Here is a 230,686-nt window from a genome sequence, read left to right as displayed (position 1 = left end):
ATACTGTATAGGAAATCGTGGCGTGCCTATATTGTAAATATCTTCCGTATCCAATTGCTCAAAATGTTCCAATAAAGTTTGTCCTTTATACCACGGTGTGTGTTTTGATTTATGAACAACATTGTCACCTTTTAGCGCACTCACCGGAATGAAGGTGATATTTTGCTCTTGATAATCGCGTTTATCCATTAACTTTTTAAAATCGGCTTTGATTTTGTTATAAATTTCCTCTGAAAAGTCAACGAGATCCATCTTATTAATGGCCACAATCACATCCTTGACACGCAATAGATTGTTGATGAAAAAATGCCGATTAGTTTGTTCAATCACCCCTTTTCTAGCATCAATCAAGATAATGGCTGCTTGTGACGTGGAGGCACCGGTTACCATATTTCTAGTATATTCCACATGGCCAGGTGTATCCGCGATGATGTAACTTTTGGTTTGTGTTGAAAAATAAATATGCGCCACATCAATGGTGATACCTTGTTCTCTTTCGGCAACCAAGCCATCTGTCGCCAACGAAAAATCGAGATAATCGTAACCTTTCTGTTTGCTGGTTTTTTTTATGGCGTCAAGCTTATCACTCGTTAATGATTTTGTATCGTATAGAATTCTACCAATTAACGTGCTTTTTCCGTCATCGACACTTCCTGCTGTTGCTATTTTTAAAACTTCCATTCCTTTCCCCAACCCTCTCCAGAGGAGAGGGGGTTATTTACGGGTTTATTTTAAACTATTAATATTTATTTTTATAATACTTACGAGGTTTTTAAAACCTTTAAAGATGTTAATGCTTACTATGCGCAAACTTGCTAATTCCCCCTTCGGGGGCAGGGGGACTTCTAAAAGTACCCTTGTTGCTTTCGTTTTTCCATAGCCGCTTCTGAGCGTTTGTCATCAATACGTGCCCCCCGTTCTGAAATCGTGGAATCTCGGATTTCCTGCACTACAGAGGCAATATCTGCAGCTTCAGAAAGCACAGCGGCAGTACAGCTCATATCACCAACGGTTCTAAACCGGACAACCCGATTTTCAACTACTTCATCTTCATCTCTAAACACCACGTCATCATCAGAAGACCAAATTAATCCGTCTCTTAAAAACGTTGCTCTGGTATGCGCAAAATAAATGGATGGGATTTCAATATTCTCCCTTTCGATATACGACCAAACATCTAATTCTGTCCAATTAGAAATTGGGAACACTCGCACATTTTGTCCCAATTGGATTTGCCCATTGAGCATATCAAATAATTCGGGACGCTGATTTTTCTCATCCCATTGACCAAAATCATCTCTTACTGAAAAAATGCGTTCCTTGGCTCTTGCTTTTTCCTCATCTCTTCTGGCACCTCCAATACAGGCATCAAACTTAAATTCTTCAATGGCATCCAATAGCGTCGTGGTTTGTAGACTGTTTCTACTGGCATATCTACCAGATTCCTCTTTCACTTTCCCTTGATTGATGGAATCCTGTACATTACGCACAATTAATTCCAAACCTAGTTCTTTGACCAATTGATCTCGAAATGCAATGGTTTCAGGAAAGTTATGGCCAGTGTCGATATGCATTAACGGAAACGGAATTTTTGCGGGGTAAAATGCTTTTTGCGCCAATCTTACCAAAGTGATGGAGTCCTTTCCTCCAGAGAACAAAAGCACAGGTTTTTCAAATTGTGCTGCGACTTCCCTAATAATGTAGATGGCTTCGTTTTCCAAAGGATTGATTTTTGAAGTGTCTAATAGAGGCCCTTTAGCCCTCGAAGAGGACACTTCTACTGGGTTGGATTTTGTTGATATTTTCATTTTTTTCTTTATTCTGTTGACTAAGACTATTCCTAATTACTGCCGACTCCTACTGAAAACTGCAACAGAGAACTCTGACTGTAAATTCATTTTAAGCGTGTAAGCCACATTCCCTGTTCTCTAATTGTTTTGTTGGATCGAAATATTTGAATTCATTTGGCAAATTATTATCAATGAGATATTTATCCAGCGCTTCATCGGGCCAATAATAAAATGGACTCACTTTAATGATGCCATCAGCACCTTGAGATACAATGTCAATGCTGTCCCTAAATGCAGTTTGTCCTTTACGTAAATTTGTAAACCACAAATCGGGTTGGTGTTCAAACATCGCTCTTTTAAAAGGCTCCAATTTTACTTGTTCAGTAAATATCTTGTGATTGGGATCATCTACGTGAGGAATTCCTAAAACAACATCCCGATGTGCTGCCGTTTGTTTTGGAACATATAAATGAATATTCAAATTAAGATTCGCTGTTAAATCTTGGGCGTGCTTGTAGGTTTGTGGCGTGTTATAGCCGGTATCACACCAGATCACTTTGATATCCGGTTTCATCTTTGCAACCGCATGTAAAATGGCCGCTTCATAAGGCCGGAAATTAGTGGTCACTACTGGATTATCTGAAACGGTTATGGCCCACAAAACAACTTCCAATGGTGTCTTTTTGCGTAGCTTTCTATTGATTTCTTTTAAATCTAAATTCATTATTTCCCCCATTTTATGTTATTCCAAGCGCGTTCATGAAAAAAATACAACACCATTTTGGAAACTAACTCTATGCCTCCAATAGAGAAAGCCAAGGCTAATGTGCCAGTGATTATATAGGAAATCACTACCGTGGCAATTGTGCCTACCACACGCCAACTGATGGTTTTCAGAAGTGTTCGTTTCATGTTTTCTTTAGATACTGAGTCAGTACTTACAGAAGTTCTATTTTGACCCTGTGTTATATTTGATTCTAAAACTGTTTCCATTAATAAACTATTTATTCTTTATCTTTAACCCTATAGACTTAGTAGGGTAATATGCAAACCTAAGAAATAATATTAAAACGATACTCACCGAAATCAATAAAAATAATAGGTTTTTTTTGCGAATTCAATAATTGATTAAATCTGCTAGAGAGGTTTCGCCATAAATCTTCAAGTTGCTATCTCGCACCTGAATCATCAAATGGTGCACGGCACACTCTGCTTCATTAGGACAATCATCGCACTTTTCATAATAATTTAAACTTACACATGGCACCATGGCTATTGGGCCTTCTAAAACTCTCATAACTGTGGTCATTCTAATGTCGTCAGGATTTTTGAGCAGGTAATAACCGCCACCTTTTCCCTTTTTTGATCCTAGAAGTCCACTTTTTCGGAGGGTCAATAGGATACTCTCCAAAAATTTGAGTGAAATATTTTCCATTTCAGAAATGGTTGAAATCGGTACAGGAACACCATGCTGTTGTTTCGCCAAGTAGGTGAGCGCCTTGATTCCGTATTTCGTCTTTTTTGAAAGCATCCCGCAAAGATACTTTATTTTACACGTATTTTAAAGCTTGCTTTAAATCGTCAATAATATCATCCACATGTTCCAATCCAACTGAAATTCGCACCAATCCATCAGCAATACCAGTTTCCAATCGGTCTGCTTCACTCAATTTGCTGTGGGTGGTGCTTGCAGGATGTGTAGCGATAGAACGCGTATCTCCCAAATTGGCGGAAAGCGACAGCATTTTTAAGTGGTTTAAAAACTGACGCCCAGCTTCTATCCCGCCATTAACTTCAAAGGCAACAACGTTTCCGCCCAGTTTCATTTGTTTTTTAGCCAAGTCATACTGGGGATGGGATTTTAAAAAAGGATATTTGACTAAAGCAACCTTGTCATGGACTTCCAAAAACTCCGCAACTTTAAGCGCATTTTCACAATGACGGTCTACCCTCACTCCCAACGTCTCTAAACTTTTAGAAAGTATCCAAGCATTAAATGGTGACAAGGCTGGCCCCGTATTTCTTGAAAATAAATAAATTTCCCTGATTAAATCAGCTCTTCCTACGGTGACTCCTCCTAAAACACGACCTTGACCATCAATCAGTTTTGTAGCCGAGTGGATTACCAAATCAGCACCAAATTTTATTGGGTTCTGTAAATAGGAGGTTGCAAAACAATTGTCAATTATATAAATGAGATTGTGCTTTTTTGCAATTTTCCCCAAAAGCTCGAGATCCAAGATATCTACTGCCGGGTTCGTCGGACTTTCCAAATACAAAATCTTGGTGTTTGGCTGAATCAAACTTTCTATTTGGTCCACTTCATCCACTTTGAAATAACTTGTTTCTATATGCCACTTAGGTAGAAACTTTGTAAATAAGGTATGGGTAGAGCCAAAGACACTTCGGGCAGACACAATATGATCTCCAGCATTCAACAAGGCAGCAAAGGTTGAAAACACGGCAGCCATTCCCGTAGCGAAGGCATAGCCATTCTCGGCGCCTTCAAGTTTGCACATTTTGTCCACAAACTCTGAGGTATTCGGATTTGTGAATCGGCTGTAGATATTCCGTTGTTTTTCTTCTGCGAAAGACGCCCGCATATCCTCAGCATCTTCAAAAATAAAACTTGATGTTAAATGCAATGGTGTGGAATGTTCCAAAAATTCCGAACGCTCCATTTGTGTTCTGATTGCGTTGGTTTCAAATTTGTTGTTGCTCATATTTTGAATTTTTTGCCACGTAATTCACGACTATATGTCGTTAGGTGTGGCCTTCAAGACCTTTCATGTTTTAAAAACCTGAAAGGTCTGAAAACGTTCTTTTCTAGTTAATATGTTTTGATAATCTCAAGATATCCCCAAAAACGCCTCTTGCGGTTACCTCAGCACCTGCTCCCGCACCTTGTATGACGATAGGTTGCTCGCCATAAGATTCAGTGAAAATCTCGAAAATAGCGTCAGAACCTTTAATATGCCCTAAAGTGCTATCCAATGGGATAGATACTAATTTGACTTCCAAATTTCCTTTGTCCTTGGAGAGATCACCAGATAAATCACCAACGTAGCGTAGCACATGGCCCTCCTTTTGTTGGTCTTTTATGGTTTGGAATTTTTCGTCCAAGACCTCGAGTTGCTCTAAAAACTGAGCAGTCGAAATTTCTTGGTAGGCTTCTGGAATCAAATTTTCTACGGAGATATCAGCAAACTCATTCTGCAAATCGAGTTCTCTGGCCAATATCAACAGTTTTCTGGCCACATCGTTTCCTGAAAAATCCTCACGAGGATCAGGTTCTGTAAAGCCTTTATCAATGGTTTCCTGAATAATTGTACTAAAAGGCTTATCCTGAACTGAAAAATTATTGAATAAATAACTTAAGGTTCCTGAGAACACACCTCTGATTCTTGTGATGTTTTCACCAGATTCATGCAGCAATTTAATGGTGTCAATCAACGGTAAACCAGCACCCACAGTAGTTTCATAGAGATATTCCTTCTTATTATGATCTAAATTTTCTCTGAGCTCAGTATAGAAATCATGAGAAATAGTGTTTGCTATTTTATTGGAAGACACCAAATCAAATCCTGCTTCTACCAATGGGATGTAATTATTATAAAAATCAGAACTCGCCGTATTGTCCACTGCAATTAGATTTTCTAAATGATGTGTTTTCGCAAATTCAATAATATCCTCAACAGTATAACCTTTTGGAGAATGTTCTATAGCATTCTTCCAGGTATCATCTGCGCCATATTTATTGAGAAGTACTCTTTTAGAATTGGCAATCGCAAAAACATTCAAGCTGATGCCTTTACGCTTTTCGATATCATTTCTTGATTTTAAAATTTGATTGATCAAAGCACCACCCACACCGCCGTGGCCGAAGATGGCTATATTTATCTTTTTTGAAATCCCGAAAACCTCGCCATGAATAACATTTACAGCTTTATGGAGTTGCTTCTTTCTAACCACTAAGCTCACATTTCGACCAGTTATCGTATTGTTGAACAATAATGGTGTGATTTGATTTTTAATTAGGGCATTAAAAGGTTTATGAAACGATCCCAACTCAATTCCGATAATTGAAATCACCGACACATCGTCAATGACCCCAATTTTGCTCACATCCTGAGAATAAAAATCGTTTTCAAACTCACGCTCCAAAGCAATAACCGCCTGAGTGGCTTTTTCTGCATCAATTACCAATCCAATCCCACGCTCAGAAGAACCTTGAGATATAATACTCACGCTAATATTTTGCTGACTTAAAGCTTTAAAGATTCTGGCGTCAACGCCTACTTTCCCTAATAATCCACGGCCTTCAAAATTTATTAAAGCCACATTGTCCAATACCGATAAAGAGGTGACTTCTTTAGTATTGGCTTTTGCTGAAATTAAAGTGCCTTCATCTTCTGGATTAAACGTATTCAAAATCCGGAGTTTGATATTTTTTTCCAACAATGGGATAATGGTTTTAGCATGCAGAACCGTCGTTCCAAAATTGGCAAGTTCATTGGCTTCTGCAAATGACAGTTCCCTTATTTTTTGGGCATCCTCAACCAACTCAGGGTTTGCCGTATAAATACCGTTGACGTGTGTATAGTTTTGGAGTTCTTCGGCATCTAAATAATTTGCCAATAAAGAGGCTGAATAATTACTACCGTTTCTTCCCAACAAAGTGGTTTCATTTTTAGCATTGGAACCAATGAAGCCCGTGACAATATTGACGACTTTACCATTGAATTGTTTAAAATGAGCTAAAACATTTTCACGGGATAATTTTTGGGTAGGTTGTGAATTGAGAAAATCCCCTTCCGTTTTAATAAGTTTTGTAGCATTTGTAGCATTCGCATCAACACCCTCTTCCTTTAACAGAGCGGTAATCATTTTGGAAGAAATAACTTCGCCGGAAGCCAGAACCTCTGCTTTTATTTTGTCGCTATAATCTCCTAAAAGTTTGACCCCTTGAAATATGTTTTCCAAAGCCGAGAATTCCTGAGTAAAGTCAACTAGCGGTGACGGTTCAGATTGGTAGGTCTTGAATGCTTCAAAATCTGCCTGGTAATCTTCCCGACGCGATGCTTTAGTCAACATAGACTCCAAATCATCTGTAGCTTTACCACGAGCAGAAACGACAACTGCAATTTTCTCATGGTCTTCTACTTTTTTCTTTATGATCGCTATGGTCCGTTTTAAACCTTCGCCATTGGCCAAGGATTTACCCCCAAATTTTAATATTTTCATTTTTTTATGTGCTGTATGAGGTCTGAAAATTGGCTCTATAATTTTCTCCAATTGTTCAAATTCTATTAAAAATGCATCGTGGCCATGATCAGAATTGATTTCACTGTAGGTCACATTCGGGTGGGTCAAGGCCAAGTGTTTTTGAGTTTCCCGATTTTCTTCAGCGGTAAAAAACAAATCTGAATCGACCCCAACAATGGTGATATTTGAATTGATGGCATTTAGAATATCAGCATTATCTCCGTTATTTTTGGTCACATCAATTGTTTTCAGCAACTGGTTCATCAATTTATAAGCTGATAATTGAAAGCGTTCCTGTAATTTATTACCGTGGTGCAGTAGCCAACTTTCAACATTGAAAATTTCAGAATCGTCGTTTTTACTTCGATGAAACCGCTCCTTAAAAGATTTTGGCGTGCGATAACATAACATGGCATGCATTCTCGCATCGTGAACCGGATTGTTTGAATTGACCAAAAACTGCTCTTGGATTTGGCAATTGGCAATCAGCCAGTCCGTAGATTTCCAATCAGTTGCCACAGGAATGAGATGCTCTGCCAATTCTGGTGCTAAAAATGCCATTTCCCAAGCAATGCCCCCACCTAATGAGCCGCCTATCAAAGCAAAAAGTTTGGTGATTTTTAAATCCTTCAGCCCTTGCAAAAATAACTTGGCAATATCTCGCGCAACGAAATCCTTATAATTTTCGATTACAAAACCATCATAACCATTCCCGGGAATATTGAAGGATAGAATTGTATAGACATTGGTATCGATCACCTTATCAGGACCAATTAAATCCAACCACCAACCTCCTTTTCCGGCAACATTACTATTTCCTGTCAAGGCATGATTGACCAGGACAATTGGCGCACTACCTAAGGATTGACCAAAAAGTTGGTAAGACAATGTTAATGCAATTGCCTTACCACCTTCTAATTGGAAATCTTTAACTTGAATAAAATTTAATTGTGACATTTATTGAACAGCATATTGTTTTTCCACACTCACATTTACAGGAGTGCTATTGAGTAAGTTATCTTTAACAGGACAACGGTCTTGAACTATTCTTAACCATTGGGCCAAAACTTCTATCGAAGCGTCTGTTTCTGGAATTAACTTTAAATCTATTTTCTTGAATCCTGCCCTTTCATCGGTGGATATTCCAAACAATCGGTCGGCGTTGATGTTACCAGTAACTTCAATGGTCAATTTTTTTAAGGAAAATCCTAATTCTTTTGCCACCAAATGCCCCACGACATTTAGACACCCTGCCAAACCTGCGAGAATATATTCCACTGGATTCGCGTTTTCATCCGTTCCACCCAAATTTTCAGGCTCATCGACTACCAATGTGAAATTTCTGGTTTTGGCTACAAACTTCGCCGCAGAGGCACTCTCGCCCTGCACACTAAATACTAAATCGCTCATAGTTATGAAATTTAAGAGTTAGCTGAACTTTGTGAAACGGTTTCCTTCACAATATTAAATGCCTGTTTTAAATCGGCTTTTAAATCATCAATATGTTCCAGACCAACTGATAATCGGATGAGATCCTTAGTTGTTCCTGTTGTTTCCTGAGCTTCATCAGACAATTGCTGGTGTGTGGTACTTGCGGGATGGATAATGAGGGATTTGGTGTCGCCAATATTGGCCAACAATGAGAATAATTTGGTTTTGTCCGCAATGGTTTTTGCCGATTCATAACCTCCAATGACACCAAAGGTCACCAAACCGCTTTTTCCTTCAGGAAGATATTGATCTGCTAACTTTTTATAAGGGCTGCTGTCCAAGCCAGGGTAGTTTACCCAAGTGACTTCCTCTTGTTCCTGAAGCCATATGGCCAATTCCAAAGCATTTTTACTGTGCTGTTTGATTCGTAATTCCAAGGTTTCCAAACCTTGAATGATTTGAAATGCATTAAAAGGGCTCAATGCCGAACCATAATCGCGAAGGCCTTCAATACGTACTTTTGCTATAAACGACGCATTCTTTAAAACATCGGTATAAACTAAGCCATGATACCCAGGAGATGGCTCTGTAAACTCAGGGAATTTACCGTTGGCCCAATCAAATTTTCCTGCATCAACAATGGCTCCACCAATGGCTGTTCCATTACCGTTCACATATTTTGTCAAGGAATGGATCACGATATCGGCCCCATGCTCAATAGGCTTTACAAAATAGGAAGTTGCAACGGTGTTGTCAACAAATAAAGGCAGTTTATTTGCTTTCGCTACTTTGGAAATGGCTTTGATATCCAACACATCCAATTTCGGATTTCCTAAGGATTCAATAAAAATCACTCTGGTGTTTTCCTTTACTGCTTTGTTAAAGTTTTCCGGATCTGATGGATCCACAAATGTGGTAGTGATTCCATGTCTTGGTAACGTAACGTTCAGCAAATTATAAGTGCCGCCATACAAACTGCTAGACGCTACAATATGATCTCCCGCTCTTAAAAGCGTCAGCAAGCTTGTGGCAATTGCAGCCATTCCTGAGGCCGTCACCACTGCTGCAATCCCGCCATCCAGTGCAGCTAAACGCTGCTCTAAAATATCATTTGTTGGATTGTTAATTCGGGTGTAGATGTTTCCTGGTTCTGCCAGCGCAAATAAGTTTGCAGCGTGATCAGAATCTTTGAAAACAAAAGCCGTAGATTGATAAATAGGCACTGCTCTAGTGCCTCCATTGGATTGAACATCGTGTCCTGCGTGCAACGCTTGGGTTGCGAATTTTTGTGTACTCATTTTTCTAATTTTTTGAGTTAATAAATGAATTAAAACAAAAGCCAATTGCGTCATCACTGACGAACCTAATAGAAAAATGCTAAAAAGAAAATAATAATTACAGATGAGTAATTACGTTTAGTTATCTATCCAATTACCTGATAAATGAATCAGCAATTAAGTAGAATTTAGCACCTTCTTTATGAATAAAGGGTTGCTAAGGCTTCACCGGGTCTAATCCCTCTGCCTTTCTTGATAACACTTCAATAAGTTTTTGAACTTTGTGAACACAAATATTGCAACACAAATCTTACAATTCCAAATTATTAACGATTTTTATTTAAAATAACCTAAATATCCTACGTAACTACCAGGTGTTTGTCCCATATAAACAAAGGCTTTATGGAGTGAAAAAATAAATGTAAAATATTTTCAAACGTTAATTTCAAATGAAAAAAAATTAAAACGATTTGCCATCCATTTAATTTTTTTACTTTTGTCAGATAATAATTGAGAGGACAGATTTGACTGATTGCAACCTCTTCAGAATCGGAAATTCCGAGGATGAGTTCTACAACATTGTGGAATAAAAATGCTAAAGGCAGTGGAAACTACCTTCGACGCGAAACGTCAAATCTTCCGTAACCTTAAGACAATTAAGAGTATATGGCATATTTATTCACTTCAGAGAGCGTTTCTGAAGGACACCCAGACAAAGTAGCAGATCAAATTAGTGATGCTCTAATAGACAATTTTTTAGCCTTTGACAAAGACTCCAAAGTCGCTTGTGAAACCTTGGTAACAACAGGACAAGTAGTTCTGGCAGGAGAGGTAAAGTCACAAACCTATTTGGATGTTCAAAAAATAGCGCGAGATACCATCAACAAGATTGGTTACACCAAAAGTGCGTATATGTTTGACGGCAATTCTTGTGGTGTATTTTCTGCAATTCACGAGCAATCAGACGACATTAACAGAGGTGTTGATAGAGAAAGCAAGGATGAACAAGGGGCCGGAGACCAAGGCATGATGTTTGGTTATGCTACCAATGAAACTGAAAACTACATGCCTTTGGCATTGGATCTCTCCCATCGCCTGATGATTGAATTGGCTGCTTTACGCCGAGAAAATAAGGACATTACTTATTTGCGTCCGGATTCTAAAAGCCAGGTCACCATTGAATACAGTGATGATAATGTACCGCAACGTATTGTTGCTATCGTTGTTTCTACGCAACATGATGACTTTTTAAAACCAAAATCAGATTCAAAAGCGGATATCAATGCGGCCGACACTGAAATGTTGGAAAAAATTAGAAAAGATATTGTTGATATATTAATTCCTAGAGTTGTGGCAGGACTTCCTGAGCACATCCAAGTTTTATTCAATGATGATATTACTTACCATATCAATCCTACAGGAAAATTTGTAATTGGTGGACCACACGGTGACACTGGACTTACAGGTCGAAAAATAATAGTGGATACTTATGGCGGAAAAGGCGCCCATGGTGGTGGTGCATTTAGTGGAAAAGACCCAAGTAAAGTGGATAGAAGTGCAGCTTATGCGACACGCCATATCGCCAAGAACTTAGTAGCAGCAGGCGTTTGTGACGAAATATTGGTGCAGGTCAGTTATGCTATTGGCGTGGTGAAACCTACTTCCATTTATGTAAATACTTATGGCACATGTCCGTTTAACTTAACCGATGGAGAAATTGCCGATAAAATTTTCGAGATTTTTGACATGCGTCCGGCGGCGATTGAAGAGCGCTTAAAACTTCGTCAACCGATGTACAGTGAAACTGCGGCTTATGGACATATGGGCAGAATTAATGAAACAGTTACTAAAACCTTTGAACAATTCAATGGTAAAAAAATAACACTTGACGTAGAGTTGTTTACTTGGGAGAAGTTGGATTATGTGGAGAAGGTGAAAGCAGCTTTTGAAATAAATTAATAAACGTTCTAATTCCAATAAAAAACCTTCAACATTGCTGTTGAAGGTTTTTTACTTTTATATAGGATTGTTAATTAATCCAAGCCACCTTTACGTTCTGGAGAACGTTGTGTGGGCCATTCCATTTGCTTACCAGTACGCTCGTTTACCGGTAATATTATTTTTTCGCTAGACACTTTTACGTCATCTTCACTCGCCTTGTAGGCTAAAATTGCGGTCAGGATGGCGCTATTTCTTACATCATCAAAAACAATTTTATCATAGGTATCAAGGTTAGTGTGCCATGTATAATTCCAATAAGACCAGTTTAAAGCACTTAAGTTAAACGATGGAGCGCCTGCCGCCACAAACGACGCGTTATCAGAACCACCACCGCTTGGAGATCCTGGGAATTCGGTTTTGATATGTGTGGTAATATCTTTTGGAACCGCACTTAACCAACGTGTCAAATAATCATAAGCATGTAGATATCCTGCGCCCGATAAATTAATCACACGTCCTGTACCATTGTCCTGATTAAATACTGCTTGAATGTTTTTTATCATCTCCGGATGGTCTTCCACAAAACTACGAGAGCCATTCAGACCTTGTTCTTCACTCCCCCAATGACCTACCAAAATGGTACGCTTCGGGTTAGGGTAAAACTTCTTCAATAAACGCATGGCCTCCATCATCACTAAAGTTCCAGTCCCGTTATCCGTTGCTCCAGTACCTCCATCCCAAGAATCAAAATGTGCGGAAAGAATTACATATTCCTCTGGCTTTTCGCTCCCTTTTATTTGAGCAATCGTATTAAACGTAGGCGCTACTCCTAAATCTTTAGACTCTGCAACAATTTTAATGGTAGGTTTATTTCCTGATTCAACTAAGCGGTAAAGCATACCATAATCTTCCAATTGGATATCGACAGTCGGAATTTTTTTAGTTCTGGAAGCAAATATTTTATTGGCACCAAAACCTTTTGACCAATATGAGGTCACAATTCCTACGGCACCGGCACTTTCCAAGGCTTCATGAATATTACGAGTCGTGTATCCTGTGCGTCGCATATTGGCATGAAACTCTTTTGACAAAGAATCACGCTCACTCTTCATGTTCTCAAAAGATTCCGGCGTAGCAAATTCTTCCCAATTATAGTCTGGTCTTCCTGTAATTTGGGGTTCAGAAATCATGACAAATTTCCCTTTGACATTTTTAAGCCAATTTTTGAATGCCATGGAATCTTTAACCGTTGGAATGGTAACCAATTCAGCAGTGACGCCTTTTGGACCTGTACTTGCGCTCCAAGCCAATTGTGTTCCTGCTAAAGATTGAACACGAGGTGAAACCATATCTATATGGGTTATGCCACGCTCCCAAGCTTTCCACTCGCCATATTGTTCGTTTTCTGCCGGAATCCCCCATTCTTTATAGGTTGCTACAGCCCAATCATGTGCGTGTTTCATTTGTGGTGTACCCACTAATCGAGGCCCAATCACATCCATTAATTGATGCCCTAAAATTTCCAATTGGGAATTCTCATTGGCTTCCTTAATGATGTTTTCAATAACAACATCTTTCTCTTGAGCTGTTACCACTAGCATTGAGCACATTAGGAATGCCCCTAATAAAATTCTTTTCATTTTTAGTTTGTTTTATATTGTATATTTAAGTTTATGAAAATACGACTATTATTTAAGATTCAAAACCAAACCGAAACAACTTTCTCAACCAAGATTTGTAGAAAATCATTCCTCATGAGCCAGAGAGAAACCCTTAAAAATCCCAAATTGGATATCTTATGAAATCATTATATTTTTAAGGATTTTAAAGTGAATAAATAACCCTGAACGTGATATAGCGCGGTTGGATAAAATACTCTGTAGCACTCACTGAAATGTTACTAGTATTACTTTGGCTCTGAGATTTTGTATTCAGCAAGTTGGTAGCTTTTACCACGTATTCCATTTTGGCATCGTTGTTTTTTCTGTAAGCTAAGGAGGCGTTCCAAAAATCATAATCGTTTATGGTACCATCTTCGTCACTAAAATTATTATAAGAAAAATCGGTTCTGAAGGTGAAGGTTTTTAAGATCAAGGCATCTATTTCAATAGATGGCGTATTGGTATAGAACTTACTTCTTGTTGAACCTTGGTCACTATCCTGAACAGAATAACTATAATTCAATTGAACGTTGGGCGCTTGCTTAAAATTAGTTCTTAACTCCGCACCATACCGCTGGGTATAATTTTCATTAATTGAACGAATCCCCTGGATAAATTGATTGAATTTTGCATAGCTAAAATTAGCATTGACAGACGCCTGCAACTTTCCGAAACGTCTTTGAAAACGACCGTTTGCACTAACGGTTTCATCGGCTAAACCTGAGTTGAATGGCGAATTGGTTCTGATCACACTTTCAAAATTGGTGAGGTTACGAATTTGGTCAATCTTTTTGCTATAGCTAATATTCCCAAAAACATTGGTATAATTAAACATATTAAAGCTGAAATAACGCAAATTCACATTATGGGAAATCGCATTGTCCAAACTTTCATTTCCCGAGAAAATAGAGTTGTAATTGTTAAGTACAATCCCCTTTGCCAAATTGGTCACATCAGTAAACTGCGTATTCATATTATAAGTTAGAGATATATTCTCGCTCTTTTTAAGTTGAATGCGCATATCGAAATCAGGAAGGATCTTGAAGAAATTATTTTTGTAAGCTTCACCAAACTGTACATTGTTGGAACTGTAGGCATGGGCAGACAGTCCAGGAGTAATCGTAAAAATACCGGTTTTAAATTGGTAGTGGGCACCAAGATAGAAATCACTAAAATTGTAATGCGTGTTGTTGGTATCCAAACCATCGTTAAATGTTGGTGTCGGATCAAAAACAGTATCATCATCCAAATATTGAAAGATGTCAGAATCAAAGCTCTGTTTGCTCAAAATGGTTCCTAAAGTGAAATTGATATTGCTTTTTGCGGTCAAAATATTCCAATAATCCAATTTCGCATCGAGTTGATTGGATTTTACCCGTTTTTCTTGAGCCACGTCATAATCCAGTTGGTTGGGATCCAATCCTAAATTATTTGCCGTAGTTTCGTAATTGGCTTTTTCCTCAATGATGGCATTGTAGAACGGGTCTTCATCCTGTAGCAAATGCTGTGCTTCAAAAGCAAAAATATTCTTATCATCCAAAGTGTAATAGTAGCTCAAATTTTGATTAACACTAAACGGCTTCGTGTTTTCAAACTGATCAATCTTACCGATCACGGAGGATAGAAATTTTTGATCTTGAGATTCTTTTGAAAAACGTCCCATAATATCATAATCCAGTTGATTATTGGCGTTTGGTTTATACTTTGAACTGAGTTTTAACATCCCTAAATCACTGCGTTGTCTTGTGCTAATTTGAGTTTCCTCGTCGGGAATCCCTAAATCGGAATTGGTATATTGAACGGAGTTGTTTTCCTGCAAATCAATGCGACTGCTCGACAAAATAGCGAATCCGCTTAAATCCAATTTTTTATTGGGCGAATAGCTAAGATTTGCCGCTCCAAACTTGGTATTGATGTCTTTGGCCCGATTGTTTTGAAGTGCTAAAAACCCTAAATTGTTACTTCCCAAATTGATGGACGTGCCACTTTTACTACTAGGTGCTCTAAAACCACCAGAAAAATTAAAATAATCGCGACGAGTAAAAGCAACTTCTCCAATATTATTTAAATCTCCAATAAGATTCACACTGTATTTTGGACTGTAATAAAACAATTTTGGTTGCGCCAAGTACAGCGCTTTATCTTGTGATACACCGCCGCCAGCCGTAATATCACCAAACCAAAAATTAGTTTTACCTTCCTTTAATTTAATGTTGATAGCAATATTGTCCATATTATTGGTCACACCGCTCAATTGATCAACTTCGGCGTAATTTTTTAGTACTTGTACCTTGTCTACCGCGCTTGCAGGAATATTTTTTGTGGCCAATTTAGAATCGCCATCAAAAAAATCCTTGCCATCTATCATGACCTTGCCAACTTTCTTACCTTCAATCTCAATTTCACCATCGGCATTGACCTCAACTCCAGGCAGGTTTTTTAAAACATCACCCAACTTGCGCTCTGTTCCTTTGTTGAAAGAATCTGCATTATAAGTTAAGGTGTCTCCTTTAATGGTGACGGGCATTTCATAGGTGATTTGGATCTCATCTAAGGTATTATCCTCTTGTAAAGTGAAGGTTTTGGTGAGATCAGCTTCTTTAATAATTAAAATTTCTTCAAAAGTCTTCATCCCAATATAACTCACTTGAACTGTGTAAGTCATATTTTTTGTCAATGATAATTTATAGCGGCCTTGATCATTGGTAATTCCATAAGATTCGAGGGCCTTTGTTTGCTGGTTGATTGCAATAACGTTGGCCAGTTCCAGTGGATTGCCAATACTGTCCTTAATGACGCCTTCAACTTTAATTTGCGCAAAAGAATGTCCTGCTACACAAAGTAGCAAAAGCAGTATAAAATTTCTCATGGTGATGTGCTGGTTTGATTAGTTTAAGGTATAGCGTCGGCCTTTAATTGCGTGAGCCTCGACCTCTGCCACCGTACATTTCTTGCATTTCTGCCATTTTCTCTTTAACGATGTTATTGTATTCTCCTTTCGTAACTACTTTGCCTTTTGAAGGTGCTTTAATCTCGGCCTTATCTGTAGGATTGATCTCTATTTTTGAACACAGAATAGTGGTTCGTCCAGAATTGATCTCCAAAATCAAACCAGGAAGCCCCCAATATTCTCCGGGCCCTTGATTGACAGGAATTTGTGGTGTGTACCATGCGGTAACCAGGATTTCTTTTGGCACTTCTATGTCGTCCATGGAAGTATTTGTCCTAGTGCTATCTTTAGATTTTTCTTCCTCTTTTTTCTCATCATTTCTATTGCGACGTCTCATATTGGCAAAATCCGTGTCATTTCCCTTTTTTACGGCAGTAGCTTTAAAGCACAAATATTGTCCAATTTGTTTTGATTCACTCTCCATTTTCCATTCTAATTTTGGGATGGAATCTTTGATTAAAAATTGCTTTCCAAAAAACTCTTGATCTTGAATCAACTGCTGATCTTTCACATTCTTATATTGGGCTCCAGCCGTAAAACTGCCCATCATGCCACCCCATCTACCGCCACCACCGCCACCCGGGGCTGCTAACTTTTCCTCTTCTTTATAGAGGGATTCGGTTCGGTTGAAACTCAAAATGAAATTCTTTTCGAGCATGCTCTTCATGCGTTCGGCTATCATCTTCTTCTGCTGTCCGCTCATTTGGTTCCCACCAAAATTATCCATGTCCATGGTAGTTTTAGACTGGTAGTAAGCCCTCCCTTGAAAGTCTTGCGCCGTTAGAACGCCAGAAAACAAAAGGATCACACCGCTAATCAAAGTAATTGAGAATGATTTCATTTTAGTTAATTTATTGATTTGATTTTATACCAATCACGCTGTTTGACTTATAAAACATACATAAGTCAAATGAGTAAATGTTAAATTCTTTAAAAAGGTTGCAAAATTACGGTTTCAGTACCCTGATTAGATTCAAATTAGAACACCTCTAAATTTGTAACCGAGACCATGTGTCAATTGTGGTTTGGTTTTTGTAAATTTCAATCCGTTATGAAAAGATTTCTATACCTCTCCCTTTTATTTTCAATAGCACTCTTTTCTCAAGAAAGAATCACTGTTGAAACTATTGGCGCAATCCCCTTAAAGGTGGATCAACTCACCCAAATAGATAATTTTGGAACCATTTTTTATACCTTTGGAAACACTTTCCATAAAAAAGAACCATCTGAAGATTTTAATTATAGCAATGTCCAATTGGGGTTGATCACCTCAGCTCATGCGTTTAATCCTCTTAAAATCAATCTTTTTTATAAAAATTTTAATAGCGTGGTCATTTTAGACAATCGGCTATCTGAAATCGTCAAAATAGATTTTAATGGCATCCAACCTTATAAAAACGTCTCGCATATTTCTACCGGATATGATAATACCGTTTGGATTTTCAATCAGGACACACAGCAATTAGAACTCTTTGATTATAAAACCAATAATGTAAGAGCTACGACAATGCCGGTAGAATCAATAGTACTGGATCTTAAGAGCAATTATAACTACAGTTGGCTGCTCACTGAAAAGTTCTTGTACACCTATAATTATTTTGGAAGTACCATAGCAAAAATAAAAAACAATCAGTTCCGCCATATTGCAGAGGACAACGGCAACGTAATTATCCAAACAAATGAAGGTCTCTTGTTTTTAGGCAAGGACACAAACCAACTTATACCCATTGAACTCCCTGAATTGTTAATAAAACAGTTTTTAGTAACCAATGAATCGCTGTATATTTACACCGATGATACACTTCATCACTTCCAACTAAAAATCAAATAATATGCATGTTGCAATCGCCGGGAACATTGGTGCAGGAAAAACCACGCTTACAAAATTATTAGCCAAACATTACAGATGGGAACCTCAATTAGAAGATGTTGTCGACAATCCATATTTAGATGATTTTTATAATCAAATGGAACGCTGGAGTTTTAATTTGCAAGTCTATTTCTTGAACAGTCGCTTCCGTCAAGTCCTGCAAATCCGTGAAAGCGGAAAGGACATTATTCAGGACCGAACTATCTATGAAGATTCCCATATTTTCGCTCCCAACTTACATGCCATGGGATTGATGACCAATAGAGACTTTGAGAATTACAGATCGCTTTTTGAGTTGATGGAATCATTTGTTCAAGGCCCTGATCTTTTAATCTATCTCCGTAGCTCCATTCCAAATTTAGTCAAGCAGATCCACAGTCGTGGACGAGACTATGAAAATTCCATCAGTATTGATTATCTAAGCCGATTGAATGAGCGTTATGAAGCTTGGATTCATGGATATAACAAAGGCAAACTATTGATTATTGATGTTGATAATTTAGATTTTGTTTCAAATCCTGAAGATTTAGGAAGTATTATCACTACGATTGATGCTGAAATTAATGGTTTGTTTTAAGACCTTATCATTTTTCTAACATTTTTTTGCGTTTAAAAGTGTACTTTTCCATTCCTAAAATTTGTTGAAATAAATTTTAGTGACTCCGGAAGAGGAGATAGACTATTGATTTTTTTTATGGCACAACCACTATATAATACCAAATATTATCACCGAGACCTTTCTTGGCTTCGCTTTAACCACCGTGTTTTACAAGAAGTTGCGGACAAAAGAAACCCCCTCTATGAGCGGATTAAGTTCATGGCGATTTTTTCATCTAATTTAGACGAATTCTTTAGGGTTAGGGTTTCAGATATTAGACAGGTTAAGGATTTAGACAAATCCATTCGTAAAAAACTGGTCACGAAACCAAATCGTGTTCTAGCGGAAATTAAGGTACAAGTAGATTTGCTTCAAGAGGAATTTGGAAATCTCTTTCAGAACGAAATTATTCCGGACCTAAAGAAAGAAGGCATCCATTTGATAAAATACCGTGAGTTTTCAGAGGCACAGAAAAAAGTAGCTGAAGCCTATTTTGAATCTACATTAAAAAACAAAATTGATTTTGAGAATTCCATATTTTCTACAAACGATTCGGTATTTGTGGAGAATGAAAGCTCCTACATTACGGCCTTTATTTCGAAAGATCAGTTTCAAGTGGTGCAGATCCCAACAGACGAACCCCGCTTTTTTGTTTTTCCGAGCCATGCCTCTGCTGACAAAGACACCCACTATATTGCCGTAATCGATGATATCATAAAATATAATCTCTATAGAATACAACCAAAACTTAACCTCTCCTACTACGCCATGAAAATTTCCAGGGATGCCGAACTCTATATTGAAGATGAGTTTTCTGGCAACCTTATGGAAAAGATCAAAGAGTCACTTCCCATGCGCGAAACAGGTCAGGCCACCAGGGTTTTGATTGACAAACGCATTCCTGACAATTTTCAGAAGGTCTTAAAAAAGGCATTGGACATCTCTAATATTGATATTGTGTTAGGAGGCACCTATCATAATTTTAAGGATTTTTTCAGCTTCCCAAATCCAACGGACAAAGATCTTTATTTTGAAAAATTGCCTCCGATAGATCATCCGGTGACTTCAAAGTATGATTCCATGTTTGAAGCAATTGATACCAAAGACCAGCTCATGCATTATCCGTATCAGTCCTTTGAACCGATCATTAAGCTTTTGGAAGAGGCCGCTGACGATCCGCAAGTGACCACTATAAAGATGTCATTATACCGAGTTGCAAAAGAATCGCGTCTTAATAATGCCATTGCTAGAGCGGCCAAAAACGGAAAAAAGGTCGTTATTTTTATTGAAGTCAAAGCCCGTTTTGACGAACATAACAATTTAAAATGGGGCGAAATATTTAAAGAAAACGGCGCTCAAGTGCTTTACAGCTACCCTGGCATTAAAGTCCATTCTAAAATCATATATATCGAACGTCAAATTGACGACGTATTAAAGCCTTACTGCTATATAGGCACAGGAAATTTTAACGAAAACACGGCAACGCTGTATACCGACTTCGGTTTAATGACCAACCACAAAAAGATTACGGAAGATCTCAACAAGCTGTTTTTGGTACTTGAAGGTATTTTTATCGTTCCAAAAGCGAAAAAACTTCTAATCTCACCATTTACAATGCGTAACAAATTTGTAAGTATGGTTGAGAAAGAAATTCATTTGGCACAAGCGGGCAAAGAAGCGTATATCATTTTGAAGATGAATAGTCTTGAAGATAAAAAAATGATCAAACTACTTTATGAAGCGAGCAATAAAGGCGTGAAAATCCGACTCCTTGTACGCGGCATGTGCAGTTTGGTTCCCGGAATCAAAGGCCAGAGCAAAAACATAAAGGTCACCAGTATTTTAGATCGGTTTTTAGAACATGGGCGTATCTATATTTTTGGTAACGGTGGCGAAGAAAAAATGTATATCGGTTCTGCCGATTGGATGACCCGGAATTTGACCCATCGGATCGAGGTGGTCACTCCTATTCTGGACCCTGACAACTTTAAGATCATTAGAGACGTGATTGACATTGAATTGACTGATAACGTTAAAGCGCGTATTATTGATGCTGAACAGAAGAATGACTACGTGAAAAATGGTAAAAAGTCAGAAATACGTTCGCAATATGAGATCTATGAGTATTTCAAGAAGTTGAAGTAGTAATTTACTTTATAATCGAGATCTGACAAGTTTAAAAACCTATTAGATCTTTTTAAATTTTAAAATCTCACCAAAAAAATAGAATTACTTCAACTATTTGATCTGAATGCCCTCTTTACATCTTTTCAACTCAAAGTTTCACTAATAAACCCATTCTCCCGTGCATGTTCCATGGCTTGTTTACTGCTATCCACCAAAAGCACAGGCGTTGTTTTATAATTTTTGTATAAACTCTTTACCCGCAACATTTTCTTTTTGTGTTTGACACTTCTTAGATAAATAGCCAAAATGCGATCAGGATGGACTTCTGCAATTTCAAGATAGATATCCGCATCATGCTCACCGCTATCGCCAATTAAAATAAGTTTCAACTCCGGATAGGTTTTGAGAATGTTTAGTATTTCGTGCTGTTTTTGAGGTTTTTCTTTGTTTTTCTTCCGATTGAGAAAATTACCAAAATCGCGTAGTAAAATTGGCCCCTTTGGGAAGTCGTTCCTCTTAAGAAAGAATTCTAGGTACCGGTACATATTCCAAGGACTATGACTAACGTAAAAGATTGGATTTGCTTCCTTTCCAGTTTTCCCTCGGTGCAGCAGATGGTAAAATTCTGCAGCGCCCTCTAAAGGTGATCGTTTTGAAGCACGTTTCAAAAAGGTATTGTAAATAACCCGCCACTTAAGGGTAGACACTAGCCCTGTGTGTAAAATAGTGTCATCAATATCACTCGCAACCCCAAACGAAACAGTTTTTGCAGCGGGACCTTTAGACAGGGACGGAATTAACATTTCTCCAGGAAATCGATTTTCCAATTGGATGATGCGTTGGTTTGTAAAATCCTTGTAAGCCACTTCAAATGAAAGCCAACCTTCTTCGTTAGCCAAGGCATCCAATCCTTCTACTTTTTCATCCAACAGAAAATAACCTTCGTCATCGGTTATGGTCTCAAAAATCTTCCCATTGGGCAATTTTAGCAACAAGGTCGCATGCCTGATCTCATCGGTTTCAAATCGCTTATAGGCATTGATCAATAACTTGATGGGATGTTTTCCTTCCAAATCAATCGATTCGTCCTCAAGTGCGCGACCCCTAACATACAAATGTGATGCGGTTCCATAACTTTGAAAAACAATAATCTGTAAAGGGTCTTTTTTGAATAATGCCATATTAAAAATGCCAAGTTTCGGGCCAAAGCCAAATTATTAATAATCCGCCAATAATGGTAGCTCCAAAAAAGAAGGTCACCCATTTTGTTAACTGTCTTGTCCCCAAAATGGCACAGAGCACAATTTTAAATAAAAAATTAGACAAGGAGGCTACCACAATTAAGCGCCAACCAGAGTTGGTATCCAGACCACCACCAATACTTTGCGATAGTGATAAGGTTATGGCATCCTTATTTGCCAATCCCCCAACAAATGCGGCAATATACAAGCCATTATCTCCTAATTTCTGTTCGGTAAACGCAACGGCCAAAAGAATAATGGCGTAAATGGCACCAAACATTAATGCACTTTTTATTTGCGCCGGGTTTTCTGGTTTTGGCATTTCATCTGATGTACTTTTTTTATTGATAAGATAAAAAAGAACAACAGACAAGCCAATCATCAACAGGAATAAGGCAATGATTGGCAACACTACTTGAGAAATCTGACTTGGAATAACTGCTCCAATCTCGATCATCACACGGACCAAAGATACCGTTGCGGCGGCAAAAATTACAAATGCAGCAGCTTTATGGATATTTTCAGTTTTTTTAGTAAAACGGGCATAGCTAACGGTGGTTGCCGTACTACTAATAAGGCCTCCCAAAATACCATTGGATAAAATGCCATATTTCTTACCTATAAATTTATAAATGAAATAGCCAACAACGCTGATACCAACAATTAAGGTGACCATCAGCCAAATATTCCTCAGGTTGAGCACATCAAATGGTCCGAAGGTTCTATCTGGTAAAACGGGCAATATAATCAAGCTGATTCCGGCAAGAATCATAATTGCGGAGACATCCTTTTCTTCTAAATCTTCGATAAACTTGTGAAGGTGATCTTTAATATATAATAAAATAGCAATGGCGGCCCCCATAATAACGCCCACTACCCGATCTCCAACCACCAAATACGCACCAATGGCAAACATCAATAGCGCAGCCATTTCAGTTGTTTGACCTAATGTTGGATCATCCTGTTTTTTTAGTTTCATGAAATTGGCCGTTATGAGCATTGCTGCCATGGCGAGCCCCAATAAGGGAAGCACAAAAGGATTATCGTACAGTTTGGTCAAAAAGCCAGCAACAACCCCTAATACAGAAATAAGCGTAAAGGTTCTTACCCCAGCTATTTGATCTTTATTATGTTTCTCACGCTGCATGCCAACCAAAAGGCCAAGACCAAAGGCAATTCCTAATGTTGTGAGATCTTCATAATTCATAAGACCAAGTTAGTAAAAAAAGCTAATAAGGATGAGTTCCTGTTAAAAAATAGAGGCGATTTCAAAATAAAATTCTGAGCATATCCTCCTCTACAAAATCACCATGTTATCAAACAAAGTTGTCTAAAATAGAAAAGGCTATATCCTGAAGACATAGCCTTAATTTTACTCTTTTTAATTAAAAATCATTTTTTGCTCTGGGCTTGCAGTTCTGCAATAGCGGCTTTGACTTCTTTCATCGTACCTTCCAGTACGCTCTCCTCTTTCATTACCTTACCATTATCTGTATATATTTTAGTAACAATTGCTTTGGCGTTATCCGCATCTACAGAAACCATTTCTATCTCTAAAGCATCGGTCACCCCATTAGTCGTTTCAACAAACTCTGTGCTTGTAACTGTGGCAGCAATTGTGTGACCTCCTAAAATTGGCGCGATGACCAAACCTATTAAACAGGTTAATTTTATTAAAATATTCATTGAAGGTCCAGAAGTATCCTTAAAAGGATCTCCAACCGTATCTCCGGTTACAGCCGCTTTATGCGCTTCAGACCCTTTATAGGTCATCTCACCGTTGATCAACACACCGGCCTCAAATGATTTTTTAGCGTTGTCCCAAGCACCACCTGCGTTATTTTGGAAAATTGCCCAAAGTACGCCACTTACGGTAACTCCTGCCATATAACCACCCAACATTTCAGCAATGGCTAAATTATTCATTCCGAAAATCATCGGCACAAAAGCGATCACCAATGGGAATCCAATAGTCAACAATCCAGGCAATATCATTTCTTTTAAAGATGCCTCCGTTGAAATAGCCACACATTTATCATATTGAGGTTTTCCTGTACCTTCCATTATCCCTGGAATTTCTCTAAACTGACGACGTACTTCTTCCACCATTTGCATGGCTGCTTTACCAACAGCATTCATTGCCAAAGCAGAAAACACTACGGGCACCATCCCACCAACAAATAACATGGCCAAAACAGGTGCCTTAAAAATATTAATACCCTCAATTCCCGTAAACGTCACATAAGCCGCAAATAAAGCTAAAGATGTCAATGCTGCAGAAGCAATGGCAAATCCTTTACCTGTTGCTGCTGTGGTGTTTCCAACTGCATCCAAGATATCAGTACGCTCTCTTACAATAGGGTCTTGCTCACTCATTTCAGCAATCCCACCGGCGTTATCCGCAATAGGTCCAAAGGCATCAATGGCCAATTGCATTGCTGTGGTAGCCATCATGGCTGAAGCTGCCAATGCTACACCGTAGAACCCTGCAAATGCATAAGAGGTCCAAATAGCCGCAGCAAATAAAAGCACTGAAGGGAATGTTGAAATCATCCCTGTGGCCAAACCAGCAATAATATTGGTTCCTGCACCAGTACTTGATTGTTGTACAATTTTTAAGATTGGTTTTTTTCCCAAACCAGTATAAAATTCGGTGATTGATGATATAACGGCACCAACAACCAGTCCAACTAAAGTAGCATAAAACACACGCAGAGAAGAAATCTCTTGAAGACCTTCGCCAAAGAAGTCCATTGTCATAGTTTCTGGTAGCATCCATATGACCAAGCCATAGCAAGATGCCGCCACCAAGGCAATAGATACCCAGTTCCCACGGTTTAAAGCGCCCATTACTTGAGCCTCTTTGGCGTCATTACTTTGTATCTTCACCATTAATGTTCCTATGATTGAAATGATAATTCCAACGCCTGCAATGGCCATTGGCAATAAGATAGGACCAATCCCTCCAAAGCCATCTGTAATAGTGCCTCCCATATCTTTGATGACATAATTTCCCAATACCATTGCTGCCAAAACAGTGGCCACATAGGAACCAAACAAATCGGCTCCCATACCAGCAACGTCACCTACGTTATCACCAACGTTATCGGCAATGGTAGCAGGGTTACGCGGATCATCTTCAGGAATACCAGCTTCAACTTTACCTACTAAATCCGCACCCACATCGGCTGCTTTGGTATAAATTCCACCACCAACACGTGCAAATAGGGCGATAGATTCCGCACCAAGAGAAAACCCTGCCAGGGTTTCCAAAACAATGGTCATATCCATAGTGTTGGTCCAAACACCTCCCATAAAAACGTGGAAGAAAACAATGAAGAAAACGGTCAAGCCCAAAACGGCCAATCCAGCTACTCCAAGACCCATAACGGTACCGCCACCAAAAGAAACTTTTAGTGCATTTGGCAAACTTGTACGTGCGGCTTGTGTGGTTCTGACGTTGGTCTTGGTGGCAATTTTCATCCCTATATTTCCTGCAAATGCAGAAAATACTGCTCCAAAAATAAAAGCAACTACAATTAACCAGTGTGTTGTTGGCACTACAAATGAAACGATAGCTAGTAATACACTTACTATCACCACAAAAATGGCCAACAATCTATATTCTGCATTTAAAAACGCTAGGGCACCTTCGTAGATGTGGTCTGAAATTTCTTTCATTTTTCCATCTCCAGCATCTTGTTTCATGACCCATGATTTCTTTATGAGCATGTAAATTAACCCTAAGGCTGCCATTGCAATAGGCATATAAATCATCATTGATTCCATAAATATAATTAGATTGATTAGTTTTAAATGGTTGCTAAAGTAGTAAAATCAAAGAGAAATAAAAAACCCCTTATGCTTAATAAGGGGTTCTCGGTTTTTATAAGTAAGTAATTAAATTAAATGGTAAAATTTCCGTTGGTTTTGTGCTCACTGTTTTCGTAGCGATCAATACATTTATCAAGTATTTCATAAGCTTTTTCAGCAGTACCCCAACCACCAACATCAACTTTTTTCTTCTCTAAATCTTTATAAACTTGAAAGAAATGCTCTATTTCCTTTATTTGGTGGGCGTTTACATCAGATAAATCATTGAGCGTATTCCAAATAGGATCAGATACTGGAACGCAAATTATTTTTTCGTCATTTCCTTTTTCATCCGCCATATGGAAAACACCAATAGGCTTTACTTCCATAACACACATTGGAAAGGTAGGCTCTGTTCCCAACACCAAAACGTCCAAAGGATCCCCATCCAAGGCTAAGGTTTCTGGAATGAAGCCATAATCGGCAGGATACATCATAGAAGAAAACAACAAACGGTCAAAGCGGATTTTCTTTAATTCAAAATCATATTCAAATTTGTTACGGCTTCCTTTTGGGATTTCAATCAGTACATCAAATGTTTTTTTTCCTTTTGGACTCATGATATTATTTATTTTAAAAGCCTTTTTGTTAGCGGCTTATATTAAATGTTCTTCTGTTTTTTAGGCGTGCAAAGATACGGAAGTCTTTGTTATGTACCACTGAATATGAGTCAAATTTTTATGTCGCCTCCGCTTCCAACTTCTTACGCATATCATTTCTTTTGAAACCAACAATAAACGACAAGGTTTTATCTAAATTAAAACCCCACTGAACCAAAAAATAGGACGCCTTTCAACCTTGGTCATTAAGTGAAATTAAATATTTTCAACCTTCGCCAAAACCATAAAAACCGTTCGTTTTTTTTGCTACATTTGACTAACAAATCCTCTTTATATTAACCTAAGGACAAAGCCTCAATCTCATGAATAATAAAATAATATTTGTGTCGCTTTTAATGGTTTCATTGATCATCTCCGGGTGCTCATCAAAAGATGATGAGTGTACAAAAATGATGGCCATTCCTCACTATTACGTGGTCAACAACCAATTTCAAAGTTATGATGTGATGGAGGAAGTGCCTTGCGATTTTCCTGAGCCAGGAGAAATTGGGACACCACCGGAGCTCAAAAACTTCTCTTATGAAGTTATATTCTTTACCTACATTCCGGATACTGGAAATAACACCTCGCAGCTCAAATTTCAGATTAAACAGAATAATCCCAATGCTTATGCTGCAGAAGGCCTTCCCTTTCTTACCATCAAATCTGAAGAAATAGAGTTTACCAGAACCTATGGCAACGAAGCATCCATACCGTGCGGTGTAATTCCTGCCAAAGCTAGTTGTACACTAACGTTTGACAAAGAATATCCGATAGATCCAGACCTAGGTGTCCCAGGGATTATGGAATTAGTTTCTGTAAAATATTATGTAGCGAATTAAAAATAAGGCAACAATAGTTTTATTTTAATGGAAACTACACCCAAGAATGGCGTATTTTTTAATGCAGGATATTCATTTTAAGTCAATACAGCGGAGAAGCAACCTAAGCACCAATATTAATAAATATATTCTTGGGTTAAGCATGATTTGATTACTACACACTCAAATTGATAACGCAATTTTTCTCTAATTAATTAGGAGCAGAATTAAAATTTGGCTTCTTTCATAGAATGGACTTTTGAAAAAAAGACCATAAATGAGAACTTATTCTTAATTTTGCTGTCGAAGCAATACTATTAATGTTTAATAGCAACTCAGTACAGATAAAATAAGTTTCGGATGTGTATTGGACTTTAACATTATTCCTCTCCTAAAAGGTCCGTTTTGATAAACCTGCAATAGGACAAAATAAAATGATTATGATGACACAAGACATGTTCATAGGGATTCTAGGTGCAACATTCATTTGGATCATTGTACTGTTGATATTCTTTACCAATCAAAAACATAAAAGAACAATTGCTATAAAAGCGAAAGAGATGGAATTTGAGAAAGAAAAAAATCAAATTTTAGAACGAATACGGACTGAAAAACAATCTGAATTTGAAAAGGGATACATTTCTGGCACTGAAAAATCAGATTTCATCATTCATGTGGAACCATATAAGAATATTGATGGCAAAAAAAGCTATTTCCAAAACAGTCAAATGGTAGAGATTGGATATGTCTACAGATTGTTTGTTAAAGGCGTACCAAGTTTAGATCCTCACATTCAAATTGTTGAGCGCATCAAACTGAGTGAGTTAAATGAGAAAAATGTAGATTCTGCCATAGGCAAATTAGAATTGATTCTCGATAAAATCCCAAGCCCACATCTCAGACTGGCCAGTAATTTAAAGGAATTTGGGAAAGGGCTGTTGAAAAACACAAAAGCCAAACGTATAAATTCTTGAGTTCAATATTTTAAAAATTAAATCCAAAACTCCCCGTTACCCCAAAATCACGAGCCTGTGGATTGTCGAGATAGTTACCTCTAAAGTTAAAATCGATACGAAACACTTTAAAAATATTTCCAATGCCCACACTGTATTCATAATATATTTGATCTGTAGGCGCCATATACGTCAAGCCTGAAGCATTTAAATCTTTATTAGCTTGAGAAATATCACCCCAAACCCCTCTAATGCCCACGATTTCACGAAGATTGTATTTTCTTAAAAACGGAATTCTTGAAAAGAAGCGCCCGTTGAAGTTATGTTCTATATGTAAAGATGTGTAAGTATCAGTTACAAACTCATAATAATCCAATTGTGAAAACGTATTATAGATTGAAAAATACGCCTGATTTCCTGGTACAACGCTCAAAAGCCCTAATGGAACCTCACCAAATGTTTTCCCCGCTTCAATGGTGGTAGTCAACCGTCCATAAGCACCCACATGCCAAGGTTGAATATATGAAAACTGAACCTTGGTATAATCAAAATCACTATTAAAAATCGCTTTATCCCCTCGGGTCACCTGGGCAAATAAACTAGGATAGTTGTCATTAGCGACATGTCGCTCTACTCCAAATCCCGTCATTTTGCGACCTGGATAATAAGAGACCGAGAAAGCATTTTCATATTGCATGATCTCTGACTCCGTTGTGGTTTGAGTCGCATCCGTATAATAATCCAGACTAAACGTTTCTGAAGCTGAGCTTAAGGTTTGATAAGTACCGCTTAGTCGAAACACCAAATTCCGCACCGGTTCCAAATCCATAGCGACGGTGGTTATATTGACGTTACTTAACTTATCATTCGTACTTTTTGTAATCAGCGTTGATGAGGCTAAACTTCGCCCAAGAATATCTGTAGAAGCGGTTAAATTGACACCAATTTGTTCCACATCACGCCTATTTCCTGCTGAAATAATGAACCGATTCTTTTTATCAATCAGCCACTTTCCTGAAATGCCATATTTAAATTTGTTATCTCGAAATCCGTAAGCTAGAAAACCTTCCACACGCCACAAATCATTAGGTCCAAAATACGTTCGACCACCCGTTCTTACACGGATGCCTTCCACTTCATTAAAACCAAATGTGGAAAAAATTGGGCCGTAATCAAAATTGATATCAGAAAACTCCACATATCCTGAGCCAAGTATACTTCCAATATTATATAACTGCTTAAACTTTTTTACAGTTTTAAGGGTGTCCAACATTTTGTAAACGCCCTTTTCATCCTGACTCAGGGATTCCATTCGATTCTGTTCCCAAAAATCATCATCCCTATTATAAACATCTTGATTATAACTGTACACTTCTTTCGTGTAAAACTTATCATCTTTAGGAATATCAAACTTATAATTATCATATAGCGTGGTACGTTTCCCGTAAACTCCTCGCGATTTCTCCTTTTTGTTAAAGGCGAAGTCTGACATAAAATAGTCGCGTTCAATCAAAAATATGGAATCGTTCAAAACTTCAAACTCTTGCTCAATATAAATTTCCTTTACCCAATTGATATTAGCACTTTTTGAAGCCTGCAAATTGATTTCCTTAATCGCAAAAGTGGTGTCGTTGACCCAAAAATCGCCTTTGAAGGTCAGTTCATTTTTTCGCCGAGGATAGTAGATGATATTATAGCACCATTTATCTCCAATAAAAGTACTGTCAGAAAGCACATAATTGTAAGTGTTGATGCCAGTTTTTGAAATCGGACTCACAAAGCTTTTATCAAAAAATCTGAGATAGTTATCGTAAATATCAAAATCAGAATAGAGATCGTCAATAAAGTCAATAATAATCTGGTTATTACTAAATCCAGAATTCTTGTTACCTTTTAGATCCTCCTTTTCCCTTGACTTCAAATTATCACCATATACCTTGCTACTGGCTTCATTGATAAAAATAGGCAGATAGGTTTTTCCGGTGACCTTACTGGTATCTACCTGATCAAAGACAAACTCCATCCCCTTAAAAAGCTTACTTTTTATTAACGAACTGTCTATGGTATTAATATCAAACTCTACTTTCTCGTATTTGTCATACTGGTACTGTTTAAATTGCCGCAGTCCGTTTTGACGCTTACGATCCCAGATTTTCTTTAAGATAGCGATGGCAGGGTTTTCACTCTCCTTTTTTGATTGTTTTCCTGTGACAATATAAACTTCATCCAATTGTCCAGCATCTTCCTTTAAGACAAATTTCAACTCATAATTGACTTTTTTTGTCAACGGAATTTCAAGAGTTTCATAACCGATAAAAGAGACGATAAGAGCATCGTAAGTATTACTTGACTCTAAATAGAAACGGCCCTCTTCGTTGGTTATGGTTCCTTCAGTTGATCCTTTAAAAAGCACATTGGCATAGGCCACTGAAACATTGTTTTCATCATACACATAGCCGCTAACTTTGGTTTGGGCGTAGGTGGAAAAAATTCCGAAGAAAAAAACTAGGGTACGTAGGTTTAGGTTCATAAGAAAAAAAACTCCATCAACACAAGTGCCGATGAAGTTATGATAACGCAAAAAATTGCGATTTATTTATACATTACTTTTTTTACTGCTTTCACGACTTCATTACTATCTGGCAACCATTCTTTAAAAAGCTCTGGTGAGTAAGGTGCCGGGGTATCTGCAGTATTAATTTTTACAACCGGTGCATCTAAATAATCAAAAGCTTCCGATTGTACAATATAGGTTATTTCTGTAGAAACGTTTCCAAAAGGCCAGGCCTCTTCCAAAACGACTAATCTATTAGTTTTCTTTACTGATTTTAAGATGGCTTCCTTATCTAAAGGACGTACGGTTCTTAAGTCAATGATTTCGCATGAAATTCCTTCTTTTTCCAATTCGTCAGCCGCTTTATAGGCTTCTTTTATAATTTTTCCAAAAGAAACGATGGTAACATCTGTACCTTCACGCTTAATTTCTGCCACACCTATTGGAATGGTATATTCACCTTCTGGCACTTCACCTTTATCACCATACATTTGTTCACTTTCCATAAAAATAACAGGATCGTCATCACGAATGGCCGATTTTAAAAGTCCCTTGGCATCATAAGGCGTTGATGGCACTACAACTTTCAGGCCTGGTGTATTGGCAAACCAGTTTTCAAAAGCTTGAGAGTGCGTTGCTCCCAACTGTCCTGCAGAAGCTGTTGGACCTCTAAAGACAATTGGACAAGGAAATTGCCCACCAGACATTTGTCTGATTTTTGCTGCATTGTTTATAATTTGGTCGATCCCAACCAAAGAGAAGTTAAAAGTCATATATTCCACAATCGGACGGCATCCGGTCATGGTTGATCCAATGGCAACACCCGCAAAACCAAGTTCCGCAATAGGCGTATCGATCACACGTTTGGCACCAAATTCGTCCAACATCCCTTTAGATGCTTTATAGGCACCATTATATTCTGCGACCTCTTCGCCCATTAAATAAACGCGTTCGTCACGGCGCATCTCTTCGCTCATGGCTTCACAAATAGCTTCTCTAAATTGAATTGTCTTCATTCCCATCTTCCGTCTTCCCAAGCAGGAAGAACTTTTTTAGTTAATGTTTAAATCGATTAGCAAAAGTAACAATTATTGAGAATAAAATAACAAGATTTTTAAGCGAATAAAGTCAAGTTTATCAAAGTTCTTTTTATATCCGGAAGTCACCCCGCTATTCTTGAACAAAAACCTATTGATTTCTGCTTTTAGCACACTTATTGTCATTCCAAGTGATTGAGAATGATGCCAGCAAATTAATCATTGTAGAATATTCTACCTAAAATCAGTAAATGCCTAAAGCATTAACCACTTAATGCAAAAAGAAACATCATTTATCAAAATTTATTATGCACGCATAGTAAATATGTCATCTAAAATAATTAACTTCGTATCCTATTCAAATGAATATTAGTTTTCATTTGCAGGATGGGGTTTTTATTTTGAAATGAACCAGCATTCTTCCAAATAAATAATAACATTATAAATTATAAAAAATGAAAATACTTGTATGTATTAGTCACGTGCCTGATACGACCTCAAAAATTAATTTTACGGATGATAACACGAAATTTGACACCAATGGGGTTCAATTTGTAATCAATCCGAATGACGAATTTGGTCTAACTCGTGCCATGTGGTTTAAAGAAAAACAAGGCGCCACTGTTGACGTAGTGAACGTTGGCGGTCCTGAAACTGAACCAACGTTGCGTAAAGCATTAGCGATAGGTGCTGATAGCGCCATTCGAGTCAATACCCCAGCAACCGATGGTTTTGCAGTAGCCAAACAATTGGCCAATGTAGTTAAAGATGGCGGCTATGATTTGGTCATTGCAGGTCGTGAATCTATTGATTATAATGGCGGGATGGTACCTGGCATGTTGGCCGAATTGATTGACGCCAACTTTGTAACCAATTGCATCAGTCTTGAAGTCGATGGCACCAATGCTAAAGCAGTAAGAGAGATTGATGGAGGAAAAGAAACTGTTTCGACGTCGTTACCACTAGTTATTGGTGGTCAAAAAGGATTGGTTGAAGAGAGCGATTTACGCATTCCAAACATGAGAGGAATTATGCAAGCACGCCAGAAACCTTTAAAGGTTCTAGGACCTGTTGATGCTACGAAAGAAACAACGACCGTTAAATTTGAGAAACCAGAACCAAAAGGTGCCGTTACCATGGTATCTCCTGATAATCTGGATGAATTGGTGAGCTTGCTTCATAATGAGGCGAAGGTTATATAAAAATCCAATAATCAAGCACCAAATTCCAAGTGTTGGAATTTAGAATTTCTAATTTGAAAATTTAAATAATTATGTCAGTTTTAGTATATACAGAATCAGAAGAAGGAAAATTCAAGAAAGTTGCTTTTGAAGTGGCTTCTTACGCAAAAGCCGTTGCGGACCAAATGGGAACCACGGTAACTGCCATTACAATTAACGCCAATGATGTTTCAGAATTGGGCACTTATGGCGTCGACAAAGTATTGAAGGTCAACGATTCAAAATTAGATGCCTTTAATGCCAAAACCTATGCAAACATCCTCAAACAAGCTGCTGAGAAAGAAGGCACAAAAGTGGTTGTGGTCAGCGCCAGTGCAGACAGCAAATACCTAGCGCCCTTATTAGCTGTTGGGTTAGATGCCGGTTATGCTTCAAATGTGGTTGAGACGCCAACAAGCGCATCGCCGTTTACAGTAAAGCGCTCTGCATTTACCAATAAAGCGTTTATCTTTTCAACTATTGAAACCGATGTCAAAATTGTCGGTGTTTCGAAAAATGCTTTCGGATTAAAAGAAAACGCCGCCAGTGCAACTGCCGAAGATTTTTCCCCATCCATTCCTGAAAATGGCGTTCATGTGGATTCGGTTGACAAGGCCACCAATACCGTAACCATTGCGGATGCTGAAATTGTCGTATCTGCCGGACGCGGACTAAAAGGTCCTGAAAACTGGGGAATGATTGAAGATTTAGCAAAGGTTTTAGGAGCGGCCACAGCCTGTTCTAAACCTGTTTCTGACTTAGGTTGGAGACCACACGGTGAACACGTTGGGCAAACTGGAAAACCTGTAGCCGCCAATTTATATATTGCCATTGGTATTTCTGGAGCTATCCAACACCTGGCGGGAATCAATGCTTCCAAAGTAAAAGTAGTAATTAACACAGATCCCGAAGCCCCATTTTTTAAAGCCGCAGACTACGGGATAGTGGGTGATGCCTTTGACGTGGTTCCTAGACTTACAGAAAAATTAAAAGAATTTAAAGCCCAAAACGCTTAAATTTCATAACTTGTAGCTGCAAAGCGACTGGTAGATCCCATAGTTGCCATAAATACATGATTTAAAATCCAAAAATAGGATTCATGTATTTGTGGCATAATTTTTCAAAAATCTTTTTTTGCCAGGGAACTTCCCGAAAAAATATATGGATCACAGTTGGTAAAGTCCTAATTTAAACAGTTATTTGTTTTTTATTTTATATGAGTTTAGTCAGATTAAACATAAAGGGAATTTCTTATAGCCAAACGCAAAATGGTGCGTATGCCTTAATTTTGAATGAGGTTGATGGCGACCGTAAACTCCCCATTGTCATTGGCGCATTTGAAGCCCAATCCATTGCCATTGCTCTTGAAAAAGAAATCCGACCGCCACGTCCCTTAACCCATGACCTTTTTAAAAATTTTGCCGACCGTTTTGAAATTATTGTAAAACAGGTCATTATCCACAAACTTGTGGATGGCGTATTTTACTCCAGCCTCATTTGCGAGCGCGACAAAATCGAAGAAATAATAGATGCACGTACGAGTGACGCTATTGCTTTAGCATTGCGTTTTCAAGCCCCCATTTTTACTTATAAGAATATTTTAGACAAGGCTGGCATCTATCTCAAAGTCAATCCACAAAAAGACGAAGAACAGCAGGACAGCATTCTTCTAGATGATTTGGTAGCCGAAGAAATTGAATCCACAATTCAGGATAATTACAAAAATAAAAGTCTTGAAGAATTACATTCTTTATTGGAACAAGCCGTTTTGAGCGAAGATTACGAAGTGGCAGCACAAATAAGAGATGAAATTTCCAAACGTTAAATATTAAGATCAGATGAAATATTTCTTTTTAGCTGCTTCAGCTATTTTTTTTGGAATAACCACCACATTAGCACAAAGCATCGAAAAGAAATGGCAGTTTGAAGCTGTACAAAGTGATCAAGGCGTCAATCTCTACAACATCAATCCTGAAACCGATGTCCTCAATCTTATGGAGGGCGATTTTAGTTTCTATTTACAAGCCAAAGACAGCAGTCAAACCAAGGGTAATTACATTACCCAGAACAAATTACTGGTATTATATTACGACACGCCTTCTGAAGACATTAGACGATTTAAGGTTGAAACCTTGACCGATTCTACAATGGTACTTCATGAAAAGAATATCAACTATATTTTCTCAACGCCAAAAGAATCTGTTTCAGTAGTTACGGAGGCCGCCACAAGTGGAATAATACCAAGCCAAGGCTTTACCATGAATAGTTTATTGCGTGGGGCTTTAGGCATGTTTGCCTTACTGTTATTGTCATTTATTTTAAGCCAAAACAGAAAAGCCATCAATTGGAAAACCATCAGCTTTGGACTGGCAGCTCAATTATTATTGGCCATTGGGGTTTTAAAAGTTCCATTTGTTCAAAAAGCTTTTGAAGTTGTTGGAAAGATGTTCGTTAAAGTCTTGGAATTTACCCAGGCTGGAAGTGAGTTTCTCCTTGGAGGGATGATGGATGTCAGCAGCTTCGGATTCATCTTTTTATTTCAGGTGCTACCAACGATTATTTTTTTCTCAGCATTAACTTCCGTTCTCTTCTATTTAGGGATCATTCAGAAAGTTGTGGCGGGAATGGCTTGGGTATTAACTAAGCTTCTAAAGATTTCTGGCGCTGAAAGTTTAAGTGTTGCCGGGAATATATTTTTGGGACAAACGGAAGCACCTTTAATGATCAAGGCTTATCTGGAAAAAATGACCAAATCGGAAATCCTCTTGGTAATGATTGGTGGTATGGCCACAGTGGCCGGTGGTGTATTGGCTGCATATATTGGATTTTTGGGTGGTGAAGACGAAGCTCTTAAACTCTTTTACGCCAAACATTTATTGACCGCCTCTGTTATGGCAGCTCCTGGTGCTATTGTCATCTCTAAAATGTTATACCCACAACAGAAGCCTATCAATACTGAAGTAGAGGTTTCACAAGAAAATATTGGTTCCAATATATTGGACGCTATTGCTAATGGCACTACAGAAGGATTAAAATTGGCCGCCAATGTAGGGGCCATGCTTTTAGTTTTTATTGCTTTTATTGCGATGATCAATTATGGTTTTGGCAAATTGGGAGGCGTAACCGGTTTAAACAGCCTCATTGCCAATAATACACCCTACGCAGCACTGTCCTTAGAATTCCTTTTAGGATATACCTTCTCGCCGCTCATGTGGCTGATTGGCGTAGCCAAAGAAGATATGGCTTTAATGGGACAACTCTTAGGTATTAAACTCGCGGCGAGCGAATTTGTGGGCTATATCCAGTTGGCGGAATTAAAAAATGTAGCCAACGCAACCCATTTGAAATTTGAAAAATCAATTATCATGGCCACTTATATGCTCTGTGGCTTTGCAAACTTCGCATCTATTGGCATCCAGATTGGTGGGATAGGATCTTTAGCCCCAGGACAACGCAAGACCCTGTCTGAATTTGGAATGAAAGCCCTTATTGGTGGAACAATTGCTTCATTATTGTCTGCTACCATTGCTGGAATGATTATTGGGTAAACAAATCCTATAAAGGCGTTACCTTAATATGATACATCGGTCTCTTTAGTTAAAATTTTCAACGCCTGACAACTTCTGCTCTTAAAACTTTAATCCGCATATCACTTCGAAAAGTTCTTAACTTTCTTTAATTTTGGCTTTTAAGAAAAGTTAAAGTTTAATTAATAAGATTCCCACTTTCGTGGGAAGTTATCATGAAACAATATCACGATCTCGTAACCCATGTATTAGAAAACGGAAACCAAAAAGGCGACCGTACAGGAACAGGAACAAAAAGTGTCTTTGGGTACCAAATGCGTTTTGATCTTAGTGAAGGCTTCCCTATGGTCACCACTAAAAAACTCCATTTAAAATCCATTATTTATGAATTGCTCTGGTTTTTAAAAGGGGATACCAATATTAATTACCTAAACGACAATGGCGTTAGAATCTGGAACGAGTGGGCGGACGCCAATGGCGATTTAGGCCCTGTATACGGGCATCAATGGCGCAATTGGAACAATGATGAGATTGATCAGATAAAAGACATCGTAGAGACGCTGAAAACGAATCCAAACAGCAGACGCATGTTGGTTTCAGCATGGAATCCATCGGTGTTGCCTGATACGTCAAAATCTTTTTCGGAAAATGTTGCTAACGGGAAAGCAGCACTGCCGCCCTGCCATGCTTTTTTCCAATTTTATGTAGCTGAAGGTAAATTGTCTTGTCAATTATACCAACGTAGTGCTGATATTTTCTTAGGCGTTCCTTTTAATATTGGATCCTACGCCCTCTTCACGATGATGATGGCTCAAGTATGTGGTTACGAAGCTGGTGATTTCATCCATACTTTTGGAGACGCCCATATTTACAACAATCATATGGAGCAATTGCAGCTCCAATTATCAAGAGACATTAGACCGCTTCCTAAAATGAAATTAAATCCTGAAGTCAAAGATATTTTTGACTTTAAATTTGAAGATTTTACTTTGGAAGATTATAATCCGCATCCACATATTAAAGGGATTGTTGCAATTTAGAAGAGGCACGTTAATGTCTTCAAGGTAACTTCTGCAATCAACCGCAATCTGATTTCTTTTTCTTTATAAGGCAAAAAAAAGCGTTTCCAAATGGAGAACGCTTTTCTATTATATTTTAGTGTCGTATTTTATTACAGCGTCAAAACTGCATTTTCACCACCAAATTCATTGGTTTTGTGAGAATCAGCTTCTTCTTCGTTCACAAAAGTACCGTCTACAAGATATTTAAACTCATAGGATTTGTCCTTTTCTAAATCAACAGTGCCTTTAAAAACTCCGTTTTTTAATTTCTTAAGCTCAACAGCTTTCTTCTCATTCCATTCGTTAAAAGTTCCTAGAACAGAAACCTTTTGAGCTCCTTCAGCAGCAACCGAAAAAGTCACTTTGCATATTGGTTTACTTTTTAAGTATTGTTTTGTAATTGCCATAATCCAAATTAATTTGATTTTGGCGCAAATGTAATAAAGTATTTGATAGATTGAACCATTTAACCTCCCCAATATCAAAGATTTATCATTTTCATAAAAAAATCTTTCATAATATTTCAACTTCCAAATGAAATCGCTTTAATATTATAGGATTGGCAAGTTTTAATCCTTTCTTCCTTACTGATTATCAATGCCTTTACGTCTAAAACGTTTTCGCAAATGACTTATTTCAAAGATCAGATGTTTCCGCCAACGATTTCATCAAAAAAAACTAACTTTACACAAAATTTCAATATCATGTTCGGAAAAAAGAAACCGGTCGACAAAATTGACAGAGAGCAATTGGAGCTCATTGAGAATTCACAAAAGAGAATCAAGCAGAAAAAACGCCTATATTATCATTTTGTGATTTTTTTAATAGGCGCCATTTTTTTAATTGTTTTAAACACGGTTCTTGGTGTAGGTGAACACACTAAGATTTGGGGACTGGATTGGTTTGTATTTGCTATTTTAGCATGGTTATTTCTTTTTATTTTCCATCTTTTTAACGTTTTTGTTACCCATAAATTTATGGGTAAATCCTGGGAAGAGGCCCAACTGAACAAATTGGTAGCCAAACAAAAAAAGCGTATTGCAGAACTTCAGACAGACCTTGAAAAAACCCATCCTATTGAAACTGCTATAATTCCAGCTCAAACTACCCTAGCACCTGAAAAAAAAACGAAAGTTCATAAAAATCTAACTCTAATTGCTGCGGCTGGAGAAAATGACGCCATTGGCAAAGACAATAAGTTAGTGTGGCATTTGAGTGATGATCTCAAACGTTTTAAAAGTTTAACCTTGGACCATTGCATTATCATGGGCAGAAAAACTTTTGAAAGTTTTACGAAACCTCTTCCAAACAGAACACACATTATAATCACTCGTCAACATGATTATTCAGTTCCCAACGGTGTCATTGTAGTCCACAATATTGAAGATGCTCTGGATGCCGCAAAAAATGACACACAACCATTTATTGTAGGTGGAGGCGAAATCTACAAAGAAGCGATGCCTTACGCTGATAAAATAGAATTGACAAGAGTTCATGAACGGTTTGATGCCGATACCTATTTTCCAAAGATTGATTCTACAGAATGGAAAGAAACGGAGAACAAACTTCACCAAACGGACGCGAATCATAAGTATCCATTCTCATTTATTACTTACCAAAGACGATAAACCTTAACCCGTGAAACTTAAAAGAAGACGGAAGCTAGTCACCTACCTCAACCTTTTAGATCAACCCATACAGTTCAATCCGTTTTTATTCAGTCGGAAATTTATACTCTGGGCAGTTCTCGGTCTTTTTGGTGGCGTTATTGCTGGTTTATACTGGATCGTTTTAGAGTTTTTCACACATCAATTGGCATATTTTAATGGTTGGTTAGTGATTCCAACGATGGCCATTTGTGGGTTATTGGCAGGACTGGTTATTCATTTTATCGGTGACCCCGGAGAAATCCATCTAATTGTCAATAACATTCGTTTTAATAAAGGCAAATTGGATCCTAAGAACAATCCTTCCATGATTTTGTCCTCTTTACTTTGTATAGCTTCTGGTGGTAGTTTGGGCCCAGAGGCACCATTGGTTCAAGTTATAGGATCTTCGGGAACCTGGCTTGGAAAAACATTCCGCCTAAAAGGTGAAGATTTACGTTCTATGAGTATTGCTGGAATGGCCTCAGGCTTTACAGCAATGTTTGGCGCTCCTTTAGGCGGTAGCTTATTCGCTCTTGAGATTTTGCACCATAAACATGCCGTTGAATATTATAAAGCCATTATGCCTGCTTTTGTAGCGAGTTGCTTTAGTTATTTGGTATTTGCATTGATTACACAATTGAGCATTGGTGCACTGTGGAATCTGCCAACCTATGAAATGCTGAGCAAATTTGATTTTTTATACGCCGTGATTTTTGCAATTATTGCCACCTGTTTTGGCTGGTTTTTTATTTTCTGCACCAAAATGTTTAAACAGCTTTTTCAAAAAATACAGGTTCCCATTTATATAAAAACATTTATTGGAGGCTTGTCTCTAGGAGTCATTGCTTACTACTTACCACTTACGAGATACTTTAGCCACTATGAATTGAACACCTTGCTCATCAGTGACTTTTCATTAAAAATGCTCATCGCAATTCTGATTTTTAAAATTATAGCCATTGCCATCACGGTGACCTCAGGATGGCGCGGTGGTTTCATTATTCCGTTATTCTTTTGTGGTGCCACCTTAGGATTGATCATTCATCAATTTGTCCCTTCCATTAGCTTGGCTTTAACCATCGTCAGCTGTATGGCGGCTATAAATGTATGTGTGACCAGGACGCCAATGAGCACAACCATTTTATTGGCCACCCTCACCGGTTTCACCTATTTCATTCCGATATTGTTTGCAAGTTTAACAGGTTATTTCTTAGCCCCGCGCATCCCGTTTATTTCCTCCCAAATGGAGAATCAAAATGAATAAAGAATAAAGACGTCTAAAAGAAAGAAGCTAAGCCTTCAATTACCCCCACTTCAAAGAACCCTCCAACAAAAAAAGCAACAAAATGTTTGTTTTCAACTTTACACTGTTCGACTTAACAGAAAATTTTGAAGCAGTTGAATTTGAATATTTCAATAACATAAAAGAAGATTGGATCGGCTTAAATGTGATGAAACATTTTGGAACTCATTTATTTTGGACGCCCATCTAAAATCCAAGAAATAAACATTTTTACAAGTAATATTCATGCAGTACATTAGAAATTTCAGTCATAGTATTTGGTAGCTTTCTCGAACTTCAAAATAATGTCCTACAAAATTGAACACATCACAATTACTTTGTACTCATAGACTAAGAAGTTTTTCTTAATTTCGCGATATGATAAAAGACATTCAGCTTCGTGTGACGCTCCAAGAGGAGAAAAACCCTGATATTTTAACGCGGAAATCAGCTGAATTCCTGAGTATTTCAGAAAGGGATATTTCAGGCGTCAAAGTGCTTCGTAAGTCTATTGATGCGCGAAAAAAACAAATTATTTTCAATTATAAAGTTTCGGTTTACATCAATGAACCCGTACCTGAAACGTCCGACTATCATTTTGATTACAAAGATGTGTCCGCAGCCAAACCCATCCATATCATTGGTTTTGGACCAGCAGGAATGTATGCGGCCCTCAGATGTATTGAATTGGGATTTAAACCTATTGTGCTGGAACGCGGAAAAAACGTCCAAGACAGACGTCGTGATTTAAAAGCCATCAATCAGGACCATTTTGTCAATGAAGATTCCAACTATTGTTTTGGGGAAGGTGGCGCTGGAACTTACAGCGACGGTAAATTATATACCCGAAGTTTAAAACGTGGTGACGTAAGACGTATTTTTGAAAACCTGGTTTTTCATGGCGCAACCGATCAGATTTTAGTAGATGCCCATCCGCATATTGGCACCAATAAATTACCTAAAGTTGTCCAGAATGTTCGTGAAACCATCATCAACTATGGTGGTGAAGTTCACTTTGAAACCCGTGTTGCCAACTTTACAATGATGAATAAGACCATCAAAACTCTAGTACTTCAAAATGGTGAGGAGATAGACGTAGAGCGTGTCATCCTAGCAACTGGACATTCAGCGCGTGATATTTTCTATTTGCTACACGATAAAAATATCGCCCTAGAAACAAAGTCGTTTGCTATGGGTGTGCGGGTTGAACATCCGCAACACATTATCGATTCCATTCAATACAGTTGTAGTGGTGAACGCGATGCCTTATTGCCTGCTGCATCTTATGGTTGGGTAGAACAGGTGAATGAACGCGGTGTTTATTCCTTTTGCATGTGTCCTGGCGGATTTATTGTTCCTGCGGCAACATCTAATGGAGAAGTGGTGGTAAATGGCATGTCACCTTCCAAACGCAACAATCCGTTTGCCAATTCAGGGATTGTTGTTGAAATCAATGCGGACAAAGATTTATATAAATACGAACATTTTGGAGTTTTAAAAGCACTGGAATACCAAAAAGATTTAGAGCGCTTAGCTTTTACCGCTGGTGGACGAAGCCAAGTAGCACCCGCACAACGTTTGACCGATTTTGTGGAAGGCAGACTCTCAACTCAGCTCAACCCATCTTCCTATCAACCAGGATTAAAATCGGCACCCTTGCATTCGTTACTACCAAAACAGATTGGCGGACGTTTGCGCAACGGATTCAAAGCTTTTGGCGAAAAAATGAAAGGCTATTATACCCAAGAAGCCAATATTGTAGGTGTGGAATCTCGTACCTCATCTCCTATCAGCATACCTAGAAATGAGCGCTTAGAGCATCCGCAAATCTCAAATTTATTCCCATGTGGCGAAGGAGGTGGGTATGCAGGAGGCATAGTTTCCGCAGCAATGGACGGTGAACGCTGTGCGGAAGCGGCAATTGCAGGACTATAAATCATAAAAACCAGTTATTTTATTAAAAAAGATAGAGCAATGAAATCAGAGAAGGAAAAAATGATTGCTGGGGAATTGTATTATCCAACAGATCCAGAATTAGTTGAAGGCCGACGACAAGCGCGCATTATATTCGGTAAGTACAACACTACCTCTCCTGACGAGACAGAAAAAAGAAAAAAATTGCTTGATGACCTCTTTCAGCAGCACCCAATAAACCTCTACATTGAACCTCCTTTTTATTGCGACTACGGCCCAAATATTCAGTTGGGAGAAAACATTTACATGAACTATAATTGTTGCATTTTAGATGTGAGCACCGTCAAAATTGGCAATAATGTGATGTTTGCTCCCAACGTCCAAATTTATACCGCAACGCACCCCTTAGAACATAAAGCGCGAAATAGCGGACTTGAATATGCCAAATCAATTACCATTGGAGATAATGTATGGATTGGGGGCAATTCCGTTATTTGTGCAGGGGTGACGCTTGGAAATAATGTCGTCGTTGGTGCGGGCTCTGTAGTCACTAAAAGTTTCCCAAAGGATGTGGTGATTGCAGGTAATCCTGCCAAAATCATTAAAACGATCGATAACGGCTAACTGTTTCTTTATATCACAATTTTAATTTTTGATCTTTGTTTTATCATAAGCATTGCACAATCTACTCTTGGTTCTTTATACTTAATACTTGTTTCTTACCTCTCAAACAACGCAGCTAACACTTTCCCAAATCCCTGCTAAGCTCTCAAAAAAATAATTCCTATTTTTGCAAATCTAAAATCAACAAATAATGAACGCATATATTTTTCCAGGCCAAGGGGCACAGTTTACAGGAATGGGATTGGATCTTTACGAAAAATCCGCCATAGCTCAGGAATTTTTTGAAAAAGCCAATAGCATTCTTGGCTTTTCAATAACCGATATCATGTTTGAAGGTACTGCTGAGTCTCTTAAAGAAACCAAGGTCACACAACCAGCCATTTTTTTGCACTCTGTAATATTAGCAAAAACCTTAGGAGACAATTTTAAGCCGGATATGGTTGCAGGTCATTCCTTAGGTGAATTCTCTGCTTTAGTGGCCAATGGCACTTTATCTTTTGAAGATGGCTTAAAGCTAGTCTCAAAACGTGCTCTGGCAATGCAAAAAGCCTGCGAACTTACCCCGAGCGCAATGGCCGCTGTTTTAGGTTTGGAAGATGGTATTGTTGAAGACGTATGCTCTAAAATTGAAGGCACTGTGGTGGCTGCAAATTATAATTGCCCAGGACAGTTAGTGATTTCTGGGGATGTGGATGCCATCACCCGTGCTTGTGAAGCTCTGAAAGCAGCTGGCGCCAAACGTGCTTTAGTGCTCCCTGTTGGTGGCGCATTCCATTCACCATTAATGGAACCGGCTCGTGAAGAATTGGCTGCAGCTATTGAAAACACTCCATTTAGCAAACCTAATTGTCCAATTTACCAAAACGTTACTGCCAGTGCGGTGATCCATGAAAACGACATTAAAACGAATCTGATCTCTCAATTAACCGCACCTGTACGTTGGACACAGTCTGTACAACAGATGGTAAAAGATGGTGCTCTACAATTTACGGAAGTAGGTCCCGGAAATGTACTTCAAGGCTTAGTTAAAAAAATCAATAGAGAGGCACAAACCGCAGCAGCAACCTTTACACCTAATCTATAATCGATGAAATTATCAAGAACCTTGAGCATCATCGTATTGATTATTGCCAATATTGCCATAGATCAAATTTCGAAGATTATTGTGAGAGCTAAAATAGCGCAGTACGAAATTATCGAGCTTATTGGCGACTTTTTTATTATGACCAAAGTAGAAAATGAGGGCGCCTTTTTAGGGATGGGAAGTGATTTGAGTCCAACTTTAAAGTGGGTTTTCTTACTAATTCTGCCTGTGATTGTTTTGGGAGGTGTTGTCTATTATATACTCACCAATAAAAGCCTTGACCGACTGAGCTTAATTGCCTTTTGCTGCATTGTGGGCGGTGGTATTGCCAATGTATTCGATCGGTTTATGTATGGATCAGTTACTGACTTTTTTCATATCGATTTAGGTGGCATATTTAGAACTGGTATCTTTAATGTTGCCGATATGTCGGTCTCTTTTGGGATGATATTATTGGTTATCTCCAGTTTCAAGCAGCGGAAGCAAGAAAAATTAAATTCATAAAAAAATCCTCAATAATTTGAGGCATTTTTTTATAGTATTATTAGTAGTCTATCTTGCTAAATTACAATCTTCACAATCTTTAACCTCACCATAATAGGTTTCTCTGTATTTATGAAGGGTTCTGTAAGGAATGCTTAAAAATAACTTCTTAATATACGTTACGTTGGTTACGAAAGCTCCCATTTTTGGGGTAAATCGTCCTTCTGCTTTGGTTTCTCTTTTAATACTTATCAGTTTCATTATTCCTTTTCTTTTTGTTTTAACATCTGAATCTCATCAATATCTGAATCCTAAAATTAACTGTAAATCCAAGGATACAATTCAGCGTTTATGGGTTATTACTAATAACAAAGAAACAAATTGAATGGTTAAAATCCAAATTAATAACACTAAAGCTATGTTAATCAGTAGATTAATTGTGACACTTATACCAAATACATGTCATTTTTGTCATATCCCTACGTGTAAGGCCATATAATTATGAAATGTTGAAGGGTAAAATTTCCTAGTTCTTATAGATATGACCATCTTTCATGACAAAAACAACCGCATTCATGGTATTAATATTGGCTGTTGGATCATCATTTGTTGCTACAATATCTGCTAAGAATCCTGCTTTTAGTTGCCCAATCTGATCTTGCATTTTTAACAACATCGCATTTGTAATCGTGGCGCTTTGTATGGCTTCAATTGCCGGCATTCCAGCTTCTACCATATAACCAAATTCCTTAGCATTCTCTCCATGGGCGAAAACAGCGGCATCGGTCCCAAATGCAATGCCCACTCCTTTTTTATAGGCCCTGCCAAACATCTCTTGGATTTTAGGCCCAATATCCAAGGCTTTTCCCACAATTACTTCAGGGTAATAGTTTGGAATTTTAGCCTTTTCAGAAACCGATTTTCCCGCGGTAATAGTCGGCACTAAATACACACCATGCTTTTTCATGAGTTCCATGGTCTCTGCACTCATCATCGTACCGTGTTCAATAGTTCGCACACCGCCAATAATGGCTCGCTGCATTCCCTCATCACCATGTGCATGAGCGGCGACTTCTAATCCGTAATCTTTTGCCGTTTCACAAATAGCCTTTATTTCTTCTACAGTAAACTGCGGATTTTGACCGCTTTTGGCAACACTCAACACGCCTCCAGTTGCTGTTATCTTAATCCAGTCAGCTCCGTTTTTATAGCGTTGCCTCACAGCCTTTCTGGCATCTTCCATACTATTGACCACACCTTCCTTGGGGCCTGGATCACCCATCAACTCTTTTTTGGCGCCATTTGACGGATCAGCGTGTCCGCCCGTGGTCGCCAATGATTTTTCTGCTGTAAAAATTCGGGGGCCATCAACTTTTCCCGCGTTTATAGCATTCCTTAATGCCACATTAACCCCTGAACCTCCCAAATCCCTAACCGTAGTAAAACCAGATCTCAGGGTGACCTGTGCGAAATGTTGTGCATTAAATGCAATATCAGCATCATTTAAAGTGTATTTTTCTAAATACGCTCTCGGATTGGTTTCGCCTTCAATATGCACATGCAAATCAATAAGTCCGGGCATGACCGTTTTTGACTTCAGGTCAACCACAACATCTTCAGGAGATGAAGGTGTTGAAAATCCATCATCAACAGACATAATCTTATTGCCGGAAACAACAATAGTTTTATTGGTCAAAACCTTGCCTCCTTTGGTGTCAATTAATTTTCCACAATGTAAATAGGTGTTTTGGCCAAAGACCAAAACAGTCATTAAAAGGCAGGAAAGAAGGGTTAATTTTTTCATAAGTTTATTTTAGATATTTCTTATATGTTTTTCCCAGTTCCATGCAGACAAGAGCGCTTCGTCTAGACTACTAGCAGCTTTCCAACCTAAATCAGTATTGGCTTTGGTTGTATCCGCATAGGCTTGCATAATATCACCCTCACGTCTTGGCGCAAACTTATAATTCAATTTTTGTCCTGAAACTTTTTCAAAAGACTGAATCACTTCTAACACTGTACTTCCAGTGCCAGTTCCCAAATTAAAGGTTTCATAGTTGGCCGCATTATTTTGGTCAACTAAACGCTCTAAAGCCACGACATGGGCCTTTGCCAAGTCGACTACGTGAATATAATCTCTCACACAAGTACCGTCAGAGGTAGGGTAATCATTTCCAAAAACCGAAAGTTCCTGACGCAAGCCTGCCGCAGTTTGCGTAATAAAAGGCACTAAATTCTGTGGCACCCCAATTGGTAATTCGCCAATTTTAGTACTGCTATGAGCTCCTATCGGATTAAAATAACGCAATGCAATGGCGCTAAGGTTTGGGTTCACCTTACACGTGTCGTGAATAATTTCCTCTCCAATTTGCTTCGTATTTCCATAAGGCGATTCTGCAAATTTTATCGGTGCCGCTTCTGTAATCGGCATTTCATCCGCCTGGCCATAAACCGTGCATGACGAACTAAAAATGAAATTTTGAGTTGGAAGCTGCAATATGGATTTCAAGACATACACCAAGGTATTGATATTGTTTTCATAATATAACAATGGTTTTTCAACACTCTCACCTACTGCTTTACTTGCTGCAAAATGAATCACGCCCACAATATCCTGATATTTTTCAAAAAAGGACTCCACTTTTGATTTATCCTTTAAATCCAATTTTTCAAAAATTGGAGCTTTCCCTGTAATTGCCGTAATTCCCGCTAATACATCAATGGAAGAATTTGAAAGATCATCAATAATGACCACTTCAAAACCTTTCTCCTGTAACTCTACAACGGTATGCGACCCAATAAATCCTAAACCTCCAGTGACTAAAACTTGCTTCATTTATTTATGATCATTTATAAAATTAATAATTGTACTTGTAATAAATTCAATTTGATCGTCCTCCAATTCCGTATGCATAGGTAATGAAATAACCTCTTTTACCAATTGAGTAGTTACTGGAAAATCTTCTTCTTTATATCTTGAATCTTTATAAGCCTTTTGTAAATGCAAAGGAATTGGGTAGTATACGCCACAAGGAATTTCTTTTTCGTTTAAATGTTTAACCAAAGCGTCCCTATTGGTGCCCTTCACCTTTAAGGTATATTGATGGAACACATGGTTATCCTCACTTCCCTCTCTAAAAGGTGTAACAATATCCTTATGGTCCTTAAAAGCTTTGTCGTACGCATCTGCTGCCTTAAGGCGGGCGGCATTATAACGATCCAAATGTTCTAACTTTGTATCTAAAACTGCGGCTTGAATAGAATCCAGCCGTGAGTTAACGCCAACTACATCATGATGGTAGCGCTCATACATGCCATGATTTACAATACCCCTAAGCTGATGGGCCAAATCATCATCATTGGTAAAAATAGCTCCGCCATCACCATAGCATCCCAAGTTTTTGGAAGGAAAAAATGATGTAGAAGCCACGTGCCCTATTGTTCCTGCTTTAGCCTTTCTACCATCACTGAACGTATACGTTGCACCAATTGCTTGGGCATTATCTTCAATAACAAATAAATTGTGTGCTTTGGCAATTTCCATGATTGCCTCCATATTGGCACATTGACCAAATAGATGTACCGGAACAATCGCTTTTGTTTTTGGGGTGATTGCTTTTTTAATCGCTTCAATATCGATATTGAAGGTTTTGGGATCAACATCAACCAAAACTGGTGTTAAATGTAATAAGGCAATAACCTCAACAGTAGCAGCAAACGTAAAATCGGCAGTAATCACTTCATCACCCGGTTTCAAGTCCAAGCCCATCATCGCTATTTGTAAGGCATCTGTTCCATTGGCACATGGAATGACATGCTTTATCCCAAGGTAATTTTCTAAATTTTTCTGAAACTGATGTACTTTAGGTCCGTTAATATATGCCGTAGTGTCAAGAACCTCCTGAATAGAAGCGTCAACTACGTTCTTAATTTTCTGATATTGACCCTTAAGATCAACCATTTGTATTTTTTTCATCTAGTTGTATGTAGAATTAATAGTTAAAACGGCAATGCTTTAATTTAGAACAAAATTACGAAATTGAGTTTCTTATACCAATCATTCCTAAAGGTTTAATTTCCTTTTGGACCGATCAATTCTTTTATGGTCTCACATACGCGCTGAAAAAATCTGAAGTGATTTTAAAGCTAGATTATAGAAAGAAATGTATTTTAGCATAAACCAATTTTCTTGAATTTACTTTACAACATAGGCATCCAGATTGCACAGATTTTACTTAAAATCATCGCCCTATTCAACGATAAAATTAAATTAGGTGTAGAAGGCCGTAGTAAGACCTTTCAGATCTTAAAAAAACACCTGAGCCACAATGACAAAACCTTTTGGTTCCATTGTGCCTCTTTGGGAGAGTATGAACAAGGTCTTCCTATTTTTAAAAAACTAAGAGCGGAACATCCCAATCACAAAATTGTGCTCAGCTTTTTTTCACCATCAGGATATGAAATAAGAAAACAAACAGACGTTGCCAATGTGGTCATCTATCTTCCATTGGACACAAAAGCCAACGCAAAACATTTTGTAACCCTAGTAAAACCTGAATTGACCATTTTTGTGAAATATGATATCTGGCCAAATTATTTAAGTGAATTAAAAAAACGAGATCTAAAAGCTCTATTAATTTCGGCTGCGTTCAGAAAAGAACAATCCTATTTTAGGTTCTATGGCGGGATGATGCGTCAGGCTTTAGGTACATTTGAGCATATTTTTGTTCAAAATGAAAGCTCTAAAAGCTTACTAAACACTATTGGTTACACTGATGCTTCCGTAGTTGGAGATACGCGCTATGACCGTGTTTCTGATCAATTAAATCAGGATAACACCTTGCCATTTATTGAGCAATTTAGAGATGGAAAATTATGTGTGGTCATTGGAAGTTCATGGCCAGAAGACGAAGCGCTGTTTGTAGAATATATCAACGCCATGACCTCAAAAGATGTCAAATTTATTATTGCACCCCACAATATCAAAAGCAATCAAATTGATTCCTTTGTGAGTCGAATTCAGAAGCCATGCGTTTTATTTTCTGAAAAAGACGGCAAAAACCTTTCAGGATTTGATGTTTTTATAGTGGATACCATTGGTATTCTAAGCAAGATATACAAGTATGCGGATATCGCCTATGTTGGAGGTGCCATGGGCCAGACAGGCCTACATAATATTTTGGAACCTGCTGTTTTTGGTGTCCCGGTAGTTATTGGAAAAAACCATAAGAAATTTCCAGAAGCTTTTCAAATGATTGCTCATGGTGGTGTAATCTCTATTAAGAACAGTCAAGAACTTGAGAAAACAATGGATGAATTGATTTCAAATTCAACAAAAAGAGAAGCGCTCGGCGAGTTAAATACAGGATTCATTAAGAAAAACAAGGATGCTGTCGTCCAAATTATGAAGCATATTCGTAAATAACATGAAGAAGTGATGTCACCATCTTAAAAAAAACGTTAAATTAGTTTAAGGGAGGCGCCATAAGTTTCTTAATTTCGCATGCAAAATAAACACTAAAATATTTAAAATGAAAAAATTACTATTAAGTTCTGCTTTGGTTGTTGCTCTAGGTTTCTCGTTTACGTCATGTAGAGACACAGAGAAAAAAGCAGACGATGTTTCTGACAAAACAGAAGGTGCCTTGGAAAAAGCAGGAAGAGCAATTGACAATGCCGCCAATGAAGTGAAAGAGGCTGGAAAAGCAATTGATAGCGCGGCTACTGAAGTTGTGGGTGACGATAATTAACACAACTTATTGAAACTTATTGTAGAAACCCAACACCAAGTTAGGTCTTTTTTTACCAAAAAATTAAAACAAAAAAAACCCTGACAATCATATGATTATCAGGGTTTTGTACTCAAGGCGGGACTTGAACCCGCACGTCCTAATGGACACAGGATTTTAAGTCCGGCGTGTCTACCAATTCCACCACTTGAGCATTTGCACAAAGTACGCATTGCTTTAAACAATGTTCCGCAGCAACGGAATTAATACTTTTGCTTTTGGTATGGAGCGAAAAACGGGATTCGAACCCGCGACCTCCACCTTGGCAAGGTGGCGCTCTACCAACTGAGCTATTTTCGCGTTATTACAATTAAAAATAAGAACATTACTACGATACCTATCGGTATTGCGAGGGCAAATTTAATACAATTCTTAGAATTGCAAAGCCTTTTTTGTAAAAAAAGACAAAATATTTATGCCCGTTTCTTTTTCAACAACATACGCTTAATTTCATTCAGTTTCATCAGCGCTTCTACAGGTGTCAATACGTCAATATCAATATTGAGAATTTCATCCTTAATCTGCTCTAACAACGGATCATCCAAATTGAAAAAGCTCAGTTGCATATCATCTTCAAGCGTTTTTACTTTATTGGTCAACTCTTCACTGCTATGGGATTTCTCTAGCTGCTTCAAGATTTTGTTCGCACGATGGATGACTTGAGGGGGCATTCCGGCCATTTTAGCCACATGAATTCCAAAACTATGCTGGCTGCCTCCTTCCACCAGTTTTCTTAAAAAAAGCACGTTGTTTTTCAACTCCTTCACTGAAACATTGAAGTTTTTGATGCGGGAAAAGGTTTCGGACATTTCATTCAACTCATGGTAATGTGTGGCAAAAAGGGTTTTAGCTTTACTAGGATGCTCATGCAAGTATTCACTAATGGCCCAGGCAATGGAAATGCCATCATAGGTACTGGTCCCACGGCCAATTTCATCCAACAAGACCAAACTTCGATCCGAAATATTATTCAAAATGGAAGCCGTCTCATTCATTTCCACCATAAAGGTAGACTCCCCCATCGAAATATTATCGCTGGCGCCTACTCTTGTAAAAATCTTATCAGTCAGTCCTATTTTAACCTTCTCAGCAGGCACAAAACTCCCCATTTGAGCCAATAATACAATCAACGCTGTTTGACGTAAAATGGCCGATTTACCAGACATATTCGGCCCAGTGATCATGATAATTTGCTGTTTGTCTCTGTCTAAGTAAACATCATTCGCAATATAGGGCTCACTATGGGGCAACTGTTTTTCAATAACGGGATGCCTTCCATTTTTAATATCGAGAGTATAACTTTCGTTAATTTCTGGACGCGTGTACTTATGATCGTGGGCCAATTGCGCAAAGCCACATAAACAATCCAATTGCCCAATTAAGGCCGAATTTTTTTGTACAGGTGCAATAAATTGTGCAATCCATGACACTAATTCAGAAAACAATTGCTGTTCTATCGCTAATATTCGCTCTTCTGCACCAAGAATTTTTGTTTCGTATTCCTTTAATTCTTCAGTGATATAACGCTCGGCATTTACTAAGGTTTGCTTTCTGATCCAATTATCAGGCACTTTGTTTCTATGGCTGTGGCGCACTTCTATATAGTAACCATAGACGTTATTTGAGGCTATTTTGAGCGAAGTGATACCGGTAATGTCACTCTCACGCTGCAACATGGCATCCAAGTAGTCTTTCCCTGAAGTTGATAACGCTCTAAGCTCTTTCAATTCTGCAGAAAAATCAGAAGATATGGTTTCGCCCTTTAAAATATTAACCGGAGCTTCTTCATTTAAAGTCGCTTTGATGCGCTGGCGCAACTCCTCACAGGCCTCCAAACGCTCTCCGATATGTTGCAGGGCTTTATTTTTCGTGTTTTGGGTAAGCATTTTAATAGGGACAATAGCTTCCAAGGCATTTTTAAGCTGCACCACTTCCCTTGGAGAAATTTTGACCGTTGCTACTTTTGATATCAATCGCTCTATATCTCCTATTTGTTTGATCTGATTTTGAATTTTCTTCAAAAGGATGGCATCCTCCAATAGATATTGGACAACCTCATGGCGCTGATTAATTTTATCGATATCAATAAGCGGCAAGGCTAACCAACGTTTCAACAAACGCCCTCCCATAGGCGAAATGGTCCGATCAATCACATCAATCAGTGTCACTGCATTTTGATTGTAGGATTGATAAAGTTCGAGATTTTTTATGGTGAAACGATCCATCCATACATGATCATTTTTGGTAATACGTTGAATGGAGGTAATATGTTGTAATTTATGATGCTGTGTTTCGCTCAAATAATGCAAAATTGCACCTGATGCGATAATGCCTTGAAACAAATCGTCCACACCAAAACCCTTTAAAGATTTGGTTTGAAAATGCTTGAGCAAGGTTTCATTGGCATAATCATCCTGAAAGACCCAATCTTCCATATAGAACGTATGGAAATCTGATCCAAATATATTTTTAAACTCATTCCGCTTCGGTTTGGAAACCAGAATTTCGCTAGGCCGAAAATTTTGAAGCAACTTATCTACGTATTCGGAATTACCTTGAGACACCAGAAACTCTCCAGTGGAAACATCCATAAAAGAAACACCTATCAAGTCTTTATGGAAACATACAGCTGCCAAAAAATTATTGGTTTTGGAATGTAAAATATCATCGTTTAATGCTACTCCAGGCGTTACTAATTCCGTCACCCCTCGCTTTACTATGGTTTTTGTCTGTTTAGGATCTTCCAGCTGATCACAAATTGCAACACGACATCCGACCTTGACCAATTTGGGTAAATAGGTGTTTAACGAATGGTGTGGAAACCCCGCCAATTGTGTTTCGCTATCACTGCCGGCACCTCTTTTAGTCAATATAATGTCTAATATTTTAGAGGCTTTAACCGCATCTTCGCCAAAGGTCTCATAAAAATCGCCCACCCGAAAAAGCAATAAAGCGTCAGGATACTTTGCCTTGATAGCATTGTATTGTTTCATTAACGGGGTCTCCTTTTTTACTTGTTTGGCCAATGTTTTTGGGTTTTAAGTGGTATTTTTGTCCTAAATATTAGGACCGCTAAGGTACTTATTATTTGAAGGTTTGGAAAACGGAGCGCTCATAAGTTATTTACAATTAGTGAACCAAAAAACAGCCTCGGATACAGAAAGATACTCCTGCCAATCTACGGAATGAGGAGTAATGAAAAACAGAGATGTTCCATGAGAAAATTAAAAAATAGCGAACTCGACCGATTAAGCGTTGACGAATTTAAAACGACTGCAAAATCGCCTTTAATCATTGTTTTGGACAATATTAGAAGTTTGAACAATATAGGTTCCGTATTTAGGACCAGTGATGCGTTTTTGGTTGAAAAAATATACCTCTGTGGAATAACGGCAACACCACCCCATAAAGACATTCACAAAACTGCCTTGGGCAGCACGGACACCGTAGCTTGGGAATATGTTGAAAACACCATCGACTTAATTAAAAAATTAAAATCCGAAAACGTCGTTATTGCTTCCATTGAACAGGCAGAACATGCGGTCATGTTGAACGCCTTTAAGCCTGAGCTAAAGACTACATATGCATTGGTCTTTGGAAACGAAGTGAAAGGCGTAGCTCAAAACGTGGTAAGTGCGAGTGATGTTATTTTGGAAATTCCGCAGTTTGGCACAAAACATTCCTTAAATATATCTGTAAGTTGCGGGGTGGTAGTTTGGGATGTCTTCAGTAAGCTGGGAGCTAAAAGTGAGAATTTACTAAAAACCGGGGAATAAGCCCCTAATTCCAAACACGTGTTTTATTATTGTCGTAGAGGCGCAAAGCCGAACCTCTGTTTTATTGTAAAAACAGCTTTGAGTCTCCTTTATTCTTCGTGCCTCGTGCTCCAACTTCAACCTTCCTGCTTCTCACAAATCTGCTCTAAAATCCATAAATAATCTGCTCTATTCTCGATAAAATCCCGGTTAGAGATATCAATTATTTTCACATTCAGTTCCGTCTGATTTTTCAGAAACTCCAGATAACCCGTATTGATTTTTTCAAGATAGTCATCTTGAATGTTCTGCTCATAGTCACGCCCGCGCTTTTTGATATTTTCTTGCAGCCGTTCTGTGTTTTGATATAAATAGACGTATAGGTCTGGCTTGGCTATATCTTTATACATCAGATAGAAAAGCTTCCTATACAGCCTAAATTCATCTTCCGGCAAGGTAATCTTAGAGAAAATCAACGATTTATAAATATCATAATCACTTACCATAAAATCCTTGAACAAATCCAACTGCGATAAATCATCACTAATTTGCTGATATCGATCGGCCAGAAACGACATCTCCAAAGTGAAGGCATAACGCTGTGGCTCTTCGTAAAATTTTGGCAAAAATGGATTGTCCGCAAAGCGTTCTAAAATGAGTTTGGCATTGAAATCATTAGAGATCTGATGCGTCAAACTTGTTTTTCCCGCACCAATATTTCCTTCGATGGCGATATAATTATAATTGCCAAACTTATACTGCTTCATCGGATTTTTCAACCAAATATTGATTGGCTCAATGGCACTAACATCTTCACAGCACTCTAAAAGCTCCAAAACTGATTGTTTAAGCACGGGGTGCACCACCTTAGAGGCAATATCATTTAAAGGCTGTAGTACAAATTTACGCCTGTGCAGCTGTGGATGCGGCGTAGTGATCAATTTTGACGAGATAATAGCGTCATCATAAAAAAGCACATCAAGATCAATAGTTCGAGATTCGTAACCGTTTCCAAGTAATCTTGTGCGTCCTAGTTTGGTTTCAATATCGAGAAGTTTCTGCATCACCTCATCAGCAGTGTAATGGGTTTCTATAAAAATACAGGTATTCAAAAAATCATCAACAGACGCACCTGCCTCAAAACCCAACGCTGGTGTATTATAAACCCTTGAAATGATATTGATCTTTCCAAGATTTTTAAATACCAGATCTATGGCATCTTGCAGATGTTTCAATCTGTCGCCTTTGTTACTGCCAAGTGCAATATAAACTTTGTGGGGTAGGGTCATAATGGATGCCAAAATAATGAAAACAAAACCATTTTGCAGTAAGTTTTCTTTGAAAAAAAATTTACAAGTAGTCGTTAGCCAAATCTCTAAATAAAATTTAAAACTATTTTTAACCAAGTCTACTTCAAGTATATTTGCAGCTCAGCTATAATATTGCTTGGCGCAGATTTAGAAAACGCATGACCATCAATAGCCTTTTTATTTATTGTCACTAATGCTTATAGCATCACGTTTTCAAACTTTAAGCCCAAGTAGATGAGGCAAAATGAAAATTGCTAAAGTTTTATTAAACTTTGGCACGTCACCGTCTTTTAAAATACACTTTACGTATATATTTACTAAACTATCAGCTTTTCATCCTAATGAAAGCAAAACTAAATTTTTAAATGAAGAAATTTCTCAAAATCACCGGAATTACCCTACTCGTCCTGATTATCTTATTAATTGCCTTGCCTTTTGTTTTTCAATCGCAAATTAAAGGAATGGTCAAAAATTATATCAATCAAAATCTCAATGCCAATGTTGAGTTTAGCGATGTGAGCCTGAGTTTGTTCAGAAGTTTTCCGCAGGCACATGTAGAAGTGAGCGATTTGGTAATCACAAATTTCGAACCTTTTAAAGACGAGACCTTTGTCACTGCAAAAAACATCAACTTCACAATGTCCATCAAAGAACTTCTAAAATCTGATGACGAATCGATTATTATAAACTCCATAAATGTTGATGAAGCGCTATTGACCTTAAAAACGGATGCCTTTGGGAACGTTAATTACGATATCGTAAAAGAAAGCGATGCTCCTCAAGACACGATAACGTCTTCTAATTTTTCTTTTGACATTCAAGATTACAGCATTAAAAACAGTGCGCTGACCTATATTGATGTTCCTGGAGACATGCAATTTTACGTGACTGAACTAAATCATACTGGAAAAGGTACATTTTCAGGAGAAGTTTCTGAATTGGATACAAAATCTGAAGCCAACGTTAGTTTGATAATGGATAGCACCAATTATTTGAACAATAACCATATCAAGTTGGATGCCTTAATAGATCTCGATCTAAATGCGCAAAAATATACTTTCAAAGAAAATAAAGCCCTCATTAATCAATTGCCGATTGAATTTAACGGTTTTGTTCAGCTGATAGAGGAAGGCCAACTCATTGATCTATCATTTAAAAACACAGGCTCTTCGTTTAAGGACTTTTTGGCCGTTATTCCTGAAACCTATTCCAAAAACTTAGACAATGTTGAAACTACCGGCAACTTCAACATTAACGGCATTATCAAGGGGAAAGTTACTGAAACCACCATTCCTACGTTAGATATCAGCATTAAGTCTGAGAATGCGTCCTTCAAATATCCAGATTTGCCGAAGCGTGTTGAAAATATTGTGATTGACACCGAAATTAAAAATGACACTGGAAATGCTGACGATACTTATGTAGCCATCAACACTCTGAATTTCAAAATTGATAGCGATGTCTTTAAAGCCTCTGCCCTTGTTAAAAACCTAACCGGGAACATGCTCGTCAATGCTGATGTTGATGGCACTTTAAATTTGGCAAACCTTACCAAAGCTTATCCTTTGGAACTGGAAAATGAATTGAGCGGGATTCTTAGAGCAAAATTGAATACAGCGTTTGACATGAATGCGATTGAGACCAGTGCCTATGACAGAATTAAAGCGTCTGGAAATGCACATATTAGCAATTTAGTTTTTAGCTCAGATGCCATGAACCAGCCGTTGCATATTTCAGAAGCAGACATGACTTTTAATCCTTCAACCGTGTCCTTAAATAAATTTAATGCAAAAACGGGACAAAGCGATTTCTCAGCAAAAGGAACCATACATAATTTGATTGGTTTTATGCTCAGCAAGAAAGTTAATTTAAAAGGAAATTTCAACCTCAATTCAAACACCTTAGCGCTGAATGATTTTATGAGCGAGGATACAGAAGTTGCCGCTAAAGGGGATACGCAAAAATCAGTCACCACCACAGAAGGGTTGAAAATTCCGCAATTCCTGGAATGCACTATAACGGCCAATGCGAATACGGTGATTTATGACAACCTAAATTTAAAGAATGTCACTGGTGTTTTAACCATTAAAGATCAACAGGCCACAATTAACAAGTTAAGCTCCAGCATATTTGATGGTGTTTTATTGGTTTCTGGAAATGTGAGCACCAAGGCAGATACACCTTCTTTCAATCTAACTTTGGATGCTAGCAGTTTTGACATTTCAAAATCTTTTAATGATCTTGAAATGTTGCAAAGCTTGGTACCTATTGCCAAAGCTCTTAAGGGAAAATTAAATACAAATATTAATATTTCAGGAACTCTGGATAACGAGTTCTCTCCCAATTTGAATACCATTTCTGGAACAGCACGTGCCGAATTACTGACTACAGATATTGACAAAAATGCTAGTCCTGTATTATCTCAATTAGGAGGCGCTCTTAATTTTATCGACTTTGGCAAACTTGACCTCAATAATTTAAAGGCCAATCTAGAATTCGCTAACGGAAAAGTAAAGGTTCAGCCTTTTAACTTGGCGTATAAAGATATTGGCATTGTGGTTTCTGGAGCGCACGGCTTTGACAACACGATGTCTTATGATGCGGTTTTTAACGTTCCCGCCAAATACTTAGGAAGCGACATCAACCGATTGATTGGAAAGATCAATGATTATGAAGTCAATAAAATTACCATTCCAATATCGGCAAATATTACAGGATCGTTTACAAGTCCAAAAGTATCTACAGATTTAACCAGTGGCGTCACAAATTTAACAAAACAACTCATTGAAATTGAAAAGCAGAAGTTAATTGGTAAAGGTACTAATCATATAAAAGATCTTATTGGTGGTGCGCTTGGTGGAACTACAAAAAAAGATCCAACAACGACAACCCCAAAAGATTCTACCCAAACGACGACTCCGGTCCCACCAGTTAAAAAAGATAGTACTAAAACCACTGAGGATGTCATTAAGAATACCCTGAAAGACATTTTCAATTCTAAAAAGAAGAAGAAAGATTCGGTGAATTAGACTTATCAAGATTAGTCAATTTCCTAAAAAAAACGAAAGTTTTCATCAAAACAGCTCAAAACAACCTGCAATTTAAAAAAAATTAATCAATTATGTTAAAGTAATGTGAGAATGTTTGCTTTTGTGGATTAAATAGTTATAATGTATGGTTACAGTTAACGTATATAAAAACAAGAGACTACATGAGGCAATTAAAAATTACGAAGCAGGTTACCAATAGAGAATCCAAATCCCTTGATAAATATCTCCAGGACATTAGCAAACTCCCATTGATTACAGCAGATGAAGAGGTGGAATTGGCACAACGCATCCGAGAAGGCGATCAGGAAGCTTTAGATAAACTCACCATATCCAACCTCCGCTTTGTTGTATCTGTCGCAAAACAATATCAGAATCAGGGCTTAACCCTACCCGATTTAATTAATGAAGGTAACGCTGGATTGGTAAAAGCAGCGAAACGTTTTGATGAAACTAGAGGTTTCAAATTTATTTCTTATGCTGTTTGGTGGATTCGTCAAGCAATTCTTCAAGCTTTAGCAGAACAATCTCGAATAGTTAGATTACCTTTGAACAAAATTGGCTCGATCAATAAGATCAACAAAGCCTATTCGTTTTTGGAGCAGGCGCATCAACGTCCGCCCAGTGCTGAAGAAATTGCCAAAGAATTGGATTTGACATTGAAGGATGTAAAACAGTCTATGAAGAACTCAGGACGACACATTTCAATGGATGCACCATTAAAGGAAGGTGAAACCTCAAGTTTATATGATGTGGTTTCTTCTGGCGATTCTCCTAATCCTGATCAGAGTTTAATGAAAGAATCATTAAGCTTGGAAATTGATAGAGCGCTCAACACACTTTCTCAAAAAGAAAGTGACGTTATTAGATTGAATTTCGGACTGAGTGACCAACCACCAATGACCTTGGATGAGATTGGTAAAACGTTTGATTTAACTAGAGAGCGCGTGCGTCAAATTAGAGAAAAAGGGATCAGAAGATTGAAGCACACTTCAAAAAGCAAAATTTTAAAAACGTATTTGGGATAGTCTTAAATACATTATATACTCTAAAAATTATCTATGTTAAGAATCGAAATCAAAGAAGGCGAAAACATTGAACGCGCCATTAAACGTTACAAACGTAAACACAGAAATGTGAAAGTGATGCAGAATTTGAGAGAAAATCAGTATTTCACTAAACCTTCAGTTAAAAAGAGAAGACAGTTACAAAAGGCTGCTTATATACAGAACTTGAGAGATCAAGAGAACATGTAATCTTTTTGAAACAAAAAATAAAAAAATCACGTTGTTATGACGTGATTTTTTGTTTTCCAATAGGATGATCTTCATAAAAATCTTCAAAAGTCTTATCAGTGGTGTATGTATCCCTTAGCACTTTATAAACCATCACGACTACTAATACCTCTCCCAAACAAGTGAGATAAAATACCCAGCTAAAAGGCATCTCCATAGCTACCATAATTGTCAAGGTAACCAAAAGCAAGGTAGTAGTTGCCACGTAAAACATTACCGGAATTTTCATGATTTTTTAATTTTTAGGTCTATCTTATCGGCTTTTCAAAATCATAACCAATATGATAACTTGAAATTACGAAAAAATGAAGCGTTTAGAAAGTTTAGACTTGTAAATTAATGTTAATTGGGAGGCTTACGCTATAGATAGCGCAACTACATAACCTTCACTTCCTCTTATATTGAAGACTGTTTGATCTTCAAAAAGGAGATACTGTCCTTTAATACCTTTCAACACCCCTTCATAAGTTGGTGTTTTTTCCAAATTAAGACTTTTTGGTTTCTCAGGATATTGCAAAACGGGAAACTCAATGTTAGTCTCCGTATTGTTGGCAATAAAATAATCTATAGCTTCTTCAGGAATGTATGGTTTTAAGCGCTCTCGCCATTCTATCAGATTTTCATCTACCACATCATTTTTTAGCATGGTGCGCCAGTTGGTCTTATCACCCACATAGTCTTTTAGTGCGACTTCTGTGATGCCTGCCAAATAACGGTTTGGCACTTCAACAATCTCAATAGCTTCATGTGCACCTTGGTCAATCCATCGGGTAGGTACCTGAGATTTTCTGGTCACTCCCACTTTAACGTTACTTGAATTGGCCAAATACACAATATGTGGTTTCAACTGCACATTTTTCTCATAATCGAGATCGCGGTCTTCAATATCTAAATGAGCCGTACTCAATTCTGGTTTCATGATCCAATCGGCTGCTTGCGGGATATCAAAAAAACAGCTTTTACAAAAACCTTGTCTGTAAATTGGCTTATTCAGTGAACAGCTGAGACATTGGTAGCCAACAAATTGAATGGTGACCTTTTTATCCAACAACTGATTCATATTGATAAAGTCATTTTCAAAAACAAGATAGTATTGTATAGGATGTGAAAACTCGGTTGCCATTTTGGTCAAGACCCCTTGGTACGTCATTTATTTAAAATTTAATTTAGAAGAATTTATTTAAAAAAAGTGTTATTTTTAGTCTTTAAAGATACTACAAATATGCCAATTCCATTAGTAAATTCTATTGCTTCCTGGTTCTTGAAAAAGCGATTTCATCAAATCGATTTGTTTTTAAAATATCCGAATGAAGTACAGAATGAATTACTCCTAGACTTGCTTACAACAGCAAAAGACACGGAGATTGGCAGACACTATGACTTTGCCAGCATTACCAATTACCGCACGTTTGCGGAACGACTTCCGATTACTACATATGAAGAAAACCAAGCCAAAATAGAAAGATCCCGAATGGGTGAAAACAACATTTTTTGGCCCACACCTATTAAATGGTTTGCCAAATCGAGTGGCACTACAAATGCCAAAAGCAAATTTATTCCCGTGAGCTATGAATCTCTTGAAGAGTGCCATTATGCCGCAAGTAAGGATTTGTTATGCATGTATCTTAACAATAATGAAAACTCGCAATTGTTTACCGGTAAGAGTTTACGACTTGGTGGCAGTAAAGAACTTTATAATGATAACGGTACCGTTTACGGCGATTTATCGGCGATTTTAATTGATAACATGCCGTTTTGGGCAGAATTTAGCAGTACCCCAAGTAGTAAGGTCTCATTAATGAACGATTGGGAACATAAAATGCAAGCGATTGTCAACGAAACCATTAATGAAAATGTGACCAGTCTTGCAGGTGTTCCCTCCTGGATGTTGGTGCTATTAAACACTGTTCTGGAAACCACCAACAAGCAGAGTGTTTTTGAGATCTGGCCCAACTTGGAAGTTTACTTTCACGGTGGCGTGAGTTTCCTGCCGTATGTAGATCAATATAAAGAAATTTTACCGAGAAAGAATTTCAGGTACTATGAAATCTATAATGCATCTGAAGGGTTTTTCGCCATTCAGGACCAAAATAGTTCCAGTGAGTTATTATTAATGCTAGATTACGGTATTTTTTATGAATTTATTCCTATGGATGCCTACGGTACTGCAGAACAACGGATCATTCCATTATCTGAAGTAGAACTCAATAAAAACTATGCCGTGGTCATTACTACCAATGCCGGACTTTGGCGTTATAAAATTGGTGATACGATACGTTTTACCTCGTTAAACCCATACCGCATTAAAGTTAGCGGACGCACCAAACATCATATCAATGTGTTTGGGGAAGAATTGATCATTGAAAATGCCGAGGATGCTTTAAAGAAAGTATGTAAAAAAACAAACGCACAGATTGTAGATTATACGGCAGCGCCCATATTCATGAGCGGCCGAGACAAAGGTGCACACGAATGGCTCATCGAATTTAAAACACCTCCAGAAGATATTAATTATTTTAACGAACTGTTAGACAATGCTCTCAAATCATTAAATTCAGATTACGAAGCAAAGCGCTACAACAATATCACACTTAACAGTCCTAAAATACATATGGCCAGACCTCAATTATTTTATGATTGGCTAAAACAGCAAGATAAGTTAGGCGGACAGCATAAAGTCCCACGATTATCGAACACACGTCATTATATTGACGGGTTATTAAAGTTAAATGTATAATGCCGTTTGGCGTAAGAAATAGCACATCGTATTTTTTAATCGAATATAAAGTAAGCTTGGTCTAAAAATAATGCCAGGCGTTTTTATCTATCAAATATGCGACTATATTTACAGTGTAGTAATCAAAATAAAACAATCACATGTTTTACTGTTGATGAATCAAGAAAAGCAAAAAACAATAGGTTTCTATTGTAGACATACTTAAAGCATTGTTTTTGCAATATTAGTTCTTAATCCAAAAAAAGAAATAAAAACCACCCTGAAAAGAGTGGTTTTGTTTTTTAAAATAAGGTTGCAACACCTATGAGACCGCTTTCAAACGTTTCAAAGTAGTTTTATCCAACTTGTCCTCAGCGTATTCTTTAGTAACATGTAGTTTTTTTATAGTACCACTAGGCAATTCAAACATGGCATCAGTTAAAATCTCTTCGCAAAGTGACCTTAAACCTCTAGCACCCAACTTATATTCAATGGCCTTATCAACAATAAAATCCAAAGCACCATCCGTAATACTGAATTTGATATCATCCATTTCAAACAATTTTTGATATTGTTTGATGATCGCGTTCTTTGGCTGCGTTAAGATGGCTCTTAATGTTTTAGCATCCAAAGGATCCATATAACTCAAAACTGGTAAACGCCCGATAATTTCGGGAATTAATCCGAAATCCTTCAAATCTTTTGGAATGATATATTGCAGTAAGTTTTCTGAATCAATGACATCATCATGAGAGGCGGCTTTATATCCAATAGCGGCCATATTAAGACGTTTAGAAATGATGCGCTCAATACCATCAAATGCACCACCAGCAATAAAGAGAATATGCTCGGTGTTGACTTCAATAAACTTTTGATCAGGGTGCTTACGACCTCCTTTTGGAGGAACGTTGACCGTAGTTCCTTCCAACAGTTTCAATAGAGCCTGTTGCACACCTTCTCCAGATACATCTCTTGTAATGGATGGATTATCACTTTTCCGAGCAATTTTATCGATTTCATCAATAAAAACAATGCCTTTTTCAGCTTTTTCAAGATTGTAATCTGCGGCTTGCAATAAACGTGTCAAAATACTTTCCACGTCCTCACCAACATAACCAGCCTCAGTCAATACTGTTGCGTCCACAATGGCCAAAGGCACATTAAGCATTTTTGCAATGGTTTTTGCCATAAGGGTTTTTCCTGTTCCGGTTTGCCCCACCATGACGATATTACTCTTTTGAATTTCAATATCATCATTGGTTGCCGGTTGCAACAAGCGCTTATAATGGTTATAAACGGCGACCGACATGACTTTTTTGGTGTATTCTTGACCAATTATATATTCATCAAGAAACCCCTTGATTTGCATTGGTTTTTTAAGCATCAATTCTGACGACAGTTCAGCATTGCCACTTTGTTTTGACTCTTCCAAAACAATCCCGTGGGCCTGCTCAATACATCTATCGCATATATGTGCATCCAGTCCTGCGATCAACAAACTGGTTTCTGGCTTTTTCCTACCACAAAACGAACATTCTAATTCTTCCTTTGCCATAATTCTTCTAATTCATCTTTATTTCAAATTCCATCTCTAGAGATAACTTTTGAAATGTTTATTTCTTTGCTCCAGATAAAACCTCATCAATCATGCCGTACTCTTTGGCTCTATCGGCTTTCATCCAGTAATCTCTATCACTATCATTATAAACTTTTTCATAGTCTTGACCTGAATGTTTAGCTATAATTTTGTAGAGCTCCTCTTTTAAGGTGACAATTTCTCTTGCTGTAATTTCAATATCACTAGCCTGACCTTGAGCACCTCCCAATGGTTGATGGATCATAACGCGGGAATGCGTCAATCCACTACGTTTTCCTTTTTCTCCTGCACATAATAAAACAGCTCCCATTGATGCCGCCATTCCTGTACATATGGTCGCTACATCTGGTTTAATAAGCTGCATGGTATCATAAATCCCGAGACCTGCATAAACACTGCCTCCTGGAGAGTTGATATATATTTGTATGTCCTTAGAAGCATCCGTACTTTCCAAAAACAGTAGTTGTGCTTGAATAATATTAGCAACCTGATCATTGATGCCTGTACCCATAAAAATGATACGATCCATCATCAGTCTAGAGAACACATCCATTGAAACTGCATTCATTTGACGCTCTTCAATAATGTTTGGCGTCAAACCAACAGGATACATGCTGCTCAAAATTTGATTATAATAAGTACTGCTGATACCTTGATCTTTTATCGCAAATTTTTCAAATTCTTTTCCGTAATCCATAAATATAATTTAGTTCTTAAATTCGTAAAACCCCAGAATTACTGGGATAGTTAGATGACTGCCAAAGCGTCAAAAAAAGCGTAAAACATGACAGTTTTACGCTCTAAAGATAACGATTTAATTATAATTACTAGCTGTAAAACTCTTTTACAAAATCATCGTAAGTGATTTCTTTAGCTTTAAGATTGGCCTCCTTTTTATAAAGCTCCAACAGCTTTTGGCTCATCAATTGCTCTGACAAACGTCTCACCTCGTCTTTATTAGACAAAATACGTGCCGCAATATCTTCTAATTCTTTATCTTGAGGATCCATTTGACCAAATTGTGCCATTTGCACTTTGATCATTTCTTTAGAAAAATCCTTCAAATCATCAAAAGTAACTTGCAAATTATACTTTTCAATGAGCTTGCCTTCGATTAATTGGTAGCGCATGCTTTTTTCAGAATTTTCATATTCCTCCTTAGCCTGATCTGCATTCAATTCATCTTCACCTGCCGTTTGCATCCATTTCTGTAAAAACGACGCTGGAAGATCGAATTTTGTGTTTTCAACCAAATATTCAGTAACATCATTTAGGAATTTTTGATCGCCCTGTTGTCCGAATTGCTTTTCAGAGTCTTCCTTGATTTTGGCTTTTAATTCAGTAACTGAAGTCACGACATCTTTACCAAATAATTTGTCAAACAATTCTTGATCTAAATCTGCCAATTCTCTGGTGTTGATTTCTTCAACCGTAAAATTGACGTCAACATCCAATCCATGCACATCGTCATGAGATACTTTTAAGAAATTCATCAGATCATGATCGTCATTCACCAAGCCTTTCGTACTTAAAGTGATCACATCTCCAACTTTAGCACCTAGCAATGATTTTTCAGCACTTTTACTTTTGATCTTATCTAAAGTAAATGTTGCCTTATTGTTGATTTCTTTCTCTTCATTTACAAAGACACCAACAATTTCTGAATCCTTGGTAACGGCATCCTGAGAAATCAATTTACCGTATTGCTTACGAATGTGGTCCACTTGATTGTCAATCATTTTGTCATCAGCCACAATGGTGTAATGTTTGATTGGATCTTTACCTTTCAGCTCTACTTCAAATTCTGGCGCTAGGCCCAATTCAAACTCAAATGAAAAAGAATCTGCATCCCAGTCTAAATCATCTTGGGCTTTTGGCAAAGGACTGCCTAAGACATCCAATTTCTCTTCTGTCATATACTTTTTAAGCGCATCTTGTAAAAGCTTATTCACCTCATCCACCAAAACAGCTTTCCCGTATTGCTTTTTCACCATGGTCATTGGTACATGTCCTTTTCTAAACCCAGGGATATTAGCTGATTTTCGGTAATCTGAAAGAATCTTTTCTACTTTATCACTATAATCTTCTTTAGCGATATCTACTTTTACAACAGCATTTAATGCGTCAATGTTTTCTCTTGTAATATTCATATTTTAATTAATAATGCCAATTGGCGTATTATATTTCGTGATTTTATAGTTGTCAAAAATCTATTAAAGCATTCAGATAAATTCAATCTACCTCTATATTCCATCTTAAAATTAGACCCTTAAATCGGTCTAATTTTGGGATGCAAAAGTACGAATTTTTTAAATCTGAACAAAGTTTTTAAACACTTGATTTATAGGTTATCCTTTGTCTTTGTCTAGCAATGAATAAAGTACGGATTCCAAAAACGATAATAGCAAGCTAAATAAAAGTGCAATCCAAAATCCGCTGACCGCAAATCCTCCCATAAACTCATCTGCCAACAGGATAATACAGGCATTAATGACCAAGAGAAACAAACCTAATGTTAGGATTGTAATAGGCAAGGTCATAATGACCAAAATTGGTTTTAAAATAGCATTGAGCAGCCCCAGGACAATGGCCAAAATAATCGCGGAAGTAAATCCGGCAACTTCCACTCCCGGAAGAAATTTAGCCAATACCACAACGGTAACGGCAGTCAACAATAATCTGATAATTAAATTCATGGTTGTTTTATTTTTTAAGACACAAAAAATGTTGGTTTAGGTGTTCAGGAAATCATTGACCTCTGCATAAAAATCGGTGGGGTTTTCAGCATGCAACCAGTGACCCGCATTCGAGATGGTTACAATTTTCGATTTTGGAAAATGCGAATGGATCAAAGTTTCGTCTTGTGTGGAAATATACTCTGAGCGGTCACCTCGCAAAAACAAAGTGTCTTTTTCAAATTTAGAATGCATTGGCAACGGCTCCCCAACTTCATTGACTTGCTCTTTTAAAACCTCAAGGTTGATCCGTAATGCCAAGGTCCCCTTTTTTTTCCAATATAAATTTTTAAGTAAAAATTGCCGAGTTCCAACATCGGAAATATAATTTTGTAATTCTTCGTCTGCCTCTCCTCTGCTCTTTAGCGCTTGAAAATCTAAGGCTGACAAGCCCTTAAGAATAGTGTCATGATGGGTTGGATAGTAGCGCGGAGAAATATCTGCAATGATCAATCTAGACACCACTTCTGGATACTCGACAGCAAACAACATCGCCGTTTTTCCTCCCATAGAATGCCCTAAAAGCACTATGTCCTTTAATTGATGTTCGTCACAATAACGTTTTAAGTCTTCCACCATAACCTCATAGTTGAACGTATCACTATGAAAACTACGCCCATGATTCCGTTGGTCGATAAGATGCACTTCGTAACCGACTTCACTGAATTTTGTACCTAGCGTTTTCCAATTGTCACTCATCCCCAGAAATCCGTGGAGAAAAATAAAAGCCTGGCCTTCGCCTAAAATTGTGGAATGTAGATGCATAGTTATTTATGATTGTAAATTTATAATTTAGGAGAGTTGAGTTGGAGGATAACCGATGACTGCCATCTGCGGACAGCCAACTGAAAACTACTTCAATTGTCTCAAGTACATATTAATTACATTTTCAATGCCTAAATACAGACTTTCTGAAATTAGGGCGTGACCGATAGAGACCTCCAATAAATCAGGAATATTCTGTTTAAAAAATTTAATGTTTTCCAGGGACAAGTCGTGTCCAGCATTAATACCCAAACCTAATGCGTTGGCCAAAACCGCACAATCCACGTATGGCTTAATCCCCATTTCATTACCTAGGCCGTAATCATTAGCAAAGGCTTCGGTATAAAGTTCAACCCGATCGGTGCCAGTCGCTTTTGCGCCTTCCACCTGTTTTAATACAGGGTCTACAAAAATAGAGGTACGGATACCGTTTTGTTTAAACTCCTTGACAACGTCTACCAAAAAATCTTTATGTTTAATGGTGTCCCATCCTGAATTGGAGGTGATGGCATCTTCTGCATCAGGCACCAAAGTAACTTGCGCAGGTTTTACTTCTAGGACCATATCTATAAATTGTTGGATAGGATTCCCTTCAATATTGAATTCTGTATACACCTCAGGCTTTAAATCATAAACATCCTGATAACGAATATGTCTTTCATCTGGTCTTGGGTGAATGGTGACCCCTTGGGCACCAAACTTTTGAACATCTTTTGCAAATTGCAGTACATTTGGAACATCACCGCCTCTTGAATTCCTTAGAGTAGCAATCTTATTGATATTAACGCTCAACTTTGTCATAGCTTTTGTTTTAAAGAACAAAAATACAAAGTAGATGATGCTTAATGTAGTTATTTTTAATTATTTTGCAGGAACAAATCTAATACCATGCCTTTAAGAGCGTACATAATCAATGACATTAAACCCTTAAACATTAATGATAAGGTGAGTGACCTTAAAATGATGTTTAATGAGTTGACTTATTCTCATATTCCCATAGAAAATAATAAGGTCTATTTAGGATGTATTTCAGAAACAGACGTCCATTGCTTTGACGGCAAGGAAATAATTTTGGATTGCAACCATACCTTAGAAGGTTTTTTTGTGCGATCCAATACCAATTGGTTAGATGTCCTTGAAGCCTTCGCACAAAACTCTTGTAATATTATGCCTGTTTTAGATGAAAACAATAATTATTTGGGGTATTATGAACTCAATGATATTATTGGACGCTTCAATGAAACACCTTTTTTCTCTGAGCCTGGCGGCACTTTAATTATTGAAAAAGGAATCCAAGACTACTCTTTTAGTGAAATCAGTCAGATTGTAGAATCCAATAATGCCAAACTCTTAGGAGCGTTTATCTCTAAAATGGAAGGTGATGTGGTTCAAATTACGCTTAAAATTGGAGATTCAGGACTGAACGATGTCATGCAAACATTCAGGAGATATAGTTATAACACCATTTCTGGTCATGAAGAAGACACGTATATTGAAAACTTGAAGGAACGCTCAGAATACCTGAAGAAATACCTTAATATATAGTACTATGAAAATTGCTATCTATAGTCAATACTATAAAGGTAACGAAGCATCCTTTGGCGTACTGTTAAATTATCTGTTACAGAAAGACTCAGAAGTTTTTATTGAGGATCATATCTACCAAATTATTGACAAGCATTTAGACCTTAAAAACAAATTCAACACGTTTGAAAAATTTCAAACCTTAGACGAGTCTTTTGATCTACTCATTAGTATAGGAGGTGATGGTACAATTTTAAGAGCCATCACTTATGTAAGCGACTTATTCATTCCTATTATTGGAATCAATACGGGCCGATTGGGATTTCTGGCCACCATACAGAATAATCAAATTGAAAATGCACTGGATAGTATTTTTGAAGGTGACTATAAAATTTCAGAACGCAGCTTATTGTGCATTGAAACCCAACCAAACAATAAGGATCTTACACAACTCAATTTCGCCCTTAATGAAATAGCAATCAGCAGAAAGAACACGACTTCCATGATTACGGTACAAACCCATCTTAATGGTGAGTACCTCACTTCCTATTGGGCCGATGGCTTAATTGTTTCCACACCTACAGGTTCTACAGGATATTCTTTGAGTTGTGGTGGCCCCGTAATTTCTCCAGACGCCAAAAGTTTCGTCATTACACCTATTGCACCACATAATTTGAGTGCGCGGCCTTTAGTTATTCCTGATGACACAGAAATTAAATTAAAAGTTGATGGTCGAGAAGATTTCTACCTCATTTCATTAGATTCAAGGATTGCTACATTGCACAATAGCACTATTGTCACTCTCAAAAAAGCAGACTTCAAAATTAAGATGATTGAACTTCCTAGCGAAAGCTTTATTGACACTTTACGCAAAAAACTACTTTGGGGAGAAGATAAACGCAATAAAACCTCATAAATACTGTTTATCTGTAATACAAATTAGCTCAAATTGTTATAGGCTAATCTTATTTATTATATTTGCAAACTTTTAAAATTTTATGAGGTATATCATTTTAATAATTTTCAGTATGTGTTTCATCCCGAACAGCCAAGCTCAACTCTATGAGGCCGGTGTTTTTTTGGGAGGGAGTAATTTTATTGGCGATATTGGTAGTACCACATATATTTCACCACAAAAACCGGCCCTCGGTCTCATGTTAAAGTGGAACAGAAGTAAGAGACACTCGTTTAGAGGTTCGATTATTTTTACGGATCTTGTGGGCTTTGATGAGGATTCAAGCGATCCGCGACGCATCGAGCGTGATTACGACTTCAAGAATTCAATTGTGGAGTTCTCTGCAGGAATGGAGTTTACATTTTTAGATTTCGATCTTGACAGTACTGATCCTCAAATGACACCATATTTATATACAGGAATTTCCACTGCAAAACACAATAACTCTTTTTTTAGAAATGGCATTCAAATTTCTGAAAACACAAGCAGCTGGGCCATTGGTATCCCTATGGTGGCGGGTTTTAAAACAACAATCTCTGACGTTTTTATATTAGCGGCTGAGATTGGGGTAAGATATACGTTTTCTGATGAAATTGACGGCAGCGTCCCCGGAAAATTCACACCTAGCGGAGTTCCTGGAGAACCTTCATCCATAGTTCCTTTTGGCAATTTAAACAGTAATGACTGGTATGTGTTTTCAGGAATTACCTTAACTTACACCTTTGGGCAAAAACCTTGTTGTTATTAAGTGGATTTAAAAGAACAGATACATATTGACAAATTACCCAACCATCTTGCCATAATAATGGATGGCAATGGCAGATGGGCTAAACAAAAAGGGTTCTTGAGAGTTATTGGCCATGAAAATGGCACTAAATCAGTGAGAGATGTTGTTGAGGCTAGCGCTGAAATAGGGATCAAACATCTCACTCTTTATGCATTTTCAACTGAAAACTGGAACCGACCAAAGATTGAAGTTCAAACTTTAATGAAACTCTTGGTCAAATCTTTAAAAAAGGAAATCAAAACTTTACAGGACAATAACATTCAGCTCAACGCCATTGGCTGTCTTGATGACTTGCCTACAAAGGCAAAAGAAGAGCTTAAGGAAGTTATAGAAAAAACTAAAAATAACAGCCGCATGGTTCTTACTCTAGCCTTAAGTTATGGCTCTCGCGAGGAACTCATAAATATGGTTAAAAAAATATCTGATAAAGTTAAAAATAATATAATTTCAAGTGATTCTATTGACGAATCCATTATTAATAAGCATCTTTACACGCAAAATTTGCCAGATGTAGACTTGCTTATCCGCACCAGTGGAGAACAAAGAATCAGTAATTTCTTGTTATGGCAAATTGCGTATGCAGAATTATATTTCACCAGTATTTTATGGCCGGATTTTAAAAAGCATGATTTATACACCGCTTTGATAGACTATCAAAATAGAGAACGACGATTTGGAAAAACAAGTGAACAACTTAGCTAATAACACGCTTTTGAAAACAATTTTTAATACCTTTTTCATTGCCTTTTTACTTTTAACTTCCTTTGCACTAACAGCACAGGAAAGCCCATATAATTCAGGACAAAAATATACGATAGCAGAAATTGTTGTTTCTGGGGACACAAATTTCAGTGAAGCCACAATTATTACGTTTTCGGGTTTAAGAAAAGGTGAGGTTATAGCCATCCCAGGAGAGCGTATTAGTGAAGCTCTTAAAAAACTTTGGGGTTCCAATCTTTTTAGCAATATTGATATTTACCTAACCAAAACAGTAGGTGATACGGCATATTTGGAGATTAGTCTTCAAGATTTGCCTGAGTTGAACAATTTAGAGATTAGAGGCGTCAAGAAAGGAAAAAAGGACGCCATCATAAAGGACAACAAACTTAATAAAGGCGTTAAAGTCACTGAAAACCTCATTACTACAACAAAAAACTACCTGACTGACAAGTATAGAAAAGAAGGTTTCTATAATACCAAAGTATCGGTGACCACCTCTTTTTTAAATGATTCCATTGAAAAGAGCAGAGTCAATATGTTGGTTGACATTCAAAAAAATGACAAGGTAAAAATTAAGGATATTGACTTTATTGGCAATGAGAAACTTAGCGATAAACAGCTGAGAAAAGCCATGAAAGACACGAAACAAAAGAATTTTTTACGTTTCTTAAAGCGATCAAAATACGTTAAGGCCACCTATAAGGAAGATTTAGTTAAAGTAGTGGACAAATACAAAGAGAACGGCTATAGAGATGCTCGGGTTATTTCTGACTCTATTTACAATAATCCTGACGGCACCATTTCCATTGCCATTAAAGTAGAAGAAGGCGAAAAATATACTTTCGGAAAAATTGCCTTTGTTGGAAACACTATATTTAATGATCAACTCTTGGCCGGCCTTTTAGGTATTCAGCCTGGAGACACTTATAATGGTGTGGAACTAAAAAAGAGAATTGCAGACGATTCTAGACCAGATGCCCAAGATATAACCACTTTATATCAAGATAGTGGTTATTTATTTTCAACTATCAATCCGGTGGAGATAAGTGCTGATGGAAATGTTATCGATATGGAAATCCGTATTTCTGAAGGTAAACCTGCTTACTTTAATAATGTATCCGTAGTCGGGAATGATAAAACCAATGACCGCGTTATCTATAGAGAATTAAGAACACGTCCAGGGCAGCTGTACAGCAAAACTGCTGTGGTAAGAACAGTAAGGGAACTTGGTCAATTAGGTTTCTTTGATGCGCAACAATTGAGCCCAAATTTCAAAAACGCGAATCCTAATGAGGGCACTTTAGATATGGAATACTCCGTCGTCGAAAAAGGTTCCAGCCAAATTGAACTTCAAGGTGGTTATGGTGGCGGTGGCTTTATTGGAACTTTAGGTTTATCGTTCAATAACTTTGCAATTAAAGACATTTTCAAACGCGAAGCGTATAAGCCAGTACCTACAGGAGATGGACAAAGCTTAGCATTGCGATTGCAGGCCAGTCGTTTTTACCAAACCTATAGTTTCTCCTTTACAGAGCCTTGGTTAGGAGGTAAGCGCCCGGTCCAATTTTCAACCTCATTGTCACACACTAAGCAGTTTTTATACGATCCGAGAACGAGAGATGCCGATAAGAGTAAACGTTTTAACATCACAGGTCTTACTGTTGGCCTCGCCAAACGCTTGACACGTCCTGACGATTATTTCACTCTTTCGCAGGCAGTAAGTTTTCAGCATTATGATTTACAGAATTACAACACTGGCCTCTTTACCTTTGGTGATGGATATTCTCAAAACTTATCATATACAATTGGCTTGAGCAGAGATAATACCCATACAGATCCAATTTATCCAACTGGAGGATCTCGTTTTTCTGTAACGGCTAAATTCTCTCCTCCATATTCAATGTTTAATAATGTGGATTATACCGCCTTAAAAGACGAAAGAGCGGCATTGGACCCTGCCAATCCTGATGACTATGCACGGATGGGAGAAATTGATCAAGAGCGGTACAAATGGTTGGAGTTCTATAAAGTTAAATTCAAAGGCGATTGGTACACTAAGGTTGTAGACAAACTAGTGATCAAAACAGGATTGGAATTTGGTTTTCTTGGCGCCTATAATCAAGATAGAGGTGTGATTCCTTTTGAACGCTTTTTCGTTGGTGGAGATGGTTTAGGAAACTATTCATTGGATGGTAGAGAATCTATCGCCTTAAGAGGGTATCCAAACCAATCCTTATCCTCACAAGATGGAGGAACGATTTACAATAAATTTTCATTAGAAGTTCGTTATCCAATCACTTTGGGTGCACAAGCCAAAATTTATGCGCTTAGTTTTGTGGAAGGTGGTAACTCTTTTGATAATTTCAAGGATTATAACCCCTTTGAACTTAAACGTTCAGCTGGTGTAGGATTACGTATTTTCATGCCTGCATTTGGTTTGTTAGGTATTGACTTTGGGTATGGATTTGATTCTTTACCTGGGCAAAACTCACCTAACGGATGGGAAACCCACTTTATTATTGGTCAGCAGTTTTAAGTTTGGCACGGTATTTTCTAAGGATACTTTGACGATTTAGTTGAAGTGTTAAAATTTTTTAGAATATATTTCGTTTATTTGAAAAATATTACGCTGATCAGACAGAGTTGTTTAGTTAATCTGTCGTTTTAGAATTTATAGCGTGATCAATAAATGATAAAATATAAACAGATGAAACATAAAGTTCTTTTTTTAATGGCAGTCATAAGTCTATTGAGCTTTACTTCAAACGCACAACGTGGCGTAAGAATAGGTTATATTGACACTGAATATATTTTGCAGAATGTTCCAGAATACCAAGAAGCAACCGCGCAGTTGGACACTAAGGTTTTACAGTGGAAATCTGACGTAGAGCAGCGTATGGCAGAAATGGCTCAAAAAAAATTACAACTCAACAATGAGCGTGTCCTCTTAACCCAAGAACTTTATGAAGAACGTTTTGAAGACATTACTTTTGAGGAAAAGGAAATTTTAGATTATCAGCAAAAACGTTTTGGTCCAAACGGCGATTTAATGATCCAAAAACAACAGCTGATCCAACCCATCCAAGATCAGATATTTGCCGCAGTACAAGAAATTGCAAGCAGCAACGAGTATGATTTTATTTTTGATAAATCTGCAGATGTAGTGATGTTGTATTCCGCAGAACGTTTTGACATAAGTGAAAGGGTTTTAAGAACGATCACCAGATCTTCTAAGCGGACGCAAGCTCAAACTAAATCAGAGCGGCGAGCTGCTGCAGATGAAGACGTTGTGCCAATTGTCAACGAAGAGCTCGATGCGCGCGAAGAAGCTATAGAGGAGAAAAAGGCACTGCGTTTAAGTGCTGCCGAAGCGAGAAGAGCGGAACAGCAAGCTACAAGAGATTCGATAAAAGCTGATGTTGATGCCAGACGTCAAAAAATACTGGACGACAGAGCGAAAGCGAAGGCTGAAAGAGAAAACAAAAATAATCCGACGGACAGTACTTCAGTAAAATCTGAAGAAAAAGCCAAAACCGCTGGAGATAGTACAAAAAAGACCCCAGCACAAATTGCTGAAGAAAAAAAACAGCAACAAATAAGCGATCGTGAGGCTAGACAAAAAGAACTTGACGAACGCAGGAAGAAAATATTAGAAGAACGACAGAAAGCTAAAGAAGAACGGGAAGCTCAAAAAAAGGCTAAAGATTCCGTTCCAGAAAAATAATAACCAAAAACAATTATTAATTATAACACGTAATACTATTTTGAAAATGAAACATTTTAAGACCCTTTTATTTGCAGGACTACTTTTTATTGGAGCAACAAGCATCTCTAATGCCCAAAGTAAAATCGCTCATATCAACACGCAAGAACTTATTAAAGCAATGCCAGCAATGAAAAGTGCACAGGCAGAATTAGAAAAATTGCAAAAAACATACGAGACTGAAATTCAAACTATGGCGACTGAACTTCAAAATAAAATGAAGCAGTACCAAGCTGAAGTTGAAAGCAAAACTGACGAAGAGAATGCTAAAAGATCTCAAGAAGTACAAGGTATGCAACAAAGTATCCGTGAGTACCAAACTACAGCACAACAAGATCTTCAAAAGAAAGAATTTGATTTGTTGAAACCAATTACAGATAAAGCTGAAGCTTCCATTAAAAAAGTTTCAAAAGCACAAGGTTTTAACTATGTTCTAGATTCTTCACCAGGTTCTGGTGTGATTTTAGCTGAAGGGAAAGACCTAATGGCTGACGTTAAAAAAGATTTAGGATTCTAGGAATTCATATCACATCACTAAAATTTTGTAAGGAAAGCTGCTTTTAATAAGCGGCTTTCCTATTTTTGTACTATGAGCATACAACCTATTGGGATATTTGATTCGGGCGTTGGTGGCACTTCTGTTTTTAAGGAGATCAAGGCCTTGCTTCCGCACGAACACACCATCTATTTGGCCGATAGTTTTAATGCACCCTATGGAGGCAAATCCAAGAAGGAGATTATCGATTTAAGCGTTAAAAACACGGAGTTGCTCATTCAAAAAGGTTGCAAGCTTATTGTTGTAGCGTGCAATACCGCTACAACCAACGCCATATCTGTTTTAAGAGACGCTTTTGACATTCGCTTTATTGGTATTGAACCTGCCATTAAACCTGCCGCCTTGAGCACGCAAACAAAAGCAATAGGCATTTTGGCCACCAAGGGAACCTTGAGCAGTGAATTATTTCATAAAACCACTGATCTATATAGCCACGGAATCAAAGTAATTGAACAGGTTGGCGAAGGGATTGTCTCTCTTATTGAGGAAGGAAAAACGGACAGCGAAGACATGACAGTATTGTTGCAAACCTATCTCAAACCCATGATTGCAGCCGATATTGATTATTTGGTTTTAGGCTGTACACACTACCCTTACCTCATCCCCCTGTTATTGGAAATGTTACCAAATCACGTCAAAATCATCGATTCTGGGCAAGCGGTTGCACGACAGACCAAAGCGGTTTTGGAACAGCATCATCTTTTAAATACGCAAACCTTAATTGGCAATAGCCAATTCTATACCAATGGCAACGTTGATGTTATGAAGGATATTTTAGACGGACACTATGATGTTGAACATTTGATGTTTTAGACCATTTTTTGATTTACACACTTAATGAAACAGCGCCTATTTCTTATTCGTCTTTAAACCAACTGGAATACTTTATATAATTATCCGCAATTCGATTAATTTCTCCTGAAATCAAATCGGCACTAATATCCTTCACTTTTTTAGCTGGTACTCCTGCATAAATACTACCTGATTCAATTCTTGTGTTTTTGGTCACTACAGCTCCAGCAGCAATAATGCTATTGCTTTCTATAATACAATCATCCATTACTATGCTGCCCATACCAATCAGGACATTATCGTGAACAGTACAGCCGTGTACAATGGCATTATGGCCAATGGAAACGTTGTTGCCAATAGTGGTTGGCGATTTTAGATACGTGGCATGGATGACCGCTCCATCTTGGATATTCACCTTATTGCCTATTTTAATATAATGCACATCCCCTCTAATGACGGCATTGAACCACACACTGCATTGGGTTCCTATGGTGACTTCACCGACGATCGTGGCATTTTCTGCGATATAGCAGTCGTCTGCTATTTGTGGATGTTTTCCGTTTACTGTTTTTATAATTGGCATGTTGCTGGTTTCAGATTTAGACTTTCAGGTTCAATTTAAGGTGAAGTTATCTAAAATAAGATAATAATTCTGATTTTTTGGAAGCAGACACCATTATCTGTTTGCCATTGCTCAGCTCAACACTACCACCCTTTCCCTTTATATATTTTACAACTTCACTTACATTCACCAAATACGATTTATGAACTCTAGCGAAACCGGAATCCAATAAGGCATCCTCAAAATATTTTAAGGTTTTGCTGACCAATTTTTTCTTATTGGTATTCAGATAAATCTCAGTGTAATTATCATCGGCTTTACAATACAAAATATCCTCAGTATTCAAAACTTCAAATCCATCTAGGGTAGGAATGGATATTTTGCCCTCCACACTCTTTGTTCTTGAAACCAAAACGCGATTTTGTAATGCCTCTTCCTTGGCTCTGATTTCCGTAACATAATCCACGGCCTTAATCAACTCATCAATTGAAATAGGTTTCATCAAATAATAAGAAGCATGCGCATTTAAAGCATCTATTGCATAATGATTGTAGGCGGTCACAAAAACAGTTTCAAAATTGATATCGCCCACCTTATCCAACAAATCGAAAGCATTGCCATAGGGCATTTCTACATCAAGAAATACCAAATCCAAATCGTGGTTTCGAATTAGCACTAAGGCTTCATCAACATTTGCTGCTTGTCCAAGTACCTCCACATTCGGACAGTATTTTTTAAGGTAATTTTTTAAAATTTCCCTACTGGTTGGTTCGTCTTCTACAATGATTGATCTTAATTTCATAAGCATGTGGTTAGAAGTTGGAAGCACGAAGTTAGGAGATAAAATCTCTTTTAACTTTAATACGTCAACTTTGTTATTTCTTCATTTTCATTGAAATATGCTGTAAACACTAATTTAGACGGAAAGCACCATGCAAATCCTCACTCTTTTTTATTTCATGCATCGATATCACATTAAAAGCTTCATTCTTCGTGCTCCCATTTTCTCACTCCGAGCTTCATGCTTCCGTCTTTTAGTCCTTTTTTAACGTCACCACCACTTTAGTCCCCACATCTTCCGCTTCCTGAAAATCATCTACAAATACATCAACTTTATCTTTATACATGTCATTCAAAATCGCAACACGTTTCTTAATATTGCCCATTCCTTTGGAGTTTTGCTTCTTTTGGTGTTCCGTTTTTAAAGCTTTGGAGCGTATTCTTCCAATCCCATCATCAGCGATAGTAATGGTGATTTCGTTGTCATTTTTTTTAGTTATACTAATATCTAAATGGCCCTTTCCTAATTTATAGCGCAAGCCATGCCACACGGCATTTTCAATATACGGCTGTAAAAGCATTGGCGGAATTTGGTATTCATCAATCTTTATGGATTCCTCTATCGTGATCTCGTAATCAAACTTATCCTGAAATCTGAAGTGCTCCAGCTTAGTGTAAAGTTCCAAGAGCTCAATCTCCTTTTTTAAAGAGATAAAATCTTCATCGCTATTTTCTAGCACAGCCCGCATCAACTGTGAAAAATCAGATAGGTATTTATTGGCGGTACGTTCATCATTGGACGCAATAAAGCTGTTCACTGAGTTCAATGCATTAAAGATAAAATGTGGATTCATTTGGCTCCTTAATGATTTTAAGGCCAGTAAATTATTGGCCAAACGTTGCTGCTTAATGTATTTGTACATAAAATAGGCGGTCACCAGCAAAAGCAAAACACCGCCAATAAGCGAGTAAATAATCAGTTCTTGGCGTTTGTTACGTTCTGTGGTGAGTTGGAAGAGGCTTTCAGAGAGCTTTTTATCACTCTCTAAGGTGGTGATGCGGTTTTGAGTTTCTGTAATATTTTTACTGAAACGTGCTGCTTGCGATAGTTCTTGCTCCTTTTTAATGTAAAGCTCATCTACCACTTCGGTATACGCCTTATAGGTATCTAAAGCCATTTTATAATCGCCAGAATCATAATAAACATCAGACAATTTGCGCGTGGCATCCTTTTTAACGATGAGATCTTCTTTTTTGCTGGCTTCTTTGATGCTTTTCTCTAAATACGGAATGGCATTGCCATAATCTTTTTGGGCAAAGTAGGCACTCCCTATTTTATAGTTTTGTTTTTGCGAGGTCAGCGCACTTTCATTATCAATCTCCGCTTCCATTTCAATAGCTTCGATATCCTTCAGAGCTTCCTTGCGCATTTCAATTTCATCGTCATACAATCTATTGGTGCTTTGAAAATCGGCCACCGTGATTTTCTCCTTAACGGATCGTGTTTTATTTTCTTTATTGGCGAGACTCAACGCATTATCAAAATAATCTTGTGCTTGATTGGTCTTTCCTGAAACATTATAAGTTTGTGCGATCTTTGAGTTGAGATCGGTAATTTTTGGTTTGAGCAAATGTTTTTGAGCTACTGCCAATCCTTTTTTATAATTGTCAATAGCATTTGCATAGTCCTTTATCGCGGAATATGTATCACCCAAACCCTCGTATAGACCAGTTAATTGCCAATTGGAAAGCGTTGCCGTATCCAGTGCTCTGTAAACGGAAATACTTTCTTGGTAACTTTTATTGTTTCTATAAGCTTCCGCCAATTTTAGGTTAACGTCGTTTGAAGCCAAATTCTGAATGCTAATTTGGTAATTGGATACTGCAAGGTCATACTGCTTCCAATGCTTGTAAACATCCCCCAAAACCTCATAGGCATCGGCATTTTCTTTAGAAGAACTACTTTGCAGTAAGGCTTCGGTAAGAAACTCAATACTTTTTTCAGCATCCTTCTTTTGATAAGCGACTGCTGAATCAATAAGAGCATTAAAATTTTGAATGTTTCTTTTATATTTTGACCTAGAGACACGCTCTTTAAACGCAGGCTTCACATCCACCAATATCCGTTCATCATTTTGAATGGTATAATACACAGTTTCAAAATCTTTATGACGGATGACCAATTCATCACCTTTTTTTACTTGGATACGGAATTCTCCATCACTTCCAGTTACAGTATATGCGCCGCCATTAACTTCGACATTAACTTTTGAAATAGGTTTGTAAGTATCACTTTCTCGCACTGAACCTCTGACAGTAAATCTGGGTGCTTCCTTTTGGATATCATTTTTCTGTGCCTGTATATTTTGGGTTAAAATACACAAAATGATGATCGCACCATATTTAATTATTGCTCGCATATTCTTTTATCACGGAATAAACTTACTCGTTTTAATCGAGTTATTAAAATGAAGAATTTAAAACTCAAAGCGATTTCTAGTGAAAAAGGATCGATCACTAATCTAGAACGCCGGTTCACTTATCCGAAGTGGCATCACCCTCATTCTTCCTTTTTATACCAGAAAGTTACAAATAGCTTTACATCATCAATTAAAAAAAAAACACTATGAAAACAATTCTAAAAACAATGGTATTGGGGTTATTCCTTTTTGTATTATTAACCTGTAATGCCAACTCAAAAAAGTCTACATCTTCTGACTTGGCGATGGTTGAAAATACAATCGAACATGATAACGAACAATTCATCAAAGTAGCTTTGCTCTTGGATACTTCCAACAGTATGGACGGACTTATCGATCAGGCCAAAGCCCAACTTTGGGAAATAGTGAACGAGCTTTCTTATGCCAAATGCAACGACACCAAACCCAATCTACAAATTGCACTTTATGAATATGGTAATGACGGCCTCAACGGCAAGGAAGGATTTTTACGTCAAGTATTGGCTTTTAGCAGCGACTTGGACGAGATCTCCAAACAATTGTTTTCATTATCCACGAACGGGGGTAATGAATATTGCGGACAGGTCATTCTGACTTCACTGAAACAATTGCATTGGGGAAACAATCCAAACGATCTGAAACTCATTTTTATTGCAGGAAACGAGCCCTTTACTCAAGGAAAAGTGAGTTATAAAGAGGCCACTAAATTGGCCGTTGATAAAAATGTCACTGTGAACACCATTTTTTGTGGAGATTATAACCAAGGTATTTCTAGCTATTGGAAAGATGGTGCTGATTTAGGAAAGGGCAATTATATGGCCATCAATCACAATCATCACACCACTTATGTAGCCTCTCCTTTTGATGATCAAATATTGCAATTGAACCAAAAGCTCAATCAAACTTATGTGGCTTATGGAAGTGCAGGGCGTCAAAAAATGAGTTTACAATCAGAACAGGACGCTAATGCTCAAGAATACAATAGCGCGAACGCGGTGAGTAGAACGGTAAGCAAAAGTTCACATCTCTATAAAAATGATTCATGGGATTTAGTGGATGCTCACAACAGCAATTCCTTCAAATACGAAGATCTAAAGGATAGTGACTTACCATCTGAACTAAAAGAAAAATCCACGGAAGAAATTAAAGCCTATGTGACGCAGAAGAGTGAGGAGCGCAGTGTGATCCAGAAGAATATTCAAAATTTAAACGAAAAACGAAGAACCTATATTCTCCAACAACAAAAAGAAGAAAACAACGGCTTAGAAAACGCCATGATCAATGCGATCAAGACACAGGCACAACTGAAACATTATTCATGGGAATAAATAGCGATGATGGATTGGTATTAAGTATTTAGAATGAAGACATAAAAAACAAGATATAAAGAAGCTTAAAATTTCACAAACAAATTGATCCAAATGAAAACTGAGAACTTAATTAATAGCGGGACATGCGCAGTCATATTTCTTTTTTCGACAATTAAAATTGTAGCCCAAAGTTAATTGATGAAAGCCACCATTATTGAAAACTACAGAGTTTGCTTGATAGGAATATGTGTAGGCAAAAACAAAGTTTTTATAATCAACACCCAAAAAAGGAGTGAAATATTGTAGATTCTGACTGCTTACACCTGCTCCATTTTCAAATTCAGCGCCGTCCAAACTTCTTTTGTAAGAAATACCTCCCCATAGTTTTCCAAAATCCATGTCTTTGTATACCTTGGCATTAATATCAATTGACGATTCTTTAGTGGCATCTCTATATAAAAATAAAATGGAAGGCTCATAGCTCCACTCGCTTCCTAATTTTCTAAAGACATTTCCGGCACTAAACAATAAGGTTCTTAAATTATCATATTTAAAAATACCATTGGCGTTAGAATTGATGCCATCATTGTTCAGGACGTTTTTAACAGTGGCATGGGCATAAAAGTTGATAAAATGGTAAGAGAAGCCAAAATCGATATTTAAATTGGTTGCACTTTGCGCTATTCCAGAAATGAGAGGGTCAAAGCCCTCATCCAAGAATGTGGTTTCATCCAATTTATATTGAATCGCTCCTGCACTTATTCCAAAGGATAGCATATTTAAATCAATCTCATTTCGGGAAAATAATAAGTGATGGGCGTAAGTAAGATAGGCACCTGTTTGGGAATGGTATCCATTTTTATCATTATAGACAATGGCTCCAACCGCCGATTGGGATTCCCCAATACGACTGTTAATGCTAAAAGTTTGCAATGCTGGCGCATTATCCTGACCAAACCATTGTTTACGCGCCGTTAATCTAATCTTGGCACAATTTGCTACGCCTGCCATTGATGGGTGGATCAAATAATAATTATCGGTCAGATAATCAGAATATATTGGTAATCCTTCTTGAGCTTGACTAAGCTTTACGGTAATTAATACAAATGCGATTAAACAAAACGTCCTAAATTTCATATTTCTTATCTTTTCTCAGAAAAGTGAGCTTAGTTTCTCTATGACCTACTGATCTTTTAGGAATACTTTGTAGGTGGAAAGTACGGGGCCAACATCTTCAAAATAAAGCACTACTCACAATAAAGCTATCTGAGGTCTATATGTTTGAGCAGACTTTTATATCTGTCAAATATATAAATTTTTGTGCTTTGTAGCTCATCTCGGCCAACAATCTTACTTGTGTCTCGTTTATACTTACTTCGAAAGCGCCCATGAGCTCATTTTATGCTAAATGTCGCCACTATTTAGTGAATGTAATCAACACCTCTATCCTCTGGTCCATAAAACTGAATGTAAGAATACTCAACGCAAACCGATACGAAAAGCAATATAACCAAACCCTAAAGATCACATCACTGAAAATAATTTAAATAGAAAGTAAAAAATACAGCTTGAAAAAGATTATAGCAATCTTACATGAATTTCAAAAAGAGCAACTTTACCCCTTTAGTTTTGCTATTTTTGCATAAAGAAAAGAACCCATGGAAAAGACCACAATCTCAATACAAAAAACGAGTAATCCGACCATACTAAAATTTGAAGCCGACAAGTTTTTAACCAATCATGAAAGTTTTGAATTTAGGAATATTGATGAAGCCAAAAACTCGCCATTGGCACAACAGCTTTTTTATCTTCCATTTATAAAAAAGGTATATATTTCTGGAAATTTTATTGCCCTAGAACGCTATGATATTGTGGAATGGGAAGATGTACAACAGGAAGTTTCTGAACAAATAGAAGACTATATTAATGCTGGCAAACCAGTTGTAACTGAAGAGAAACTAACAAAGAAAATCCCAATTACCATTTATGCGGAAAGCACTCCAAACCCTTCAGTTTTAAAGTTCATGGCCAATAAGAGATTAGTAGCAACTTCCTACGAGTTTGTTTCTTTAGAAGATACCAAGTATTCACCATTAGCTACAGAATTATTCCATTTACCTTTTGTTAAAAGTGTGTTTTTTGATGAGAATTTTATTTCTATCACCAAATATGATGTTGCAGATTGGAGCGAGATTACAATGGAATTAAGAGATTTCCTCAGACAATACATAGAAAGTGAAAAGGACATTGTTTTGGAAAATGCTCCGAAATCAGTTAGCAAACCAGAACAGAAAAAGGAGAAGACTTATGAAAATCAGGATGATATTTCAAAGGAAATCATAACCATCCTTGATGAATATGTGAAGCCAGCTGTAGCTAGTGATGGAGGAAATATTGAATTCCGTTCTTATAATCCTGAGACCAAAAAAGTAATGGTCGTTTTGCAAGGCGCCTGCAGTGGTTGTCCATCTTCAACCTACACGTTGAAAAACGGCATAGAGAATATGCTTAAGGAAATGCTTAAGGACGCGGAACTGACTGTAGAGGCCATTAATGGTTAGTTTTAAATTATTTTTCATACCTTTAAAGGAATAGGTAAATAATTAATTTAAAAACAGAAATATGTCAGTATTAAAAGTTGTAGAAATATTAGCTAACTCAGATAAAAGTTGGGAAGACGCCGCAAGAAATGGTGTTCAACACGCTTCCAAGACAATCAAGAATATTAAGTCTGTATATTTAAAAGATCAAAGTATCACCGTTAAAGACAATGAATTATCACAATTTAGGGTCACCCTAAAAATCACATTTCAAGTCGATTAAATTTAAAAAATAGCGCCTTAAAAAGCGCTATTCTTTTATCTATAGGTAGCTTGCCTATAGTTCTCATTATTCCATTCGCTGTGGAGCATTTCTATTTCCTTATTTTAGAAATGTTCCCATAAACAAATCCAAGAGATATTCAAATTTTAGAACTTGAGCAGAAGGTATCCATAAGTAAAAAAAAAAATCGAGCCCCTATCAAAGTTTCTTATCACCAATTTTTAGCTCATGGGTTGGTATACATTGGTGCTGAACAGGCCAAAATTTTATTCTTTTGTTCTTGATTGTTTTTACTGATATCGAAAGCGCTTTTTAAATTGAAAAAAATGTAATTTTTTTATATCCAATCTTCCATTACCTAATGCCTTTCAATTGCTCATCTTATAAGAAAGCAGACATGTAATTTTTTATTTCTTTTGATAATTGATAACTTTACATCTTAACGTTATTAAAAGTAAAATTTATGGAAGTACAAGAATGGATTGACAAAGGTTATGAATTGATCATAGACTTTGGACCAAGAGTATTATTGGCCATCTTAATATGGTTTATCGGGTCTTGGGTAATTAAAATTCTCTTGAAAGGAGTCACAAAAGCCATGGATCGAGGCAATTATGACATCAGTCTTAAAAAATTCCTTTTAAACCTTTTAAATTGGGCCTTTAAGATCATTCTTATTGTTGTAGTCCTTGGAACTGTTGGTATTGAGACAACTTCCTTTGCCGCCATATTAGCCGCCGCAGGTTTGGCCCTTGGTTTAGCATTACAAGGCTCCTTGGCAAATTTTGCTGGTGGCGTTTTGATTTTGATCATCAAGCCTTTTAAAATTGGTGATTTTATTGGTGCCCAGGGTGTAGAGGGAACAGTTAAGGAGATTTCAATATTTAACACCCAATTATTGACCTTCGGCAATCAGCTTGCCATACTACCTAATGGTAAATTATCCAATGATAATATTATTAATTACTCATCTGAAGGCATACGTAAGGATGCCATTACCTTTGGCATCAGTTATGATAGTGACATAAAACTTACCCGTGACATTATTTTGAAATTGGTCAATGAGCAACCAGAAGTAATGCAGGACGAAGGCAAGCAGCCAATGATGGTTGTGACAGAATTGGCCGATAGCTCTGTGAACCTTTCGTTACGTTTTTGGGCTAAAAATGAAGACTTCTGGGCTTTACATTGGAAATTCCTAGAGGAAGGTAAGATACGATTGGAAGCTGCGGGTATAGTTATACCATACCCACAACACGACGTACATATAATCAAGGAATCTTAATGTTTGGTTCCCATAAAGTCCTTTAAATAAAAAGGTTCAAAATAGGCGACATTTTCAATGTCGCTTTTTTTGTATTTATCATCTGCCAATGGGCCCATTTCTTTGGCGGAAGGAAGTTTGTTTTCAATAAAAATGGCGTTGGGATGTACAATGATTTGCTTTGTTTTTTCCACACCACTCCCAATAAAATAAACGTTACCTGCCTCTAGATAGTCTTCAAAGCTGTGTTCATCTAAAATTTGAGCCTCAATCGCTCTCATCGGTTTGTGTTCGTGATCATACACGGCAGCATAAACTTCCATCCTGCGGGCGTCGATCATTGGTACAATACACCCAGAGTCTATCTGTACCTGATGTGACAAGGCCTTTAACGTGTCTATAGACACCAATGGCTTATCTAAAGCGAAACACAAACCCTTTGCTGCAGAAACTCCAATACGCAATCCTGTGTAAGAGCCAGGACCTTTACTAACGGCAACAGCGTCGATATCATGTGGTTCCAACTTTGCTTCTTTTAGTACCGCTTCGATGAATAGATGTAGAGATTCTGCATGGGAATAATTAGAGTTATAATCTTCCTTTAAAACCAAAATCTCTCCTTCCTTAGAAAGAGAGACTGAACAATTGGTTGTTGCTGTTTCAATATTGAGTATGTACGACACCGTTACTATTTTTAAAATCTAATTCTTTCCAGTTTCCTCTTTACCCTTGACTTCGATCTTATCTCCCGGATTTAATGTTTTAGAAACTACATTATATGGTCCAGTAATGATCACATCACCAGCCTTCAATCCTGACAAGATCTCAATATTACTATCGTCTTGAATCCCTGTCTTTACAACTCTCAATTTAGCCTCATCACCATGCTTTACAAAAACACATTCAAATTTTTGATCGTTGTCAACTCTTAAAGGCGCTTCAGCCTTGTCTTCTGGTCTCTTTGCAGCCGCGCTTCTAATGGAGGAAGTGTCTGTTTTAATTACAATCGCACTGATTGGAACACTTACAATATCCTTTCGCGTCTTGGTAATAATATCCACAGTAGCGGTCATCCCTGGACGAAAGGGTGAATAATTTTCTCCTTTACCTTCCATTAGGTCTTGATAGGACTCTTCAAGAATGCTCACTTTTACCCTAAAATTAGTAACCTGATCCGCCGTTAAAGTTCCAGCCGCAGAATTCGCAATTGCGGTAACAACCCCTCTAAATTCTTTTTTAAGATAGGCATCAACCTCAACAATTGTGGAATCGCCTATTTGTACCTTAACAATATCATTTTCATTGACGTCAATTTCAACTTCCATATTGTTCAAATTGGCCACCCTTAAAATTTCAGTACCAGCCATTTGTTGGGTTCCAACAACACGCTCTCCAAGTTCTACCTCTAATTTTGAAATCGTTCCGCTCATAGGCGCGTAAATTGTGGTCCTGCTCAAATTATCACGGGCTTCACTTACTGATGCACTCGCACTTTGTACATTATAATATGCAGATTGTTGGCTGGCCTGTGCTATTTCATAGCCAGACACGGCTTTATCCCATTCCGATTTTGAAATAATTCCTTTGTCAAAAAGTTGCTTGTTACGGTCATAACTTAATTTGGCCTCTCTCAAGGAAGCTTCGGCTTGCTCCAAACCTGCTTTTATGTTTTGGTAAGTGGCTTGACTTCTATTTACTGCTGATTGAATGAGGTCTGGATTGACCCTTACCAACAAGTCGCCTTTATTGACCTGTTGCCCCTCTTTAAAAGGCAAGTCTATAATTTCACCGGAGACTTCACTAGAGATTTTAACCTCAACTTCTGGCTGAATCTTACCAGTAGCCGAAACTTTTTCAACGATATCCATAAGCATCACCTTTTGGGTCTCAACCTCCTTAAAGTTACCTGCTTTACCGAACCACCCCGCTTTTTTCCCTACAATCAATAGCAAGATCAGCACTACTATGGTGGATATTACGATTATCACTGTTTTTCTGCTCATAATGGTTAGTTTATAGTGGTGGTATTATAAATAATAAGCGATCATTAATTATTAGAATTTTAACTCAAGCGCAGGAATTCCAAAATAAAGTTCAAGAACCTTCAATTTGAAAATATAATCATATTTGGCACGGTTGAGTTCTATTTGGGCGTTATCATATTTCACTTTTGACTGGCTAAATTCAAAAGCATTCGTCAAACCAACGTCATAACGTTCTTTAGCATAATTATAGGCCAATTCTTGAGATTCCACAGCAGATTCCGCAGCTTCATAAGATTTCAACGCGCCTTTGGCATCAACATAAGCCTGATACACAGTAGATTCTAAATCCAGTTGGGCTTGTTCCAATTCATTTTTGCTTCTTTCTAAATTGATTTGGTTTCTTTTTACGTTGCTCTTCACAGAGAACCCATTGAGAATTGGTATGTTTAAAGAAAAGCCATAGGCAATACCGTCATTTTGTGACAATTGATCCAAAAACGGATCTGCCCCAACTCTTCTCGTAATCGTATTTGGAAATTCACCAATAACTGATTGTCCTGTCTCTTCAACAACCCCAATTTCTTGAATAATTATTGGATTGTCCGGATCAACATCTTGTATAAAAGAAGCTGAACTAGAGAATCTGGTATCATATCCAAAAAAAGCAGATAATGTTGGATAATACGCGCTTTTTGCTATTTGAACATCCTTTTCAGCAAGTTCCACATTTGTTTCAGCAATTTTAATCTCCGCTCTATTCTCTTTTGCTTGTTCTACGACTTCAACCACACTCTTATTTGAAATCCCTTCATCTACGATGTCATAACCTTCATCTTCAATATCAAAATTCTGATAATCCTTAATCAATAACAGTTGTGCTAAACTTATAAGCGATACTTGCACTGCATTTTCTGCATTAACAATGGCCTGTCTTTCGTTCGCATCATTGGCTCTAATTTCTAAAATATCACCTTCTGGTAAAACACCAGCATCCACCAAATCTTGGGTTCTTTTTAATTGATCTTTAGTAATGGTATTTTGTGAGGTCAACACCTTAAGATTGGCTTTATTAAGGATCACCTGTAAGTAGTTATTGGCTACAAATAGAGAAATGTCGTCCTCCATTTTGGTCAGTCTAAATTGGGCGGCCATTTTGGAAATTTTAGAGCGCTGCATCTCTTTAAAATTCCGTAATCCATTGAACAAGGTATATCCTACGCTTACTCGTCCTGACGCAGATAAAAATGTGGTTGTTTGGGCATTATTGGTCAACGGGTTGAAACTTAAACCTGTATTTTCGGATAGGTTAGAACCCATACTGATTTCCGGTAAAAAATTACCGACCGCCTGTAAGTTTTCAATATCCGCCAGCTCCAAATCCAATTGACTTTGTTTGACTGAGATATTGTTTTCTAAAGCATAGGCCACACATTCTTTGAGTGTCCATTTTTTTTCTTGTGCCTGAGAAGTTAACGCTACTAAGACAAGAACTATAAGGAATGATTTTTTCATAATTATATTATAAGTCTATGAATAAATTAAAGTGTTACACTTAAAATGAATTATTTGTTTTGAGCATAGTCCGGAATTCCTTGAACCTGATTCCAAACTTTTATTTTATCCGTTTTACTAATCCCATTTTTGACCTGAACAAAAATACCATCACTAATCCCCAATTCAAGATCTCTACGTTCAAACTTCTGCTCACCCACCATGACCTCAACAAAGGGCTTTTGAGTTTTAGAATCAAACTGCACCAAAGCTTCCTTAATCGCCAAAACGTTCTCTGCTTTCTCTAAAATAATTGAAGCATTTGCACTTAGGCCTGCTCTAATAAATGTAGAATCAATAGACTTCAAAGTCCCTTTAATTTCGAACTGTATGGCACCATTCTCCGCAACACCCTTTGGAGCGATATAATCTAATATCGCATCAAACTTTTTATCTTCAATGGCACCAACCGTAATTTCTAAAGGCAAACCTTCCTTGATTTTTCCGACTTCACTTTCATCTACCTTACCCTCAAAAATCATCTTTTTAACATCTGCCAAAGAAGCAATTGAGGTGCCTTCATTAAAATTGTTGGCCTCAATAACCTGATTTCCTTCTTTCACCGGAACATCCAAAACCATTCCCGAAACTGTTGCTCTAACTTGGGTTTGTGCAATATTCCCCAAACCACTTGTAGTACCTGTTTTAACGATATCATAATTTTGCCGTGCAGAACTTAAATTGATTTCTGCTTGCTCAACACTTTGTTTGGTTTGCAAATAGGTGTTTTTAATGCTTTCAAATTCGTTAGAAGAAATAACTCCTTTATCAAACAATGCTTTTTGACGGTCATAGCTGGTTTGTTGGGTCTGCAAATTGATTTTGGCAGTTTGCAACGCGGTTTCACTTGACGAAATACTATTTTTAGCGCTCGTCAATGAGGACACGTTAGGAATGACTCGAATTTGTGCAATCAAATCACCTGATTTAACATACTCCCCTGCTTCAATAAAAACCTCCTCAATCACCCCGGAAATATTGGATTTTATAAGCACCTCGTCTTTAGGAACGATATTCCCTGTAGCCACTGTTTTTACAACAATGGTCTGTTCAACTGGAGTGTCTGTAGTGTAAGTAATGGGATCCTCTTGATTTTTTTGCCACAAATAGATTAAGGCTATTGCAAAGACTGCAACGATAAGTCCTAGAATAATGACGGTTTTTGTTCTTTTCATTTGTTAGTTATTATTGTTTTTTTATTGGTCAAATGGCACACGTTTAGAATAATTTGGCATTAACAGTCTACACTAAAGAAGTGGTTCATTTGATGGATTTTAATGGAATTATTCTATTCTTAATGCGTCAACGGGTTTCATTTTTGTGGCACTATTGGCCGGAATCAGCCCCGCTAACAATCCCGAGACCACGAGAATGAAAAGGGCTATAAACACCACCGACATACTGACACTTGGGTTTGCAAAATTCTCTACGGGACCACCAGCATCCAAGGCATAATTTAACCCCCAGATCACGGCAGCGGCAAACGAAATCCCCACCATACCTGATAATATAGTAAGGATCAAACTTTCTTGTAAAATCTGGGATTTTATAGTCCAGGGGGAAGCCCCTAAAGCACGTCTCACCCCAATTTCCTTGGTACGTTCTTTTACAACGATGAGCATAATGTTACTGATCCCGATTATTCCAGACATGAGCACCAGCGCTCCCACAAAGTAACCAACGAATCCTAAAATCGAAAATAAGCCATTCACGCGACCAAAAGCTTCCGAAAGATCAAAATTACCAATTGCGCGTTCATCTTCAGGATGCACCTTACGCCTACTTTTTAATGTTTCTAAGATTTGTGGTTTAATGGAGGTAATGTTTATGCCATCTTGAGCAGTCACAGCCAGCCATCCCACGTTATCTGCATAATTGAACGCCAGACCAAACGCTGTAAACGGTACAAATATGGAATTGGCATCCTCTTCTTTATCACCTTGGCTGTTGCTTACTTTAAAAGTACCAATGACCATAAAATTAACGCCATTGATCTTTATATAAGTGCCTAATGCGTCTTCTCCTCTATCATATAGTCCTTTAACCACGCCTGTTCCTATCACACATACCTTTCTCTTGGCATTAATATCAGAATAGCTAATAAAGCGACCTTGGAGAATATCCATAGGTTGTTGATTAATAAATTCCGGATAGTCACCATTGACCTGAAATGCTCCAGTTTTGGTGCCTCTCACCACATTATTGGCACCGCTATAACCTCCCAATTGATTCCGAGGTGAGACGTATTTAAGTTGTGGAAAATCATTTTTTAAGGCAGCCACATCATCCAACTTAAAGTTGAAGCGTCTGCCTTTGGGCAGTCCTTTATAGGGCTTTGAAGTTTGTTGCGTCCATATAAACATGGAATTGGTTGCAAAATTACCAAAACCAGAAGTCACCCCATTTTTGAGCCCGTTAGTCAACGCCAACAGAAGCACTAAAATAGTGATCCCCCAAAACACACCGAATGCGGTCAATAAAGTTCTAAACTTATTGGCATTTAAGGCTTCTAATATTTCATCCCAACGGTCTCTGCTAAACATATTATTCGTCTCTTAATGCATCAATAGGTTTAATTTTGGCGGCACGGTACGCTGGAATAAATCCTGCAATCGCGCCTGCAAAGACCAAAACAAATACAGTAGCCAATGCCGTATTAAAATCAACTTGGGGATATTTTATAAAATCACTTTCGATAAGTGGACCAACAACTTCCAACAATCCTAAACCCGCAATAAGACCAAAAAGACCGGAAAACATAGTCACAAAAACAGATTCCTGCAAAATCATTCCCACAATAGACATGGGCTCTGCTCCCAAAGCCTTACGAACACCAATTTCTTTAGTACGTTCTTTCACGATAATAAGCATGATATTTCCTACGCCAACCACTCCGGCAATAATGGTTCCTATTCCTACAAACCAAAATACAGCCTTAATGGTATCTACTAACGAATAGATTTTTCGCGCTTCCTCCAATGTATTGTTGACCCTAACTGCACTGATATCATCAGGAGAAATAATATGTTTTTCCTTAATATCACTTTCAATGCCTAGTGATATTTGCTCCGAAAGCTTAACCGCGTCATTAAAATTATCGGACATTTTAACGGTATAGGTCATGTTTCTGATATCATTTCCACCGTTAAACGCTTTTTGGGCGGTAGTAATGGGCATCATCACTTTACTTTCATCACGCTCTCCTCCTGGATCATAAAATACACCAATCACTTTAAAATTGATACCATAAATAGAAATACTCTGATTGATGGGATCCTGTCCTTTAAAAAGGTCTTGGCTTACTTTATTTCCAATAACCGCCACCTTTTTCGCTCCCATAACATCAGAATGGTTTAAAAACCGACCTTGACTGATATCTGCATTTTCAATGAATTGATTGTCTGGCAAGACACCTTGAATTCTATAATTACCCGATTCATTCTTATAATTGACCAATCCGCCCCAAATGGTATAAAATGGCGATTTGTATTCGAGATGATCATCGTACTTGTTGACAATGGCATTAAAGTCGTCATTTTTAAGCTGGATATATCGCCCAGGATTGAGGCCTTTGTACTCTTTAGTAGTGACTCCTGCCCAAACAGAAATACTATTGGCAGCATCCTTTTCAAACTGAGAGGTCACACCGTTTTGGATGCCTGAACTAAAACCAAGCAAAATGACCAAAATAAATATACCCGAAGCCACGGAAAGACCCGTTAAAAACGTTCGGAGTTTATTTTTCCGTAAGGTTTCAAAAATTTCTTGCCAACGTTCAATATCAAACATATTGGGAAGCTCTTACTTGTTCTACAACACTATCATCAATAATCAACCCGTCTTTTAAATTGACAATACGTCTTGTCATTTGGGCAATATCATGTTCATGTGTCACGATTAAAATCGTTTTCCCTTCGTCATTGATGCCTTGAATAAGGTCCATTACTTCATAAGAGGTCTTGGTGTCCAAGGCTCCTGTAGGCTCATCCGCAAGTAAAACTTTAGGATCACTTGCCAAAGCTCTCGCAATGGCCACACGCTGTTTTTGTCCACCAGATAGTTCATTAGGCAAATGGTGAGACCATGGTGCCAAACCTACTTTGTCTAAATAGTGCATGGCTCTTTCAACGCGTTCTTTACGGTGCACACCTTGGTAATACAAGGGCAGAGCTACATTATCTAACGCTGATTTATAATTGATAAGATTAAAAGATTGAAAAATAAAGCCAAGAAATTTATTTCTATAGTTGGCGGCAATTTTCTCATTGAGGTTTTTAATTGGAACACCGTCTAGGGTATATGAGCCTTCATCAGCCTCATCCAACATCCCCAAAATATTTAAAAGTGTTGATTTACCAGAACCAGAAGATCCCATTATAGATACAAGTTCACCTTCTTTTACATCAAAATTAATTCCTTTTAACACATGAAGTGAGTTGTTCCCCATGTGATAGGATTTATGTAAATCTTTAATTTGTATCATATTATGCGATTGATTTTACAATGTTACACAAATCAAGGCACGAATTATATTAACAAAGTGTTAAGACTTGATCTGAATAGACTGTTTAATCTTAGACTGATAAAAACGTAAGATGTTACAATAAAAAGAAAATTTATATTTTTTGCCTTTTACTAAACTTCATATAAATTAGAATTCCAAGGCCTCCAATAAGAACATAAGGGATGATCATAAGGTAAACAATACCATCATTAACACCCTTTGCTGTAGATTGTCCTTCTTCACTCTCCAAAACAGCACGACACATGGCACACTGCGCATTTGTTGTAAAAAATGTGAATAAAGAAAAAAGAACAAAGAGGACTTTATGTTTCATTTTATACATAATAAGGGGATATCATAAGATAAACAACTACGCCGGAAACTGCAACATACAACCAAATTGGAAATGTAATTCTTGCAATCCTTTTATGACGCTCAAAATTATTTGTAATAGCTCTCACATAGGTGATCAGCACAAAGGGGATGATTAAGATTGATAAAAGAATATGGGTTATCAAAACGAAAAAATAGACAGTTCTTAGGATTCCCTCCCCTCCGTATGATGTGGAATGACTGGTCATGTGATAAGCCACATACATCATTAAAAAAACGACAGAACACCCAATGGCTGTCGTCATTAAAGCTTTATGGAGTGCGATATTTTTGTTCTTTATGGCCCAAAACCCAACTATTAAAAGCAGGGCCGTCAAACCGTTGATTGTGGCGTATATGGGCGGTAAAAAAGTGAGCGGTTGCACATCATAACCTAAATCTCTTAAATTCACACCAAAGAGCCCTCCTACAATTAAAGGGATGATAATGGAAAGAACGACAATCCATTTATTATATTTCTTTTCTTCCGCTCTATTACCTGTGTCCATTATTCTTTCAATAGCTTTGCAATGTCTTCTTTCAACATCGTAATTTGTTGCTCCATTCCTTCATCATCAGTCTTTTCAGCTTCCGAAATGATCCCATTGTAATAAATTATTGGGCTCCCTTGGCTATCAGATCGTGATCGGATAAATCCATTTTTATCAATCAGTGCAAAATTGCCTGAATGTTCAAATCCGCCGTCTGCACTTTCGTCTTTAGCGGTATAAAGGTAGAATCCTTCATTTGCCAATTTATAGATTTCGTTTCTGTCACCTGTCAGAAAATGCCAATTAGGATGCGTTGCTCCATTCTTCTCAGCATATGCCTTCAACACTTCTGGAGTATCGGTTTGCGGGGTTATAGAAAAAGATGCGATGCCAAAATTCTTTTCATTTGGAAACCTATTTTGAATTTCGACCATATTAGCATTCATTCTCGGACAAATGGTTGGACAGGCAGTGAAAAAGAACTCAATTACGTATACTTTACCCTCGTAATCCTTATTGCTCACAGTTTCTCCATTCTGATCTGTAAAACTAAACTCAGGCACCTTTTTTCGGTTTCCATTGATTTCAATAAAATGTAAATCAGAAAGGCTACCAGGCTTCTTCTTTGGATTGAGATTAATATCCTCGCTTCTGCTTTCATCTCTTGCAACATCTTCATTACTGACTCTATCAATAATTTTTGGAACGAAATAAATTCCAAATAGAAGTACGATGAATGATACTCCTACGTACGAATAATTAGTTTTCTTGCTCATTGCTACTTCCTTTTAAATCGTTGGCACGTCGTGTTGAAGAATCAAAATTGCCTTTGCGCTTTTCTCTATATTCTGTAAACAACACCCGCACATCTTCACTCATTTTATTTTTAAGTATGGCTACTTCAATACAATCATAAGAAGTTAAATCATACAATTCATGATTCCCCTCCGTTTCTCTTTCAGTTCTATCATCTAAACGTCCGCGTTGGTTCAAATCGCCATCAACAATAAAAACCCTTGTGCTCGCAAGATTAGTATCTAATGCGACATCCGTTTCTAAACTATCGTAGATTTCTCTGGTTTTGTCTTCATCCAAAAACACAAAATGCCAATATTTTAAATCTTCATGTGATTCAATTTCTTTTTTCAATGCATCAAGTTCGGATTTCGCTTCTGGAGATAGAATAAAGACAATCTGGAATTTTTTAAAACCTTTAAACTTGTCATAGATTAATTCCTTTAAATTTGATGCTCCTATTGCTTTCTCTAAAGGTTTTTTACCGAAAAATGCCAACGCCGTGATATGATCCTTTAGTTCAAACTCGCTGACTGTATTAATTTCCTTTACATTTTCTTTAATGATATCAAGTGCAATATAATTATGTTTTGCAGGATAAAGCATCAATAAGAAAGCTACGGGGAGAAAAAACAATATGCCTAGGACTGAATATCGTTTTATAAGTTTTTTATTCATTTAAGATGATTTGCCTAATTAATACCCTTTAAGAATTCAATAATTATCAACAAATATGCGCTGAAATACGGCAGTGCAAAAATAAAAAAGACGGTTCAAATAACCGCCTTTTTATCTATGTTTAACACTTAAAACCTAATGTTCTGAGAGAAGGATCATTTAAAAATCAGTCTTCACAAATCCAGTTGCAAATACATGTTCAATATAACCTCCTTCTTGCAATAAAATGAATACCAAATAGGCTATTAAGAATACCGCGGTCCAAACCACCATACGCCTTAAGCTTGGCAATTCATCTCTCATATGCATAAAATCCCAGGTAATATAGTAAGCTTTCACGATAGTTAAAATAATAAAGATCCAGTTCAGTGCTTTCATGCCCAATACCTGTCCCATTAATACTTCTGGTTTATATATACCTAGAATAACTTCAATAGCAGTAACTATCGATAAAAAGATCAATACCCCCCAAATTTTTTGTTTGTTAGATTTAAACTTAAGTGTTCCTCTGAATATTGCTAATTTATGTGCGTCTGCTGCCATGTTTAAAATAAGTTATCTAAAATTATACTAAGTAGAAGAATGTAAATACAAACACCCAAACTAAATCGACGAAATGCCAGTATAAACCAACTTTCTCTACCATTTCATAACTACCTCTTCGCTCGTAGGTACCACCAAGAACGTTGAAGAAAATGATGATGTTCAACAACACACCTATTGAAACGTGAAATCCGTGAAATCCAGTAATAAAGAAGAAATAGTTAGCAAATAATGGTGCACCGTATTCGTTTTGGATCAAGTTTGCGCCTTCCACAACGTTCTTACCTTTAGTATCTAACTCTTTAATAGATTCGCTACGGGATAAAATAGTTTTATGACCGTCTTCACCAGTATAGGTTGTTCTGATCAAAATATTAGGATTTGCTTTAAATCCGGCAACCACTTCATCATATGTAAAACTTGTTAAGGCTTTCTCGCTCGTAAACCAAAGTCCATTCTTATTCATATGTTGGGTCCGCTCAGAAGGCTCGCCAATGGCAAAATCTTTTAAAGCCACGCGATTTCCACCAGCGTCCACAAAATGCAAAATATTTCCACCATGTGTACCTACAGCACCATAATCACCTTTAATAAATGTAGACCACTCCCAGGCCTGAGAACTTAAGAAGACAAATCCACCTAACACCGTCAAAAACATGTATAAGGATACCTTAGCCTTGTTCATATGATGTCCTGCATCTACCGCCAATACCATCGTTACTGACGACATGATCAAGATAAAAGTCATGAATGCCACGAAGATCATCGGGTAATTTCCATGAATAAAAGGAACGTGGGTAAATACGTCATCCGCGATTGGCCAAGAATCGGCAAATTTGAATCTTGAAAAGCCATAGGCGGCTAAGAATCCTGAAAAGGTCAATGAATCTGATGCGAGGAAAAACCACATCATCATTTTACCATAACTCGCTTTCAACGGTTCAGTACCTCCACCCCAACGCTTGTTTTCGGCACTAGTGTTCGCGACAGTCGTATCCATATGTAGTGATTAGTTTTTTAGTTTTTAAAAGTTGTACAAAAATAATCATTTTATTCATCTAACGAAATATCCTTATTGAATTTTGAAGACCTAGAATTAATGTTCATTGTGGTTCGTGTAAAATAGACACAAAAAACCATTAGCATTTATCCTACAAAATATAAAAATAAAAATAGATATAACCACAGTATATCAATAAAATGCCAAAATGTTGCCGCCAGTTCAAACCCTAGCATATTAGTGGCAGTATACTTTTGTTTAAAATGATTATAAATTACGACTAAAATGCAAACAAGGCCTACTATAACGTGAACAATGTGCACCATAGCAATCAAATAGATATAGGACATGGTAATATTACTGGTTGGACCCGTAAAATTATAACCCATTTCGATGATCTGTCTGAATCCCAAAAACTGGTTGGTGATAAAGCCTATGCCTAAAACCAAGGTCACACTGAGCCAAACGGTGGTCATTTGTCTTTGGTTGCTTTTGAGTGCCTTTTGCGCCATCAAAAAGGTTATACTACTAAGCACTACAACAATGGTGCTAATGATAAATGCATTTGGCAATTGAAAATCACTTAACCAATCTTCTCTAGTGCTACTCACAACAAAAGCACTGGTCCATCCTGCAAAAGACATAATTAGCGAAATAATTCCAAACCAGAGCATCATCTTTTTTGCCCTACTGTTTTTTTCTTCAAAAGTTCCTTGTGTAAAGTCCATTTTATCTTATAAATTTATCTGCAACGTAAATAATCTGTAATAGGGTAATATAGATCACACTAGCTAACATCAAGTGTCTTGCGGCTAGCACCGTTCTCTTTTGAAATAATTGTAAAGCATAATATATCATGACCAAGCCAATCGCAAAAACGATCACAGCCGCTACAATTGATAATTTTAAATCGCCCGTAAATCCAAACACAGGAATGACAGACACTAAAACTGTCCAAATGGTGTACACAATGATTTGCGTTGCCGTACCTTTATCTCTTTTTCCTGTTGGAAGCATGAAAAAGCCTCCTTTTTTATAATCGTCATATAAAAACCAGCCAATGGCCCAAAAATGAGGAAACTGCCAGAAAAACTGAATGGCAAACAAAGTTCCAGGCTCAATCCCGAAAGCATCGCGTGCCGCCACCCAACCCAACATAAAAGGAATGGCACCTGGTATCGCTCCTGCAAAAACAGATAGTGGGGTTTTCGTTTTTAAAGGGGTATAAATGCTGGTGTATAAAAATATTGAAATGGCGCCGTACATTGCTGTACGAGGATTTATAACGTAAAGTGAAGCAATACCCAATATTGTAAAAAGAACAGCAATGGCAAATGCGGTATTGACGGAGATGCGTCCGGCCGGGATGGGTCTGTTTTTGGTGCGATCCATAAGTGCATCCAAATCGCGCTCAATAATTTGATTATAAACATTAGAGGCACCTACCATAAAATAACCTCCAAACGCTAGCAGGATCAAGGTACTGACTTCAATGGTTGTTGCCCCCAGTAAATACCCAGCAATTGCTGAAAACACAACACTTAAAGATAATCTCATTTTTGTTATTTCCTTAAAATCGGAAATAATAGAAACCTTAGAAATAGAAGTTTGCATGGTTGCCAATTGCTCTTGTATTTGTCGCTTTTGAATGCGAGTGCAAAGATACTTTGAAAATTGGTTTTGAGCAATTCAATTGCTGAATAAAAACATATTCATTAGGTTTTGGTATTTCTTGACTTCTGAGTGGAAGGTCTGAAGACAAAAGGGGCAGTAAACAGAAGCTCACAATGGACTGAAAAACGGTTAATAATCAAAATACCAATTAAACAAATCCGTTTTAACGCCAACGCTTAACCAAACCGTGCTATTATTAAAGGTAGTTTCCGTGTTGGCTTCTGGATTGAAATTTCTAAAACTAAGATTGGTAAACACTTTTAAATGGCTCACCGGATTGATGATGTAGCCGCCTTGCAATTCGGCATTAAAGGTTTTGGTTTTATTACCTTGACCAATCTTTACGCCAGTGTCAAATGGACGATCATTGTAATTTCTATAAATATCGCCACCATAACTATAATTATCAGTCCCATCGTTAAAATCAAGACCAAGGGTCCCGAAGATAAATTTGCCATCAGCATACCATCTTTTGTAATTATAATGCCCTATAATTATAAATTCCCTAAAATTGGCACCCCATAAATGCGCCATGGACTGATTGCTATGCCCGTAATTATTCACAATGGTATTATGCGAATACGTATAAGGACGCACTTGGTTATACTCCAATTGCAACATTAAATTATCGACTTTAAAAGCATCAAAATATTTGACGCCCAATTGCAATCCAAATTTATTTTTCCAACTTTTTTCACCTGCCTTCACATCGCTCAATGAAAATTCATCCAATATAAATTGGCCATACAGATTGACTTTATTATTCCACTTATATTTTGCTGAAGCCCCTAAAACCGCATTTCCAGAACCTTGTCCAGCTTCAAATTCAATGGCTCTGAAAAAGATGATTGGATTAAGATAATTGATATCAAAGCCTCTTCCGTTGGTATCGGTCCACATGACAGACTCAAAAAGACCAATATTGAGGCGTTTGGACACATTCCAGCTCAAATAATGATTGGCCATATACTTGGTCAAGAAGGCTTTGTCTTCAATCACTTCATCACGCACATCCCTGAGCCACATCCAATTACTCGTGTATTTAATTTTCCAAAATTTGGTATTCAACTTTAAGAACGTCTGCGGACTTGCCACATCACTTTGGAATAAAGAGCGATACCCGTCACCAATAAAATTCTTTCCATGACCAAATTGTATATTGATAAATGTTGCAGGCGCATAGGACAAATAGGCCTCTGCCACCGGATAATCATAGGCATCTTCCTTAAAACGCTTGCCAATTCCCCTACCAGGAACAATGGCAGGGTCAGGTCCAAAAGCCTTTAAACTTTCAGCATATTGGTTGTAATATTGCGCAAACCGGCCTTGACTTTCATAAACAGAAGTTGAAAAACTGAATTTTTTACCCAAGCCTCCTTGTACTTGTAACCCACGCGTATTGTTGAAAGTGGAATTAAAATCAGCATCAAAATCTTTCCCTACTTGTAAATCGAAAAACGGATCAATGGTAAACCAATAATCTTCCCCTTGAATTTCTACTAAATGTTCATCCCATAACTTTCTGCTCCACCATCCATCAGAACCTTTTAAAAGAGCCTCTTTTTCTGCTTCAAAATCATAATACCGCGCCACATCCTCATAAACATAGGGTTTCGCAGCAGTATGACTATTCGTTCCCAAGGCGTTCATATGGGCATCAAAACGCGAATAATAACCATGTGTGAATGGAACATTCAATTGACTGCTATATTCTAAATCTTGATATTTTCGGACATTTTTGTTAATGCTATCAAACTCATTGGAAACAATTTCATTTAGATCGACAACCTTATTGATGGTGTTTGACTCCTCTGACATGGCATTGGAGATTGTTTTTGGATTGACCAATGGAATTTTAACAGCTAAAGAATACTGATAGTAAGTGGGCTTTCCATTGTAGGTACCTGCTTGGATCTTTGGTAAAGTTTCAAACACACGTCGGGTTTCATCTTTGAGAGCGTCATATATTGCATCAACATAAACAACACTAATACCACCGTCCTCATTGACCTCAAAAAGTATTTTTACATCACCACGATAATTATCATTGACAACCTCTTGCGGCACTCTAAAGTTTTCAAAAATATAGTGATTGATTTTATTGTTGAAGCAGGTTTTTAGGTTGTCAATTGACTGGGATTCACAACCTGTAAAAACAGGAGGCTTTTCATAAATTGCAATATTTTGGGATAAACTATTGAGTTGAAAACTCATAAAAATAATTAAGAAGACATTCTTCATAGATGATGACAACCTTTTAGACTGGCGAAAGATACTATTTTTTTCAAAACGGGCGAATCAAATTTAAAACTTGAAAATGAGCATTCCGAAAAGCATGTAAAGGCCAAAAAGTTATTAAAGGTACTTCTTGATCAGAAATGCAATTTAATAACTCTTTGCTAGCGGGTACGTTTATGCGTCTTACTGCACGTCAAATAGGATTGGTAAAGAATACATTACAGCCACTGGTCTATGTCGTTGTTTCCCTGGCACCATTTGTGGCACTTTGGAAAGCACACGCGCTGCCTCATCTTCCAACTGTTGGGATGGCGCCCGCGATAGAATCTCAATCACGTTTCCTGATTTATCGATCTTAAATTGAACATAAATCTTTTGCAGCCCAAAAAGACCAAGATCTTGAGCGATACCGGTGTTAAATTTTTTCTTAATAAGTGAGCTTAACTTATCAGACATGCAAGCCCTACGTTCTTCATTGTTATTTGCCGATTCACAGCCAGGATAGATAGGCACCTGCTCAACACCCAAAACATCAAAAATTTCCGGTTCAACATCCTTATCAGGATCACGAGCTACCACTACTTTATCCACATCAATAGGATCATTTGTAGGTTCAGGATCGGTGAGTATATCCAACTTCGGTTCTACAAAATCGTTTTCCCTAATTATCGGATCTTTGGTTAAAACAACGCTCTTCTTATTGAAATCTTCAGGTTTTTTGACAAGTTTCTGTTCAACAAGAAAGACTTCGGGTTCATATTCCACATCGTTATCAGGATAGTCCACCTTAGCCAAATTATAATTCGTGCCTTCAAACTTCATTTCAAAAAGTCCGTAACTAATCAATAGACAGAGAATCAATCCGACTTGAAAATAAAGTGCGGAGTTTTTTTGTAAATTCGCATCATGCTTGTGCGGTTTTACATTGCGTGTGATGCTCTGACCAGCAACATCGCTTGAGTTTTTAAATTTCTTCATAATATTATGGTTTTCAAATGTTAATATTATGATAAAATCACAACAAGCATACCATAACGAAAATCCCGTCTATTTATTTAGACGGGATTTTTAACATTTTATTTAAAGGCAATCCTGAGCACTTCTCAGAAGGGTACAACTTGGATAAAAAGAAACCCCGAAGCTTTCGCAACGAGGTTTTATAAAACTATAACATAGATTTTTAATCTTGAACTTGGAAAAGGATAGGTAAAGAATACGGTACAGTTACCGCTTTACCACGTTGCTTACCTGGTTTCATTTTAGGAAGTAAACCAATAACACGTTGGGCTTCTTTTTCTAAACCGGGATGTGGTGCTCTTGCTTGAATGTTGGTAATAGCACCAGTTTTGTCAATTTTAAAGATCACACTAATACGTTGTTTCCCTGAAAGTCCTAATTCAGAAGCTAAGTCAACATTAAATTTTTTGTTAACAAACTGACTGATTTTATCAGACATACACTGCTTTTTTGCATTATTACCAGCCTCATTCTCACAACCTGGAAATACAGGAACATTCTCAATAACTGCAAATGGCACCTCAAGATCCTCTTCAGGAGCTTCTTCTACCACAACGTCTTCAACTTCTGCAATCTCCTCCTCCTGACTTGTTTCAGAAGATTCGATAACCGTTTCCTCAACTTCCTCTTCATCTTTAACAACCTCAATCTCTTCAGGTGCTACTGGTGGCGGTGGCGGTGGTGGCGGTGGCGTTTGCAACTGCTCAGTAATTGGAATTTCTTCTTCCAATTCATCATCCATATTAATCATGCCAATATCAATATCCGACTTGTCGTACGTCTTGTAATTGATGGCCAGATTGGTCAACAATAACATTAAAGCGAGACCCACGGAAAAATAGATAGAACTATTTCTACCAACGTCTGACTTTACATTTTTTTTCGGTTCCATATGCTTCGAGTGTTTAAGGAATGCTAAAATAACCAATAATTTGTTAAAAAAGCAAGTGAATAATTTATTTTAACTTTAACTTTCTATAGACTGTGATAAAAACTACTGCAATAACTGCACCAAAAGCATTAGCAAGAGCATCATATAAATCAAACTCTCTTCCTGTAGTTAGCAATTTCTGAAGTAATTCCATTAAGAACCCATAGATGGTAGCAATGGCAAATGCGTATACCAAAGGACTTTTAACTTTTAATGAAATACAGTAATTAAAAATTAACAAGGTAAAAATAGAATACGCTCCAAAATGCCCTATTTTATCATCAAACGATGTTCCCAATGAGGGAATTCCCCGAAGAGACATTAAGCTTAACACCAACAGGATGATTGCGTAAAGGACAAATAAAGCAAAAGCCCATCTTTTACGCACTGATCAATTCCTTATAAGCATCAGCTGAAAGTAAACTGTCAACTTGTGAGGCATCCGAGATTTTTACCTTAATCATCCACCCATCACCATAAGGATCAGAATTTACTTTTTCAGGTTCGTCTTCCAAAATCGCATTGAATTCAATGATCTCTCCTGAAAGCGGTAAAATCAAATCGGAAACTGTTTTCACGGCTTCTACAGTTCCAAAAATTTCATCCATTTCTAATGTTTCATCCAAGGTTTCAACCTCAACGTAGACGATATCACCCAATTCGCCCTGTGCAAAATCTGTAATTCCTACAGTTGCAACATCGCCATCAATGCTAATCCATTCATGGTCTTTTGTGTACTTTAATTGTGCTGGTATATTCATTTTTTATTAAAATTTAATCGTCTAACAAATGTACTTTTTTAAAACCCCTTAATCAAAATTAATTGCCGAAATTATAGCGTAAGGTAATCCCCGATCTAATAGTTGTTTGTGGGAATGCAGTTGAGATAGCATATTCAGAAAATGTATAATCAAAATAGAAGATTCCTGTGAGGTTTTTACTGAAGGCATAATCTGCAGAATATTTAACACCCCAAATGGTCTGACCAGAAGTAACCTGATTATCCTCTAAATCAAGATATCTAATGATGGTTTTATTATCGCGTAAGGAGATATCTGCCTTCATGTTTAAATCTGCTTTAATAATTTGTGTTGGCCCCGCCATTTTAGAACGAATCCTTACGTCCTTGATTCGATAACCCAGTCCTACAATATATTCATTACCTTTTATTTCGGTCAACAGATTATTGTCAAAACTCAAAGAAAGAATTCTGTCTTTTTTAATTTCGGCCAAAATCTTCACTGAACTTTTCATTTCAAAATCCAATTTTACCAACGGACTAAATTGCTCTTCAAGATTGATATTGCTAAAGAGTGTTTCGTTTTTGAAATTACCTCCCTGATCCATTGCTTCTGGATTGTTTGCATCATAATCTAAATTGGTACGGAACTGATTGATGGTATAGCCTGAACGGTACCCATGGGTCACAGAGAATCTTTTAAACTTATCCTTAAACCATTTTAGGCGCATCAATCCGGTATATTTAAGGGTCCAGTTAGGAATAGGAATATCCCTAAACGCACTTAAAGTCACTTTATCTGGATTAGAACCTTGATAAGCCGATAAAAAAGCTGGCAAGAGCACCGCCTGATTGCTTTTACCAAAGCCTACGGGATATCCATCGCCATCTGTTGGATAGGCATCATTCCCATAAAAATCACGGGCCAAGCGTCGTGCAACAACCAACCGGTTGGACCTGAAGTCTGCAAAAGCGGCAGATTGCAATTCATCACTCGGGCTAAAGGCCGTTTTAATCAGCGAGGTTGAGATATTGAAATTTCCAAAAGAATTTGTGATCAGTGAATTGTAGACATCACTCAATCCATCACCATTAGTATCAAAAGCATTAAAATTTTCGTTGGAATTTTCAGAATACATTCTGCTCCCAATCAAATCAATTTTCAAATCTTTGATAACTTCTATATTTGCCGAAACATCCAAAATGCGGTTGGTAACTTCAGTGTATTGTTGGTTAAAATCAGGATATACCGTCAACCATCCGTTTCTCGCTACCATATCCCTGATATCGCTTTGACTTCCAAAAGTATAACCAAACGTAGGTTTGAGCGTACCGATAAAACCCGGCGTTCTCAAGTATCCTGGCAAAAACGATCCATTATTTTCGCTATAATTAATCTGCACGCGTTTGACCATAGTGGTAATATCCACAAAAGTATTGAACACTTTTGTACCTACTGATGGTTCATCAGTTTCAAGCTTAGTACCATTGCCTGTATCGCCTTTACGTTCAAGTCCAGCCGGGGCAACGCTTCTTCCTTGCGTTTTATTTCTTTTGCTATCCTTTCTTACCAATCCAACATATTTGTACAGCGTTTCCATGTTGAACGTGGAATTAATATTATGGGTGTTGGCGTTTTGGATAGAATTACCAAGATTGTAATTTCGGATCTGGCCAGTTGTATCATCAATTAGCGGTAGATTATTATTTAAATCAGAGCCTTTTTGCCATTGGAAATCCCCGGTATAGGAATAGGTTGCTTTTAAGAAACTAAAAGTTGGAATCTTATATAATGGGATTTCATAATTGAGCTGTAATTGTTGGTTCTGGATATTTGGATCGCCCAGATCAAAAAAGCCATCCCACACGTCAAGCGTAGGATCTTGTCTGCCGTTGATGACATCGTCAACAAAATAATTTCTGACGATATTGGTGTTATTTGCGGAGAAATTCAAGCTTAAGGACTTTGAAAGCTTATAATTAATGGCATACTGAAAATCAAACCTATAATTTCTTCGATATAATTCTTCCAATCCAATATTGGCACCTCCCAGTTCTACTTCCCTAAATTTCTGCTTGTTGAACTGACGTAAAATATCTGTATTTACCGTAAAGCTGTTTGGAAGTAAATTGAAGTTAAAGTCTTTAAGAATTTTGGCGTATCTACTTTTAAAAATAGAATCATTCTTCGCAAATGGTTCAATAACGATAGGATTGAAATTATGGGCATAATTGACCCCTGTCCTCAAATTCTGATCCAGAGCGTTTTCTATTTCAAAATCCCGATGCTCTATCTTATTATAAGAATAATTAAACGTGAGATTCTCCACATCATAAAAACGTGGCTTCTCATCTCCCGTTCGCTGTTTCCTGACGCCAATGAAATTGATACTCTTACGCTTGGTATAATCTTCAGATTGTTCTAAAATCTGATCCTTTTCTGTCGAAGAACTTGCGGCATCCAGTCTTGAATCTAAAGTCAGGTCATTATAAAACTGATCATATTTAGGCGTGATTGTTTCTTCACTTAATGCATAGTTGAACGGTAATTGTATGCCCCAATTTTTAGGCAATAACTGGCCCAGGTTCATATTGGTCACCACATCATATTGCTGTACATCTTCACGACTGCGTTCATTGGGACGCTGTTCAATCCCTCCAAAACCAACGGTGCTCTGTCTTCCTGTGGCACTGATATCTGCAAAATCAGCAATATTGGAGTCCATACTTAATATCGCGGCCCAACCTCCTTCATTATCCAAATCAGACAGTCGAAGCTCATTAAACCACACTTTACCGCATAAATTGGTAGCCGTAGTATTATTTTTTACCCCAACCATGAGTACCCTAATGTCTCCAAAATTAGGATTTCCCTTTATGGCGACACGGGTTTCTCCAACTTCAAACGTGTCTCCGGGATTTAGAATTTCTGGTCCTCCGGAGGTCACATTATACACTGTTGGATCTTGATTGGCCAAAGAGCCATCACTAATCCCCAAAGCTTTAATTTTCTGTAAAACCTCCAAACTAATGTCTATTTCATTCTCAGAAGGCCAAACCTCATCTCTGGCGATGCCTGAAACAACGTTTAAAGTTACTTGAATTTCATAGAAGTTTTGGGTAAAATCATTTCCCATTCTGATAAAACCGATCATTTCTCCAGGATTCAGGGTGCGTCCTTCCAAAGCTTCAGCATGCATAAACATTTTCAGATTTTTATACTGACGCATGTCAATGCTAATGTTTTTATAGACACCTCTAGAATCATCAGCTTCAAGTTCGCACACTTCAACCACCAAGGATTGTTCGTTCTGTCTGATAATATTATTGTTGTTATTAAGTTTCTCCAACTCTACTCCGGGAGGAAGGACATAATTTCCTTCGTTTTCCTGCAAGCCTACAACCCCAACACTAAATGAGGCGTCAGAACTGTTATTACTCGGATTGTTGTCTAAATCTAAAGTATAGCGTCTCCAATCACTTCGTACTAAATCCAAAGTGGCAAAACGCATAACTGTCGTTTCCGAGAAACCTTTCATATACATTCTAGCAAAACGTATGGATCTAATATCCGATATTCCACCAATGGCTCTCGTAGCGTCATCAATTGGAATTCTGAATTGGTACCATCTCACTTCTCTGGTATCGCCATTTGGCAAGGTAATATTTCTGGTTTTGACATCATTGATCAAGGTGTTGTTTGGGTTGTCCAAACTTGTGCGCGTGATATCAATTTCATATTCATAATAACTATCAATAGTATTCATTGTATTATCCCTGTTGATATCCTCTACGTCAGGTTGCGTAGTAGAACCTCTGTTGGTGTTAGAAAATGTATCTGGAGAATTTCCTTCCGTACCGTTATACATTTTATAGCGATCAAAAATATCGCCTTCAGCTTGAAGAAAATATTGATAATTGTCATTGGAAGGATCCGGACCGAACTGTGAACCAAATTTCGCAATTTCGTCGGCATCATCATACCCATCATAGCCCACATCCTGATTGGCCCGCTCGTCTCCTAAACTTGAAAAAGCATAAATCAAGGATTGATTGCGTGGCACCACCGTTCCAAACTCCGTAGGATTTAAAGTACTGATGTCTCCATTATCAGGAAGTCCGTTTTCATATTGTTTCTTACCATCCTTTATAATGTCTTCAGAAATATTTCCAAGGTTTAAAAGTAGTTTTCCACCCTGGTTGCCGGTATTATCCAAAAAAGGATCCTGCACCCAAAATTCAATATATTCAACATTGGCCTGTTCGAAATCGGTACTGGTAATGGGGCGCGTAATTCCCGCCCAGCTCTCTTGTGGTCGGGTTAACGTATTTGGCAAATCAATATTTTGGGTCTGAAAATTGTAAGGTCCTCTTTCTGCTGGATAAAACGTCAGGTCTAAAGTTGGGATGTAAGTGTTCTGCCCTTGTACCAAATCTCTTTGTGGAAAAACTTCATCAATAAATACACGTCTGGTGTAAAGATCAGACACATCATTATCTGTAATGCCACTTGGTCTTTGATTGCTATAAAATATAGGGTCTATCGTATACCAGTTTAGGAGTGCTCTATTGAAACCGTTTTGTATTCCGATATCATCTTCATTCGCAGCTATCCCCAATCCTTTGGGGCGGCTTGATAAAAACCAGGATTGTGGTGATAAAAGATCGATACTTCCTTGAGACCCCTCAAAATCATCCACATAAGCAGTAACTTCCCCGTCAAAATCAGCACCTTTGGGAGCTCCAGGAAGCAAGTAGGCAAATTCTCCCCTCACTGATAAATTGGAGGGAACATCCGTGTCAATATTTGGTAGTTTGTTTGCGAGTCGTGTTAAGAATGGCACTTCCGTAGAATAATTTCCATTAAAGCCGAAAATACTGTTATTTATGGACTCAGTGTTGTAATTCGCTTTTTGGGTGATTGGCCGCTCATTAAGATTTAAGAAGGTACCGCCCAAGACAAAGTTTTCATTGAATTGGTGCTCCACATTTAAACCTGTAAAACGTTTTGTTTGTTGGCCAAAAACCGCATTATTTTCAACGGAAACATTGATGGGCGTATTTGAGGCCTTTAAAGCCTGATCTAAAATTTCAACACGGCCCAATTGATAGTTCACGGTATAATCAACACCTTCTACCAAAACACGTCCACCCGCCGTCACCTTTACGGAACCTCTTGGGATGTTAAAGGCGCCAATGGCAATACCTTCACCACCAGCCGATTTATAACGGCCTTTTAATTGGAATTTATTCTTTTCTGATTCCTCTAATGCGGCTGTTTTCGTGCCTTTGTACAGGATATCATATACATATTTTTCCTGATTGGGATTGGTATAAGTTGGATCATCATAATCTGAAGGATATGCAGGATCTGCCAATACATCAAATAAGTATTTTCCAAAAGGTTCCACTTTGGTGAAAATGATCTTTCCATTTTGGGCCAAAACGGTTACCCCATCAACAAAGTCAAAAAATCCATCACCATTTTGCTGTGGATCATTATTATAGTTTAATCGGTCCAAGTGGAAAAGCCGGATTAACGGCGTCTCTGTAATTTGAGTATCATCTGCAGGATCTGGTGTGTTATTATCATAGAGCGGAAAGGTAGTGCCTTCAACCGGCTTGATATAATTTAAAGGAGATGCTTCGGTATAAAAAATGTTCAATTTAAAATCTTCTTGACTGAGTTGATAAGCGCCCGAATCATAAATGTTCTTCATCATCAAATCCCAAATTGGTTGATTCACATTAGTGATTGCACTTTTCAGCATCTTTAAGACAAGATTGTTATTGTTGATAATAGCATTACCAGATACAGGATCCGTAGCCCCACCCGTGGCCTCAACGCCGTCATTGGCAAACTCGCCCACCTGATAAACAGTATTTCCAACCGTGTATTGGAACGCCACTGCTAACACTTCATCATTCTGCAAACGTTGATTCAATGAAATATAACCCAACTGTGTTTGAAGGGTATAATCATAACCTTCAATTAGTTTTCTGGCATTTTCCAGCTTGCCATAGTCAAAACCTTCATTAACCGGAATGTTAATTCCTTGCTCCACTCTTGTAATATCCCTGACCGCAGGAGTCAGATTGGAACCAGAACCCCCAATATTGGTTGGGTCAAACCCATTGTTTTTATTATCAGGAAGTGGGCCTGGCCTTAAAATATTAACATCAGAACCTACACGTTGTGACTCTCCCAAATCTTGGAACGCTGCTATATTACGAACATTATCCGTTTGATTACTTTTATTGGTCACCCAAACCTCAATACGTGTAATTTGCGTAGTACTATTGATGTATGGATATCGCTGAAGGGCCACATCGTAACGTTCCCTAAAATATTGTGCAAGAAAAAAGTGGCGATTTTCATCATAATCACGTGCATAAAATGAAAACTCTTCGAGCGTGCCACCACCTTGCGCCACAACGGAGCGCGACTGGGATTTTTGTTCAGAAAACACCGCAGTCACTCTTGTTTTCCCAAATTGCAATTCGGTTTTAACACCAAATAAACTTTGTGCACCAGTAATTAACGAGCTGTTAAGTGGCATGCTGACGTTACCTACCTCTATTTTTCTAACAATATCATCTTCCGTTGGCGTGTATTCCAACTTAATTAAATTTTGAAAATCGAAAGTTGACTCGGTGTCATAATTGGCCGTTACTTGAAGTCGTGTCCCCACTTTCCCAAGTAAGCTCAAGCTGATCCGTTGATCAAAATCAAAAGTAAAATTGCTTCGGTTACGTGGTGAGAAAGATGGATTATCCTGTTTGGTAAACAAGACACCCAAATCCATTTCTACGGAACCTTGTGGGATGACTTCAATGCTGTTACCTCCAAAAATGGTTTCAAAAAATCCGGAATTGACATAAAACTCAGGTAAAAGATTTTTCTGTTGATCTTCAGTACCATCCTTTTTACCTTCAGCGGCATCAACTTTTTGTTTATAATAATTTTTAAGATTTTCTTCCAGCACCAATTTCTGATATTCCTCAGGCGTTAGAATAAGGGGATAGTTAATATTGAATTTACCAACGGTTTGTGTAAAAATATAGCGATCAGTATTGGGATCATAGGTGTATTTTGAAACAATGCTATTAGGATTTGGCATTTTAATAGTACCCAATGCATGCCCCGTTTTTATAGAATCCTGGGCCGGTATTATTTGCTGAGAAAATGCAAAATGCCCTACAAATACTGTCAGGCCTATGATCCATAAACGTTTGAATGATAAAAATGATAAGCTGGGGTTGGTTGTACTCAAAATCAATTATAGATTTTTTAATGCTTGCTTTATAATGACCTCTACGTTGGCATCAGGTTGATTATTGACTATTTTCTCAACAACACGTTCAGCTTGTTTACGTGCAAATCCGAGAACTTCTAATGCTGATAACGCTTCATCTTTATGAGTATTGTTTTTAACGGTAGAAACATCATCAATATCATAAACTTTTAGCACTTTATCCTTTAAATCCAAAATAACGCGTGCTGCGGTTTTGGCCCCAATGCCCTTAATGGACTGAATCAATGCAGCATCACCATGCGCTATCCCTTCTCTAACCTGTTTTGGAGTCAATGAAGACAACATTGTGCGCGCGGTACTAGAACCCACGCCGCTAACAGAAATTAACAACTTAAAAATTTCACGTTCAGCAATTGAAGAAAAACCATATAAAGTATGAGAATCTTCCTTAATTTGTAAGTAGGTATATAATTTAAGGAAGTCCCCATCTGGAATTTGAGAATAGGTATGCAGGGAGATATTTATATGATAGCCCACGCCACTGCAATCAATTACAACATCAGTTAAATTTTTTTCAACAAGTTTTCCTTGAATATGTGTAATCATGTATGGCTTTAGTTAAGTCTCAAATGTAATAAATTTATTTTCATTACAAAGCTGATTCTTTTTCTGAAGCCGCATGAGCCTCTTGCTCTCTTTTTTCTTTTTGTTGTGCATCAATCACAGCAATTGCAGTCATGTTGACAATTTCATCAACACTCGCATCCAATTGCAGAATGTGTACCGGTTTGCGCATCCCCATCATGATTGGTCCAATGGATTCTGCGTTATTCAGTTCCTTCAGTAATTTATAGGTGATGTTCGCTGCATCTAAGTTTGGAAAAATAAGGGTATTGACCTTTCTTCCGGCCAATCTTGAAAATGGAAAATTCTCTTGAAGCATTTCTTGATTGAGGGCAAAATCTGTCTGCAATTCGCCATCAACCAATAAGTCAGGATTAGACTCGTGTAAAATTTTCACGGCATCTCTCACTTTGGTGGCCTTCGGACTAGGGGATGAACCAAAGTTTGCAAATGATATCATGGCCATAACCGGTTCCATTCCAAATAAACGAACCGTTCTAGCGGTCATTTGGGCAATGGTGGCCAAATCTTCGGCTGGCGGATCAATGTTGATGGAGGTGTCACTCAAAAACATTGGTCCACGTTTGGTCATCATGAGATTGGTTGTAGCAATACGGGTAGCTCCTTTTGCCAAACCAATGAGTTCCAACATTGGTTTTACAACTGAGGGATAACTTCTTGAGAAACCAGAAATCAAGGCATCTGCATCGCCTTCATTGACCATCATTGCGGCAAAATAATTGCGTTCTCTCATCAGCTTTTTAGCGGAGTAAAGTGTAACGCCCTTACGTTTTCGCTGTGACCAATAGACTTCAGCATATCTATTGCGACGTGTTTCTTCATCATCGGTTTTAGGATCGATGATTTCAACATTGGAATCAAATTCAATTTCTGCCATCAAGCTGAGAATGGTTTCCCGTCTTCCCAATAAAATTGGAATGGCAATGCCTTCATCATAGGCAATTTGAGCGGCTTTCAACACGTCTAAATGATCTGCTTCAGCATAAACGACACGCTTAGGATTCATTTTTGCTCTATTGGTCAACAATCTGACAATTTTATTGTCTGAGCCCAAGCGTTCCATTAAATGATCGCGGTATTTGTTCCAATCGGTAATAGGTTCCTTGGCAACCCCACTCTCCATAGCTGCTTTAGCTACCGCTGGTGGAACTTCCATAATTAAACGTGGATCAAAAGGTTTTGGAATGATATACTCCCTACCAAAAGTCAGACGGGTTTCGCCATAGGCTATATTAACCTGCTCTGGGACATTTTGTTTTGCCAAATTTGCGAGGGCTTCAACGGCGGCCATTTTCATTGCCTCGTTGATTTTAGTAGCTCTGACATCTAAAGCACCTCTAAATATAAAAGGAAATCCAAGCACATTATTTACTTGATTAGGATGGTCTGAACGCCCTGTAGCCATGATGACATCCTTACGGGTATCAACGGCTAATTGGTATTCAATTTCAGGATCTGGATTGGCCATGGCAAACACAATAGGATTAGCTGCCATTGACAACAACATTTGGGGAGATACTACATTTGAAGTGGACAATCCAATAAAAACGTCGGCATGGTCCATAGCATCAGCAAGTGTCTCTATTTCCCGATGGGTTGCAAATTCTGCTTTTTCTGTAGTTAAATTTTCTCTATTAATTCTGATGACGCCTTTACTATCGCACATCACGATGTTTTCACGTTTCGCACCAAAAGCTTGATATAAGCGGGTACATGAAATAGCCGCTGCACCCGCACCGCTGATCACAATTTGAACATCCTCAATTTTCTTATCCGCAAGTTCCAGCGCATTCAATAACGCAGCCGCAGATATAATTGCCGTACCATGTTGATCATCATGCATTACCGGAATATCGAGTTCTTCCTTTAATCGTCTTTCAATTTCAAAAGCTTCCGGGGCTTTGATATCCTCAAGGTTGATACCACCAAAAGTAGGTGCAATCATTTTGACGGTTTGGATAAACTCCTCAACATTTTCTGTATTGACTTCAATATCGAAAACATCAATATCAGCAAAAATCTTGAAAAGCAATCCTTTTCCTTCCATTACTGGTTTTGAAGCTTCAGGCCCAATGTTTCCAAGACCTAAAACGGCTGTACCATTGGTGATGACCGCCACCAGATTTCCTTTAGCGGTATATTTATAAACGTTATTGACATCTCTGGCAATTTCCAAACAAGGTTCTGCAACCCCTGGAGAATAAGCCAAGGATAAATCGCGCTGTGTCGCGTACTTTTTGGTAGGAACAACCTGAATTTTACCAGGTGTTGGTTTTGCGTGATAAACTAATGCTTCTCTACGCTTGCTCTGTTTGCTCATATAAAATATATTTTTCACTAAAGAGCAAAGGTAACTGTTTTATGAGAAAAGAAAAGAGACATTAATTGGATTTGAAACAATATTTTTTAAGACCAATATTTTATTGGTCTTAAGGCTTTAGTCATTCTTCCGTTTGACGACTTGTCCTATATATCCCTAAAATATTTAAAGATTTTTGTCGAAAATTAGAGGCAGGAACTTTCTCGGCTTTTTATAAAATTCAGTAACCGAGACATTGTTTATTTTTAATAGAGAACTCCATTACTACAATGTTTACCCTATAATTAGAGTTTCAACAATAAAGTATAATCTAACCTCATGAATTGGATTATATTTGCGCATAGTTTTTGAGAACCCCATTTTTATTAACATCCTTGAAGAAGCTTCTTTTTATTATTCCCTTTTTATTTTTCCACATTTTAGGTTTTGGTCAAGTCACCAAAACTCAGAAGGACTCCATTAACATGTACGATAAAATAGAAGACTATTCCAAAAAACGAAAATTCACCAAAACGCTGCATAAACTGGTGTTCAGATCAACAACCAAAAAACCGGTCAATGCTCCCAAAAATCGTCCAAAGCAAGATTTTAAACCTTTTGAAGGTAAAATCATTAGGCATATCAACATTCAAAGTCATGATCCTTTTGGTTTTTCTTTTACAGACAGTACTGAAACTGCCAATAGTTGGATAGAGAAAACGGGAAATTTTATCCACATCAAATCAAAAGCTTTTGCCATAAGAAACACTTTGCTCATTAAAGAAAAAACACCTTTGGACACCTTACTTTTAAGCGAGTCTGAACGTTTGATCAGATCACAGAATTTTATTAGAAGGGTTCAGATAACCGCTGAGAGCGTTGGAACTTCAAAAGACTCTGTAGATATAAATATCGAAGTTTTAGACTCTTGGAGTTTAATACCTACCGGAAGTGTTTCTACCTCTAAATTTAAACTAAAATTGAGAAATCGGAATTTTCTTGGTTTTGGACATGAATTTAACAACACGCTTTTGAAAAGTTTAGAAGATGGGAATCTTGGTTACGAAATGGAATATACTGCGCCAAATATTAAAAACACATTTATAGAGGCTAATTTGGCCTACAGAATAGATTTGGATGGCTATTACAGTAAAGTTCTTAAAATTGAACGTCCGTTCTACTCTGCACTAGCAAGATGGGCCGGAGGGATTTACTTGGATGAACAATACCGAAAGGAATACTTACAAAATGCCGAAATGGAATCTACTTTACAGGATTTTAGATATTTGACCGAAGATTTTTGGGGTGGCCACGCTTTTAAAATATTTGATGGTCCTTCAGAGAAGGAACGTACCACAAATCTTATTGCAAGCGCACGCTATTTACACGTAGATTATAGAGAGCGGCCTTCGCCCACTTATGACAGTATTGGTTATTTTGCCAACGAATCATTTTATTTGGGAAGTGTGGGGATAGCATCTCGACAGTTTTTAAAAGATGACTATATTTTTAGGGATGGCACTATTGAAGACGTTCCCATTGGAACGGTATATGCCCTGACTGCGGGATATCAGCGAAAAAACCAACATAATCGGATGTATGTTGGCCTAAAAGCATCCCATGGAAATAATTTTGATTGGGGGTTTTTGAGCACTAATTTTGAAATCGGAACCTTTCTGGATGACGGTCATCTTGAACAGACCACTATTTCCTTGCAGGCCAATTATTTTACAAATTTGATGTCTTTGGGCAACAATTGGAAAATGCGCCAGTTTGTAAAGCCTCAGATTTTAATTGGTACCAACAGGTTGGCTTCTGAAGGCGATCGGATCACTATAGATCAAAACAATAAATTTAGAGGGGTGTATGATAACGACTTCGATCTTAAAAAAGGGGCTGGAATTCAAGGTTTTGACAGTGATCTCATGGGTACGAAAAAATATGTTCTTTCATTACAGACCCAGTTTTATTCTCCTTGGGAACTATTAGGCTTTCGTTTGAATCCGTTTTTGAACGCTACGTTGGCCATCTTGGGCGATGAAGGTGAATCTATCTTAAACAATAAGTTATATTCTTCCTTTGGTGCAGGTTTTATCATTAGAAACGACTATTTGGTATTCAGTTCATTCCAACTGTCATTTTCCTTCTATCCCACAATTCCAGGACAGGGTGATAATATTTTTAAAACCAATGCCTTCGCTACCGACGATTTTGGATTTCAAAGTTTTGATCTCGGAAAACCTAAACCGGTCTGGTATAATTAGAGACTGAGGTTTGAGGTGATGGGGATTAAGGAGGATTAGGAAACAAATTATAATTGTTTCAAATCGAAAACATCTGATTTAGCTTTCATGGTTTTTTTTTATGTTTCTACTTTGAGATGTCAAATCATGATAGCCATTGTCAATGCCGAAAAAATACTTATAGGATTATCTGCTTGATATAGAGTTTTTGGGATATGTTTTTTTAAAAGGCATCGATTAATATCTCAATAACTGAACACAGAACCTTGTTTATAGTTTTACAAAATTCTCAAAATAAAGATTTCTACTTTTCCAAAAATTCAATATTGCGCTTCAGACCTTCAAACTTGGTCCGCTTTACTGGGGATTTTTTAAAGAGGTCCTTAAACACATCTTCGGTAATTTCTTCCCAATCTTTTTTGGTCATGGATAATAGTTCTGGATGCGGATTGAACAAAGGTTCATTATGCGCTTTTGAAAAACGGTTCCATGGGCAAACGTCCTGACAGATATCACACCCAAACATCCAATCGTCAAATTGGCCCTTAAATTGGGTTGGGATTTTATCTTTTAACTCTATGGTAAAATACGAGATGCATTTGCTTCCGTCAACAACATAAGGCTCAGTGATGGCTTGAGTAGGACAGGCATCAATGCATTTTGTGCAGGTGCCACAATGATCGGTGGTGGGCAAATCATATTCCAACTCTAAATCAAGAATCAGTTCCGCCACAAAATGAAACGAGCCCGCTTTTTGGGTCAATAGCAAGGTGTGTTTGCCAACCCAGCCCAATCCAGATTTTGCCGCCCAAGCTTTATCCAAAACCGGTGCCGAATCCGTAAAGGCACGCCCACTGACCTCACCAATTTCTTCCGTTATATAATTTAAAAGTTCTTTTAGCTTATCTTTTATGACGAAATGATAATCTGTGCCATAAGCATATTTTGAGAGTTTATAGGTATTGTTGATTTGAGTTTCCTCTGGATAATAATTGAGTAATAAGGAAATTACAGATTTTGATCCTTCCACCAATTTTGTCGGATCAAGACGCTTGTCAAAATGATTTTCCATATAGTGCATGCCACCATTCATGTTATTCCTCAACCATTTCTCTAATCGGGGCGCTTCTTCTTCCAAAAACTGTGCTTTACTAATGCCACATGAAAGAAACCCGAGGCGCTTGGCTTCGGCTTTTATCAGTTGGCTGTATTTGGATTTGTTGTTAATCACTTATTTCTACTTTCAAATCTTAAAAATGCGTTCTTTGGTTTTAAAGTAATCAAAGGTGTGATACCAATCTCATCAAATTCTGGATAGACTTTATAATTCCGGATTAATTCCGTCACTGCAATGATCATTTCAAACATGGCAAAATTATTTCCGATACATTTCCGCGGACCAGCTCCAAATGGAAAATATTGTGAGGAAAACTTCCTGCTCCCTTCACTGAATCGTTCCGGGAGAAACTCTAGTGGGCGCTCCCACAATTCCGGATGACGATGGATCTCATAAACCGAAAACAGTAGATTTGATCCTTTTTCAAATATTTTTCCGCCATAAGTGTCCGCCTCCACGTTAACCCGATCAATGAAATATGCTGGTGGATATAAACGCATGCCCTCCTCTATGACCTGTTGGCACACTTTGGACGCCATCACAAATGTCATCAAATCCTGACGGTGTTCTTCATTCGATTTCAGTTCTAGAAATATTTTTTCTTGCCATTCCGGATGTTTTGCCAAAAGCTGAAAGATAAAAGTCAGGGCATTGGAAGTGGTTTCATGGCCAGCCGTAAATAAGATAAGGATTTCATCAATCAACTGCTCTTCATCCATAAAATTGCCATCTTCATAGCGTGCTTCTAAGAGCATATCCAGTAAATCGTCGTGTCTTTGACCTGAAGATCGTCGGAAATCAACTATATTTTTAAGGATGTTACGAGCTTCCTGAGCCAAATCAAGATGCTTTTGCAGAATTCCACTCGCTTTAAACCACCAGGCAAAATAAGGCTGCCTCAGTTCTTTGACAAGCATCCGCTGTCCTGCTTCGGTAATCTGTTGAAGTTTTTTGATATCCTCACCATCGGCCGCAGTACTAAACAATGATTTTACGACCGTCTGAAAGGCCAAATCATTAAAAATTGGAAATACATCCATTGATTTATCCGTTGAAATACGCTGATACTCCGTTTGTATAGCCTGGCGAATGGTGTCAAGCAAATTTACCAAGTGTTTCTTGTGAAATGCTGGCTGAATAAGTTGCCTTTGTTTTTTCCACAAGTCACCTTCCGAAGTCAGAAGCCCTCGTCCCACATATTTGACCAAATCAACCGTTTGAATTTTGGATTTGATATAATTTTTTTGATTCTTTTGAAGGGCATATTCTAGAAAGCCTGCATCACGTGAAAAGATCACATAATTATTAAATCCAACATTCAATTTGAAAGTGTCGCCCTTTTCTTGAAAATTCTTAAGGTGGAATGGTAATGGATTTTTAAGAATGTTGATGGAATTCCCAATAAAGCGAAAAATGGATACTTCAGGGATAGCATTTTTATCAGGCATCAGTTTATCATTTATTATTGCGACAGAACCCTATAATAAATTATTGAAATTACATTAGTCTTATCTATTATAGAATTGGATATGGATCTCTTCCATTCGAAAAAGAAGAATAGTCTAAAATAAGCCACCCTGAATATTATTCTTAATTTTTCCGAGATGTTTATAGGCTAATTCCGTGACTTCCCTTCCCCGTGGCGTGCGCATAATAAAACCTTGCTGGATCAAGAAAGGCTCATACACCTCCTCAATGGTTTCAGCACTTTCACTTACTGCCGTCGCCAAAGTACTAATACCAACCGGACCGCCTTTAAACTTTTCAATAATGGTCATCAAAATCTTGTTGTCCATTTCATCAAGTCCGTGTGCATCAACATTCAATGCTTTAAGCGCAAATTTCGCAATGGCAATTTCAATACTCCCGTTACCTTTAATTTGTGCAAAATCACGAACGCGACGTAATAAGGCATTGGAGATTCTTGGTGTTCCCCTGCTTCTACCGGCTATTTCAACAGCAGCTTCCATAGAAATAGGAACATTTAAAATAGACGCACTACGTTGGGTAATGGTCGTCAATAATTCTGTGTTATAGTATTGCAATCTACTTTGTATACCAAAACGTGCGCGCATGGGAGATGTTAGCAATCCGGAACGTGTTGTGGCTCCAATCAAAGTAAATGAATTCAAATTGATTTGAACCGTTCTGGCATTTGGTCCAGATTCGATCATGATATCGATTTTATAGTCTTCCATGGCTGAATACAAATATTCTTCAACAATAGGACTTAACCGATGGATTTCGTCAATAAACAGCACATCGCGCTCATCAAGGTTGGTGAGGAGCCCTGCCAGGTCGCCCGGCTTGTCCAAAACGGGCCCAGAGGTCACTTTAATACCAACGCCCAACTCACTTGCCAAGATGTGCGCTAAAGTCGTTTTTCCGAGTCCGGGAGGCCCGTGGAACAGGGTGTGGTCCAACGCTTCTTCTCTTTGGTTAGCGGCCTCTACGAAAATCTTCAAATTCTCCAAAACCTGATCCTGTCCTGTAAAGTCATCAAAGGTTAAAGGCCTTAGCTTTTTTTCGACATCAAATTCTTCGGGAGAATAGTTTTCGTTGGATGGATTCAGGTTATCGTTCATATATATTCCTGAGAAGCAGGAATCGTTTTAAATTAATACTTCTGTCATTTGACTTCAATCAAATGAATCGATAGCAAAGATAAACAAAAAGCCCTTCTTAATCAGAAAGGCTTTTGACATATACTAAAGTTTCAAACCGCATTGTCAAGAAATCCATTTCTCAAAGGATGATATTGTGATGTTGAAGTTCCTCGACACCTCCTTTCAACCTAAACAGATTTTTTTGTGACCGCTAGAATCCTATTTTATAAAGTTCAGAATAATAACTCTTAATTATAAAAAAAACCTTCGGAATAATACCGAAGGTCTGTTATATTAAATTTTGAGATCCTGAATGCGCAGGAATTTGATTAATGCTGTAATTCCTCTTCACCTTCCTTTAAAGGCACGTTTTGCGGTACGAAATCAGTATCGTGTCCTGGCTTACTGTAATCATAAGACCAACGATAAACGTGAGGAATCTCACCCGGCCAGTTACCATGAACATGTTCTACTGGTGTAGTCCACTCTAAGGTATTTGATCTCCAAGGGTTTTGGGTTGCTTTCTTTCCGAAGAAAATACTTCCGAAGAAATTGTACAGATACACCAATTGAACCACACCTCCAATCAAGGCGAAAATAGTAATTACAATATTCACATCGGTTAAATCATCAAACAATGGAAATGCTGAGTTGGTATAATAACGTCTCGGTAATCCAGCCATTCCAATAAAGTGCATTGGGAAAAATACACCATACGCACAGATTGCTGTAATCCAGAAGTGGATATATCCTAAATTTTTATTCATCATTCTACCAAACATCTTTGGATACCAATGATAAATTCCAGCAAACATTCCATAGATGGCGGAGATTCCCATTACCAAGTGGAAGTGGGCAATAACAAAATAGGTATCATGCACGTTAATATCCAAGGCACTGTCTCCAACAATAATTCCTGTTAACCCACCTGTGATAAATGTAGATACAAATCCAATGGAGAATAACATGGCGGGATTCATCTGGAGGTTACCCTTCCAAATAGTCGTTATCCAGTTAAATGCTTTTACCGCAGACGGGATTGCAATCAATAAGGTTGTAAAGGTAAATACCGAACCTAGGAATGGATTCATTCCTGAAACGAACATATGATGACCCCAAACAATCGTCGATAAAAATGCAATTGCCAAAATGGAGGCTACCATGGCACGATACCCGAAAATAGGTTTTCGTGAGTTGGTTGCCATAATCTCTGACACGATTCCCATTGCTGGTAGAATTACAATATAAACTTCAGGGTGACCTAAAAACCAAAATAAATGCTCAAAAAGTACAGGCGATCCACCCTGATAGTGCAATACTTCACCTTGTATAAAGATATCTGATAAGAAGAAGGATGTTCCAAAACTTCTATCCATAATCAATAATAAGGCTGCTGATAACAATACTGGGAAGGACACCACACCAATGATTGCTGTCACAAAAAACGCCCAGATAGTCAATGGCAACCTTGTCATAGACATCCCTTTAGTTCGCATATTGATCACCGTAACAATATAGTTCAATGATCCCAACAAGGATTGCGCAATGAACAAAGCCATAGAAATCAACCAAAGCGTCATTCCCCAACCAGATCCAGGTTGGGCCATTGGTAAGGCACTTAATGGGGGATAGATTGTCCAACCTGCTGCTGCCGGTCCTGCTTCAAGAAACAAGGAAGACATCATGATGATACAGGACACAAAGAAGATCCAATATGAGAGCATGTTTATAAACCCTGAGGCCATATCTCGAGCTCCAATTTGATAAGGAATCAAAAGATTACTAAACGTTCCACTCAATCCAGCGGTCAACACGAAGAATACCATGATGGTACCATGTATGGTAACCAATGCTAAATAAATATCAGCATCCATAACACCACCCGGTGCCCACTTGCCCAATAACGCTTCAAAGAGAATGTTTGGCTCCTCAGGCCAAGCGATTTGAATACGGAACATTAGCGACATCATGACCCCCACAATTCCCATGAGAGTTCCTGTAATCAAATATTGCTTTGCAATCATCTTGTGATCCTGGCTAAAGATATACTTGGTTACAAAGGTTTCTTTGTGATGATGTCCGTGACCGTCGTCGTTTGCGTGAATATCTACTGCGTGTGTTGACATAATCTATATATACTTATTTTAAACTATTCTAATTATTATTTCAATGATTCTTTGAAGGTCTTTTGCTCAGCTATCCAAGCATCGTACTCTTCCTGGGTTTCTACAATAATATTCATTTGCATATTGTAATGTGATTTCCCACAAATCTTATTACATAATAAAAGATAATGGAACTCATATGGATCTAAAGCCTCTTCGCCTTTAGCCGTTAGATCTTTACTTTTCTCTGCACGAATATTATTGATGTTTTGAACCTTATCAATCATATCAGGTCTTTCACGCATATCCTTTGTAGTTACTGATGGCGTAAATGCAAATTTCGTGATCATGCCAGGAACACAGTTCATTTGAGCTCTAAAATGAGGCATATAGGCTGAGTGCAACACATCTTGAGAACGAATATGAAAAACTACCGGTTGGCCAACTACCAAATGTAATTCCTTAACAATAATATCATCACTTGCATTAGGATCTGCTTCATCGATACCTAAAACATTCGCTTTATCAATATCAATCAATCTGACATTGGCCATTCCTAATACGTTGTCCTGTCCGGCATAACGGGCTGTCCAAGCAAATTGTTGGGCATATAATTCAACAACCATTGGGTCAGAATCTTCGTCAATGTTCATAATAGATGTCCAAGTAAACAATCCGTAAATGATCAAACCGGCCAAAGTAATTACAGGAATAATTGTCCATACGGCCTCTAAAGTATTGTTGTCCGCAAAATACAATGCTTTTCTTCCAGTAACGCCTCTATACTTATAAGCGAAATAGTGCAATAAGAATTGTGTTACGGTTTGAACGAAAAAGATAAGGATCATGGAGATAATCATTAAATTATCAATTTCTGCGCCATGTTCTGATGCTGCATTGGACATCAAGGGCAAGTCTCCCCAATAAACAAAACAAATAATTGTAATGATATAGATAAAGGCCAAAAAGGCAATCATTAAATAACCATTAATCTTATTATCGTAATCTGTCGCGATTCCATTATTGGTGGTGTCATTACTTACTTGTGCCAGATCAAATATTTTGACCATTTGCCAAATAGCTACCGCTACAAAAAGTACTATGATAATTGTTAATAAAGCCGTCATTGTATATTTTCTTCTTTATATGTTATTAATAATGGAAATGTTCGCTTTCTTTAATAAACGGATTGTGTTTTGGAGTTAAAGGCGCTTTTGTCAATGATGTAAAGACAACAAGTAAGAATAAACCTCCAAACAACAAAATAGATCCAATTTCAGGAATTCCGATAAACCATCTATCACCTACGGTTGCAGGCATGATCATAACGAATACGTCCACATAATGACCCACTAAAACAAGGACACCAGACATCATTACAAACCAAGGTAAGCGTTTGTAATCACTATTCATCAATAGCAACATTGGAAATAGGAAATTAAGCACTACCATTCCAAAGAAAAGTATGTTATAATCTTCTATCCGTGTTACAAAATAAACAACCTCTTCTGGAATATTGGCATACCAGATCAACATGAATTGAGAAAACCATAGATACGTCCAGAAAATACTAAATCCAAACATATACTTCGCCAAATCATGGATATGACTATCATTGACCATTGGTAAAAGTCCTTTTGTTTTTAGATAAATAGTGACCATAGCAATAACGGTTACCGCACTTACAATCATACTTGCAAAAACATACCATCCAAATAAGGTACTGAACCAATGTGGATCAACACTCATAATCCAGTCCCAAGACATAATAGATTCTGTATAAATATAGAACACTAAAAATGCTGCGGCAATACGGAATGATTTTTTAAAGTTTCTGTTATCACCTGGTTCTGCATTATCTTGCGCTATAGAAAACTTACGGGCAAAATACCTGTAGGTACACCAACCACCAATAAAAATTGCCGCTCGGATGATAAACCATGTAATGTCCAAATAGCCAGACTTGTTTTGAATCAATTTATCGCCGGCAACAACATCTTCGTTCATCCAGATAAAGATCTCATTGTTATGACCAATATAGTGTGATCCCAATGCGATGGCCACAACAATTATGGCCCCAGGCAATAAATAAGCTGTTATACCTTCCATGACGCGCATTAATAATGGCGACCAACCTGCTTGTGCAGCAATATGAATGGCATAAAAAGCTAAAGCTCCTAGCGCAATCATCATAAAGAAAAATGCTGCGACATACATAGCTGACCAAGGTCTTTTAGCGAGTTGTTCTTTGACATGTTCAGCATGTTCATCATCATGGGAAGCATTGCCATGATCAGAAACGTTGTCATGCGCTGAATCCTGAACATCATCCACATTTGCCGTAGCATCATAGGCATTAGCGTCATGAGTGTTGTCCTCATGATTCTCACCACCAGCTACTAAATGTGCTTGGGTTTCATACCCACCATCATGATGCGCATGTTCATCAGCCAACATTGTTTTGACTTCGTCTAAAGATTTATGAGATGTCATAAAACCATAAGCCACTCCTATTACACCCAATACTATCAGGATGATGGAAAATGTCTTTAATCTATTTGAAATTGTATACATATCTATATTGAATCTTTAACAGTCTAACTTCCTCCTAATTCTGATTTAAGTTGCATCACATAATCCACAACTTGCCAACGTTCTTCCTCATTTAATTGATTGGCATAAGAACCCATCACGTTTTTACCATAATGTATCGTATGGTAAACACTACCTTGGGTTAAAGCTCTTCCTTGATCATTAAATGCAGGTACTCCTAATATCTTTTCACGTTTAACCAAAATACCTTGGCCATCACCTTTCTTACCGTGGCATACCCCGCAGTAAATATCATACAGCTGCCCCCCTCTAGGAGAATCAATTGCGGTAGAATCCAAAGGACTTACCAAAGTGGCCTTTGCCAAATTATAACCCTCAATACTTCCGTCAATATCAAAAGGTTTGTGACCTCTCGCTACTGAGCCTTCAGCAGGTAATTTTGCTTCCATTCCTTCGGGCAAAAATTCAACTTCTCCATAGGCTTCGTATCCTATGGGTTCATACATGTCTGGGAAAAATTGATAATTAGGTCTTGATTTATTTTGACATGATGCCAAAGAGACCAATACAACCATCAATACTAATATTTTAAATAAGCTTTTCATGTGTACTAGTGTGCTTTATCAATTAAGGTAACTTCTACAGCTCCTGTATTTCTCAATATATCAAACTGTTCATCAACATTGGCTCCGGCAGTAATTTCCATTAAGAAATGATCGTCCGTAGTTCTCGTATCAGGATTTTCAGCTTTTTTGAAAGGCCACATTCTACTGCGTAAATAAAAAGTGATGACCATTAAATGCGCTGAAAAAAATACGGTCAACTCAAACATAATTGGAACAAAAGCCGGCATGTTTTCGATATAACTAAAACTTGGTTTACCACCTATATCTTGCGGCCAATCTTCAATCATTATAAAGTTCATCAATACGATGGAGACTACCAAGCCCAAAACTCCATAGATAAAAGCTGTTATTGCCAATCTTGTTGGTGCCAATCCCATTGCTTTGTCCAACCCGTGTACCGGAAAAGGCGTATATATTTCTTCGATGTGATAGCGTTCTGCCCGCACTTTTTTAACTGCAGCCATCAAGACATCATCATCTGTGTACATGGCGTGAATTACTTTTGAAGATCCTTCCATATTACTGTTTGTTGTTGATTAATAATTTAGCTTGTCCAGCCCAATCGTCACGTTCTGCCCTTCCAGGGAATGACGCCGAAATTTCGTCTAACAAGTCATATTCAATTTTCGTCATATTGCTCACCTGCAAGAAAGAAAAGATACCAATACCATTAAGTATTTGCTCCATTTTCGGACCGATACCGTTAATAAGCTGTAAATCATCCTTAGTTTGGGTTAAAGGATCAAAGACTCCAACGCTTTCCATCAACTTATTAATTGATTCTGGATCATGAGGTTTTACGGTAGATCGTTCTTCAACTATAGGCGCTCCCGCATGAGGGACTACTTTATGTGTACGAATATCAGATCCAGTTCCCACTAAACTTTCACCAGATTCTCTGATGCGTTTGTAACGTTGACCAGATGATTTCAGTATCGTTTTAATCTCAGCTTGTGCAATTACTGGGAAAGTACGTGCATATAATAAGAACAATACAAAAAAGAATCCGATGGTTCCAATGAAAATTCCAATATCCACAAATGTTGGTTGGAACATGGTCCATGAGGATGGTAAATAATCTCTATGCAAAGAAGTCACTATAATTACAAAACGTTCAAACCACATTCCAACGTTTACAACAATGGAAATAAAGAACGAGAACATAATACTTGTACGCAATTTCTTGAACCACATAAACTGTGGGGAGAATACATTGCAGCTCATCATTAGCAAATATGCCCACCAATAAGGTCCCGTAGCTCTATTTAAGAATGCATATTGCTCATATTCTACGCCTGAATACCAAGCAATGAATAACTCCGTAATATAAGCTACACCAACTATAGAACCCGTAATCATGATAACGATGTTCATCAACTCAATATGCTGTACCGTGATATAGTCTTCAAGACTCACAACTTTTCTCATTATGATCAAAAGCGTGTTTACCATGGCAAATCCAGAGAAAATGGCTCCAGCAACAAAGTAAGGTGGAAAAATGGTGGTATGCCATCCCGGAACTATGGAGGTTGCGAAGTCAAAAGATACAATGGTATGTACAGAAAGTACAAGAGGTGTGGCTAAACCAGCAAGAACCAAAGATACTTCTTCAAAACGTTGCCAATCTTTAGCTCTACCAGACCATCCGAAAGATATTAACGAATAAATTTTCTTTTGGAAAGGTTTTACTGCTCTATCACGAATCATGGCAAAGTCAGGAAGTAAACCAGTCCACCAGAACACTAATGAAACCGATAAGTACGTTGAAATTGCAAAAACGTCCCAAAGTAACGGTGAGTTAAAGTTAACCCATAAGGAACCGAATTGGTTTGGAATTGGCAATACCCAGTATCCTAACCATGGACGTCCCATGTGGATGATAGGAAACAATCCTGCTTGAAATACCGCAAAGATGGTCATCGCTTCCGCAGAACGGTTAATGGCCATACGCCACTTTTGACGGAATAGCAGTAATACTGCAGATATCAGAGTCCCTGCGTGACCAATACCAACCCACCAAACGAAATTGGTAATGTCCCAGGCCCAACCAATGGTTTTATTCAGACCCCAAACCCCAATTCCTGTTGCTATGGTATAAATGATACATCCAATTCCCCAAAGAAAAGCTAGGAGTGCGATAGAAAAAACTATCCACCAGGATTTATTGGCTTTTCCTTCTACAGGTTTTGCTATATCCACAGAAACATCGTGGTATGATTTTTCACCTAGTACTAAAGGTCTTCTAATAGGTGCTTCGTAATGAGACGCCATAATGCTTTTAGAATTATTTCTTATTAATATAATTATGCTTCGGTTGTATTTCTCACTATCGTGTGATACTGGACGTTTGGTTGTGTTCCAATATATTCCAATAAGCGATACATACGTTTATCTTCTTTAAGTTTTGCAACTTTACTTTCTTTGTCGTTGATATCTCCAAAAACCATTGCTCCTGTGCCACAAGCGGCAGAACATGCTGTTTGAAATTCACCATCTTTAATTTCACGTCCGTCGCGCTTGGCGTCAAGAATCGTTTTTTGTGTTTTTTGGATACACAAAGAACATTTCTCCATAACCCCTCTAGACCTTACAACAACATCAGGATTAAGAACCATACGGCCTAAATCATCATTCATGAAGTAGTCAAATTCCTCATTTTTGTTGTATCGGAACCAGTTGAAACGACGTACTTTATAAGGACAGTTATTAGCGCAATAACGGGTACCTACACAACGGTTGTAAGCCATGTGGTTTTGACCTTGACGTCCGTGTGATGTTGCCGCAACAGGGCAAACTGTTTCACAAGGTGCATGGTTACAATGCTGACACATGATTGGTTGGAAAGCTACCTGAGGATTATCCGCGGCAATTTCCATGTCGTGCAAGGTGTTTTTAATTCCTGTATCACCAGTTAAACCTTTAGCCGCCTCTTTTCTTTCAATATCCCCGGTAAATGTATCTTCAGAAGAATAGTATCTATCAATACGCAACCAGTGCATATCCCTACTACGTCTTATTTCAGACTTACCAACTACTGGAACGTTATTTTCAGCATGACAAGCAATAACACAAGCACCACATCCGGTACAGGCATTTAAATCAATGGACAAATTAAAGTGATGTCCGATAGATCTATCAAATTCATCCCACAAATCGACATCAGGAGATGTCACAGGAGTTTCTACGTGATTTAAAGAGACATGAGGCACCTCATTCCAGTGCTTCTTATCTTTTGTATTAAAAATTTCAAGAGTGGTTTCCTTAATAATATCGCCACGACCCATCAACGTATTATGCAATTGTACACAAGCAAACTCATGTTCACCTGCTACTAATTTAATAGAAACATCTGATTGGGCACTGTTGAAATTTGCGTAAAATGGATACGCATTTTTACCCGTCTGCATTTCCTCCTTAAGACCTTTCGTACGACCGTAACCTAAGGATAAACCTAAAGAACCTACCGCTTGACCTGGTTGGATAATTGCTGGAACAGTAATTGTTTGCCCATTAACTGATAACTCCACTAAACTACCGTTAAGACCACCATTGGCAACGTGCCAATTTTTAATATCCAATCGTTTTGCATCTGTCGCAGACACTGTTACATAATTATCCCAAGACGCTCTAGAAATAGGGTCTGGAAATTCTTGTAACCATGGGTTATTGGCCTGTTGACCATCTCCCATACCTGTTTTGGTATAAAGCTGCAACTCCATCCCATTAGAAGACGACGTGGAAGCAAGCGCTCTCGCAGCATCACCTCCAGAAACGGAAGCCACTGCACTCACACCAGCTGCTGAGCCAGAAGTGGAAGAAGAGGTCGAAGATGTTGTGACATACTCATCCTTATCTTCATCCTTTATACCAACTCCTACAGCCGCATCATGAATGATACCACCAACAAAAGTTCTATCTTTTTTCTCTTTTAATGTTGTCGAAGCAGTCGTTGTCGATGCCGAAGAAGGCCCTGAAGCTAAAACACCATTTAAGCCCGTAGCAACATACATTCCATCATGCAAGGCTTGATTGAATGAAGCGCCACCAAGGATACCTGTACTCCAATTTTCTTTGATAAAATCGTAATACGATGCATCACTACCAGTCCATTTCAACAATGCCTGTTGAAACTGACGTGTATCAAACAAAGGACGGATAGTTGGTTGCATTAAACCGAAATGGCCTTTTTTAAGCTCTACGTCTCCCCATGACTCTAAATAATGAGGCACTGCAGCAATATATTGCGATTCAGAAGCAGTCTCGTCGGCCTTCAATGTGAAGGAGATAGACAGCTCTGTTTGTTTTAAACCTTCCGCAAAGTCACTTGCGTTTGGCAATGTGTACAACGGATTCACACCGTTCATAATAATTGCACCAACCTTACCAGCTTTCATATTGGCTATTAAAGTCATGACGGCTTTATCACTTCCCTGTCTCGTTTTAATAGGCGTTGAAGGATCGAAAGCTTTACTTCCTAAAGCTGCATTAATCTCTAATGCTATGGTCTGGGCATTGACATCATTGATTCCTGTTACAAAAACCCCATTACTACCCGCTTTTTTCAACTCAGAAGCCACTTTTTGAATTGCTTCATCAAGATGCGCTGGCAAATCTGTTGACACAGATTGTCCGGTCACATAACTATACAACTTAGCTAAAGCTTGTTTTTGTTGTGAAGGGGTTGCTGGAATACGTTTATCAGCATTGGCACCTGTTAATGACATATTTGCTTCAATTTGAATATGTCTTGACATTTTCCCATTGGTTGGAATACGTCCTAGTGAATAGCCCGATTCAAATCCGCCACCTTGCCAATCTCCAAGAAAATCAGCGCCAACAGAAACGATCACAGAAGCTTTAGAAAAATCATAATTTGCCAAACCGCGCTCACCGTATTTAGCCTGATAGGCATCTAATGCAGTCGATTCAGAAACAGCGTCGTAGACAACGTGACTTACATTGCCATATTTTTCTTGAAAATTAGAAATCAGTTTACTGGTTGAAGGACTTGCAAAAGTTTGTGTAAGTAACACAATCTCTTTACCTCCATTCATCACCTCAGTCAATTTCTGATTGGTTTCTGAGTCAAAAGTATCCCATGAGATATTTTCTCCAGCTCTTTGAGGGCCTTTCACTCTCAAACTATCATATAACCCTAAAATTGAAGCATGAACTCTAGCATTAACACCTCCTTGGGAAGCGGCTAAGTTATTGTTGTCAATTTTAACAGGTCGACCTTCGCGCGTTTTAACCAAAACACTTGCAAAATCGAACCCGTCAGCAATTGTTGTAGCGTAATAGTTAGCTACGCCAGGAATGATTTCTTCTGGTTGCACAACGTAAGGAATGGATTTCACAACCGGTCCTTCACAAGCCGCTAACGATGCCGCTGCTGTACTGAAACCAACATATTTTAAGAAATCACGACGTGTTGTTGACGACGTCTCCAAATTGGCTTTGTTTCCTAAAAATTCGTCAGTCGGAATTTCTTCAACAAATTCATTTTGTCTAAGCGTCTCAACAATGGAGCTGTCTGCGTTTAGCTCCTCAACACTTCTCCAGTATTTCTTGTTTGATGACATAATTTATATTTACGATTTTTGATTCTCGATTTACGATTCTAATTTACGGATTGGTTTTGGCAATCGTAATTCGTAAATCGTAGTTCTAAAAATGTTATACCTTTTCTTGTTTATTCAAAACATCCTATGACAGGATTCACTCTGTGTTTCTATGCTTAGTAATGACATTTACCACATTCTAAACCTCCCATTTGTGCCACGGTAAGTTTTTCTACACCATATTTTTTAGATAATTGGTCATGAATTTTAGTGTAATATTCATTGTTTTCAACTTTCACATCCGTTTCTCTATGGCAGTTAATACACCATCCCATAGTTAAAGGCGAATGTTGTGACATGATTTCCATAGTCTCCACAGGACCATGACACGTTTGACACTCAATGCCTCCAACTGTAACGTGTTGTGAGTGATTGAAATATGCGAAGTCAGGAAGATTATGGATACGTATCCATTTTACCGGTTGCGGTTCTCCTGTATATTTTTGATCAGCAGGACTCCAGCCTGTTGCAGCGTAAAGTTTTTCGATTTCAGCATTATAATCAACACCATATTCTTTTCCTTCTGCAAGTGTTTCTGGTGCCACTTCAGAGATGGACTTATGACAGTTCATACACACGTTCAACGAAGGAATACCAGAAGTTTTACTTACACGAGCTGATGAGTGACAATATTTACAATCAATGCCATTATCACCAGCGTGAATTCTGTGTGAATAATGAATTGGCTGCACAGGCGCGTAACCCTCATTGACATCAATCTGCATAAAATAACCGAAGACAAAATAAGCACTCACCAACAATAAGAGAATTACAGACACCAAAACCAAGAATTGATTTTGAACAAAGGCCTTCCAGATTGGAACTCCCTTTTGCTGAGCACTAAGATCCACACCTTTGGCTTCAGCAAAGCGGTTTAATGTACGTCTTACCAAAACCAAAGCCATTGCCAATAATGCAAACAATACCGCTAAGGCTCCAAGAATTAATGTATTTGATGTGCCATCTCCTCCACCTGAAGACTCTGTCCCTCCAGTTGGTGCAGCTACCACAGGCGCCGCTTTTTCTTCAGCGGTATAGGCCAAGATATCACTGATGTCCTCATCCGACAATTGCGGAAATGGCATCATCGGCATTTGATTATACTCGTTATAAATTTTATTTGCGTAGGCGTCACCAGATTTAATAAGACCCGCACTATTGTGGATCCAAGCGGTTAACCATGCCCTATCCAGACCTTCTTCATCCGCTAACTTCTTCTCAATATTACGAAGCGCCGGCCCTGTCATGGGCGCATCTAATTTGTGACATGCGGCACAATTGGCGTTATATAATGTTTTTCCTTTGGCAGGATCTCCATCTTGAGCGTAAAGCGATGTTGAAAACGTAAGTAAAAAAAGGAACCCTAATTGTAGAATATTAGCGGCCAATTTACGGTGTATCACCTGTTTCATATTATTAGTTGAGTTATCTTCCAAACTTTGGTATGATTTTTTCGTTAAAAAGAAAAAAATACGGTTATAAAATGTCTCGCAAAAGTAATACTTAAAGTCGATTTGAAAAATGTTAGAGAACTGTTAATTGGTAATTTATAAACATTCTAAATAATAAAATGGGCCATATTTAGTTTAATAAAACCACATGAGTACATTACGAATTTATTTTAATATTTTTGCCGGATGCGAATGATTTAGGAATAAATCATTTAGAACTATTTTTAACACAAATCACCTAAAAAATAATATGCCATGATCAAACCCATTGTTAGAATATCCTTAATAATGTTCACATTTCTTTTTTCAACAATTGCATTGCAAGCGCAACAAGGCAATGTCGAAATTGACCAAAATAAGGATATCGATAGGCTTTTGGAGTTCAAAAAAGACCTCAGTACTCTAAATGCCTTTATCATCCAAGTATATAATGGCCCTCGTAGTGGTGCTGAATCTACCAAAAGTGACGTTGCAACGTTGTATCCGGATTGGAGCAACTCCATTCAATATGAACAGCCCAATTACAAGATTTGGGTAGGTAACTTTAGAACGCGGCTGGAAGCTGACAGAGCGCTTATGGAAGTTAAAAAAAGCTATGCGAACGCTTTTATTTTGCAGCCTAAAAAGAACAAGTAACGGGCATTAAAACCACTATCTACTCCGTAATGCATTCTGGTCACTCACTATAATATTGACCACATAGGAGCGGTTTTGATCTAAAATCATTTTACGGTAGCTATACAGCTAGATGTGATAATTCTAAGTCCAACTACCTTAAATTAAAATACAAATACTGGTTATAACCCACAAAAAAAGCGACTCGATGAGTCGCTTTTTTACGTTTAATATTTTGAAAATTATTTCAATTTCTTTTTCACTTCGACCTCATGGAATGCTTCGATAACATCATTTTCCTTAATGTCATTATAATTTTTAATTTGCATCCCACAATCGTAACCTTTAGAGACTTCTTTAGCATCATCTTTAAATCGTTTCAATGAGGCCAGTTCACCTGTGTAAACTACAACACCTTCTCTAATCAATCGGATGCTTGAATTTCTAAATATTTTACCGGTCGTTACCATACATCCTGCAATAGTTCCAACTTTAGAAACTTTAAATATTTCCCTAATTTCGGCAGTACCTGTAATCTCCTCTTTAAGCTCAGGTGACAACATACCTTCCATCGCATCTTTCAGATCATTTATGGCATCATAAATAATGGAGTACATTCTGATATCAATTTCTTCCTTATCTGCAATCTGACGCGCATTACCCATTGGACGCACGTTAAATCCGATAATAATCGCATCAGAAGCGGTTGCCAACAACACATCACTTTCAGTAATGGCACCTACCCCTTTATGAATGATGTTCACTTGAATTTCTTCAGTAGACAATTTTTGGAACGAATCCGTCAATGCTTCCACTGATCCGTCCACATCTCCTTTAAGGATAATGTTCAACTCTTGGAAATCTCCAAGAGCGATACGACGGCCAATTTCATCAAGGGTGATATGACGTTGTGTTCTCACCGACTGCTCACGCTGTAATTGTGTACGTTTTGCAGCAATTTGTTTTGCTTCACGTTCATCGGCGAATACGCTAAACTTATCACCTGCCTGTGGTGCACCGTCCAATCCTAAGATTGAAACAGGGGTTGAAGGGCCTGCAGATTTAACGTCATTACCACGTTCATCATGCATGGCTCTAACTTTTCCACTGTTTTTACCAGCAAGTACGTAGTCACCAATATTTAGTGTTCCGGCCTGTACCAAAATTGTGGATACATAACCTCTACCTTTATCCAAGAACGCCTCAACTACTGTTCCCACAGCACGCTTATTCGGATTAGCCTTAAGCTCTAATAATTCAGCTTCTAAAACTACTTTTTCCAATAATTCCTTAACACCTTGCCCTGTTTTGGCGGAGATATCTTGAGATTGGATTTTACCACCCCAATCCTCAACCAATAAGTTCATTTGGGCTAAACCTTCTTTTACTTTTTCAGGGTTCGCACTTGGCTTATCTATTTTGTTGATAGCAAAAATAATTGGCACTCCCGCCGCTTGGGCATGAGAAATGGCCTCTTTTGTTTGTGGCATGATGGCATCATCCGCAGCAATTACAATAATTGCTAAATCGGTTACTTGCGCACCACGAGCACGCATGGCCGTAAAGGCCTCGTGACCTGGAGTATCCAGGAACGCCATTTTTTGGCCGCTCTCCAATTGTACGCCATAAGCCCCAATATGTTGGGTAATCCCACCTGACTCTCCTGCAATAACATTTTCTTGACGGATATAATCCAAAAGTGATGTTTTACCGTGATCAACGTGTCCCATTACCGTAACAATTGGTGCACGTGGTTTTAAATCTTCAGGATTGTCTTCAATAATTTCAATACTCTCTTCAAGATCTGACGATACGAACTCAACATCATAGCCAAACTCATCTGCAACAACAGATAAGGTTTCAGCATCCAAACGTTGGTTCATGGTGACCATCATCCCTAAAGACATACAGGCAGAGATAATTTGCGTCACCGGAACATCCATCATCGTTGCTACTTCACTTGCCGTAACAAATTCCGTAACTTTCAATACTTTGCTCTCCGCTTCTTGCTGCTCAATATCCTTCTCCGTCTGTTGACGGTGTTGATCTCTCTTGTCTCTTCTATACTTGGCGCCTTTTCCTCTATTGGTTTTGCCTTGGAGCTTCTCAAGAGTTTCGCGGACCTGCTTTTGCACATCTGCCTCGCTTGGCTCTTCTTTTACAGTGCTCGTACGAACACCCGGTTTCCCCTTATAATTGGCGCTTGGTCTATTACCACCAAAAGCCGGCTTAGCTCCAGGAGCTGCAGGGCCTTTACTGATACGACGTCTTTTCTTCTTATTGGCATCAGAAGCCGCTGGCTTCTTTTCCTCTTTTTTCTTCTTTGGCTTGTTAAATTGCGAAAGATCTATCTTTTCTCCAGCAATTTTTGGCCCAGTCAACTTTTGATATTGTGTTTTTATCGGCTCGTCATCTGGTGTGCCTGTTTCAGACTTTTCAGTTGTTTCAGCTTTTTCTACCGCTTCAGTTTTTTCAACTTTTTCAGTTTTTTCAACCTTATCAGTCTTCTCAACCTTTTCAACTTTGTTTACCTTTTCCGTTTTCTCAGCCGTCTTAGTCTCATCTTGAGCCTTCTCAGCTTGCTTTGGAGATTCTTTGACTTCTGGTTGAACTTCCCCTTGAGGACTCTCGTCCACTGAAGGACTTTCTTTTACTGACGGTCTCTCTTTTAGAGGTGTCTCAGGCTGCTTTGCTACTTCAGCAGGTTTTTCCTCTTTTGGAGCTTCTACCTTAGGCTTTTCAGATTTCTCCTCCTTTTTAGGATCTAAATCAATTTTACCAACTTGTTTTGGCCCACTCAAAGGTGACCTAGCTTTTACAACTTGTTTGCTAGCTTCTTCCCTCTTCAGTTTTTCCTCAATCTCACGCTCGCGCTGCTCACGCAGTTCTTCCTTTTCTTTCAACTTAGCCTCACTTACCTCTTGCGAGGCTTGTTTTTTATTGGCATCCGTTTGAAACTCATTGGAAAGAATGGTATGAACATCCTCTGATATTTTCGTATTGGGACTCTTTTCCACGCTCACGCCCTTCGATTCCAAAAAATCAACTGCACGATCAATAGAAATATTGAGCTCTCTTAATACTTTATTTAATCTAATTGTATCAGCCATAAATTGCTTCTAATATAACTTAATATGTGTTATTCTTCAAATTCTTCCTTAAGAATTCTGATAACATCTAAAATGGTTTCTTCTTCTAGATCGGTTCTCTTAACCAAATCCTGAACATCTTGTTCTAATATACTTTTAGCAGTATCTAAACCTGCTTTGCTGAATTCTTCAATGATCCAGCCTTCTATCTCATCAGTAAATTCTGATAATTCCACATCTTCTTCAGCTCCTTCTCTAAAGACATCAATTTCATATCCTGTCAACTGTCCTGCCAAACGGATATTATGACCTCCTCTACCTATAGCCTTACTAACTTCTTCAGGTTTAAGAAGCACTTCAGCACGCTTAGTTTCCTCATTAAGCTTAACAGAAGTTACTCTTGCAGGACTTAAAGCTCTGGTAATAAATAATTGAACGTTACTTGTGTAATTGATAACGTCAATATTTTCGTTACCCAATTCTCTTACAATACCATGTATTCTTGAACCTTTCATACCTACGCAGGCACCCACTGGATCAATTCTATCATCATAGGAGTCAACCGCTACTTTTGCTTTTTCTCCAGGCATTCTAACCACTTTTTTGATGGTAATCAAACCGTCAAAAACCTCAGGGATTTCTTGTTCAAATAATTTCTCCAAAAATACTGGAGCTGTTCTTGACATGATGATGGTGGGCTTATTACCTTTAAGCTCAACACTCTCAATAATCCCCTTTACATTCTCCCCTTTTCGGAAGAAATCAGAAGGAATTTGTTTTTCTTTTGGAAGGATGATCTCATTACCTTCATCATCTAATAAAATGATGGCTCTGTGACGAATATGGTGTACTTCGGCAGTATAAATCTCACCAACCAAATCCTTAAAATTCTTGTAGATATTGGTATTATCGTGCTCCTGAATTTTAGAAATCAAATTTTGACGTAATGCCAGGATGGAACGTCTCCCCAAATCGATCAATTTCACAGCTTCAGCCACATCCTCACCAACTTCAAAATCAGGCTCAATTTTACGGGCTTGAGAAAGTTCAATTTCTTGATTTGGCTCCTCTACTTCACCATCAGCAACAACAATTCTATTTCTCCAAATCTCTAAATCGCCTTTGTCAGGATTAATAATGATATCAAAGTTATCGTCATCACCATACTTCTTCTTCAGCGCATTTCTCAACACGTCCTCTAAAATCGCCATTAACGTTACACGATCGATTAATTTATCGTCTTTAAATTCCGAAAAAGAATCAATTAACGCAATATTTTCCATAACTACATCGAATTAAAATTTTATTATCACTTTAGCTTCTAAAATATCTTCATACATAATTTTAGCCTGCTTTTCTACCGTTACCTTACCTTTACCAACTGGCTTAGGCTCTTTTGCTTTCCACTCCAAAACCACATTATCGGCATTAACTTCGGTCAAAACACCTTCAATCTTTGAATTGGGTTTTGCTTTAATTTCCAAAGTTCGGCCAATATTCTTTTTATACTGTCTCTTATTGACCAATGGTGACGTCGCTCCCGCTGAGGCCACGTCCAAAGAAAAATCGTTCTCTTCTCGGTCTAAATTGTTCTCAATAGCGCGACTCATAAATATACAGTCTTCAACGGTCACACCGTTATCGCCATCAATAATGACGCTAATTTTATTATCAGCCTGTAATTTTAAATCAATCAAAAAAAGGTCAAGCCTTTCTTCCAATCCATTTTCTATCAAGTCCTTAACAATAGTCTCAGTCAGCATTTTCTTAGTATAAAAAGAGGGGACTTTCATGTCCCCTCGTGTTCTCTTTTACCATTCAGCGGTGCAAATATACAATTTTTTTATTGATTTATCCAAAGCATATAAAGTCGTTTTTTATTATTAAATTTATGATTCACTAACCAACTTCTCTGTTATGAAAAAAATTCTAGTCCCAACCGACTTCTCTGAACAAGCTGAAAACGCGCTAAAAGTGGCAGTTCAATTGGCAAAAAAGTATGGTTCCGAAATATATCTTTTGCACATGCTAGAACTGCCTTTGCCAGAAATTGATACCATGAACACACCTAGCGCTTTACCAGAAGCTATGTTTTTTATGAAATTGGCCCATCAAAAATTTGAGACTTTGTTGGCTCAAGACTATCTTAAAGGCATTACCGTGCATGAGATCGTGAAGAATTATCCATCCTTTGGCAGCGTTGTTGACACCTGTCATGAACTTGATGTCAACTTGATTGTTATGGGGTCTCATGGCGCCAGCGGATTCAAGGAAATGTTTATAGGTTCTAACGCAGAAAAAGTGGTGCGCACGTCAGATATCCCCGTTTTGGTTATTAAAAGTAACCATGCCGAGTTTACGATAGATCGGTTTGTTTTTGCTTCAGATTTTAAGGAGGATAATAATGAAACATATAAACAGGCGACCGATTTTGCAAAGTCTTTTGGAGCAAAAATGTATTTGTTGATGGTCAATACGGCTAACAATTTCACTTCAACAGCAGAAGCGGAAAAACGTATTCATAACTTTATTAAAGATTATGATTTTAAAGAGTACAGCATCCATATTTATAATGATGAAAGCATTGAAAGCGGCATTCTAAATTTCGCAAAAGAAGTGGATGCCGATTTAATTGGCATCAGCACCCACGGCCGACAAGGTATTGCCCATTTCTTCAACGGCAGTATTGGCGAAGATGTGGTGAACCATGCCAAACGACCAGTGATTACATTTAAAATTTAGGGAGGATGGGCTAGGATATTTTGACTTTTTTTTATTGAATTTTTTCTTGGTAACGACCGAAGAAATGACTCGTTTCAAACCCAATAGGCAAAAGAGTCTTGGGATTAGACATTGTCATAAATAATCCAACATTTAGCGCAAGCACTCTGAGTTTTGTAAAGGATTTTTCCCAATTTCCTACAAACGTGTAAATCCTAGCTTATTTTTTCAGCTTTTGCAGTTCTAAAGTTCAAATGATTTTGAGTTTTCTTCAAACAGGTCAAAGGGCTCTTATTTTAGGCCTAATAATTTAAACTCCTCCTTTTGAAAAAATGTTTAATTTAGCTTGATAAACCAGATTCTGAGCAATACTTCTAATTCAGAAGAATTTCAACACTATCTTATCACATGCCCTCTAAACTATGAAATCAATTTTAATCACCCTTCTAATCCTTTTTATTTCTTCTTCGAAATCAACAACCAAATTATTTGAGATTAAGAAAGAAACAACATCGATTTCCAAAATTAAGACTGGCGCAGAACAGACCCATTTATATCTTTCGCTACTGAAAAACAAAAGAGTGGCCGTTTTGGCCAATCAAACTTCGGTTATTGGCAAGACGCATTTGGTGGACAGCCTACAGCACTTAGGCGTTAACATTGTAAAGGTTTTTGGTCCAGAACACGGGTTTAGAGGCAATGCCAGTGCAGGAGCCACAGTGAGTGACGCCATTGATAAATCTACGGGTATTCCTATAATCTCACTCTACGGCAAAAAAAACAAACCAAGTAAAGACGATCTTCGAGATGTCGATATCCTAATTTATGATCTTCAAGATGTCGGGGTCCGCTATTACACCAACATCAATGCCCTTGCCAGATTAATGGAAGCTTGTGAAGAAAACCAAAAACCCTTGTTAATTTTTGATCGTCCCAATCCCAACGGTTATTTGATTGATGGACCTGTCCTGGACATGAAATACAAATCAGGCATTGGAATGTTCCCCATTCCAATGGCGCACGGATTGACCGTAGGCGAATTTGCCCTAATGGTGAACGGAGAAGGTTGGCTAAAAAACAAAGTGAAAGCAGATATTAAAATTATTCCAATTGCAAATTATGCCCATGACATGCGCTATGTTCTGCCAGTAAGCCCTTCCCCAAATTTGAATACTGAACAATCGATTTTGCTTTATCCTAGCCTATGTATGTTCGAAGGAGTTTATATCAATCACGGTAGAGGCACCTATGAGCCTTTTACAATGCTCGGCAGTCCTGCCTACAAAGGTATTTATGACTTCAATTTCACTCCAACCGGAATTAAAGGAATGGCCGAAACCCCAATATTTATGGATAAAGTTTGCTACGGTATTGATTTGCGGGACTACGACACAGAACTCTTAAGAAAACGCAAACAAATCAATTTTGATTGGATAAGACAGCTTTATAAAGCCCATCCCAATAAAGAAAAATTCTTTGATTCAAAGCTGAGCAATCAAATGAACTCCATTGAGATTCAAATAGGACGTGGCGATTTCAGACAGCAGATTATTGATGATGTGCCGGAAGCTACCATCAGAGCGGGATGGGAACCGGAGCTTGCTGCTTATAAAAAAATGCGTTTAAAATATGTGCTCTATCCCTAAGCTAAATGGAACCCCTGTCATCGCTTTGACACGGTTGACCTGAGGATGAAACACAAAAAATCCCAACTTATTTCTAAATCGGGATTTCAATTCTTGTTGGCCTACTAGGGCTCGAACCTAGACTCTTCTGGACCAAAACCAGACGTGTTGCCAGTTACACCATAGGCCAATCTCTAATTGAGGATGCAAATTTACTACAAAGTTTCATTTTCGCAAATATTTCATGAAGAAAAACAAAAAATAAAGCATCCCTTTTTTCAAAAGCCTCTTTTTGCTTGATAATGAAACCTTCCACGACGACAAATAAATTGCTAATCCTTAACGTTTACTTAAAAACTTTCCCCTCTTCTATATTTATTCTTAAATTCGCCACTCAATTTTCAACAAAAAATCTATGAATCATTTCAACTTTAAAAAATGGAATACCATTTTAGGTTGGTTCGCCTTTGCCATTGCATTTACCGTTTATGCACTTACCATTGAGCCTACCGTTAGTTTTTGGGATGCTGGAGAATATATATTGACTTCCGCAAAGCTTCAAGTGGGTCACCCTCCTGGAGCACCGTTATTTCAAATGCTTGGTGCTTTCTTCTCAATGTTCGCCTTAGAACCTTCACAAATTGGTGCCATGTTGAATATGATGAGCGGTGCGGCAAGTGCTTTCACCATTTTATTTATGTTTTGGACCATCACTTTGCTCCTTAAAAAATTGGTTAAAACGGATGAAGAATTTACGGATTCAAAAAAAATAGCCATTCTTGGTAGTGGACTTGTTGGAAGTTTAGCATTTACCTTTACAGATTCATTTTGGTTCAATGCCGTTGAAACCGAGGTGTACGCCATGGCGACCCTAATCATGGCGGTCATGTTTTGGTTGGCCTTGCGTTGGGAACAGGATATGGACAAACCTAGAGGCAATCGTTGGTTAATTTTGATTGCCTTTGTCATCGGTCTGTCTTTTGGTGTGCATTTTATGGGTCTTTTAACCATTCCTGCCATTGGATTGATCTATTACTTTAAGAATTATAAAACGATTACCGTCACAAATTTCATAGTGGCCAACTTGGTTTCTGCTGCCATCTTATTGTTCATTTTTAAATTATTGCTTCCTAATGCGCTAAAAATATTTAGTGCCTCAGAAATCTTTTTTGTGAACAGTCTTGGAATGCCTTTCAATTCTGGTACCATAATCGCTTTTATAATTGTTGTTGCTGGTTTTTATTTCGGATTGAAATATACCCGCGACCATCAAAAATATATTGCCAACACCTTGGTATTATGTCTATTGTTCATTTTTATCGGATTTTCATGCTGGCTGATGCTCCCAATCAGAGCAAATGCCAAAGTTGTTATTAACGAAAATGACCCTTCCAATGCACGTGAATTATTGGCTTATTATAATCTAGAACAGTATCCAGAAACCCATTTGTTTTATGGACCTTTATTTACCGAGCAATATACTGGGCTTGATGCTAACGACCCTTATGTTGATGACAAACCTAACTATGAAAAGGATAAAGCTGCGGGAAAATATGTGATTGTCAACGATTATAAAAATTCCAAACAAAATTTTAACTCTGAGCAGGCCGCTATTTTACCCCGGATGTGGAGCCCCGAAAATGCGGAAAACTACATGATGTTTACAGGCCTGTTGGATTTCACCATTAAATCAGAGTATATGTCTGAAAATCAAATTAGGGATATTGTATCCGGATTTAAGCAAAATGTGAGGGAAGGAAAAGTTGATTATAGCGATTACAATAAATTCCTAAAACAGTTTGGTCAGTATTTAAATATTGCAAAACCATCTTTAGCCCAAAACATCGGCTATATGGTGGAATACCAATTTGGGTATATGTACTGGCGTTATTTCATGTGGAATTTTGTGGGCCGTCAAAATGATATTCAAGGAAAATATGACGATCTAAACGGGAATTGGATCAGTGGCATCAAACCTATTGACGCGTGGCATTTAAATATGTCTCAAGATAATTTACCGAGTGATGTTGAAAATAATAAGGCACGAAACACCTATTATTTTCTCCCACTAATTTTAGGCCTGATTGGGTTCTTATTCCTGATTGGAAGAGATAAAAAACTATTTTGGACCTTACTGGTGTTTTTCCTGATGACGGGGCTCGCTATTCAATTTTATACCAACGTCCGGCCATTTGAACCGCGAGAACGAGATTATTCTGTTGTGGGATCCTTTTACGTATTTGCCATTTGGATAGGTTTTGGTGTGTATGCCATCTTTGACGCCCTCAGAAAATATACCACCACAAAATTTCTTCCACATGCCATTACTTTGGCGTGTTTAGTATTAGTGCCTGGCATATTGGCTGCCAACAATTGGGACGATCATGACCGATCAGGTAAAAGAACTGCGCATGCCATGGCGGTGAAATACCTAGAATCTTGTGCCCCTAATGCTATTTTATTCACCATTGGTGATAATGACACCTTCCCATTGTGGTATGCCCAAGAGATTGAAGGCATCCGTCGGGATGTAAGGGTTATTAATACGAGTCTTTTTCAAACAGATTGGTATATTGATCAAATGAAGCGTAAAGCTTACACGAGTGATCCTATTCCATCGCAATTGACACATGAGCAGTACAGATATGGGACGCGTGACTATATTGTTGAAAAAGAAATTACAAAAGACACTTTAGGCATCAAGGATTTTATGGATTTTGTGAGTAGTGACAACCCGCGTACAAAACTTAAATATGCTTTGGAACAGGAAGGCAGAGACACAAGTAGCTATCCGCCAAATATGTTAAACTCAAATTATTATCCTACCAAATCGGTTAGAATTCCCGTGGACAAAGCTTCCGTTTTGGAGCATGGCATTGTGAAGGAAAAAGACGCCGGTAAAATTGTAGACGATATCGTTATTCAAATTAAAGGCGGTGCCCTTTACAAAAACCGATTATTGATGTTGGACATTATTGCCAATAATAATTGGGAACGTCCTATTTATTTTACAGGAGGCAGTTTTGGAGATGATGATTATATTTGGATGAAAGACTATCTGCAATTGGATGGGTTGTGTTACAAATTGGTACCTATCAAAACTCCGGTGGACAAAGCCAATCCGTTTGATATGGGCCGTGTGGATACGGATGCTATGTATGACCAAGTGATGGCCTGGGATTGGGGCAATAGTGGCAGTCCTGATATTTACCATGATGTGGAGACTCGTAAAAATTCAATCACCTACAGAGGTAACTTAGCACGTTTAATGGAGCAGTTGATCAACGAAGACCAACCAGAGAAAGCTGAAAAGGTTGCCGATATGGCCATGGAAAATATGCCAGTCGATTATTTTGGTTTCTACACGTTGTTAGAACCGTATATCAGCGGCTATTATGAAGTTGGCAAAATAGAAAAAGCGCGGAAACTTTATAAAGATGTGACCAAGAAATATCAAGAAAGTCTAACGTATTATAGCGGCCTGAGCATTGAAAATCAAACCCGTTATTTAGATGAAATCGTGACAGATATTGAGCGTTATAGAAGTTTAGTGGATATTGTGGTCGTTTATAATGATAAGGACTTTGCCATGGAAGAAACTGAGAAGTTCAACAACTATTTGCAATTGTTTAAACATTTTATGGGCGACGAACCGCGAGAAAATGCACCAAGAGAAGAACGTGATATGGTTACAGATACCGTTGATAGTTTATTACAATTTGAATAGTTTCTCGTGAACCTTATTCCCGTAAAAACCCCAAAATTGATCAAAGGCATATTTCCAAGTTATACTTGGGATATGCCTCAAGATCAAAAAGTGATCTACTTGACATTTGATGATGGTCCCACGCCAGAAATAACCAATTGGACGCTTGATCTTTTAAGATCCTACAACGCCAAGGCAACCTTCTTTTGTATTGGCAACAATATTGAAAAATACCCAGATATATTCAATGACCTTATAAAAGATGGCCATGCCATTGGCAACCACACTTATCATCACCCTAAAGGTTGGACCACCAATAGTGATGTTTATGTCAATCAAGTCATAAAAACACAAGATCTCATCGCTTTGGGAATTCAAAATACCAAATTACAAATCACAAATCACAAATCAACAATCGCAAATCTTTTCCGACCGCCTTATGGTCAAATCACTCCTAAACAAGGTAAGCGCCTATTAGCATTGGGTTATAAAATTATTATGTGGGATATACTAGCATTTGATTGGAAAAACTCCATATCGCCTGAGGAATGCGAAAAAAACGTGATTTTAAAAGCAGGAAATGGAAGCATCATTGTCTTTCATGATAGTGTCAAAGCCGCGCCGCGGATGAAGTTTGCCCTGACTAAAACATTAGAACATTTTAGTCGAAAAGGCTATCAATTTAAGTGTATTGAGTAGTATTTTTAATTCAAAAAAGATGTATGCGAATAACCAGGGATTCCTGCCTTCCTATCTGCCAACAGGCAGGCGCAGGAATTTTTTCAGATATATTCCTGAAGGATGCCTATAAGCGTATCTGCATCCTGCTCTCCGCTATGGCGCCATTTCATCTCGCCTCTTTTATAAATAATAAGGGTAGGCAAGCCTTTAACACGAAGTGCCTCAGCAAGGTCCTTATTTTTATCCACATCTATTTTGATCACTTTTGCCTTGTCGCCAAGCGCAGCAGCTACATCCCTTAACACTGGATGCATTGCAATAGATTGTTCATTCCATTCTGTAAAAAAATCCAACAAAACAGGAATATCGACATCTATGATTTCTCCGAATTTTGACATACATTTTAATGTTTAGATCAAATGTGTTATTACAAACCTACTTATTTTTTATTTATTAACCTAAAACATACGTAAATAGCTTGTTTGCCTATGTAAAGTTACATTTGTGTTAAAGAATTCACAGGTCATAACACGTTATGCCATCTCTTTTTCTGACCTTTTTTTTAGTTCAATTACCGTGATTTCAGGCCAAATACCAACGCGACCAGGAAAGCCCAAATAGCCAAAACCTCTATTGACGTTAATGTATTGCCCCATTTCCTTATAAATACCAGCCCAATGTTTGTATTTGTATTTGATTGGGCTCCATTTAACCCATCCAGGAATTTCAATGCCAAACTGCATCCCATGGGTATGGCCACTTAAAGTCAAATGGTAATGGTAATCATCATTAATTACCACCTCATCCCAATGGCTTGGGTCGTGGGTCATCAATATTTTAAAATCGTTTGGTTGAACGTCTTCGGCAGCTTTCTTTAAATCACCCGCTTTTTTAAAACCGCCTATCCCCCAGTTTTCGACACCTAAAAGTGCTATACGCTGCCCATTTCTTTCAATAAACCGATTTTCATTCAGCAACAGATCATAACCCATATCTTTTTGGAGGGTTTTCAATTCTTCTAAATTCTGTTCTTTTTCAGCTGCAGAGTTCCAGTCAATATAATCGCCATAATCATGGTTTCCCAAAACGGAAAAAACGCCATCCCTCGCTTTTAATTCTGAAAATAAATCTTTCCAAGGCAGCAACTCAAGACTTCTGTTATTGACCAAATCTCCAGTAAATAATATGATATCCGATTTTTGTTCTTTGACCATATTAACCGCATGCTCAACTTCCTGTCGATTATCAAAACTCCCCGTATGGATATCACTAATATGAGTCATCTTGTACCCATCAAAAGCCTCTGGTAAATCATCAAAGTATAAGGTATGTCTAATGACCTTATAATTATATTTTCCCTTATACATCCCATAAAGCATTGACGCAAATGGAATTGCAGCCACACCTACAGCAAGTCCACTTACAAATTTTCGTCGTGAAGGCATGTGAAAAGTCTCTTTGGTACTGAAGAATTTAGAATGTAGACCCATAAAAAATCGTACCACGTCCTCTCCAAAAAGAAAAACAATCATGACCAAATTGAATAACATAAAAGACAATACAAATCCAAACGCATAACTTTTTATTGGCGAAAGCACACGGCCTGCAGATCCAAAACCGAATTGTATGATTAAATTACCCGCAACAATAACTGCAATAGCAATAAACACATAGTGGATCCAGAGGTTTTTAGTGATTGTCCTAATGGCTTGAAATCCATATAGGGTAATGAGAATATAAAATATGGAAAATAGAATCCATCGCAACATAAGCGCAGTTTTTTTCAAAGATAAATGAATTAAATCGGTATTTAAATATTGCAATAAAATTTAACCGTCCCTTAAGATTTAGTATATTTCCGCTTCAATACCAATCGCTTAACTGATGAAGTCATTTTTTTTAGGTTTTACAGCTCTATTCCTACTCTTAGGCTGTTCTGATCATCCCAAAACAACGCCTGCTAAAAAAGATAAATCTTTAGTATCCTTGGTCAATCCATTTATTGGCACTGACGGCCATGGACATACTTATCCGGGTGCCACTATGCCTTTTGGGATGATGCAATTAAGTCCTGACACGCGTCTTGAAGGTTGGGACGGTGCTTCTGGCTATCATTATAGTGATGCCTATATCTATGGTTTTTCTCATACCCATCTCAGCGGGACAGGCGTTGGTGATTATTGTGACATCTTACTTATGCCCACCAATGAAGTGGTCTTCAATAACGGCAGCAATGGCAAAAAAGGCTATCGCTCAAAATTCTCCCATGACAAGGAAAAAGCCGAGCCAGGCTACTACCAAGTGCATTTGGAAGATACTGATATCAATGTCGAATTAACCGTATCTGAGCGCAGTGGCGTTCATAAATACCAATTTCCAACAGCGAAGAATCAAATTATCGTCTTAGATTTAGAACATCGCGATGCGCTGTTGGCTTCAAAAATCAAACAAACTTCAAGAACTGAAATTACAGGATTTCGCCATTCCAAATCATGGGCTTCCAATCAGAAATTATTCTATTATATTAAATTCTCGCACCCTATGTCCGTCGATTTAATTGCGAGAAAGCAAAATTTGACCCATAAAAAAGCAGTTTTTCAATTTGACAATCCTAAAAACGAACCTGTATACGTGAAAATTGGCATCAGCGCTGTTGATGAAGAAGGGGCCAAGAAAAATCTGGAAGCTGAAATTGGTAACAAGACTTTTGACGAGGTCAAAGAAAAAGCACAAACCATTTGGGAACAGCAACTGGAAAAAATTGTCATTGAAAGCAGCAATCAGGATCATAAAATTAACTTTTATACCGCTTTGTACCACACCATGATTGTACCCAATCTGTATCAAGATGTAGATGGACGCTATAGAGGCATGGACCTAAAAATCCACTCTACTAAAGATTTCAAGTACTACACCGTATTTTCACTATGGGACACCTATCGTGCAACACATCCATTATACTCCATTATTGAGCGCAAACGCAGCAGCGACTTCATCAATACGCTTATTGCCAAATACGACGAAGGCGGCATCTTGCCCATGTGGGATTTAAGTGCCAATTACACGGGCACCATGATTGGCTACCATGCTGTTCCCGTCATTGCTGATGCTTATTTAAAAGGAATAAAAGGTTTTGATGCCGAAAAAGCTTTTGAAGCGATGAAACATTCGGCCAATCAAAATCATCGGGGCTTAAAATCTTATAAAGAATTAGGTTTTATTCCTGTGGAGGAAGAAAGTGAGTCTGTCTCAAAAACCTTGGAATATGCTTATGACGATTGGACCATTGCTAAAATGGCACACGCCTTGGATAAAGCGGATGATTTCGAAATCTATATGAAACGGGCACAAAACTATAAGAACGTTTTTGATCCGGAAACTAAATTTATGAGAGGCCGTTTCAAAAATACGTGGTTTACTCCTTTTGATCCTTATGAGGTCAATTTCAACTATACGGAAGCCAATGCCTGGCAATACTCTTTTTACGTGCCGCAAGATATTTCTGGTCACATAGAATTACTGGGCGGGAAAGACGTTTTAGAGTCTCAATTGGACAGCTTGTTTAGTGCAGAATCTTCCACTTCAGGCCGAGATATGGTCGATATCACAGGACTTATCGGTCAATATGCGCATGGCAATGAACCCAGCCATCATATGGCCTATCTCTATAATTTCGTCAACAAACCTTATAAAACCCAAGAGAAAGTCCATCAAATCTTGACTGAGCTCTATAAAAATGAGCCTGATGGTATTGCCGGCAATGAAGATTGCGGACAAATGAGCGCGTGGTATGTGTTGTCCTCTATGGGTTTTTATCCGGTAACGCCAGGTTCCAATCAGTACATTATTGGCACTCCGTTATTTGATAAAGCCACTATCAACCTAGAAAACGGGAAAAACTTCACCATCAATGCCTTTAATCTATCTGACGAAAACAAATACATTGACCACGCCAGACTTAACGGCCGACGTTTGCATCAAAGTTTCATTTCTTCAAAAGAAATTCTGTCCGGTGGCACTTTGGAGTTTTATATGACTGATACGCCTTCTGATTGGGGAACGGATGACGATGACGTGCCATCCACATCCATAGATTATTTTAAAATTGTTCCAGTGCCTTTTATTGCGAAAGGTGATATTGCCTTCAAAGATGAAACTGAAGTGATCTTGGAAAATGCCCAAAAAGAAACGGACATTTTTTACACCCTAAACGATTCCATTTATATCAAATATGAACAGCCTTTTATTATTTCAGAATCCTCGACCTTAAAAGTATATTCTGAAAAAGAGGATGAAAGAAGCGCCACTGTGGCTACTAATTTTCATAAAATTGATCCCACTAGAACCATCACTCTCAAAACAGATTTTGCGAACCAATATAGCGCTGGAGGCCCCAATGCCTTGATTGATGGTCTCAAAGGCTCCAAAGACTTTCGTGGTGGCGCATGGCAAGGCTATGAAGATAAAGATGTGGTTGCCATAATTGACTTAGGCGAAGTAAAAGCCACCCAATCGGTTGCAGTCAATTTCCTGCAGGACCAACGTTCATTTATTTTCTATCCCACCGAAATCTTGTGTTATATTTCCACCGATAATCAAAATTTTAAATTGGCTGGAAAACAAAGTATCAATGCGATAAATCGTTCGGAAGAAGTCAAAGTGAAGACCATCACTTTCGATTTAAAGGATAAAAATGCCAAGTACGTAAAGCTTGTGGCTAAAAAACTGGGCAGACTTCCTAAATGGCATGCAGGCTATGCCGATAGAGGAAAAAGCTGGATATTTGTGGATGAGATCAGTATTCAGTCGCAGTCTATAGGAGACAGTTTGCAGTAGGCAGTTGCAATCTTAAACCGCCCGTACCGAAAAACACGTTGGAGCGGGTCCATAAAATTTAAAAAAAGCACATTTATTGGTCTAAACATACTTTAATTTAAAATATTAAAATTTCAACTCATAACTCTGAACTCACAACCCACAACTCATAACCCATAACTCTAAACTTCAAACCTTGAACCATACATTATGAATCAACAAAAATCCTATCGTTCCTCCTTTATATTATTGACCATCTTATTTTTCCTTTGGGGATTTATAACGGTGTTGGTAGATTCTCTCATTCCTAGACTTCGAGAATTATTTACCTTAACTTATTTTCAGGCGGGCATGGTTCAATTTGCTTTTTTTGGCGCATTTTTCATACTGTCTATTCCTGCCAGTTTTATTTTAACTAAAATCGGCTATAAAAAAGGGATTATTTTAGGATTAAGTACAATGGCAGTAGGTTGTTTGCTTTTCTATCCCGCAGCGTCCTACAGAATGTTTGGAATCTTTATGGTTGCCTATTTTATATTGGCAGGAGGAATTACTATTTTACAAGTGGCTGCCAACCCTTATGTCGCGGTTCTAGGAAGTGAAGATGGTGCATCAAGCCGTTTGAACTTATCCCAAGCCTTTAACTCTTTAGGTACTGCCATAGCCCCTGTTATAGGAGCTTTATTTATTTTAAGTGATAAAATTAAAACGACGGATGAAATCGCAATTTTAACCGATTCCGAAAAAGGGCTTTATTTGGCTTCAGAGGCCTCTGCAGTTCAAACTCCTTTTTTAGGGTTAGCGATTTTCATCTTTATCATCGCTATAGGTTTCTACTTTGCAAAACTTCCCAAACTGATCAATGAAACTGCGGTTGGTTCCTACAGCGACGCGCTTAAACATAAAAATCTGGTAATGGGTATTATTGGCATCTTCTTTTATGTTGGTGCTGAAGTCGCTATCGGTAGCTATTTGGTCAATTATTTCCTCGAAATGAATATGGTGGACATCATTAAACAAAATGAGTTTATGAAGTCTATTGTGGAAGGTATTTTAAGCACAGGGATTACTGAAAGCGACAATAAAGCCATTGTTGGGGTCTTTGTGACCTTTTATTGGTCTGGTGCGATGATTGGCCGATTTGCAGGAGCCTATTTGACCAAAATCATCAAACCAGGAAAAGTTTTGGGAATGTTTGCTACGATTGCAATTGTCCTGATTTTAATTTCCATAAGCACCACAGGTCTATTGAGTATGTGGAGTATTTTGGCGGTAGGATTGTTCAATTCCATCATGTTCCCCACTATTTTCACCTTGGCCATTGATGGCATTGGCTCCTTAAAACCAAAAGCTTCAGGAATGTTATGTACCGCCATTGTAGGTGGTGCCGTTATCCCGCCAACATTTGGTTATTTAACGGATCAAATCGGATTTAAATCGGCCTTGTTTTTTGTGATTTTATGTTATGCCTATATTCTTTACTTCGGATTTAAGAACAGTAAAAAGCAGGTAAGTATATAAATCAATGGACTTCATTTTCCAATGGATGATACGGTTTTCCGCTGATTGGTGTTGATAAATGTAACTCTCCGAAAACTCAACAGTAAACCAAGACTGATGACTTAAACTAATTACCCTCCGTAGACGCGGATTTATGTAAATAAAGTGGATTACTCTAAAACTGCGACCGAAGACTGAAGACCAAAGACTGACCTTCAAAACCACTTCAAGGTCAAATCAATCAATTTCTGCTTAAAATTGGTATAAGGTGGCATCAATAAATCTGTTGCGCCAATCGTATGCTGTTTCATCATGGCACGTCGGTTGGAAAACGCTTCAAATCCATAAAATCCGTGTGCTTTCCCAATCCCACTGTTATTGCTGCCTCCAAAAGGAAGGTTATGATTTAAAAACTGAAGTAGATTATGGTTCACGCAACCACTTCCTGCCCTCGTATTATCCATGATATAAGCGATGTTCTTTTTAGATTTACTATAGATATATAAAGCCAAAGGTTTTTCATTTGAATTGATATAGTCCACGGTTTCTTGAATGCTTGAATACGTTTTTACTGGAAGGATAGGTCCAAATATCTCATCGGTCATCAATTTGGAATCCTTTGGCATATCAAAAACCAAGGTGGGTTCAATATAATTATCGCTTGCATTATAAGTTCCTCCAAAAGCTATATCACTCTTATTCTGTTTGGCCTCTTCAATATAAGATACCAACCGCTCAAAATGCTTTGGGTTGACAATTCTGGAATAGGAATCCGATTGCTCTGCATCTTCTGAATAAAATTCGGCAATTTTAGATTTAAAAAGCTTGGTAAACTCATCTTTCAATTCGGATTTTAAAAGCACATAGTCGGGCGCAATACAGGTTTGTCCCGCATTGGTGAATTTGCCGTATATGATTCTTTTGACCGCCGTTTCCAGATTGGCGGAATCATCGATAATTGTCGGCGACTTCCCTCCCAATTCCAAGGTTACAGAAGTCAAGTGCTCTGAAGCCGCTTTCATCACTATTTTACCAACTTGTGGTGAACCCGTAAAAAAGATATGGTTAAATGGGAGCTTCAATAAAGCTTCTGACACCTCAACTTCACCTTCCACAAGCGCAACTTCATCCTCATTAAACAATTCTTTTACAATATCTGCCATTACCCCAGAAGCATTAGGAGTCATTTCAGAAGGCTTTATGACCACAGTGTTACCCGCCGCAATGGCAGAAACCAAAGGACCGAAAGTGAGGTTGATCGGGAAATTCCACGGGGAGATAATCAAACAAACGCCTTTAGGCTCGTATTTGATATACGATGATGCGCCAAGTAAGGCCAACGGCGTATCTACTTTTTGGTCTTTTACCCAATACTTCAGATTGCTTTTGGCAAATTTTATTTCGGTCAAAACAGGATAAATTTCCGTGAGATCGGTCTCCAAAAAGGGTTTTTTAAAGTCGGCATACATCGCCTCCCTTATCTTTTGTTTATAAGTAGACTCCAAAGCCTTCCTCAGGAGTTCGAGTTTTTTTATACGCTCTTTATAGGTGGAAATTCCCACCTTGAACTGATTTGCCTTTTGTCGATTAAACAGCATATTGAACTTGTTATCCATCTATTTCACGTTTTAGCATCAGCGCATTTATTGGTCTGCGCGTCATATTTATGTAGTTCATCGATTTTTTTTGAGTAATATTTCACCTCAACCGTTTATCGATGTTTTATATCTAATATATTTTAAATCACTTTAAACCTGTTGTTTCTTTGTAAGGTATTCAATGTAATATATATAAACCTCAAAATCACATTTCAGCATGAAAAAAGTTTTAATCCTTAGCGCTCTAATCACATTACCAGTATTATCCTTTGGTCAAAATGCTTCAAGCGATGCTGTAAAACAACATGATGTGATTACAATTAAAACCATCACGACTGAACAAAAAACTGAAAACCAAATTGCTTTGGGTACGTTTTCAAAAAATGAGGTAAATGATCTAAGCTATAAAAAAAGTATTGAACTTATCAGTATCAAAGCATACAGAAAAAGTCTTCAAATTAAGGTAAAAGAGGTTAAATCCTGCTAATATTAAAATTTAGAACCTATTCATATTCCGTATCATTCGAGGTGTTTTTGAATTGACGCACCTCGAATTTTTTTATTTAAAACTAATATCTTTGGTTGACAACTCATAAAGTCAATTAGATTTTCTTTCGATTGTTGGACCAATTCTGAAGCATCAGGAATAATCACACTATAGATAATAATCAGGGCATAGTATTTGGCATTCTTGATGGCCAAAGTAGGGGCTACTGCCCGATTGTGGGCATAATCCTATAAGACAAAATCTCTAAATCAGAATCTGAATAAATTAAGTCGTCCTCACGTTTGAAGGGAGTTAGAGTAAAAGTTTCTAAAAGCCACGTTGATCTCATCAATGCTGAATTTCTGGCAATAGGCGATAAACCCTTCCGGAAGTATATTTTGGATCCTAAAGCGACCCTTGCTAACAATTCCGATATCACGGCTCATATAGTCCAATCCTACCCGTAAAAGTGCACGCCGAACGGTTTCCAAAACTGTAAAATATACTGTGGTGCAGGGCTTGCTGGATTTTTTAAAAATCTTCCAAGTATAACGCCAAACTGATCGAAACATTCCCCAAAACCACGGCATGTCAAAAGTCCAATTGGATCCCTCAAAAATAAATTGCGTATAATTTCTCTGTGCTCATCTGCGCCATTTCGCGCGACTCTGCCCAATACGCATCGCAATGCACATTAGGCCCATCAAAACCCCCAAATCGAAATATCTTTTGTAATTTTATAAACTTCAAAAAACAACTCAATGTCCGAACAAAAACGCCTTTTTTTAGTCGATGCCTACGCTCTAATTTTTAGAGGTTATTATGCTTTTATCAAGAACCCAAGAATCAATTCCAAAGGCGAAGACACCTCCGCTATCATGGGATTTATGAATTCACTTTTAGATGTGATCAAAAGGGAGCGGCCTGACCATTTGGCGGTATGCTTTGACAAAGGCGGCAGTGTGGATCGGGTGGAAATGTTTGAAGCATATAAAGCCAACCGAGATGAAACTCCAGAAGGCATAAGAACAGCCATTCCCTATATTTGTGATATTTTAGAAGCCATGCACATTCCCATCATGGTCAAAGAAGGCTTTGAAGCTGATGACGTGATTGGCACCTTAGCAAAGAAAGCAGAAAAGGAAGGCTATAAAACCTATATGGTAACGCCAGATAAGGATTTCGCGCAATTGGTTTCTGAAAACATCTTTATGTACCGACCTATATTTGGAGGCGGCTATGAAACGTGGGGCATTCCGGAGGTGCAGAAGAAATTTGAGGTCACTGATCCTTTGCAAGTGATTGACTTTTTGGGAATGATGGGTGATGCTTCTGATAATATTCCTGGTTTGCCGGGCGTTGGTGAAAAAACGGCCAAAAAATTCATAAAGCAATTTGGAAGCATGGAGAATCTTTTGGCCAATACAGATCAGCTGAAAGGTAAAATGAAAGAAAACCTTGAAGCCAATAAAGAACTCGGTTTGCTTTCTAAACAGTTGGCCACCATTATGCTTGACGTTCCGGTTGAATTTTGCGAAAAAGATTTTGAAATGTCCGAGCCCGATATTCCTAAGGTCACTGAGATCTTTGAGGAATTGGAATTTAGACGCCTAACCGATAATTTTCTAAAAACCTTTTCAGCGGAAGCTGAGGCCCTGCAACCTGGACAAGGAATTGGTGGAACGCCATTTAAAAGTAAGGTTCAAGACACCTCCACAACATCAAAAGGAGCGGCTGGCGAAGGTCAGTTTTCACTGTTTGGCGCTACCGCCTCGGCCACTCAACCAAACGAACCGTTTGCTGAACATACACGACATACCTCTCAAACCAGTTCTCATTTTTACCAAAGTGTAGCTCCAGGAATGGGCACCCAACTGTTTGTAAAAAATCTAATGAATCAATCTTCGGTGTGCTTTGATACTGAAACTACTAGTCTCAATCCGTTGACGGCCGAATTGGTGGGCATTGCTTTTTCTTGGGAAATAGGCAAGGGATTTTATTTGCCATTCCCCGAGGATCAAAATGACGCTCAAGAATTAATTGAAATCTTACGTCCGTTTTTCGAAAATGAAGCCATCGAAAAAATTGGCCAGAATTTAAAATACGATATCAAAGTCCTGGCCAAATACAATATCACCGTAAAAGGCAAATTGTTTGATACGATGCTAGCACACTATCTAATCAATCCTGATATGCGCCATAATATGGATGTGCTGGCGGAGACCTATCTTAATTACACACCCATTTCAATTACTGAACTGATTGGCAAAAAAGGCAAGAATCAACGTTCCATGAGGGACATTCCGTTAAAGGAACAAACGGAGTATGCTGTTGAAGATGCGGATATCACCCTACAATTAAAAGAGCATTTCGAAAAGGAATTGGGCGAAGCCAATACTCAAAAATTATTCGACGAGATTGAAATCCCGCTGTTGCGGGTGCTTGCCGATATGGAACTGGAGGGCATCAATCTGGATGAACACTTCCTAAATTCCTTAGCTGAGAAATTAGATAATGACATCAAAACCTTAGAAGCCAACATTTTTAAGGAAGCTGGCGAAGAATTCAATATTGCCTCTCCAAAACAGTTGGGCGACATTTTGTTTGACAAGCTTAAATTGGTGGATAAGCCTAAGAAAACCAAAACAGGACAATACGCCACTGGTGAGGAAATCTTATCCTATTTGGCCAAAGACCATACTATTATTCAGCATATTCTGGAGTATCGCGGACTGGCAAAACTGAAAAGCACCTATGTTGATGCTTTGCCAACTCAGGTGGAGCCGTCAACAGGCAGAGTGCATACGGATTATATGCAAACCGTGGCCGCTACCGGACGTTTGAGCAGTAACAATCCGAATTTGCAGAACATTCCTATCCGTACGGAACGTGGCCGACAAGTGCGAAAAGCCTTTGTGCCTAGAGATGCAGATTACACCCTATTGGCGGCGGATTATTCCCAAATTGAATTGCGGATTATCGCCGCATTGAGTGAAGAAGAAAACATGATCCATGCTTTCAAGAATGGAGAAGACATTCACGCCTCTACCGCATCAAAAGTATTTAGCGTGCCTTTGGAAGAAGTCACACGTGAGCAACGTAGCAATGCCAAAACGGTGAATTTCGGAATCATTTATGGTGTATCTGCCTTCGGGTTGAGCAACCAAACCGATCTTTCACGAAGCGAAGCTAAAGACCTCATTGACACCTATTACGCCACTTACCCAAAACTGCGCCGTTATATCAGCGAACAAATTGATTTTGCACGCGATAACGGCTATGTGCAGACCGTTTTGGGACGGCGCCGTTATTTAAAGGACATCAACTCACGGAATGCCGTGGTCAGAGGTGCTGCAGAACGAAATGCCGTCAATGCACCCATCCAAGGCAGTGCTGCGGATATTATTAAATTGGCGATGATCAACATTCACAAAAAACTTGAAGAGGGAAAATTTAAAACTAAAATGCTGCTTCAAGTGCATGATGAGTTGGTTTTTGATGTCTATAATCCCGAATTGGAGGCCATCAAAAAAATGGTGAAAACTGAGATGGAAAGCGCCTATACGCTCACGGTGCCTTTGGATGTGGACTTGGGGGTTGGGAAAGATTGGCTGGAGGCGCATTAAAGTATGAAGACCGCTGCGCTTTTAGTCCCGATAGCTATCGGAAAAGCATAGAGACTTAATTCTTTAAGATTAGACATGGCGTAATTTTTAAATATAACAGTGTATTGAAAACTATTCAGGTGACTTGTGCGCTCATTCAATTTGGCGATAAAATCCTTGCCGTTCAGCGAAGCGCACAGATGAAACTTCCTTTGAAATGGGAATTTGCTGGTGGCAAGATTGAACCAGGCGAAAGTGAAGTGGCTTGTATAAAACGTGAAGTTCTAGAAGAGTTAAACATTCACATTGAGGTCAAAGAACGCCTTACTCCGGTAACTCATGCCTATCCTGATTTTAAAATTGAGTTGATTCCTTTTGTTGCTCAGTATGTTTCCGGAGAATTAAAATTAAAGGAACATGCCAATCATGTTTTTTTAAGCAAAAAAGAATTGCATAAATTAGACTGGGCTGAAGCTGATATTCCAATAGTAAAAGAATTTATAGAATTATGAATCAAGGTATCTATGAAGAACTAGTCACACAACTGGTGTCTAATAAATTAAACGAGATTGATAAAGACAAATTCTTTTTAAAGAAAAGCGTAATTGACAAAGAAGAAGCTTCTCAAATTCTTTCCAACCATTTATCAAGAACTCTGAACCATGCTTTTCAACTTGTTAAAGGGGAAAACAAGGTTGAGATTCAAATTGAAATTGCTAATAAAATTATTCGATTTCTAAAAGACGAGCTAAACAGACAAGAATTTCTAGATGATATAGTCAATATTGAAGGAGAAATTCTAAAGGCGGTGTTTTCCAAAACCGATGCCTATTTTTCTAATCTCGAGCTACATTTAAAAGAAATCACACCCTATACAAGACTAACTCAAAGTGAATTATTTACAGGCGGAAATGCAGGTTTATCTTTAGAAAGTGAACTCAAAAAGGAAATTCTATCATCTAACGAAATAAATTTTCTAGTTTCATTTATAAAATTCAAAGGAATAATAATCCTTGAAAAGGAGTTGCGAGAATTCACAGAACGTGGTGGAAAATTGAAAGTCATTACTACGACTTATATGGGAGCTTCTGACTATAAAGCAATAAAATTATTAGCTAGCCTAAAAAACACAGAAGTTAAAATATCTTATAATACAGGAAATGAAAGATTACATGCCAAAGCATATCTTTTTTATAGGGATTCCGGGTTTCATACGGCTTATATCGGTTCATCAAACTTTTCTAGGTCTGCTTTAACGGATGGTTTGGAATGGAATTTAAAAGTGACTACCAAAGAAGTCAGTCATATTATAAGTAAGTTTCAAAAAACATTTGACGCGTATTGGGAAAGTGACGACTTCGAATTATTTGACGATTCCATTCACCAAGTGAAATTGATTGATGCTTTAAAACAAAGCAAGTTCAGTAAACCATATGACAATTCATCAGCGTTTTTTGACATTAAGCCCTTTCCATATCAGAACGAAGTATTAGAAAAGTTAGATGTAGAGAGAACCGTTCACAACAGACACAGAAACTTGGTTGTCGCAGCGACAGGAACAGGAAAAACAGTTATTTCTGCCTTTGACTACAAACGTTTCAAGCAAGAAAACACATCTTCAAAACTACTTTTTTTAGCGCATAGAAAAGAGATTCTACAAAAATCACTATCCACTTTCCAAGGTGTTTTAAGAAATAATAATATTGGTGAATTATGGGTAGATGGAATGATTCCTGATAATTATGAATACGTTTTTGCTTCCGTTCAGTCTTTAAATAATCAACTTGAAAACACCAATCTATCACCTGATTATTATGATTATATAATTATAGATGAATGTCACCATCAAACTGCAAACAGCTACAGGTCCATAATCAATTATTTTAAACCTAAAGTCCTTCTAGGCCTTACAGCTACACCCGAAAGAATGGATGGCGGAGATATTTTAGAAGATTTTGATAACAGAATTGCGGCTGAAATTAGATTACCCGAAGCAATGAATAGAAAATTGCTTTGTCCTTTTCAATATTTCGGAATTACAGATAGCATAGACTTATCTTATGTTAGTTGGGTAAGAGGAAGATATTTACCAAGCGAATTAACCAACATCTATACAGAAAGTGATAGACGAGTAAGGGAGATAATTGATGCTCTAGACAAATACACTAAGGACATCAATGATGTTAGAGCTTTAGGATATTGCGTTTCTATGGACCATGCCAAATACATGGCGGAAAAATTCACTTTAAGGGGATTAAAAGCAGATTATTTAACAAGCAATAATAGTAATGACCGAGTTGCTATTCGTCAAAGACTAGAAAAAAAGGAAATCAACTATCTATTTGTTGTTGATATATTTAATGAAGGCATCGATATTCCGCAAATTGACACATTGCTTTTTTTAAGACCAACAGAGAGTTTAACCATATTTTTACAACAACTTGGAAGAGGACTTAGATTATTTGAAGAAAAAGACTCATTAACTGTTTTAGATTTTGTTGGGAACTCCCATTCTGAATATAATTTTGAAAGTAAGTTCAGAGCCTTAATCGGTAAAACAAATACTACAGTTGCCAAAGAAGTTGAGGACAATTTCCCACATTTACCCTTAGGATGCTCCATAATACTAGAGAGAAAAGCAAAGGATACCATTCTAAAAAATATAACATCAGCTACCATATTGAATAGGCGAAAGATTATTCAAAGAATTCAGCAATTTCAACACGACACACATTTACCGTTAACGATAGGAAATTTTAGTAAGTTTTACAATATTCCTTTACAAGCGATTTATAAAAGAGGTAGTTGGAAACGTCTATGTCATATTGCTGGTAAATTGGATGATTTCGATTCTGAAAATGAAAAAGAAATTGTTTCAACTATTTCTAAAAAATGGCTTTCTACAAATTCATTAAGTTATTTCACCTTCATTTTAAAACTTGTTCAACAAGACTTCAATATAGATATTTCTGAATTTAATGAAATTGAAAAAACAATGCTTTTAATGATACATTACGATGTTTGGCAAAGTGAAGGTGGTTTCAATTCATTAGAATCAAGCATAAAAAAGATTGGAGCCAATAAAGTTTTAGTGGAAGAAATAAAAGAAGTATTAGAATTGTTAATTGAAAAAATAGACTTCAAAGAAATAAAAATAGACCTTCCTTACCAGCAACCATTAAAACTCCATAGTCGTTATACAAGGGATCAAATTCTAGCTGCTTTTAAATTCAGCACTTTCGAAAACAAGTCTTCCAACAGAGAGGGCACAGCTGAAAACAAGGAATTGAACACAGAAATCCTATTCATCAACCTTATCAAATCTGAAGAAAATTTTTCGCCAACAACTATGTATGATGATTACGCCGTAAACGAATTATTATTTCATTGGCAGACTCAAAACTCTGCAAGACCAGATAAAGGCAAGGGATTATCTTATATAAATCATAAATCGACAGAAAAACGAATTCTTCTTTTTGTAAGAGAAAAAGCAAAGGATGAATTTGGCAATAGTATGGGCTATATATTTATTGGGGAAGGAGAGCTAAAAGATTATAAAGGCGCAAAACCCATGAGCATAAATTGGGAACTTCAAGAACCAATGCCGCATTATTTATGGAAAGACGCGGCCAAACTTTCAGTTGGATAATGGACTTATAAAAAAACAAAACTTAAAACCAGACCAAAGATTATTTAACAACTAAAATGAAGAGTTTCAATCATCAATTCAGTTCGTTATATTTAAATTTTCTAAATAATAATCCAATGCCTCTTCCGTCCCAAACTCAAAATCACTTTCCACCTTATCCTGAAAGAACAGGATCAAATCCAAATGGTTCTTAAAAACTCTAAAATAGTTCCCTTCATAATTATAAACAAAGAACACTTGACTTAATTTTTGATTCGATACGAGAACTGTCTCAATGGTTCTTGACGGTCTCAAATATTCTTTATGAATGGCTTTAAATGTATTCATAAGGCGTAAAATTTTATAGAAAGATACTATAAAAACCAGTTCACTTGTTTGTAATGATGCAAAATCCGCGTTAGGGATTATAGTGAAAATCCTTTTTTTGAGGCACGAGAAAAAAGATTGCAACGAAAAGCCCGACCCAAAGGGAAACGCACAAAAACTCCTAAAAACATTGCAAAACTAACTTCTGCGTTAGGAATTATGAGTTGAATTTTACTTTTACAAATTAGAATCGTAATACCGCATCACTAAGTTGCACTGAAAGCGCTCGCATTCTGACCTTTGTTATTCTCTTTTAGATACTGTGTAGTACCCGTTTCAAAATTAGGTATCATCTATGTTCTGAACTGCGTTTCCGTAGAACATATGGATTAAGCTAAATCATCTATTAATACAGGCCTATAACAACTCCGTCTTTCGTAATTTTGCAAACTGTTATTACCAAAATGCAAAAGAAAAAACGAAATCTGATCATTCTCATTTTAGGACTGCTCTCTGCCCTTGGACCATTTTCGATTGACCTCTACTTACCAGGATTCCCCGAAATAGCGCGCGATCTAAACTCCACTACGGGACGCGTGGCACTTTCTTTATCCAGTTATTTTGTTGGGGTAAGCCTTGGACAGATGATCTATGGACCCTTGCTGGATAGGTTTGGGAGACGAACCCCGCTCTTGGTTGGGTTGTTTATCTATTTTCTTGCATCAGTTTATATTGTTTATGTGACTACAGTAGACTCGCTGATTCTCGCCCGATTTATACAAGCCTTGGGGGGATGCGCCGGGATGGTGGCTGCCCGAGCTTTGGTCCGCGACCTCTTTCCGGTATCTGAAACCGCAAAAATATTCAGTCTGCTAATGTTGGTGATTGCTGTTTCGCCAATTATTGCCCCTACTTTGGGTGGTTTCGCTACAGCCCGTTGGGGCTGGCCTTCCATTTTTATAATTTTGGCGGTGCTCGTGGCACTTAATATTCTTCTCGTTTATTTCTGGCTTCCTTTAGGAGCACCGCCAGATACAACGATGTCTTTAAAACCAAAACCGATCATTACCAAGTTTTGGAACGTATTTAAAACCCCTCAATTTTACACCTACACGCTTACGGGATCTTTTGCCGCCAGTGGTCTATATGCCTATATCGCGGGTTCGCCTCACGTATTTATGGAACTTTACGGAGTTTCCGAAAAACAATACGGATGGATTTTTGGGATTATTGCCATGGGTTTGGTAACCGCCAGCCAGGTCAATACGTATATGCTAAAAAAATACACAAGTCAACAAATTGTAAAAGTCACCCTGTTATGCCAAGTCGTGGCGGGGGCACTGTTATTTTTAGGCACTGTATTTCAGCTTGTTGAAATGTATTCCATGATCGTTTTGGTGTTTCTCTTTTTGAGTACCCAAGGTTTTGCCTTCCCAAACACTTCAGCCCTGTCGCTGGCGCCCTTTGAAAAGAGTGCAGGCACGGCTTCGGCGCTTATGGGCGCGCTACAGTTAGGAATAGGTGCTATTATTACGGCGTTGGTCTCTACGCTTAGTAACGAAACACCGTTGCCCATGACAGGAATTATGTTTTTATGCGCTAGTGTTTCTGTAATCATACTCTATTGGGGCACCCGAAAGATTAAGACCCTAGAGCGGGGGAGCACTACCTAATCGAACTTTTGGCTTGATAAATTACAAAGGAGGGGCTTGAAGACTTTTTTTAGGAAGTGTTTTGTGTGAAGAAGTTAATTGTAGCTATTCAAGGTTTATCAAGTCTATATTTTAATTTTAAAAAAAAGTGCGCAGAACGGTTTCTGATTAATTCGAATGGTGGTAAATCCTATAAGTATTAGTCTGACAACATCACTTTTTGACAAGATTACCATGTTAATAAGTCAGATAAAAAAACAACTTTTATGTGGAGATTACCCCATGCCACGCTTCCTGAAATTCATCTCAATCACATCTAATGTAACCTGATCATTTATAAATCATTAGGTACTGAAGAGAAATCTCCTAATCACTAATATGATAACTAAATTTTAGAAGGAAATCTCAAAGATTATAATGGCGCAAAACCCATGAATATAAATTGGGCGCTTCAAGAGCCAATGCCTCATTATTTATGGAAAGATGCTGCTAAGCTTTCTATTTGATAGTTCTTGATGTGAAATTCTGAAGAGAGCATATGTTATAACATTATTTTAACCTTCTTAAAAAATCGTTGGCTTCCAAGGGGTTCATCAAAAGATAGTTCTACTATGGGTCTCCTCCAAATTTTCAAAAAAAAAAGCAAATTCGCGTTAATCATTGCAAAGAAAATCCATTTTGTGCGTCACAAACAAAAAGTGGCGATCTGAAAGTTGCCTTTGGTTACACTCACGATCCCCAACTATTAATAATTGCATAAAAAAAGGCTACAATCATCGTGTTTTTTATTTTAACTTTTAAGGTCATCCGTATGGATTAGCTCTAAACTACCAAGTGGATATGAGCCAACAATAAAAGTATACCGAATAACGATAGCCATTTTCGCAGCTTAAATTGAGCTATTGATTTTCAACTACTTATCTCGGGACGACAGTTTTAAATAAAATTTACTTTTTTTAAAACCCTCTTCACTTTTTTTACGTAAGTACTTCCAAACACATCCAAAGGATAATTTTATTTAACTTAAATTTTATACAGATGAAAAACGAACTTTTAAAAACCCAAGAGGTAAATGAAGGTGTTAACAAACGTCGCCAATTTTTAAAACTAAGCGGCATGGTAGTTATCGGCTCTGGATTAATGATGGCCTGCAGTAGTGATGATGATGGCATGGAGCCACAACCAGAAATCTTCGATCTTGGATCAGGAAATCTAGGAATTTTAAATTATGCTTACGCTTTAGAACAATTGGAAGCAGCGTTCTATACTAAGGTATTGGACGGCGCTTATTGGGCTGGAGCAGCAGCTAAGGAAAAGAAAATTTTGGAAGACGTTTATAATCATGAGGTCATCCATAGAGAGTTTTTTAAAACGGCCATCACCTCGGTGGCACCTAATGCTATTGTTCCTCCACTAGAGTTTAACTTTTCAAGCGTGGACTTTAGTAGTAGGGACTCTGTTCTTGGCACTTCCAAAATTCTCGAAGATACCGGTGTAAAAGCCTATAATGGAGCTGGAAAATTGATTGATGTCAGTGATGCCGCAGGGAAGGTCTATTTGACTTTAGCCGGTAAAATTGTGTCGGTTGAAGCACGCCACGCCTCGGCAATCAGAGATTTGATAAATCCAGGATCAATGGATTTTGCTGGAGATGATATTTTAATAGGATTAAACGGTACAGCCAAAGCTTTTGATAAGGCGGCGGAACCCGCAGATGTTTTAGCGGAAGTGGGCGCCACAGGATTTGTGGTCACACCATTTGCGGCAAACAACTTACCGACAGCTTAATCTATTTTTTAATTTAAAAACACAAAATCATGAATTTCATAAAAATTTTAGACGCGCTCTCAAATAAAGACCTCTTAAGCAAAGCAGGTACTCGAAGAGACTCTTTTAATCAATTTAAAAAACTAGGTTCCACTGTGGCCTTAGCTTCAATCCCTTTTGGATTGGCTGCCACAAGTTCAAAATCGAAAGCGGCCACCAAAGCGATGGCCGGACCAATGGGCACGAACAGCAATACCGATGTCCTGAATTTTGCCTTGACCCTTGAATACCTCGAACGGAGTTATTACCAACAAGGACTTGACGCTGCAGGATTAATTCCGTCCGCGGACCAGACGGTATTTGCGACCATCTCCAAACATGAAGATGCACACGTCGAATTCCTATTGGCCGCATTGGGAGATGCCGCTATAGAAGAACCTGTCTTTGATTTTACGGGTGCTCCAGGAGGACTGAACTTAAATCCGTTTGGTGATTATCCTACCTTCCTGGCTTTGGCACAAGGTTTTGAAGATACAGGTGTAAGAGCTTATAAAGGTCAGGCAGGCGCTTTGGCTAATGACAATGACTTATTGCAATACGCTTTACAAATCCACTCCGTTGAAGCACGACATGCCTCAAAAGTGAGACGTATGCGCGATGAAAAAGGATGGATTACCCAATCTCAAAACACCTTGCCGGAAGCCTTTGCAGGTATTTATGGCGGTGCTACTCCAGAATCCAATAAAATGCAAGGTGGTGTTGATTTATCAGGCATGTTTGGTGCCTTTGGTGGCGATGACGGGCTTACAGAAGCGTTTGACGAGCCATTAACTATGGACGAAGTCCTTGCCATTGGCGGCGTTTTTATCGTTAGCTAATTGATTTTATACGCTACAGACCGCCTATAGGGCAGTTTTTTTATGGAAAAAAATCCTATTTTATCAAAAGTCTTTCTGAATTGCCCATGCTTGAGCACCACAAATTCATAGGTTAGGAATGAACTGGCTTGAGGCAAACAGACGAGGCATCAAATCCCAACAATTAAGGAAAATCGACGCCAGCATCAGAGAAGGATACCCGTAATTATGAATTAGCATTTCTTAATACCGCTTTGTTAAGTTAAAGCCGAATTCCATTTTGTGTGCGTGCTGAATGATGCTTTGGAAAGTATTTCAGCGAGACAAAAAACAGATTGCTGCGGAAAATTGCATCTTCAAAATCCTGCCTAAAACAAATTTCAAGTTCATCAGATTTTCAAATCTTTCCCAAAGAGAATGCCCAAAAATAAATCTAAAAAATCTTTAAAATAAGCCGACACTGCGTTAGGGATAACAGTGAAAAGCCCACAGCTTTCCCGATGTAAATCGGGAAAGCGCGGACTTGCAACGATTAGCCCGACCCGCAGGGGAACGCCCATCTAAAATAAGACCTCGTTTACTACGCTCGTAAATTGAGTTCAACCCCCTCCAAAAATGTTAATAACCTCAAATTTTACCAAAAAACGAAGCCAATGCATCTTATGACATCCTCTAAAAATATCAAAAGTCTAAAAATTTGATTTTGAGCGACTACAACCCTCCACGATCTTAAAAAAGCAGGTCAGACAAATCAAAATTCGAGAGATTCTTGGGTTCCTTAATTTTATCAACAAATTTCGTATCATACTATTTGGTAATCACATAGATTATCGTAAATTTGCAAACTCTTTTTAAGAGAGGAATGTTTAACCTGTCGCGCTAACAATGCGATATATAAAAATTAATTAGTGTGAATACATTAAGCTACAAAACGATTTCAGCTAACAAGGCTACTGTGGACAAGCAGTGGGTTTTGGTTGACGCTGAAGGGCAAACACTAGGTCGTTTAGCTTCTAAAGTTGCAAAACTTTTAAGAGGCAAACATAAGCCTAACTTCACACCACACGTTGATTGCGGAGATAACGTTATTGTTATCAACTCTGAAAAAATCAACTTAACAGGAAACAAGTGGAATGACAAAACGTACATTCGTCACACAGGGTATCCAGGTGGTCAAAGGACTTTAACTGCTACAGAACTATTTGGAAAGGATCCAGCTAGAGTAGTAGAAAAATCAGTAAAAGGGATGCTCCCTAAAAACAAATTAGGTGCAGATTTATTCCGCAACCTAAATGTTGTTGTTGGTGACAAGCACACGCATGCTGCTCAAAAACCAAAAACAATTAACTTAAACGAATTCAATTAAATGGAAGTAATTCACAAAATTGGCCGTAGAAAGACGGCTGTTGCTCGTGCGTATGTTGCCCAAGGTTCTGGGAACATCACAATTAATAAAAAAGACATGGCGGTCTACTTTCCTACTGCAACCTTGCAGTACAAAGTAAACCAACCTTTGGTCATGACTAACAATGATGGCAACTTTGATATTACAGTAAATGTATATGGAGGTGGTATTACTGGTCAAGCAGAAGCAATCCGTTTGGCATTATCTCGCGCAATGTGTGAGCTTGATGCAGAAAACAGAGGCATTTTGAAACCAGAAGGATTGTTGACAAGAGACCCAAGAATGGTTGAACGTAAGAAATTCGGTCAGAAGAAAGCTCGTAAGAAATTTCAATTCTCTAAGCGTTAACATCCCCAACTTGATTGGGGATCTCATGAAGATCAGCCCAATCAATTGGTGTTTTGAAACCTTTAAAAATTCGTTGGTTCATACCCAACATCAAAATTTAACCCAGTTAATGTTGTCTATCACGTTACGACGTGAGGGTTTAGTTTAGCATCTAAATGGTAAAGGCGCTCCGCCACGGTGGAAACCACTTTAACATTGCTAATTCAACAGAACGTAAACTATTACAAAATGGAAAAAGTAGAAGTAAAAGAATTACTTGAAGCAGGTGTACACTTTGGTCACTTGACAAGAAAATGGGATCCAAACATGGCTCCTTACATTTATATGGAGCGTAATGGCATCCATATCATCAATCTTTACAAAACAGCTGCTAAAATTGAAGAGACTTCGGAAGCTCTTCATAAAATTGCAGCTTCAGGAAAGAAAATCTTATTTGTAGCTACAAAAAAACAAGCTAAAGACATCGTTGCTGAAAAAGCAGGTGCTGTAACTATGCCTTACATCACTGAAAGATGGCCAGGTGGAATGTTGACCAACTTTGTGACTATCAGAAAAGCCGTTAAAAAAATGGCGTCTATTGATAGAATGAAAAAAGATGGCACCTTCTTAACATTATCTAAAAAAGAACGTTTACAAGTTGACCGTTTGAGAGCTAAGTTGGAGAAAAACTTAGGTTCTATTTCAGAAATGACCCGTTTGCCAGGTGCTTTATTTGTAGTGGATATTAAACGTGAAAGCATTGCTATCAAAGAGGCCCAGAAATTAAACATTCCAATCTTTGCAATGGTGGACACCAATTCTGATCCACGCCAAGTAGATTACGTTATTCCTGCAAACGATGATGCTTCAAAATCTATTGACAAAGTTTTATCTATCGTAACTTCGGCTATCGCTGATGGTTTGTCTGAACGTAAATCAGACAAAACTGAAAAGGATGGTGAGCAAAAAGAAGCTAAAACTAAGAAGACTGAAAAGAAAGCAGCTACCAAAAAAGTGGCCGCTGACGAAGAAGAATAAAATAACAATTATATAACATCTTAAAGTCGTTTGGTTCTTTTCTTGTCTGAAAATTAATTGAACGACTTTTTTAATAAAATATACTAGAAATTATGACAAAAATAACAGCTGCAGAAGTTAACAAACTAAGACAAAGTACAGGCGCAGGAATGATGGATTGCAAAAAAGCTTTAGTTGAAGCTGAAGGCGATTTTGACAAAGCAATTAGTGTATTGCGTAAAAAAGGTCAAAAAGTAGCAGACCAAAGAGCAGACAGAGAATCAAGTGAAGGTGCTGCTGTTGCAAAAATAAATGCTGACTGCACTGTTGGGATTGCTATTGTTGTAGGATGTGAAACAGATTTCGTTGGTAAAAACGATTCGTTTATAGCCTTAGCCAATGAGATTGCTGATATCGCTCTCAAATGTTCTACTAAAGAAGAAGTATTGGCTTCAGATTTTGGCGGCATGACCGTTGCTGATAAATTGATTGAGCAAACTGGTGTGATTGGTGAGAAAATTGATTTAAATGCTTTTGAAAGATTGGAAGCACCTTATGTGGGGTCTTACGTCCATATTAACAAAATTGCCGCTCTAGTTGGTTTTTCTGCCAAAGTTGAGAAAGCCGAAGAGTTAGCGAAAGATGTGGCCATGCAAGTGGCTTCAATGGGTGCAACAACATTATCTTACAAAGATTTTGATCCTGCTTTTATTGCTTCAGAAACTGACGCAAGAATCGCAGTTATTGAAAAAGATAACGAAGAGCGCGTTCGTATGGATAAAACTCCTAAAAACGTACCAAGCTACATCTCTATGGCACAATTGACGCCAGAAGTATTGGCAAAAGCTGAAGAAGATGCTAAAGCAGAATTGAAAGCTGAAGGAAAGCCAGAACAAATTTGGGACAGAATCCTTCCGGGTAAAATGGAGCGTTTCATTTCTGACAACACCACATTGGATCAAGAAAAATGTTTATTGGACCAAACGTTTATCAAAGATGATAAAATGAATGTTGAGAAGTATGTAGCGTCTTACGGCGATGTTAAAGTTACCGACTTTAAACGTGTGTCTTTAGGATAATCATCCAGTGTTTCTGCAAATGCAGGAACCATTATTAAAGTTAGAAGCCCCTAATTTCTTTTTAAAAGATCTAGGGGCTTTTTTTATATGACTGACCGGATCGGGTTTTGATAGGAATGCATCTATCCGAAATGAACGCCAAGTTATAGAACATCAAAAACACCTGAAGCCACAGCGCTGCAACTACGAGCTAAAGCTTTTGTATATAAAACTCCATACGGTGCAAGCTTATCAGCGATATCTTTTTATTCGTACTGCGATACACTGACTTTTATACAATATTATTGAACGGGACAAAAGAATGGCCACTCCAACTTATCAAAGCGCTATCATCACTTCCTAAGCATCAAAGTAAACTTGTTTAATAAGCTCAGACACCATACGTAAAGATCATATGTATGTCTTTTTAGAGCCTATCTCGCCATAACATGCCAACTACATGACCTTTACTAAATGCTGCTTAAAAAGCATTTAAATCATATTTGGCCACGCATCCTGAAGCAGGATTAAGATAGGCGTCATTTGAAAAAATACATTCGGATCTAAAACATTTCAATACCTAATCAAAAAAAACGTCCATCAAATTGATGGACGTTTTCATATACTTTCAGAACAGTGATTGTTGCTCTATATATCTAAAATAATGCTTAGAAGTTGTAACGTAAACTAAAGTTCCAAGTTCTTCCGAAACCGAAATACCCTTGGTTTCTCACGTTGATACCTTTATAAGTTTCATCACCAGGTTCAGCTACATATGCATTTCTCAACTCTGAAAGATAAACTTCGCTGAAAACGTTATTCACGTTCAATCTCATGTTTAATGAGCTCGTTTTTTCTTTACCGATTAACATTTTGTAAGAGATTCCCATATCAACCAAATCATATGTAGGCAACTCAATATTATCTTTATCTGGGCTGATGTTCGCATATAAATTATCATAGCTTCTCCAGTCTGCGTCAATTGAAAAACGCTCAAGGATCTCATAATCGATACCTAAACCAACAGTAAATTGTGCAGCATCACCAACTTTACCACCATCAACATCCTTAGATTCTCTAGCCAATACATTACGGTTTTCGTCTCTTGTGGTAGTCACAACATCATCTACATAACCCCAATCACCAATAGATGTAAATCCTTTAAGTTTTAAACGGTCACCAAGTTTTGCAACAAGATCCAACTCCACACCTTGGTGCAATTGCTCTACGCCTTCATTGGTTTCATAGATTAAATCGCCTGCAGGAATAATTTTTCCACCAAAATCTGTATCTTTTGCTAACTGTCTTGATGAGGTCGTAACTCTATCTTTCCAAGATGTTCTGTACAAGTTTAAATTCGCAGTAACATACTGACTCTTAAAAGCATAACCCGCTTCAAATCCTAAAATTTTCTCATTAGAGGTCAAAGGGTTAATTTCGTTGGTATAGTTTAAGTAGATATTGTCATGGTATGGTTGACGTGAGTAATAACCGGCATTGACATACACCGAATTGTCATCATTGATCAAAAAGCTACCACCCGCTTTTAAGTTATAACCTACGTTATTAACTTTTTCAGCATTTTGGAATTCAGGTTTGTAATCGTAGTAATCTTCTCTCTCATGAGATTGCGTAGATAATGCTCCTTGGAAGAATCCAGAAAGATTATCATTAGCATATTCAAATTGAGCAAATACACCACCGTAAGAGATCGTTTCACCGTAATCATAATCCAATCGTTGATCTGAAGGGGTAGTGTTAAACGTAGCGTACCATGGCTCAATAGAATAGCTTTGGTCTACGGTATTGAACACGCGATCATTTTTATCTGGTTGGTGATTAGCACCTCTTAAATCACGGCTTTCAGTCCAGCTGCTTAAGCCTACAAAATCCACTACTTGTCTATAATGCTTCCCTTGATAAGTTCTTAAATCCAAACCTGTATTTAAGCTGATGTTCTCAGACAATTTCGTTTGGAAGTTCGTCACTAAACCATACCAGTCATGGTTGTTCATTGACCCACGGATCAAATAACCATTGTTACCAAAAGTACCATCACCTAAAGTTCTGTTATTTGCAGCAATAGCATCAAAATCAATTAAGCCTTGATCATTTCTGATACGTGCGGCACTTCTTCCATAGTTACCTGTTCCACCCCCACGGCCCCAAGAAGCGTAGATTACAGTAGATAAACTTGAATTCTCAGAGATATTCCAATCCCAGTTTAAGTTAGACACTGGTTTATGGTAAAAATTTGTTCTTTCAGTCATATATTGACCTTTGTAAGTCCCAATATTATTGTTGAAATTTCTACCGTATTGAAGATAGTCAGAAATTGGTTTTGTAAAGTTTTGATCATGCGTTTGTGGTGCGCCAGTGATCAAGAAGTTGAAATTATGAGATTCATTAGCTTTAAATCCAACAGATACAAAATAGTTTTGGCCTTCACCATAACTTCCTTTGTTATACCCATCACCTTGCCAGTGTGTCAACATAGCGCTTACCCCCCAACCTGATTCAGTAACACCACTGTTATAACCAATTGTAGATTTGAAATAATTATCATTAGCTACACCTGTAGAAATAAATCCACCTTGTCTTTTATCAGTCGCTTTAGTTACAAAGTTGACCGTTCCACCAACTGATGAAATAGCCAATTTAGAAGATCCTAAACCACGCTGAATTTGAATGGCATTTGCAATATCAGCCATTCCAGACCAGTTTGACCAGTACATTCTACCATCTTCCATCCCGTTGATTGGTTGACCATTCAATAAGAATGCCGTGTTATCTTGCTCAAAACCACGAACTGCGATTCTTGAATCACCAAATCCACCGGCCTGACCAGCAACATACACTGAAGGCGTGTTAACTAAGGTTGCAACAACATCACTCGTTCCAACTTTTGCCTGAATCTCAGAAGCTCTAATTGTGGACACCGCAATTGGAGTTTGTCTATCTTCAGCTAAGTCAATAAGTCCTGATCCAATGATAACCACTTCATCAAGAGAATTGTCTGTAAGCAACTTAATCGTGCCTAAATCTTGCGACCCTGTAAATGTAATGGTCTTAGAACCAAAACCTACATAAGTAATTACCAAACTACCAGAATTTGCTTGAGTAGTGAGCGTAAACTCTCCATCAAAGTTAGTTGTGGTTCCATTCGTTGTACCTTTTTCAACAACGTTAGCTCCAGGAAGTGCCGCGTTCATTTCGGCATCAAGAATCTTTCCGGTTACAGTGCTTTGCGAAAAAGCTGCCGTCGCAAATAACATCGCGACAGACATCATTAAGAATTGAGTAAATTTTTTCATTTTTAATGTTTAAAATTAGATTTTAAATTTTGCGCAAAATTAAACCATTATTATGATTTAATATTACTAAAACGTTAAGAAAATTTAACAAAACGAAATTAGGAGTTTTGCACGATATGATGCGTGCATAATAAAATAAGTTTTACAAAAGTTTTAAACAAACTTTAACTAAATTGCTTGTAATACTCTAATAAATTGCGTGTAGAACTGTCATGATTCGTAATAATCGCAGATGTTGAGATTTCTTTGAGAATTTTAGCGGCCAACTGTTTCCCTAATTCAACTCCAAATTGATCGTAACTAAAAACATTCCAAATCACTCCTTGAACGAAGATTTTGTGCTCATAAAGCGCGATCAGTTTGCCTAAACTTTCAGGTGTTAACTGGTCAATTAAAAGCGTATTGGTGGGCTTATTACCTTCAAAAACTTTGAAATTGGCAAGTTGCACAATAAGGTCTTCAGAAGTGTCTTGACTTTTAAATTCGGTGATAACCTCTTCTTTTGATTTTCCATTAAGAAGTGCCTCGGTTTGAGCGATAAAGTTAGACATCAATTTATCTTGATGGTCTTTATTGCCATGAAGTGATTTTGCAAACCCGATAAAGTCAGCAGGAATTAGTTTTGTACCTTGATGGATCAATTGAAAAAAAGCATGTTGTGAATTAGTGCCAGGCTCTCCCCAAACGATATTACCCGTCTGATAGGTCACTTTATGACCGTTTCTATCAACGCTCTTCCCATTACTCTCCATATTGGCCTGCTGCAAATAGGTAGCAAATTGGTTTAAATATTGTGAATAGCCAATAACCGCTTCACTTTCTGATTCGAAAAAGTTGGTGTACCATATTCCGATTAAGGCCAAAACTACAGGAATATTCTTATCAAAAATTTCTGATTTGAAATGGGTATCCATATCATGGGCACCAGCCAATAGCTTGTCAAAATTATCATAGCCTATCGCTAAACTGATTGAAATCCCAACGGCACTCCACAGTGAAAATCGTCCGCCTACCCAATTCCACATGGGGAAGATGTTGTTTTCATCTATTCCAAAAGCTTTTACATTTTCAATGTTGGTAGACACCGCCACAAAATGTTTGGCAATTGCTTCCTTTGCTGCCGATTTTAGGAACCACTCTTTTATAGTGTTCGCGTTGGACAAGGTTTCTTGTGTTGTAAATGTTTTGGAAACGATGACAAACAGTGTCGTTTCAGGATTGAGTTTCTTTAACACTTCATTCACATGGTCACCATCTACATTGCTCACAAAATGTGTGGTCAACCGGTTCTTGTAATATTGGAGCGCATCCACCACCATGGCTGGACCCAAATCAGAACCACCAATTCCAATATTTACAATGTCTGTAAATGCTTTATTGGTGAATCCTTTTCTTTTACCTTCAACCACCTGTGAAGTAAAGTCTTTGATTTTGGTCTTTACCTCATGGATCTCTGACATGATATCTTCTCCTTCCACCACAATCTTGGCCGATTCAGGATTTCTTAATGCGGTGTGCAAGACTTCTCGACCTTCCGTTTCATTGATAATCGCCCCTTGAAATTGCTTCTCAATAGCAGATTTCAACTGTGTTTCTTTGGCAAGTTTCAGTAACAGCTCCATGGTTTTGGCATTTATTCTGTTTTTAGAATAATCCACATAAAAATCTTCCCATTTAATGGTCATATCCTTTGCCCGATTTTCATTTTCAGAAAACCATTGGGTCATGTGAACATCTTTAATACTTGTATAATGCTCTTGGAGATTTGACCAAGCTTGAGTATGAGTTGGGTTGATTTTTGGTAGTGTCATGAGTTATTTTTTAGTGATGGAATAGCCTTGCTCGATAGTAGTTTCATTTTGAAATTCATAAGGAATACTATCCAAACGCGCTCTTAACGGAACGATAAAATCCTTGTATTTTACAACAAGATGATTTGGGATAGATTCGGCCGTTGGCAATTTTTCCTTAAAAGGATCGACCTGTTGTCCATTTTTCCAAAAACGGTAACACACATGCGGACCTCCAGTATTTCCTGTCATGCCCACATAACCTATCACATCCCCTTGTTTTACGTATTGACCTTTCTTAACAGCCTGATTGCGCATATGTAAATATTGGGTACTATAAGTATCACTATGCTTAATTTTTACATATTTTCCGTTACCGCCCCTTTGTGTAGATTCTGTAACCGTTCCGTTGGCTGTCGCTAAAATGGGCGTTCCAATTGGTGCGGCAAAATCGGTGCCCTTGTGAGGCCGCAGTGCATATCCATAATAGGCTATTCGTCTATTGAGGTTGTAGCGCGATGAAATACGGCTAAATTGAACGGGTGCTTTTAAGAAGGCGCGCTTTAAACTTTTGGCTTTTTCATCGAAAAAATCGGCACTTTTTGTGACGGAATCTGTTTCAAATTTAAAAGCATAAAAATCCTCGCCCTTATGTTGGAAATAGGCAGCGTCTATCCCTTCCAATCCCGCATAAATTGAATCTTCAATAAAGCGCTGTCTATAAATAATCTTGAATTTGTCGCCTTTTTGAAGTTTCCAAAAGTTGATGGTCCAAGCGTAGATGTCGGACATTTCCCCAATTAACGATTGCGGCAGCCCCTGAGCGTCCATCGTCACTGATAAGCTATTGTTTATTTCACCTGACGCCTCTTTAGTAACAATGGTGACTGGTTTTTTCTCTTTATAGGTCACAATGGAATCTGCAAAATGAATCACCACGTAATCTATATTGTTCTCTTGATAAATAAAGCATTGCGGCGTTTGCAAACTATCCTTAGACAATAGCAAGGTATAAGGCTTTCCTATTTGAAGTTTTCGGATGTCATAGGAATCTTTGGCACTTTCTGCAATCTGATAGATTTTAGGATAACCCATGTTATTACGCTGCAAAATTGTACCAAAACTATCTCCTGACCTTATGGTGTCCCGTTTGACAACATAATCATTCAGATTAAACCCAAATTCTCTTAGCTCAATGGGTGCTATGTAAGTTTCAAAAGCCTCTGGCTCAATTTTTTCAACATCGTCTTTACACGACCACATCACCAATCCTAATAAAACGGCTACTACTATACTTTTTTGATACATTAACTCCTTCAATTTTATATGTCCTCTCCCCAGTTATTCAATTCTTCCTCAGTCCAAAGTTCAGGAAAAAATATTCGTCTTTGATATTTTGGATGCATGTATTTCTTCCAATCACTCCCGCCCGTACCTTCAGTTTCTACAGCACCTCCAGAGCCACTTTCTATATAGTGTTTGGCGGCGTTATAATGGGCTTTGACCCAACTGATGTTTACCGTATAATCATAATGTCGCATGGCTTTTACCAAATCTTCATCGGCTTGATCAGCTTTTGGCAACTCTTTAAATCTCGTCCATAGATTTTTAGTATTATGGGCCTCCATAAACCTTAAAAACTCCTCTTTGTAACGCTTTTCAAAATTGATCAACAAAATCGACTTTTTACCGGTATGGTAATCCTTTCCTGCAGCTTGCCAATACAAATGCTCAAAGGCATGTGTATAGGGTGTGTCGCGATCAATGTCCTTACGGAAACGGTAATCAATAAGATTAATCAATTCAGTAGAAGCAAATTCAATCAAGCGATATTGCGCACTTTGAAAACCGCTTGCCGGCGTTAAGGTGTTTCTGAATTTCATGTATTGCTCAACATCCATGCCTTCTCTCATGATGTTGAACGACGTGCTCAACATATCAAAATACCTACTGATCCGCATCAACTTTGATTCAAAAAATTCAGCCGTCAGGGCATTGTTTTCAGCAACTTGCTCAATCTCCCAAAGAATCATTTTAAATATGAGTTCATTGATTTGATGATACCCAATAAACACCATTTCATCAGGAAGTGTTGTACGTTGCACTTGGAGGTTTAACAGGGCATCGGTTTGTATATAGTCCCAATAAGTAATAGGCTTACTATAAAGTAAGCCTGTTAAATACGTTTGGGTATCTTGATCTATTGCAGTATATTTTTGCTGCAGTTCATTGAGGATAGGATCCAAATTTTCCAGATGGGACATGCGTTCTAAAATTGTACTTTAAATGAATGTTTTAAGCCTTTAAAAGCTTCTAAATCTGCTCTCAGGGAGCCTACAGCCAAATCGGCTTGAATTCTTAACGGAATTTTATTATCATCAGCACTTACCCATAAGGTCAAGCTTTCTTTTTCCTTAAAAACACGTCCGGCCATAACATAAGGTCTGAATTTAAGTGTTTTTATAACCCCAAAAGGCGTATCAAGATCTTCCCTTCCCAAAAATTTGAGCTTGAAATTATAATTTTCTTCATCGAAAAACATATTTAAACTCACCACTTCACCTTCTTGAATACTGCTGGTTTTGTAATTGTTTCTCAAATAATAAAACGCCGAGACCATGTCTTGCACATTCTCTTCAATAGAAAATGAGGCTTTATTTTTTTCCTTTTTATCGTTAACGTGAGCTATTGAAGCTTCATGGTCAAAATCTATTTCAATATCCTTCGTGTGGCCGCCCTCATCAATCTGTCTAATAAATTTATAAGGCATTCCCGTTTGTTTGTCAAAATAAGATTCATAGCGGTCCTTTACTCTAAAGAACCATCTTATCGCTCCGGTGGTCCAACCTTTTCCAACCACATGAAAAACTTCTTTTCCATTCAGTTTGAATTCCTTAACTTCTAAAGTCGCATTTCCGGCCTTCAGAAATCCGCTATAACTCATTTTGAATTTAAACCATTCGCCCTCTTGAAAGGCATGCCTTTCTTGAGCAAAAGAGACCTGCACAGCCGCAACCAAGAAAAGCACAAGTAGGATTTTTTTCATCATATCATATCATTGCAAATGTACGGTATCGCACATACATTTTGTTGTTGTATGGGTAGATTTGCAATTAGTGTTCCAAAAATAGAAAAAAACTTGCAATAGCCTATAAATAGGGGTGCGTATTGGTGTTAAATAAAGTCTAAAGTTTGGGATGTTTTCTTAAAATTCAAAAATTATTCTCTTGACTATTAATTATTTTCAAGAATTTTCACAGCGCTTTCATCAAGAGTCGCTTTGTTTTTATTAACCTACCACAAATCTACTTGCCGAAGGTTTTCGAGGTTGACCTAAGTTGCCACATCCATTTCCGTGCTTCCCGCAAGGAAGGCTCCAATCAATACTATTTTTTTTGCGACAACATAAAAAACGCCACCCAAATTTTGGATAGCGTTTTAAGATATTAATTTAAGCCGTTCGAACTTACAGGACCAACCTTTTAAAGCCAATGGCAGGCCTGTCTTTCGCCTAAAACAGCTCGAAACAGTTAAATCATCTCAATTACAAGGTTCCTCTTAACTCCTGCTCTCTTTCAATAGACTCAAAAAGTGCCTTAAAATTACCGGCACCAAAACCTTTGGCACCCATCCGTTGGATGATTTCAAAAAATAGGGTGGGCCTATCCTCCACAGGTTTTGTGAAAATTTGTAACAGATAACCCTCCTCATCAGCATCTATCATGATGCCCAGGTTTTTCAACTTTTCAATGTCTTCTCTTAACTCATGGCTATACGTCTCCAAACGCCCAGGAACCGCGGCATAATATTCTTCTGGTGGGGTGGACAGAAATTCCACACCTCTCGATTTCAATTGTGAAACGGTGGTGATGATGTCATCCGTAGCGACGGCAATATGTTGAACACCCGGACTTTCATAAAAATCGAGGTATTCTTCAATTTGCGAACGTTTTTTACCTTCAGCAGGCTCGTTAATAGGAAATTTGATTCGCCCGTTGCCATTGCTCATCACTTTACTCATCAAGGCTGAATATTCGGTATGGATCTGTTTGTCATCAAAGGACAAAAAGTTTACAAAACCCATCACGTCTTCATACCATTTCACCCAAGTGTTCATTTCGCCCCAACCTACATTACCGACCATATGGTCTATGAATTTTAAACCTACTGGCTCTGGATTGTAATCCGAGTTCCATTCCTTAAATCCTGGCATGAACTTGCCTTTGTAATTTTTACGTTCCACAAACATGTGAACGGTTTCTCCATAGGTGTAAATTCCAGCTTTAACGACTTCTCCATGCTCATCGGTTTCTACTTTTGGTTCCATATAAGATTTGGCACCGCGTTTAGTGGTTTCTTCGTAGGCGCTTCGGGCATCGTCAACCCAAAGGGCAACTACCTTGACCCCATCACCATGTTTGACAAGATGATCATTGATGGGTGATTTACTGTTTAATGGCGTGGTCAAAACCAAACGGATTTTGTCCTGCTTGAGCACATAGCTCACCGAGTCTCTGGACCCTGTTTCCAATCCTTTGTAGGCATAAGATTGAAAACCAAAGGCTGTTTTATAAAAATGTGCAGCTTGTTTAGCATTGCCTACGTAAAACTCTACGTAATCTGTTCCTAAAAGCGGCAAAAAGTCTTCTGCGCCTTCAAATATTTTTTCTAATCCGTATTCAACGGTTTGTATGTCTTTACTCATGATTTATGTTTTAGACGAATGAAATAGAAGAAATTAGACTTTTAAAGTAGCCTGCCTCCATATCATATGCATTCTTTCAATTTATTATTTATATATTTTAAAAATAGAATTCTGATTCTAAGAAAAAGCACTCTTCTCCGTTTTCTAAACTCCTAATTCTTTGTACCTAACTGTTTATTTAAAGCCACGACTTGAAATAATCTTCATCCGCTATTTTTAGCGCTTCTTCCGTAATTTTTAAAGGCTTAAAAGTATCCACCATTACGGCCAATTCATCGGTTTTTGTTTTTCCGATACTGCGTTCGGCTGCCCCAGGATGTGGCCCGTGCGGAATTCCCGCAGGATGCAATGAAATATGTCCAGCTGCAACATCATTCCGGCTCATAAAATCGCCATCCACATAATACAGCACCTCATCACTGTCAATATTACTGTGATTGTAGGGCGCCGGAATACTTAATGGATGATAATCATACAATCGCGGCACAAAACTGCACACCACAAATGCATCCGTTTCAAAAGTTTGATGCACAGGAGGCGGTTGGTGAATGCGTCCAGTTATCGGTTCAAAATCATGGATTGAAAGCGCATATGGATAATTATACCCATCATAACCTACCACATCAAAGGGATGTGAGGCGTAAATCATTTCAAAAATATCGTCCTGCTTTTTGACTTTGATTAGAAAGTCGCCAGTTTCATTATAGGTTTCCAATTCTTCTGGCTTTCTTATATCGCGTTCGCAATACGGCGAATGTTCCAATAATTGTCCAAACCAGTTTCTGTAACGTTTTGGGGTGTAAATTGGTCGGCGAGACTCGACGATAAACAAACGGTTATCTTCCGTGTCAAACTCTATTTTGTAAATGATTCCTCTAGGCACTACTAAATAATCACCGTACTTAAAATCGAGATTTCCTAAATGGGTCCTTAATTTTCCTGTGCCCTTATGGATGAAAATCAATTCATCCGCATCGGTATTTTTATAAAAATAATCTTTAGTGGATTGCTTTGGCGCTGCTAAAATAATGCTACAGTCTGCGTTTGTAAGTATCGTTTTTCGGCTATCCAAATAATCATTTTCTGGCTTCACCTCAAATCCGCGCAGTCGGTACGACTGAATATGGTTGGCCTTGGCAATCTTTGGCGCCACATTATATTGCTTTTGAATGGCTTTAACCTGTGTTGGACGCTGCTCGTGATAGGAGTTGGTGTACATCCCATCAAAACCTATGGTACCAAACAATTGTTCAGAATACAGCGTTCCATCCGGTTTGCGGAACTGGGTATGCTTTTTAGGAGGGATTTTCCCGAGGTTATGATAGAATGGCATTTTTCAAGTTTTGAGTTATAAGTTAATCATTTTAACATTCAAAGTTCAATGTTTAGAATTCAAGATTATACTTCGATTTCTCCCGATAACTATCGGGATTCTGCTTCCAACAATCGGATGGCCAGACAATATTATATAAACAATGATGATTTATTGCGCAAACCAACTACAGTTATAAAGATACGAAATTGTTGAGATTCCTGCCTTTGCCGGAATGAAATAAAGCGTGCCTATTCTGGATTCCTTTTAATAAGGAATTGAAGATGAAGAAGTAAACCGATCCAGAAATGTGTGGTCATGTTACAAATATAGAGAAAACAATTTGATAATATATTTAATTATTTTCTTTGGAGACACTCACAACAAAATGTTAAATACCAACCACAAAAATCACTTTGAATTACGGATAAACCGTACTTTCAATCTTTACAAAGCATTGCATGACACAAAACCATAAGAAACTTATTAACAATGGGTTAATTGAAAAAAATGTAAGAAAATTTTGGATTTATCGTTTTTTTTATATACGTGTTTGATATGTTGATGATGGTTTTTGACGTAATTACAAAGTCACTTCTTAGCCATTAAAGACAAACTGGATTGATCCAAAAACCAGCTGGTTTATTTTTTAAGACTTTGTAGATTATTGACTTTGTAGAACACGACTTTGTAATTTTTAAAACTTTGTAAAAAACAAGTTATTCATTAGAAAATCAATTATATCATACGGTGAGTTTGAACTATCACAAGTTCAGTCTATTTAAAAACCTGAACCTTCACCTCAATACCAATTTCAATAAAAAGGTCGAACATTTTAAGAATGTCACCCAATTACAAGGCAGTGAACAATACAGCACACCTGTTTTCTTTGATTTGCCAGAACATAGTTGGAGCGTTAACGGTGCGATTTAAAAAGAATCAACAAGGTTCGTTACAAATTGCGAAGCAACTTTAACTATAATGACTTTTACCAAATTTTAAACGAAGAGACCCATCTCAATAGTTTCTCAATAGTTCAAAATCCGTTTCCTCAACAGTCAGCGCGGAGACCTTCTTTAAAAAATTGCCAAATATAGAAATTGGCTATAAAAAAGATTTCAATGTTTACCGCTCGTCCAACGTCATCAGCAATTTTGAAAATGATGGCTTTTTTGCCATTCTACAATATGATTTCTTAAGAGATTTCATCTTTAAGGCAGATTATGCCTTTGATAGCTATAACAACAAAAGCAACAACACCAAAAATAATTTTGACTCGGCAAATGCTTCCTTATTTTATCAATTGGAGGATAGTCCGTGGGGCTTTGAAATCAACGCTACAAATTTATTTGATATGCGATTTAAGCAACAGAATTCATTCAATAGTTTTTTGATCAGTGACAGTAAAACGTTTATAATGCCGAGAATAATAATGTTCAAAGTAGTTTATAAGCTCTAAAAAAATCACATTCACCTGTCCTTCTGAGCGCAGTCGAAGGGCTGGATTGGCCAAAACATGGTTTAAGATTATAAAATTGGTCGACTGCAATCACCCTGACATTGGGGATATCTATGGATAGCATAAATTCAAACCTAAGATTTCTGCCTCTCTGGCTGCCGACGTGCCAGGCGCAGGAATGTGTTAAAACCAAAACCCTAAATTAAAAAACCACATACTCTTTTTTCGTTCTGGAGAATAGGTATATTTCACTTCTAAAGGCCCCAAAAATGTTTCAAGACCATAGCCCAAGGCATACCCAGAATAATCTGGCCATGAAAACCAAGACCCCGATTCGAAAATACCGTAGCCAATATTGGAGTAATTGGCCGCAATGGTGACGTGGTGCTTTTTAAACAGCTCATAATCCATACTCAAAACACCTTTTACGAAACTGTCTCCGGTAAGGGAGACGTAGTCATACCCATAAAAGGAACTGAAATTATTAATAAAGTTATTTCCATAACCACCCAAAGCAAAATCAAGCGACTGCGTATTGGTATCGCCAATTTTAAAGCCGCCTTGGGTAAAAATGTTCGCTGATAATTTGTTGGTAATTCCAAATGCATAACCTATATCGGCCTTAGCAATTGAGAACTCATTAAAATCTTCATTGAAATGTGAGGCATGAAAATAGAGATGAAAGTCGCCGCTAAAATAAACCCCATCTTTTGGATAGTATTTATTATCATAGGTATCAAATCTCAGTGTCCCAAAAACACTTAAATAATCTGTATTCTCAAAAAATCGTTGTTCATCTTGGGCATTGGAAATAACCGTTTCCGATTTTATTTTCAAACGCTTATGCTCGCCCCCCACACTAAAGGCAAAGTCTTTTCTAAACAATGTTTGCAGATAAAACTGATTTGTTTGGTCTTGAAGTTCAATATCTATCTTGTTCAATCCTTCTAAAGATTGTTCATAGTCACTCAAGAATAATTTCGGGTTGACATTTCTACTAAATTGGTTAAATCGTGAGCGCAAACCTATACTCCAATAAAAGCCCTTGTCAATATAATACTCAAAATTATAGCGTACTTGATCTCCCAAAATCAGGTCTAAAGACACCACGTCATCATCTAACAAGGCGCGTTTTTTAGTGAAATTTACCAACGCAGCGCTTTTATACAGATCGTCGTAATGCAGGCCAAATTTTAAAAAACTCGTGATATTACTTTCTTTGACTGTGGCCACTAAATCAAACGTATCCGGCCGATTGGTCTTTTCAAATTCATAATAAAACGTGGTAAAATTATTGGTGGCCACTAAATTATTGACTCCACGGTTAAAATCGGCATAACTCACTTTGGCATTTTCAATAAGTTTCAACTTTCCCAATATATAAGCACGGGTGTATCGGTCATTTCCATGAATAATAACTTCATTAATGGTAATGCTGTCTTTGGAAACGAGATCTAACGCTACTTCTCTTGAGGTCTTATATTTTGGAAGTTGATTTAGCTCGGCAACTTCAACAAGCGCCGCTTTTTCACCACTTTCAATAATCTTTTTACCCTCACTAAATGATACCACCGTATAATCTGTAATATCGGGCTTAATGTAAATATCAGTGTTTTCTGCTTTCTCGATCATATCACTAATAGTCTTATAATTGTTGATCTGAAGCAAAATTGATGGCGCAGAATTTAGGTCTTTTCTTGTGGCCAATCCATCTTGGACGTCCACTCCAATAATTACGTTCATTCCTTTAGCCTTAAGCTCATCGATGGGATAATTATTGATAACACCGCCATCAATAAGCACTTGATCATTGATGATAACAGGCTGAAATAATGAAGGAAACGCACCACTGGCCGTCACTGCCTGGGCTAAATTTCCCTTATCCAAAAGAATAGCCTTCCCTGTTTCTACGTTGGTCGCCACGCAAAAAAATGGAATGGGCAACTTGGCAAAATCAGGCACATCAGTCACATGTAGGGTGAGTTTTGATAGTAAGTTAAATACATTTTGTCCTCTCGACAAGGCCGACGGCAGATTCACCTTAAAATTGGTAAAAGGCAAAGTCACGGCATATTTCTCTGAATTGTCACGCTCATAAAAGGTTTTTGCCGCCCTTGGCAGATTGTCGCTTATGACATCGTCAAAATTGAGAGCTCTAAAAATGGAATCGAGCTGTTTTCCAGAATATCCAGAAGCATACAAGGAACCTACAATCGCGCCCATGCTCGTGCCTGCAATATAGTCAATCTTTATATTGAGGCTGTCAATAACTTTTAACACACCAATATGAGCAAAACCCTTAGCGCCACCGCCACTCAACACCAATCCTACTTTGACTGGACTTTCGTACTTTCTAGGAATGGTATCCTGGCCGTTCATGGCTAAAGAGATGAACAGGGTAAGTACAACTATGGAAATGTTTTTTTTCATTAAGTGTTTTTTCTTTCGTAAATGCTTTAAGTCCCGTGCGGAATCCATGTGGAATTAAAGTTTTTCAGCTTGGTTTTAATAAACTGTTTTAAATAAATTTTGGTAAGGATCTTATGGAATTTGAAATCTACTTTTTATAAAAATCAATGATCTTTTGAGCTCTTGAAGCACCAATAACAGATTCTAAATCCTCTTTACTGGCCTTACTAATTCGGTTTACCGTTTTAAAATGGGTCATCAAATCGATTATGGATTGCTCCCCAATTCCCGGAATCAGCTCCAACTCAGTAGTTAAGGCGCCTTTGCTACGTCTATTACGATGATGTTCTATTCCAAAACGATGCGCTTCATTACGCAGTTGTTGGATGATTTTTAAAGTTTCACTTTTTTTATCTAAATATAATGGAATTGGATCATCCGGATAGAATAATTCTTCCAAACGCTTCGCAATTCCGATAATCGCAATTTTCCCTCTTAAATTTAAAAGATCTAAACTTTTTAAGGCAGATGACAATTGCCCTTTTCCACCATCAATAATAATAAGTTGCGGTAAGGGTTGCTCTTCCTCCACCAAACGTTTGTAACGCCTATATACCACTTCTTCCATTGAAGCAAAATCATCAGGGCCGTCCACCGTTTTAATGTTGAAATGACGGTAATCCTTTTTACTCGGTTTTCCATTTTTAAACACGACACAAGCTGCCACCGGATTGGTCCCTTGAATGTTGGAATTATCAAAACATTCAATATGGCGTGGTTCTTCGCTAAGTCGCAAATCAGTCTTCATTTGAGCCATAACTCTATTGACGTGGCGGTCAGGATCTATAATTTTGACTTGTTTAAAACGTTCCATGCGGTAATATTTTGCGTTGCGTTCTGACAGGTCAAGAATGCGTTTCTTGTCGCCCAATTTAGGAATGCTTACTTTAATATCCTCACCCAAATCCACTTCAAAAGGCACGTAGACTTCTTTGCTCATAGAATGGAAACGCTGTCTTATTTCAATAATTGCCAGCGATAACAACGTATGATCGGTTTCGTCCAGTTTCTTTTTGATTTCTAAAGTATGGGAACGAATGATAGAGCCGTATGACAGTTGTAAAAAATTCACATACCCGTAACCCTCATCAGAAACTATTGAAAACACGTCAACGTTGCTAATTTTAGGATTGACAACCGTAGATTTGGCCTGGTAATTTTCAAGAATATCAATTTTCTCCTTGATGCGTTGTGCCTCTTCAAACTCCATTATCTCCGCATGCGCTTTCATTTGCTGTTTGAATTGCACTAAAGATTCTCTAAAATTACCTTTTAAAATTTCCCTAATTGCCGTGATGTCCTTTTGGTAATCTTCTTCAGATTGATACCCTTCACAAGGTCCTTTACAATTTCCCAAATGATATTCCAAACACACTTTAAATTTTCCGGTATGTATTTTGTCTTCCGCTAAATCATAATTGCAGGTCCTTAGCATATAAACCCCTTTCACCAAATCTAAGAGTGTTTTTACCGTTTTCATACTAGTATAAGGTCCAAAATACTCAGATCCATCCTTAATCACCCGACGCGTAGAAAACACCCGCGGGAAACGTTCTTTTTTAATGCAAATCCATGGGTAGGATTTATCATCTTTTAATAAAACGTTATAGCGCGGTTGGTATTTCTTGATCAGATTGTTCTCAAGAAGTAAGGCATCAGTCTCCGTTTCAACAACAATATGCTTGATGGAGGCAATTTTTTTGACCAATACCTTGGTCTTGCCATAATCATGATTTTTGGTAAAATAGGAGCTGACCCGTTTTTTTAAATCTTTGGCTTTGCCCACATACAATATCTTATCATTTGCATCAAAATATTGATACACGCCAGGTTGATTGGGCAATGTTTGCAATTGTATTTCTAAAGTAGGCTTACTCATGGTTCAAAGATACTACAACTTGAAAACAATTCTATCCTACGAAATTTAAGAATTTTTATCAATTTGTTTAAAGATCAAACTTGACCAGCACCATCCTAAAAATTCTCACAAACCATGATAATTCCAATGCTCTGTTTAACTTCTGAAATTTAAAGCGTGCCATTTAGAAACTATAATAAAAAGAATGTTTTTTTATTACCTTGCGACCCAATTGTAATTGACACACATGTCTAAGAAAATTATTGGCCGAATTGATAAAGCCGATTTCCCAGCGCTTGATTTATTTGATATTGATATTAAAATAGACACTGGTGCTTATACCTCATCCATCCATTGCCATAAGGTTATGGTTGACAATGACGAATTGGTGTGTTTGTTTTATGACAAAGGCCATCCGCATTACAACGGAAAGGAATTTCGATTTAAAGACTATACCATTGCCAAAGTCAAAAGTAGCAATGGCATTGTACAATTACGATATAAAGTTAAAACCACAATTGTTTTATTTGACAAAACGTATCGCATTTCACTTACCTTAAGCACTCGAGAAGACATGAAGTTTCCCGTTTTGATAGGCCGGAAATTCCTAACTAAAAAATTTATTGTGGATGTCTCCCATAAAAACGTATCTTATAACAACAAATCAAATAAGTCTTAATTAAGTACTTTTACACTATCACATTAAATCTTATCCACTAAAAATCTAAGCAAAACGAGCTCAATGAACATTATTATTCTATCCAGAAACCCTCATTTATATTCTACGCAACGTCTAGTAGAAGCGGCAAAACAGCGCAAACACACTTGTGAAGTCATTGACCCTTTAAAATGTGATATTATTATTGAAAAGAAAAATCCGGCCATTTTATATAAAGGCCGTATTTTAGAAAATGTAGATGCCATCATTCCTCGTATTGGAGCATCAGTTACCTTTTATGGTACTGCGGTAGTTAGACAATTTGAAATGATGAAAGTGTTTTCTGTAGTGGAATCCCAAGCTTTGGTAAGATCAAGGGACAAATTGAGAAGCCTTCAGGTGCTATCTCGTGCAGGATTAGGTATGCCAAAAACAGTATTTTCCAATTATACTAAAGATGCCGCTGAAGTTATTGCCTCTGTGGGTGGTGCACCATTGGTCATTAAACTATTGGAAGGCACTCAAGGTTTGGGGGTTGTTTTAGCAGAAACCAACAATGCAGCAGAATCTGTAATTGAAGCTTTTCATGGCTTGCAAGCCCGAGTTATTATACAAGAATTTATTAAGGAAGCCAAAGGTGCAGATATTAGAGCCTTTATCGTGGACGGAAATATTGTAGGTGCCATGAAACGCCAAGGTAAAGAAGGAGAGTTCAGATCTAATTTACATAGAGGCGGTAGTGCAGAGATTATTCAGCTTACTGACGAAGAAGAAAACGCCGCATTAAAAGCCGCAAAAGCACTCGGATTAGGAGTTTGTGGGGTGGATATGTTACAGTCTTCACGAGGTCCATTGATTCTAGAGGTTAACTCCTCGCCTGGGCTTGAAGGTATTGAAGCAGCCACAAAAAAAGACATTGCGAAAAGCATCATAAGATATATCGAAAGAAACGTTTAAGGGTATTTATGCTGAAAGAAAACAAAAATAGGATCACCATTTTAGGGGAAGAAATTCCATTGGGCGCATCGCGGGAAATCAATTTTAATATTGCAAAACTCCATACGGCTACCAAAATAGAAATTCCCATTATCATTGAACGGTCCAAAATTCCGGGACCAACTATTTTATTTTCTGCAGGCATCCATGGGGATGAAATTAACGGTGTTGATATTGTTAGGCAACTTATTGCCAGACGCATTAACCGTCCAAAACGGGGCACCATAATATGCATGCCCATTTTGAACATTTTTGGATTTTTAAATAGCAAACGGGCATTTCCCGATGGACGTGACCTAAACCGGGTGTTTCCAGGATCGTCCAATGGTTCTCTGGCAAGCAGGGTGGCACACAGGCTCATGCATGAAATAATTCCTGATGTGGATCTAATAATTGATTTTCACACAGGTGGCGCTAGCAGATTTAATGCAGCCCAAATAAGAATCGTCAAAAATCATCCGGAGTTGGATGAATTGGCGCGGATTTTTGGAGCGCCCTTCGCCCTCTACTCCAACCATATTGCTAAATCTTTCAGAAATGCCTGTTTTCATTTAGGGAAACCCATTTTGCTTTATGAAGGTGGAAAATCTTTTTATGTTGACAATAATATCTCAAAAGTTGGTGTGGAAGGTGTGAAGCGGATTTTGGCACACTATGATATGCTACATCATCGTATCAAAGCTTCGCCACCAAAAATGGCCACTGTTTTTGTAGAGGAAAGCAAATGGATCAGAGCCAAACAATCAGGAATGTTCAAAGCGGCCGTAACTGTAAATACAAAGGTCAATGTTGATGATGTCTTGGGACAGATTACGGACCCTTATGGCAAAGTGTACCATGAAGTAAAATCGACTTTGGAAGGTTATGTCATCAATGTGAATGAAGCCTCATTAGTTTATCAAGGTGATGCGCTCTTTCATATAACGAAAGTGGTTTCAAATTAAACGGTCTGAATAGTCGCCATGAATAAAACAGAACTTAGACGTCTTTACAAACAAAAACGACAGGAACTATCGTCAGAAACAATTGAAAATGAAAGCTTGGCCATTTCCAATCAATTGTTACAACTTCCTATTTGGAAGCATTCGTTTTATCATATCTTCCTGAGCATCACTGAACACAAAGAAATCAACACAGATTATATTCTCAATATTTTATCGGGGAAGGACAAAAATACCGTCATTTCAAAAACTGATTTTAAAAACTTAAGCATGATCCACTACCTTTTACTGGATAATACGGTTATTAAAAAGAATGCTTGGAATATTCCTGAACCCGTTGACGGTATAGAAATCAATGCACAAAAAATAGATGTGGTTTTTGTGCCGCTTTTGGCCTTTGATAAACGCGGGCATCGTGTGGGTTACGGCAAGGGTTTTTATGATAAATTCCTATCAGAATGCAAGCCTGAAACCTTAAAAATAGGGCTCTCTTTATTTGAAGCGGAAGACACAATTGAAGACGTTCATGAAAGTGATGTGTTGCTCAACTATTGTGTAACGCCTAATAAGATTTATAGTTTTTCAACCTAAACAGTTTCTTCAACAACTTCTTCATCTTGATGGAATGCCTTTTTATTGAAAACAATCAACATACCAATACCTGTACTGATGGCCATGTCTGCCACATTAAATACAGGCTCAAAAAAGGTAAAATAATCACCCCCAAAAAACGGGATCCAACTAGGCAAAACGCCTTGCCAGATTGGAAAATGGAGCATATCTACAACCTTTCCATGAAACAGGGTATCATAACCTACTTCTGGTAAAAAGGTAGCCACCTGGCTATGGCTATCACTAAAGACAACACCATAAAATACGGAATCAATAATGTTACCCAAGGCTCCCGAAAAGATCAAGGCAATAGCCACTATAAGAATTTTAGGTCCATTTTTCTTTACTGAACTTACTAACCAATATCCAATGCCCATCACTGCGACAATACGAAAAATTGTTAAGGCCAATTTTGCAGTCCGATCCGATATTCCAGTAATAAAATCGCTCAACTTTGTGCCCCAGGCCATCCCGTCATTTTCTACAAATAAAATTTGGAACCATTCAAAAACCTCAATTCTGTCATGTAATGCAAATTGGGTTTTTATGTAAAATTTACTGACTTGGTCAATCAATAAAATTACGATGATTAAAAGGGTAGCATTTTTTAGGGACATAATAGTTTCCACGAAAGTGGAACATTTTTAATGATGGTCTTTATTGATATTCTTGTAATTTGAAATGTGATATTCAAATTCTACAAAACGTGTAAAAATAATATTATTATTGAAATTCTTAGGTTTATGAGACATTGGTTTCAACAAAAAAACACTTCCAACTGGAAGTGTTTCTATTATTGCATAGCAATCTCAACCAATGTTATAGAGATGCGCTTGGCTCAATCTTCGATTTCCCGTTAATGGGAAGGTTACTGTTGCATGTTTTTAGCTTCAATACTCAAGGTAGCATGAGGGACAAGTTTCAAACGTTCCTTACCAATTAATTCCCCCGTTACCCTACATACGCCGTAAGTCTTATTTTCAATTCGGATCAAGGCATTCTTGAGGTCACGAATGAATTTTTCTTGACGGATTGCCAATTGGGAATTTGCTTCCTTACTCATCGTTTCACTGCCCTCTTCAAAAGCCTTAAACGTAGGAGACGTATCGTCTGTACCATTATTAAGGTCGTTCATATAAGCACTTTTGATAAGATCTAAATCACGTATTGCTTTTTGTATTTTATCTTGAATCAATTCCTTGAATTCTGCTAAGTCTTTATCAGAATATCTAATGTTTGTATCTTCAGCCATAATTTTAAAATTTTTTAATAAACAATTTGGTATTTACATCATCAAAAGCTACTTCTATACCTTCATTTAAGTGTTCCAAAATTTCCAACTTTTCGGTTAAGGTTTCGGTTTTTATGTAATCTAGGTTTTTGTTTATTGCGTTAATAATATGTTCATCCCTTTGAAAGTGTACTTCAATGCGATCAGTAAGCTCATAACCCGAATCCTTTCTTAAATTTTGGATGCGGTTTACCAATTCTCTTGCTATACCTTCCTTTTTTAATTCTTCAGTAATGGTGACATCTAAAGCAACCGTTAATGCTCCGGAACTTGCCACGAGCCAACCCTCAATGTCTTGTGAGGTAATCTCTACATCTGAGAGTTCCAAAGTAATACTTTTTCCATTAACTTCCACGTCTAATGTGCCGTTTTGTTCTATTGCATTAATATCGGTAGCGATTAAGCCTCCAATTACTTGGGCTACAGCTTTCATATCTTGACCAAAACGCGGTCCGAGCACCTTAAAGTTGGGTTTTATCTGTTTTATTAAAATATCAGAAGCATCTTCCATCACTTCTATTTCCTTAACATTTACCTCAGACTTTATTAAATCGGCCACAGCTAAAATCTCGTTTTTCTGAGTTTCAGACGAAATTGGAATCATTATTTTTTGAAGAGGTTGGCGCACCTTAATTTTTTCTTTAGCTCTTAGCGATAATACTAAGGAAGAGATGCTTTGTGCTGCTTCCATTTTACGTTCTAACTCCTTATCAACATAAGCCTCATCATACACAGGAAAATCAGACAAATGCACACTTTCAAAATTTTCCTTTTTAGTTACTGCATTTAAATCGAGATACAATCGGTCCATGTAAAACGGTGCAATTGGCGCTCCCAATTTCGCAATGGTCAACATACAAGTGTACAGGGTTTGATAGGCGGAGATTTTATCTTGCTGATAATCGCCTTTCCAAAAACGCCTTCTGCTTAATCGCACATACCAATTACTTAAATGGTCCTGTGTAAAATCAGAAATAGCACGCGCGGCCCTCGTAGGCTCGTAATCGGCATAATAATCATCCACTTTTTGAATCAAAGTATGCAATTCTGATAAGATCCATCGGTCAATCTCCGGACGATTTTCCAAAGGCATTTCTGCTTCAGAATACTTAAAATTATCTAAATTGGTGTATAATGTAAAGAAGGAATAGGTATTATATAAGGTACCGAAGAATTTTCGTTTCACTTCTTCAATACCCTCTAAATCAAATTTTAAGTTATCCCACGGATTGGCGTTCGCAATCATATACCAACGTGTGGCATCTGCGCCATAAACATCTAATGTTGTAAATGGATCAACGGCATTTCCTAAACGTTTAGACATTTTTTGTCCGTTCTTGTCCAATACTAAGCCGTTAGAAACCACATTTTTATACGCTACCGAATCAAAGACCATGGTCGCAATAGCGTGCAACGTGTAAAACCATCCACGGGTCTGGTCAACACCTTCGGCGATGAAATCGGCAGGAAAAGCCTGTTTCTTATCTATGAGATTGGTATTCTCAAACGGATAATGCCATTGTGCATAAGGCATAGAACCAGAATCAAACCACACATCAATCAAATCTGCCTCACGCATCATGGGTTGACCTGTAGGCGATACCAACACAATCTCATCAACAATATTTTTGTGCAGATCAATTTTGGCGTAATTCTCTTCGGATTGGTTGCCAACTTCGAAGTCTTCAAAAATATCCTTCGCCAAAACACCCGCTTGTACAGCCTTTTGCATCTCAGTTTTCAACTCTTCAACAGATCCTATGCAGATTTCCTCCTTGCCATCTTCGGATCTCCAAATTGGCAATGGAATACCCCAATAACGTGAACGTGATAAATTCCAATCGTTAGCATTGGCCAACCAATTCCCAAAACGACCTGTTCCGGTAGATTTTGGTTTCCAATTGATGGTTTCATTCAGTTCAAACATTCTGTCCTTGACATCCGTAACTTTTATGAACCAAGAATCTAATGGATAATACAGAATTGGTTTGTCCGTACGCCAGCAATTTGGGTAACTGTGTTTATATTTTTCGACCTTAAAGGCCTTGTTTTCATTTTTTAATTTGAGCGCCAAACGTTCATCAACACTCAAATACTCTTTAAGATTAGAAATTACAGATGTCAAACGCTCTTTCTGCTTTTCGTATTCAGAAACCAATTCGACATCGTCAAGATATTCTGATTTGACATACTCTCCAGCAAAACCGTAAAGCTCATCCTTTACCTCTTTTCTAAATCGGCCTTGTAAATCCACAAGCGGCACCAAGTTACCATGCTCATCCTTCACCAACATTGGCGGGATTTCAGGAACTGCTTGTTTGGCCACCAAGGCATCATCCGCACCAAACGTTGGCGCTGTATGGACAATTCCGGTACCATCCACTGTTGTCACAAAATCACCTGAAATAACTCTAAATGCATTTTCAGGATGATCGTTTGGAAGGGCATAGGGCAATAATTGTTCGTAGGTAATGCCCACTAAATCTTTTCCTTTAAATTCTTTAACGATGAAATACGGAATCTTTCCTGCCTTGCCGGCAGACAGGTTATCGCCAGATTTATATTCCAATAATTCTGACTTAGCCTCAACCCTTTTGAACTTGCCATCAAATTGATTGTTGACCAAAGGTTTTGCAAGAATAACATTAAGCGGCTCAAAAGTGTATTGGTTATAAGTTTCCACCAATACATAATCAATTTTTGGCCCCACCGTCAAGGCCGTATTACTCGGCAACGTCCATGGTGTGGTCGTCCATGCTAAAAAGTAAATATCACCTTCATTTTGTAAGAAATCTGGAAGCGAATCTGCATTGGCCTTAAACTGTGCCACCGCAGTTGTATCTGTCACATCCTGATACGTACCCGGCTGATTGAGCTCATGAGAACTTAAACCAGTTCCTGCTTTAGGGGAATACGGCTGAATGGTGTAACCTTTGTAAATAAGTTGCTTGTCATAGATTTGCTTTAGCAACCACCAAACGCTTTCCATATATTTTGGCTCATAGGTAATGTATGGATTGTCCATATCTACCCAATAGCCCATTTTCTCCGTAAGATCATTCCAAACATCTGTATAACGCATGACTGCTTTACGACAGGCAGCGTTATAATCCTCCACAGAAATGGTTTTTCCGATATCTTCCTTAGTAATCCCAAGCTCCTTTTCTACACCAAGTTCAATAGGTAAACCATGGGTATCCCAACCTGCTTTACGCTTTACCTGAAACCCTTTCATAGTTTTATAACGTGGAAAAATATCCTTTATGGCACGTGCCAATACGTGATGCACCCCCGGCAATCCGTTTGCAGAAGGTGGCCCCTCAAAAAACACAAATGGTGGGTGGCCTTCTCTCGTGGTAACGCTTTTATCAAAAATGTCATTTTCTTTCCAATAATTGCCGATTTCCTGTGCAACTTTTGGCAAGTCAAGTCCTTTATATTCAGTGAATTTACTGCTCATTATTTCCTTAATTCTTATCGAAGTGCGAAATTAATGATTTTTGATAAATTAGAAGACCAAAATTAACTAAAATGAGGACTCGAGAATTTGTGGATGAAAAACATCTTCAAAACCTAATTGTGCATTGGACAAATCCAACAAAAAATCCGGTTTACTCATGCTCTTTATTAAAATTTTTCTGAAAGCGCCTTGCCTTTTCCAACAATAATTTTTGTGTTTTGGCATCCGTCTTATGTTCAGAAATAAATTTATACTTTTGAACATACATTTGACCGGAAACCCCTTTAATATCGGTATCGATGCGCACCAAATCATCATCCTTAAAATAATAAGTTTCCGAAATGGTTTTATCCGTCATTTCAATATTTCTAATTTTATACAGTTCATTGGTTTTCTCATCAAAATATACGGTGTATTTAAACTTTCCGATATCTTTAAACCCTTCAGCATCTGTTAAAGCGCCTTCAGTCCGCTCTTCTTTGAGATTGGTTTTAGCATCAACTTTTAAAATATAGGTATCTATCTCTTTCGTGACATGAGCAATAGATTTACTTGGTTTGGGTCCGCAGGATGCGAACAAGACTAAAATAATTACGATTTGAACGGCTTTTCTCATTGCAATGGTTGTTTATTACTATATGTTTTTATTTAATTCCCTTATTGTAACAACGTGAGCGCTACACCAGAAAACTCACCAAATCCTCAATTTTAGAAATCAACTGAATTTTGATGCCTGTGTTTTTAAGCGCTATTTTATTGTATTTGGATACGAAAATGGTTGAAAACCCTAATTTTTCAGCCTCTAAAATTCGTTGTTCAACCCGTTGTACAGGCCTGATTTCTCCTGATAAGCCAACCTCCGCTGAAAAGCAATAATCTTTAGGAATGGCAACATCTTCATTTGAAGATAAAACCGCTGCAACGACCGCCAAATCAATGGCGGGATCATCTACTGAGATGCCTCCAGTGATATTTAGGAAAACGTCTTTAGCGCCTAATCTAAATCCGGCACGTTTTTCCAAAACCGCCAAAAGCATATTTAAACGTTTGGCATTAAACCCGGTCGCCGATCGTTGTGGGGTGCCGTAAACTGCAGTGCTCACCAACGCTTGCACCTCAATCATCAACGGCCGCATCCCTTCCAATGTGGAAGCTACGGCGTTGCCCGAAAGTTCCTCGTCCTTTTTTGAAATTAAGATCTCTGAGGGATTGGAAACTTCACGCAGACCAGAGCCTTGCATTTCATATATCCCGAGTTCATTAGTAGATCCGAAGCGGTTTTTATGCGCTCTCAAAATTCTAAAAACATGATTCCTATCGCCTTCAAACTGCAAGACGGTATCCACCATATGTTCCAAAATTTTGGGTCCGGCAATATTCCCGTCTTTTGTGATATGTCCAATTAAAATCACGGGAGTAGCCGTTTCCTTTGCAAATTTGATAAGTTCCGTAGTGCATTCCTTAATTTGGGAAATACTTCCCGAAGACGATTCAATATAATCACTATGCAAGGTTTGAATAGAATCGATTACCACAATATCAGGTTCCAAAGCTTCAATCTGCTTAAAGATATTCTGCGTTTTCGTCTCGGTTAAAATATAGCAATTCGCACTATTGGGATTGATCCTATCGGCTCGCATCTTAATTTGCTGCTGACTTTCCTCTCCTGAGACGTAGAGTGTTTTATAGGGCAATTTGAGTGAGATTTGAAGTAAGAGCGTACTCTTACCAATACCGGGTTCTCCACCCAACAAAATCAAAGATCCCGGAACAATACCGCCGCCCAGAACACGGTTGAATTCTTCATCTTCGGTATGCATTCGAGCTTCCTGAGAGACATCAATTTCATTGATCCTTAAAGGTTTTGAAGCCCGTTTTGGGGTTGAAGTTGGAGTTTTCCAATTGGATTTTTCCTCTTTCTGAAGTACTTCTTCAACAATGGTATTCCATTCTTTACAAGCCGTACACTGTCCTTGCCATTTAGAATACTGACTGCCACAGTTTTGACAAAAAAAGGTTGTTTTTAATTTAGCCATCCTTAAAAGTTTAAGCTAAAGTAAAACTATTTGCGCTATTAATTCTTAATCGTTGTTAACCAACAAAGGATCAAAACCGCTCCACTTATAGATCAAGAAGGATAGAATTAATTGTAAAAAGCTGACAAGCAGTGGTTGTTTCAATTTAAATTGCCCAGACACCTACTATAAAAAGTTTCAAAATAGGACGGTATTAATTTTAAAATTCCATACATCCCCTAATTTAAAAGATGTCTATCTTCCAGTTTTTTTTAAAAATCGGACAATTATTATTCTAATTATGAAATTTAATTAATCGTCAATATCACTTTCATTATCATCTGTAGCCACGGTGAGACTTTCTACTTTTAAGAGGATCAAATCTTTGTCAATATGGGTAGATTCTAAATTTAAAGCAGACTCATACAACTTTTTAGCGCGTTTGGTTTTTCCTATACGCTCCGCATGGAGCGCCATATAGTAAGTGCCATAAGAGGTTGTTGGATCTTGTTTATTGGCTAATTTCCCAATCTTCTCTAAAGATGCTACATCATTACGTTGCTCTGCTGCCATGATGATTTTTTCAAATTCGCCTTCAGAAATCGGTTTATGGATCCCAAATAGATCTTCAATCTTTTTGTAACGCTTGCTGATATAAGTATCTAGGGTACCCTCATAGGTTAGGATATCTTCCTTAAACTCCCGATCGCTAATTGGCTTATAGAGTTCAAATATTTTATCCAAAGCTTGCGATAAAGCGCCTGTCACCAAAGTATAATGAGAATCTCCAGTAAAATCATCAAAATAGTACTTTAAGGCCCTATTATCCACCTGTTCCAATTTTTGGTTGGCTTCAAGAATACCTGCCCGAAGTGGCGCAATGTCATTATCACTGGTCACCATGTAATAAAAGACATCTTCTTTCAACCATTTCAATCTATTACTGACGTTGTCATCCATATGCCCTTTAAAATCGGGGCTTAAGTTGACATAGGCTTTGAATATTGGAGAGTCCTTTAATAAGAAGGCATTCATAAAATTCCCCATTAAATCGTGCCCAACCGCTACTTTGAATTTACTGGTTTTATATTTTTGATCAATATAAGGGATCAATTCCGTGCTGATGAATTCATAAAAACGTGCTCCAAATTCAATAGGCAAGCCTGTAACCTCATCATGGTAGCTGTCATAAAACCGATCATTTGATTGCACTAAACCAACCACAATTGATTCAGGCATTTTATCAAAGTACGTTTGAAAAGCCACTTGCCCAACCACTGGCTCAAAAAGATAATCGCCATCAAAAACAACAATAACGGGATATTTCAAATCAGAATCCGGATCGTAATTCTTAGGAAGTTGGATCTTTAGTTCTCTGGTCGCGTTTAACCTTCTGGATTGGAAAGTTTCATAAATCGTTTGTGCTTCTATGGAAACAGTACACAGCAAGATGAAGAGAAAAAGTAGGGCTTTTTTCATCGTAGTAGGTTTAGGGTTTGGGATGGTAAATATATACAAATTCGGTTGATCTGTATAAAATATTCGATGAAATGCGTAATATATTTATTTTTGCTCTTTTATAGCATATATCTTATCCAACAGATCATCTTTACTGATATAATCAGAAGCGGTTAATAGTAGACCAGATTGGTAATATTGCAAAGCTTTTTTAAGGTTATTATCCTTTTCATAATATAAGCCCATATAATAGGCACTGATCATAGATTCAGGAAATTCCTTCCTTGCCAGTTTGGATAAACTTTTAAAAGACTCCAAATCGTCTTTCTTTTCTGCAGCAGCCGCTACGGCCTTCATATCATTTTCAACCACTTTTTTCTCAAATCCGTAGAAGAACTTAATATCATCATATTTTTTCTCAAGATATTTATAAGGACCTTCCTCATAGGTCAACACCTTATCTGTGTATTCTTGTTTATTGATGGGTTTATACAAGGAAAATATGTCATTTAGCGCTTTCGGAATTCCCAAACCTACCAACGAATAGTGGTCTGCATCCTTAAAATCGTCAAACCGGTAATGTAATTTCGGATTGCTCAAAGCACCCAATTGACTATTGTGACTAACAATAGGCGCTTTTAAACTAGAGATGTCATTATCAGCAGTGGCTAAATAATAAAAAGTATCTGTGGTTAGCGTGGATAGTCGCTCCTGAACTCTCAAGGTCATTTCTGGAGCCAAGTCTGGACTGAATAAAATGAATGCCCTAAAAATTGGGTTGTCCTTAAATAAGTAATAATTGATAAAATTGGCACTCAAATCATGTCCGGCCACAATTCGGAATTTTGAGACATTATATTTACTTTCAATATAAGGAATCAACTCCATCCCAATAAATTCAAAAAAAGAGGCGCCTTCATGGGCCGGAAAATAAATTTCCTTATCATAAAAAAGGTCTTTTTCACGACTTTTACTTTGGTTGATACCAACCACCACACATTTTGGCATTTCACCCCAATAGGATTGGTAATCAATATTTCCTGCAAAAGGTTCAAATAAATAATCGCCATCCAAAACGATCACCAACGGGTACTCCGTCTTATCCTCAGGATTGTAGTTTCGCGGCAACTGAATCTTAATTTCTCTGGTTTCTCCTAATTTTGACGAATGAAATGGCTCGTAGATTACCTGCGCATCCATAAAAATGCTGGTAAGAAATAATAAGAGTAGGGTAAATTTGTGCATCCCGTTTGCGATTAATATTAGCTATGGCAAGGTAAAAAATTATTCGGTTTTTTTACCATGCGTTTCTAAATGTTTAACAAAGCATCAGCCTTTCTTGATGATCTTATTTTTCCGATTATAGATAGGCAAAAACAAGAATGAAAGACTCCCTAATACAATAATCATTAGGGTTTGGGAAGCCCATATGATCCATCCAAAGGCGATACTTGGATTTTCTGGAATATCAAAAAGTGAAAAGGCGGCACCTATAGCCAAGGGGTATACAAAGATTCCTCCATTGGTAGCAGCAATTGTAAAACTACCCGCAATAAAAGCGATTAAAAGCGCACCAATGGACACACCTCTTAAATCGTCTACAGCTAAAGTGGTAACATAAAACATCATGACATACATTACCCAAATAAAGAGGGTATGAAAAATGAACGCCCATTTATGCTCCATCTTAAAGATACTTAAAATACCTTCCAATAGACCTTTCACAAAATTGCGCACTTTTAATGCTATTTTAGACTGGCTTTTTTTTAGATACAAAAAGATCATAGTGCAAAACACAATCCCAATCACAGCAAAGAGAATGAGCTTTTTTGGTTGAAAGGATTTTTCCAACAGCTGGAAGATAAAATCAAATTGGATTAAAAGCGTGATTGCAACAATACTCAACAGCACAATTAAATCAGCCATGCGCTCAGCAATGATTGTTCCAAAGGCCTTTTGAAATGGCACCCCTTCATAGTTGGTCAATACCGCCGCCCGCAGCACCTCTCCTGATCTAGGAATTCCATAATTGGCTAGATAAGTGATAAAAACCGCCATGATGCTGTTGGGATATTTCAAACGGTATCCCATAGGCGCCAGCAGATACTTCCACCTGTAAGCGCGAGACAAGTTACTGAACAAACCAAGTGACATTCCTAAAAAAATCCAGCCATAGTGAGCTGTTTTGAAATATGGAATGATTTGATCAATGGGTAATTTTGAAAACGTATACCAACCAAAAAACACAGCCAATACAACAGGCAAGGCAATCCTTAATGTTTTTTTAGTCTTTGGGCTCAAAGCTATTTAAGTAGATTGGTAGCTTCATCAGGAAAAACCAAAGAAGGTTTAAAGGTTCGCGCTTCTTCCAAATCCATAAACGCATAAGTGATTAAAATGAGCGTGTCCCCAACAGCTACTTTTCGGGCTGCTGCACCATTTAGGGTTATTTCACCAGATTTTCTAGGACCAGGAATGACGTAAGTATCCAAACGCTCTCCATTATCGTTATTGACAATCTGTACCTTCTCGCCTTGAATAATATTGGCGGCATCCATTAAATCTTCATCAATGGTAATGCTTCCAATATAATTTAGTTCGGCACCTGTACATTTAACGCGGTGAATTTTCGATTTTACAACTTGTATTTGCATTTGGCAAAGGTAATTAATTAAGTGCTATATTGTCTATAAGTCGGATATCTCCAGCAAATACAGCAATAAAAGCTCTGTACGATTTTGATTTTGATTTTCTTTTAACGGCTTCTAGTGTGGCTTCATCAGCAATGGTGAAATATTCCAATTCCAACAAATCATGTTTTGCAAACTGATTTACAACCCATTCCGTTACTTGATTTGCACTTTCCGTGCCAAAACGTATTTTGACAGATTTTAGTATCTTATAAATAAATGGCGCTGCATCACGGTGCGCTGTTGTTAAGCGCTCATTTCTGGAACTCATGGCCAACCCATCTTCAGCTCTAAAAATCTCACAGCCTACCACGTTTACTGGCAGATCATGCTTTTGTACCAGTTTCTGAATGATGCGGAGTTGCTGAAAATCTTTGTTTCCAAAGTAAGCAGCATCAGGGGCTACAATTTCGAATAAGCGTTTTACAACGGTTCCTACTCCGTCAAAATGACCTTTGCGAAATTTACCTTCCATTTGATGTTCCAAACCATCAAAGTCAAAATATTCAGAGGTTACACTACTTCCATATATATCATCTGCCATAGGAGCGTAAACAATGATCTCATCTGACAACCTTTTCAAAAATTTCAAATCACGATCTAAGGTTCTAGGATATTTTTCGAGATCGTTGGTATTGTCAAATTGTGTTGGATTGACAAAAATGCTGACCACCATCTTGTCGTTTTCTTGAAGCCCTTGATCAATTAAAGACAAATGTCCGTCGTGCAAGGCACCCATAGTAGGCACGAAACCAATAGTTTGGTTTTTGTGCCTCAGCCCATTTAGAGTCTGTCTTAAATCTTCTTTTTTATGGTGGATTATCATTGTATAACAAATAATTAACAGCGTGCAAACTTAAGATTTTACTAGCAATCTGCATAAATTTTTGTAATTTTGCGTGTTTTAATTTTTAACTTTTTTTAAACTACGTGATTTATGAAAGACAAGAGGATATTGTACGTGTCTTCCGAGGTTGTACCCTATTTGCCTGAAACAGAGATTTCTTCAATGTCATTTGAAGCACCTCGTATGGTAAATAAACAAGGTGGACAAATACGAATATTCATGCCTAGGTATGGAAACATAAATGAACGTAGACACCAATTGCATGAAGTAATAAGACTTTCAGGAATAAATCTTGTCATTAATGACTTGGACATGCCTTTGATCATTAAAGTGGCCTCAATTCCTAAAGAAAGGATTCAGGTTTATTTCATTGACAACGAAGAATATTTTAAGAGAAAGGCAACCTTAACGGATGAACATGGAAGCCTTTATCCTGACAATGATGAACGCGCCATATTTTTTGCCAAAGGTGTGATTGAAACCGTAAAAAAACTCAATTGGGCTCCAGATATTATTCATGTTAATGGATGGTTGGCTTCACTACTTCCAATTTATCTTAAAGAGTATTATAAAAATGAACCCCTATTCTCTGAAAGTAAAATAGTGACTTCAATATACAATCAAAGCTTTGAAGGCACGTTAGATAAGGGCATGATAAACAAAGTGAAGTTTGATAATATTGATGAAGCGGCCATTAAGGTTTTAGAAACACCAAGTTTCAATAATCTAATGAAGGTTGCAATTGATTATTCCGATGCTTTAATAAAGGGTTCTTCTGACCTCCCCGAGGAATTGGAAGACTACCTAAAAGCTTCTAATAAACCTGTTTTGGACTACTATTCTCAAGAAGACTTTGCCGAGCCACTAACCGAATTCTACAACAATCAAGTACTGAAATTAAGTTAAGCTGTCCAATTCGCTTTCAAATCCATTTAAAAACAGTAATGAAAAACATAAAATTCCCATTGAAAAACCTATTTATTCTTGCCATACTGGTCACAACGTTTATTGCCTGTGACAGAGATTATATCTCTCTTGGCTCAGATATCTCTGGTCAAAACAACTTTGATGTTTTTGACAAGGAGTATGAGGTCATCGCATTTAACAATAAACTCAACCCTGTTCAAACCAATGGTTTGCCTTCAAACTTACTTGGTGTTTATAAAGATTTGGTTTATGGAAGTTCAAAGGCTAGCATGGTCACTCAATTGACACCAACCATTTTTGACCCAACGTTTCCTGACAGTACACGCATGGACTCTGTAGTCTTAACCATTCCATACTTCAGTAAATCATTGGGAATTGAAAACGAGGAAACCAAGTATAAATTAGATTCCATTTATGGTGATGGTGACATTAACCTCAAACTATATGAGAACAACTACTTTTTAAGAAGTTTTGACCCTAATTCAGAGTTCAACGCACCACAAAAGTATTATTCAGATCGCTCTTTATCGGCTTCAAACCAAATTCCATTGTCTTCCTTACAAGGAGAGGTGTTACACGAATTTCAAGGTTTTAAACCTAATAATAGCGAAATAAAACTAAAGCAAGGTGAAGAGGTGACACGTTTAGCTCCTGCCATCCGTGTTAAGATGGACACTACTTTTTGGAAAAATAAAATCCTTCTTAAAGAAGGACAACCAGAACTGAGCAACGCCAATAACTTTCAAAACTATTTTAGAGGTATTTACTTTGAAACCGAAGCTAATACCACTAACGGTGTGATGATGCTCCTAAATTTTGGAGTTGCCAATGCCAATATCACCATTCATTATAGTTCACCTCCAACGGCTTCTGGGACTGAGCGTGTTAGTGGCACGTATCAAATGAATTTCCCAAATAATAAAGTCAATTTTTTTGAGAATGACTTTAGCTTGGCTATTCCTAATGGTGACCCAATGATGGGTGATGAGAAACTGTATCTCAAAGGTGGAGAAGGCTCTATGGCCATCGTAGATTTATTTGATGGCACTGACGTTGACGATAATGATGCAACCATGACTGCCTTTGAGGAGTTTAAAAATGATTTCGTAGAAACTGATGCCGATGGAAAGTTTGTGAAAGCCAAACGATTGATCAATGAGGCGAATTTGATATTTTACGTCGATCAATCCTTAACAAATGGTCAGGAACCAGATAGAATCTATATTTACGATACAAAAAATCAAATCCCGTTAATAGACTTCAGATTTGATGCTGCGGATAAAAACGTGCCAAATAATTCTAGGATCAGTCATCTCGGAAAACTCGAGCGTGAAGGTGATGATGAGAATTCAAAAGGCGTCCGATATAAAATTAAAATCACCGAACATATTAAGAATCTTTTATTAAAAGATTCAACAAATGTGCGTTTAGGAGTATCTGTTTCCACAAACGTAAACATGGAAGAAGAAAGACTGCAAAATTCAATTTTAACCCCTGGTATCAATACCGTTGAATCAATACCTGGAAGCTCAGTTTTATCTCCAAAAGGGACCGTTCTATATGGAAACAATACAACTGTACCGGGCAAAAGGCTACATTTGGAGATATTATATACTGAACCAAATAACGAATAAAATATGTGTGGAATTGTTGGATATATAGGCCATAGAGAGGCTTATCCCGTTGTTTTAAAAGGATTAAAACGCTTAGAATACAGAGGCTATGACAGTGCAGGTATTGCATTGTATGACGGCAAGGATCTTAATTTGTGCAAAACGAAAGGTAAGGTCGCTGACTTGCAGGAACTTTTGGAAAAAGAAATGTCAACAAGTGGAAACTTGGGTATAGGACATACACGATGGGCTACTCATGGAGTTCCAAATGATGTAAATTCACATCCACATTATTCAAATTCAGGCAACTTGATCATTATTCATAATGGTATCATTGAAAATTATGAGTCGCTAAAACAAGAGCTTACCCAACGTGGTTATACCTTTCAGTCAGATACAGATACAGAAGTATTGATCAATTTGATTGAAGATGTGATGATCAATGAAGACATCAAATTAGGGAAAGCAGTTCAAATTGCACTTAACCAGGCTGTTGGCGCTTATGCAATTGCTGTGTTTGACAAAAGAAAGCCCAATGAGATTGTTGTAGCAAAATTAGGAAGTCCTTTGGCGATTGGTATTGGCGATGATGAATTTTTTATTGCCAGTGACGCCTCTCCTTTTATTGAATATACTGACAATGCCATCTATCTTGAGGATGAAGAAATGGCCATCATTAGATTGGATAAAGACATCAAAATAAGAAAAATTAAAGATGACTCTTTAGTCAATCCTTATATCCAAAAACTACAAATCAATTTAGAACAAATTGAAAAAGGCGGTTATGAGCATTTTATGCTTAAGGAAATTTACGAACAACCTTTAGCTATAAAAGACACCTATAGGGGCCGGTTATTAGTAGAAGAAGGCATCATAAAAATGGCGGGGATTGAAGATAATATGAAGCGCTTTTTAAATGCTGATCGTATTATTATTGTAGCCTGTGGCACCTCCTGGCATGCAGGATTGGTAGCTGAATACATTTTTGAGGATTTGGCAAGAATTCCAGTAGAGGTTGAGTATGCATCAGAATTCAGATATCGAAACCCTGTTATCACTGAAAAAGATGTTGTCATTTCAATTTCACAATCGGGTGAAACTGCAGATACATTAGCCGCTATTAAATTGGCTAAATCTAAAGGCGCATTTGTATTTGGAGTATGTAATGTTGTAGGCTCTTCGATTGCAAGAGAAACGGATGCTGGCGCATACACCCATGCAGGTCCTGAAATTGGTGTTGCCTCCACAAAAGCGTTTACCACTCAAATTACAATTTTAACCTTGATAGCATTGCGATTAGCAAGAGCCAAAGGCACGATGTCAAGCTCAGATTACCGACGACAGCTGCAAGAATTGGAGCTTATCCCAGAAAAGGTAAAAGAAGCTTTAAAAGCAGATAAACATATCCAAGCGATTGCAAAAACCTATAAAGATTCACGCAATATGCTCTATTTGGGTAGAGGTTATAACTTCCCAGTAGCTTTGGAAGGCGCTTTGAAACTTAAGGAAATCTCTTATATTCACGCTGAAGGCTATCCTGCGGCCGAGATGAAACATGGCCCTATTGCCCTGATTGACGAAAACATGCCAGTGATTGTTATCGCTACCAAAAAAGGACATTACGAAAAGGTAGTAAGCAATATTCAGGAAATTAAAGCACGTAAAGGTAAAATTATCGGGATTGTTACTGAAGGTGATGTGAGTGTTAGAGAATTAGCAGATTATGTGATTGAAGTTCCAGAAACCTTAGAAAACCTATCCCCTTTATTAACCACCATTCCCTTGCAACTGCTATCTTATCATATTGCAGTAATGCTTGGTAAAAACGTGGACCAACCGCGAAACCTCGCTAAATCCGTAACCGTAGAATAGTATTCTAAGAAGACTACCAATACATTTTACTAAATATCATTAGGCTAAAAACCATATTTCTAAGGTTTTTAGCCTTTTTTTATGGAATCAACTGAATATCGACCCTTTATTTATCAAATTATACTATGCATGCATAAGTTTTTATGAAAAACAATTCAAAGTCTCATTAAATTATTTATATTGGTATCCAAAATCAACTAATTCCCTAAAATGAAAACAATTCTTAAGATTATGATGCTGCTAAGTGTTGCGCTTACGTATTCGCAAACTACAGTATCCGGAAAAGTAACCGACGCAACTGGACAACCCTTACCAGGTGCCAATGTTATTATTGTAGGCACATCCACTGGGACTATTTCAGACTTTGATGGAAATTACGTATTGACAACCCCTCAAATACCTCCATTTTCTATTCAAGTGAGTAGTGTTGGATTTGAATCGGTAACCAAACAAGTCACCTCAGCAACTCAAACCATCGACTTCCAACTTAAGGAAGGCACTTCTCTGGATGAAGTGATCATTTCAGCTTCTAGAACACCGGAGCGCGTTTTTGAATCGCCCGTAACCGTTGAAAGATTTGGTCTTAAAGAGATTAAAAATACGGCATCTGCTGGGTTTTATGACGGACTGGAAAACTTAAAAGGTGTTGATGTCAACACCAACAGTTTAACCTTTAAATCAATCAACACCAGAGGATTCGCAACCTTCGCCAATACGCGGTTCATGCAATTGGTTGACGGGATGGATAACTCCTCTCCTGCCCTGAACTTCCCAATAGGAAATTTAGTAGGTATGAATGAGACTGACGTATTGAGTGTTGAGTTACTTCCTGGTGCTGCATCTGCTTTATACGGTGCGAATGCATTTAACGGTATTCTCTTTATGCGTAGTAAAAACCCTTTTGATTTTCAAGGAATTAGTGGCTACCACAAACAAGGTATTACCTCGCAGGACGCCAGTGGCGATAACACTTATAGAGATTCTGGTATCAGAATGGCTTACAAGTTCAGTGATTATTTTGCTGCAAAAGTAAATTTCGGTTGGTTAAAAGGAACCGATTGGACTGCTAACAACTATGATGGGAAACCTAGTGGTGGCGCTACAAGAGCAAGTGTTGATTATGATGGCTACAATATTTATGGTGATGAAGTATCTACCAATATTAGAGCCGCTTCTGGAGGTTTAGGAATAATTCCAGATGTTATGGTGAGCAGAACAGGATATGAAGAGCGCGATCTAACCGATTACAACGCAGAAAGCATCAAAGCTGACTGGGGACTATATTTCAGACCTTGGGCCAACGATTTTGAAATTCAGTACGTAGGTAAAGTAGGTACAGGTTCTACACTTTACCAAGGAACCAACCGATATGCCATTGATAATTTTACACAACAACAACATAAGATTGAGGTAAGAAATGATAATTTCTTCGTCAGAGGCTATGTCGTATCAGACAACGCTGGAGATTCTTACGATATGGTTTTTACAGGAATCAATATCAATCGTGCTTGGAAATCAGACACACAATGGTTTGGAGATTACATTCAAACCTTTGCGGGTGCAACTTTAGGTGGTGCAACAGAAGCGCAAGCACACACTACTGCAAGAGCAGTGGCAGAAACAGGTCGATTACAACCAGGAACTCCTGAATTCGAAAATGCATTTAACAGAATTATTGCCGATCCTGATTTTTCTCAAGGCTCTCAATTTAAAGATGAATCAAAATACACGCATGCTGATGGTAATTACAACTTCAGTCATTTATGGAACGTCATTGACATTCAAGTAGGTGGATCTTACAGAAAATATGACTTGAATTCTTCTGGAACAATTTACACGGATTATGATGGATCTATTCCTTACTCAGAATTTGGTGTATACACCCAATTGCAAAAAGAGTTTGACTTAGGCGCAGAAATGAAACTAAAATTGACAGGTTCTGCACGCTATGACAAGTCAGAATTTTTTGACGGGTTTTTATCGCCTCGAATTTCTGCAGGTCTTACGGTAAATCAAAATCATAACGTTAGAGCTTCTGTACAAACAGGTTTCAGAAATCCAACGACTCAAGATTTATTTATCGGTCTTGACGCAGGGCGCGCCGTCTTAGTAGGTTCTGCTCCAAGCAATTTAGACCGTTACGTTAGAGATTATGACATCAGTGCTGCCGGTCAAATGGCCTTTGGACAACCGGCAACTATTACACAAACAGGTGGTGCTGCCTATACCAATTCCTATCTGGCGTCTTCAGTGACCGCTTTTGCGCAATCTGAAAATCCAGCCGATTTAAAAATAGGAAATTCAGCTCTTGTAACGCCTGAAAAGATTACAACGGCAGAAGTTGGCTATAGAGGAAAACTCGATAGGGTTATTGTGGATATGAGTGTTTATTACAATAAATACCAAGATTTTATTTCTGGTGAAGTTGTAGTAGCACCTTTTTACGGAACTGTAGGCGACAATGGGTTGTCCATTGCTGCTATTGCCAATGGCGATTACAAGGCCTATCAAACCTATACCAATTCAAAAGCAGATGTGAACTCTTATGGCGGTTCCATTGGACTGTCAACAAAGGTTTTTGGAAATTTTGATTTGGGAGGAAGTTATACCTATACAAAACAGGATTTTGACCAGGCTGCATTTCCTGATTTCAAAACTAGCTTTAACACTCCGGAACATAAAGCAAAAATCAATTTTGGAAATACGGAGTTGTTTAAAAACTTTGGCTTCAATACGGCCTGGAGATGGAGTGACGATTACTACTGGCAAGCGACTTTTGGTGATGGTGCCATCCCTGCCTACCATTCACTTGACGCACAGATAAACTATGCCATTCCTTCATTGAAATCTATATTTAAGGCTGGTGCAACCAATGTTATTGGTAAGGAGTACTTTACGGCAATTGGTACAGGTTCTATCGGATCTATGTATTATATATCTTGGACTATCAACAACCTATAAAATAAACAATACAATGAAAAATATAAAATATTTACTACTGTCCGCTATCCTAGTTGCTTTTACAGCGTGTAGTGATGATGACAATGATTATAACCCAGCACCCGAACCTTTACCGGAACTAACCGCTGGTTCGGTTGACTTTTCAAACTATGTTGCCGTGGGCGCATCATTCTCTGCGGGGTTTACTGACAACGCTCTTTTTGCTACGGCTCAAGAATATTCGTTCCCTAATATCTTAGCTGAAACGTTCATGAATGTTGGTGGCAGTGAATTTTCACAACCCCTTATGAGTGACAATATTGGCGGATTCTTGGTGAACGGAAATGTTGCTTCTGCACCAAGATTGTTTTTCAATGGTTCTAGACCGCAAGTGCTTCCAGCAACCCCGACAACCGAGATCAATTCCCATTTATCAGGTCCGTTTAACAACTACGGAATTCCGGGAGCAAAAAGTTTTCATTTAGGAATCCCAGGATACGGCTCTTTAAATCCTTATTTCGGACGTATGGCCTCTAGTGCAACAGCGACAGTTCTTGGTGATGCAGTAGCACAAAACGCGACGTTTTTCACACTTTCAGAAATTGGTGGGAATGATGTTTTAGCCTATGCTACTTCTGGAGGCACTGGTGTGTATCAATTGGGAAATTTCAATCCTGCAACTTACGGTTCGAACGATATTACTGATCCCAATGTATTCGCTGCTTCTTTTAAATCTGCTGTAACAGCACTCACAAGTAATGGTGCTAAAGGCGCTGTTGCAAATGTGCCGTACATTACAAACCTGGCCCATTTTACAACAGTACCACATAACCCACTAAACCCAACAAACCCATCATTTGGTCCACAAATTCCGTTGTTGAACTCAATTTTCGGAGCGTTAAACCAAATCTTTGCTCAAGTTGATGCAAGTAGAGTCATTGTATTTTCTGAAACAGCTGCAAGTGCCGTGGTCATTAAAGACGAAAGCCTTAATGATATCGCTCCAATAATTAGAGGTGCATTAATGGCAAGCCCAACATTTCCCGCATTTATTGCACAGTTTGGTTTACCGGCAGAAGCCGCCCCATTAGTTGCTAACTTATTAGCGGTTACGTACGGACAGGCAAGACAAGCAACGGCAGATGATTTATTAGTTCTACCAAGTAGTACTATAATTGGTACCGTAAATACAGATTCTGTAGCCGCCTTAATGGCGCAAGGCTTATCTCAAGCTTTGGCAGGCCAATTTTCTGTAGAAGGTGTTACACTACCTTTGGCTGATAAATGGGTGCTTATCCCAAGTGAGCAAGCCGATATTAAATCTGCTACGGATGCATACAATCAGTCTATCGACGCTATTGCAACTGAATTCGATCTCGCCACTGTAGATTTCAAATCTATATTACAAACGGCATCAACCACTGGATTCTCTGATGGTAATTATATATTCACAACGGCATTAGTACAAGGTGGCCTCATCAGCTTAGATGGAGTACATTTAACATCAAGAGGATACGCAGTAATGGCCAATGAGTTTTTAAAAGCCATTGACGCCAAGTATGGCTCAAATTTTGTTGCCGCAGGCTATAAAGTAGACCCAGGAGATTATCCTACAAACTACAGTAAAGATTTTAGATAAACTAACATATAATTCTCCAATTAAAACACCTTTATAAAGAAGGTGTTTTTTTTTGGTTAAAAAACACCCATAAAGCACTTTATAATTAGTTAAAAATCTCTATATTTGCAGCGCGAAAAAAGAAGTACTCAACCCGATTGGGTAACAATGTTTTCATATTATATTTAATTCAACATTAAACAGATAAGTAATGTCAAAAGTTACAGGTAAAGTTGCACAAATCGTTGGCCCAGTAATCGACGTAGCGTTTGAAGCGGGTTCAGAGCTTCCAAAAATCTATGATTCCTTAGAAATTAAAAGACCTGATGGTTCTTTATTAGTATTAGAAGTCCAATCTCATATTGGTGAAGATACGGTAAGAACAATCGCGATGGATTCTTCTGACGGATTGAGCAGAGGAACTGAAGTAGTGGCCACAGGTGCTCCTATTCAAATGCCTGTAGGTATAGATGTTTACGGACGTTTGTTTAATGTTATTGGTGATGCTATTGATGGATTAGGTGATTTGCCTAAAGCAGGCGATGCTGGTTTACCGATCCACAGACAAGCCCCTAAATTTGAAGATCTTTCAACTTCAACGGAAGTTTTATTTACAGGTATCAAAGTTATCGATTTGATTGAGCCTTACGCAAAAGGTGGTAAAATTGGTTTGTTTGGTGGTGCAGGTGTTGGTAAAACGGTTTTGATCCAGGAGTTGATTAACAATATTGCAAAAGGTCACGGTGGACTTTCAGTTTTTGCTGGAGTTGGAGAAAGAACTCGTGAAGGAAATGACCTTTTGAGAGAGATGTTAGAATCTGGCATTATTCGATATGGTGATGACTTTATGCACTCTATGGAAGAAGGCGGATGGGATTTATCTAAAGTTGATAAATCTGTGATGAAAGAATCAAAAGCAACTTTCGTATTCGGACAAATGAACGAACCTCCTGGAGCTCGTGCTCGTGTGGCGCTATCCGGTTTGACTATTGCGGAATATTTCCGTGATGGTGCTGGTGAAGCTCAAGGAAAGGACGTTTTATTCTTCGTTGATAACATTTTCCGTTTTACACAAGCGGGTTCTGAAGTATCTGCATTATTAGGGCGTATGCCATCTGCGGTAGGTTACCAACCAACATTGGCAACTGAGATGGGTGCCATGCAAGAACGTATTACATCAACAAAACGAGGGTCTATTACATCTGTACAAGCGGTTTACGTACCTGCGGATGATTTAACGGATCCTGCTCCTGCTACCACGTTTGCCCACTTGGATGCCACAACTGTATTGTCTCGTAAAATTGCTGAGCTAGGTATTTATCCTGCTGTGGATCCATTAGATTCCACCTCAAGAATTTTAGCGGCTGATATTTTAGGTGATGAACACTACAACTGTGCCACCCGTGTAAAAGAATTATTACAACGTTACAAAGAATTACAGGATATTATCGCCATCTTAGGGATGGAGGAATTATCAGAAGAAGATAAATTAGCGGTAAATAGAGCAAGACGTGTACAACGTTTCTTATCACAACCCTTCCATGTTGCTGAACAATTTACAGGGATTCCGGGAGTATTGGTTGACATTAAAGAAACCATCAAAGGATTCAACATGATTATGGAAGGCCAATTGGATCATTTACCAGAAGCTGCATTCAACCTTAAAGGAACCATTGAAGAAGCTATTGAGTCTGGTGAGAAAATGCTCGCAGAAGCCTAATAATAAGTTCAGAATTATGAGTTATGAGTTTAAAGTTGACTTATAAATCATAACTGATAACAGATAACTCGAAAAAATGTATTTAGAAATTATATCCCCAGAAGCATCCTTAGTAAAAGGCAACGTAGAGAGTGTTACTGTGCCTGGTGTTGAAGGTGAGTTCCAAATGTTGAATAATCACGCAGCTATTGTTTCTATTCTTGAAAAAGGAAAAGTAAAATTTAAAGGTGATGCGACTATTGCAGAAGCACACAAAAAGAATTTTACCCAGGAAGATGGTCAATGGGTACTTTACATCAACAGTGGTACTGTAGAAATGAACGACAATAAAGTGATTGTTTTAGTGGACTAATCCATCGAAACCCTCTAACTGATATAAAAAAATCACGCCTTTCAGCGTGATTTTTTTTATCTATACTTTCGAATTCAGCCAACTGTCGCGTTTTTGTTTCGCTTCCTTTGTCAGCTCTTTAGACTTCTCATCAATGAGTTTCAATCCGTACGACACATCTGTAGCAATAAGGAGTTCTACTTTCTTTTCAGTACCAAAGCGCTCAAAGCTTACGGAAATTTTCTCTCCAGCCTTAAACGTGCTTAAAACCGAATTGAGGCTAACATCTCCATCAAGTGCTACAGTACCGATGTGAAGAAGCTTATCGCCCTTTTGAAAGCCTGCATTGTAAGCCGAAGATCCAATCTTAGGATTACTTATCAGTTTTTGATTCCTAACCATCGCACCAAAATCGATCTCATTTTTTGTTTCCAAAGTGACCCCAACCTGTTTTAAAAGACGCTCATAATCTGGCATTCCACTTTTGTAGATATAGCTATTGAAGAAATGATCACCAAATTCCTTTCCAGCATAAGTGTTCAAGCTTTTGTGCACATCTTCGGCCGTGTAAGGAATTTCAGTTTTACCATAGGCATTCCAAACTAAGGTCATAAAAGCATCAAGATTCAAGCCTTTTTCTCTTAAGGATAAATCCAAGCCTAGACCCAACATACTTCCGTAAGAATAATAGGAGATAAAAGTATTTTCTCTATTGGTTTCATCAACTGATCTTGCCGCATCCACAAAAGGCGCTTGATAGCTCATTTCAATAGGGTTAAAAAACTGTCTGCCTGGAGAAGTCCAAACATAATTGAACGTTCTAACAATGCCATTTATATAATCTTCTTGGCTGATAATCCCAGATCTCACCAAGGATAAATCGTCATAGTAACTCGTGAATCCTTCAGCAAACCATAAATCGCCACTCATATTTGCCCTCGAAAAATCATAAGGCTCTAAGGCCTTCGGGCGCAGACGTTCTACATTCCAAATATGGAAAAACTCGTGGGCAACCGTTCCAATATTACTCTCAAGTCCTCCTTTAAATAAACTTCTTGAACTTGGAATTGTGGTTGAATTTCTATGTTCCATCCCATCACCAGTGGCATTAGGCATATAACACGCTAAAAAAGTATAGGTACCGTAATCAAATATTGGCAATTCGCCAAACACCTGCATTTGTTCTAAAACTACTTTCTTTACCTTTTCAAAATACATATCAATCTGTTCATCAGTAGCGGCATCATCATGCATCACCAAAACAATGGATTGATCTTTAACTTTAAAGGATCGTTCCCTAAAATTGGCAATTTCAACAGGGCTGTCCATTAAATATTGAAAATCTTTAGCGTAATAAGTATTGTTTTTTACATGTTTCAATTGTGTGGCAACCTTCCAGTCCAAGTCTTTGCGCACCTCAAAAGTAACTTCTACTTCTTGGTCTTTAAGTTCCGGAACATATATAAAGGCAGCTGGTGCATTAAAATGGGCGTGGGTTTCGTCAAACTGGGCATAAGTGCCATCGCCATGGTTGCCAAATAGAGTATAGCTTACGTTGATTGTACCGTCATGGCCCTTAACCTGCCAGGTGTAGGGATCGGGCCGCGTAGCTTCAAGTTTCGTTCCTTTACTGTCGGTGACTTTGACGTCATAAACATTTTTGGCAAATTCGTGCAAGGCGTATCGCCCTGGTGAAGAACGGCTCATGGCAAATTCGGCGATCTCCGATTTCAAATTGGTAAACGTGGCTTTGACAGTCGCTTCGTGATGGACGGCATTCTCAAAGGACATGGTGTATTTTGATGAAATTTGGGCTTGAAAAAGAAATGAAGAAAGAAAAATAGTCAGACAAAAAATAGTACGCATCATAATTTGAAATTTTGATTCTCAAAGATACATTTTTTTAAAATGTATCTGACCTACAAGAAGGATCAAGACCTCACAGGTTTTGAAAACCTGTGAGGTCAAATTAAAATTAATCTTTAACGAACTCCAAAATATCACCAGGCTGACAGTCTAAAGCTTCACAGATAGCTTCTAAAGTTGAAAAACGGATAGCTCGTGCTTTCCCTGTTTTCAGGATAGACAGATTGGCGGTGGTGATTCCTACAATATCCGCAAGTTCATTACTTTTCATACCTCTTTTCTCAAGCATTATATCTAGATTGATTATTATGGACATCCTCTAGATTGTTAATTCTTTATCTTCCATCAACAAGTTCCCCTCTTTAAAAATTTCTGCCATTATGAATGCAACAAGCGTCACAGTCAATGGTGTCAATGATGGTATAAACCCTATATAACTATTAAATCCAAATTCATAGGAATAAAATGACGAAAGTAAAAAGTATATAAAAACATATTGACCAATGCGACGAAAAGATTTGAAGTTCATATTTTGAAATGTTGCAAGGTTTTTTACTGACTTAATAATTTTTTGGAATTCGCGGATGGAGAAAAACAAAAAGGCCAATATGCCAGCATACTTGATATAAGTAAGATATAATGTAACTGTACTCATCTGATCCAAAGTTTGGCCCTTATTTTCTGAATTCATTGCCATGGAAGCATTATAAGTAAGGTTTTGGTTTTCAACGGTGATAACTTTATCACTATAAAAATTGCCATCAATCTGAATATGGACAAAAAGTACCGTTAATACGATTAAGGCAACTATGTGGAATGATTGCAATATTTTACAAATTACAATTGCTAAGTTTAAAAGATTATTTTTTGTCATAATTATATAGTTAATTCGCTGTCTTCTTGATTTGCCTGTGCTTGTTTAAACATTTCCGAAAGGATATAAAACGCCAATCCTGCAGGAATCAATAATGAAAATCCTTCCTTCAATTGCTCCATCGCTACAAACCTGCTTCCCTCCACAGCGGCCAAAATCATCTTCAGAATGAAAACATTAATGGCATACCCAATAAATATATTCCCCACTTTCTTAAATGAGCTTATATTTTTATCACTGAAGTAATTGCCTTTTTCTATTTCATTTAAAATCGAAAGGAAATAAGTAAATCCATAAATCAAATAACCTCTCCAGAAAAAGAGTCCCGCACTTATAGCATAGAAACTCCATTGCAAAGCGTTTTCTGAAGTCCACCATGGCGCATTCTTATCCGCTGTTAGTGCCCAACTTTGAAACTCCTTGAATTGCTCAAAATTGAATTCTCGCAGTTCATTCAATAAAATGGACACCGATGCCAGAATAATAACATAGGTGACGATACTCAGAATTTTGGTATGATCTTTCATAAAATTATCGTTTAACAATAACAAATATAAATAAAATTATCGATAAACAATAACTTGCAAGAATTATTTAATAGTTGCATAGATTTTAGAAACATGTAAAAACTTCGTTTCTTTATAAAATCACACTCAAAGAATTAAGAGTTGATGGGGATTTCAAAGAGCCTAAAATATTTTCTATTCTTCTTTTTGCAAGGCGTTTAATTTAGATAATTTTATAATCCGATTTCCTATATTTGTTTTATGGCTAATGCTCATATTATTGTATCAGGTAGTAAACGTCCGTTTTTGCAAATTTTTATTGCATCATTAATTTTCACCTTAGCCGCTGCACTTTTATTTTGGATTATTTATAACACTTTTCTTAGACCAGAAATATATTTAACCTCCATTATCTCATCAAGAGTTGTAATTTATCTTATTGCTATAGGTACTTTATTTTGTTTTAGAAAGAGTGTATATATTGATCTCAGTCAGTCAAGATTCCGATCAACATTTGAAATTGGACCTTTAAAACTGGGACAATGGAAAACCATCCATAGTTATGAATACGTTTCTGTTTTCCATCAGCCATTAAAAAATGGAGATAAAATTTTTGAAGTAAATCTATGGTATGACACTAATAAACATTGGGAATTATACGAAAAAAATAACGCCAAAGAAGCTTTTGAAATTGGCTACGAAATTTCAGAGTATTTACAGATCGACCTATTGGATGCTACTGTTCCCAATGACTTTCGATTTATAGATAAATCACTTATCAAACAGAAAATTGATGGAGAAATTCGCTAAAAGGTCGCCCATAAGCTTAAAATCCCGCAGAGATAATCACACGTTTCTTCAATTGACAAATCAGGCATTTAGGACTTATTTAGTGGGTTGTTTTAGACATAAAAAAACGATTGTCCTATGAACAACGAAACATTTACCACGGTTGCGGTATTTCAATATTCCACCGAAGCGCAAATAATAAAGGGCAGATTGGAATCTGATGGCATTGAAGTCTTTCTGTCTGATAACCTTACCATCGACACAGACCCTTTGGTAAGCAACGCTATTGGTGGTATTAAATTGAAGGTCCTCTCGCATCAGGCAGAGGAAGCCAAATAAATTTTAAATGCCATTCAACAATATTCTATGGATGATAAAGGACAACCCATCCATTGTCCAAATTGTAAAAGTACACATGTGGAATTATTCTCAACTATTAAAGATTTCAAATCATTTTTTTGGTTTCTTTTTGGATTCTTATTCTCTTCACTTCCATTTTATACCAAACATAAATTTAGGTGTGAGATGTGCGATACTGAATTTGATTTAAAATAAAGACTGGAATTGCTCTACCCTCAAAATTGAAAAAGCAAGGCCCAGGCGGAGGCGCAAGATCTCTATGAAGTGTTGACCCAACAAGCCGCCGGTTTGGACCAACTCGTGAAAGCTGCCGGTAACAACTCCAAAGATGCCGTGTTGCTCTTGATAGTAGATAAACTCCCGGAATTGGTAAAAATCCAGGCTGAAGCTATTAAAAACATCAAAATAGATAAAGTGACCGTTTGGGAGAATGGTGGCAATGGCGATGGCAAATCGTCAACCGCCAATTTTCTTTCTGGAATGTATAAATCGGTATCGACATTACAGGATATGTTCAATATGGCCGGAATGGAGTTGCCTGAATACTTAAAAGGGAAAGATGTGGCAAACGCCCAAAAGGAAACATCTGAGCCTAAAACCAATAAATAGGTAACTATTCAGCCAATGCTAAAGTAAATAAATTTAGACACGGATTTCACGTTGAAATCCGTGTCAAACTACCTAGAGGCTGAATGGTAACGAGATTTTATTCCTGAATGATGAAGTTCAAATAAGGCTATCCTGAAATTGCTTTCTTCAAACTTTCTGGATTCTGTTTAATTATTCTTCGAAACCTTTTATACTTCCGAGCCTTCGAATATCGAATAATGAATTCTGAATTCTGAATACTGAAGTGGAGACGGGCATTATTTAACCACGAATCTTGAATCTTGAATCTTGAATTTTGAATTTTTGGAATTATTCCAAACAGAATTAGCGAAATCCGTGAAATCCGTGTCATACTACCAAGAGGCTGAATGGTAACATAAATAGTTATTAGAGCCTGGTCTTTCCAAATAACTCGGGATTTCAATAACTTTTTTCCTATTTTTAAGGAATGAAATATTATCCTTTTCTTGGACTATTGGTCTTTATGGGATGTGCTACCGTCCACCCTGTCAAAAGTGCATTGTCAACCGATGATGTTAAAATACAAAATGTCATGAACGACCTGCCTTCTCACGAGGTGCAGGTTTTTTATTCTGAAATTATCCGTGATAAAGACGGAACGGTCCGTTTTAAGGAAGACCAATTCCAAGTGGATGCCAACACCTATTTTTATCCGGCCAGTACCGTAAAATTACCCATTGCCATATTGGCGTTGGAGAAACTCAACGAAAACAAATTACTCGATAGAAACACGCCATTTATGGTCGAAAACGATACTGTCACTTCAACCTTCGCCAAAGACATCATCGACATTTTTGCGGTAAGCAGTAATACTGCCAACAATAGGCTCTTTGAGTTTATGGGCCAGGATGAGATCAATAGCCGGCTTAATGATAAAGGGATCACGGCACGCATCTCCCATCGATTGTCAACACCCAATTCTGATGCTTTAACGACCAGGCCGCTTACTTTTTATAAGGGAGAAGAAATTATTTACAAGACCGGACCCGTGAAAAATAGCGCCATTTCACCCTTACAATTACATAAGACCGCAAAAGGCATAGGCTATATGGTGGGCGATAGTTTGGTAAACCAGCCCATGGATTTCTCAACAAAAAATTATTTGCCGATAAGTTCCCTGCACGGCATCTTAAAACGGCTGATGTTTCCGGAGCTGTTTTCAAAGGCTCAGCAATTTCACCTGACGGAAGATGACCGACTATTTTTAATTGATGCTATGGGTACGCTTCCCAAGGAAGCAGGCTTTACCTCCCCAGAGTTCCATGACAGTTATGTGAAATATTTGGTGATTGGAGATGATAAAGGTGCGTTTCCCGACTATTTGACCATCAAAAATAAGATTGGCTCCGCCTATGGCTATTTAACGGATTGTGCCTATATCAAAAACAAGAAAACCAATAAAGAGTATCTGATTACTGCCACCCTCCACGTTAATAAGAACCAGATCTATAATGATAACAGGTATGAATATGATATGATTGGTATTCCATTTTTGGCTGCTTTGGGGAGGAAATTGGTGCTTGAATAACGGAATTTGGAGTAAGGTCCAAAAGCCTGAATTTTAAAAAATGATCTTCATAAAGCCGATTATTCTAAATAGGCCGAGGCTGTGTTAGGGATGGCAGCGGCATCCTTTTTGCTTTTTAAAGAAAAAGCAAAAAGATACAGCGGACAGCCCGACCACGCCCTTGCGTGGGAACACCCAAATATTTAACATTCCTTTTAACCCATTTCAGACCGATTGTTTAACTTTGCAAGCTTAAACCTTAATAAATTGGCACTAGATCTACAAGATATCCCTCGCGTAAAAACTATTACCAAGGAGGATTTTATAAAGCATTATTTCAAGCCACAAAAACCGGTGGTTATTGAGCGTTTTATTGAAGATTGGCCCGCTTATGACAAGTGGCATTTGGATTATATTAAGGACATTGCGGGCGATAAGATCGTGCCCTTGTACGATGACCGTCCGGTCAGTCATAAAGACGGATTCAATGAGCCCCATGCCAAAATGAAAATGGCAGATTATATTGACCTCTTAAAACGGGAACCGACCAAATTCAGGATCTTTTTATGGAATGCCCTCAAGGAAATTCCGCAGTTGCAAAACGATTATTCCTATCCCGATTTTGGCTTAAAACTGATGAAAGGCTTACCCATGCTGTTTTTTGGAGGTAAAAATTCGCATACTTTTATGCATTATGATATTGATCTGGCCAATATTTTCCACTTTCATTTTGAGGGCAAAAAACTCTGTATTCTCTTCGATCAGAAACAGAACGAGTATCTTTATAAAATTCCGCATTCCTTAATTACCCGTGAGGATATCGACTTCTCGAATCCAGATTTGGAAAAATGGCCAGCACTTAAAAAAGCAAAAGGTTATAAAACAGAATTGAACCATGGTGAAGTACTTTATATGCCTGAAGGATATTGGCACTATATGAAATACCTCACTCCAGGATTCTCAATGAGTTTAAGAGCCATTGCTAGAATTCCTAAAAACTTTGGGAAAGCCGTCTACAATATTGTGATCATGCGGTATTTTGACAATTTAATGCGCAAAATTCAAGGTCAGAAATGGATTGACTGGAAGAACGAAAAAGCCATCAGCAGAACCCAAAAGAGTTTAGACTAAATACTTAGCGCAGTATTAAAAACATAACTATATTTGCGCAAAAATTAAAAATACTATCTTTAGAATGAAAAAACTGATTGTAATCTTATGTGTTCTAAGCGTTTCTTTTGCAAACGCACAGGCTTTTAAAGGCAACGCAGATAATAAATTTCAAATTGGAGCCAACTTTCAAGACGCTGCAACGGGAATCAATGTAAGTTTTGACTATGGGCTTGGAGAAAACATCTCTTTAGGAATTGTAGGTGCTTACGCTTTAGGAGTACGAGAAGAATTGGACGCTAGTTTTGGTGACCGTTTTGATATTAAAGGACGTTTTAATGCGCATTTAGGAAGTGTTCTTAATTTTGATGAAAATTTTGATCTTTATCCTGGTTTGAACTTGAGTTTAAAGAATTTTGGTGGCCATGTTGGGGCACGTTATTTTTTCTCTGATGGTTTTGGGGTATTTGCTGAAGCCGTTTTCCCGATTGCGAAATATAAAACTAACATCACCAATCCTGCAAATTATCTCTACAACCAATTTGTGTTCAATATTGGCGCATCATTTGACTTATAAAATACAGTTTACTTGATATTTAAAACTGTAGTGTTCTTCGTAATGGTACAGTTTTTTTTGTTATTGGCAGTATATTGTAGGTTATTCTCTAACTATACGTTTGGTTTAGAATTAATGTTTTAATTTGATGGATTAATGCCATATACTCCCTGAGCAGTTGAACTTTGACACAAAGCTCCACAAAGGAGGGGTAAAGCTGCATAAAGCCCTAGATGCAACCCTTGAGAACACTCTTCTTCTCACCGCCCATCTCAAAAAACCTCATTCACTTTATCATAGACTAAATGACTCTCCCATCCTCTGTAAGAAAGATAATCTGCTAGTTTTTTCTTTTTCTTTAGAGTACTGGTTTCCTTGATACTTTCTGCTTTTTTTTCGGCGAGCGCATGAAACGCTTGTAAATACTCGGCATCACTTATCGTTTGAAGTGCCATGGTAATAAGTGTTTTACCAATGTCCTTTTGCCTCAGTTCCCGTGTTAAGCGCTGTTTTCCCCATTTTTTAATTCTAAATTTTCCGCTTACAAAAGCTTTGGCATAACGTTCTTCGTTCAAAAAATTGTCCTGCATAAGTTTTACCACAATATGGTCAATTGCTTCAGGAATCATGCGCATGGTGTATAGTTTTTGCGTGACTTCTTTATGACAACGTTCTTGATAGCTACAATACCGCTCCATTTTCTTCAAAGCAGCATCTACCGTATAGGTTTTTTGTGATTCCATATACAAAAATAACAACAATTTATCAATAAAACCCAGAAAGCAAATTTAGAACTCAAAGTTTTGAAATTAAGTTATTTAGTCTATATTTGATATTGGATCTTAGTGTTAATTTTAAATAATTTTCCCTATGAAGAAGAAGTACTCCCTCGTATTGATAAGCTTTCTAGGATTTGGATGGTCTGGAATTGGACAAACAGAAGAAAGCTTTAGGCATTATGCAGATTCCTCTCAGGATTTCATCGGCAGAAATTGGGCAAATGTTTCCCCCTCTGAAATTATTAATGCTTCGTATTCTACAAAGCATACAGCGTCTCTCACTTCCCGTCATGAAACTAAAGAACTGACAAAAAGAAAACTAAATACTCAGCGTTCAGATAACGCGCTTTATCCTAGGACAAAATCGGGACAAATTTTATTTAGCAATCTTTCCACGATTGTAGACAACACTAATTATAGCACAACAGCGCCAGAATTTAATAGCCGTCCAGAATATATAAATTTCACTGATGCCTCTTCGAGTTCTGTTGGGAAATTTATTCCAATGAAACTAAAAATTATAGATGGCCCAGATGCTGACGATTTAGCAACCACACTCACGGATTTAAGACTAACCGTTGCAGATTTATCCAATACCAATCAATTGACAATGATTAAAACCGCCGTTCTTACTGGAACTGGCGGAACAGTAATAGCCACAGCAACTAAAATTGGAAATGAATTGGTGTTTTCCGGAATGAGCGGACCCCTCGTTACCGCAGCTGATGATGATGCAACTGGAAAAATAGTGCATCTCCGTGTATCGTTTGACGAGACACAAGTTATAGATAGAACAAAATTGGTTTTCAAAATCACTTCTGCAACGGCGGACCCCAGTGGCTCGTCATTCGCTACAATAGATCCGGGTGGCGCACAAACGGATGCAGGTAACAACAACAGAAACCGACTCAATGTTACTGCAGATCGGTTGTATTTTGAAACCCAACCTTCCGATGCATTTGTAGGTATTAACATTTCGCCATCACCAGTAGTCCATCTTACAGATTTGTACGGTCATATTGATTTGGACGTGACTTCAGGCGCCATAACAATGACCTCAACAGGAATACCAAACACCCAACCTTCTGCAATAATTTCCAATGGGCAAGCCATTTTCGATAACCTTATTCACAACACTGTAGGCGGACCATTTGTCCTCACTGCTAGTTATACCGGATGGAGTACTATCAGTAGTGACTTCAACATCAATAACATCCCTAATGGAAGTTACCGTACAACAGGCACCGGGAATTGGCAGGACTATAGTGCCACTCCTGCCATATGGGAACGTTTTGACGGAATTTTATGGCAAACTTCAAATGCTCCAGGCTATAACACTTCTGAGAAAGTTTTTATCAGAAGCGGTCATGTAATAACATCCAATGGTTCTTTTGGCAATACTATAGCTTTAACCGTTTTAGGTAATGGTACATTTAATGTAAATCATCCTGGCACATTTGGTGACTTAACCATTAATAGTGGTGGTAATGTAAATATTAACGCCAACCTCTCTATCCATCCAACGGGCAATCTCGTAGTAGAAGACCGAGGAAACTTAACCGTAAATTATAGGTATGGAAACCCAACAACTTCTTTATGGGCAGGAACTGAAAACTTTCATCCCGATTCAAATCTCATATTGAAAAACTGGGATGAATCAGACATATTATTACAGGACAACACAACAATCAACACCAACACCTATAGATTATACTCTGCAGCATTCGGGAATATTATTTGTGATTTTGGAGAAAATTTAGATTCCAATGACGCCATTGAATTTCTAGCGTCTGGAATTAATATCAATTTAGCCCATGGTGATTTAATTTTTAGAAGCAATACCGCTGCAAATTCTGATATGCAAATCTCCACAACTGGAACTGTGACTTCAGGTATTGGAGGCGATTTCATTGTGGCGGGCACGTATCCAGAAAGTCAAAAAATTAATTTTAAAACTTCGGATGACTTAAACTTTACCATTAAAGGCAATTTGACGCTGGAAGCCGCTACAACCGCAATTGCAGCAGGCGCAACTGTGAATTCATCAATTACGATTGAAGGAAACTTGGACATTACACAAAATGCAGAACTACAATTCAATCCCACCGTAGCATCTGGGGCATCTGCCACTATAAATTTGCATGGTCATCTTTTTGTGGGAAGCAATGCGCTATTACAAAACACTAACTCGAATAATCATGGTGTTTTTAATTTTGCTCGAATTGGAGATGGTCTAACGCCAGAAACCATCCAAACTATTGATGTTGCATCAACAAATTCTAACGAGAATAGATATATCGCATTTAATATTAAAAACAACGCCTTTGTTAAACTTATAAACAGAGATTTTGAACTAGGGAGAAACAGTAGTCTCGTAGTTCAAACGGGGGGTGTTCTTGATTTTGGCTTCAATGGCACCACCGCATTGGATGTGACTATTTCCGGATCACAATCTGGAACCACTTTCATTTCTCAACAAGGAAGCACTTTAAAGATAACCTCGCCAAACGGTATAACAACCACAACCAATTTAGGAAATGTAAAAACAGTCCCTTCAAATAGAAGCTTTAGTCAAACAGCAACATTTCATTATATTGGCATGGAAAATCAAGCCACAGGGAATGCCATACTTACAGGCTCAACAGGAAAAATAGTGTATGTCAACCTTATTGATAATTCAAAAACATTAACGCTCACACGTAATATCGGAATTTCCGAAGGCACTGCTTTAGATGCTGATGGAGGTAAGCTTGAAATTAACCAAGGTACGGTAATAGGAAGTAATATTGGTGATTTTTATGGCAGCGGAAGATTGGTCATGACTGATGGTGAATATCGCATTAGCACCATCACGGCTGCTCCAATGTCGAGTTATTTACCGCAATTGGGAAGCCTTCCAGGAAACTCTTCTCTTGGAGGTTATGGCAATTACGTCATCACGGGTGGAGCAATTCATTTAAATGGCAATAACGCCATTCAAATATTATCTGGTGTGCCGACCTATTATAATTTATCATTTAGCGGAACAAACGACCTCCGAAACTCTTCCCTTCCCTATAATTATAAAGGCATTAGTAAAGCTGTAAACGTTAGGAACACTATTGCTATATCTGAAAATGCCATCGTTGACGTTGAAAACAAGACCTTTGGTGGCGAATTTACCAATTTAGTCATGCAAGATAATGCATGGTATGTCACGGCTGGCTCTGGAATTAAACCTGACGCCTATCTTGGAAACTACGTATTTGGTCCGCACACGACCATTGAATTCAACAACAATTCCGGTTTTGAATCCATAAGATTGATCAACCCAATTCCATTATATGCTAATATTGTCGTTTCTGGTTCTCATGTTGGGACCACTGCAACTGGTTCGGGACCTGGCCAAAATTCATTTATCCAATTTCAAGCTGGAGGCTCGTTGAAAGTTACTGAAACGGGGACATTTAAACACGCCAATATCAATGGCTTTTCTGGCCTCCCAAATTCTTCTATTAGCAATATCAACAATCCTTCCATCACTTTATTTAACGGTTCTACAGTAGAATACCACGGTAGCACCCAAACTATTTCTCCATTTGCGCCCGGATATAAAAATTTGACGCTTTCTGGAACCGGGACAAAAAGCTTAGGTCACCCTACTGATGTAATGATTGATGAAAGGTTGAATGTCAATGCGAGTTCACTACTCATTAAAACTGATGAAGTTATTAATGTAAAAGAAGGTGTTCATGTTGATCCTTCGGCTCAATTTAATATAGAAAACTCCGGGAGCTTGATACAAATTGATGACACTAAAATGAATACTGGCAAAATCTCAATGATCAGGAAGGCATCTATTAGAAATCGAGATTATGTTTATTGGTCGTCCCCTATTACTGGCTATAATGTAAGCAATATTACCGCCACCAATCATATCTATAAATGGGAAGCTACAGCTACAAATGCCAACAACACGCAAGGCAATTGGATTCAAGCCACAAACGAAATCATGGAGATTGGTAAAGGCTATATTGTAAGAGCTCCGAATGGCTATCCAGATCCTACAACACCCGGCGAATTGAATTTTACCACCACTTTCTACAGTGATGATTCCGGTTTAGGCGTTGCAAATAATGGAGAAATAAAAATTACAGTAAGCAGAGGCAGCAATGCCATAAGCGACCACAACACTGATGACAATTGGAATTTTTTGGGCAACCCCTATCCTTCGGCTATTTCTATCCTAGATTTTTTAAGCGAAAACACTGCTGTTGATGGTTATGTGAGTTTATGGAAACATGGTTTACCGCCCACAAGCAATATTAGTCCATTTTATCAAAATTTTGCTTTAAACTACCATCAGGTCGATTATTTCTACTATAACAGTTTAGGAAATTCGGACGGCCCTTCTGATTTTTCTGGAAACATTGCGGCGGGACAAGGTTTTATGACGAATATGGTGGATGGCGAAGAGCCAGCATCAGCTACAGTGACCTTCAAAAATAGCATGAGAAAAGCCTTTGCCAATAATCAATTTTTTAGAACTCCTCAAAAACTGCCATCTCTTGTAGAAAAACACAGAATATGGTTGGATCTGTTATCACCCGCATCACCTACCAACCGAATGCTCGTGGGATATATTACCGGAGCAACCATCGATAAAGACCGCATGTTTGACGCCCGATTAAGTTTTGAGAGCGCATCAGAAGGCATTTATTCCCTCATAAACAACAAGGCTTATATCATTCAAGGACGACCATTGCCTTTTGATGATACTGATGTCATTCCCCTCGGATACAAAGTCAGTCTACCGGAAACCTATGTGATAGCCATAGGAGCAGTAGATGGGTTATTTGAAAGCAACGACAATGTCATCTATCTAAGAGACAAGCTAAAAGAGGTCACCCATAATTTAACCAATCACCCTTACAGCTTTTATTCAGATGCTGGCACTTTTAAGGATCGGTTTGAAATTGTATTCAAAGACCTAGCCCTATCCACTGAAAAAAACACTTTGGACGCTAAGAATTTAACTATTATTGAACTCGCTCATGGGCATGTTCAATTTTCAGTAAAACAAAAACTTGGCATTACCGCGGTTGAAATCATGGACGTATTGGGCAGAACCATATGTCATTTAAAAGGTCAAAATGCCACAGAAACTTATGATTTAAGCAGCTTAAGTCAAGCTGTTTATATTGCTAAAGTTCAACTTTCCAATGGACAAATAATTGTAAAACGAGCTATTAAAAGAAAATAAAGTAATATGTTCTGTTTCAAAAAAATTAAATTTGTGGATTCAATTACAATTCTAAAAATTATATTTTAAAGCGACAATTAAATTCCGTCCTGGAGCTGCAATTCCTGAAGAGTATGGCTTATAACGTTGGTCCGTAATATTCTCCAAACTTGCCGTGAAGGTTATCGCATCATTAATTTGATATTTCGTTCTCATATTGAGAGTGTACCAGGATGGTGAATAAGGATTTCCATTCGTATCCAATGCGTATATATAATCCTTCTTTTGTTCAGAAGGGGCCAACTGGTTAAAAGAAAACTCAGCATTATATGTAACGAATCCAGCTACTTTGAACTTTTTATTATGCCATAGGATATGTGTAGAACCAAACTTTGGTGCGGCATGGCGCAGTGGTTTTATTTCGCCATTGTCGCCCTCTTCTTCTCCTCCGATGATATTATAATAGGATTTCAACTTTAGTGCTTCGGAAAAATTAATCTGCATCCCCAATTCAAAACCGAAAATTCGCGATTCTGCCATATTTTGAATTGCCTGCACCATACTTAACTCGCCGTCATATAAAATATGAGATTGACCATTTAATGTAAAATCCCGACGTACCATACTATTATCCAAATGTGTATAGTAAGTCGCCATATCCAAAATAACCACATTAGTAAAATTCATTTTTAAACCAATTTCAAGTCCGTAGGCATATTCTGGCTTCAAATCATGATGTGGCACCACTACAGAACCAGGTTCAGAATCAAAGACTTTTCCGATATCGTCAATATTAGGCGCTCTAAAGGCAGAAGACGCATTGAATCGTATTCCAATAGTTTCATTTGGATTCCAATTTATACCTGCCGTACCTGTTAAAGCACCAGCATTGATGTTAGTTGAAGTAAATGGCAAATTGAGGTAGACATTATTTTCAGTAAAATCTGAATTGGCAATCACTTGATTGTAACGTACGCCCGTTTGGAGCACAAACTTCGGGTTAGGTTTAAACTTTAAGCTCGTATAGGCTGCCAGCGACTGCCAATGAGATCCATTCGGATAACGGGAAACGGTTGGCACAGTAATTCCTGTTTGAACATCTTCCTGAAGTCCTATAGAATTGACCTTATTAGAGATATATTCCAATCCATAAAACAGCTCCGTTCTTTTGCCTATCTGCTTTTCAAGATCTAGGTTAAAGGAAAAAGCATCTACGGCTTCTTCTCTAATAGTTCTTTCAGGTTTATTAAAATCCCTATCCATTCTGCTTTCCTGAAAATTCTGATAAGCCACTGTGGATTGAATTTTATCATAAAGATTGGAGTTGCTGCTCAATTTAGTCACTTGCATATTGCCCATAAACCAACGTTGTGGTCCGTAATTCCATTCTGCTGAGCGCAAAGTGTCTTTATTATAACGGATCAATCGGTCATATCTGGCATAGTCTGATGTTGTTGAATAATATAAGCCTAAATCAAAGGTCCAATCTTCTTTGGGTTCATAACGCACCTTCTGCAAAAAGTTAATTTGGTCATATCCTGTTGGAATTTGAACCAAAGGATTTTCATTGGGAACCACCCTATCCACCCCGTCAGAAGTTTGCACATATTCTGGGCGCATATACTCTAAAGGTCCGTGACTTCCCATACGCAAATCATCAAAATCAGTATAACTCACACTTGTTAGAAACGCCCATTTTTTTAATCCAAAATTCAAATCAATATGTCCTGACTTCTCCTTATTTGCAGTGGCATATCTTCCCACAACATGTCCTTTAAAATAAAGCGTATCAGAATAGGACAATTGTGGATTTTTGGTGTAAAAGTTCATCACGCCACCAATTGCATCACTTCCATACACAACAGAGCCAGCTCCCAAAATAACTTCTGTATTCAGGATGGTAAATGGGTCAATAGAGATGACATTTTGAAGATTCCCACCTCTAAAGATAGCGTTATTCATACGTACGCCATCCACAACAATCAATAGTCTATTGGTTGCAAACCCTCTTATCATTGGACTTCCACCGCCCATTTGACTTTTCTGAATAAAGACATTGCCACTGTTCTCCAAAAGATCAGCGCTTGTTTGCGGGTTGTCAAATGCAATGGAACTGGCATTGATATTGATGATTTTTTGGGGGATATCACGTTTACTTTGTTGAAATTTAGAAGCTGACAGTACAATTTCATCCAAACCCTCTATTTTGGGTTTTAAAAAAACAGTACCGTTAACAATTTCAGACGTTTTATAACGGTCTGTTTCATAAAGCAAGTGTTCAATAAAAAGCAATTCACCTTCCTCGAAACGGTTTAAATTGGCTACTCCATCAATATCTGAAGTTATTGATTTACTTTTTAGGGCGTTATAAATTAAAGCTCCAGAAATTGGAAGACTTGTAGATTCCTCTAAGATTTTAACATTTTGTGATTGTCCCGAGACTACACCGAGGAGATAAACACATAATAATATTAAAAATCTCATTGGGGACCTTGGCATTAATGAAACACTTCATTAAACACTTGAAGTGATTTGGGTTTTCTAAAATCTGATAGATGCAATTCAAAATAAAGCAACAAAAGATTCAGAAAAGCTTGTCTTTGTTTTGAATGCAATTTAATGGTATCCAATCTATCAAACTGTATGCCCAACAGCTGTTTTAGCACGGTTAAATTTTCTCCTGAAATTGTATACGGCGTTTCTGGATTTAATTCGAAACTTCCAGAACGTAAATTGAAATAAGGAAAGCCTGATTGTGAGCCGTCTGGATAAAAACCTAAATGTTTGGAGAGCTCTAATAAAAACAGTAAATGAAAATTGGCAAAGTCGGTTTCGTGATCCAGCCATTGCAGTGTCGTTTCCAAAAACTCATACAATGATGGGTTGGCTTCTTCTTCTTTTAAGGTTGTGGTCAAGACTTCTGACAGAAACATAACAACCGCTGCTTTTATAATATTGGTATGCATATTATGGTAGGGGACACTTAGCCTGACATCGGTAATAAAATGCAAAGATTGGTTGGCCCTATAATTTTCCTCAATTTCCAATTGTGATAAAGGCTGATAATACGCAATTTTAGAATTGCTTTTCTTGCTTTTTAAAACTCCTCGCAATAAATAACTGACGATGCCCCTGTTTTTGGTATAGCATTTTACAATCACATCATTATCTCCGTACCTTATTTTTGAAAGTACAATTGCGTTGGTTTTAACTAACATGTTTTTAGTTGAATAGATTATCTGATGATCAATAATTTTAAGACCTTAGTTTCGAAAGAATCCAAATCAGATATCAAAATTAAATAAACACCTGAAGCCACAATAGCGTTGGCCATATTTCTGCCATTCCAGATGGCGGTGCCACCATCAATTGCAAAATTATAATTAGAACCTGAAGCTCTTAAATTGACTCTTGATTGCGCTTCAGCTACAAGATTACCTTCAATATCTGTAATTTTGATATTCACATTTTCAGTAATCCCTTTGATTTTAACACCCTTATTGATGTCATTTAAATCATTTGCTCCAAGGATATTATATTCTGGCCTCACTGGATTAGGATAAACGAAGGCACTATTTAGCTCTTCAGCAGGAGTGGATCCTCCTGATATAAATGCCACTAAACCTTTTGGCGTGGCGATATACACCTTTCCTGTTTGTGGATCAATTGAAATATCATTAATCGTATTGGAAGGTAACGGCGAATTATCGGTAGTGAAATGATAAATTGTCCGTTGCCCATCTGGAGAAAAATAAAAGACTCCGGACTGTCCTGTTCCAATCCATTTATTATTGGAACCATCAACTTCGATGGCGGAAATAACCTGATTGGCTAATAACTCTGTGGGAATTCCTTTTTCTAATATCACAATTTCGCTCACTTTCACGTTCGGTTCACTGAAAAAATTGGAAGTATTATACAAAACCCGTAATCCTT

The 230,686-nt window shown here is 37.8% G+C and carries 180 protein-coding genes, 3 tRNA genes, 1 pseudogene and 1 riboswitch (2 of these 185 only partly in view); of the genes and pseudogenes, 76 read left to right on the top strand and 108 right to left on the bottom strand.

The window, feature by feature from the left end; all coding sequences use genetic code 11:
* The 9 genes from G525_RS0108400 to G525_RS0108360 all read right to left on the bottom strand — a co-directional run.
* Positions 1 to 681: the 5' portion of a sulfate adenylyltransferase subunit 1 gene (locus tag G525_RS0108400; RefSeq protein WP_027125778.1), read on the bottom strand. 567 nt of this gene lie to the left of the window's left edge; the window shows 681 of its 1,248 coding nt (coding positions 1-681); its start codon is at positions 679 to 681; the stop codon falls past the left edge of the window.
* A 164-nt stretch (positions 682 to 845) separates the two neighbouring features.
* The gene (gene cysD, locus G525_RS0108395; RefSeq protein WP_245577753.1) at positions 846 to 1,808 is read right to left on the bottom strand and encodes a sulfate adenylyltransferase subunit CysD; all 963 of its coding nucleotides are present in this window, start codon (positions 1,806 to 1,808) and stop codon (positions 846 to 848) included.
* Positions 1,809 to 1,899: 91 nt separating this feature from the next.
* Positions 1,900 to 2,514 (bottom strand): phosphoadenosine phosphosulfate reductase domain-containing protein, encoded by a 615-nt coding sequence (locus G525_RS0108390; protein WP_027125776.1) that lies wholly within the window; start codon positions 2,512 to 2,514, stop codon positions 1,900 to 1,902.
* The gene (locus G525_RS0108385) at positions 2,514 to 2,783 is read right to left on the bottom strand and encodes a DUF2061 domain-containing protein (protein WP_027125775.1); all 270 of its coding nucleotides are present in this window, start codon (positions 2,781 to 2,783) and stop codon (positions 2,514 to 2,516) included. The genes G525_RS0108390 and G525_RS0108385 overlap by 1 nt, the downstream gene beginning before the upstream one ends.
* Before the next feature lie 124 nt (positions 2,784 to 2,907).
* On the bottom strand, positions 2,908 to 3,321 hold the full coding sequence (locus tag G525_RS0108380) for an RrF2 family transcriptional regulator (RefSeq protein WP_027125774.1): 414 nt from the start codon (positions 3,319 to 3,321) through the stop codon (positions 2,908 to 2,910).
* A gap of 19 nt (positions 3,322 to 3,340) precedes the next feature.
* Positions 3,341 to 4,513, bottom strand: a complete 1,173-nt coding sequence (locus tag G525_RS0108375) for a trans-sulfuration enzyme family protein (protein WP_027125773.1) — start codon at positions 4,511 to 4,513, stop codon at positions 3,341 to 3,343.
* Between the two features lie 103 nt (positions 4,514 to 4,616).
* Positions 4,617 to 8,012 carry a bifunctional aspartate kinase/homoserine dehydrogenase I gene (gene thrA, locus G525_RS0108370; RefSeq protein WP_027125772.1) on the bottom strand — a complete coding sequence of 1,132 codons (3,396 nt, stop codon included), beginning with the start codon at positions 8,010 to 8,012 and terminating at the stop codon, positions 4,617 to 4,619.
* Positions 8,013 to 8,465, bottom strand: coding sequence for an OsmC family protein (locus G525_RS0108365; protein ID WP_027125771.1), 453 nt, complete (start codon positions 8,463 to 8,465; stop codon positions 8,013 to 8,015). It abuts the gene before it with no gap.
* Between the two features lie 11 nt (positions 8,466 to 8,476).
* Positions 8,477 to 9,784, bottom strand: a complete 1,308-nt coding sequence (locus G525_RS0108360; RefSeq protein WP_027125770.1) for an O-acetylhomoserine aminocarboxypropyltransferase/cysteine synthase family protein — start codon at positions 9,782 to 9,784, stop codon at positions 8,477 to 8,479.
* A 118-nt stretch (positions 9,785 to 9,902) separates the two neighbouring features.
* Positions 9,903 to 10,025: riboswitch (SAM riboswitch) on the bottom strand.
* Between the two features lie 404 nt (positions 10,026 to 10,429).
* Between G525_RS0108360 and metK the strand changes: the two genes are divergently transcribed.
* The gene (gene metK, locus G525_RS0108355; protein ID WP_027125769.1) at positions 10,430 to 11,722 is read left to right on the top strand and encodes a methionine adenosyltransferase; all 1,293 of its coding nucleotides are present in this window, start codon (positions 10,430 to 10,432) and stop codon (positions 11,720 to 11,722) included.
* Between the two features lie 74 nt (positions 11,723 to 11,796).
* On the opposite strand, the gene G525_RS0108350 is transcribed toward metK, so the two are convergent.
* The 3 genes from G525_RS0108350 to G525_RS0108340 form a co-directional block, all read right to left on the bottom strand.
* Positions 11,797 to 13,344, bottom strand: coding sequence for a M20/M25/M40 family metallo-hydrolase (locus G525_RS0108350; protein ID WP_027125768.1), 1,548 nt, complete (start codon positions 13,342 to 13,344; stop codon positions 11,797 to 11,799).
* Between the two features lie 184 nt (positions 13,345 to 13,528).
* Positions 13,529 to 16,234 (bottom strand): TonB-dependent receptor, encoded by a 2,706-nt coding sequence (locus tag G525_RS0108345; protein WP_027125767.1) that lies wholly within the window; start codon positions 16,232 to 16,234, stop codon positions 13,529 to 13,531.
* Positions 16,235 to 16,277: 43 nt separating this feature from the next.
* Complete coding sequence (locus G525_RS0108340; RefSeq protein WP_027125766.1) at positions 16,278 to 17,156, bottom strand: GLPGLI family protein; 879 nt, start codon at positions 17,154 to 17,156, stop codon at positions 16,278 to 16,280.
* A gap of 210 nt (positions 17,157 to 17,366) precedes the next feature.
* On the opposite strand from G525_RS0108340, the gene G525_RS0108335 reads away from it, so the two are divergent.
* The 3 genes from G525_RS0108335 (at position 17,367) to ppk1 (ending at position 20,928) form a co-directional block, all read left to right on the top strand.
* Entirely contained in the window at positions 17,367 to 18,146 is a 780-nt protein-coding gene (locus tag G525_RS0108335; protein ID WP_027125765.1) for a hypothetical protein, read from the top strand.
* Between the two features lies 1 nt (position 18,147).
* Positions 18,148 to 18,762 (top strand): deoxynucleoside kinase, encoded by a 615-nt coding sequence (locus G525_RS0108330; protein WP_027125764.1) that lies wholly within the window; start codon positions 18,148 to 18,150, stop codon positions 18,760 to 18,762.
* 117 nt (positions 18,763 to 18,879) lie between these two features.
* Entirely contained in the window at positions 18,880 to 20,928 is a 2,049-nt protein-coding gene (gene ppk1 / locus G525_RS0108325) for a polyphosphate kinase 1 (protein ID WP_027125763.1), read from the top strand.
* Positions 20,929 to 21,053: 125 nt separating this feature from the next.
* On the opposite strand, the gene G525_RS0108320 is transcribed toward ppk1, so the two are convergent.
* The 4 genes from G525_RS0108320 to G525_RS0108305 all read right to left on the bottom strand — a co-directional run bounded on the left by G525_RS0108320 (position 21,054) and on the right by G525_RS0108305 (position 26,584).
* Positions 21,054 to 22,091: an App1 family protein phosphatidate phosphatase gene (locus tag G525_RS0108320; RefSeq protein ID WP_027125762.1), complete on the bottom strand. Its 1,038-nt coding sequence runs from the start codon at positions 22,089 to 22,091 to the stop codon at positions 21,054 to 21,056.
* Between the two features lies 1 nt (position 22,092).
* Positions 22,093 to 23,358, bottom strand: a complete 1,266-nt coding sequence (locus tag G525_RS0108315) for an MgtC/SapB family protein (protein ID WP_027125761.1) — start codon at positions 23,356 to 23,358, stop codon at positions 22,093 to 22,095.
* A 185-nt stretch (positions 23,359 to 23,543) separates the two neighbouring features.
* Positions 23,544 to 25,940, bottom strand: coding sequence for a sodium-translocating pyrophosphatase (locus tag G525_RS0108310; protein WP_027125760.1), 2,397 nt, complete (start codon positions 25,938 to 25,940; stop codon positions 23,544 to 23,546).
* 116 nt (positions 25,941 to 26,056) lie between these two features.
* Entirely contained in the window at positions 26,057 to 26,584 is a 528-nt protein-coding gene (locus tag G525_RS0108305) for an inorganic diphosphatase (RefSeq protein ID WP_027125759.1), read from the bottom strand.
* A gap of 362 nt (positions 26,585 to 26,946) precedes the next feature.
* On the opposite strand from G525_RS0108305, the gene G525_RS0108300 reads away from it, so the two are divergent.
* The gene (locus G525_RS0108300; protein ID WP_027125758.1) at positions 26,947 to 27,465 is read left to right on the top strand and encodes a hypothetical protein; all 519 of its coding nucleotides are present in this window, start codon (positions 26,947 to 26,949) and stop codon (positions 27,463 to 27,465) included.
* A gap of 419 nt (positions 27,466 to 27,884) precedes the next feature.
* Positions 27,885 to 28,418, top strand: coding sequence for a hypothetical protein (locus G525_RS0108295; protein WP_157491904.1), 534 nt, complete (start codon positions 27,885 to 27,887; stop codon positions 28,416 to 28,418).
* A 10-nt stretch (positions 28,419 to 28,428) separates the two neighbouring features.
* Here G525_RS0108295 and G525_RS0108290 read toward each other — a convergent pair whose 3' ends face one another.
* On the bottom strand, positions 28,429 to 30,927 hold the full coding sequence (locus G525_RS0108290; RefSeq protein WP_027125756.1) for a DUF5686 and carboxypeptidase-like regulatory domain-containing protein: 2,499 nt from the start codon (positions 30,925 to 30,927) through the stop codon (positions 28,429 to 28,431).
* Positions 30,928 to 30,989: 62 nt separating this feature from the next.
* Positions 30,990 to 31,967, bottom strand: a complete 978-nt coding sequence (locus tag G525_RS0108285) for a pyruvate dehydrogenase complex E1 component subunit beta (RefSeq protein WP_027125755.1) — start codon at positions 31,965 to 31,967, stop codon at positions 30,990 to 30,992.
* A 476-nt stretch (positions 31,968 to 32,443) separates the two neighbouring features.
* Here G525_RS0108285 and G525_RS0108280 point away from each other — a divergent pair, with 476 nt between their 5' ends.
* From G525_RS0108280 to G525_RS0108255, 5 genes are all read left to right on the top strand, one after another.
* A complete protein-coding gene (locus G525_RS0108280; protein WP_027125754.1) occupies positions 32,444 to 33,190 on the top strand; it encodes an electron transfer flavoprotein subunit beta/FixA family protein in 747 nt (248 codons plus the stop codon).
* 71 nt (positions 33,191 to 33,261) lie between these two features.
* Positions 33,262 to 34,224, top strand: a complete 963-nt coding sequence (locus tag G525_RS0108275) for an electron transfer flavoprotein subunit alpha/FixB family protein (RefSeq protein ID WP_027125753.1) — start codon at positions 33,262 to 33,264, stop codon at positions 34,222 to 34,224.
* Positions 34,225 to 34,424: 200 nt separating this feature from the next.
* Positions 34,425 to 35,033: a bifunctional nuclease family protein gene (locus G525_RS0108265; protein ID WP_027125752.1), complete on the top strand. Its 609-nt coding sequence runs from the start codon at positions 34,425 to 34,427 to the stop codon at positions 35,031 to 35,033.
* Between the two features lie 13 nt (positions 35,034 to 35,046).
* Positions 35,047 to 36,756 carry a NupC/NupG family nucleoside CNT transporter gene (locus tag G525_RS0108260; RefSeq protein WP_027125751.1) on the top strand — a complete coding sequence of 570 codons (1,710 nt, stop codon included), beginning with the start codon at positions 35,047 to 35,049 and terminating at the stop codon, positions 36,754 to 36,756.
* 194 nt (positions 36,757 to 36,950) lie between these two features.
* Positions 36,951 to 37,775: a thymidylate synthase gene (locus G525_RS0108255; protein ID WP_027125750.1), complete on the top strand. Its 825-nt coding sequence runs from the start codon at positions 36,951 to 36,953 to the stop codon at positions 37,773 to 37,775.
* 131 nt (positions 37,776 to 37,906) lie between these two features.
* On the opposite strand, the gene G525_RS0108250 is transcribed toward G525_RS0108255, so the two are convergent.
* A complete protein-coding gene (locus G525_RS0108250; RefSeq protein ID WP_027125749.1) occupies positions 37,907 to 38,203 on the bottom strand; it encodes an isoamylase early set domain-containing protein in 297 nt (98 codons plus the stop codon).
* A 297-nt stretch (positions 38,204 to 38,500) separates the two neighbouring features.
* Between G525_RS0108250 and G525_RS22040 the strand changes: the two genes are divergently transcribed.
* From G525_RS22040 to lspA, 7 genes are all read left to right on the top strand, one after another.
* Positions 38,501 to 39,424, top strand: coding sequence for a dihydrofolate reductase (locus tag G525_RS22040; RefSeq protein ID WP_027125748.1), 924 nt, complete (start codon positions 38,501 to 38,503; stop codon positions 39,422 to 39,424).
* 10 nt (positions 39,425 to 39,434) lie between these two features.
* Positions 39,435 to 40,709, top strand: a complete 1,275-nt coding sequence (locus tag G525_RS0108240) for a chloride channel protein (RefSeq protein WP_027125747.1) — start codon at positions 39,435 to 39,437, stop codon at positions 40,707 to 40,709.
* A gap of 82 nt (positions 40,710 to 40,791) precedes the next feature.
* The gene (locus tag G525_RS22225) at positions 40,792 to 40,938 is read left to right on the top strand and encodes a hypothetical protein (protein WP_157491903.1); all 147 of its coding nucleotides are present in this window, start codon (positions 40,792 to 40,794) and stop codon (positions 40,936 to 40,938) included.
* Positions 40,939 to 41,105: 167 nt separating this feature from the next.
* The gene (locus G525_RS0108230; protein ID WP_027125746.1) at positions 41,106 to 42,662 is read left to right on the top strand and encodes an NAD(P)/FAD-dependent oxidoreductase; all 1,557 of its coding nucleotides are present in this window, start codon (positions 41,106 to 41,108) and stop codon (positions 42,660 to 42,662) included.
* A gap of 39 nt (positions 42,663 to 42,701) precedes the next feature.
* Positions 42,702 to 43,265 (top strand): sugar O-acetyltransferase, encoded by a 564-nt coding sequence (locus G525_RS0108225; protein ID WP_027125745.1) that lies wholly within the window; start codon positions 42,702 to 42,704, stop codon positions 43,263 to 43,265.
* A 190-nt stretch (positions 43,266 to 43,455) separates the two neighbouring features.
* Positions 43,456 to 44,349, top strand: coding sequence for an ACP S-malonyltransferase (gene fabD, locus G525_RS0108220; RefSeq protein WP_027125744.1), 894 nt, complete (start codon positions 43,456 to 43,458; stop codon positions 44,347 to 44,349).
* A 3-nt stretch (positions 44,350 to 44,352) separates the two neighbouring features.
* Positions 44,353 to 44,853, top strand: coding sequence for a signal peptidase II (gene lspA / locus G525_RS0108215; RefSeq protein ID WP_027125743.1), 501 nt, complete (start codon positions 44,353 to 44,355; stop codon positions 44,851 to 44,853).
* A gap of 48 nt (positions 44,854 to 44,901) precedes the next feature.
* Here the strand turns inward: lspA and G525_RS0108210 are convergent, their stop codons facing one another.
* The 4 genes from G525_RS0108210 to G525_RS0108195 form a co-directional block, all read right to left on the bottom strand.
* Complete coding sequence (locus G525_RS0108210; protein ID WP_027125742.1) at positions 44,902 to 45,093, bottom strand: hypothetical protein; 192 nt, start codon at positions 45,091 to 45,093, stop codon at positions 44,902 to 44,904.
* 265 nt (positions 45,094 to 45,358) lie between these two features.
* Positions 45,359 to 46,636 (bottom strand): metal-dependent hydrolase family protein, encoded by a 1,278-nt coding sequence (locus tag G525_RS0108205; RefSeq protein ID WP_027125741.1) that lies wholly within the window; start codon positions 46,634 to 46,636, stop codon positions 45,359 to 45,361.
* A gap of 9 nt (positions 46,637 to 46,645) precedes the next feature.
* Positions 46,646 to 47,668 (bottom strand): UDP-glucose 4-epimerase GalE, encoded by a 1,023-nt coding sequence (gene galE / locus G525_RS0108200; protein WP_027125740.1) that lies wholly within the window; start codon positions 47,666 to 47,668, stop codon positions 46,646 to 46,648.
* Positions 47,669 to 48,808 carry a DegT/DnrJ/EryC1/StrS family aminotransferase gene (locus G525_RS0108195; RefSeq protein WP_027125739.1) on the bottom strand — a complete coding sequence of 380 codons (1,140 nt, stop codon included), beginning with the start codon at positions 48,806 to 48,808 and terminating at the stop codon, positions 47,669 to 47,671.
* 213 nt (positions 48,809 to 49,021) lie between these two features.
* Between G525_RS0108195 and G525_RS0108190 the strand changes: the two genes are divergently transcribed.
* Together G525_RS0108190 and G525_RS0108185 are read left to right on the top strand one after the other, a co-directional pair.
* Entirely contained in the window at positions 49,022 to 50,257 is a 1,236-nt protein-coding gene (locus G525_RS0108190) for a 3-deoxy-D-manno-octulosonic acid transferase (RefSeq protein WP_035479300.1), read from the top strand.
* A 106-nt stretch (positions 50,258 to 50,363) separates the two neighbouring features.
* Positions 50,364 to 50,582, top strand: a complete 219-nt coding sequence (locus G525_RS0108185) for a hypothetical protein (RefSeq protein ID WP_027125737.1) — start codon at positions 50,364 to 50,366, stop codon at positions 50,580 to 50,582.
* A gap of 109 nt (positions 50,583 to 50,691) precedes the next feature.
* On the opposite strand, the gene G525_RS0108180 is transcribed toward G525_RS0108185, so the two are convergent.
* The 3 genes from G525_RS0108180 to mutS form a co-directional block, all read right to left on the bottom strand.
* Positions 50,692 to 50,775 (bottom strand) — tRNA-Leu (locus G525_RS0108180).
* A gap of 70 nt (positions 50,776 to 50,845) precedes the next feature.
* Positions 50,846 to 50,921: transfer RNA gene (locus G525_RS0108175), tRNA-Gly, on the bottom strand.
* A 113-nt stretch (positions 50,922 to 51,034) separates the two neighbouring features.
* Positions 51,035 to 53,647 (bottom strand): DNA mismatch repair protein MutS, encoded by a 2,613-nt coding sequence (gene mutS / locus G525_RS0108170; RefSeq protein WP_027125736.1) that lies wholly within the window; start codon positions 53,645 to 53,647, stop codon positions 51,035 to 51,037.
* Positions 53,648 to 53,836: 189 nt separating this feature from the next.
* Between mutS and G525_RS0108165 the strand changes: the two genes are divergently transcribed.
* Positions 53,837 to 54,397 (top strand): RNA methyltransferase, encoded by a 561-nt coding sequence (locus G525_RS0108165; RefSeq protein WP_027125735.1) that lies wholly within the window; start codon positions 53,837 to 53,839, stop codon positions 54,395 to 54,397.
* Positions 54,398 to 54,513: 116 nt separating this feature from the next.
* On the opposite strand, the gene folK is transcribed toward G525_RS0108165, so the two are convergent.
* A complete protein-coding gene (gene folK, locus G525_RS0108160; protein WP_027125734.1) occupies positions 54,514 to 55,665 on the bottom strand; it encodes a 2-amino-4-hydroxy-6-hydroxymethyldihydropteridine diphosphokinase in 1,152 nt (383 codons plus the stop codon).
* Between the two features lie 386 nt (positions 55,666 to 56,051).
* Between folK and G525_RS0108155 the strand changes: the two genes are divergently transcribed.
* The 3 genes from G525_RS0108155 to rpsU all read left to right on the top strand — a co-directional run bounded on the left by G525_RS0108155 (position 56,052) and on the right by rpsU (position 59,989).
* A complete protein-coding gene (locus G525_RS0108155; RefSeq protein ID WP_027125733.1) occupies positions 56,052 to 58,715 on the top strand; it encodes an AsmA-like C-terminal region-containing protein in 2,664 nt (887 codons plus the stop codon).
* A gap of 182 nt (positions 58,716 to 58,897) precedes the next feature.
* On the top strand, positions 58,898 to 59,761 hold the full coding sequence (locus G525_RS0108150) for a sigma-70 family RNA polymerase sigma factor (RefSeq protein ID WP_027125732.1): 864 nt from the start codon (positions 58,898 to 58,900) through the stop codon (positions 59,759 to 59,761).
* Positions 59,762 to 59,794: 33 nt separating this feature from the next.
* Positions 59,795 to 59,989 (top strand): 30S ribosomal protein S21, encoded by a 195-nt coding sequence (rpsU, locus tag G525_RS0108145; RefSeq protein WP_027125731.1) that lies wholly within the window; start codon positions 59,795 to 59,797, stop codon positions 59,987 to 59,989.
* Positions 59,990 to 60,023: 34 nt separating this feature from the next.
* On the opposite strand, the gene G525_RS0108140 is transcribed toward rpsU, so the two are convergent.
* Positions 60,024 to 60,257 (bottom strand): hypothetical protein, encoded by a 234-nt coding sequence (locus G525_RS0108140; RefSeq protein WP_027125730.1) that lies wholly within the window; start codon positions 60,255 to 60,257, stop codon positions 60,024 to 60,026.
* A 126-nt stretch (positions 60,258 to 60,383) separates the two neighbouring features.
* Entirely contained in the window at positions 60,384 to 61,178 is a 795-nt protein-coding gene (locus G525_RS0108135; protein WP_027125729.1) for a DUF2797 domain-containing protein, read from the bottom strand.
* Positions 61,179 to 61,250: 72 nt separating this feature from the next.
* Here G525_RS0108135 and G525_RS0108130 point away from each other — a divergent pair, with 72 nt between their 5' ends.
* Positions 61,251 to 62,765, top strand: a complete 1,515-nt coding sequence (locus G525_RS0108130) for a GH3 auxin-responsive promoter family protein (protein WP_027125728.1) — start codon at positions 61,251 to 61,253, stop codon at positions 62,763 to 62,765.
* A 301-nt stretch (positions 62,766 to 63,066) separates the two neighbouring features.
* Here the strand turns inward: G525_RS0108130 and clpX are convergent, their stop codons facing one another.
* From clpX to G525_RS0108100, 6 genes are all read right to left on the bottom strand, one after another.
* The gene (gene clpX / locus G525_RS0108125; protein WP_027125727.1) at positions 63,067 to 64,299 is read right to left on the bottom strand and encodes an ATP-dependent Clp protease ATP-binding subunit ClpX; all 1,233 of its coding nucleotides are present in this window, start codon (positions 64,297 to 64,299) and stop codon (positions 63,067 to 63,069) included.
* A 58-nt stretch (positions 64,300 to 64,357) separates the two neighbouring features.
* A complete protein-coding gene (locus G525_RS0108120; protein WP_027125726.1) occupies positions 64,358 to 65,038 on the bottom strand; it encodes a ClpP family protease in 681 nt (226 codons plus the stop codon).
* A 130-nt stretch (positions 65,039 to 65,168) separates the two neighbouring features.
* Positions 65,169 to 66,491: a trigger factor gene (gene tig, locus G525_RS0108115; RefSeq protein WP_027125725.1), complete on the bottom strand. Its 1,323-nt coding sequence runs from the start codon at positions 66,489 to 66,491 to the stop codon at positions 65,169 to 65,171.
* Between the two features lie 198 nt (positions 66,492 to 66,689).
* Positions 66,690 to 67,037: a phage holin family protein gene (locus tag G525_RS0108110; protein ID WP_027125724.1), complete on the bottom strand. Its 348-nt coding sequence runs from the start codon at positions 67,035 to 67,037 to the stop codon at positions 66,690 to 66,692.
* Between the two features lie 36 nt (positions 67,038 to 67,073).
* The gene (locus G525_RS0108105; protein WP_027125723.1) at positions 67,074 to 67,841 is read right to left on the bottom strand and encodes an alpha/beta fold hydrolase; all 768 of its coding nucleotides are present in this window, start codon (positions 67,839 to 67,841) and stop codon (positions 67,074 to 67,076) included.
* An 87-nt stretch (positions 67,842 to 67,928) separates the two neighbouring features.
* Positions 67,929 to 68,642 (bottom strand): pyridoxine 5'-phosphate synthase, encoded by a 714-nt coding sequence (locus G525_RS0108100; RefSeq protein WP_027125722.1) that lies wholly within the window; start codon positions 68,640 to 68,642, stop codon positions 67,929 to 67,931.
* Between the two features lie 87 nt (positions 68,643 to 68,729).
* On the opposite strand from G525_RS0108100, the gene G525_RS0108095 reads away from it, so the two are divergent.
* The 8 genes from G525_RS0108095 to murI all read left to right on the top strand — a co-directional run bounded on the left by G525_RS0108095 (position 68,730) and on the right by murI (position 76,959).
* Positions 68,730 to 69,386 carry a CBS domain-containing protein gene (locus tag G525_RS0108095; RefSeq protein ID WP_027125721.1) on the top strand — a complete coding sequence of 219 codons (657 nt, stop codon included), beginning with the start codon at positions 68,730 to 68,732 and terminating at the stop codon, positions 69,384 to 69,386.
* Between the two features lie 4 nt (positions 69,387 to 69,390).
* Positions 69,391 to 70,281, top strand: a complete 891-nt coding sequence (locus tag G525_RS0108090) for an NAD kinase (RefSeq protein ID WP_027125720.1) — start codon at positions 69,391 to 69,393, stop codon at positions 70,279 to 70,281.
* 82 nt (positions 70,282 to 70,363) lie between these two features.
* Positions 70,364 to 71,068, top strand: a complete 705-nt coding sequence (gene porG, locus G525_RS0108085) for a type IX secretion system protein PorG (RefSeq protein WP_027125719.1) — start codon at positions 70,364 to 70,366, stop codon at positions 71,066 to 71,068.
* A complete protein-coding gene (locus G525_RS0108080; RefSeq protein WP_027125718.1) occupies positions 71,069 to 71,809 on the top strand; it encodes an undecaprenyl pyrophosphate synthase in 741 nt (246 codons plus the stop codon).
* Positions 71,810 to 71,819: 10 nt separating this feature from the next.
* Positions 71,820 to 74,363: a BamA/OMP85 family outer membrane protein gene (locus tag G525_RS0108075; protein WP_245577752.1), complete on the top strand. Its 2,544-nt coding sequence runs from the start codon at positions 71,820 to 71,822 to the stop codon at positions 74,361 to 74,363.
* 171 nt (positions 74,364 to 74,534) lie between these two features.
* Entirely contained in the window at positions 74,535 to 75,551 is a 1,017-nt protein-coding gene (locus G525_RS0108070; protein WP_027125716.1) for an OmpH family outer membrane protein, read from the top strand.
* Between the two features lie 46 nt (positions 75,552 to 75,597).
* Positions 75,598 to 76,107 (top strand): OmpH/Skp family outer membrane protein, encoded by a 510-nt coding sequence (locus G525_RS0108065; RefSeq protein WP_027125715.1) that lies wholly within the window; start codon positions 75,598 to 75,600, stop codon positions 76,105 to 76,107.
* 72 nt (positions 76,108 to 76,179) lie between these two features.
* Positions 76,180 to 76,959: a glutamate racemase gene (gene murI, locus G525_RS0108060; RefSeq protein WP_027125714.1), complete on the top strand. Its 780-nt coding sequence runs from the start codon at positions 76,180 to 76,182 to the stop codon at positions 76,957 to 76,959.
* A gap of 43 nt (positions 76,960 to 77,002) precedes the next feature.
* Here the strand turns inward: murI and G525_RS0108055 are convergent, their stop codons facing one another.
* From G525_RS0108055 to G525_RS0108045, 3 genes are all read right to left on the bottom strand, one after another.
* Entirely contained in the window at positions 77,003 to 77,521 is a 519-nt protein-coding gene (locus tag G525_RS0108055) for a gamma carbonic anhydrase family protein (protein ID WP_027125713.1), read from the bottom strand.
* 46 nt (positions 77,522 to 77,567) lie between these two features.
* Positions 77,568 to 78,302, bottom strand: coding sequence for a LytR/AlgR family response regulator transcription factor (locus G525_RS0108050; protein WP_027125712.1), 735 nt, complete (start codon positions 78,300 to 78,302; stop codon positions 77,568 to 77,570).
* Positions 78,303 to 78,534: 232 nt separating this feature from the next.
* Positions 78,535 to 80,700 carry a histidine kinase gene (locus G525_RS0108045; RefSeq protein WP_027125711.1) on the bottom strand — a complete coding sequence of 722 codons (2,166 nt, stop codon included), beginning with the start codon at positions 80,698 to 80,700 and terminating at the stop codon, positions 78,535 to 78,537.
* Between the two features lie 206 nt (positions 80,701 to 80,906).
* Between G525_RS0108045 and G525_RS0108040 the strand changes: the two genes are divergently transcribed.
* Positions 80,907 to 82,067 carry a vWA domain-containing protein gene (locus G525_RS0108040; RefSeq protein WP_027125710.1) on the top strand — a complete coding sequence of 387 codons (1,161 nt, stop codon included), beginning with the start codon at positions 80,907 to 80,909 and terminating at the stop codon, positions 82,065 to 82,067.
* 108 nt (positions 82,068 to 82,175) lie between these two features.
* Here the strand turns inward: G525_RS0108040 and G525_RS0108035 are convergent, their stop codons facing one another.
* Positions 82,176 to 83,186 carry a PorP/SprF family type IX secretion system membrane protein gene (locus G525_RS0108035; protein ID WP_027125709.1) on the bottom strand — a complete coding sequence of 337 codons (1,011 nt, stop codon included), beginning with the start codon at positions 83,184 to 83,186 and terminating at the stop codon, positions 82,176 to 82,178.
* Between the two features lie 521 nt (positions 83,187 to 83,707).
* Here G525_RS0108035 and G525_RS0108030 point away from each other — a divergent pair.
* The 3 genes from G525_RS0108030 (at position 83,708) to G525_RS0108020 (ending at position 86,157) form a co-directional block, all read left to right on the top strand.
* Positions 83,708 to 84,610 (top strand): NifU family protein, encoded by a 903-nt coding sequence (locus G525_RS0108030; protein ID WP_027125708.1) that lies wholly within the window; start codon positions 83,708 to 83,710, stop codon positions 84,608 to 84,610.
* A 61-nt stretch (positions 84,611 to 84,671) separates the two neighbouring features.
* Complete coding sequence (locus tag G525_RS0108025) at positions 84,672 to 84,872, top strand: dodecin family protein (protein ID WP_027125707.1); 201 nt, start codon at positions 84,672 to 84,674, stop codon at positions 84,870 to 84,872.
* A gap of 463 nt (positions 84,873 to 85,335) precedes the next feature.
* Positions 85,336 to 86,157 carry a mechanosensitive ion channel family protein gene (locus G525_RS0108020; protein WP_027125706.1) on the top strand — a complete coding sequence of 274 codons (822 nt, stop codon included), beginning with the start codon at positions 85,336 to 85,338 and terminating at the stop codon, positions 86,155 to 86,157.
* Here G525_RS0108020 and tsaB read toward each other — a convergent pair.
* From tsaB to G525_RS0107905, 23 genes are all read right to left on the bottom strand, one after another.
* Positions 86,154 to 86,819: a tRNA (adenosine(37)-N6)-threonylcarbamoyltransferase complex dimerization subunit type 1 TsaB gene (tsaB, locus tag G525_RS0108015; protein ID WP_027125705.1), complete on the bottom strand. Its 666-nt coding sequence runs from the start codon at positions 86,817 to 86,819 to the stop codon at positions 86,154 to 86,156. The two genes, G525_RS0108020 and tsaB, sit on opposite strands and share 4 nt — an antisense overlap.
* Positions 86,820 to 86,837: 18 nt before the next feature.
* A complete protein-coding gene (locus G525_RS0108010) occupies positions 86,838 to 88,139 on the bottom strand; it encodes an efflux RND transporter periplasmic adaptor subunit (protein WP_027125704.1) in 1,302 nt (433 codons plus the stop codon).
* A gap of 51 nt (positions 88,140 to 88,190) precedes the next feature.
* Positions 88,191 to 89,633, bottom strand: coding sequence for a TolC family protein (locus G525_RS0108005; RefSeq protein ID WP_027125703.1), 1,443 nt, complete (start codon positions 89,631 to 89,633; stop codon positions 88,191 to 88,193).
* 50 nt (positions 89,634 to 89,683) lie between these two features.
* A complete protein-coding gene (locus G525_RS0108000) occupies positions 89,684 to 90,847 on the bottom strand; it encodes an efflux RND transporter periplasmic adaptor subunit (RefSeq protein ID WP_027125702.1) in 1,164 nt (387 codons plus the stop codon).
* Positions 90,848 to 90,955: 108 nt separating this feature from the next.
* On the bottom strand, positions 90,956 to 92,215 hold the full coding sequence (locus G525_RS0107995; protein ID WP_027125701.1) for an ABC transporter permease: 1,260 nt from the start codon (positions 92,213 to 92,215) through the stop codon (positions 90,956 to 90,958).
* A gap of 1 nt (position 92,216) precedes the next feature.
* Positions 92,217 to 93,461: an ABC transporter permease gene (locus tag G525_RS0107990; protein WP_027125700.1), complete on the bottom strand. Its 1,245-nt coding sequence runs from the start codon at positions 93,459 to 93,461 to the stop codon at positions 92,217 to 92,219.
* Positions 93,454 to 94,155 (bottom strand): ABC transporter ATP-binding protein, encoded by a 702-nt coding sequence (locus tag G525_RS0107985; protein WP_027125699.1) that lies wholly within the window; start codon positions 94,153 to 94,155, stop codon positions 93,454 to 93,456. Before G525_RS0107985 ends, G525_RS0107990 begins: the two co-directional genes overlap by 8 nt.
* 133 nt (positions 94,156 to 94,288) lie before the next feature.
* Entirely contained in the window at positions 94,289 to 94,510 is a 222-nt protein-coding gene (locus G525_RS0107980; RefSeq protein WP_027125698.1) for a hypothetical protein, read from the bottom strand.
* Position 94,511: 1 nt separating this feature from the next.
* Entirely contained in the window at positions 94,512 to 95,057 is a 546-nt protein-coding gene (locus G525_RS0107975) for a DUF420 domain-containing protein (RefSeq protein ID WP_027125697.1), read from the bottom strand.
* Positions 95,057 to 95,815, bottom strand: a complete 759-nt coding sequence (locus G525_RS0107970; protein WP_027125696.1) for an SCO family protein — start codon at positions 95,813 to 95,815, stop codon at positions 95,057 to 95,059. Before G525_RS0107970 ends, G525_RS0107975 begins: the two co-directional genes overlap by 1 nt.
* Complete coding sequence (locus tag G525_RS0107965) at positions 95,799 to 96,512, bottom strand: hypothetical protein (RefSeq protein ID WP_027125695.1); 714 nt, start codon at positions 96,510 to 96,512, stop codon at positions 95,799 to 95,801. Before G525_RS0107965 ends, G525_RS0107970 begins: the two co-directional genes overlap by 17 nt.
* Positions 96,513 to 96,671: 159 nt before the next feature.
* Positions 96,672 to 97,055 carry a cytochrome C oxidase subunit IV family protein gene (locus G525_RS0107960; RefSeq protein WP_027125694.1) on the bottom strand — a complete coding sequence of 128 codons (384 nt, stop codon included), beginning with the start codon at positions 97,053 to 97,055 and terminating at the stop codon, positions 96,672 to 96,674.
* A gap of 22 nt (positions 97,056 to 97,077) precedes the next feature.
* Positions 97,078 to 98,055, bottom strand: a complete 978-nt coding sequence (locus tag G525_RS0107955; protein WP_027125693.1) for a cytochrome c oxidase subunit 3 — start codon at positions 98,053 to 98,055, stop codon at positions 97,078 to 97,080.
* A gap of 146 nt (positions 98,056 to 98,201) precedes the next feature.
* Entirely contained in the window at positions 98,202 to 98,783 is a 582-nt protein-coding gene (locus G525_RS0107950) for a cytochrome c oxidase subunit 3 (RefSeq protein ID WP_027125692.1), read from the bottom strand.
* Between the two features lies 1 nt (position 98,784).
* A complete protein-coding gene (gene cyoE, locus G525_RS0107945; RefSeq protein ID WP_035479334.1) occupies positions 98,785 to 99,669 on the bottom strand; it encodes a heme o synthase in 885 nt (294 codons plus the stop codon).
* A gap of 189 nt (positions 99,670 to 99,858) precedes the next feature.
* On the bottom strand, positions 99,859 to 101,943 hold the full coding sequence (locus G525_RS0107940) for a gliding motility protein RemB (protein ID WP_245577750.1): 2,085 nt from the start codon (positions 101,941 to 101,943) through the stop codon (positions 99,859 to 99,861).
* Between the two features lie 207 nt (positions 101,944 to 102,150).
* Positions 102,151 to 102,945, bottom strand: a complete 795-nt coding sequence (locus G525_RS0107935) for an energy transducer TonB (RefSeq protein ID WP_051209852.1) — start codon at positions 102,943 to 102,945, stop codon at positions 102,151 to 102,153.
* 202 nt (positions 102,946 to 103,147) lie between these two features.
* Entirely contained in the window at positions 103,148 to 103,876 is a 729-nt protein-coding gene (locus tag G525_RS0107930) for an energy transducer TonB (RefSeq protein WP_027125688.1), read from the bottom strand.
* 64 nt (positions 103,877 to 103,940) lie between these two features.
* Positions 103,941 to 104,237, bottom strand: coding sequence for a VanZ family protein (locus G525_RS0107925; protein ID WP_051209851.1), 297 nt, complete (start codon positions 104,235 to 104,237; stop codon positions 103,941 to 103,943).
* Between the two features lie 58 nt (positions 104,238 to 104,295).
* A complete protein-coding gene (gcvH, locus tag G525_RS0107920; protein WP_027125686.1) occupies positions 104,296 to 104,676 on the bottom strand; it encodes a glycine cleavage system protein GcvH in 381 nt (126 codons plus the stop codon).
* Between the two features lie 58 nt (positions 104,677 to 104,734).
* Complete coding sequence (sov, locus tag G525_RS0107915) at positions 104,735 to 111,928, bottom strand: T9SS outer membrane translocon Sov/SprA (protein WP_027125685.1); 7,194 nt, start codon at positions 111,926 to 111,928, stop codon at positions 104,735 to 104,737.
* Positions 111,929 to 111,934: 6 nt separating this feature from the next.
* Positions 111,935 to 112,516: a Holliday junction branch migration protein RuvA gene (ruvA, locus tag G525_RS0107910; RefSeq protein WP_027125684.1), complete on the bottom strand. Its 582-nt coding sequence runs from the start codon at positions 112,514 to 112,516 to the stop codon at positions 111,935 to 111,937.
* Positions 112,517 to 112,559: 43 nt separating this feature from the next.
* Positions 112,560 to 114,875 (bottom strand): NADP-dependent malic enzyme, encoded by a 2,316-nt coding sequence (locus tag G525_RS0107905; protein WP_027125683.1) that lies wholly within the window; start codon positions 114,873 to 114,875, stop codon positions 112,560 to 112,562.
* Between the two features lie 464 nt (positions 114,876 to 115,339).
* Between G525_RS0107905 and G525_RS0107900 the strand changes: the two genes are divergently transcribed.
* The gene (locus G525_RS0107900; RefSeq protein WP_051209860.1) at positions 115,340 to 117,118 is read left to right on the top strand and encodes a hypothetical protein; all 1,779 of its coding nucleotides are present in this window, start codon (positions 115,340 to 115,342) and stop codon (positions 117,116 to 117,118) included.
* A gap of 283 nt (positions 117,119 to 117,401) precedes the next feature.
* Here G525_RS0107900 and queG read toward each other — a convergent pair whose 3' ends face one another.
* The 11 genes from queG to G525_RS0107845 form a co-directional block, all read right to left on the bottom strand.
* Complete coding sequence (queG, locus tag G525_RS0107895; protein WP_027125681.1) at positions 117,402 to 118,325, bottom strand: tRNA epoxyqueuosine(34) reductase QueG; 924 nt, start codon at positions 118,323 to 118,325, stop codon at positions 117,402 to 117,404.
* The gene (locus G525_RS0107890) at positions 118,325 to 119,662 is read right to left on the bottom strand and encodes a cytochrome P450 (protein ID WP_027125680.1); all 1,338 of its coding nucleotides are present in this window, start codon (positions 119,660 to 119,662) and stop codon (positions 118,325 to 118,327) included. The genes queG and G525_RS0107890 overlap by 1 nt, the downstream gene beginning before the upstream one ends.
* Before the next feature lie 114 nt (positions 119,663 to 119,776).
* The gene (ruvB, locus tag G525_RS0107885) at positions 119,777 to 120,799 is read right to left on the bottom strand and encodes a Holliday junction branch migration DNA helicase RuvB (RefSeq protein WP_027125679.1); all 1,023 of its coding nucleotides are present in this window, start codon (positions 120,797 to 120,799) and stop codon (positions 119,777 to 119,779) included.
* 350 nt (positions 120,800 to 121,149) lie between these two features.
* Positions 121,150 to 122,946, bottom strand: coding sequence for a cytochrome c oxidase subunit I (locus tag G525_RS0107880; protein ID WP_027125678.1), 1,797 nt, complete (start codon positions 122,944 to 122,946; stop codon positions 121,150 to 121,152).
* A 35-nt stretch (positions 122,947 to 122,981) separates the two neighbouring features.
* Positions 122,982 to 124,052 (bottom strand): cytochrome c oxidase subunit II, encoded by a 1,071-nt coding sequence (locus tag G525_RS0107875; RefSeq protein WP_027125677.1) that lies wholly within the window; start codon positions 124,050 to 124,052, stop codon positions 122,982 to 122,984.
* 25 nt (positions 124,053 to 124,077) lie between these two features.
* The gene (locus G525_RS0107870) at positions 124,078 to 125,499 is read right to left on the bottom strand and encodes a hypothetical protein (protein WP_027125676.1); all 1,422 of its coding nucleotides are present in this window, start codon (positions 125,497 to 125,499) and stop codon (positions 124,078 to 124,080) included.
* A 23-nt stretch (positions 125,500 to 125,522) separates the two neighbouring features.
* A complete protein-coding gene (locus G525_RS0107865) occupies positions 125,523 to 126,083 on the bottom strand; it encodes a c-type cytochrome (RefSeq protein WP_027125675.1) in 561 nt (186 codons plus the stop codon).
* Between the two features lie 5 nt (positions 126,084 to 126,088).
* On the bottom strand, positions 126,089 to 126,622 hold the full coding sequence (locus tag G525_RS0107860; protein WP_027125674.1) for a DUF3341 domain-containing protein: 534 nt from the start codon (positions 126,620 to 126,622) through the stop codon (positions 126,089 to 126,091).
* Between the two features lies 1 nt (position 126,623).
* Complete coding sequence (gene nrfD / locus G525_RS20540) at positions 126,624 to 128,375, bottom strand: NrfD/PsrC family molybdoenzyme membrane anchor subunit (RefSeq protein WP_084647729.1); 1,752 nt, start codon at positions 128,373 to 128,375, stop codon at positions 126,624 to 126,626.
* A gap of 32 nt (positions 128,376 to 128,407) precedes the next feature.
* Complete coding sequence (locus G525_RS0107850; protein ID WP_027125673.1) at positions 128,408 to 131,686, bottom strand: TAT-variant-translocated molybdopterin oxidoreductase; 3,279 nt, start codon at positions 131,684 to 131,686, stop codon at positions 128,408 to 128,410.
* 155 nt (positions 131,687 to 131,841) lie between these two features.
* On the bottom strand, positions 131,842 to 133,137 hold the full coding sequence (locus tag G525_RS0107845) for a c-type cytochrome (protein ID WP_027125672.1): 1,296 nt from the start codon (positions 133,135 to 133,137) through the stop codon (positions 131,842 to 131,844).
* A 294-nt stretch (positions 133,138 to 133,431) separates the two neighbouring features.
* Here G525_RS0107845 and G525_RS0107840 point away from each other — a divergent pair, with 294 nt between their 5' ends.
* Positions 133,432 to 133,812 carry an SPOR domain-containing protein gene (locus G525_RS0107840; protein WP_051209850.1) on the top strand — a complete coding sequence of 127 codons (381 nt, stop codon included), beginning with the start codon at positions 133,432 to 133,434 and terminating at the stop codon, positions 133,810 to 133,812.
* A gap of 221 nt (positions 133,813 to 134,033) precedes the next feature.
* Here the strand turns inward: G525_RS0107840 and infB are convergent, their stop codons facing one another.
* From infB to rimP, 3 genes are read right to left on the bottom strand one after another with little or no spacing between them, the layout of a single operon-like run.
* The gene (infB, locus tag G525_RS0107835; RefSeq protein WP_027125670.1) at positions 134,034 to 136,901 is read right to left on the bottom strand and encodes a translation initiation factor IF-2; all 2,868 of its coding nucleotides are present in this window, start codon (positions 136,899 to 136,901) and stop codon (positions 134,034 to 134,036) included.
* Positions 136,902 to 136,930: 29 nt separating this feature from the next.
* A complete protein-coding gene (nusA, locus tag G525_RS0107830; protein ID WP_027125669.1) occupies positions 136,931 to 138,163 on the bottom strand; it encodes a transcription termination factor NusA in 1,233 nt (410 codons plus the stop codon).
* Between the two features lie 12 nt (positions 138,164 to 138,175).
* Positions 138,176 to 138,643: a ribosome assembly cofactor RimP gene (gene rimP / locus G525_RS0107825; RefSeq protein WP_027125668.1), complete on the bottom strand. Its 468-nt coding sequence runs from the start codon at positions 138,641 to 138,643 to the stop codon at positions 138,176 to 138,178.
* A gap of 154 nt (positions 138,644 to 138,797) precedes the next feature.
* Between rimP and G525_RS0107820 the strand changes: the two genes are divergently transcribed.
* Positions 138,798 to 139,622, top strand: a complete 825-nt coding sequence (locus G525_RS0107820; RefSeq protein WP_027125667.1) for a universal stress protein — start codon at positions 138,798 to 138,800, stop codon at positions 139,620 to 139,622.
* 401 nt (positions 139,623 to 140,023) lie between these two features.
* Positions 140,024 to 141,247 carry an exo-beta-N-acetylmuramidase NamZ family protein gene (locus G525_RS0107815; RefSeq protein WP_027125666.1) on the top strand — a complete coding sequence of 408 codons (1,224 nt, stop codon included), beginning with the start codon at positions 140,024 to 140,026 and terminating at the stop codon, positions 141,245 to 141,247.
* A gap of 96 nt (positions 141,248 to 141,343) precedes the next feature.
* Here G525_RS0107815 and G525_RS0107810 read toward each other — a convergent pair.
* A tRNA-Gln gene (locus G525_RS0107810) sits at positions 141,344 to 141,416 on the bottom strand.
* Between the two features lie 225 nt (positions 141,417 to 141,641).
* On the opposite strand from G525_RS0107810, the gene G525_RS0107800 reads away from it, so the two are divergent.
* Complete coding sequence (locus G525_RS0107800) at positions 141,642 to 144,953, top strand: glycosyltransferase family 117 protein (protein WP_027125665.1); 3,312 nt, start codon at positions 141,642 to 141,644, stop codon at positions 144,951 to 144,953.
* Between the two features lie 6 nt (positions 144,954 to 144,959).
* Positions 144,960 to 145,631 (top strand): polysaccharide deacetylase family protein, encoded by a 672-nt coding sequence (locus G525_RS0107795; RefSeq protein ID WP_027125664.1) that lies wholly within the window; start codon positions 144,960 to 144,962, stop codon positions 145,629 to 145,631.
* An 83-nt stretch (positions 145,632 to 145,714) separates the two neighbouring features.
* On the opposite strand, the gene G525_RS0107790 is transcribed toward G525_RS0107795, so the two are convergent.
* Both G525_RS0107790 and G525_RS0107785 read right to left on the bottom strand, forming a co-directional pair.
* Positions 145,715 to 146,011, bottom strand: coding sequence for a thioredoxin family protein (locus tag G525_RS0107790; RefSeq protein ID WP_027125663.1), 297 nt, complete (start codon positions 146,009 to 146,011; stop codon positions 145,715 to 145,717).
* A 135-nt stretch (positions 146,012 to 146,146) separates the two neighbouring features.
* Positions 146,147 to 147,382, bottom strand: a complete 1,236-nt coding sequence (locus G525_RS0107785) for a metallophosphoesterase (protein ID WP_027125662.1) — start codon at positions 147,380 to 147,382, stop codon at positions 146,147 to 146,149.
* A gap of 115 nt (positions 147,383 to 147,497) precedes the next feature.
* Between G525_RS0107785 and G525_RS0107780 the strand changes: the two genes are divergently transcribed.
* Positions 147,498 to 150,449, top strand: a complete 2,952-nt coding sequence (locus G525_RS0107780; protein WP_027125661.1) for a GH92 family glycosyl hydrolase — start codon at positions 147,498 to 147,500, stop codon at positions 150,447 to 150,449.
* Between the two features lie 189 nt (positions 150,450 to 150,638).
* Positions 150,639 to 151,949 carry a sugar MFS transporter gene (locus G525_RS0107775; protein ID WP_027125660.1) on the top strand — a complete coding sequence of 437 codons (1,311 nt, stop codon included), beginning with the start codon at positions 150,639 to 150,641 and terminating at the stop codon, positions 151,947 to 151,949.
* Between the two features lie 194 nt (positions 151,950 to 152,143).
* Here the strand turns inward: G525_RS0107775 and G525_RS0107770 are convergent, their stop codons facing one another.
* Positions 152,144 to 153,544, bottom strand: coding sequence for an aldehyde dehydrogenase family protein (locus G525_RS0107770; protein WP_027125659.1), 1,401 nt, complete (start codon positions 153,542 to 153,544; stop codon positions 152,144 to 152,146).
* Positions 153,545 to 153,743: 199 nt separating this feature from the next.
* Between G525_RS0107770 and G525_RS0107765 the strand changes: the two genes are divergently transcribed.
* The 4 genes from G525_RS0107765 to G525_RS0107740 all read left to right on the top strand — a co-directional run bounded on the left by G525_RS0107765 (position 153,744) and on the right by G525_RS0107740 (position 161,267).
* Positions 153,744 to 154,013 carry a hypothetical protein gene (locus tag G525_RS0107765; protein WP_027125658.1) on the top strand — a complete coding sequence of 90 codons (270 nt, stop codon included), beginning with the start codon at positions 153,744 to 153,746 and terminating at the stop codon, positions 154,011 to 154,013.
* 761 nt (positions 154,014 to 154,774) lie between these two features.
* Positions 154,775 to 157,639, top strand: coding sequence for a DNA polymerase I (gene polA, locus G525_RS0107750; RefSeq protein ID WP_027125655.1), 2,865 nt, complete (start codon positions 154,775 to 154,777; stop codon positions 157,637 to 157,639).
* 104 nt (positions 157,640 to 157,743) lie between these two features.
* Complete coding sequence (locus G525_RS0107745; protein ID WP_211222921.1) at positions 157,744 to 158,130, top strand: (deoxy)nucleoside triphosphate pyrophosphohydrolase; 387 nt, start codon at positions 157,744 to 157,746, stop codon at positions 158,128 to 158,130.
* Positions 158,127 to 161,267 (top strand): DEAD/DEAH box helicase, encoded by a 3,141-nt coding sequence (locus G525_RS0107740; RefSeq protein ID WP_027125653.1) that lies wholly within the window; start codon positions 158,127 to 158,129, stop codon positions 161,265 to 161,267. Before G525_RS0107745 ends, G525_RS0107740 begins: the two co-directional genes overlap by 4 nt.
* 78 nt (positions 161,268 to 161,345) lie before the next feature.
* Here G525_RS0107740 and G525_RS0107735 read toward each other — a convergent pair whose 3' ends face one another.
* Positions 161,346 to 161,594, bottom strand: coding sequence for a hypothetical protein (locus G525_RS0107735; protein WP_027125652.1), 249 nt, complete (start codon positions 161,592 to 161,594; stop codon positions 161,346 to 161,348).
* 443 nt (positions 161,595 to 162,037) lie between these two features.
* On the opposite strand from G525_RS0107735, the gene G525_RS0107730 reads away from it, so the two are divergent.
* The 7 genes from G525_RS0107730 to tsf all read left to right on the top strand — a co-directional run bounded on the left by G525_RS0107730 (position 162,038) and on the right by tsf (position 169,677).
* Positions 162,038 to 163,246: a Bcr/CflA family multidrug efflux MFS transporter gene (locus G525_RS0107730; protein ID WP_027125651.1), complete on the top strand. Its 1,209-nt coding sequence runs from the start codon at positions 162,038 to 162,040 to the stop codon at positions 163,244 to 163,246.
* 1,017 nt (positions 163,247 to 164,263) lie between these two features.
* Complete coding sequence (locus G525_RS0107725) at positions 164,264 to 165,013, top strand: ferritin-like domain-containing protein (RefSeq protein ID WP_027125650.1); 750 nt, start codon at positions 164,264 to 164,266, stop codon at positions 165,011 to 165,013.
* A 29-nt stretch (positions 165,014 to 165,042) separates the two neighbouring features.
* Positions 165,043 to 165,870, top strand: coding sequence for a ferritin-like domain-containing protein (locus G525_RS0107720; RefSeq protein WP_027125649.1), 828 nt, complete (start codon positions 165,043 to 165,045; stop codon positions 165,868 to 165,870).
* Between the two features lie 889 nt (positions 165,871 to 166,759).
* A complete protein-coding gene (gene rplM, locus G525_RS0107710) occupies positions 166,760 to 167,215 on the top strand; it encodes a 50S ribosomal protein L13 (protein WP_027125648.1) in 456 nt (151 codons plus the stop codon).
* Positions 167,216 to 167,602, top strand: a complete 387-nt coding sequence (gene rpsI / locus G525_RS0107705) for a 30S ribosomal protein S9 (RefSeq protein WP_027125647.1) — start codon at positions 167,216 to 167,218, stop codon at positions 167,600 to 167,602.
* A 228-nt stretch (positions 167,603 to 167,830) separates the two neighbouring features.
* Positions 167,831 to 168,619: a 30S ribosomal protein S2 gene (rpsB, locus tag G525_RS0107695; protein WP_027125646.1), complete on the top strand. Its 789-nt coding sequence runs from the start codon at positions 167,831 to 167,833 to the stop codon at positions 168,617 to 168,619.
* A 92-nt stretch (positions 168,620 to 168,711) separates the two neighbouring features.
* Positions 168,712 to 169,677 carry a translation elongation factor Ts gene (tsf, locus tag G525_RS0107690; RefSeq protein ID WP_027125645.1) on the top strand — a complete coding sequence of 322 codons (966 nt, stop codon included), beginning with the start codon at positions 168,712 to 168,714 and terminating at the stop codon, positions 169,675 to 169,677.
* Positions 169,678 to 170,324: 647 nt separating this feature from the next.
* On the opposite strand, the gene G525_RS0107685 is transcribed toward tsf, so the two are convergent.
* The 7 genes from G525_RS0107685 to G525_RS0107655 all read right to left on the bottom strand — a co-directional run bounded on the left by G525_RS0107685 (position 170,325) and on the right by G525_RS0107655 (position 180,798).
* Positions 170,325 to 172,970, bottom strand: a complete 2,646-nt coding sequence (locus G525_RS0107685; RefSeq protein WP_027125644.1) for a TonB-dependent receptor — start codon at positions 172,968 to 172,970, stop codon at positions 170,325 to 170,327.
* A 164-nt stretch (positions 172,971 to 173,134) separates the two neighbouring features.
* Positions 173,135 to 174,781 carry a glucose-6-phosphate isomerase gene (pgi, locus tag G525_RS0107680; protein ID WP_027125643.1) on the bottom strand — a complete coding sequence of 549 codons (1,647 nt, stop codon included), beginning with the start codon at positions 174,779 to 174,781 and terminating at the stop codon, positions 173,135 to 173,137.
* 3 nt (positions 174,782 to 174,784) lie between these two features.
* Positions 174,785 to 176,068: a peptidoglycan DD-metalloendopeptidase family protein gene (locus G525_RS0107675; RefSeq protein WP_027125642.1), complete on the bottom strand. Its 1,284-nt coding sequence runs from the start codon at positions 176,066 to 176,068 to the stop codon at positions 174,785 to 174,787.
* Between the two features lie 14 nt (positions 176,069 to 176,082).
* Positions 176,083 to 177,024, bottom strand: a complete 942-nt coding sequence (locus G525_RS0107670) for a tryptophan 2,3-dioxygenase family protein (protein WP_027125641.1) — start codon at positions 177,022 to 177,024, stop codon at positions 176,083 to 176,085.
* A gap of 5 nt (positions 177,025 to 177,029) precedes the next feature.
* Positions 177,030 to 177,806 carry a DUF3108 domain-containing protein gene (locus G525_RS0107665; RefSeq protein WP_027125640.1) on the bottom strand — a complete coding sequence of 259 codons (777 nt, stop codon included), beginning with the start codon at positions 177,804 to 177,806 and terminating at the stop codon, positions 177,030 to 177,032.
* Positions 177,807 to 178,304: 498 nt separating this feature from the next.
* The gene (hppD, locus tag G525_RS0107660; RefSeq protein WP_027125639.1) at positions 178,305 to 179,465 is read right to left on the bottom strand and encodes a 4-hydroxyphenylpyruvate dioxygenase; all 1,161 of its coding nucleotides are present in this window, start codon (positions 179,463 to 179,465) and stop codon (positions 178,305 to 178,307) included.
* 178 nt (positions 179,466 to 179,643) lie between these two features.
* Complete coding sequence (locus G525_RS0107655) at positions 179,644 to 180,798, bottom strand: homogentisate 1,2-dioxygenase (RefSeq protein WP_027125638.1); 1,155 nt, start codon at positions 180,796 to 180,798, stop codon at positions 179,644 to 179,646.
* Positions 180,799 to 181,533: 735 nt separating this feature from the next.
* Here G525_RS0107655 and G525_RS22510 point away from each other — a divergent pair.
* Together G525_RS22510 and G525_RS0107650 are read left to right on the top strand one after the other, a co-directional pair.
* The gene (locus G525_RS22510) at positions 181,534 to 181,710 is read left to right on the top strand and encodes a hypothetical protein (RefSeq protein WP_211222920.1); all 177 of its coding nucleotides are present in this window, start codon (positions 181,534 to 181,536) and stop codon (positions 181,708 to 181,710) included.
* 151 nt (positions 181,711 to 181,861) lie between these two features.
* The gene (locus G525_RS0107650; RefSeq protein WP_027125637.1) at positions 181,862 to 182,236 is read left to right on the top strand and encodes a hypothetical protein; all 375 of its coding nucleotides are present in this window, start codon (positions 181,862 to 181,864) and stop codon (positions 182,234 to 182,236) included.
* Positions 182,237 to 182,419: 183 nt separating this feature from the next.
* Here the strand turns inward: G525_RS0107650 and G525_RS0107645 are convergent, their stop codons facing one another.
* Positions 182,420 to 184,666: a patatin-like phospholipase family protein gene (locus G525_RS0107645; protein ID WP_027125636.1), complete on the bottom strand. Its 2,247-nt coding sequence runs from the start codon at positions 184,664 to 184,666 to the stop codon at positions 182,420 to 182,422.
* A 127-nt stretch (positions 184,667 to 184,793) separates the two neighbouring features.
* Positions 184,794 to 186,584, bottom strand: coding sequence for an excinuclease ABC subunit UvrC (gene uvrC, locus G525_RS0107640; protein ID WP_027125635.1), 1,791 nt, complete (start codon positions 186,582 to 186,584; stop codon positions 184,794 to 184,796).
* A gap of 226 nt (positions 186,585 to 186,810) precedes the next feature.
* On the opposite strand from uvrC, the gene G525_RS0107635 reads away from it, so the two are divergent.
* The 4 genes from G525_RS0107635 to G525_RS0107620 all read left to right on the top strand — a co-directional run bounded on the left by G525_RS0107635 (position 186,811) and on the right by G525_RS0107620 (position 189,749).
* The gene (locus G525_RS0107635) at positions 186,811 to 187,242 is read left to right on the top strand and encodes an ATP-dependent zinc protease family protein (protein WP_027125634.1); all 432 of its coding nucleotides are present in this window, start codon (positions 186,811 to 186,813) and stop codon (positions 187,240 to 187,242) included.
* Between the two features lie 63 nt (positions 187,243 to 187,305).
* A complete protein-coding gene (gene rimK / locus G525_RS0107630) occupies positions 187,306 to 188,178 on the top strand; it encodes a 30S ribosomal protein S6--L-glutamate ligase (protein WP_027125633.1) in 873 nt (290 codons plus the stop codon).
* Positions 188,179 to 188,186: 8 nt separating this feature from the next.
* Complete coding sequence (locus tag G525_RS0107625; RefSeq protein WP_027125632.1) at positions 188,187 to 189,161, top strand: succinylglutamate desuccinylase/aspartoacylase family protein; 975 nt, start codon at positions 188,187 to 188,189, stop codon at positions 189,159 to 189,161.
* 18 nt (positions 189,162 to 189,179) lie between these two features.
* Positions 189,180 to 189,749: a 5-formyltetrahydrofolate cyclo-ligase gene (locus G525_RS0107620; protein WP_027125631.1), complete on the top strand. Its 570-nt coding sequence runs from the start codon at positions 189,180 to 189,182 to the stop codon at positions 189,747 to 189,749.
* Here G525_RS0107620 and G525_RS0107615 read toward each other — a convergent pair.
* From G525_RS0107615 to panC, 10 genes are all read right to left on the bottom strand, one after another.
* Entirely contained in the window at positions 189,746 to 190,387 is a 642-nt protein-coding gene (locus G525_RS0107615) for a lipoprotein signal peptidase (RefSeq protein WP_027125630.1), read from the bottom strand. The genes G525_RS0107620 and G525_RS0107615 overlap by 4 nt on opposite strands.
* A 251-nt stretch (positions 190,388 to 190,638) precedes the next feature.
* A complete protein-coding gene (locus tag G525_RS0107610) occupies positions 190,639 to 191,022 on the bottom strand; it encodes a TraR/DksA family transcriptional regulator (protein ID WP_027125629.1) in 384 nt (127 codons plus the stop codon).
* A 4-nt stretch (positions 191,023 to 191,026) separates the two neighbouring features.
* Positions 191,027 to 194,521 carry an isoleucine--tRNA ligase gene (gene ileS / locus G525_RS0107605; protein WP_027125628.1) on the bottom strand — a complete coding sequence of 1,165 codons (3,495 nt, stop codon included), beginning with the start codon at positions 194,519 to 194,521 and terminating at the stop codon, positions 191,027 to 191,029.
* 151 nt (positions 194,522 to 194,672) lie between these two features.
* On the bottom strand, positions 194,673 to 195,137 hold the full coding sequence (locus G525_RS0107595) for a hypothetical protein (protein ID WP_027125627.1): 465 nt from the start codon (positions 195,135 to 195,137) through the stop codon (positions 194,673 to 194,675).
* 61 nt (positions 195,138 to 195,198) lie between these two features.
* Positions 195,199 to 196,557, bottom strand: coding sequence for a DNA repair protein RadA (gene radA / locus G525_RS0107590; RefSeq protein ID WP_027125626.1), 1,359 nt, complete (start codon positions 196,555 to 196,557; stop codon positions 195,199 to 195,201).
* Between the two features lie 291 nt (positions 196,558 to 196,848).
* Positions 196,849 to 198,015, bottom strand: a complete 1,167-nt coding sequence (locus G525_RS20535; RefSeq protein WP_035479290.1) for an alpha/beta hydrolase — start codon at positions 198,013 to 198,015, stop codon at positions 196,849 to 196,851.
* Between the two features lie 84 nt (positions 198,016 to 198,099).
* Entirely contained in the window at positions 198,100 to 199,239 is a 1,140-nt protein-coding gene (locus G525_RS0107580) for an alpha/beta hydrolase (RefSeq protein WP_027125625.1), read from the bottom strand.
* Positions 199,240 to 199,323: 84 nt separating this feature from the next.
* A complete protein-coding gene (locus tag G525_RS0107575) occupies positions 199,324 to 200,295 on the bottom strand; it encodes a lysylphosphatidylglycerol synthase transmembrane domain-containing protein (protein ID WP_027125624.1) in 972 nt (323 codons plus the stop codon).
* 2 nt (positions 200,296 to 200,297) lie between these two features.
* Entirely contained in the window at positions 200,298 to 200,648 is a 351-nt protein-coding gene (panD, locus tag G525_RS0107570) for an aspartate 1-decarboxylase (protein ID WP_027125623.1), read from the bottom strand.
* Positions 200,649 to 200,661: 13 nt separating this feature from the next.
* On the bottom strand, positions 200,662 to 201,510 hold the full coding sequence (panC, locus tag G525_RS0107565) for a pantoate--beta-alanine ligase (protein ID WP_027125622.1): 849 nt from the start codon (positions 201,508 to 201,510) through the stop codon (positions 200,662 to 200,664).
* Positions 201,511 to 201,621: 111 nt separating this feature from the next.
* Between panC and G525_RS0107560 the strand changes: the two genes are divergently transcribed.
* The 7 genes from G525_RS0107560 (at position 201,622) to G525_RS0107530 (ending at position 212,573) form a co-directional block, all read left to right on the top strand.
* On the top strand, positions 201,622 to 202,437 hold the full coding sequence (locus G525_RS0107560; protein WP_027125621.1) for a glycogen/starch synthase: 816 nt from the start codon (positions 201,622 to 201,624) through the stop codon (positions 202,435 to 202,437).
* A gap of 38 nt (positions 202,438 to 202,475) precedes the next feature.
* Positions 202,476 to 204,092, top strand: coding sequence for a BamH family beta-barrel-assembly machinery protein (gene bamH / locus G525_RS0107555; RefSeq protein WP_051209849.1), 1,617 nt, complete (start codon positions 202,476 to 202,478; stop codon positions 204,090 to 204,092).
* Positions 204,093 to 204,095: 3 nt separating this feature from the next.
* On the top strand, positions 204,096 to 205,943 hold the full coding sequence (gene glmS / locus G525_RS0107550) for a glutamine--fructose-6-phosphate transaminase (isomerizing) (protein ID WP_027125619.1): 1,848 nt from the start codon (positions 204,096 to 204,098) through the stop codon (positions 205,941 to 205,943).
* 210 nt (positions 205,944 to 206,153) lie between these two features.
* Positions 206,154 to 208,904: a TonB-dependent receptor gene (locus G525_RS0107545; RefSeq protein WP_027125618.1), complete on the top strand. Its 2,751-nt coding sequence runs from the start codon at positions 206,154 to 206,156 to the stop codon at positions 208,902 to 208,904.
* Between the two features lie 13 nt (positions 208,905 to 208,917).
* Positions 208,918 to 210,522 (top strand): SGNH/GDSL hydrolase family protein, encoded by a 1,605-nt coding sequence (locus tag G525_RS0107540; RefSeq protein ID WP_027125617.1) that lies wholly within the window; start codon positions 208,918 to 208,920, stop codon positions 210,520 to 210,522.
* A gap of 190 nt (positions 210,523 to 210,712) precedes the next feature.
* The gene (gene atpD, locus G525_RS0107535) at positions 210,713 to 212,221 is read left to right on the top strand and encodes a F0F1 ATP synthase subunit beta (RefSeq protein ID WP_027125616.1); all 1,509 of its coding nucleotides are present in this window, start codon (positions 210,713 to 210,715) and stop codon (positions 212,219 to 212,221) included.
* Between the two features lie 76 nt (positions 212,222 to 212,297).
* On the top strand, positions 212,298 to 212,573 hold the full coding sequence (locus G525_RS0107530) for a FoF1 ATP synthase subunit delta/epsilon (protein ID WP_027125615.1): 276 nt from the start codon (positions 212,298 to 212,300) through the stop codon (positions 212,571 to 212,573).
* Between the two features lie 60 nt (positions 212,574 to 212,633).
* Here the strand turns inward: G525_RS0107530 and G525_RS0107525 are convergent, their stop codons facing one another.
* From G525_RS0107525 to G525_RS0107510, 4 genes are all read right to left on the bottom strand, one after another.
* Positions 212,634 to 214,421, bottom strand: a complete 1,788-nt coding sequence (locus G525_RS0107525) for a M61 family metallopeptidase (protein WP_342662742.1) — start codon at positions 214,419 to 214,421, stop codon at positions 212,634 to 212,636.
* A 106-nt stretch (positions 214,422 to 214,527) separates the two neighbouring features.
* A complete protein-coding gene (locus G525_RS0107520; RefSeq protein WP_027125613.1) occupies positions 214,528 to 214,734 on the bottom strand; it encodes a helix-turn-helix domain-containing protein in 207 nt (68 codons plus the stop codon).
* Positions 214,735 to 214,737: 3 nt separating this feature from the next.
* Positions 214,738 to 215,292, bottom strand: a complete 555-nt coding sequence (locus G525_RS0107515) for a DUF2975 domain-containing protein (RefSeq protein ID WP_035479288.1) — start codon at positions 215,290 to 215,292, stop codon at positions 214,738 to 214,740.
* A gap of 2 nt (positions 215,293 to 215,294) precedes the next feature.
* The gene (locus tag G525_RS0107510) at positions 215,295 to 215,819 is read right to left on the bottom strand and encodes a DUF2975 domain-containing protein (protein WP_027125611.1); all 525 of its coding nucleotides are present in this window, start codon (positions 215,817 to 215,819) and stop codon (positions 215,295 to 215,297) included.
* A gap of 285 nt (positions 215,820 to 216,104) precedes the next feature.
* Between G525_RS0107510 and G525_RS0107505 the strand changes: the two genes are divergently transcribed.
* From G525_RS0107505 to G525_RS0107480, 6 genes and pseudogenes are all read left to right on the top strand, one after another.
* Entirely contained in the window at positions 216,105 to 216,608 is a 504-nt protein-coding gene (locus tag G525_RS0107505) for a hypothetical protein (RefSeq protein ID WP_157491902.1), read from the top strand.
* A gap of 117 nt (positions 216,609 to 216,725) precedes the next feature.
* Positions 216,726 to 216,926, top strand: coding sequence for a hypothetical protein (locus tag G525_RS22835; protein ID WP_342662741.1), 201 nt, complete (start codon positions 216,726 to 216,728; stop codon positions 216,924 to 216,926).
* Between the two features lie 252 nt (positions 216,927 to 217,178).
* A pseudogene (locus tag G525_RS0107495) lies at positions 217,179 to 217,556 on the top strand (flotillin family protein); the annotation flags it as partial.
* A 448-nt stretch (positions 217,557 to 218,004) separates the two neighbouring features.
* Positions 218,005 to 219,105: a serine hydrolase gene (locus G525_RS0107490; protein ID WP_027125608.1), complete on the top strand. Its 1,101-nt coding sequence runs from the start codon at positions 218,005 to 218,007 to the stop codon at positions 219,103 to 219,105.
* 246 nt (positions 219,106 to 219,351) lie between these two features.
* The gene (locus G525_RS0107485) at positions 219,352 to 220,215 is read left to right on the top strand and encodes a cupin-like domain-containing protein (protein WP_027125607.1); all 864 of its coding nucleotides are present in this window, start codon (positions 219,352 to 219,354) and stop codon (positions 220,213 to 220,215) included.
* A gap of 64 nt (positions 220,216 to 220,279) precedes the next feature.
* Entirely contained in the window at positions 220,280 to 220,771 is a 492-nt protein-coding gene (locus tag G525_RS0107480) for a DUF6646 family protein (protein WP_027125606.1), read from the top strand.
* 251 nt (positions 220,772 to 221,022) lie between these two features.
* Here the strand turns inward: G525_RS0107480 and G525_RS0107475 are convergent, their stop codons facing one another.
* Positions 221,023 to 221,493 (bottom strand): regulatory protein RecX, encoded by a 471-nt coding sequence (locus G525_RS0107475; RefSeq protein WP_027125605.1) that lies wholly within the window; start codon positions 221,491 to 221,493, stop codon positions 221,023 to 221,025.
* Between the two features lie 127 nt (positions 221,494 to 221,620).
* On the opposite strand from G525_RS0107475, the gene G525_RS0107470 reads away from it, so the two are divergent.
* Entirely contained in the window at positions 221,621 to 226,771 is a 5,151-nt protein-coding gene (locus G525_RS0107470; protein WP_027125604.1) for a T9SS type A sorting domain-containing protein, read from the top strand.
* 51 nt (positions 226,772 to 226,822) lie between these two features.
* On the opposite strand, the gene G525_RS0107465 is transcribed toward G525_RS0107470, so the two are convergent.
* The 3 genes in view from G525_RS0107465 to porZ are tightly spaced (at most 17 nt apart) and all read right to left on the bottom strand, a layout consistent with a single transcriptional unit that may run on beyond the window.
* Positions 226,823 to 229,234, bottom strand: coding sequence for a TonB-dependent receptor plug domain-containing protein (locus tag G525_RS0107465; protein ID WP_027125603.1), 2,412 nt, complete (start codon positions 229,232 to 229,234; stop codon positions 226,823 to 226,825).
* Positions 229,235 to 229,248: 14 nt separating this feature from the next.
* The gene (gene recO / locus G525_RS0107460) at positions 229,249 to 229,968 is read right to left on the bottom strand and encodes a DNA repair protein RecO (protein ID WP_027125602.1); all 720 of its coding nucleotides are present in this window, start codon (positions 229,966 to 229,968) and stop codon (positions 229,249 to 229,251) included.
* 17 nt (positions 229,969 to 229,985) lie between these two features.
* A protein-coding gene (gene porZ / locus G525_RS0107455) for a type IX secretion system anionic LPS delivery protein PorZ (RefSeq protein WP_035479285.1) crosses the window boundary here: on the bottom strand, positions 229,986 to 230,686 show its end. Its footprint extends 1,699 nt past the window's final position; only the last 701 of its 2,400 coding nucleotides appear in the window; its start codon lies beyond the right edge, outside the window; the stop codon is at positions 229,986 to 229,988.

Source organism: Gelidibacter mesophilus DSM 14095 (genome assembly GCF_000423005.1).
GTDB lineage: Bacteria > Bacteroidota > Bacteroidia > Flavobacteriales > Flavobacteriaceae > Gelidibacter > Gelidibacter mesophilus.
This window is presented reverse-complemented; position numbering and strand designations above follow the sequence as displayed.

What these genes read in the sequence shown, in the direction of transcription:
- G525_RS0108000 (WP_027125702.1), bottom strand. Translation starts at nt 90,847, where the DNA reads ATGAAAAGAACAAAAACCGTCATTATTCTAGGACTTATCGTTGCAGTC.
- G525_RS0108375 (WP_027125773.1), bottom strand. Translation starts at nt 4,513, where the DNA reads ATGAGCAACAACAAATTTGAAACCAACGCAATCAGAACACAAATGGAG.
- G525_RS0107665 (WP_027125640.1), bottom strand. Translation starts at nt 177,806, where the DNA reads ATGAAAAAAATCCTACTTGTGCTTTTCTTGGTTGCGGCTGTGCAGGTC.
- G525_RS0108290 (WP_027125756.1), bottom strand. Translation starts at nt 30,927, where the DNA reads ATGAACCTAAACCTACGTACCCTAGTTTTTTTCTTCGGAATTTTTTCC.
- G525_RS0107800 (WP_027125665.1), top strand. Translation starts at nt 141,642, where the DNA reads ATGAATCATTTCAACTTTAAAAAATGGAATACCATTTTAGGTTGGTTC.
- G525_RS0107610 (WP_027125629.1), bottom strand. Translation starts at nt 191,022, where the DNA reads ATGGCTGAAGATACAAACATTAGATATTCTGATAAAGACTTAGCAGAA.
- G525_RS0108330 (WP_027125764.1), top strand. Translation starts at nt 18,148, where the DNA reads ATGCATGTTGCAATCGCCGGGAACATTGGTGCAGGAAAAACCACGCTT.
- ppk1 (WP_027125763.1), top strand. Translation starts at nt 18,880, where the DNA reads ATGGCACAACCACTATATAATACCAAATATTATCACCGAGACCTTTCT.
- G525_RS0107595 (WP_027125627.1), bottom strand. Translation starts at nt 195,137, where the DNA reads ATGAGAAAAGCCGTTCAAATCGTAATTATTTTAGTCTTGTTCGCATCC.
- G525_RS0108035 (WP_027125709.1), bottom strand. Translation starts at nt 83,186, where the DNA reads ATGAAATTTAGGACGTTTTGTTTAATCGCATTTGTATTAATTACCGTA.
- G525_RS0108050 (WP_027125712.1), bottom strand. Translation starts at nt 78,302, where the DNA reads ATGAAATTAAGATCAATCATTGTAGAAGACGAACCAACCAGTAGGGAA.
- gcvH (WP_027125686.1), bottom strand. Translation starts at nt 104,676, where the DNA reads ATGAATATACCAGCACAATTAAAGTACACAAAAGACCATGAATGGATT.
- porG (WP_027125719.1), top strand. Translation starts at nt 70,364, where the DNA reads ATGAGGTATATCATTTTAATAATTTTCAGTATGTGTTTCATCCCGAAC.
- panD (WP_027125623.1), bottom strand. Translation starts at nt 200,648, where the DNA reads ATGCAAATACAAGTTGTAAAATCGAAAATTCACCGCGTTAAATGTACA.
- G525_RS0107580 (WP_027125625.1), bottom strand. Translation starts at nt 199,239, where the DNA reads ATGCACAAATTTACCCTACTCTTATTATTTCTTACCAGCATTTTTATG.
- G525_RS0107785 (WP_027125662.1), bottom strand. Translation starts at nt 147,382, where the DNA reads ATGTTGCGATGGATTCTATTTTCCATATTTTATATTCTCATTACCCTA.
- G525_RS0107670 (WP_027125641.1), bottom strand. Translation starts at nt 177,024, where the DNA reads ATGTCCCATCTGGAAAATTTGGATCCTATCCTCAATGAACTGCAGCAA.
- G525_RS0108195 (WP_027125739.1), bottom strand. Translation starts at nt 48,808, where the DNA reads ATGAAAAAAATACAAATGGTTGATCTTAAGGGTCAATATCAGAAAATT.
- G525_RS0107620 (WP_027125631.1), top strand. Translation starts at nt 189,180, where the DNA reads ATGAATAAAACAGAACTTAGACGTCTTTACAAACAAAAACGACAGGAA.
- G525_RS0107880 (WP_027125678.1), bottom strand. Translation starts at nt 122,946, where the DNA reads ATGTCAACACACGCAGTAGATATTCACGCAAACGACGACGGTCACGGA.
- G525_RS0108045 (WP_027125711.1), bottom strand. Translation starts at nt 80,700, where the DNA reads ATGCGAGCAATAATTAAATATGGTGCGATCATCATTTTGTGTATTTTA.
- G525_RS0107975 (WP_027125697.1), bottom strand. Translation starts at nt 95,057, where the DNA reads ATGGACACAGGTAATAGAGCGGAAGAAAAGAAATATAATAAATGGATT.
- pgi (WP_027125643.1), bottom strand. Translation starts at nt 174,781, where the DNA reads ATGACACTACCAAAAATCAACCCAACTCATACTCAAGCTTGGTCAAAT.
- G525_RS0107625 (WP_027125632.1), top strand. Translation starts at nt 188,187, where the DNA reads ATGCTGAAAGAAAACAAAAATAGGATCACCATTTTAGGGGAAGAAATT.
- G525_RS0107960 (WP_027125694.1), bottom strand. Translation starts at nt 97,055, where the DNA reads ATGGCAGCAGACGCACATAAATTAGCAATATTCAGAGGAACACTTAAG.
- G525_RS0108120 (WP_027125726.1), bottom strand. Translation starts at nt 65,038, where the DNA reads ATGGATTACGGAAAAGAATTTGAAAAATTTGCGATAAAAGATCAAGGT.
- rimP (WP_027125668.1), bottom strand. Translation starts at nt 138,643, where the DNA reads ATGCTGACTGAGACTATTGTTAAGGACTTGATAGAAAATGGATTGGAA.
- G525_RS0108345 (WP_027125767.1), bottom strand. Translation starts at nt 16,234, where the DNA reads ATGAGAAATTTTATACTGCTTTTGCTACTTTGTGTAGCAGGACATTCT.
- radA (WP_027125626.1), bottom strand. Translation starts at nt 196,557, where the DNA reads ATGGCTAAATTAAAAACAACCTTTTTTTGTCAAAACTGTGGCAGTCAG.
- G525_RS0108250 (WP_027125749.1), bottom strand. Translation starts at nt 38,203, where the DNA reads ATGGCAATTACAAAACAATACTTAAAAAGTAAACCAATATGCAAAGTG.
- folK (WP_027125734.1), bottom strand. Translation starts at nt 55,665, where the DNA reads ATGACCCTACCCCACAAAGTTTATATTGCACTTGGCAGTAACAAAGGC.
- G525_RS0108285 (WP_027125755.1), bottom strand. Translation starts at nt 31,967, where the DNA reads ATGAAGACAATTCAATTTAGAGAAGCTATTTGTGAAGCCATGAGCGAA.
- G525_RS0107870 (WP_027125676.1), bottom strand. Translation starts at nt 125,499, where the DNA reads ATGTATACAATTTCAAATAGATTAAAGACATTTTCCATCATCCTGATA.
- nrfD (WP_084647729.1), bottom strand. Translation starts at nt 128,375, where the DNA reads ATGGCGTCTCATTACGAAGCACCTATTAGAAGACCTTTAGTACTAGGT.
- murI (WP_027125714.1), top strand. Translation starts at nt 76,180, where the DNA reads ATGAGCATACAACCTATTGGGATATTTGATTCGGGCGTTGGTGGCACT.
- tsf (WP_027125645.1), top strand. Translation starts at nt 168,712, where the DNA reads ATGACAAAAATAACAGCTGCAGAAGTTAACAAACTAAGACAAAGTACA.
- G525_RS0107510 (WP_027125611.1), bottom strand. Translation starts at nt 215,819, where the DNA reads ATGAAAGATCATACCAAAATTCTGAGTATCGTCACCTATGTTATTATT.
- G525_RS0108020 (WP_027125706.1), top strand. Translation starts at nt 85,336, where the DNA reads ATGGAAGTACAAGAATGGATTGACAAAGGTTATGAATTGATCATAGAC.
- G525_RS0107820 (WP_027125667.1), top strand. Translation starts at nt 138,798, where the DNA reads ATGAAAAAAATTCTAGTCCCAACCGACTTCTCTGAACAAGCTGAAAAC.
- G525_RS22040 (WP_027125748.1), top strand. Translation starts at nt 38,501, where the DNA reads ATGTTCGGAAAAAAGAAACCGGTCGACAAAATTGACAGAGAGCAATTG.
- G525_RS0108065 (WP_027125715.1), top strand. Translation starts at nt 75,598, where the DNA reads ATGAAACATTTTAAGACCCTTTTATTTGCAGGACTACTTTTTATTGGA.
- G525_RS0108225 (WP_027125745.1), top strand. Translation starts at nt 42,702, where the DNA reads ATGAAATCAGAGAAGGAAAAAATGATTGCTGGGGAATTGTATTATCCA.
- G525_RS0108040 (WP_027125710.1), top strand. Translation starts at nt 80,907, where the DNA reads ATGAAAACAATTCTAAAAACAATGGTATTGGGGTTATTCCTTTTTGTA.
- G525_RS0107980 (WP_027125698.1), bottom strand. Translation starts at nt 94,510, where the DNA reads ATGAAACATAAAGTCCTCTTTGTTCTTTTTTCTTTATTCACATTTTTT.
- rpsI (WP_027125647.1), top strand. Translation starts at nt 167,216, where the DNA reads ATGGAAGTAATTCACAAAATTGGCCGTAGAAAGACGGCTGTTGCTCGT.
- G525_RS0108100 (WP_027125722.1), bottom strand. Translation starts at nt 68,642, where the DNA reads ATGACAAAGTTGAGCGTTAATATCAATAAGATTGCTACTCTAAGGAAT.
- glmS (WP_027125619.1), top strand. Translation starts at nt 204,096, where the DNA reads ATGTGTGGAATTGTTGGATATATAGGCCATAGAGAGGCTTATCCCGTT.
- G525_RS0108260 (WP_027125751.1), top strand. Translation starts at nt 35,047, where the DNA reads ATGAAATATTTCTTTTTAGCTGCTTCAGCTATTTTTTTTGGAATAACC.
- G525_RS0108280 (WP_027125754.1), top strand. Translation starts at nt 32,444, where the DNA reads ATGAAAATACTTGTATGTATTAGTCACGTGCCTGATACGACCTCAAAA.
- G525_RS0108230 (WP_027125746.1), top strand. Translation starts at nt 41,106, where the DNA reads ATGATAAAAGACATTCAGCTTCGTGTGACGCTCCAAGAGGAGAAAAAC.
- G525_RS0107780 (WP_027125661.1), top strand. Translation starts at nt 147,498, where the DNA reads ATGAAGTCATTTTTTTTAGGTTTTACAGCTCTATTCCTACTCTTAGGC.
- G525_RS0108210 (WP_027125742.1), bottom strand. Translation starts at nt 45,093, where the DNA reads ATGAAACTGATAAGTATTAAAAGAGAAACCAAAGCAGAAGGACGATTT.
- G525_RS0107840 (WP_051209850.1), top strand. Translation starts at nt 133,432, where the DNA reads ATGATCAAACCCATTGTTAGAATATCCTTAATAATGTTCACATTTCTT.
- G525_RS0107765 (WP_027125658.1), top strand. Translation starts at nt 153,744, where the DNA reads ATGAAAAAAGTTTTAATCCTTAGCGCTCTAATCACATTACCAGTATTA.
- G525_RS0108055 (WP_027125713.1), bottom strand. Translation starts at nt 77,521, where the DNA reads ATGCCAATTATAAAAACAGTAAACGGAAAACATCCACAAATAGCAGAC.
- G525_RS22835 (WP_342662741.1), top strand. Translation starts at nt 216,726, where the DNA reads ATGAACAACGAAACATTTACCACGGTTGCGGTATTTCAATATTCCACC.
- G525_RS0108130 (WP_027125728.1), top strand. Translation starts at nt 61,251, where the DNA reads ATGCCAATTCCATTAGTAAATTCTATTGCTTCCTGGTTCTTGAAAAAG.
- G525_RS0107520 (WP_027125613.1), bottom strand. Translation starts at nt 214,734, where the DNA reads ATGTCCATAATAATCAATCTAGATATAATGCTTGAGAAAAGAGGTATG.
- bamH (WP_051209849.1), top strand. Translation starts at nt 202,476, where the DNA reads ATGAAAAACATAAAATTCCCATTGAAAAACCTATTTATTCTTGCCATA.
- G525_RS0107985 (WP_027125699.1), bottom strand. Translation starts at nt 94,155, where the DNA reads ATGATACAAATTAAAGATTTACATAAATCCTATCACATGGGGAACAAC.
- rpsU (WP_027125731.1), top strand. Translation starts at nt 59,795, where the DNA reads ATGTTAAGAATCGAAATCAAAGAAGGCGAAAACATTGAACGCGCCATT.
- G525_RS0107470 (WP_027125604.1), top strand. Translation starts at nt 221,621, where the DNA reads ATGAAGAAGAAGTACTCCCTCGTATTGATAAGCTTTCTAGGATTTGGA.
- G525_RS0107740 (WP_027125653.1), top strand. Translation starts at nt 158,127, where the DNA reads ATGAATCAAGGTATCTATGAAGAACTAGTCACACAACTGGTGTCTAAT.
- G525_RS0108095 (WP_027125721.1), top strand. Translation starts at nt 68,730, where the DNA reads ATGCCTTTAAGAGCGTACATAATCAATGACATTAAACCCTTAAACATT.
- G525_RS0107900 (WP_051209860.1), top strand. Translation starts at nt 115,340, where the DNA reads ATGTACGATAAAATAGAAGACTATTCCAAAAAACGAAAATTCACCAAA.
- G525_RS0107995 (WP_027125701.1), bottom strand. Translation starts at nt 92,215, where the DNA reads ATGTTTAGCAGAGACCGTTGGGATGAAATATTAGAAGCCTTAAATGCC.
- G525_RS0107815 (WP_027125666.1), top strand. Translation starts at nt 140,024, where the DNA reads ATGAAATCAATTTTAATCACCCTTCTAATCCTTTTTATTTCTTCTTCG.
- G525_RS0108310 (WP_027125760.1), bottom strand. Translation starts at nt 25,940, where the DNA reads ATGGAATCAATGATGATTTATATGCCTATTGCAATGGCAGCCTTAGGG.
- G525_RS0108105 (WP_027125723.1), bottom strand. Translation starts at nt 67,841, where the DNA reads ATGCATCTACATTCCACAATTTTAGGCGAAGGCCAGGCTTTTATTTTT.
- clpX (WP_027125727.1), bottom strand. Translation starts at nt 64,299, where the DNA reads ATGGCAAAGGAAGAATTAGAATGTTCGTTTTGTGGTAGGAAAAAGCCA.
- G525_RS0107935 (WP_051209852.1), bottom strand. Translation starts at nt 102,945, where the DNA reads ATGAAGAAATTTAAAAACTCAAGCGATGTTGCTGGTCAGAGCATCACA.
- G525_RS0108030 (WP_027125708.1), top strand. Translation starts at nt 83,708, where the DNA reads ATGGAAAAGACCACAATCTCAATACAAAAAACGAGTAATCCGACCATA.
- G525_RS0108360 (WP_027125770.1), bottom strand. Translation starts at nt 9,784, where the DNA reads ATGAGTACACAAAAATTCGCAACCCAAGCGTTGCACGCAGGACACGAT.
- G525_RS0108385 (WP_027125775.1), bottom strand. Translation starts at nt 2,783, where the DNA reads ATGGAAACAGTTTTAGAATCAAATATAACACAGGGTCAAAATAGAACT.
- G525_RS0107965 (WP_027125695.1), bottom strand. Translation starts at nt 96,512, where the DNA reads ATGAATAAAAAACTTATAAAACGATATTCAGTCCTAGGCATATTGTTT.
- G525_RS0108265 (WP_027125752.1), top strand. Translation starts at nt 34,425, where the DNA reads ATGAGTTTAGTCAGATTAAACATAAAGGGAATTTCTTATAGCCAAACG.
- G525_RS0107850 (WP_027125673.1), bottom strand. Translation starts at nt 131,686, where the DNA reads ATGTCATCAAACAAGAAATACTGGAGAAGTGTTGAGGAGCTAAACGCA.
- lspA (WP_027125743.1), top strand. Translation starts at nt 44,353, where the DNA reads ATGAAATTATCAAGAACCTTGAGCATCATCGTATTGATTATTGCCAAT.
- G525_RS0107655 (WP_027125638.1), bottom strand. Translation starts at nt 180,798, where the DNA reads ATGCCATTCTATCATAACCTCGGGAAAATCCCTCCTAAAAAGCATACC.
- metK (WP_027125769.1), top strand. Translation starts at nt 10,430, where the DNA reads ATGGCATATTTATTCACTTCAGAGAGCGTTTCTGAAGGACACCCAGAC.
- tig (WP_027125725.1), bottom strand. Translation starts at nt 66,491, where the DNA reads ATGAATATTACAAGAGAAAACATTGACGCATTAAATGCTGTTGTAAAA.
- G525_RS0108135 (WP_027125729.1), bottom strand. Translation starts at nt 61,178, where the DNA reads ATGACGTACCAAGGGGTCTTGACCAAAATGGCAACCGAGTTTTCACAT.
- G525_RS0108320 (WP_027125762.1), bottom strand. Translation starts at nt 22,091, where the DNA reads ATGGCATTATTCAAAAAAGACCCTTTACAGATTATTGTTTTTCAAAGT.
- fabD (WP_027125744.1), top strand. Translation starts at nt 43,456, where the DNA reads ATGAACGCATATATTTTTCCAGGCCAAGGGGCACAGTTTACAGGAATG.
- G525_RS0108365 (WP_027125771.1), bottom strand. Translation starts at nt 8,465, where the DNA reads ATGAGCGATTTAGTATTTAGTGTGCAGGGCGAGAGTGCCTCTGCGGCG.
- G525_RS0107515 (WP_035479288.1), bottom strand. Translation starts at nt 215,292, where the DNA reads ATGACAAAAAATAATCTTTTAAACTTAGCAATTGTAATTTGTAAAATA.
- cysD (WP_245577753.1), bottom strand. Translation starts at nt 1,808, where the DNA reads ATGAAAATATCAACAAAATCCAACCCAGTAGAAGTGTCCTCTTCGAGG.
- G525_RS0107490 (WP_027125608.1), top strand. Translation starts at nt 218,005, where the DNA reads ATGAAATATTATCCTTTTCTTGGACTATTGGTCTTTATGGGATGTGCT.
- G525_RS0108295 (WP_157491904.1), top strand. Translation starts at nt 27,885, where the DNA reads ATGATGACACAAGACATGTTCATAGGGATTCTAGGTGCAACATTCATT.
- G525_RS0107790 (WP_027125663.1), bottom strand. Translation starts at nt 146,011, where the DNA reads ATGTCAAAATTCGGAGAAATCATAGATGTCGATATTCCTGTTTTGTTG.
- G525_RS0108165 (WP_027125735.1), top strand. Translation starts at nt 53,837, where the DNA reads ATGAGAAAATTAAAAAATAGCGAACTCGACCGATTAAGCGTTGACGAA.
- ileS (WP_027125628.1), bottom strand. Translation starts at nt 194,521, where the DNA reads ATGAGCAGTAAATTCACTGAATATAAAGGACTTGACTTGCCAAAAGTT.
- ruvA (WP_027125684.1), bottom strand. Translation starts at nt 112,516, where the DNA reads ATGATTACACATATTCAAGGAAAACTTGTTGAAAAAAATTTAACTGAT.
- G525_RS0107930 (WP_027125688.1), bottom strand. Translation starts at nt 103,876, where the DNA reads ATGGAACCGAAAAAAAATGTAAAGTCAGACGTTGGTAGAAATAGTTCT.
- G525_RS0107860 (WP_027125674.1), bottom strand. Translation starts at nt 126,622, where the DNA reads ATGGAAGGATCTTCAAAAGTAATTCACGCCATGTACACAGATGATGAT.
- recO (WP_027125602.1), bottom strand. Translation starts at nt 229,968, where the DNA reads ATGTTAGTTAAAACCAACGCAATTGTACTTTCAAAAATAAGGTACGGA.
- infB (WP_027125670.1), bottom strand. Translation starts at nt 136,901, where the DNA reads ATGGCTGATACAATTAGATTAAATAAAGTATTAAGAGAGCTCAATATT.
- G525_RS22225 (WP_157491903.1), top strand. Translation starts at nt 40,792, where the DNA reads ATGTTTGTTTTCAACTTTACACTGTTCGACTTAACAGAAAATTTTGAA.
- G525_RS0108380 (WP_027125774.1), bottom strand. Translation starts at nt 3,321, where the DNA reads ATGCTTTCAAAAAAGACGAAATACGGAATCAAGGCGCTCACCTACTTG.
- G525_RS0107955 (WP_027125693.1), bottom strand. Translation starts at nt 98,055, where the DNA reads ATGGATACGACTGTCGCGAACACTAGTGCCGAAAACAAGCGTTGGGGT.
- G525_RS0108255 (WP_027125750.1), top strand. Translation starts at nt 36,951, where the DNA reads ATGAAACAATATCACGATCTCGTAACCCATGTATTAGAAAACGGAAAC.
- G525_RS0108205 (WP_027125741.1), bottom strand. Translation starts at nt 46,636, where the DNA reads ATGAAAAAATTAACCCTTCTTTCCTGCCTTTTAATGACTGTTTTGGTC.
- G525_RS0107875 (WP_027125677.1), bottom strand. Translation starts at nt 124,052, where the DNA reads ATGACGGCTTTATTAACAATTATCATAGTACTTTTTGTAGCGGTAGCT.
- G525_RS0107725 (WP_027125650.1), top strand. Translation starts at nt 164,264, where the DNA reads ATGAAAAACGAACTTTTAAAAACCCAAGAGGTAAATGAAGGTGTTAAC.
- G525_RS0107475 (WP_027125605.1), bottom strand. Translation starts at nt 221,493, where the DNA reads ATGGAATCACAAAAAACCTATACGGTAGATGCTGCTTTGAAGAAAATG.
- G525_RS0108005 (WP_027125703.1), bottom strand. Translation starts at nt 89,633, where the DNA reads ATGAAAAAATCATTCCTTATAGTTCTTGTCTTAGTAGCGTTAACTTCT.
- G525_RS0108025 (WP_027125707.1), top strand. Translation starts at nt 84,672, where the DNA reads ATGTCAGTATTAAAAGTTGTAGAAATATTAGCTAACTCAGATAAAAGT.
- polA (WP_027125655.1), top strand. Translation starts at nt 154,775, where the DNA reads ATGTCCGAACAAAAACGCCTTTTTTTAGTCGATGCCTACGCTCTAATT.
- rimK (WP_027125633.1), top strand. Translation starts at nt 187,306, where the DNA reads ATGAACATTATTATTCTATCCAGAAACCCTCATTTATATTCTACGCAA.
- G525_RS0107685 (WP_027125644.1), bottom strand. Translation starts at nt 172,970, where the DNA reads ATGAAAAAATTTACTCAATTCTTAATGATGTCTGTCGCGATGTTATTT.
- G525_RS0107940 (WP_245577750.1), bottom strand. Translation starts at nt 101,943, where the DNA reads ATGAGTTTTCAACTCAATAGTTTATCCCAAAATATTGCAATTTATGAA.
- G525_RS0108275 (WP_027125753.1), top strand. Translation starts at nt 33,262, where the DNA reads ATGTCAGTTTTAGTATATACAGAATCAGAAGAAGGAAAATTCAAGAAA.
- hppD (WP_027125639.1), bottom strand. Translation starts at nt 179,465, where the DNA reads ATGAGTAAAGACATACAAACCGTTGAATACGGATTAGAAAAAATATTT.
- G525_RS0107635 (WP_027125634.1), top strand. Translation starts at nt 186,811, where the DNA reads ATGTCTAAGAAAATTATTGGCCGAATTGATAAAGCCGATTTCCCAGCG.
- galE (WP_027125740.1), bottom strand. Translation starts at nt 47,668, where the DNA reads ATGAAGCAAGTTTTAGTCACTGGAGGTTTAGGATTTATTGGGTCGCAT.
- rpsB (WP_027125646.1), top strand. Translation starts at nt 167,831, where the DNA reads ATGGAAAAAGTAGAAGTAAAAGAATTACTTGAAGCAGGTGTACACTTT.
- atpD (WP_027125616.1), top strand. Translation starts at nt 210,713, where the DNA reads ATGTCAAAAGTTACAGGTAAAGTTGCACAAATCGTTGGCCCAGTAATC.
- G525_RS0108010 (WP_027125704.1), bottom strand. Translation starts at nt 88,139, where the DNA reads ATGAGCAGAAAAACAGTGATAATCGTAATATCCACCATAGTAGTGCTG.
- G525_RS0107950 (WP_027125692.1), bottom strand. Translation starts at nt 98,783, where the DNA reads ATGGACTTTACACAAGGAACTTTTGAAGAAAAAAACAGTAGGGCAAAA.
- G525_RS0107540 (WP_027125617.1), top strand. Translation starts at nt 208,918, where the DNA reads ATGAAAAATATAAAATATTTACTACTGTCCGCTATCCTAGTTGCTTTT.
- G525_RS0108350 (WP_027125768.1), bottom strand. Translation starts at nt 13,344, where the DNA reads ATGAAAAGAATTTTATTAGGGGCATTCCTAATGTGCTCAATGCTAGTG.
- G525_RS0107905 (WP_027125683.1), bottom strand. Translation starts at nt 114,875, where the DNA reads ATGAGCAAACAGAGCAAGCGTAGAGAAGCATTAGTTTATCACGCAAAA.
- G525_RS0108300 (WP_027125758.1), top strand. Translation starts at nt 26,947, where the DNA reads ATGAATAATAAAATAATATTTGTGTCGCTTTTAATGGTTTCATTGATC.
- G525_RS0107675 (WP_027125642.1), bottom strand. Translation starts at nt 176,068, where the DNA reads ATGTATCAAAAAAGTATAGTAGTAGCCGTTTTATTAGGATTGGTGATG.
- G525_RS0107775 (WP_027125660.1), top strand. Translation starts at nt 150,639, where the DNA reads ATGAATCAACAAAAATCCTATCGTTCCTCCTTTATATTATTGACCATC.
- cyoE (WP_035479334.1), bottom strand. Translation starts at nt 99,669, where the DNA reads ATGCAAACTTCTATTTCTAAGGTTTCTATTATTTCCGATTTTAAGGAA.
- G525_RS0107970 (WP_027125696.1), bottom strand. Translation starts at nt 95,815, where the DNA reads ATGAGCAAGAAAACTAATTATTCGTACGTAGGAGTATCATTCATCGTA.
- uvrC (WP_027125635.1), bottom strand. Translation starts at nt 186,584, where the DNA reads ATGAGTAAGCCTACTTTAGAAATACAATTGCAAACATTGCCCAATCAA.
- G525_RS0108110 (WP_027125724.1), bottom strand. Translation starts at nt 67,037, where the DNA reads ATGAATTTAATTATCAGATTATTGTTGACTGCCGTTACCGTTGTGGTA.
- G525_RS0107990 (WP_027125700.1), bottom strand. Translation starts at nt 93,461, where the DNA reads ATGTTTGATATTGAACGTTGGCAAGAAATTTTTGAAACCTTACGGAAA.
- G525_RS0108070 (WP_027125716.1), top strand. Translation starts at nt 74,535, where the DNA reads ATGAAACATAAAGTTCTTTTTTTAATGGCAGTCATAAGTCTATTGAGC.
- G525_RS0107720 (WP_027125649.1), top strand. Translation starts at nt 165,043, where the DNA reads ATGAATTTCATAAAAATTTTAGACGCGCTCTCAAATAAAGACCTCTTA.
- G525_RS0107890 (WP_027125680.1), bottom strand. Translation starts at nt 119,662, where the DNA reads ATGCCTGATAAAAATGCTATCCCTGAAGTATCCATTTTTCGCTTTATT.
- G525_RS0108185 (WP_027125737.1), top strand. Translation starts at nt 50,364, where the DNA reads ATGAAAAAATTACTATTAAGTTCTGCTTTGGTTGTTGCTCTAGGTTTC.
- G525_RS0107465 (WP_027125603.1), bottom strand. Translation starts at nt 229,234, where the DNA reads ATGAGATTTTTAATATTATTATGTGTTTATCTCCTCGGTGTAGTCTCG.
- G525_RS0107770 (WP_027125659.1), bottom strand. Translation starts at nt 153,544, where the DNA reads ATGGATAACAAGTTCAATATGCTGTTTAATCGACAAAAGGCAAATCAG.
- G525_RS20535 (WP_035479290.1), bottom strand. Translation starts at nt 198,015, where the DNA reads ATGAAAAAAGCCCTACTTTTTCTCTTCATCTTGCTGTGTACTGTTTCC.
- G525_RS0108155 (WP_027125733.1), top strand. Translation starts at nt 56,052, where the DNA reads ATGAAGAAATTTCTCAAAATCACCGGAATTACCCTACTCGTCCTGATT.
- G525_RS0108140 (WP_027125730.1), bottom strand. Translation starts at nt 60,257, where the DNA reads ATGAAAATTCCGGTAATGTTTTACGTGGCAACTACTACCTTGCTTTTG.
- G525_RS0108335 (WP_027125765.1), top strand. Translation starts at nt 17,367, where the DNA reads ATGAAAAGATTTCTATACCTCTCCCTTTTATTTTCAATAGCACTCTTT.
- G525_RS0108090 (WP_027125720.1), top strand. Translation starts at nt 69,391, where the DNA reads ATGAAAATTGCTATCTATAGTCAATACTATAAAGGTAACGAAGCATCC.
- nusA (WP_027125669.1), bottom strand. Translation starts at nt 138,163, where the DNA reads ATGGAAAATATTGCGTTAATTGATTCTTTTTCGGAATTTAAAGACGAT.
- thrA (WP_027125772.1), bottom strand. Translation starts at nt 8,012, where the DNA reads ATGTCACAATTAAATTTTATTCAAGTTAAAGATTTCCAATTAGAAGGT.
- G525_RS0108150 (WP_027125732.1), top strand. Translation starts at nt 58,898, where the DNA reads ATGAGGCAATTAAAAATTACGAAGCAGGTTACCAATAGAGAATCCAAA.
- G525_RS0107845 (WP_027125672.1), bottom strand. Translation starts at nt 133,137, where the DNA reads ATGAAACAGGTGATACACCGTAAATTGGCCGCTAATATTCTACAATTA.
- G525_RS0107730 (WP_027125651.1), top strand. Translation starts at nt 162,038, where the DNA reads ATGCAAAAGAAAAAACGAAATCTGATCATTCTCATTTTAGGACTGCTC.
- G525_RS0107925 (WP_051209851.1), bottom strand. Translation starts at nt 104,237, where the DNA reads ATGTCTCTTCGGGGAATTCCCTCATTGGGAACATCGTTTGATGATAAA.
- G525_RS0107865 (WP_027125675.1), bottom strand. Translation starts at nt 126,083, where the DNA reads ATGAAAAGCTTATTTAAAATATTAGTATTGATGGTTGTATTGGTCTCT.
- G525_RS0108340 (WP_027125766.1), bottom strand. Translation starts at nt 17,156, where the DNA reads ATGAAATCATTCTCAATTACTTTGATTAGCGGTGTGATCCTTTTGTTT.
- G525_RS0107545 (WP_027125618.1), top strand. Translation starts at nt 206,154, where the DNA reads ATGAAAACAATTCTTAAGATTATGATGCTGCTAAGTGTTGCGCTTACG.
- G525_RS0107560 (WP_027125621.1), top strand. Translation starts at nt 201,622, where the DNA reads ATGAAAGACAAGAGGATATTGTACGTGTCTTCCGAGGTTGTACCCTAT.
- G525_RS0107530 (WP_027125615.1), top strand. Translation starts at nt 212,298, where the DNA reads ATGTATTTAGAAATTATATCCCCAGAAGCATCCTTAGTAAAAGGCAAC.
- G525_RS0107645 (WP_027125636.1), bottom strand. Translation starts at nt 184,666, where the DNA reads ATGAAAAAAAACATTTCCATAGTTGTACTTACCCTGTTCATCTCTTTA.
- G525_RS0108315 (WP_027125761.1), bottom strand. Translation starts at nt 23,358, where the DNA reads ATGAATTATGAAGATCTCACAACATTAGGAATTGCCTTTGGTCTTGGC.
- panC (WP_027125622.1), bottom strand. Translation starts at nt 201,510, where the DNA reads ATGATAATCCACCATAAAAAAGAAGATTTAAGACAGACTCTAAATGGG.
- G525_RS0107525 (WP_342662742.1), bottom strand. Translation starts at nt 214,421, where the DNA reads ATGATGCGTACTATTTTTTGTCTGACTATTTTTCTTTCTTCATTTCTT.
- G525_RS0108390 (WP_027125776.1), bottom strand. Translation starts at nt 2,514, where the DNA reads ATGAATTTAGATTTAAAAGAAATCAATAGAAAGCTACGCAAAAAGACA.
- G525_RS0107735 (WP_027125652.1), bottom strand. Translation starts at nt 161,594, where the DNA reads ATGAATACATTTAAAGCCATTCATAAAGAATATTTGAGACCGTCAAGA.
- G525_RS0107480 (WP_027125606.1), top strand. Translation starts at nt 220,280, where the DNA reads ATGAAAAAACTGATTGTAATCTTATGTGTTCTAAGCGTTTCTTTTGCA.
- G525_RS0107615 (WP_027125630.1), bottom strand. Translation starts at nt 190,387, where the DNA reads ATGTCCCTAAAAAATGCTACCCTTTTAATCATCGTAATTTTATTGATT.
- G525_RS0108305 (WP_027125759.1), bottom strand. Translation starts at nt 26,584, where the DNA reads ATGAGTCCAAAAGGAAAAAAAACATTTGATGTACTGATTGAAATCCCA.
- ruvB (WP_027125679.1), bottom strand. Translation starts at nt 120,799, where the DNA reads ATGAACGATAACCTGAATCCATCCAACGAAAACTATTCTCCCGAAGAA.